This window comes from Glutamicibacter soli (assembly GCF_052322135.1).
GTDB lineage: Bacteria > Actinomycetota > Actinomycetes > Actinomycetales > Micrococcaceae > Glutamicibacter > Glutamicibacter soli.
The window spans coordinates 1,887,732-2,116,317 of record NZ_CM125969.1; the positions used below are offsets into that span (position 1 = coordinate 1,887,732).

201 protein-coding genes, 5 tRNA genes and 4 pseudogenes (1 of these 210 running past the window's edge) are annotated in these 228,586 nt (G+C 63.8%); 68 read left to right on the forward strand and 142 right to left on the reverse strand.

Annotated elements, in window-relative coordinates:
- The 25 genes from coaBC to ACTX90_RS09085 all read right to left on the reverse strand — a co-directional run.
- Positions 1-494, reverse strand: the start of a protein-coding gene (gene coaBC / locus ACTX90_RS08965; protein ID WP_424572888.1) for a bifunctional phosphopantothenoylcysteine decarboxylase/phosphopantothenate--cysteine ligase CoaBC. Its footprint begins 733 nt before the window's first position; only the first 494 of its 1,227 coding nucleotides appear in the window; the start codon lies at positions 492-494; the stop codon falls past the left edge of the window.
- A 132-nt stretch (positions 495-626) separates the two neighbouring features.
- A complete protein-coding gene (gene rpoZ, locus ACTX90_RS08970) occupies positions 627-905 on the reverse strand; it encodes a DNA-directed RNA polymerase subunit omega (RefSeq protein ID WP_047119169.1) in 279 nt (92 codons plus the stop codon).
- Positions 898-1,461 (reverse strand): guanylate kinase, encoded by a 564-nt coding sequence (gene gmk / locus ACTX90_RS08975; protein ID WP_047119170.1) that lies wholly within the window; start codon positions 1,459-1,461, stop codon positions 898-900. The genes rpoZ and gmk overlap by 8 nt, the downstream gene beginning before the upstream one ends.
- 3 nt (positions 1,462-1,464) lie before the next feature.
- Positions 1,465-1,800, reverse strand: coding sequence for an integration host factor, actinobacterial type (gene mihF / locus ACTX90_RS08980; RefSeq protein WP_047119171.1), 336 nt, complete (start codon positions 1,798-1,800; stop codon positions 1,465-1,467).
- Between the two features lie 143 nt (positions 1,801-1,943).
- The gene (gene pyrF / locus ACTX90_RS08985) at positions 1,944-2,786 is read right to left on the reverse strand and encodes an orotidine-5'-phosphate decarboxylase (RefSeq protein WP_443443942.1); all 843 of its coding nucleotides are present in this window, start codon (positions 2,784-2,786) and stop codon (positions 1,944-1,946) included.
- A complete protein-coding gene (carB, locus tag ACTX90_RS08990; protein WP_053798110.1) occupies positions 2,779-6,057 on the reverse strand; it encodes a carbamoyl-phosphate synthase large subunit in 3,279 nt (1,092 codons plus the stop codon). Before carB ends, pyrF begins: the two co-directional genes overlap by 8 nt.
- Positions 6,057-7,226, reverse strand: a complete 1,170-nt coding sequence (gene carA, locus ACTX90_RS08995) for a glutamine-hydrolyzing carbamoyl-phosphate synthase small subunit (protein ID WP_047119174.1) — start codon at positions 7,224-7,226, stop codon at positions 6,057-6,059. The genes carB and carA overlap by 1 nt, the downstream gene beginning before the upstream one ends.
- On the reverse strand, positions 7,223-7,735 hold the full coding sequence (locus ACTX90_RS09000; protein WP_146955791.1) for a PH-like domain-containing protein: 513 nt from the start codon (positions 7,733-7,735) through the stop codon (positions 7,223-7,225). Before ACTX90_RS09000 ends, carA begins: the two co-directional genes overlap by 4 nt.
- Entirely contained in the window at positions 7,728-9,032 is a 1,305-nt protein-coding gene (locus tag ACTX90_RS09005; RefSeq protein WP_424572891.1) for a dihydroorotase, read from the reverse strand. The genes ACTX90_RS09000 and ACTX90_RS09005 overlap by 8 nt, the downstream gene beginning before the upstream one ends.
- Positions 9,033-9,042: 10 nt before the next feature.
- Entirely contained in the window at positions 9,043-10,005 is a 963-nt protein-coding gene (locus tag ACTX90_RS09010; protein ID WP_053798114.1) for an aspartate carbamoyltransferase catalytic subunit, read from the reverse strand.
- Positions 10,002-10,571 carry a bifunctional pyr operon transcriptional regulator/uracil phosphoribosyltransferase PyrR gene (pyrR, locus tag ACTX90_RS09015; RefSeq protein ID WP_047119178.1) on the reverse strand — a complete coding sequence of 190 codons (570 nt, stop codon included), beginning with the start codon at positions 10,569-10,571 and terminating at the stop codon, positions 10,002-10,004. The genes ACTX90_RS09010 and pyrR overlap by 4 nt, the downstream gene beginning before the upstream one ends.
- A 351-nt stretch (positions 10,572-10,922) precedes the next feature.
- Positions 10,923-11,333, reverse strand: a complete 411-nt coding sequence (nusB, locus tag ACTX90_RS09020) for a transcription antitermination factor NusB (protein WP_047119179.1) — start codon at positions 11,331-11,333, stop codon at positions 10,923-10,925.
- Complete coding sequence (gene efp, locus ACTX90_RS09025) at positions 11,333-11,893, reverse strand: elongation factor P (protein WP_047119180.1); 561 nt, start codon at positions 11,891-11,893, stop codon at positions 11,333-11,335. The genes nusB and efp overlap by 1 nt, the downstream gene beginning before the upstream one ends.
- A gap of 150 nt (positions 11,894-12,043) precedes the next feature.
- Positions 12,044-12,574 (reverse strand): tetratricopeptide repeat protein, encoded by a 531-nt coding sequence (locus ACTX90_RS09030; RefSeq protein WP_113606281.1) that lies wholly within the window; start codon positions 12,572-12,574, stop codon positions 12,044-12,046.
- A gap of 2 nt (positions 12,575-12,576) precedes the next feature.
- Positions 12,577-13,668, reverse strand: a complete 1,092-nt coding sequence (gene aroB, locus ACTX90_RS09035; protein WP_161448146.1) for a 3-dehydroquinate synthase — start codon at positions 13,666-13,668, stop codon at positions 12,577-12,579.
- A gap of 79 nt (positions 13,669-13,747) precedes the next feature.
- Positions 13,748-14,236, reverse strand: a complete 489-nt coding sequence (locus ACTX90_RS09040; RefSeq protein WP_047119182.1) for a shikimate kinase — start codon at positions 14,234-14,236, stop codon at positions 13,748-13,750.
- A 24-nt stretch (positions 14,237-14,260) separates the two neighbouring features.
- Complete coding sequence (gene aroC / locus ACTX90_RS09045) at positions 14,261-15,460, reverse strand: chorismate synthase (RefSeq protein ID WP_443443945.1); 1,200 nt, start codon at positions 15,458-15,460, stop codon at positions 14,261-14,263.
- Positions 15,461-15,489: 29 nt separating this feature from the next.
- Positions 15,490-16,389 (reverse strand): shikimate dehydrogenase family protein, encoded by a 900-nt coding sequence (locus ACTX90_RS09050; RefSeq protein WP_443443947.1) that lies wholly within the window; start codon positions 16,387-16,389, stop codon positions 15,490-15,492.
- A gap of 75 nt (positions 16,390-16,464) precedes the next feature.
- Complete coding sequence (mltG, locus tag ACTX90_RS09055; protein ID WP_443443949.1) at positions 16,465-17,901, reverse strand: endolytic transglycosylase MltG; 1,437 nt, start codon at positions 17,899-17,901, stop codon at positions 16,465-16,467.
- 46 nt (positions 17,902-17,947) lie between these two features.
- Positions 17,948-18,421, reverse strand: coding sequence for a Holliday junction resolvase RuvX (ruvX, locus tag ACTX90_RS09060; protein ID WP_047119183.1), 474 nt, complete (start codon positions 18,419-18,421; stop codon positions 17,948-17,950).
- Entirely contained in the window at positions 18,414-21,104 is a 2,691-nt protein-coding gene (alaS, locus tag ACTX90_RS09065; protein WP_443443951.1) for an alanine--tRNA ligase, read from the reverse strand. Before alaS ends, ruvX begins: the two co-directional genes overlap by 8 nt.
- Before the next feature lie 19 nt (positions 21,105-21,123).
- Positions 21,124-21,333 carry a hypothetical protein gene (locus ACTX90_RS09070; protein WP_047119185.1) on the reverse strand — a complete coding sequence of 70 codons (210 nt, stop codon included), beginning with the start codon at positions 21,331-21,333 and terminating at the stop codon, positions 21,124-21,126.
- 39 nt (positions 21,334-21,372) lie between these two features.
- On the reverse strand, positions 21,373-21,744 hold the full coding sequence (locus ACTX90_RS09075; RefSeq protein ID WP_047119186.1) for a DUF948 domain-containing protein: 372 nt from the start codon (positions 21,742-21,744) through the stop codon (positions 21,373-21,375).
- A gap of 122 nt (positions 21,745-21,866) precedes the next feature.
- The gene (gene rpsD / locus ACTX90_RS09080) at positions 21,867-22,490 is read right to left on the reverse strand and encodes a 30S ribosomal protein S4 (RefSeq protein WP_047119187.1); all 624 of its coding nucleotides are present in this window, start codon (positions 22,488-22,490) and stop codon (positions 21,867-21,869) included.
- A gap of 203 nt (positions 22,491-22,693) precedes the next feature.
- Entirely contained in the window at positions 22,694-24,097 is a 1,404-nt protein-coding gene (locus ACTX90_RS09085; RefSeq protein ID WP_443443953.1) for a replication-associated recombination protein A, read from the reverse strand.
- 77 nt (positions 24,098-24,174) lie between these two features.
- Between ACTX90_RS09085 and dtd the strand changes: the two genes are divergently transcribed.
- On the forward strand, positions 24,175-24,612 hold the full coding sequence (gene dtd / locus ACTX90_RS09090; RefSeq protein WP_053798172.1) for a D-aminoacyl-tRNA deacylase: 438 nt from the start codon (positions 24,175-24,177) through the stop codon (positions 24,610-24,612).
- Positions 24,613-24,615: 3 nt separating this feature from the next.
- Here dtd and ACTX90_RS09095 read toward each other — a convergent pair whose 3' ends face one another.
- From ACTX90_RS09095 to hisS, 4 genes are all read right to left on the reverse strand, one after another.
- Positions 24,616-24,942, reverse strand: a complete 327-nt coding sequence (locus ACTX90_RS09095; protein ID WP_047119190.1) for a PadR family transcriptional regulator — start codon at positions 24,940-24,942, stop codon at positions 24,616-24,618.
- 52 nt (positions 24,943-24,994) lie between these two features.
- Positions 24,995-26,134 (reverse strand): hypothetical protein, encoded by a 1,140-nt coding sequence (locus ACTX90_RS09100; RefSeq protein WP_443443956.1) that lies wholly within the window; start codon positions 26,132-26,134, stop codon positions 24,995-24,997.
- A 155-nt stretch (positions 26,135-26,289) separates the two neighbouring features.
- The gene (aspS, locus tag ACTX90_RS09105) at positions 26,290-28,092 is read right to left on the reverse strand and encodes an aspartate--tRNA ligase (RefSeq protein WP_047119192.1); all 1,803 of its coding nucleotides are present in this window, start codon (positions 28,090-28,092) and stop codon (positions 26,290-26,292) included.
- Between the two features lie 88 nt (positions 28,093-28,180).
- Positions 28,181-29,503: a histidine--tRNA ligase gene (gene hisS, locus ACTX90_RS09110; RefSeq protein ID WP_047119193.1), complete on the reverse strand. Its 1,323-nt coding sequence runs from the start codon at positions 29,501-29,503 to the stop codon at positions 28,181-28,183.
- Between the two features lie 183 nt (positions 29,504-29,686).
- Between hisS and ACTX90_RS09115 the strand changes: the two genes are divergently transcribed.
- Positions 29,687-31,045, forward strand: coding sequence for a DUF349 domain-containing protein (locus ACTX90_RS09115; protein WP_443443958.1), 1,359 nt, complete (start codon positions 29,687-29,689; stop codon positions 31,043-31,045).
- Between the two features lie 59 nt (positions 31,046-31,104).
- The gene (locus tag ACTX90_RS09120; protein ID WP_146955793.1) at positions 31,105-31,749 is read left to right on the forward strand and encodes a hypothetical protein; all 645 of its coding nucleotides are present in this window, start codon (positions 31,105-31,107) and stop codon (positions 31,747-31,749) included.
- Here the strand turns inward: ACTX90_RS09120 and ACTX90_RS09125 are convergent, their stop codons facing one another.
- The 9 genes from ACTX90_RS09125 to pdxT all read right to left on the reverse strand — a co-directional run bounded on the left by ACTX90_RS09125 (position 31,750) and on the right by pdxT (position 41,400).
- Positions 31,750-34,017, reverse strand: coding sequence for a RelA/SpoT family protein (locus ACTX90_RS09125; protein WP_443443960.1), 2,268 nt, complete (start codon positions 34,015-34,017; stop codon positions 31,750-31,752).
- 272 nt (positions 34,018-34,289) lie between these two features.
- Positions 34,290-35,264 carry a protein translocase subunit SecF gene (gene secF, locus ACTX90_RS09130; protein ID WP_443443962.1) on the reverse strand — a complete coding sequence of 325 codons (975 nt, stop codon included), beginning with the start codon at positions 35,262-35,264 and terminating at the stop codon, positions 34,290-34,292.
- Entirely contained in the window at positions 35,257-36,993 is a 1,737-nt protein-coding gene (secD, locus tag ACTX90_RS09135; protein WP_443443963.1) for a protein translocase subunit SecD, read from the reverse strand. Before secD ends, secF begins: the two co-directional genes overlap by 8 nt.
- Positions 36,994-37,049: 56 nt before the next feature.
- On the reverse strand, positions 37,050-37,469 hold the full coding sequence (gene yajC, locus ACTX90_RS09140; RefSeq protein WP_113606288.1) for a preprotein translocase subunit YajC: 420 nt from the start codon (positions 37,467-37,469) through the stop codon (positions 37,050-37,052).
- 185 nt (positions 37,470-37,654) lie between these two features.
- Positions 37,655-38,704 carry a Holliday junction branch migration DNA helicase RuvB gene (ruvB, locus tag ACTX90_RS09145; RefSeq protein ID WP_082344761.1) on the reverse strand — a complete coding sequence of 350 codons (1,050 nt, stop codon included), beginning with the start codon at positions 38,702-38,704 and terminating at the stop codon, positions 37,655-37,657.
- 9 nt (positions 38,705-38,713) lie between these two features.
- Positions 38,714-39,337, reverse strand: coding sequence for a Holliday junction branch migration protein RuvA (ruvA, locus tag ACTX90_RS09150; RefSeq protein WP_053798181.1), 624 nt, complete (start codon positions 39,335-39,337; stop codon positions 38,714-38,716).
- A gap of 85 nt (positions 39,338-39,422) precedes the next feature.
- Positions 39,423-40,022, reverse strand: coding sequence for a crossover junction endodeoxyribonuclease RuvC (ruvC, locus tag ACTX90_RS09155; protein WP_443443965.1), 600 nt, complete (start codon positions 40,020-40,022; stop codon positions 39,423-39,425).
- Between the two features lie 4 nt (positions 40,023-40,026).
- Positions 40,027-40,785, reverse strand: coding sequence for a YebC/PmpR family DNA-binding transcriptional regulator (locus tag ACTX90_RS09160; RefSeq protein WP_047119201.1), 759 nt, complete (start codon positions 40,783-40,785; stop codon positions 40,027-40,029).
- Between the two features lie 3 nt (positions 40,786-40,788).
- Positions 40,789-41,400, reverse strand: a complete 612-nt coding sequence (pdxT, locus tag ACTX90_RS09165) for a pyridoxal 5'-phosphate synthase glutaminase subunit PdxT (RefSeq protein ID WP_443441930.1) — start codon at positions 41,398-41,400, stop codon at positions 40,789-40,791.
- A 636-nt stretch (positions 41,401-42,036) separates the two neighbouring features.
- Here pdxT and ACTX90_RS09170 point away from each other — a divergent pair.
- Both ACTX90_RS09170 and ACTX90_RS09175 read left to right on the forward strand, forming a co-directional pair.
- Positions 42,037-42,447, forward strand: coding sequence for a DUF6318 family protein (locus ACTX90_RS09170; protein ID WP_443441931.1), 411 nt, complete (start codon positions 42,037-42,039; stop codon positions 42,445-42,447).
- Between the two features lie 5 nt (positions 42,448-42,452).
- On the forward strand, positions 42,453-43,346 hold the full coding sequence (locus ACTX90_RS09175; protein WP_443441932.1) for a hypothetical protein: 894 nt from the start codon (positions 42,453-42,455) through the stop codon (positions 43,344-43,346).
- Positions 43,347-43,365: 19 nt separating this feature from the next.
- On the opposite strand, the gene ACTX90_RS09180 is transcribed toward ACTX90_RS09175, so the two are convergent.
- Positions 43,366-44,574, reverse strand: a complete 1,209-nt coding sequence (locus tag ACTX90_RS09180) for a CapA family protein (RefSeq protein WP_443441933.1) — start codon at positions 44,572-44,574, stop codon at positions 43,366-43,368.
- Between the two features lie 93 nt (positions 44,575-44,667).
- Between ACTX90_RS09180 and ACTX90_RS09185 the strand changes: the two genes are divergently transcribed.
- Positions 44,668-46,674, forward strand: a complete 2,007-nt coding sequence (locus tag ACTX90_RS09185) for a M3 family metallopeptidase (protein WP_443441934.1) — start codon at positions 44,668-44,670, stop codon at positions 46,672-46,674.
- The gene (locus tag ACTX90_RS09190) at positions 46,674-47,438 is read left to right on the forward strand and encodes a GNAT family N-acetyltransferase (protein ID WP_443441935.1); all 765 of its coding nucleotides are present in this window, start codon (positions 46,674-46,676) and stop codon (positions 47,436-47,438) included. Before ACTX90_RS09185 ends, ACTX90_RS09190 begins: the two co-directional genes overlap by 1 nt.
- 89 nt (positions 47,439-47,527) lie before the next feature.
- Here the strand turns inward: ACTX90_RS09190 and ACTX90_RS09195 are convergent, their stop codons facing one another.
- The 7 genes from ACTX90_RS09195 to ACTX90_RS09225 form a co-directional block, all read right to left on the reverse strand.
- A complete protein-coding gene (locus tag ACTX90_RS09195) occupies positions 47,528-48,088 on the reverse strand; it encodes a dihydrofolate reductase family protein (RefSeq protein ID WP_443441936.1) in 561 nt (186 codons plus the stop codon).
- A gap of 40 nt (positions 48,089-48,128) precedes the next feature.
- Positions 48,129-49,010, reverse strand: a complete 882-nt coding sequence (locus tag ACTX90_RS09200) for a class II glutamine amidotransferase (protein ID WP_443441937.1) — start codon at positions 49,008-49,010, stop codon at positions 48,129-48,131.
- 186 nt (positions 49,011-49,196) lie between these two features.
- The gene (gene pdxS, locus ACTX90_RS09205; RefSeq protein ID WP_047119207.1) at positions 49,197-50,099 is read right to left on the reverse strand and encodes a pyridoxal 5'-phosphate synthase lyase subunit PdxS; all 903 of its coding nucleotides are present in this window, start codon (positions 50,097-50,099) and stop codon (positions 49,197-49,199) included.
- A 600-nt stretch (positions 50,100-50,699) separates the two neighbouring features.
- On the reverse strand, positions 50,700-51,449 hold the full coding sequence (locus ACTX90_RS09210) for a glycerophosphodiester phosphodiesterase (protein ID WP_052772378.1): 750 nt from the start codon (positions 51,447-51,449) through the stop codon (positions 50,700-50,702).
- Positions 51,450-51,451: 2 nt separating this feature from the next.
- Positions 51,452-52,819: an ABC transporter substrate-binding protein gene (locus ACTX90_RS09215; protein ID WP_443441938.1), complete on the reverse strand. Its 1,368-nt coding sequence runs from the start codon at positions 52,817-52,819 to the stop codon at positions 51,452-51,454.
- Positions 52,820-52,880: 61 nt separating this feature from the next.
- A complete protein-coding gene (locus ACTX90_RS09220; protein WP_443441939.1) occupies positions 52,881-53,765 on the reverse strand; it encodes a carbohydrate ABC transporter permease in 885 nt (294 codons plus the stop codon).
- Positions 53,762-54,535, reverse strand: a complete 774-nt coding sequence (locus tag ACTX90_RS09225) for a carbohydrate ABC transporter permease (protein WP_202605464.1) — start codon at positions 54,533-54,535, stop codon at positions 53,762-53,764. The genes ACTX90_RS09220 and ACTX90_RS09225 overlap by 4 nt, the downstream gene beginning before the upstream one ends.
- 511 nt (positions 54,536-55,046) lie before the next feature.
- Here ACTX90_RS09225 and ACTX90_RS09230 point away from each other — a divergent pair.
- Positions 55,047-55,850 (forward strand): DeoR/GlpR family DNA-binding transcription regulator, encoded by an 804-nt coding sequence (locus ACTX90_RS09230; protein ID WP_443441940.1) that lies wholly within the window; start codon positions 55,047-55,049, stop codon positions 55,848-55,850.
- On the forward strand, positions 55,847-56,539 hold the full coding sequence (locus ACTX90_RS09235; protein WP_443441941.1) for an HAD family hydrolase: 693 nt from the start codon (positions 55,847-55,849) through the stop codon (positions 56,537-56,539). Before ACTX90_RS09230 ends, ACTX90_RS09235 begins: the two co-directional genes overlap by 4 nt.
- On the opposite strand, the gene ACTX90_RS09240 is transcribed toward ACTX90_RS09235, so the two are convergent.
- From ACTX90_RS09240 to ACTX90_RS09290, 11 genes are all read right to left on the reverse strand, one after another.
- Positions 56,536-58,200: an ABC transporter permease gene (locus ACTX90_RS09240; protein ID WP_443441942.1), complete on the reverse strand. Its 1,665-nt coding sequence runs from the start codon at positions 58,198-58,200 to the stop codon at positions 56,536-56,538. The two genes, ACTX90_RS09235 and ACTX90_RS09240, sit on opposite strands and share 4 nt — an antisense overlap.
- Positions 58,200-59,129 (reverse strand): ABC transporter ATP-binding protein, encoded by a 930-nt coding sequence (locus ACTX90_RS09245; RefSeq protein ID WP_443441943.1) that lies wholly within the window; start codon positions 59,127-59,129, stop codon positions 58,200-58,202. The genes ACTX90_RS09240 and ACTX90_RS09245 overlap by 1 nt, the downstream gene beginning before the upstream one ends.
- A 10-nt stretch (positions 59,130-59,139) precedes the next feature.
- Positions 59,140-59,811 carry a TetR/AcrR family transcriptional regulator gene (locus ACTX90_RS09250; protein WP_443441944.1) on the reverse strand — a complete coding sequence of 224 codons (672 nt, stop codon included), beginning with the start codon at positions 59,809-59,811 and terminating at the stop codon, positions 59,140-59,142.
- A gap of 55 nt (positions 59,812-59,866) precedes the next feature.
- The gene (gene bioD, locus ACTX90_RS09255; RefSeq protein ID WP_443441945.1) at positions 59,867-60,616 is read right to left on the reverse strand and encodes a dethiobiotin synthase; all 750 of its coding nucleotides are present in this window, start codon (positions 60,614-60,616) and stop codon (positions 59,867-59,869) included.
- The gene (locus tag ACTX90_RS09260; RefSeq protein WP_443441946.1) at positions 60,613-61,794 is read right to left on the reverse strand and encodes a cytochrome P450 family protein; all 1,182 of its coding nucleotides are present in this window, start codon (positions 61,792-61,794) and stop codon (positions 60,613-60,615) included. Before ACTX90_RS09260 ends, bioD begins: the two co-directional genes overlap by 4 nt.
- Entirely contained in the window at positions 61,791-62,981 is a 1,191-nt protein-coding gene (locus ACTX90_RS09265) for an aminotransferase class I/II-fold pyridoxal phosphate-dependent enzyme (RefSeq protein WP_443441947.1), read from the reverse strand. Before ACTX90_RS09265 ends, ACTX90_RS09260 begins: the two co-directional genes overlap by 4 nt.
- Positions 62,974-64,335 carry an adenosylmethionine--8-amino-7-oxononanoate transaminase gene (bioA, locus tag ACTX90_RS09270; RefSeq protein WP_443441948.1) on the reverse strand — a complete coding sequence of 454 codons (1,362 nt, stop codon included), beginning with the start codon at positions 64,333-64,335 and terminating at the stop codon, positions 62,974-62,976. Before bioA ends, ACTX90_RS09265 begins: the two co-directional genes overlap by 8 nt.
- Entirely contained in the window at positions 64,332-65,585 is a 1,254-nt protein-coding gene (gene bioB, locus ACTX90_RS09275; RefSeq protein WP_443441949.1) for a biotin synthase BioB, read from the reverse strand. The genes bioA and bioB overlap by 4 nt, the downstream gene beginning before the upstream one ends.
- 504 nt (positions 65,586-66,089) lie before the next feature.
- Positions 66,090-66,650: an HIT family protein gene (locus ACTX90_RS09280; RefSeq protein ID WP_047119216.1), complete on the reverse strand. Its 561-nt coding sequence runs from the start codon at positions 66,648-66,650 to the stop codon at positions 66,090-66,092.
- 27 nt (positions 66,651-66,677) lie between these two features.
- On the reverse strand, positions 66,678-68,693 hold the full coding sequence (gene thrS, locus ACTX90_RS09285; protein WP_443441950.1) for a threonine--tRNA ligase: 2,016 nt from the start codon (positions 68,691-68,693) through the stop codon (positions 66,678-66,680).
- A 108-nt stretch (positions 68,694-68,801) separates the two neighbouring features.
- Positions 68,802-69,449: a helix-turn-helix domain-containing protein gene (locus tag ACTX90_RS09290; RefSeq protein ID WP_443441951.1), complete on the reverse strand. Its 648-nt coding sequence runs from the start codon at positions 69,447-69,449 to the stop codon at positions 68,802-68,804.
- Between the two features lie 79 nt (positions 69,450-69,528).
- On the opposite strand from ACTX90_RS09290, the gene ACTX90_RS09295 reads away from it, so the two are divergent.
- From ACTX90_RS09295 to ACTX90_RS09310, 4 genes are all read left to right on the forward strand, one after another.
- Positions 69,529-70,932: an MFS transporter gene (locus ACTX90_RS09295; protein ID WP_443441952.1), complete on the forward strand. Its 1,404-nt coding sequence runs from the start codon at positions 69,529-69,531 to the stop codon at positions 70,930-70,932.
- Entirely contained in the window at positions 70,929-71,105 is a 177-nt protein-coding gene (locus ACTX90_RS09300; RefSeq protein ID WP_443441953.1) for a hypothetical protein, read from the forward strand. The genes ACTX90_RS09295 and ACTX90_RS09300 overlap by 4 nt, the downstream gene beginning before the upstream one ends.
- A 164-nt stretch (positions 71,106-71,269) precedes the next feature.
- A complete protein-coding gene (locus tag ACTX90_RS09305) occupies positions 71,270-71,710 on the forward strand; it encodes a VOC family protein (RefSeq protein ID WP_047119220.1) in 441 nt (146 codons plus the stop codon).
- A 48-nt stretch (positions 71,711-71,758) separates the two neighbouring features.
- Complete coding sequence (locus tag ACTX90_RS09310) at positions 71,759-72,442, forward strand: HAD family hydrolase (protein ID WP_443441954.1); 684 nt, start codon at positions 71,759-71,761, stop codon at positions 72,440-72,442.
- 30 nt (positions 72,443-72,472) lie between these two features.
- On the opposite strand, the gene ACTX90_RS09315 is transcribed toward ACTX90_RS09310, so the two are convergent.
- Together ACTX90_RS09315 and ACTX90_RS09320 are read right to left on the reverse strand one after the other, a co-directional pair.
- Entirely contained in the window at positions 72,473-75,931 is a 3,459-nt protein-coding gene (locus ACTX90_RS09315) for a DNA polymerase III subunit alpha (protein ID WP_443441955.1), read from the reverse strand.
- 33 nt (positions 75,932-75,964) lie between these two features.
- Positions 75,965-76,273 (reverse strand): DUF6504 family protein, encoded by a 309-nt coding sequence (locus ACTX90_RS09320; protein WP_231736074.1) that lies wholly within the window; start codon positions 76,271-76,273, stop codon positions 75,965-75,967.
- A gap of 487 nt (positions 76,274-76,760) precedes the next feature.
- Here ACTX90_RS09320 and ACTX90_RS09325 point away from each other — a divergent pair, with 487 nt between their 5' ends.
- Together ACTX90_RS09325 and ACTX90_RS09330 are read left to right on the forward strand one after the other, a co-directional pair.
- Positions 76,761-77,510 carry a CHAP domain-containing protein gene (locus tag ACTX90_RS09325; protein WP_443441956.1) on the forward strand — a complete coding sequence of 250 codons (750 nt, stop codon included), beginning with the start codon at positions 76,761-76,763 and terminating at the stop codon, positions 77,508-77,510.
- A gap of 92 nt (positions 77,511-77,602) precedes the next feature.
- Positions 77,603-78,208 carry a hypothetical protein gene (locus ACTX90_RS09330; RefSeq protein WP_443441957.1) on the forward strand — a complete coding sequence of 202 codons (606 nt, stop codon included), beginning with the start codon at positions 77,603-77,605 and terminating at the stop codon, positions 78,206-78,208.
- Between the two features lie 44 nt (positions 78,209-78,252).
- On the opposite strand, the gene ACTX90_RS09335 is transcribed toward ACTX90_RS09330, so the two are convergent.
- From ACTX90_RS09335 to ACTX90_RS09345, 3 genes are all read right to left on the reverse strand, one after another.
- On the reverse strand, positions 78,253-78,780 hold the full coding sequence (locus ACTX90_RS09335) for a PIN domain-containing protein (RefSeq protein ID WP_443441958.1): 528 nt from the start codon (positions 78,778-78,780) through the stop codon (positions 78,253-78,255).
- Between the two features lie 104 nt (positions 78,781-78,884).
- Positions 78,885-79,697, reverse strand: coding sequence for an ImmA/IrrE family metallo-endopeptidase (locus ACTX90_RS09340; protein WP_443444010.1), 813 nt, complete (start codon positions 79,695-79,697; stop codon positions 78,885-78,887).
- Positions 79,698-79,705: 8 nt separating this feature from the next.
- Positions 79,706-80,047: a helix-turn-helix domain-containing protein gene (locus ACTX90_RS09345; protein ID WP_443441959.1), complete on the reverse strand. Its 342-nt coding sequence runs from the start codon at positions 80,045-80,047 to the stop codon at positions 79,706-79,708.
- Positions 80,048-80,762: 715 nt separating this feature from the next.
- Here ACTX90_RS09345 and ACTX90_RS09350 point away from each other — a divergent pair.
- Together ACTX90_RS09350 and ACTX90_RS09355 are read left to right on the forward strand one after the other, a co-directional pair.
- Positions 80,763-81,536, forward strand: coding sequence for a hypothetical protein (locus ACTX90_RS09350; protein ID WP_443444056.1), 774 nt, complete (start codon positions 80,763-80,765; stop codon positions 81,534-81,536).
- A complete protein-coding gene (locus ACTX90_RS09355) occupies positions 81,533-83,296 on the forward strand; it encodes an esterase/lipase family protein (protein WP_443441960.1) in 1,764 nt (587 codons plus the stop codon). Before ACTX90_RS09350 ends, ACTX90_RS09355 begins: the two co-directional genes overlap by 4 nt.
- Before the next feature lie 88 nt (positions 83,297-83,384).
- Here the strand turns inward: ACTX90_RS09355 and ACTX90_RS09360 are convergent, their stop codons facing one another.
- Complete coding sequence (locus ACTX90_RS09360; RefSeq protein ID WP_443441961.1) at positions 83,385-84,101, reverse strand: hypothetical protein; 717 nt, start codon at positions 84,099-84,101, stop codon at positions 83,385-83,387.
- 106 nt (positions 84,102-84,207) lie between these two features.
- Here ACTX90_RS09360 and istA point away from each other — a divergent pair, with 106 nt between their 5' ends.
- Positions 84,208-85,449 (forward strand): IS21 family transposase, encoded by a 1,242-nt coding sequence (gene istA, locus ACTX90_RS09365; protein ID WP_443441962.1) that lies wholly within the window; start codon positions 84,208-84,210, stop codon positions 85,447-85,449.
- Positions 85,446-86,210, forward strand: a complete 765-nt coding sequence (gene istB / locus ACTX90_RS09370; RefSeq protein WP_443441963.1) for an IS21-like element helper ATPase IstB — start codon at positions 85,446-85,448, stop codon at positions 86,208-86,210. The genes istA and istB overlap by 4 nt, the downstream gene beginning before the upstream one ends.
- A 93-nt stretch (positions 86,211-86,303) precedes the next feature.
- Here the strand turns inward: istB and ACTX90_RS09375 are convergent, their stop codons facing one another.
- The 6 genes from ACTX90_RS09375 to ACTX90_RS09400 all read right to left on the reverse strand — a co-directional run bounded on the left by ACTX90_RS09375 (position 86,304) and on the right by ACTX90_RS09400 (position 90,295).
- Positions 86,304-87,266 carry a hypothetical protein gene (locus ACTX90_RS09375; RefSeq protein WP_443441964.1) on the reverse strand — a complete coding sequence of 321 codons (963 nt, stop codon included), beginning with the start codon at positions 87,264-87,266 and terminating at the stop codon, positions 86,304-86,306.
- A 43-nt stretch (positions 87,267-87,309) separates the two neighbouring features.
- Entirely contained in the window at positions 87,310-87,504 is a 195-nt protein-coding gene (locus ACTX90_RS09380; protein ID WP_443441965.1) for a hypothetical protein, read from the reverse strand.
- A 178-nt stretch (positions 87,505-87,682) separates the two neighbouring features.
- Positions 87,683-88,453, reverse strand: a complete 771-nt coding sequence (locus ACTX90_RS09385) for a hypothetical protein (protein ID WP_443441966.1) — start codon at positions 88,451-88,453, stop codon at positions 87,683-87,685.
- A complete protein-coding gene (locus ACTX90_RS09390; protein ID WP_443441967.1) occupies positions 88,338-88,985 on the reverse strand; it encodes a hypothetical protein in 648 nt (215 codons plus the stop codon). The genes ACTX90_RS09385 and ACTX90_RS09390 overlap by 116 nt, the downstream gene beginning before the upstream one ends.
- 569 nt (positions 88,986-89,554) lie before the next feature.
- Positions 89,555-89,914, reverse strand: coding sequence for a hypothetical protein (locus tag ACTX90_RS09395; RefSeq protein ID WP_443441968.1), 360 nt, complete (start codon positions 89,912-89,914; stop codon positions 89,555-89,557).
- Between the two features lie 36 nt (positions 89,915-89,950).
- Positions 89,951-90,295 carry a hypothetical protein gene (locus ACTX90_RS09400; protein WP_443441969.1) on the reverse strand — a complete coding sequence of 115 codons (345 nt, stop codon included), beginning with the start codon at positions 90,293-90,295 and terminating at the stop codon, positions 89,951-89,953.
- 4 nt (positions 90,296-90,299) lie between these two features.
- Here ACTX90_RS09400 and ACTX90_RS09405 point away from each other — a divergent pair.
- Positions 90,300-90,806, forward strand: a pseudogene (locus ACTX90_RS09405) (transposase); the annotation flags it as partial.
- A gap of 157 nt (positions 90,807-90,963) precedes the next feature.
- Positions 90,964-91,924 (forward strand): annotated as a pseudogene (locus ACTX90_RS09410) (IS481 family transposase).
- Between the two features lie 5 nt (positions 91,925-91,929).
- Here ACTX90_RS09410 and ACTX90_RS09415 read toward each other — a convergent pair.
- The 4 genes from ACTX90_RS09415 to ACTX90_RS09430 all read right to left on the reverse strand — a co-directional run bounded on the left by ACTX90_RS09415 (position 91,930) and on the right by ACTX90_RS09430 (position 95,965).
- Positions 91,930-92,433: a nuclear transport factor 2 family protein gene (locus ACTX90_RS09415; RefSeq protein WP_443441970.1), complete on the reverse strand. Its 504-nt coding sequence runs from the start codon at positions 92,431-92,433 to the stop codon at positions 91,930-91,932.
- Positions 92,434-92,480: 47 nt separating this feature from the next.
- The gene (locus tag ACTX90_RS09420) at positions 92,481-93,341 is read right to left on the reverse strand and encodes an SDR family NAD(P)-dependent oxidoreductase (protein ID WP_443441971.1); all 861 of its coding nucleotides are present in this window, start codon (positions 93,339-93,341) and stop codon (positions 92,481-92,483) included.
- Positions 93,342-93,535: 194 nt separating this feature from the next.
- Positions 93,536-94,891 (reverse strand): MFS transporter, encoded by a 1,356-nt coding sequence (locus ACTX90_RS09425; protein ID WP_443441972.1) that lies wholly within the window; start codon positions 94,889-94,891, stop codon positions 93,536-93,538.
- 246 nt (positions 94,892-95,137) lie between these two features.
- Entirely contained in the window at positions 95,138-95,965 is an 828-nt protein-coding gene (locus ACTX90_RS09430) for an aldo/keto reductase (protein ID WP_443441973.1), read from the reverse strand.
- Positions 95,966-96,218: 253 nt separating this feature from the next.
- Between ACTX90_RS09430 and ACTX90_RS09435 the strand changes: the two genes are divergently transcribed.
- The 3 genes from ACTX90_RS09435 to ACTX90_RS09445 all read left to right on the forward strand — a co-directional run bounded on the left by ACTX90_RS09435 (position 96,219) and on the right by ACTX90_RS09445 (position 98,559).
- The gene (locus tag ACTX90_RS09435) at positions 96,219-97,304 is read left to right on the forward strand and encodes an S-(hydroxymethyl)mycothiol dehydrogenase (RefSeq protein WP_047119228.1); all 1,086 of its coding nucleotides are present in this window, start codon (positions 96,219-96,221) and stop codon (positions 97,302-97,304) included.
- Positions 97,304-97,933: an MBL fold metallo-hydrolase gene (locus tag ACTX90_RS09440; protein ID WP_047119229.1), complete on the forward strand. Its 630-nt coding sequence runs from the start codon at positions 97,304-97,306 to the stop codon at positions 97,931-97,933. The genes ACTX90_RS09435 and ACTX90_RS09440 overlap by 1 nt, the downstream gene beginning before the upstream one ends.
- An 89-nt stretch (positions 97,934-98,022) precedes the next feature.
- Positions 98,023-98,559 (forward strand): hypothetical protein, encoded by a 537-nt coding sequence (locus ACTX90_RS09445; protein ID WP_443441974.1) that lies wholly within the window; start codon positions 98,023-98,025, stop codon positions 98,557-98,559.
- Here ACTX90_RS09445 and ACTX90_RS09450 read toward each other — a convergent pair.
- Positions 98,556-99,281: an SOS response-associated peptidase gene (locus ACTX90_RS09450; protein WP_047119231.1), complete on the reverse strand. Its 726-nt coding sequence runs from the start codon at positions 99,279-99,281 to the stop codon at positions 98,556-98,558. The genes ACTX90_RS09445 and ACTX90_RS09450 overlap by 4 nt on opposite strands.
- 120 nt (positions 99,282-99,401) lie before the next feature.
- Between ACTX90_RS09450 and ACTX90_RS09455 the strand changes: the two genes are divergently transcribed.
- The gene (locus ACTX90_RS09455; RefSeq protein WP_443441975.1) at positions 99,402-99,680 is read left to right on the forward strand and encodes a mycoredoxin; all 279 of its coding nucleotides are present in this window, start codon (positions 99,402-99,404) and stop codon (positions 99,678-99,680) included.
- 54 nt (positions 99,681-99,734) lie between these two features.
- Here the strand turns inward: ACTX90_RS09455 and ACTX90_RS09460 are convergent, their stop codons facing one another.
- Positions 99,735-100,481: a lipoate--protein ligase family protein gene (locus ACTX90_RS09460; protein ID WP_443441976.1), complete on the reverse strand. Its 747-nt coding sequence runs from the start codon at positions 100,479-100,481 to the stop codon at positions 99,735-99,737.
- A 119-nt stretch (positions 100,482-100,600) separates the two neighbouring features.
- On the opposite strand from ACTX90_RS09460, the gene ACTX90_RS09465 reads away from it, so the two are divergent.
- Positions 100,601-101,209, forward strand: a complete 609-nt coding sequence (locus tag ACTX90_RS09465) for a uridine kinase family protein (protein ID WP_443441977.1) — start codon at positions 100,601-100,603, stop codon at positions 101,207-101,209.
- Here ACTX90_RS09465 and ACTX90_RS09470 read toward each other — a convergent pair.
- Positions 101,206-102,024: a thioesterase family protein gene (locus ACTX90_RS09470; RefSeq protein WP_443441978.1), complete on the reverse strand. Its 819-nt coding sequence runs from the start codon at positions 102,022-102,024 to the stop codon at positions 101,206-101,208. The genes ACTX90_RS09465 and ACTX90_RS09470 overlap by 4 nt on opposite strands.
- 92 nt (positions 102,025-102,116) lie before the next feature.
- Positions 102,117-102,674 (reverse strand): helix-turn-helix domain-containing protein, encoded by a 558-nt coding sequence (locus tag ACTX90_RS09475; protein ID WP_443441979.1) that lies wholly within the window; start codon positions 102,672-102,674, stop codon positions 102,117-102,119.
- A 90-nt stretch (positions 102,675-102,764) separates the two neighbouring features.
- Between ACTX90_RS09475 and ACTX90_RS09480 the strand changes: the two genes are divergently transcribed.
- Together ACTX90_RS09480 and ACTX90_RS09485 are read left to right on the forward strand one after the other, a co-directional pair.
- Positions 102,765-103,700 (forward strand): NAD(P)/FAD-dependent oxidoreductase, encoded by a 936-nt coding sequence (locus ACTX90_RS09480; protein ID WP_443441980.1) that lies wholly within the window; start codon positions 102,765-102,767, stop codon positions 103,698-103,700.
- Positions 103,701-104,460: 760 nt separating this feature from the next.
- The gene (locus ACTX90_RS09485) at positions 104,461-104,664 is read left to right on the forward strand and encodes a cold-shock protein (protein ID WP_013349123.1); all 204 of its coding nucleotides are present in this window, start codon (positions 104,461-104,463) and stop codon (positions 104,662-104,664) included.
- 121 nt (positions 104,665-104,785) lie between these two features.
- Here the strand turns inward: ACTX90_RS09485 and ACTX90_RS09490 are convergent, their stop codons facing one another.
- The 3 genes from ACTX90_RS09490 to ACTX90_RS09500 all read right to left on the reverse strand — a co-directional run bounded on the left by ACTX90_RS09490 (position 104,786) and on the right by ACTX90_RS09500 (position 106,843).
- Positions 104,786-106,042 (reverse strand): MFS transporter, encoded by a 1,257-nt coding sequence (locus tag ACTX90_RS09490; protein ID WP_443444011.1) that lies wholly within the window; start codon positions 106,040-106,042, stop codon positions 104,786-104,788.
- Between the two features lie 37 nt (positions 106,043-106,079).
- Positions 106,080-106,298 (reverse strand): hypothetical protein, encoded by a 219-nt coding sequence (locus ACTX90_RS09495; protein WP_443441981.1) that lies wholly within the window; start codon positions 106,296-106,298, stop codon positions 106,080-106,082.
- A gap of 191 nt (positions 106,299-106,489) precedes the next feature.
- On the reverse strand, positions 106,490-106,843 hold the full coding sequence (locus ACTX90_RS09500) for a DUF2127 domain-containing protein (protein WP_443441982.1): 354 nt from the start codon (positions 106,841-106,843) through the stop codon (positions 106,490-106,492).
- Between the two features lie 704 nt (positions 106,844-107,547).
- Here ACTX90_RS09500 and ACTX90_RS09505 point away from each other — a divergent pair.
- Positions 107,548-108,030, forward strand: coding sequence for a VOC family protein (locus ACTX90_RS09505; RefSeq protein ID WP_443441983.1), 483 nt, complete (start codon positions 107,548-107,550; stop codon positions 108,028-108,030).
- Positions 108,031-108,351: 321 nt separating this feature from the next.
- Here the strand turns inward: ACTX90_RS09505 and ACTX90_RS09510 are convergent, their stop codons facing one another.
- Together ACTX90_RS09510 and ACTX90_RS09515 are read right to left on the reverse strand one after the other, a co-directional pair.
- The gene (locus tag ACTX90_RS09510; protein ID WP_443441984.1) at positions 108,352-109,134 is read right to left on the reverse strand and encodes a helix-turn-helix transcriptional regulator; all 783 of its coding nucleotides are present in this window, start codon (positions 109,132-109,134) and stop codon (positions 108,352-108,354) included.
- A gap of 155 nt (positions 109,135-109,289) precedes the next feature.
- A pseudogene (locus tag ACTX90_RS09515) lies at positions 109,290-110,680 on the reverse strand (IS256 family transposase).
- Between the two features lie 185 nt (positions 110,681-110,865).
- On the opposite strand from ACTX90_RS09515, the gene ACTX90_RS09520 reads away from it, so the two are divergent.
- The 7 genes from ACTX90_RS09520 (at position 110,866) to ACTX90_RS09550 (ending at position 129,123) form a co-directional block, all read left to right on the forward strand.
- Entirely contained in the window at positions 110,866-111,186 is a 321-nt protein-coding gene (locus ACTX90_RS09520; RefSeq protein ID WP_443441985.1) for a hypothetical protein, read from the forward strand.
- Between the two features lie 126 nt (positions 111,187-111,312).
- Positions 111,313-115,536 carry a BREX system serine/threonine kinase PglW gene (pglW, locus tag ACTX90_RS09525; protein ID WP_443441986.1) on the forward strand — a complete coding sequence of 1,408 codons (4,224 nt, stop codon included), beginning with the start codon at positions 111,313-111,315 and terminating at the stop codon, positions 115,534-115,536.
- Entirely contained in the window at positions 115,533-119,096 is a 3,564-nt protein-coding gene (gene pglX / locus ACTX90_RS09530; protein WP_443441987.1) for a BREX-2 system adenine-specific DNA-methyltransferase PglX, read from the forward strand. The genes pglW and pglX overlap by 4 nt, the downstream gene beginning before the upstream one ends.
- A complete protein-coding gene (locus ACTX90_RS09535) occupies positions 119,093-122,893 on the forward strand; it encodes a DUF6079 family protein (RefSeq protein ID WP_443441988.1) in 3,801 nt (1,266 codons plus the stop codon). Before pglX ends, ACTX90_RS09535 begins: the two co-directional genes overlap by 4 nt.
- The gene (gene pglZ, locus ACTX90_RS09540) at positions 122,890-125,640 is read left to right on the forward strand and encodes a BREX-2 system phosphatase PglZ (protein ID WP_443441989.1); all 2,751 of its coding nucleotides are present in this window, start codon (positions 122,890-122,892) and stop codon (positions 125,638-125,640) included. The genes ACTX90_RS09535 and pglZ overlap by 4 nt, the downstream gene beginning before the upstream one ends.
- Positions 125,633-126,988: a BREX system ATP-binding protein BrxD gene (gene brxD, locus ACTX90_RS09545; RefSeq protein WP_443441990.1), complete on the forward strand. Its 1,356-nt coding sequence runs from the start codon at positions 125,633-125,635 to the stop codon at positions 126,986-126,988. Before pglZ ends, brxD begins: the two co-directional genes overlap by 8 nt.
- Positions 126,985-129,123, forward strand: a complete 2,139-nt coding sequence (locus ACTX90_RS09550) for a DEAD/DEAH box helicase (RefSeq protein WP_443441991.1) — start codon at positions 126,985-126,987, stop codon at positions 129,121-129,123. Before brxD ends, ACTX90_RS09550 begins: the two co-directional genes overlap by 4 nt.
- Positions 129,124-129,172: 49 nt before the next feature.
- On the opposite strand, the gene ACTX90_RS09555 is transcribed toward ACTX90_RS09550, so the two are convergent.
- The 8 genes from ACTX90_RS09555 to ACTX90_RS09590 all read right to left on the reverse strand — a co-directional run bounded on the left by ACTX90_RS09555 (position 129,173) and on the right by ACTX90_RS09590 (position 138,310).
- Positions 129,173-129,490 carry an abortive infection family protein gene (locus ACTX90_RS09555; protein ID WP_443441992.1) on the reverse strand — a complete coding sequence of 106 codons (318 nt, stop codon included), beginning with the start codon at positions 129,488-129,490 and terminating at the stop codon, positions 129,173-129,175.
- Positions 129,491-130,217: 727 nt separating this feature from the next.
- Positions 130,218-131,192, reverse strand: coding sequence for a class 1b ribonucleoside-diphosphate reductase subunit beta (gene nrdF, locus ACTX90_RS09560; RefSeq protein WP_443441993.1), 975 nt, complete (start codon positions 131,190-131,192; stop codon positions 130,218-130,220).
- 248 nt (positions 131,193-131,440) lie between these two features.
- A complete protein-coding gene (gene nrdE / locus ACTX90_RS09565; protein ID WP_443441994.1) occupies positions 131,441-133,579 on the reverse strand; it encodes a class 1b ribonucleoside-diphosphate reductase subunit alpha in 2,139 nt (712 codons plus the stop codon).
- A complete protein-coding gene (gene nrdI / locus ACTX90_RS09570; RefSeq protein ID WP_047119243.1) occupies positions 133,576-134,061 on the reverse strand; it encodes a class Ib ribonucleoside-diphosphate reductase assembly flavoprotein NrdI in 486 nt (161 codons plus the stop codon). The genes nrdE and nrdI overlap by 4 nt, the downstream gene beginning before the upstream one ends.
- A gap of 58 nt (positions 134,062-134,119) precedes the next feature.
- Entirely contained in the window at positions 134,120-134,350 is a 231-nt protein-coding gene (nrdH, locus tag ACTX90_RS09575) for a glutaredoxin-like protein NrdH (protein WP_047119244.1), read from the reverse strand.
- Positions 134,351-134,878: 528 nt separating this feature from the next.
- Complete coding sequence (locus ACTX90_RS09580; RefSeq protein WP_161448051.1) at positions 134,879-135,619, reverse strand: YggS family pyridoxal phosphate-dependent enzyme; 741 nt, start codon at positions 135,617-135,619, stop codon at positions 134,879-134,881.
- A gap of 85 nt (positions 135,620-135,704) precedes the next feature.
- Positions 135,705-137,429: a ubiquinone-dependent pyruvate dehydrogenase gene (gene poxB / locus ACTX90_RS09585; RefSeq protein WP_443441995.1), complete on the reverse strand. Its 1,725-nt coding sequence runs from the start codon at positions 137,427-137,429 to the stop codon at positions 135,705-135,707.
- A gap of 119 nt (positions 137,430-137,548) precedes the next feature.
- The gene (locus tag ACTX90_RS09590; RefSeq protein WP_120989374.1) at positions 137,549-138,310 is read right to left on the reverse strand and encodes a YggS family pyridoxal phosphate-dependent enzyme; all 762 of its coding nucleotides are present in this window, start codon (positions 138,308-138,310) and stop codon (positions 137,549-137,551) included.
- 100 nt (positions 138,311-138,410) lie between these two features.
- On the opposite strand from ACTX90_RS09590, the gene ACTX90_RS09595 reads away from it, so the two are divergent.
- Positions 138,411-138,794 carry a cupin domain-containing protein gene (locus ACTX90_RS09595; RefSeq protein ID WP_047119248.1) on the forward strand — a complete coding sequence of 128 codons (384 nt, stop codon included), beginning with the start codon at positions 138,411-138,413 and terminating at the stop codon, positions 138,792-138,794.
- Here ACTX90_RS09595 and ACTX90_RS09600 read toward each other — a convergent pair.
- On the reverse strand, positions 138,791-139,861 hold the full coding sequence (locus tag ACTX90_RS09600; protein WP_047119249.1) for a PLP-dependent cysteine synthase family protein: 1,071 nt from the start codon (positions 139,859-139,861) through the stop codon (positions 138,791-138,793). The genes ACTX90_RS09595 and ACTX90_RS09600 overlap by 4 nt on opposite strands.
- 128 nt (positions 139,862-139,989) lie before the next feature.
- Here ACTX90_RS09600 and ACTX90_RS09605 point away from each other — a divergent pair, with 128 nt between their 5' ends.
- From ACTX90_RS09605 to ACTX90_RS09615, 3 genes are all read left to right on the forward strand, one after another.
- Entirely contained in the window at positions 139,990-140,790 is an 801-nt protein-coding gene (locus tag ACTX90_RS09605) for a TspO-related membrane protein (RefSeq protein WP_146955800.1), read from the forward strand.
- 136 nt (positions 140,791-140,926) lie between these two features.
- The gene (locus ACTX90_RS09610) at positions 140,927-141,268 is read left to right on the forward strand and encodes a hypothetical protein (protein WP_047119251.1); all 342 of its coding nucleotides are present in this window, start codon (positions 140,927-140,929) and stop codon (positions 141,266-141,268) included.
- A 224-nt stretch (positions 141,269-141,492) separates the two neighbouring features.
- Entirely contained in the window at positions 141,493-142,344 is an 852-nt protein-coding gene (locus tag ACTX90_RS09615) for a 3-hydroxyacyl-CoA dehydrogenase (RefSeq protein WP_053798220.1), read from the forward strand.
- Here ACTX90_RS09615 and ACTX90_RS09620 read toward each other — a convergent pair.
- From ACTX90_RS09620 to ACTX90_RS09630, 3 genes are all read right to left on the reverse strand, one after another.
- Positions 142,341-142,628 carry a hypothetical protein gene (locus ACTX90_RS09620; protein WP_443441996.1) on the reverse strand — a complete coding sequence of 96 codons (288 nt, stop codon included), beginning with the start codon at positions 142,626-142,628 and terminating at the stop codon, positions 142,341-142,343. The genes ACTX90_RS09615 and ACTX90_RS09620 overlap by 4 nt on opposite strands.
- A gap of 166 nt (positions 142,629-142,794) precedes the next feature.
- Positions 142,795-145,383 carry an esterase-like activity of phytase family protein gene (locus ACTX90_RS09625; RefSeq protein ID WP_443441997.1) on the reverse strand — a complete coding sequence of 863 codons (2,589 nt, stop codon included), beginning with the start codon at positions 145,381-145,383 and terminating at the stop codon, positions 142,795-142,797.
- Positions 145,384-145,538: 155 nt separating this feature from the next.
- A complete protein-coding gene (locus ACTX90_RS09630; RefSeq protein ID WP_443441998.1) occupies positions 145,539-146,441 on the reverse strand; it encodes a hypothetical protein in 903 nt (300 codons plus the stop codon).
- A 69-nt stretch (positions 146,442-146,510) separates the two neighbouring features.
- Here ACTX90_RS09630 and ACTX90_RS09635 point away from each other — a divergent pair, with 69 nt between their 5' ends.
- Complete coding sequence (locus ACTX90_RS09635) at positions 146,511-148,193, forward strand: ABC-F family ATP-binding cassette domain-containing protein (RefSeq protein ID WP_443441999.1); 1,683 nt, start codon at positions 146,511-146,513, stop codon at positions 148,191-148,193.
- Positions 148,194-148,208: 15 nt separating this feature from the next.
- Here the strand turns inward: ACTX90_RS09635 and ACTX90_RS09640 are convergent, their stop codons facing one another.
- Both ACTX90_RS09640 and ACTX90_RS09645 read right to left on the reverse strand, forming a co-directional pair.
- Positions 148,209-148,841, reverse strand: a complete 633-nt coding sequence (locus ACTX90_RS09640; protein ID WP_113606332.1) for an AmiS/UreI family transporter — start codon at positions 148,839-148,841, stop codon at positions 148,209-148,211.
- Between the two features lie 118 nt (positions 148,842-148,959).
- Positions 148,960-150,687, reverse strand: coding sequence for an FAD-dependent oxidoreductase (locus ACTX90_RS09645; protein ID WP_443442000.1), 1,728 nt, complete (start codon positions 150,685-150,687; stop codon positions 148,960-148,962).
- A 78-nt stretch (positions 150,688-150,765) separates the two neighbouring features.
- Between ACTX90_RS09645 and ACTX90_RS09650 the strand changes: the two genes are divergently transcribed.
- Positions 150,766-151,719, forward strand: a complete 954-nt coding sequence (locus ACTX90_RS09650) for a LysR family transcriptional regulator (RefSeq protein WP_053798226.1) — start codon at positions 150,766-150,768, stop codon at positions 151,717-151,719.
- Here ACTX90_RS09650 and ACTX90_RS09655 read toward each other — a convergent pair.
- From ACTX90_RS09655 to ACTX90_RS09665, 3 genes are all read right to left on the reverse strand, one after another.
- A complete protein-coding gene (locus ACTX90_RS09655; RefSeq protein WP_443442001.1) occupies positions 151,703-152,338 on the reverse strand; it encodes a pentapeptide repeat-containing protein in 636 nt (211 codons plus the stop codon). The genes ACTX90_RS09650 and ACTX90_RS09655 overlap by 17 nt on opposite strands.
- A 58-nt stretch (positions 152,339-152,396) precedes the next feature.
- The gene (locus tag ACTX90_RS09660; RefSeq protein WP_047119259.1) at positions 152,397-153,296 is read right to left on the reverse strand and encodes a VOC family protein; all 900 of its coding nucleotides are present in this window, start codon (positions 153,294-153,296) and stop codon (positions 152,397-152,399) included.
- A 170-nt stretch (positions 153,297-153,466) separates the two neighbouring features.
- Positions 153,467-154,348 carry an SDR family NAD(P)-dependent oxidoreductase gene (locus ACTX90_RS09665; protein WP_047119260.1) on the reverse strand — a complete coding sequence of 294 codons (882 nt, stop codon included), beginning with the start codon at positions 154,346-154,348 and terminating at the stop codon, positions 153,467-153,469.
- Positions 154,349-154,510: 162 nt separating this feature from the next.
- Between ACTX90_RS09665 and ACTX90_RS09670 the strand changes: the two genes are divergently transcribed.
- The 11 genes from ACTX90_RS09670 (at position 154,511) to ACTX90_RS09720 (ending at position 162,467) form a co-directional block, all read left to right on the forward strand.
- A complete protein-coding gene (locus ACTX90_RS09670) occupies positions 154,511-155,011 on the forward strand; it encodes an Lrp/AsnC family transcriptional regulator (RefSeq protein ID WP_047119261.1) in 501 nt (166 codons plus the stop codon).
- A 170-nt stretch (positions 155,012-155,181) separates the two neighbouring features.
- Complete coding sequence (hisC, locus tag ACTX90_RS09675) at positions 155,182-156,267, forward strand: histidinol-phosphate transaminase (RefSeq protein ID WP_424572938.1); 1,086 nt, start codon at positions 155,182-155,184, stop codon at positions 156,265-156,267.
- Positions 156,264-157,667: an amino acid permease gene (locus ACTX90_RS09680; protein ID WP_443442002.1), complete on the forward strand. Its 1,404-nt coding sequence runs from the start codon at positions 156,264-156,266 to the stop codon at positions 157,665-157,667. The genes hisC and ACTX90_RS09680 overlap by 4 nt, the downstream gene beginning before the upstream one ends.
- A 148-nt stretch (positions 157,668-157,815) precedes the next feature.
- Positions 157,816-157,888, forward strand: a tRNA-Ala gene (locus tag ACTX90_RS09685).
- 219 nt (positions 157,889-158,107) lie between these two features.
- Positions 158,108-158,605 carry an SRPBCC domain-containing protein gene (locus ACTX90_RS09690; RefSeq protein ID WP_443442003.1) on the forward strand — a complete coding sequence of 166 codons (498 nt, stop codon included), beginning with the start codon at positions 158,108-158,110 and terminating at the stop codon, positions 158,603-158,605.
- A gap of 127 nt (positions 158,606-158,732) precedes the next feature.
- Positions 158,733-158,805 (forward strand) — tRNA-Ala (locus ACTX90_RS09695).
- A 169-nt stretch (positions 158,806-158,974) separates the two neighbouring features.
- Positions 158,975-160,000, forward strand: coding sequence for a magnesium and cobalt transport protein CorA (locus ACTX90_RS09700; protein ID WP_231735946.1), 1,026 nt, complete (start codon positions 158,975-158,977; stop codon positions 159,998-160,000).
- Positions 159,982-160,614 carry a GyrI-like domain-containing protein gene (locus ACTX90_RS09705; RefSeq protein ID WP_443442004.1) on the forward strand — a complete coding sequence of 211 codons (633 nt, stop codon included), beginning with the start codon at positions 159,982-159,984 and terminating at the stop codon, positions 160,612-160,614. The genes ACTX90_RS09700 and ACTX90_RS09705 overlap by 19 nt, the downstream gene beginning before the upstream one ends.
- 25 nt (positions 160,615-160,639) lie before the next feature.
- A complete protein-coding gene (locus ACTX90_RS09710; RefSeq protein WP_443442005.1) occupies positions 160,640-161,326 on the forward strand; it encodes a DNA alkylation repair protein in 687 nt (228 codons plus the stop codon).
- A 139-nt stretch (positions 161,327-161,465) separates the two neighbouring features.
- Positions 161,466-161,663 (forward strand): hypothetical protein, encoded by a 198-nt coding sequence (locus ACTX90_RS09715; protein WP_443442006.1) that lies wholly within the window; start codon positions 161,466-161,468, stop codon positions 161,661-161,663.
- Positions 161,664-162,236: 573 nt separating this feature from the next.
- Entirely contained in the window at positions 162,237-162,467 is a 231-nt protein-coding gene (locus tag ACTX90_RS09720; protein WP_443442007.1) for a WYL domain-containing protein, read from the forward strand.
- A 1,911-nt stretch (positions 162,468-164,378) separates the two neighbouring features.
- Here ACTX90_RS09720 and ACTX90_RS09725 read toward each other — a convergent pair.
- Entirely contained in the window at positions 164,379-164,705 is a 327-nt protein-coding gene (locus tag ACTX90_RS09725; protein ID WP_443442008.1) for a transposase, read from the reverse strand.
- Positions 164,706-165,385: 680 nt separating this feature from the next.
- Here ACTX90_RS09725 and ACTX90_RS09730 point away from each other — a divergent pair.
- On the forward strand, positions 165,386-166,621 hold the full coding sequence (locus ACTX90_RS09730) for an IS110 family RNA-guided transposase (RefSeq protein ID WP_443442009.1): 1,236 nt from the start codon (positions 165,386-165,388) through the stop codon (positions 166,619-166,621).
- 621 nt (positions 166,622-167,242) lie between these two features.
- Here the strand turns inward: ACTX90_RS09730 and ACTX90_RS09735 are convergent.
- The 3 genes from ACTX90_RS09735 to ACTX90_RS09745 form a co-directional block, all read right to left on the reverse strand.
- The gene (locus ACTX90_RS09735; RefSeq protein WP_443442010.1) at positions 167,243-169,942 is read right to left on the reverse strand and encodes an ATP-dependent DNA helicase; all 2,700 of its coding nucleotides are present in this window, start codon (positions 169,940-169,942) and stop codon (positions 167,243-167,245) included.
- 3 nt (positions 169,943-169,945) lie between these two features.
- Positions 169,946-170,992 (reverse strand): ImmA/IrrE family metallo-endopeptidase, encoded by a 1,047-nt coding sequence (locus ACTX90_RS09740; RefSeq protein WP_443442011.1) that lies wholly within the window; start codon positions 170,990-170,992, stop codon positions 169,946-169,948.
- Between the two features lie 85 nt (positions 170,993-171,077).
- Positions 171,078-171,869, reverse strand: coding sequence for a hypothetical protein (locus ACTX90_RS09745; RefSeq protein ID WP_443442012.1), 792 nt, complete (start codon positions 171,867-171,869; stop codon positions 171,078-171,080).
- 442 nt (positions 171,870-172,311) lie between these two features.
- Here ACTX90_RS09745 and ACTX90_RS09750 point away from each other — a divergent pair.
- Positions 172,312-173,476, forward strand: a pseudogene (locus ACTX90_RS09750) (IS1249 family transposase).
- Positions 173,477-173,676: 200 nt separating this feature from the next.
- On the opposite strand, the gene ACTX90_RS09755 reads toward ACTX90_RS09750, so the two are convergent.
- From ACTX90_RS09755 to ACTX90_RS09805, 11 genes are all read right to left on the reverse strand, one after another.
- A tRNA-Ala gene (locus tag ACTX90_RS09755) sits at positions 173,677-173,749 on the reverse strand.
- 74 nt (positions 173,750-173,823) lie between these two features.
- Entirely contained in the window at positions 173,824-174,201 is a 378-nt protein-coding gene (rsfS, locus tag ACTX90_RS09760; protein WP_047119269.1) for a ribosome silencing factor, read from the reverse strand.
- A gap of 58 nt (positions 174,202-174,259) precedes the next feature.
- Entirely contained in the window at positions 174,260-175,750 is a 1,491-nt protein-coding gene (locus ACTX90_RS09765) for a hypothetical protein (protein ID WP_443442013.1), read from the reverse strand.
- 116 nt (positions 175,751-175,866) lie between these two features.
- Positions 175,867-176,427 carry a nicotinate-nucleotide adenylyltransferase gene (nadD, locus tag ACTX90_RS09770; RefSeq protein ID WP_047120755.1) on the reverse strand — a complete coding sequence of 187 codons (561 nt, stop codon included), beginning with the start codon at positions 176,425-176,427 and terminating at the stop codon, positions 175,867-175,869.
- 47 nt (positions 176,428-176,474) lie between these two features.
- Positions 176,475-176,687 (reverse strand): hypothetical protein, encoded by a 213-nt coding sequence (locus ACTX90_RS09775; RefSeq protein WP_047119270.1) that lies wholly within the window; start codon positions 176,685-176,687, stop codon positions 176,475-176,477.
- A 116-nt stretch (positions 176,688-176,803) separates the two neighbouring features.
- Positions 176,804-178,075: a glutamate-5-semialdehyde dehydrogenase gene (locus tag ACTX90_RS09780; protein WP_047119271.1), complete on the reverse strand. Its 1,272-nt coding sequence runs from the start codon at positions 178,073-178,075 to the stop codon at positions 176,804-176,806.
- Positions 178,076-178,098: 23 nt separating this feature from the next.
- Positions 178,099-179,235, reverse strand: a complete 1,137-nt coding sequence (proB, locus tag ACTX90_RS09785) for a glutamate 5-kinase (protein ID WP_443442014.1) — start codon at positions 179,233-179,235, stop codon at positions 178,099-178,101.
- Positions 179,232-180,815 carry a GTPase ObgE gene (gene obgE / locus ACTX90_RS09790; protein ID WP_113606344.1) on the reverse strand — a complete coding sequence of 528 codons (1,584 nt, stop codon included), beginning with the start codon at positions 180,813-180,815 and terminating at the stop codon, positions 179,232-179,234. Before obgE ends, proB begins: the two co-directional genes overlap by 4 nt.
- A 125-nt stretch (positions 180,816-180,940) precedes the next feature.
- Positions 180,941-181,195: a 50S ribosomal protein L27 gene (rpmA, locus tag ACTX90_RS09795; protein WP_022875303.1), complete on the reverse strand. Its 255-nt coding sequence runs from the start codon at positions 181,193-181,195 to the stop codon at positions 180,941-180,943.
- 46 nt (positions 181,196-181,241) lie between these two features.
- On the reverse strand, positions 181,242-181,550 hold the full coding sequence (gene rplU / locus ACTX90_RS09800) for a 50S ribosomal protein L21 (protein ID WP_047119274.1): 309 nt from the start codon (positions 181,548-181,550) through the stop codon (positions 181,242-181,244).
- A gap of 227 nt (positions 181,551-181,777) precedes the next feature.
- A complete protein-coding gene (locus tag ACTX90_RS09805) occupies positions 181,778-184,762 on the reverse strand; it encodes an Rne/Rng family ribonuclease (RefSeq protein ID WP_443442015.1) in 2,985 nt (994 codons plus the stop codon).
- Between the two features lie 492 nt (positions 184,763-185,254).
- On the opposite strand from ACTX90_RS09805, the gene ACTX90_RS09810 reads away from it, so the two are divergent.
- From ACTX90_RS09810 to ACTX90_RS09825, 4 genes are all read left to right on the forward strand, one after another.
- On the forward strand, positions 185,255-185,878 hold the full coding sequence (locus tag ACTX90_RS09810; protein ID WP_053798246.1) for a vitamin K epoxide reductase family protein: 624 nt from the start codon (positions 185,255-185,257) through the stop codon (positions 185,876-185,878).
- 2 nt (positions 185,879-185,880) lie between these two features.
- Complete coding sequence (locus ACTX90_RS09815; RefSeq protein ID WP_443442016.1) at positions 185,881-186,282, forward strand: ribosomal maturation YjgA family protein; 402 nt, start codon at positions 185,881-185,883, stop codon at positions 186,280-186,282.
- Positions 186,283-186,427: 145 nt separating this feature from the next.
- Entirely contained in the window at positions 186,428-187,018 is a 591-nt protein-coding gene (locus ACTX90_RS09820) for a GNAT family N-acetyltransferase (protein WP_443442017.1), read from the forward strand.
- A gap of 135 nt (positions 187,019-187,153) precedes the next feature.
- Positions 187,154-188,488, forward strand: coding sequence for an AI-2E family transporter (locus ACTX90_RS09825; RefSeq protein WP_443442018.1), 1,335 nt, complete (start codon positions 187,154-187,156; stop codon positions 188,486-188,488).
- 99 nt (positions 188,489-188,587) lie between these two features.
- Here ACTX90_RS09825 and ACTX90_RS09830 read toward each other — a convergent pair whose 3' ends face one another.
- Positions 188,588-188,713 (reverse strand): hypothetical protein, encoded by a 126-nt coding sequence (locus tag ACTX90_RS09830; protein ID WP_443442019.1) that lies wholly within the window; start codon positions 188,711-188,713, stop codon positions 188,588-188,590.
- A gap of 11 nt (positions 188,714-188,724) precedes the next feature.
- Between ACTX90_RS09830 and ACTX90_RS09835 the strand changes: the two genes are divergently transcribed.
- Both ACTX90_RS09835 and ACTX90_RS09840 read left to right on the forward strand, forming a co-directional pair.
- Positions 188,725-189,150 carry a GNAT family N-acetyltransferase gene (locus ACTX90_RS09835; RefSeq protein ID WP_443444012.1) on the forward strand — a complete coding sequence of 142 codons (426 nt, stop codon included), beginning with the start codon at positions 188,725-188,727 and terminating at the stop codon, positions 189,148-189,150.
- A gap of 304 nt (positions 189,151-189,454) precedes the next feature.
- Complete coding sequence (locus tag ACTX90_RS09840) at positions 189,455-189,676, forward strand: type II toxin-antitoxin system Phd/YefM family antitoxin (RefSeq protein ID WP_181728007.1); 222 nt, start codon at positions 189,455-189,457, stop codon at positions 189,674-189,676.
- Positions 189,677-189,741: 65 nt separating this feature from the next.
- On the opposite strand, the gene ndk is transcribed toward ACTX90_RS09840, so the two are convergent.
- From ndk to ileS, 4 genes are read right to left on the reverse strand one after another with little or no spacing between them, the layout of a single operon-like run.
- The gene (gene ndk / locus ACTX90_RS09845) at positions 189,742-190,158 is read right to left on the reverse strand and encodes a nucleoside-diphosphate kinase (protein WP_047119281.1); all 417 of its coding nucleotides are present in this window, start codon (positions 190,156-190,158) and stop codon (positions 189,742-189,744) included.
- A gap of 48 nt (positions 190,159-190,206) precedes the next feature.
- Positions 190,207-190,638, reverse strand: coding sequence for a DUF4233 domain-containing protein (locus ACTX90_RS09850; RefSeq protein WP_443442020.1), 432 nt, complete (start codon positions 190,636-190,638; stop codon positions 190,207-190,209).
- 2 nt (positions 190,639-190,640) lie between these two features.
- On the reverse strand, positions 190,641-191,933 hold the full coding sequence (locus ACTX90_RS09855) for a bifunctional folylpolyglutamate synthase/dihydrofolate synthase (protein ID WP_443444013.1): 1,293 nt from the start codon (positions 191,931-191,933) through the stop codon (positions 190,641-190,643).
- Between the two features lie 53 nt (positions 191,934-191,986).
- A complete protein-coding gene (gene ileS, locus ACTX90_RS09860) occupies positions 191,987-195,256 on the reverse strand; it encodes an isoleucine--tRNA ligase (RefSeq protein ID WP_443442021.1) in 3,270 nt (1,089 codons plus the stop codon).
- Between the two features lie 486 nt (positions 195,257-195,742).
- Here ileS and helR point away from each other — a divergent pair, with 486 nt between their 5' ends.
- Positions 195,743-197,932, forward strand: a complete 2,190-nt coding sequence (helR, locus tag ACTX90_RS09865) for an RNA polymerase recycling motor ATPase HelR (RefSeq protein ID WP_052772386.1) — start codon at positions 195,743-195,745, stop codon at positions 197,930-197,932.
- Positions 197,933-197,997: 65 nt separating this feature from the next.
- Here the strand turns inward: helR and ACTX90_RS09870 are convergent, their stop codons facing one another.
- Positions 197,998-198,336 (reverse strand): GNAT family N-acetyltransferase, encoded by a 339-nt coding sequence (locus ACTX90_RS09870; RefSeq protein ID WP_443442022.1) that lies wholly within the window; start codon positions 198,334-198,336, stop codon positions 197,998-198,000.
- Between the two features lie 381 nt (positions 198,337-198,717).
- Between ACTX90_RS09870 and ACTX90_RS09875 the strand changes: the two genes are divergently transcribed.
- The 4 genes from ACTX90_RS09875 to ACTX90_RS09890 all read left to right on the forward strand — a co-directional run bounded on the left by ACTX90_RS09875 (position 198,718) and on the right by ACTX90_RS09890 (position 203,222).
- The gene (locus tag ACTX90_RS09875) at positions 198,718-199,962 is read left to right on the forward strand and encodes a sensor histidine kinase (protein WP_052772387.1); all 1,245 of its coding nucleotides are present in this window, start codon (positions 198,718-198,720) and stop codon (positions 199,960-199,962) included.
- Positions 199,959-200,576 (forward strand): response regulator, encoded by a 618-nt coding sequence (locus ACTX90_RS09880; protein WP_443442023.1) that lies wholly within the window; start codon positions 199,959-199,961, stop codon positions 200,574-200,576. Before ACTX90_RS09875 ends, ACTX90_RS09880 begins: the two co-directional genes overlap by 4 nt.
- 110 nt (positions 200,577-200,686) lie before the next feature.
- Entirely contained in the window at positions 200,687-202,792 is a 2,106-nt protein-coding gene (locus ACTX90_RS09885) for an MMPL family transporter (protein WP_443442024.1), read from the forward strand.
- On the forward strand, positions 202,785-203,222 hold the full coding sequence (locus ACTX90_RS09890) for a DUF2871 domain-containing protein (protein ID WP_120989330.1): 438 nt from the start codon (positions 202,785-202,787) through the stop codon (positions 203,220-203,222). The genes ACTX90_RS09885 and ACTX90_RS09890 overlap by 8 nt, the downstream gene beginning before the upstream one ends.
- 79 nt (positions 203,223-203,301) lie before the next feature.
- Here the strand turns inward: ACTX90_RS09890 and ACTX90_RS09895 are convergent, their stop codons facing one another.
- Entirely contained in the window at positions 203,302-204,402 is a 1,101-nt protein-coding gene (locus ACTX90_RS09895) for a hypothetical protein (protein ID WP_443442025.1), read from the reverse strand.
- A 252-nt stretch (positions 204,403-204,654) separates the two neighbouring features.
- Here ACTX90_RS09895 and ACTX90_RS09900 point away from each other — a divergent pair, with 252 nt between their 5' ends.
- On the forward strand, positions 204,655-205,890 hold the full coding sequence (locus ACTX90_RS09900; RefSeq protein WP_443442026.1) for an exonuclease domain-containing protein: 1,236 nt from the start codon (positions 204,655-204,657) through the stop codon (positions 205,888-205,890).
- Between the two features lie 98 nt (positions 205,891-205,988).
- Here ACTX90_RS09900 and ACTX90_RS09905 read toward each other — a convergent pair whose 3' ends face one another.
- The 13 genes from ACTX90_RS09905 to ACTX90_RS09965 form a co-directional block, all read right to left on the reverse strand.
- Positions 205,989-207,443: an FAD-dependent oxidoreductase gene (locus ACTX90_RS09905; protein ID WP_424677936.1), complete on the reverse strand. Its 1,455-nt coding sequence runs from the start codon at positions 207,441-207,443 to the stop codon at positions 205,989-205,991.
- A 17-nt stretch (positions 207,444-207,460) separates the two neighbouring features.
- Positions 207,461-208,240: a uroporphyrinogen-III C-methyltransferase gene (gene cobA, locus ACTX90_RS09910; RefSeq protein ID WP_120989326.1), complete on the reverse strand. Its 780-nt coding sequence runs from the start codon at positions 208,238-208,240 to the stop codon at positions 207,461-207,463.
- Positions 208,233-209,090, reverse strand: a complete 858-nt coding sequence (locus ACTX90_RS09915) for an ABC transporter permease (RefSeq protein ID WP_053798263.1) — start codon at positions 209,088-209,090, stop codon at positions 208,233-208,235. Before ACTX90_RS09915 ends, cobA begins: the two co-directional genes overlap by 8 nt.
- Positions 209,068-209,805, reverse strand: a complete 738-nt coding sequence (locus tag ACTX90_RS09920; protein ID WP_047119293.1) for an ABC transporter ATP-binding protein — start codon at positions 209,803-209,805, stop codon at positions 209,068-209,070. The genes ACTX90_RS09915 and ACTX90_RS09920 overlap by 23 nt, the downstream gene beginning before the upstream one ends.
- Positions 209,805-210,890, reverse strand: coding sequence for an ABC transporter substrate-binding protein (locus tag ACTX90_RS09925; RefSeq protein ID WP_443442027.1), 1,086 nt, complete (start codon positions 210,888-210,890; stop codon positions 209,805-209,807). The genes ACTX90_RS09920 and ACTX90_RS09925 overlap by 1 nt, the downstream gene beginning before the upstream one ends.
- A complete protein-coding gene (locus ACTX90_RS09930; protein WP_443442028.1) occupies positions 210,877-212,172 on the reverse strand; it encodes a sulfate adenylyltransferase subunit 1 in 1,296 nt (431 codons plus the stop codon). Before ACTX90_RS09930 ends, ACTX90_RS09925 begins: the two co-directional genes overlap by 14 nt.
- 1 nt (position 212,173) lies before the next feature.
- Entirely contained in the window at positions 212,174-213,097 is a 924-nt protein-coding gene (cysD, locus tag ACTX90_RS09935; RefSeq protein ID WP_443442029.1) for a sulfate adenylyltransferase subunit CysD, read from the reverse strand.
- 18 nt (positions 213,098-213,115) lie between these two features.
- Positions 213,116-213,829 carry a phosphoadenylyl-sulfate reductase gene (locus tag ACTX90_RS09940; protein WP_120989321.1) on the reverse strand — a complete coding sequence of 238 codons (714 nt, stop codon included), beginning with the start codon at positions 213,827-213,829 and terminating at the stop codon, positions 213,116-213,118.
- On the reverse strand, positions 213,826-215,526 hold the full coding sequence (locus ACTX90_RS09945) for a nitrite/sulfite reductase (RefSeq protein ID WP_443442030.1): 1,701 nt from the start codon (positions 215,524-215,526) through the stop codon (positions 213,826-213,828). The genes ACTX90_RS09940 and ACTX90_RS09945 overlap by 4 nt, the downstream gene beginning before the upstream one ends.
- A gap of 67 nt (positions 215,527-215,593) precedes the next feature.
- On the reverse strand, positions 215,594-216,328 hold the full coding sequence (locus ACTX90_RS09950) for a sirohydrochlorin chelatase (RefSeq protein WP_443442031.1): 735 nt from the start codon (positions 216,326-216,328) through the stop codon (positions 215,594-215,596).
- Positions 216,329-216,357: 29 nt separating this feature from the next.
- Positions 216,358-217,125 (reverse strand): SDR family oxidoreductase, encoded by a 768-nt coding sequence (locus tag ACTX90_RS09955; protein WP_047119299.1) that lies wholly within the window; start codon positions 217,123-217,125, stop codon positions 216,358-216,360.
- A 56-nt stretch (positions 217,126-217,181) separates the two neighbouring features.
- Positions 217,182-217,772: a gamma-glutamylcyclotransferase family protein gene (locus tag ACTX90_RS09960; protein ID WP_113606365.1), complete on the reverse strand. Its 591-nt coding sequence runs from the start codon at positions 217,770-217,772 to the stop codon at positions 217,182-217,184.
- A 58-nt stretch (positions 217,773-217,830) separates the two neighbouring features.
- Positions 217,831-218,340 (reverse strand): methyltransferase family protein, encoded by a 510-nt coding sequence (locus ACTX90_RS09965; RefSeq protein ID WP_113606366.1) that lies wholly within the window; start codon positions 218,338-218,340, stop codon positions 217,831-217,833.
- Between the two features lie 143 nt (positions 218,341-218,483).
- On the opposite strand from ACTX90_RS09965, the gene valS reads away from it, so the two are divergent.
- A complete protein-coding gene (gene valS / locus ACTX90_RS09970) occupies positions 218,484-221,102 on the forward strand; it encodes a valine--tRNA ligase (RefSeq protein ID WP_443442032.1) in 2,619 nt (872 codons plus the stop codon).
- A 70-nt stretch (positions 221,103-221,172) separates the two neighbouring features.
- Here the strand turns inward: valS and ACTX90_RS09975 are convergent, their stop codons facing one another.
- The 8 genes from ACTX90_RS09975 to ACTX90_RS10010 all read right to left on the reverse strand — a co-directional run bounded on the left by ACTX90_RS09975 (position 221,173) and on the right by ACTX90_RS10010 (position 227,725).
- On the reverse strand, positions 221,173-222,138 hold the full coding sequence (locus ACTX90_RS09975) for a hypothetical protein (protein WP_443442033.1): 966 nt from the start codon (positions 222,136-222,138) through the stop codon (positions 221,173-221,175).
- Positions 222,139-222,302: 164 nt separating this feature from the next.
- A complete protein-coding gene (locus tag ACTX90_RS09980; protein WP_443442034.1) occupies positions 222,303-222,911 on the reverse strand; it encodes a mycothiol-dependent nitroreductase Rv2466c family protein in 609 nt (202 codons plus the stop codon).
- Positions 222,912-222,970: 59 nt separating this feature from the next.
- Complete coding sequence (clpX, locus tag ACTX90_RS09985; RefSeq protein WP_047119305.1) at positions 222,971-224,263, reverse strand: ATP-dependent Clp protease ATP-binding subunit ClpX; 1,293 nt, start codon at positions 224,261-224,263, stop codon at positions 222,971-222,973.
- 166 nt (positions 224,264-224,429) lie between these two features.
- A complete protein-coding gene (locus ACTX90_RS09990; protein WP_047119306.1) occupies positions 224,430-225,089 on the reverse strand; it encodes an ATP-dependent Clp protease proteolytic subunit in 660 nt (219 codons plus the stop codon).
- A gap of 50 nt (positions 225,090-225,139) precedes the next feature.
- Complete coding sequence (locus ACTX90_RS09995; RefSeq protein WP_047120760.1) at positions 225,140-225,733, reverse strand: ATP-dependent Clp protease proteolytic subunit; 594 nt, start codon at positions 225,731-225,733, stop codon at positions 225,140-225,142.
- Positions 225,734-225,987: 254 nt separating this feature from the next.
- Positions 225,988-227,331, reverse strand: coding sequence for a trigger factor (tig, locus tag ACTX90_RS10000; RefSeq protein ID WP_047119307.1), 1,344 nt, complete (start codon positions 227,329-227,331; stop codon positions 225,988-225,990).
- Between the two features lie 86 nt (positions 227,332-227,417).
- Positions 227,418-227,492 (reverse strand) — tRNA-Pro (locus tag ACTX90_RS10005).
- Positions 227,493-227,650: 158 nt separating this feature from the next.
- Positions 227,651-227,725: transfer RNA gene (locus tag ACTX90_RS10010), tRNA-Pro, on the reverse strand.
- Between the last annotated feature and the right edge of the window lie 861 nt (positions 227,726-228,586).

Genomic DNA, 228,586 nt, shown 5'->3' on the forward strand with positions numbered 1-228,586 from the left:
TGATCGGGCTCGGGCAGGCGGCCGGGGCCGCTGTCCTTGCCGGTCAGCCGTCCCGAGGCCGGTTCGATCACGCGCACCCCGCGCTCGCGCAGCACGGCGGTGTTCGCCACGGTGGCCGGGTGCTGCCACATCTCGGTGTGCATGGCCGGGGCCATGACCACCGGCGCGCGGGTGGCCAGCAAAGTGCCGGTGAGCAGGTCGTCGGCCAGCCCGGAGGCGGCGCGGGCGAGGATGTCGGCGGTGGCCGGCACCACGAGCACCAGATCGGCCTGCTGGCCCAGGCGCACGTGGTTCACGGTATCGACGGCGTCGAAGACGTTGGAGGTCACCGGATTGCCGGAGAGCGCCTCCCAGGTGGCGTTGCCGACGAACTTGGCGACGTTCCCGGTGGGGATGACGTCGACGTGGTGTCCGGCCTCGCGCAGCAGGCGCAGCAGGAGCACGGATTTGTAGGCGGCGATCCCTGCTGAGACGCCTAAGACGATTCGCTTCACGCAGCTCTTCCTTGGATGGTTGGGCGGTCGCAGTGATTTTCACCGCACCGCGGAGCATCGACCCGTTGCGGGCGTGTTTTTTGGTGCTTAACGAAAAAGAAGGCGCCCACTAATGGGGCGCCACCTTTTCGACTAGTCCTCGGTGACCTCGGCCGGAGTCACCTTCAGGAGGTTCTCATCCAGCTCGCGCAGGGCGATGGTCAGAGGCTTCTCGTTCAGCTTGGTTTCCACCAGCGGACCGACGTACTCGAACAGGCCTTCGTTAAGCTGTGCGTAGTAGGCGTTAATCTGGCGGGCACGCTTGGCCGAATTCAGCACGATCGCGTACTTCGAGTCGTTCGTCTCAAGCAACGAGTCGATCGATGGGTTGATGATTCCCTCTAGGTTGGACACAAGACTCCCTTTAGTCATTCTTCAGCCCCATGAGGGCCACAAGCTCTTCGGCGGCACGTGCGACATCGTCGTTGACGATGGTCACGTCGAATTCTGATTCCGCCGCAAGTTCTAGTTTAGCGGTTTCCAGCCGACGCTGCTGTTCTTCGGGCGTTTCGGTGCCGCGGCCAATCAGGCGGCGGACCAATTCGTCCCATGACGGCGGGGCCAGGAAGACGAATTTTGCCTCGGGCATCGACTCCTTGACCTGGCGGGCACCCTGAAGATCGATCTCCAGCAGCACCTTCTTGCCCTCGGCTACCGCGTCTTCCACCGTTGAGCGGATGGTGCCATAGCTATTCTGGCCGTGGACCACGGCCCACTCCAGCATCTGGCCCTCGTCGACGAGCTGGTGGAACTTCTCGGGGCCCACAAAGAAGTAGTGGACTCCGTCGGTTTCACCGGGTCGTGGATCGCGTGTCGTTGCCGACACCGAAAGCCAGACGTCTGGATAGTTATCTCGGATGTAGGTGGACACGGTGCCCTTACCTACAGCCGTGGGGCCGGCTAGAACAGTTACCGACGCAACGGTCATTGACTACACTTTCGTTTTTGGCGGGCTTTGCTTGAAGTGCTCGGTAATTGCGGTGCGTTGCTTGCGTCCCAGTCCGCGCAGCCGGCGGGATGGGGAAATGCCAAGTCGCTCCAGCAAATTCGCCGCGCGTACTTCACCAACGCCCGGTACCGATTCCAGAAGGTCCATGACACGCATGCGTCCCACGGCCTCATCTTCGTATACCAAGTCTAGTACCTCGGTGATGGAAATTTTGCCGGCACTGAACTGGGCCTTGATTTCAGCACGACGGGTGCGGGCAGCAAGTGCTTTGGCGCGTGCCCGGATGCGGTCTTCGTCAGAGAGTTCTCGCAGAACCATCGTTCAGCCATCCTTAATGTGTAGTGGACTAAGGCTATGAACCGAACATAGCTTTCCAACACGCGTTTGGCAAGACTAATCGCGTTGTGGCCAGTAGAAACTCTATCGGCCACAACGCGATTGGGTCGCATATTTAGTTGTCGCTACTTCGCTGCGAGCAGTTCGTCGCGCACGCTGCGCGCCTTGTCTCGAAGCTCGTTCACGTCCGGGCCTGCCTTCAGGATGTCGCGGCTGCTGGTCCCCAGTACCTGGCGGTAGCTGGAGGCGAACGCCGTTGCGATGTCCTGCGCCGTCGCCCCCTGGGCGCCGAGGCCCGGGGTAAGCAGCGGAGCCTTGGAAGCGCTCAGGTCAATGCCGAGTTTCGCGGGTGCGTCGCCGATGGTCGCACCGACCACCAAGCCGACATGCCCAAAATCTTCGGCATCTGCATTTTCCGCGCTGACCTGCTCGATGATTGATTTAGCAACTGACTTATCACCGCCGACATGCTGCACCGAAGCGCCCTCCGGGTTGGAGGTCAGCCCCAGCACGAACACTCCCCTGCCGGTGGCCGCAGCCAGGTCGATGGCGGGGCGCAGTGACTCGTAGCCCAGGTACGGGCTCAGGGTCACGGCGTCCGAGGCCAGCGGCGAGGAATCGTCCAGCCAGGCGGTCGCGTAGGCTGCCATGGTGGAGCCGATGTCCCCGCGCTTGGCGTCGGCCAGCGTCAGCAGGTTGGCAGCCTTCGCGGCCTGGAGGGTCTCCTCCAACGCCGCGAAGCCGGCCGAACCGAAGCGCTCGTACAAGGCCACCTGCGGTTTCAGGATGGCGGCCACGCCGGTCATCGCCTCCACCACAGTGAGCGAAAACACGCGCACTCCCTCGGCCGTGTTCGGCAGTCCCCAGGCCTCCAGCAGCCCCGGGTGCGGGTCGATGCCCACGCACAGCGGTCCGCTGGAGTCCATGGCCGCCCGAAGGCGGGTCCCGAATGGCACCGGACTAGGCATTGCGCGCTGCTTCCAGTGCGGTTTCGTGCTCCTGCAGGCTGGTGACGTCCCAGGCGTATTCGCGCAGGGCGTCGATGGCCTGGACGGCCGCGCCGAACTCCGCCACGGTGGTGATCACCGGGGTGCCGACGCTGGTGGCTGCAGCGCGGATCTCGTATCCGTCGCCGCGGGCATCGGAACCCGACGGGGTGTTCAGGATCAGCCCGATCTCGCCAGCCTGGATGAGGTCGACGATCGACTCGCCGCCCTCGTGCAGCTTGCCCACGATCTGGGTCGGGATGCCGTTGCGGCGCAGCACCTCGGCGGTGCCGCCGGTGGAGATGATCTCGAAACCGCGGTCGGCCAGGTGCTTGACCGGCATCACGATCGAGCGCTTGTCGCGGTTGGTGACCGAGACGAAGACCTTGCCGCTGGTCGGCAGCGGGTTGTTCGCCGCGGCCTGCGACTTGGCGAAGGCGGTGTCGAAGTACTTGTCGATGCCCATGACCTCGCCGGTGGAGCGCATCTCAGGGCCGAGCAGCGAGTCGACGACCTTGCCCTCCGGGGTGCGGAAGCGGGCGAACGGCATGACCGCTTCCTTGACCGCGATTGGTGCCGAGTCCGGCAGGTTCGCACCGTCGCCCTCGGCAGGCAGGTAGCTGCCGCGCAGGTCGGCCAGGGTCTTGCCCACGCCGATCAGCGCCGCGACCTTGGCCAGCTGCACGCCCGTGGCCTTGGAGGTGAACGGCACGGTGCGCGAGGCGCGCGGGTTCGCCTCGATCACGTAGAGGATGTCGGAGGCCAGCGCGAACTGGATGTTGATCAGGCCGCGCACGCCCACGCCCTCGGCGATGGCGCGGGTTGCTTCCTTCACGCGGGCGCGCACGTCAGGGCCCAGGGTGATCGGAGGCAGGGTGCAGGCCGAGTCGCCCGAGTGGATGCCGGCCTCCTCGATGTGCTCCATGATGCCGCCGACGTAGAGGTCGGTGCCGTCGAACAGGGCGTCGACGTCGATCTCGATGGCGTCTTCCAGGAAGCGGTCGACCAGGACCGGGTGGTCCACGGTGATCTCGGTGGCGTTGGCGATGTAGCGCTCCAGCGAGGCCTCGTCGTAGACGATTTCCATGCCGCGGCCGCCCAGCACGTAGCTCGGGCGCACCAGGACCGGGTAGCCGATCGAGTCCGCGATGGCCTTGGCCTCAGGGAAGGACACTGCGGTGCCGTTCTTGGGGGCGATCAGCCCGGAGTTGTCCAGCACGCGCTGGAAGGCGCCGCGGTGCTCGGCCAGGTCGATGGCCTCCGGGGAGGTGCCCAGGATGTTCACGCCGGCCTCCTTCAGCTCTGCTGCCAGCTTCAGCGGGGTCTGCCCGCCCAGCTGCACGAACACGCCCAGCACGCCGCCGGTCTCCTCTTCCGCGTGGATAATCTCCAGCACGTCTTCCAGCGTCAGGGGCTCGAAGTACAGGCGGTCGGAGATGTCGTAGTCGGTGGAGACGGTTTCCGGGTTGCAGTTGACCATGACGGTCTCGTAGCCCTCGGCACGCAGCGCCATCACCGCGTGGACGCAGGAGTAGTCGAACTCGATGCCCTGGCCGATGCGGTTCGGGCCGGAACCCAGGATGATCACGGACTTCTTCTCGTGCGCGACCAGCTCGGTCTCCTCGTCGTAGGAGGAGTACATGTAGGGGGTGAAGGCCTCGAACTCGGCGGCGCAGGTGTCGACGGTCTTGTAGACCGGGCGCACGCCCAGCGCATGGCGCACGCCGCGCACCACTGCCTCGGACTTGCCGGTGAGCTTGGCGATCTGCGCGTCGGAGAAGCCGTGGCGCTTGGCCTCGCGCAGCACGTCCTCGCCCAGGTCCTTGTTCTGCGCGATCATCGCGGCGGTCTCGTTGATCAGCGCCAGCTGGTCCAGGTACCACGGGTCGATGCCGGTGGCCTCGAACAGCTCCTCGACGCTCTTGCCCGACAGCAGCGCGCGCTGCACCAGGGACATGCGCTCGGTGGAGCCCTTCTCGATGTGCTTCATGACCGAGTCAAGCTCGTCGGCGTCGATCGGCTCGAAGGACAGCTCGCTGCCCTTCTGCTCCAGGGAGCGCAGGGCCTTCTGCAGCGCCTCGGTGAAGTTGCGGCCCAGGGCCATGGCCTCGCCGACGGACTTCATGGTGGTGGTCAGGGTGGCGTCGGCGGCCGGGAACTTCTCGAACGCGAAGCGCGGCACCTTGACGACGACGTAGTCCAGCGCCGGCTCGAAGGAGGCCGGGGTCTTCTGGGTGATGTCGTTCGGGATCTCGTCCAGGGTGTAGCCCAGGGAGAGCTTGGTGGCGATCTTCGCGATGGCGAAGCCGGTGGCCTTGGAGGCCAGCGCGGAGGAACGCGACACACGCGGGTTCATCTCGATGACCACCACGCGTCCGGTGTCGGGCTCGATGGCGAACTGGATGTTGCAGCCGCCGGTGTCCACGCCCACCTCGCGGATCACGGCGATGGAGATGTCGCGCAGGTTCTGGTACTCGCGGTCGGTCAGGGTCATCGCAGGGGCCACGGTGATGGAGTCGCCGGTGTGCACGCCGACGGGATCGAAGTTCTCGATGGAGCAGACGACCACGACGTTGTCGTTCTTGTCGCGCATCATCTCCAGCTCGTACTCCTTCCAGCCGAGGATCGACTCCTCCAGGAGCACCTCGGTGGTCGGCGAGTACTGCAGGCCGGCGCCGGCGATGCGGGTCAGGTCCTCGGCGTTGTACGCCATGCCCGAGCCCAGGCCGCCCATGGTGAAGGACGGGCGCACGACGACCGGGTAGTTCAGCTCCTCGACGGCGGCGAAGGCCTCGTCAAGGGTGTGCACGATAACCGAGCGGGCCGATTCGGCGCCGCAGCGCTCAACGACGCCCTTGAACTTCTCGCGGTCCTCGCCCAGCTCGATGGCTTCGATGTTCGCGCCGATCAGCTCGACGTTGTACTTCTCCAAGGCGCCGGACTTGTCCAGCGCGATGGCGGTGTTCAGCGCGGTCTGCCCGCCCAGGGTCGGCAGGATCGCGTCGGGGCGCTCCTTGGCGATGATCTTCTCGACGACCTCCGGGGTGATCGGCTCGACGTAGGTGGCGTCGGCGAATTCCGGGTCGGTCATGATGGTGGCGGGGTTGGAGTTGACCAGGATGACCCGCAGGCCCTCCTCCTTCAGCACGCGCAGCGCCTGGGTGCCGGAGTAGTCGAACTCGGCGGCCTGGCCAATGACGATTGGACCCGAACCGATGACGAGAACTGAGTTGAGATCGGTGCGCTTAGGCATTACTTGGCGTCCTTTTCTGCGGCGGAATCCATGGCGGAGACGAAACGGTCAAAGAGGTAGGCGGCATCGTGCGGGCCGGAGGCTGCCTCTGGGTGGTACTGCACGGAGAACGCAGGGATGTCGAGGCAGCTCAGGCCCTCGACGACCTGGTCGTTCAGGGAGAAGTGGGAGACCTCGACCTTGCCGTAGCGCTCGATCGGGGCGGTGAAGCTGCCTTCGATCGGGGCGTCGACGGCGAAGCCGTGGTTCTGGCTGGTGATTTCCACGCGGCCGGTGGCCTTGTCCATCACCGGCTGGTTGATGCCGCGGTGGCCGAAGCGCAGCTTGTAGGTTTCCAGGCCCAGCGCGCGGCCGAGCATCTGGTTGCCGAAGCAGATGCCGAAGTACGGGATGCCCGCGTCGAGCACCGAGCGCACCAGCTCGACCTGCGCGGCGGCCGCGGCGGGGTCGCCCGGGCCGTTGGAGAAGAACACGCCGGTGGCCCCGGTGGCCTTGATGTCCTCGAGGGTGGCGTTGTACGGCAGCACGTGCACGCGCAGGCCGCGCTCGGCCAGGCGGTGCGGGGTCATCGACTTCATGCCCAGGTCGATGGCGGCGACGGTGTGCTTGGCCTGGCCCTCATAGCCGTGGTCGGCCGGTTCGACGACGTAGGCCTCATCGGTGGAAACCTCGGCGGAGATGTTGCGCCCTGCCATCGGCGGCTGCGCGGTGACCTGCGCGATGAGGTCGGCCTCGGATGCCGCGGCCGCGTCGCCGGAGAAGATGCCGGACTTCATGGCGCCGGCGTCGCGCAGGTGGCGGGTCAGCGCACGGGTGTCGACCCCGCGGATGCCGACGATCCCGTTGCTGAGCAGGTCGTCTTCCAGGGTGCGCTCCGAGCGCCAGTTGCTCGGGCGTCGGCTGGCCTCGCGGACCACGTAGCCGGCGGCCCACATGCGCTTGGACTCGTTGTCCTCGTCGTTCACCCCGGTGTTTCCCACGTGCGGGAAGGTCTGGGTGATGATCTGGTGCGCGTAGGACGGGTCGGTCAGCGTCTCCTGGTAGCCGGTCATGCCGGTGGTGAACACTGCCTCGCCCAGCGCGGTGCCGATCTTGCCGTAGCTGCGGCCGCGGAAGATGCGGCCATCTTCGAGGACCAGCACTGCGGGTAGGTTGCTCAGGGAATTCACTTGTTTGTCTCCTGCTCGGCTGCGCCGCGGTGGTGCGACGCCAGCAACTGATAAATCTTGGGGGTGTCCTCGGCGAACCGGGGGCGGAAGCCGGTGTCGAAGGCGAAGCCGTCCTTCTCCCAGCTGATCACGATCAGGCCGTTCTTCTCGACGAACTTCCCGATCATGCCGGAGGAACGGCTGACCTTCTCGAAGGCGCTCCACGGGACGTGGAGGTCCCGGGTGCCGGGGCGGACCAGGTGCAGGCCCGCGGCGCCGAGCTGCAGCTGCGCATTGCTGCGGACCCCCAGGTCGTGCACCGCGATGCGCTCCAGCCAGTCCTCGTACTTGGTGGTGGCCACGTACATCCCGGAGAACTCGTGGTCGACCTCGTCGGCGAAGGGCTCGAAGGGCTCGGGCACGTTCGCCTGCCGGGCTTTGAGGTTGCGCCAGCCGAGAAGGATCAGCGCGCAGGCGCCGACGATGACCAGCACCGTGATGAGCACCGGCACGATGGCTTCCCTAGGCATCGGCAGGCCTCGGGGTGGCCAGCTGGCCGTCGAGCACCGTGGGGTGGCCGTGGAAGAAGGTCGCGCGCACCGAACCGGGCAGCTCCATGCCGGCGAACGGCGAGTTGCGGCCCTTGGTGGCCATCGCGTACGGATCCACGATCCAGCGCGCGGCCGGATCCACGAGCACCAGGTTTGCAGGCTCGCCCACGGCGATCGGGCGGCCCTGGTCCGCGACGCGGCCGATCTGCGCCGGGGTGGTCGAGGTGATGCGGGCGACGTCTGCCCAGGACAGCAGCCCGGTGTCAACCAGGGCGTGCTGCACGATGGACAGCGCGGTCTCCAGCCCGGTCATGCCCATGGCGGCCGCTGCCCACTCGCATTCCTTGGATTCGGCAGGGTGCGGCGCGTGGTCGGTGCCGATCACGTCGATGGTGCCGTCGGCGACCGCTGCGCGCAGCGCCATCACGTCTTCCTCGCGGCGCAGCGGCGGGTTGACCTTGAAGACCGGGTCGAAGGTGCGCACCTTCTCGTCGGTGAGCAGCAGATGGTGGGGGGTGACCTCGGCGGTGACCTGGATGCCGCGCGCCTTGGCCCAGCGGATGATCTCCACCGAGCCGGCGGTGGACACGTGGCACACGTGCAGGCGGGCGCCGACGTGCTCGGCCAGCAGCACGTCGCGGGCGATGATCGACTCCTCCGCCACGGCAGGCCAGCCGGGCAGGCCCAGCACCGAGGAGACTTCGCCCTCGTTCATCTGGGCGCCGTCGGTCAGGCGGGGCTCCTGGGCATGCTGGGCGATGACGCCGTCGAAGGCCTTCACGTACTCCAGCGCGCGGCGCATCAGCAGCGGGTCCGAGACGCAGATGCCGTCGTCGGAGAACATCTTGACCTGGGCGCGGGAATCGGCCATGGCGCCGATCTCGCTCAGCTGCTTGCCTTCCAGCCCGACGGTGACAGCGCCCACCGGGCGCACGTCCACCCAGCCGGCCTTGCGGCCCAGCTCGTAGACCTGCTCGACGACGCCGGCGGTGTCGGCCACGGGGGTCGAGTTGGCCATCGCATGCACCGCGGTGTAGCCGCCCTTGGCGGCGGCGCGGGTGCCGGTTTCCACGGTCTCGGCGTCTTCGCGGCCGGGTTCGCGCAGGTGGGTGTGCGGGTCGACCATGCCGGGTAGCAGCACCAGACCGCGGCCGTCGACGACCTGCACGCCGTCCGCCGGCGCGATGGAGCCGAGCTGGGCGATGCGCCCGTCGGCGATGAGCACGTCCTGGGGCTCGCCGCCCAGGATGGAGGCCTGTTGAATGAGGTAGTTCATGGGTTCTTCCTTAGATCAGGTCGCCGGAGAGGAGCATGTAGAGGCTTGCCATGCGCACGGCCACACCGTTGGTGACCTGGTCGAGCACGGTGGAACGGGGGGAATCGGCCGCCGCGGAGGAGATCTCCAAGCCGCGGTTCATCGGGCCCGGGTGCATGATCAGCGTTTCGGCGCCGGCCGCGTCAAGCGTGCCCAGGCGGGCGTCGTCCAGCCCCCAGTAGCGCGAGTATTCGCGCGGGTTCGGGAAGTAGGCGGCCCTCATGCGCTCGCCCTGCACACGCAGCATCATCAGCGCGTCAACACCCTCGGCGATGACCTGGTCCAGGTCGTAGCTGATGGTGCACGGCCAGGACTCGGCGCCCACCGGCAGCAGGGTCGGCGGGGCGACCATGGTCACCGAGGCGCCCAGGGTGTTCAGCAGCCAGAGGTTCGAGCGGGCCACGCGGCTATGCAGGATGTCTCCGACGATCGCGACCTTCAGCCCGTCCAGGCCGAGCCCGGTGGCGGAGACCCCGCCGCGCAGGGCCAGCTGGCGGCGCAGCGTGAACGCGTCCAGCAGCGCCTGGGTCGGGTGCTCGTGGGTGCCGTCGCCGGCGTTGATGATCGGCAGGTCGATCCAGTCGGTGGCGGCCAGGCGGGCCGGTGCCCCGGAGTCCGGGTGGCGGATGACCACGGCGTCGGCGCCGATGGCCAGCAGCGTTTGCGCGGTGTCCTTCAGCGACTCGCCCTTGGACACCGAGGAGCCCTTGGCGGAGAAGTTGATGACGTCCGCGCTCAGCCGCTTGGCGGCCGCCTCGAAGGAGATGCGGGTGCGGGTGGAGTCCTCGAAAAACAGGTTCACCACGGTGCGCCCGCGCAGGGCCGGGAGCTTCTTGACCACGCGGGTTCCGGCTTCGCGCATCTCGCCGGCGATGTCGAGGATCTTGACCGCTTCCTCGCGCGAGAGGTCGGCGGTCGATAGCAGGTGTTTCATTCAGCAGCCTCGATCATCACTTCATTGGTTCCGTCGATCTCTTCCAGGTGCACGCGCACCTTCTCGCTCTTCGCGGTGGGCAGGTTCTTGCCCACGTGGTCGGCGCGGATGGGAAGTTCGCGGTGTCCGCGGTCCACCAGCACGGCCAGGCGCACGATGCGCGGGCGGCCCCAGTCGGACAGGGCGTCCAGTGCGGCGCGGATGGTCCGGCCGGAGTAGAGCACGTCGTCCACCAGCACCACGACCTTGCCGTCGATGCCGCCGGCGGGCAGCTTCGTGGGCTCTGGGGTGCGGGTGGTTGAATGACGCAGGTCATCGCGGTACAGGGTGATGTCGAGCTGTCCGACCAAGGATGCCGGATCGATGGGGGTGTCGGCGGAAGCCGCGATGCGGGCCGCCAGGCGCTGGGCTAACGGGAAGCCGCGGCGCGGGATGCCGAGGAGAACGAGGTCCTCGATGCCTTTGTTGGCCTCGATGATCTCGAAGGCCACGCGGGTCAGTACACGTTCGATGTCGTCCCCGGTAAGAACCGTACGGGCACCGTCCGACGCTGAATTTTCATTCATGCTGTGCACCTCTCCCTTCTCCGCCTCACGGGACGGTCTTAAAGGAATATTGCTACTTCAAATTATCACGGGTGAAGACCGATTCTCGAGCGCAAGGGTATGCATGAGGGTGAATACGGCGTGAATTGCGCCACGGCGTCGTAAGCCGGCGCCGCCAACCCTCGCGCAATCCCGGGCAACCTGCAGGATTCGGCGCAGCGCCGGGGGCTGTTGTCGCATTCACCACATGCCCGGCGGTGCGTTCCAGCGCTGCCGTGCGCTAGCGTCCAGGCAGCGACAGGGCATGAAAAAGCCGCAGCCCGAACCCCCGGGAACGGGGGTTCAGGCTGCGGCGTGAAGACGTGCGGAGTGCTAGTCGATCAGGGTGTCCTTGACGCTCTGGATGCGGCCCAGAACGCCGTTGACGAATTCAGGCGACTCGTCGGTGGACAGCTCGCGAACGTTGATGACCGCCTCGGACACGGCAACCGCGTCGGGCACGTCGTCGTTGTAAAGCAGTTCCCAGACGCCGATGCGCAGGGCCGCACGGTCGACGGCGGGCATGCGGTCGATGGTCCAGTCCTTGACATAGCTTTCCAGCACCTCGTCAATGCGGTCCAGATGCGCCATGACCCCTTCAAGCAGGGTCATCGAGTACTCGTTCAGGCTGATGTCGGAGTTCTCGCGGCGTGCGATGGCCACCTTGATGGGGTCAACATCGCGCGCCTCGGCCTCAAAGAGGAATTCGAGGGCGCGGCGTCGGGCTTTGGCTCGGGCTCGCACTAGTTGACACGACCCAGGTAGTCGCCAGTGCGGGTGTCGACCTTGACCTTGGTGTTCTGCTCGACGAACAGCGGCACCTGGATCTCCTTGCCGGTTTCCAGTGTGGCTGGCTTGGTGCCGGCCGAGGAGCGGTCGCCCTGCAGGCCCGGCTCGGTGTAGGTGATCTCCAGGACCACGGAGGCAGGCAGTTCCAGGTACAGCGGGCTGCCGTCGTGCATGGCGATGGTCAGTTCCTGGTTTTCCAGCATGTAGCCTGCGGCGTCGCCCACGGTGGCGCCGGCGACGGTGATCTGGTCGTAGTCGTCCAGGTTCATGAAGACGAAGTCTTCGCCGTCCTGGTAGAGGTACTGGTAGTCGCGGCGGTCGACGGTGGCCAGCTCGATCTTGGTGCCGGCATTGTAGGTCTTGTCCAGAACCTTGCCCGAGATGACGTTGCGCATCTTGGTGCGGACGAACGCGCCGCCCTTGCCCGGCTTCACGTGCTGGAAGTCGATGATGGTCCACAGCTGGCCGTCGATCTTGATGACCTGGCCGTTTTTGATGTCGGTTGTATCCGCCACGGTTCCTCAATCCTCTATTTTCGCCTGCGCAGGGCCGGCATTGTCAAAAATCCATTGACCAGTTTACCCCATCAGGGGCCCGCTGGCGTGTGTTCGTGCGGTGGCGCGCATTACGCGCGACCGCGCAGCGCCCGTTCGGGGCACTGGCGGCTACGCTGCGGCGCGTTCCTCGGCGATCTGCAGGCAGGTGCTCGAGGCGTTGACCAGGTAGGCGTCGTCGTTCATGGCGATGCGCTGCTCCATGGCCTTGCGGAAACGGGTCGCGGCGGCCTTGTAGTCGCCCTTCGCGAAGAAGCTGAAACCGAGGTGCTGGTGCATCAGCGGCTCGTAGAAGGTGCCGGCGAACTCCTCGGCCAGCTTGCGCAGACGGTTGATCGCGCGGTCGAAGTTGCCCTGCATGCGGGTCAGCTCGGTGTCCAGCACACGCAAATGGGCGTTCGTCGGATCCAGCAGGCGCGATTCGGCGATCAGCTCGCCGGCCGCGGCTAGTTCGCCGCGGGCCAGCAGGATGACGACCCGGTCGGTCGGCGAACCGACCTGCATCTGCTGCTCGGCGGCTTCCGCGTCGGCGATGTACGGCTTGAGGGTTTCAGGATCGATCAACACGCCGTTGATCGAGGTGCCGACGCCCTCGCGGTTCACCGATGCGACGTCGATGGCGTATGCGGTGTAGTCGCCCATGCTTATTCCCCGATTTCTTGGTAGGCCGCGAAGAGCAGCGAACTGTCCGGCACTTCGTAGATGCGTGGACGGCCGATGTCCTCCAGCACCACGAAGCGCAGCTGGCTGCCGCGCGCCTTCTTGTCGCGCTTCATGCCGTCCAGCAGCGAAGCCCAGCGGTCGTTGCGGTAGGTGGTCGGCAGCCCCAGGGATTTCAGTATGCTCTGGTGGCGGTCGGCGACCGCGTCGGAGGTGTAGCCCACCGAGCGGCCCAGCTCCGCGGCGAAGCACAGGCCGATGGAGACCGCTGCGCCATGGCGCATCTGGTAGCGCTCGGCCAGCTCGATGGCGTGGGCCAGGGTGTGGCCGTAGTTCAGGAATTCGCGGTCGCCCGATTCCTTCAGGTCGCGGGAGACCACCTCGGCCTTCACCGCGATGGTGCGTTCGATCAGCTCGCGCAGGCGCTCGCTGGAAGGGTCGATCGCGTCCTGGGGGTCCTCTTCGATGAGTTCCAGGATGCGCTCGTCGGCGATGAAGCCGGTCTTCACGATCTCGGCCATGCCGGTGACAAGTTCGTTCTTCGGCAAGGTGGCCAGCGCGTCCAGATCGGCCAGCACGGCGGCCGGCGGATGGAAGGCGCCGACGAGGTTCTTGCCCTCGGCGGTGTTGATGCCGGTCTTGCCGCCCACGGCGGCGTCGACCATGGCCAGCAGCGAGGTCGGGATGTGGACGACTTTCACGCCGCGCAGCCAGGTGGCTGCCACGAAGCCGGCGACGTCGGTGACGGCGCCGCCGCCTACCGAGACGATGGCGTCGGAGCGGGTGAAGTCGTTCTTGCCCAGGACTTCCCAGCAGAAGGAGGCGACCTGGATGTGCTTGCCCTCTTCGGCATCCGGGATCTCCGCGGTCAGCGCTTCGAGGCCGGCCTTGGCCAGGTCGTCACGCACCACGTCGCCGGTGGCCCGAAGCGCGCGGGGGTGGATCACCAGGACCTTCTTGACTGCGGGCCCGAGCAGCTCGGGCAGCTGGCCCAGCAATCCGGTGCCGACCAGGACGGGATAGGATTCCGCCGGGGTGGTTCCGGTGACCTGCAGTGTGGTTGGTGCTAAAGGCATCAGTTTAAAACCTCCTGATGGTGCTGATTTTTCAAGCGTAGCCCTGCACACGGGCAGATATGCCATCTCGTGGCACTAATCACATACGCCCAAGTCGGGCCGCGATCTCTTCGACAATTTGTAGAACTGGCTTGCCGTCGACCAATATGCGCACGTCAGCGATTGATTCGTAAATGTCCTTGCGGGCCGCCAGCAGCGTCTTCCAGGCATTGAGTGCCTGATCACCTGCCAGAAGCGGACGGGTGGAGTCGCCCTTGATGCGCGCGGCGGCGCCGTCGGCGGTCATCTCCAGGTAAACCACGGTGCCGCCGGCCAGGACCTTGCGGTTCGACTCGCGCAGCACCGCGCCTCCCCCGGTGGCGATGACGCCCTCGGGGACGCCCGCCAGGGTTTCCTCTTCAAGGTCGCGGAAGCGCTGCTCGCCGTGGGCGGCGAAGATGGAGGCGATGGAGCCGTGGGCGGCGACGATGAGCTCGTCGGTGTCCACGAAGGGCAGCGACAGCGCGGCGGCCAGCGACTTGCCCACGGTGGACTTGCCGCTGGCCATCGGGCCAATGAGGTAGATCATGCGGTTGTTGTTCCTCGGGCGCGCCTAGACGCCAGTCGATTCCAGGCTGTCCGGGATGCTGGCCAGGTAGGTGTCGATGTTGCGCTTGGTCTCGGTCACCGAATCGCCGCCGAACTTCTCCAGCAGCGACTGGGCCAGCACCAGGGCGACCATGGCCTCGGCGACGACACCGGCGGCCGGCACGGCGCAGACGTCCGAACGCTGGTGGTGCGCGGTGGTGTCCTCGCCGGTGGCGGTGTCCACGGTGCGCAGGGCGCGCGGGACGGTGGCGATCGGCTTCATGGCCGCGCGCACGCGCAGCACCTCGCCGATGCTCATGCCGCCCTCGATGCCGCCGGCGCGGTTCGAGGCGCGCCGGATGGTGCCGTCGTCGCCGCGCACGATCTCATCGTGGGCCGCGGAGCCGCGCCGGGCAGCGGTGGCGAAGCCGTCGCCGACTTCCACGCCCTTGATGGCCTGGATGCCCATCAGGGCCCCGGCCAGGCGCGCGTCCAGGCGGCGGTCCCATTGCACGTAGGAGCCGATGCCCGGGGGCAGGTTGTAGGCGAGCACCTCGACCACGCCGCCGAGGGTCTCCCCCGCCTTGTGCGCGTCGTCGACCTCGGCCACCATCGCGGCGGAGGTCTCCTTATCGAAGCAGCGCAGCGGATCGTCGTCCAGGGCCGCGACGTCCGCGGCGGTGGGCAGGGCAGCGTCCTGCGGCGCGGACACCGCGCCGACGGCGGTGGTGTGGGAGACGAGCTGGATGCCCAGGTCGGCCAGGAAGCGGGAGGCCACCTCGCCCAGGGCGACGCGGGCCGCGGTTTCGCGGGCGCTGGCGCGCTCGAGCACCGGGCGGGCGTCGTCGAAGCCGTACTTCTGCATGCCGGTGAAATCGGCGTGCCCCGGGCGCGGGCGGGTCAGCGGCGCGTTGCGGGCCATCGAAGCCAGCTCGTCCAGGTCGACCGGATCGGCGCTCATCACCTTCTGCCACTTGGGCCATTCGGTGTTGCCGATCTCGATCGCGATCGGGCCGCCCTGGGTCTTGCCGTGGCGCACGCCGCCGAGGAAGGTGACCTGGTCCTTTTCAAACTTCATCCGGGCGCCGCGGCCATAGCCGAGGCGCCGGCGCGCGAGGGCATCGCGCACTGCTTCACTGTCCACCGAGACTCCGGCGGGCAGACCTTCAAGAATTCCTACAAGGGCGGGGCCATGAGATTCGCCCGCGGTCAACCAACGCAACATGTCCACCATTTTGCCATGACCTGCACGCATTAACCGTGTCGATGAAGCCCCAGGGAGTCATACATCGCATTTGTGACGTTCTCGCGCTGCGCCTGATCGAAGTCGATGCGGCTGAAGGCCCGGGCCTGCTCGACCGCCTGGTGCACCAGCATGTGCAGCCCGGAAATGATGGTTCCGCCCCAGGACGAGGCGAGTGCCGAGGGCCACGGATCATAGGCGACATCCAGCAGGATGCCGGCGCCGGGGCCGAGCTTGTGAATCCAGCCGTCCGCGGCGCGCGGAGGCAGGGTGCTGAACACCAGCTCGTCCTGCTCGACCGCCTGGCCGTCCAGTGCGGAGATCTCCAGCACCTGCGGCTCGATGCCCAGCGAGCTGGCCAGGGCGGTGGCGCGGTTCGCTCGGGAGGCGTCGCGCACGATCAGCTTCAGCCGCCGGGCGCCGAGCTCGGCGCAGGCCTCGATGGCGGCCAGCGCGGTATTGCCCGACCCGAGGATCGTGGGCTGCTCGCAGCGCGTGAGCCCGAAGTCCGCCAGCGCGAGCACCAGCCCGTCCACGTCGGTGTTCTGCCCGAACAGGGTCCCGTCCTCGCGCACGACGATGGTGTTCAGCGCGCCGAGCCGGGCCACGCGGTCGGAGAGCTCGTCCATGTAGGGCACGAACACGTCCTTCAGCGGCATGGTCACCGAGCAGCCGGCCCATCCCCCGGCGCGCACGCGGGCGATGTGCTCGGCGGCCTGCGCGGGGTCCAGCTCGATCGCCTCGTAGCGCACGGGCGCGCCGAGCAGCTCATAGGCCGCGCGGTGCAGCACCGGCGACTTGGAATGCCCGATGGGTTTGCCCAGCACGGCTGCCTGCAGCGGCTGGATCGGCTGGTTGTCCTGCGGCTTGTCCTGCGGCTTGTCCTGCGGCGGCTGCGCTGGGTGCACCATGGCGTGTCCCGGATCTTTCTGCCCCGGGCCCGGTGCGCGCGGGGGCGCGGCGGGCAGCGGGGCCGCTTGGAGGGGTTATTGGCAGACGTCGGCGTTCGCGGCGCACCAGGCGCGGAATTCGGCCTGGTTCTGCTGGTGCTCGGCGTAGGTGGCGGCGAACTTGGTTTCGCCGGTCTGCGTATTGACCGTGACCCAGTAGTAGTAGTCGTTCGGCGCGGGGTTCACCGCGGCCTTGATCGCGTCGTTGCTGGGCGAGCCGATGGGGGTGGGCGGCAGCCCGGGGTGCACGTAGGTGTTGTACGCGTTGGACTTGTCCGCGCGCTCCTCGGCGCTGAACTGCAGGGTGTAGCGGTCCAGCCCGTAGATCACCGCGGAGTCGACCTGCAGCAGCCCGTGGGTTTCGGTGTTGTCCTTGTGCAGGCGGTTCTCGATCGCGCCGGCGACGGCTGGGTAGTCGTTTACGGTGGCCTCGGCCTGCATGATCGAGGCGACCTTCAGGGCGCGGTAGCCCTTGGACAGGTCGGGCTCACCGGCGGCCTTCAGCGACTTCTTGGTCGCGTCGACCAGCGACTGCAGCACCTTCTGCGCGCTGGTGTCCAGCGCGAAGCGGTATTCGCCCGGGTGCAGCCAGCCTTCGAGGTTCTTCACCTCGGCGGGCAGGCCGAACTTCTGGGGCTGCGCGGCGAGCTTGGTCAGCTCGGCCAGTTCCAGGCCCGAGCCCTTGGCGATCTCCTCCAGCGCCGCCGGCATCCGAAGGTTCGCCTTCAGCGCGACGTAGAAGACCTTGTCCGGCTTGTTGTTGATGAGCTCGCCGGCGGCGTCCGCGGCGCGCATCTGCTTCTTGAGCAGGTAGTTGCCCGGGTGGATGACCTTGCTGGGCGCGGTGGACTGCTCCACGGCCTGGGCGAAGAGCTTGTCGCTGGAGACGACGTCCAGCTCCTCGAGCTTGCGGGAGATGACCTGCACACCCCAGCCGTCCTCGACGGTGAATTCAACCGCTTCCCCGCCGGGGCCGGGGTAGTCGTCCGGGTTGAACTGCTTGAGCACTGACTTCACGGTCAGCACCGAGCCGGCGACTACCAGCGCGAACACCAGCACCACGGCGAGCATCACCAAGTTGCGGCGGCGTTTGGTGCGCTTGCGGCGCTGCTTCTTGCCGGCCTCGGCCTGCGCGTCCAGCGGTTCCCCGACCAGGTCCGCGGCGGGCGCCGAACCCCCGGCGTAGTCGTCGTAGGACTGCTCGTTGCGCGGCTGCTGTTCGGGGTCTGCCGCCTGGCCCTCGGCGGGCGCGGCGACTGGAATGTACTCGGTGGCCGGCTGGGCGCCGGAGGCACCCGCGGTGCCGGAAGTTTCCGGGTCGACCGGCTGCAGCTGGTAGTAGCCCAGCCCGGTCAGCTCCGGCGCGGAGGGTGCGGCGAGAGGGTCCGGATGCGAGGACGAGCCCGCGGCGAAACGCTCGTACAGCGCCCGTTGGGTGGCGCGCTGCCGTTCGGAGCGGGTCGTCTCTCGCATCAACTCTCTTTTCTCCGGTGGGTTCCCGGGTTGCCTGGTTCGGGCGCTACTTCAGCACCACGCGGCTTGCCTGCACACGCACGCTGTTGCGTCGCATGTCCAGCACCTGCTGCAGGATCTCGATCGCGGCGGCCTGGTCGACGACCTCGCGGTGCGAAGCCATCTTCTTGCCCGAGGCATGCAGCGCACGGTGGGCGCTGACGCTGCTCAGGCGCTCGTCGACCAGGAAAACCTCAACCTCGATGCTAGCCGCATTTGCCTCTTCGACCAAGGCAATGGCGTAGTCACGTGCCATTTTGGTGGATTCCGTGGCGTTCCCGGACAGGGCCTTGGGTTCGCCGATGTAGACCTCGGACACACCGCGGTCCACGATCATGCGCAGCAGCAGGCGGCGGTCGGAGTTCTTCTTCGCGTCGCGGCGCAGCGTCATCACCGGGGTGGCGAGCAAGCCCGAGGGGTCGGAGACGGCGACGCCGACGCGGGCTAGGCCCACGTCGACGCCGAGCGCGATGCTAGCCATTGGCCAGCGCCGCGCGGATCGCGTCCAGGGCGTCGTCGATGCGCGAAGCATCCTGGCCGCCGCCCTGGGCCATGTCGTCCTTGCCGCCGCCGCCGCCGCCGAGCACGCCGGTGGCGGTGCGCACCAGCGCGCCGGCCTTGAAGCCGTTGGCGCGGGCTTCCTCGTTGGTCACCGCGAGCACCAGCGGGCGACCGTTGGACACGCCGATCAGCACGATCACCGCGGCGTCCGAACCCAGCTTGCCGCGTAGGTCAAGGGCCATGGTGCGCAGTGCATCGGCCGAATCGACCGCGCCGGCGTTGTGCGCCAGCAGGCGGGTGGCGCCGATGGTGACGACCTTCTCCAGCAGCTGCGCGGACTGCGCGAGCATCGCGGCGCTCTTGAGCTCCGCAATCTGCTTCTCCGCTGCCTTCAGCTTGGCCACCGTCTCGTTCACGCGCTCGGAGACCTGGTTGCTCGGCACGCGGAACAGGCCCGAGAGCTCGGAGACCAGGGCGCGCTCGGCGGCACCGTGGCGGAACGCCTCCATGCCCACCAGCGCCTCGACGCGGCGGTTGCCCGAGCCCACGGAGGCTTCGGAGAGCAGGGTCAGCTGGCCGATGCGGGCGGTGGAGTCCACGTGGGTGCCGCCGCACAGCTCGCGCGACCAGGCGCCGTTCATCTCCACCACGCGCACGTCGTTGGAGTACTTCTCGCCGAACAGGCTCATCGCGCCCAGCTTCTTCGCCTCGGCCAGCGCCATCTCGTTGGTGACGACCTGGTGGTTGGCGGCGATCGCCAGGTTCACGACCTCTTCGACCTCGCTGCGGGCGGACATCGACAGGGCCTCGGCCCAGGAGAAGTCGAAGCGCAGGTAGCCTGCCTTGTTGAAGGAACCGGCCTGAGTGGCGGTGTCCCCCAGCAGCTCGCGCAACGCGGCGTGCACCAGGTGGGTGGCCGAGTGCGCCTGCTCGCCGGAGTGGCGGCGGATCGCGTCGACCTGGGTGCGCACCAGCGCCTCGGCGGGCAGTTCGCCCTCGCGCACGATGACCTTGTGCACGTTCAGGCCCTTGACCGGGGCCTGCACGTCGGTGACCTCCAGCACGAAGCCGTCGCCGGTGATCAGGCCGACGTCTCCGGCCTGGCCGCCGGATTCGGCGTAGAACGGGGTCTCCTCCAGCACGAGGTCGATTTCCTGGCCCTGCTCGGCGAACGGCACCACGGCGCCGTCGCGGATGATGCCGCGGATCTTCGACTCGCCGGCCAGGGTGTCGTAGCCGGTGAAGTGCACGTGGCCGGCCTCGGCCAGCGCGGTGTACACCGACAGGTCGGCGTGGCCCGACTTCTTGGCCTTGGCGTCCTTCTGGGCGCGGGTGCGCTGCTCGTTCATGAGCTCGCGGAAGCGCGCCTCGTCGACCGCCAGGCCCGCCTCGGAGGCGATCTCCAAGGTCAGGTCGATCGGGAAGCCGTAGGTGTCGTGCAGCGCGAACGCGTCGTCGCCCGAGAGGTCGTGGCCCTCTGCCTTGGCATGGGTCAGCGCCTCGTCCAGGCGGGTGGTGCCCGAGGCGATGGTGCGGCGGAAAGCGCGCTCCTCGGCGTAGGCGATGCGGGAGATGCGCTCGAAGTCCTCTTCGACGATCGGGTAGACGCCCTTCATGGCGTCGCGGGAGACCGGCAGCAGCTCGGGAAGCACCTCGGTGTCCACGCCCATCAGGCGCATGGCGCGCACGGCGCGGCGGATCAGGCGGCGCAGCACGTAGCCGCGGCCTTCGTTGCCCGGGGTGACGCCGTCGGAGATCAGCATCAGCGAGGAGCGGATGTGGTCGGCGATCATGCGCAGGCGCACGTCGTTGGCGTGGTTCGGATCCTCGGGATCTTCGGTGGAGGTGTAAGTGATCGCGGCGAGTTCCGCGGCCTTGTCCAGCACCGGGCGGACCTGGTCGGTCTCGTACATGTTCTCGACGCCCTGCAGGATCATCGCCAGGCGCTCCAGGCCCAGGCCGGTGTCGATGTTGCGCTTGGGCAGTTCGCCGGCCACGTCGAAGTCGGTCTTCGAGCGCACCGCCGAGAGCTGGTACTGCATGAACACGAGGTTCCAGATCTCGATGTAGCGGGTCTCGTCGACCGCCGGGCCGCCCTCCTGGCCGTACTCGGCGCCGCGGTCGTAGTAGATCTCCGAGCAGGGGCCGCCGGGGCCGGGCTGGCCGGTGTTCCAGTAGTTGTCTTCCTTGCCGGTGCCGACGACGCGCTCGCGCGGCAGGCCGATTTCCTCTTCCCAGATGCGGCGGGCCTCGAGGTCCTTCTCGTCGCCGTCCTCGTAGACGGTGACCCACAGGCGGTCCTTCTCCAGGCCGTAGCCGCCGTCCTCGAGGCTGTTGGTCAGCAGCTCCCAGGCGAAGTGGATGGCTTCCTTCTTGAAGTAGTCGCCGAAGGAGAAGTTGCCGCACATCTGGAAGAAGGTGCCGTGGCGCACGGTCTTGCCGACTTCTTCGATGTCACCGGTGCGGATGCACTTCTGCACCGAGGTGGCGCGAGTGTACGGCGGCTCTTCGCGCGCGGTCAGGTAAGGGATGAACGGGACCATGCCGGCCACCGTGAACAGCAAGGATGGGTCGGCCGAGACCAGCGAGGCGCTGGGCACGGCGGTGTGGCCCTTGGAGACGAAAAAGTCGACCCATCGACGGGCAATTTCCTGCGTTTTCATCGTGTTACGGATGATCCCTTCATTTAGCTGAGTCCACGCCGAGGGCGGAACGTAATTCTTCTTCGCGTGCATGCATTGCGGTGCTGAATGCCTGCGCGATCTCCGAGACGCGGTCGGCGTACTTGCCGACCTGGCGGTTCAGGGCCGCCCCGGAGGAAACTTCGGTGTATTTTTTGGACGCCAGCACGCCAATGCCGACGCCGATCGAAACCCACAAGAGCTTTTTCATTCTAGTCTCCTTGCCTGAGAGGCAGTTGGTCGTCTGCGGTTAGCGGCTGCGGCGGGCCTTGCCTGAGGGCTTGGAGTTCATCGCGGCCTTGACGCCCTCGGTGAAGGCGGCGACCTTGATCAGCGGTTTGCCGACGGTGGCGGCGACCAGGGAGGACAGCGCCGAGACGTTGGCGGTGGCGTCGGAGACGTTGGAGGTGATCGCGTCGACCTTCTTGAGCTGGTCGTTCGTGGTCGCGACGGTGTTGGTGACCTCGCCGATCAACGGGGTGGTTCCGTCTGCCAGGTCCTTGATCGAGTTGCGCAGCTCGTCGAACACCTTGCCCAACTTGATGATCGGCACCGCGAGGATTGCCACCAATATGACGAACGCTCCAGCGGCGATGAGCCCTGCGATATCCGAACCCGACATGTGCTTCCTCTTCTGCTTGGGTTTTTGCTGCCAGTCCACCTTATCGAAGTGTGAGCCTGAACAGGTAGTTAAGCGGATGGCCCGCAACCGGAAATCGGTTGCGGGCCATCTGGCGCACGGGTTTAGCGTGCGTAGTACTCGACCACGAGGTTCTCTTCGCAGGTCACCGGGATCTCGGCGCGCTCAGGAGCGCGCAGGAAGGTGGCCTGGAGGGATTCCAGCTTGACGTCCAGGTAGGCAGGAACGGCTGGCAGCACCTGTGCGTGCTCGCCGGCTGCGGCCATCTGGAACGGAACCATCTTCTCGCTCTTCTCGTGAACGTGGATCAGCTGACCCGGCTTCACGCGGAACGATGGGCGGTCCACGCGCTGGCCGTTGACCAGGATGTGGCGGTGCACTACCAGCTGGCGGGCCTGCTGGATGGTGCGGGCGAAGCCGGCACGCAGAACGAGGGCATCCAGGCGGGACTCGAGCAGAGCCAGCAGGTTGTCACCGGTCTGGCCGCCGAGGCGCTTGGCTTCCTTGAAGGCGTTGAGCATCTGTACTTCGCGGATGCCGTACTGGGCGCGCAGACGCTGCTTCTCGCGCAGACGCACTGCGTAGTCGCTGTCCTGCTTCTTGCGGGCGCGGCCATGCTGACCTGGACCGTACGGACGACGCTCCATGTACTTTTCAGCTTTAGGGGTCAGGGCAAGGCCGAGGGCGCGCGAGAGGCGCACGGTACGGCGGGCACGGGCATTAGCCATTGATGTGTCCTTTTCATTTAAGCGACGGAGTCTACTGGCCTCCCGGACGGAGAGTGCTTGGGCGTCGCGTCCCGATGAAACACTGCAACCGCATAGGCCCCGGTCGCCCGGGGAGAATGCGGCTTGCCAGCCAAAGTTCAAGTTTACACGAATGAGCCTGCGCCCGCGGTGAGGTTTGCCCCACATCCGCGGCCGGGCGGAGCTCAGCGTTTGCGGCGCGGGTCCTTGGCCCGGATGATCTCGCGCAGCCGGGACAGCCTGGCGCCGATGGTCTTCTCCGCCCCGTTGGCGGTGGGCGTGTAGTAGTTGGTGCCAAGCAGGTCGTCGGGCAGGTACTGCTGGGAGGCGATCGAATGCGGGGCGTCGTGGGCGTAGAGGTAGCCGGTGCCGTGGCCCAGCGCCGTGGCGCCCGGATAGTGGGCGTCGCGCAGATGGTCGGGGACCAGCGAGCCGCGGCCCTCGTTCACGTCGGCCAGCGCGGCGTTGATCGCGTTGTACGAGGCGTTGGACTTCGGAGCGGTGGCCAGGTGCACGGTGGCTTGGCCGAGCATGATGCGCGCCTCTGGCATGCCGGTCAGCGCCACGGACTGGGCGGTGGCCACCGCCAGCGGCAGCGCGGTGGGATCGGCCATGCCGACGTCCTCGCTGGCGGAGATCATTAGGCGGCGGGCGATGAAGCGCGGGTCCTCCCCCGCGGCCAGCATGCGCGCCAGGTAGTGCAGGGCCGCGTCCACGTCCGAGCCGCGGATCGACTTGATGAACGCGGAGATGATGTCGTAGTGCTGGTCGCCGTCCTTGTCGTACCGCTGCACGGCCTGGTCCATGGCCAGGTGCACGTGGGAAGCCTCGACCTGCACCGGCGGCGCCACGTCCTTGCCCGCGGCGTTCCAGGCGACGGCGCCGGCGGCCTCCAGCACGGTGAGCACGCGCCGGGCATCGCCCTGGGCCAGCCGGACGATCGCCTCGCGCTGCTCGGGATCCAGTGCGACCTGGCCGCCGAAGCCGCGCTCGTCGGACACGGCCCGGTCCACCAGCTCGGCCAGGTCCGCGTCGGTCAGCGGGCGCAGGGTCAGCAGCAGCGAGCGCGAGAGCAGCGGGGAGATGACGGAGAAGGAGGGATTTTCGGTGGTGGCGGCGACCAGCACGACCACGCGGTTCTCCACCCCGGGCAGCAAGGCGTCCTGCTGGGCCTTGTTGAAGCGGTGGATCTCGTCGAGGAACAGCACCGTGGTGACCCCGCGCAAATCGCGGTCGTCCTTGGCCTGCTCGATGACCCGGCGCACGTCCTTGACCCCTGCGGTGATCGCGGAGAGCTCGACGAACTTGCGATCGGTGGCACGGGCGATCACGTGGGCTATGGTGGTTTTGCCGATGCCCGGCGGGCCGTAGAGGATCACGCTGGCGGGCCCTGCCGGTCCGGTTTCCGGGTGCTCGGCCAGCTGGCGCAGCGGCGAGCCGGGGCCGAGCAGGTGCTGCTGGCCGACCAGCTCGTCCAGGGTGCGCGGGCGCATGCGCACCGCCAGCGGCGGACGCGGCCGATTGATTGCGCCTTCGCTGCGCGCGGCGGCAAAGTCATCGTCATCCAGGGCATCGAACAAATCGCTCACCCACCCAGCCTAGCGATACTCTGGAGGCTGCGCCCGCACGCCGGGCGCCGCCACCCCGCCGCTTTGGAAAGGATCACATGCGCGCCGTCATCCAGGTCGCCAGCACCGCCCACGTCGAGGTCGAGGAATCGATCGTCGGCGAACTGCCCTCCCCGGGGCTGGTGGTCCTGCTCGGGGTCACCCACGAGGACGACGAGGCGACCGCGCGCAAGGTCGCGGAGAAGATCTGGCGCCTGCGCATCCTCCAGGACGAGGCCAGCGCCGAGTCGACGAACGCGCCGCTGCTGGTGATCAGCCAGTTCACGCTGTACGCCTCGGTGCGCAAGGGCCGGCGCCCCTCGTGGTCCGCCGCCGCGCCGGGAGCGGTGAGCGAACCGCTGTACGAGTACTTCGTGGGCTGCCTGCGCCAGCTCGGGGCGCATGTGGAAACGGGGCGCTTCGGGGAAATGATGAACGTGTCGCTGGTGAACTCCGGGCCGATGACGATCATCGTGGATTCGGCGGACTTGGCGTAGTTCTCAGTTTTCACCCACGACAAGCTTGGCGAAGTCCGCAAAGAGCCGCAGCTGCCGGGCGAGCTGTTCCCGCCCTGCCGGTGTCAGCTCGTAGACCTTGCGTCCAGGTCCGCCTTGGCCTTCTTCCCACGTCGTGCTCACTGCTCCGGAAGCTTCGAGTTTTGCCAGCGCGGGATAGAGCGCTGCACCCTTGGGCGGGTCGAATCCCCCGGCGGCCAATGCCTTGGCAATTGCATAGCCATGGGCGGGACCGTTCTCGAGCTGGGTCAGCAGCAGCGTTGGCAGCACGGCTCGCTGCCAACCGGCAGGAAAATGTGAATTGCTTGTCATGCCCAGCCTGTTCTGGCGCGACCGTTGCTGCTTGTAAAGGGTTCTACAAACACTAGATATTGTCCTGGCGTTCGCTGACGGCATCGGCTGCCTGTTGCAGGGCTCGCAGCTTCGCCTGAACATGCTCTCCACGCTGCGAGGGAAGCAGTCTGGTAGCGAAGTAGGCCAGCAGCAGCATGCACAAAAAGGCGAGGAAGGCAGTCCACCACGAGATTCCGTTGGTGGATATTTCGCCTATATTACCGGACAGGTAGCAGCCGAATAGCAGCAGCAGCGCGCAATTCTTGAGCAACCAGCGACGATGCACCGCGGCTGCATTGCCCGGCGCCGCCTGGATGGCGAATTCGTTGGGTGTGCCCAGATCGTTGACGATGTCCGTGGTGTTCGCGTCCTGGGAGTTCTCGTGCCAGCCCTGCCTGGCTTCTTCCAGCACAGAGGCAGCTTCCCGCCGGGTGAATCCGTAGCGGCCACGAAGGATTCTCCTGGTCTGCGCAAACCATAGACCTGGATCCAGATTCAGGGCCGCCTCGTCGGCTGGGGAATGCGGCTTCGCGCTCGCCTCTGGCAGGAAGAAGACGCCCACTGCGAGCAGCAGACCAAGCATCGGGACAACGGCATTGGGCGCTGGGATCGCCGCATCCTCCCCGGCCATCATGAACAGCGGCACTGCCACCAGGACGGTCGTGGGAAGCCCTACGGACAACAACAGCCATGCCGCCTTGAAACGCGAAGCGAGACGCAGGTAGGCGAAGCCCGTTCCAATGAGGGCAAGGGAGCCTCCCGCGATGAAGCAACCCAGCTGCCAGTACGTCCAACTCCAGGCGAGCGAGCCGTCCCTGAATGCGATCCAGAGGCCGAAGCCGACGGCCATGGCACCGATGGTGAGGCCGAATCCCAGAACGAGCGTGCGGAAGCTGTCAACGGGCAGTTCATCCTGGCCAAGCTGTTGGGGGGATTTGATTTCGCGCACTCGATGCTTGCCAAAAATCCAGCCGTTGCCCAGGAGCTGCTCGGCGGATTCGCCACTGGCATGGATCCACTCGCGCTGGGCGAGCAGCTCTTCTTCGCACTGCGCCGGCGTGGCATCGGCGATGACCATGGCCGCATGGAATTGCTCGGCCCATTCGCGGTCGCCCGCTGGGTAGGAGTTGATGATTTTCGCGGTTGTGCTGAGTTCTGGATTGCTGCCCATCGCCGCCTCGCCGAAGTCGTCCTACTAGATCAGTTTTCAACCTAGTGCAGTTTTTTTCCCATGGCAAGCGCCAGCACGGGCCCGGCTTAACGGCAACGGGGCCGGGAGGATCCATGCGGATTCTCCCGGCCCCGTCCAGGCAGCTTGGGCCAAGGCTATTTGGCTTCTGCCTCAGCCCTCGACTCGGCGTCGGCCTTCTTCTTCTCGGGCTTGAAGTCGATGCCGGCCTCCTTGCGCTGCTGCGCGGTGATCGGCGCCGGAGCTTGGGTCAGCGGGTCGAAGCCGCCGCCGGTCTTCGGGAAGGCGATGACGTCGCGGATGGACTCCGAACCGGTGAGCAGCTGCAGCACGCGGTCCCAGCCCAGGGCGATGCCGCCATGCGGCGGGGCGCCGTACTTGAAGCCCTCGAGCAGGAAGCCGAACTGGGTCTGCGCCTGCTCCTCGCTCACGCCCATCAGCTTGAAGACGCGCTCCTGCACGTCGCGCTGGTGGATACGGATCGAGCCGCCGCCGATTTCGTTGCCGTTGCAGACGATGTCGTACGCGTAGGACAGGGCCGAGGCAGGGTCGGTGTCGAAGGTGTCCAGGAACTCTGGCTTCGGGCTGGTGAACGCGTGGTGCACAGCGGTCCAGGCGCCGGCGCCCACTGCCACGTCGCCCGAGGCGACCGCGGCGGAGGCAGGTTCGAACATCGGTGCGTCAACTACCCACACGAAGGCCCAGTCGCCGTCCTTGATCAATCCGGTGCGGTGGCCGATCTCCACGCGGACCGAGCCGAGCAGGGCGCGGGATTCGGCCTTGTCGCCGGCGGAGAAGAAGATGCAGTCCCCCGGCTTGGCGCCGGTGGCGGCGGCCAGGCCCGCCTTCTCCTCATCGGAGAGGTTCTTGGCCACCGGGCCGGCCAGCTCGCCGTCTTCCTTGAGCAGCACGTAGGCAAGGCCCTTCGCGCCGCGCTGCTTGGCGAATTCCTGCCAGGCATCCAGGGTGCGGCGGGGCTGCGAGGCGCCGCCGGGCATGACCACGGCGCCGACGTAGGCCGACTGGAACACCTTGAAGGAGGTGTTCGCGAAGTACTCGGTCATCTCGGTCAGCTCGAGGCCGAAGCGCAGGTCCGGCTTGTCCGAACCGTACTTCTCCATGGCCTCGGCGTAGGTCATGCGGCGGATCGGGGTCGGGATCTCAACGTCGATCAGCGCCCAGATGGCTTTGACCAGCTTCTCGCCCAGGGCGATGATGTCGTCTTCCTCGACGAACGAGGCCTCGATGTCCAGCTGGGTGAACTCCGGCTGGCGGTCGGCGCGGAAGTCTTCGTCGCGGTAGCAGCGCGCGATCTGGTAGTACTTCTCGAAGCCGCCGACCTGCAGCAGCTGCTTGAACAGCTGCGGGGACTGCGGCAGCGCGTACCAGCTGCCCGGGGACAGGCGGGCGGGAACGACGAAGTCGCGGGCGCCTTCCGGGGTGGAGCGGGTCAGCGTCGGGGTCTCGATCTCCACGAAGCCTTCGTCGTGGAGCAGGTTGCGGGCCACGCGGTTGACCTCGGAACGCAGGCGCAGGTTGCGGGTCGGGGTCGGGCGGCGCAGGTCAAGGTAGCGGTGGCGCAGGCGCGCCTCCTCGCCGACCTCGACGTGCTCATCAACCTGGAACGGCAGCGGCGCGGCGGTGTTCAGCACGATCACCTCGTCGGCGATCACCTCGATTTCGCCGGTGGGCAGGTTCGGGTTCTCGTTGCCTTCCGGGCGGCGCTCGACGGTGCCCTTGATCTGCAGCACGAACTCATTGCGCAGCGGGTGGAAGTCCTCCTCGTCGCGCACCACGACCTGGGCCACGCCCGAGGCGTCGCGTAGATCCAGGAACGCCACTCCACCGTGGTCACGGCGGCGGGCGACCCAGCCGGTGAGGGTGACCTGCTGTCCAATGTGCTCGGCGTTTAGCACGCCCAGCTGATGAGTGCGTAGCACTACGATCCTTTCGGTCGATTCGACAAAGTGCGAAGTTCTTCTTCGCAAGAGTTTAGTGCACCCGGTGCGGGTGCAGGGCGGCCGGAGCCTAGCCGACGGTGTTGTACAGGTCCTGCGCCGGCGGGGCCCAGACGGCCGGATCGGCGGAAACCTGCTCGCCGGAACGGATGTCCTTGACCTCGTGGGTGCCGTCCGCGTGGGTGAACCAGACGAACGGAATCCCGCGGCGATCTGCGTACTTGATCTGCTTGCCGAACTTCTCCGCGCTGGAGGCCACCTCGCAGGCGATCCCCCGTCCGCGCAGCGCGGCGGCGACGTCCTGCGCCTCGTGCCAGGAGTCGTCGTGGGCGAGGGTGACATACACCACCGAGGGCACCGAACGCGCGGCCTTCACCGTTTCCTCGGCGAGGATGCGGGAGATCAGGCGGGTGACGCCGATGGACAGGCCAACACCCGGGTAGGTCTTCTTGCCCTTGGAGGCCAGCGACTCGTAACGTCCGCCCGAGCAGATCGAGCCCAGCGATTCGTGGCCCACCAGCACGGTCTCGTAGACGGTGCCGGTGTAGTAGTCCAGGCCGCGGGCGATGGACAAGTCGGCCATGACCTTGCCCGGGGCGCGCTTGGAGGCGGCGGCGATGACCTGCGAGAGCTCGTCCAGACCGGTGTCCAGTAGCTCGTGCTCGACGCCCAGGGCGCGGACCTGCTCGACGAAGGAGGTGTCCATGGTACGGATCTTGGCCAGCGCCAGCGCGGCGGCCGCCTGCTCGGCGGTGGCGCCGACGTCCTCGATGAGGATCTTGGCCACGGCGTCGTCGCCGATCTTCTCCAGCTTGTCGATGGCGCGCAGCACCGCGTCCGGGTCGTCGAGTCCCAGGCCGCGGTAGAAGCCCTCGGCGAGCTTGCGGTTGTTCACGCGCAGCCGGAAGTCGCCGATCGGCAGGGCGGAGAGGGCGTCGGCGATGGTCAGCGCCAGCTCGACGTCGTAGCTGAAGGGCAAGGTGCCCTCGCCGACCACGTCGATGTCGGCCTGGGTGAATTCGCGGAAGCGGCCGTCCTGCGGGCGTTCGCCGCGCCAGACCTTCTGCATCTGGTAGCGGCGGAACGGGAAGGCCAGGTGGCCGGCGTTCTCCACCACGTAGCGGGCGAAGGGCACGGTCAGATCGAAGTGCAGGGCCAGCGCGTTCGGATCGTCCTTGTCGTCCTCGGCGGCCAGGCGGGAAAGGCCGTAGACCTCCTTGTCGATCTCGCCCTTGCGCAGCAGCTGCGCCCGGGTTTCCACGGCGCGGGTCTCGATGTTCGCGAAGCCGTGCAGCTCGAAGGTGCGGCGCAAGGTGTCGAGCACATGCTGCTCGACCACCCGCTCGGCCGGAAGCCATTCGGGGAAACCTGATAGGGAGGCCTTGCGTGCCATGAAACTCCTTGATGCATCGTGCTGTAGGCAAAAACTGCGCGCAAACCGCCGTGCGAACGCGCCACCTACCCATCTTATAGCGCCAACACGAAGAAACCTGCGCACGTCGGCTTACTAAGAAGCGGAGCTCACAGGTAGAGTTGGCTGAGCAAGTACAGCGCAAAAAGTGAAAGAGTTTCAGCGGTGACCACCAGTCAGAAATCCGACGACAGCCAGAAGACCCCCGTGCCGCAGGCCGTAAAGCCTGCCGCGAAGCCGGTCGTAGCCCAGCCAGTCGTGCATTCCACGCCCCTTGACGAAGCGGCCAAGTTCGCCCGCGTCGCCGAGGACGGCCACGTATTCGTCATCATCGACGGCGCCGAGCACCCGGTCGGCCAGTACCCGGACGCGACCGCCGAGGAGGCCCTGGCCTACTTTGTGCGCAAATATGACGACGTCTTCTCCCAGCTGATGCTGCTCGAGCAGCGTGTGGCAGCCAAGGCCCCGGCCGGCGAGATGGGCAAGACCATCGACGCGCTGGCCGCCGCCGTGGCCGAGCGCCACATGGTCGGCGACATCGCGCTGCTGGAATCCCGGCTGGAAACCGTGCGCGTGGCGGTGCAGGAGCTGTCCGCCGCCCAGCGCCAGGCCAACGAGGCCGCCCGCGCCGAGCAGCTGGCCGTGCGCGAGGGCATCGTCGAGCAGGCCGAAGCCATGGCCGCCAAGCGCCCTGAGCAGATCCAGTGGAAGACCGCCTCGGCGGCCATGAACGAGCTGTTCGAGAACTGGAAGGCGACCCAGCGCTCCTCGGTACGCCTGCCGCGCGCCACCGAAGACGCCCTGTGGAAGCGCTTCCGCGCCGCCCGCACGACCTTCGACCGCCACCGCCGCGCCTACTTCTCGCAGCTGGATTCCACCAACGCCGCCGCGAAGGCAGTCAAGGAGGAGCTGATCGCGCGCGCCGAGGCGCTGCAGAACTCCACCGACTGGGCCGCCACCGCCGCAGAGTACCGCAAGCTCATGGACGAGTGGAAGAAGTCGCGCCGCGCCTCGCGCAAGGACGACGACCAGCTCTGGGGCCGCTTCCGCGCCGCCCAGGACGTGTTCTTCCAGGCCCGCGCCGAGGCCAACGCCGCCGTGGACGCCGAATTCGCCGCCAACCTCGTGGTGAAGGAAGCCCTGCTGGATGAAGCCCGCGCGCTGCTGCCGATCAACGACCTGGCCGCCGCCAAGGCCAAGCTGGATTCGATCCGCGGCCGCTGGGAAGACGCCGGCAAGGTGCCGCGCGGGGACCTGCAGCGCATCGAGTCGGCGCTGCGCCAGGTGGAGGACGCCGTGAAGAGCGCCGAGGAAGAGCAGTGGCGCCGTTCCAACCCGGAGACCAAGGCCCGCTCGAACTCTATGCTCTCGCAGCTGCAGGAGACCATTGCCGCACTGGAGGCCGACCTGGCCGCCGCGCAGGCGAAGGGCAACGCCAAGCAGATCGCTTCGGCCCAGGAAGCCCTGGACGCCCGCCGCATGTGGCTGAGCACCCTGGAGAAGTCGGCAGCCGACTTCGAGTAATAATCCACAGTTCGCCTGTGCACCGCCAACGCGGCGGCGTCACCTGCTTCAGTAGCCCTATGGAGAATCTACATCCCACGGCTTCTGGACGGTGCGCCGCCGCGTTGCGCATTCCGGAGGATCTGCTGATTGCCGGCGAGCTGTTCAGCCGCAATGAACTCGGGGCCATGGCCGGGCGCGGCCTGGTGCGCGAGGCGATGGGCAACTGCTTCGTGCCCATGTTCTTCAGGTACGACGCCGGGGTGCGGGCGCGGATCGCCGCGTTCGTCTCCGGGCGCCAGCTGCAGCGCCACGACGTGATCTGCCGCGAGACCGCCGCCTGGGTGCACGGGCTGCTGCCCTACACCTTCGCGCTGCGGATCAATTCGCCCGGCTACCGGCGGCCCTATCGCCCGGGCAACGGGCTGCAGGTGAGCTTCTCGCAGCTCGAGCTGGCCGAGGAGGAGATCATCTTCCGCCAGCGGGTGAAGGTCACCAGCCTGCTGCGCACGGTGTGCGACTGCGCGGCCTACGATCCGCTGCCCAGCGCAACCAGGGTGCTGGCGGAGGTGGTGCGGCTTCAGGACAAGTTCCTGCATTTGGATGCGGTGGCGCAGCGGCTGGCGCAGTATCCCGCGCAGCCCGAGGTGTCCCGGGCGCTGCGGCTGGTCGAGTCCTTCGCCCCGGAGCGCCAGCTGGACGGGGACCGGCCGGCCGCGGCCTAGCTAGCGCCGGGAGCCTGCGGTGGTGCGGTAAACGTCGTACACGCCGTCGATCCGGCGCACCTGGTTCAGCACGTGGCTCAGGAACTTCGGGTCGCCCATCTCGAAGGAGAAGCGGGAAATCGCCACACGTTCCCTGCTGGTCTGCACCGAGGCGGAGAGAATGTTCAGGTGGTTCTCGGAGAGGATCCGGGTCACGTCTGAAAGCAGCGACTTGCGGTCCAGCGCCTCGACCTGGATTTCCACCAGGAAGACCCCGTTGTGCTTCGCAGCCCAGGAGACGTTCACGATGCGGTCCGGCTCCCCGGCCAGCTGCGCCAGGTTCAGGCAGTCGGTGCGGTGCACCGAGACGCCGGCACCGCGGGTGACGAAGCCCTGGATCTCATCCGGCGGCACCGGGGTGCAGCAGCGGGCCAGCTTGACCAGCACGTCGCCCACGCCTTCCACGATCACGCCGGCGTCGTTCCCGGTCCGCTTGGTGGGGGCGTTGACCTTGACGTCGGCTTCCTCGTCGACCTGCTCGGCCTCCGGAGGGCCGATGAGCGCGGTGAGATGCTCGATGACGTTCTGCGCGCTGGTGTGTCCGTCGCCGACCGACTGGTAGAGCGCGGAGATGTCCGAGTGGTGCAGTTCGCTGGCCACCGCGGAGAGCAGGTCGTGCGTCATCAGCTTCTGCAGCGGCAGCTGGTTGCGGCGCAGCTCCTTGGTGAGCAGCTCCTTGCCCTTCTCGATGGCCTCCTCGCGGCGCTCCTTGGAGAAGTAGCCGCGGATCTTGGCCTTGGCGCGCGGGGACTTGACGAAGTTCTGCCAGTCCTGGGAGGGCCCGGCGCCCTCGGCCTTGGAGGTGAAGACCTCCACCACGTCGCCCTGCTTGAGCTCGGTGTGCAATGGGACCAGTTTGCCGTTCACGCGGGAGCCGATGGTGCGGTGCCCGACGTCGGTGTGGATGGAATAGGCGAAGTCCACCGGGGTGGCGCCCACCGGCAGCGACATGATGTCGCCCTTCGGGGTGAAGACGTAGACTTCCGCGGAGCTGATGGTGTAGCGCAGCCCGTCCAGGAACTCCTCGGAGTCCTCGGTGTCGGCCTGCCATTCCATCAGGGAGCGCAGCCAGTCCATGTTCTGCTCCGGGGAGAGCATGGAGTTCGCGTTCTGCCCGTGCTTGTACTGGAAGTGCGCGGCCACGCCGTATTCGGCGCGCACGTGCATGTCGTGGGTGCGGATCTGGATCTCCACCGGCTTGCCCTCGGGGCCCATCACGGTGGTGTGCAGCGACTGGTACAGGTTCAGCTTCGGGATCGCGATGTAGTCCTTGAAGCGGTTCGGCAGCGGGTTCCACTGCGCGTGCACCACGCCCAGGGCGCCGTAGCAGTCCTTGACGTTGTCCACCAGGATGCGCACGCCCATCAGGTCGTGGATGTCGTCGAAGTCCTTGCCGCGCACGATCATCTTCTGGTAGATCGAGTAGTAGTGCTTCGGGCGGCCGGAGACCGACGCGTGGATCGCCACCTCGCCGAGATCCTTGTCCAGGGTCTGGCGGATGTTGGCCAGGTACTTCTCGCGTTCGGGGGTGCGGTCCCCCACCATGCGCACGATCTCCTGGTAGACCAGCGGGTGCAGCGCGGCGAAGGACAGGTCCTCCAGCTCCCACTTGATGGTGTTCATGCCCAGGCGGTGGGCCAGCGGCGCGAAGATCTCCAGGGTTTCCTTGGCCTTGCGCGAGCTGGATTCGGGCGAGACGTAGCGCCAGGTGCGGGCGTTGTGCAGTCGGTCGGCCAGCTTGATCAGCAGCACCCGGATGTCGCGGGACATCGCCACCACCATCTTGCGCACCGTCTCGGCCGGGGCCGCGTCGCCGTAGGTGACCTTGTCCAGCTTCGTGACGCCGTCCACCAGCATCGCGATCTCCTCGGAGAATTCCTTCTTGACCGACTCCAGGGAGTACTCGGTGTCCTCCACGGTGTCATGCAGCAGTGCGGCGGCGAGGATCGAGCCGGTCATGCCCATTTCGGCCAGGATCGTGGCCACTGCCACCGGGTGGGTGATGTAGGGGTCCCCGCTCTTGCGCTTCTGCCCCTCGTGGTACTTCTCGGCGACCTCGTAGGCGTGGACCAGCAGGTCCAGGTCCGCCTTGGGGTGCTTGGACTTCACGGTGCGCAGCAGCGGTTCCAGCGTCGGCGAGGTGCTCGGGGTGCTCCCGCGGCCTGCGAAGCGCACCAAACGTGAGATCGAGCGTCGTTTCCCATTGTTCAGGTTAGGCGTGTTGGCCATGCCCCGCTCCTTCCACGTTGCACCGGTCAAACAGAGACGGCGTCGCGCACGGCGAGATGATCGCCAGGTGCCGACGCCACTGCCTGCGTTCGGTCGAGATCAGTGCCGCCGCGGGGGTTACCGCGGCTACCAGTAAAAACACGTTCTCCAGTTTATTCGTTATAGCACGTGAACCCGGTGTCCACGAATTCCGCGGTGTCACGGGTTAAGAAAATCGGCACCCGCCACACAGGTGGCGGGTGCCAATTTTCTTCGGGCCGGGGGCCGGCGAACTAGGCCGCGGCGGCTTCCAGCTTCTTGGTGTGCGCGACGACCTCGGGGTCGTTGCGGCGCAGCCACGCGTACAGCGGGGCCTGGATGAAGATCGTGGACAGCGTACCCACGATGATGCCGATGAACAGGGCCAGCGACAGGTCCTTGAGCGTACCGGCGCCCAACAGGTAGGAACCGATGAAAAGGATCGAGGCGACCGGCAGGACCGCCACCACGGAGGTGTTGATCGAGCGCACCAGGGTCTGGTTGATCGCCAGGTTCACCTGCTGCTCGAAGGTGCGTTCATTGCGCTTGGAGAAGTCCTTGGTGTTTTCGCGGATCTTGTCGAACACCACGACGGTGTCGTACAGCGAGTAGCTCAGGATCGTCAGGAAGCCGATGATCGCGCTCGGGGTGATCTCGAAACCGGTCAGCGAGTAGATGCCGCCGGTCACGATGATCACCGTGAACAGGCCGATGATGGCGGCCAGCGACATCTTCCAGGTGCGGAAGTACGCGGCCATCAGCAGGCCCACCAGCACCACGAAGACCAGCAGGCCGACCAGGGCCTGGCGGGAGACGTCCTGTCCCCAGGTCGGGCCGATGAAGTTGCTGGTGACCTCGTCGGCGCTCACGCCGTAGCCGGCGGCCAGGTCCTTGGCGATGGCCAGGGTCTGGTCGTCGGACAGGCGCGCGGTCTGGATGCGCATGGTGCCCGGGGCGATGTTGGTGACGGTCGCCTCGGCCTCCGGCGCGACGGCCTTGACTGCCTCCTCGCCGATGCCCTGCTCGGTGTGGGTCGTGTTCGACACGGTGAACTCCGAGCCGCCGCGGAAGTCGATGCCCAGATTGAAGCCGCCCTTGACGACGGGCAACAGGATGGACAAGACCACCAGGACCGCCGCGATGCTGAACCACAGGCGGTGCTTGGAGGTGAACGGGTAGGAGCGTTTGCCCGTGTAGAGCTCGTTGCCCCACGTGACCAGCTTATTCATTGTTCTCCTCCTGCGCCTGGTCCTTGGCGGCCTTCGACTTGGTGGAGGCGGAGACCGCTTCGGCGCGGCGGCGTTCGGCGATGGTCATGCGCTTGGCGGCCTCTGCGCCCGCCTTCTGGTTCTTCTTCCCGCGGTTGGCATCGACGTTGTCGGTGAAGCGGCGGATCTGGCCCGCGCCCTTGTACAGCGGCTCGGCGCCGAGCAGCGAGGGGTCCAGGCCGGAGAAGCGGTGGCCCTCGGCGAAGAACTTCGTGCGTGCCAGCAGCACCAGCGTCGGGTGGGTCATGCCGTACACGACCACGAGGTCGATGATGGCGGTCAAACCCAGGGTGAAGGCGAAGCCTCGCACGTTGCCCACGGCCACGATGTACAGCACCACGGCCGCCAGCACGTTGACCGCCTTGGAGGCCAGGATGGTGCGCTCGGCGCGCTTCCAGCCGATGGCCACGGCGCTTGCCAGCGGACGCCCGTCGCGCAGCTCATCGCGCACGCGTTCGAAGTACACGATGAACGAGTCGGCGATCAGGCCGATGGCCACGATCAGGCCTGCCACGCCGGCCAGCGACAGGCGGTAGTTCATGCCCCAGCCCAGCAGCACCAGCGCCAGGTAGGTCAGCACGCCGGAGGCGATCAGCGACGCAATGGTCACGAAGCCCAGCGCGCGGTACTGGAAGATCGAGTAGATGAACACCGCGAACAGGCCGATGATGCCGGCGATCAGGCCGGCCTTGAGCTGGTCGGCGCCGAGGGTGGCGGAGACCTGCTGCTCGGACTGGATGTCGAAGCTGATCGGCAGGGCGCCGTACTTCAGCTGCTCGGCCAGCGCCTGGCTGGTCTCCTGGGTGAAGCCGCCGGAAATCTGCGGGCGGCCGTCGGAGATCACGGCGTTGGTCGTCGGGGCGGAGATGGTGTTGCCGTCGAGCACGATGGCGAACTGGTTGCGCGAACCGGTCAGCGAGATCAGCCGCTGGGTGGTGTCGGCGAAGGTCTTGGTGCCTTCGGAGTTGAACTCGATGACCACAACCCATTCGCCGGTGACCGAGCCGTTCACGCCGCGCGCCAGCTGGGCGTAGGCGTCGGAAATCTGGTCGCCGGGGATCTCCTGCGGGCCGAGGATGTACTTCACGCCCATGCGCTCATCGCACGAGATCATCGGCTTGGCAGGATCGTGCGTGGTGGTGCTGGCTTCCTTCAGCTCGGTCGGGCAGTCGTAGGCCTCGAACTGCTTGTACAAGTCTGCGCTGATCCAGTTGGTGTCCGAAGGGTTCTCCGGTTTGCCGGTCGGCTTCGGCAGGTCCTTGGCAGGGGTGCGGTCGGCCTCCGGGGTGGCGTTGAACGCGCCGGTGATCAGCACCGGGCGAAACTCCATGTTCGCCGAGGCCTGGATCAGGTCGCGGGTCTCCTGGCTCGGAACACCCGGCATCGAGACGACGACGTTGCGTCCGGACTGGGTGGTGATTTCCGATTCGGTCACGCCGGCGCCGTCAACGCGCTGGCGGATGATCTCCACCGCCTGGTCCAGCTGCTCCTGGCTGATCGCCTGGTCGCCCTGGACACGCGGGGCCAGGATCATCTGGGTGCCGCCCTCCAGGTCCAGCGCGAGCTTCGGTGCGAAGCTCGTCTTGCCGCTGAGCACGCCGCCCACCAGCACGCCGGAGGCGATGAGGAAGACCACCAGCAGCCACAGCAAGGCTTTGCGTGCCTGCTTCACAGGTCTAATTGATGACATCTAATGTGCTTTCTCGTCTAGGCGGACCAGATGCGGACCGCCGCGAATCGGCCTGGCTAGGCGTTGCGCTCGTCCTTGCCCTCGTCGTTCAGGCGACGAAGGGACTCCTCCGGGGTTTCCACGGTGGACGACGGGGCATCGGCCTCGGCCACAGCAGGGGCGGCCGCCGCGGCAGCAGCGTCGTTGTCCAGGAAGGTTGCAATGGCCTGGCGGTGCAGGGTCAGCACCACGCCGTTGGCGACTTCGACCTGCACGCGGTCCTCGGCATCGATACCGACGACGGTACCGAAGATGCCCGAATTGGTCATGACCTTCGCACCCGGGACGGTGTTGTTCTTCAGTTTCTCCTGCTGGGCTGCCTGCTTCTTGCGCCCGCGGAACATCATGAAAATCAGCACTGCGAACAGCGCGATCATCAGGATCATCGAGGGGTTGAAGCCGCCGCCGGCGGCCTGGGCGATCACCAGAGAGTTCACGTAAATTACCTGCTAACGATTCGTTGCGAATGCTGAAAATTCGGGATGCTGCGGGCGTCAGCGACGCGCAAAACAGCAAAGACGCCCCACCCAGGCCCTGTCGAGGGCATAGGTCAGGCGTCTTTAGTCTAATGGGTGCGCGACTACGGGCGAACCATTTACGCGTCCGGTGAAGCGATGCTGGTCTAATCCTCATCGTTTTCATAGCTTTGGGCGCTGGCGAAAATGGCGTCCTTGGGCATGGCGATCCCCAGATGCTGCCAGGCGCTGGGCATTGCGATTCGCCCGCGCGGGGTGCGTCCCATCAAGCCCTCGCGCACGAGATATGGCTCGGCGACGGTCTCCACGGTTTCGGTTTCCTCACCGACCGCAATGGCCAGGGTGGACAGGCCCACCGGTCCCCCGCCGAACTTCAGGCACAGCGCCTCGAGCACCGACCGGTCAAGTCGGTCCAATCCCCTGGAGTCGACCTCGTACATGTCCAGCGCGGCTGCCGCGGATTGCGCGTCGATCTCCTCGAGCTTGTGCACCAGCGCCCAGTCGCGCACGCGGCGCAGCAGGCGGTTGGCGATGCGCGGGGTCCCGCGGGAGCGTCCGGCGATTTCGGAGAAGGCTGCCGAGGTAACCCGCAGGTCCAGCATCATGGCCGAGCGGCGCAGCACCAGCTCAAGCTCCTCGACGGCGTAGAACTCCAGATGGCCGGTGAAGCCGAAGCGGTCGCGCAGCGGGCCGGGCAGCAGGCCTGCGCGGGTGGTGGCACCCACCAGGGTGAACGGCGGCAAATCCAGCGGGATGGCGGTCGCGCCGGCGCCCTTGCCCACGACGATGTCGACGCGGAAGTCCTCCATCGCCATGTAGAGCATTTCCTCGGCCGGCCGCGACATGCGGTGGATCTCGTCCAGGAACAGCACTTCGCCTTCGGTCAGCGAGGACAGGATGGCGGCCAGATCGCCGGCATGCTGGATGGCAGGTCCCGAGGAGATGCGCAGCGGCGCGTTCATTTCCGCGGCGATGATCATCGACAAGGTGGTCTTGCCCAGCCCCGGAGGGCCTGAAAGCAGCACGTGGTCGGCGCTGCGTTCGCGGATCTTGGCCGCTTCGAGCACCAGGGAAAGCTGCTGGCGCACGCGGGACTGGCCCACGAAGTCGTCCAGGTTGCGCGGGCGCAGCGCGGCTTCCAGCGCATGCTCCTCCGGTTCGCTTCCGGCGTGGGTCAGCGGCTTGGAATCAGACACGGGGTAATCCTATCGGGCGCGGTTGGCGCTGGACATGCTGCGCAGGGCCGCGCGCAGGATGTCGGCCACGTTGCCGGTGGCGACGATGTCGGGATCCGCCTTGGACAGCGCCTTGAGCGTGGCGGTGGCATCCTTCTCGCTCCAGCCCAGCCCGGTGAGCGCCTCGATGACCTGCGGTTCCCAGACCGAGGCGGAACCGGCGGCTTCGGATCCGGAAGGCACCGGGGCGCCGGTGGGAACGAGTTTGCCGTTCAGCTCCAGCACGATGCGGCTGGCGCCCTTGGGGCCGATGCCGGAGACCTTGGTGAAGGCGGCGGTGTCCTTGGTGTTGGCGGCGATGCGCACTTCTTCGGGGGTGTGCACGGCGAGGATGGCCAGGCCGGTACGCGGCCCGATGCCGGAAACGCCGATCAGCACCTCGAAGACGTCGCGTTCCTCGGTGGTGGCGAAGCCGAACAGGGTCATCGAGTCCTCGCGCACCACCATGGAGGTGTGCACGGTGGCCTCGCGTCCCTGGTGCAGGGTGGACAGCGTGCCGGGGGTGGCATTGACCAACATGCCAAAGCCGTTCACGTTGAGCACGGCGGTGTTCAGGGACACCGCTTGGACGGTGCCGGTCAATGAGCTGATCATGCCACTCCTTGGGATATATGTTCGATCCCAGACAGTTTATCGAAGATACCTACGAAGCGCGACGTCTGCCTGCCGCGGGTGAGTCTCAGCGCCGGGCGGCGCGGTGCTTGGCCGAGGCCTCCGCGGCGATCCAGGCGCGTTGGGCGGTGGTGAGCTGCCGGGACCCGGAGGAGCTGGCAGCGGAGGCGGAGGCATTGGAGCCGGCGGCCGCGCCGCGCCATGCGTGGGCGATCGCCAAGGCGACCGCGTCGGCGGCGTCAGCTGGTTTGGGTGGCTCGTCCAGGCGGCAGATCTTGGCGACCATCTTGCCGATGGCGGCCTTGGTGGCCTGCCCGGAGCCGGTGACCGCGGCCTTGACCTCGGTCGGGGTATGCAACGCCACGGGGATGCCGCGGCGGGCGGCGGCGGTGATGACGATGCCGGTCACCTGGGCGGTGCCGATCACCGTTGAGACGTTGACCTGGGCGAAAACCCGTTCGATGGCCAGCACGTCCGGCTTGTGGGTATCCAGCCAGGCGTCGATCGCGTTTGCGATGGTCAGCAGGCGGGCATCCAGCGGGGTGCCCGGCGGCGTGCCCGCGACGGTGACGTCGACGAGTTCTACTTGTCGGCTTGCAGAAACGTCGACCACGGCCAACCCGCAGCGGGTCAGGCCGGGGTCGACGCCCACGACTCGAAGGGACAAACCCCTAGTTCTCCTCGTCCAGCGCTGCGCGAACCTCGTCGGACAGGTCGGCGTTGGTGTAGACGTTCTGCACGTCGTCCAGCTCTTCCAGCGCGTCGAACAGCTTCAGGAACTTGCGGGCCCCGTCCACGTCCAGGTCCACCTTCATGGACGGCAGGAATTCCATTTCGTCGGACTCGTAGGCGATTTCGGCCTCATCCAGCGCAGCTGCCACGGCGCGCAGGTCGCTTGGCTCGCAGACGATGGCGAAGCTGTCGTCCTCGTCCAGGATCTCGTCGGCACCCGCATCCAGGACAACCATCAGCAGGTCGTCTTCGGTCAGCTCGCCCTTCGGCAGGCGGACAACGCCCTTGCGGGCGAACAGGTAGCTCACGGAGCCCGGGTCGGCGATGGAGCCGCCGTTGCGGGTGATGCCCACGCGGACCTCGGAGGCCGCACGGTTCTTGTTGTCGGTGAGGCACTCGATCAGCAGTGCGGAGCCCTGCGGACCGCGCGCTTCGTAGATGATTTCGGTGTAGTCGACGACCTCGCCGGTCAGGCCCGCACCACGCTTGACGGCGCGGTCGATGTTGTTGATCGGCACGGAGTTCTTCTTGGCCTTGCTGACCGCAAGTTCAAGAGCAGGGTTGCCGGCCATATCGGCACCGCCGGCACGGGCTGCTACTTCGATGCCCTTGATGAATTTCGCGAAGGCCTTGGCGCGCTTGGCGTCAATGGCTGCCTTCTTGTGCTTGGTTGTTGCCCATTTGGAGTGGCCTGACATGCTTTAAGCGTCTCCTCGCGTAATTTTGATGAAGAATTCATGGATGGCAGCGCTTCCGGATACCTCCGGATGAAAGCTGGTTGCCAACAGATATCCCTGACGTACTGCAACGATTCTACCTTGTGACGACGGATCCGCTCCGGGTACGGTGCTGATCACTTCAACGTCCGGGCCAACCTGCACCGCTTCAGGTGCTCGGATGAACACCGCTTCGAGGTTGACGCCGTTGAAATTCAGTCGGTTCTCGAACGAATCGACCTGCCGTCCGAAAGCGTTGCGACGAACCGTCATGTCGATCCCGCCGAAAGTCTCCTGGACCGCGCCATTGCTGGCAACGGCTGGATTTTCCAGACGATCAGCCAGCATGATCATTCCTGCGCAAGAACCATAGGCCGGCATGCCGTCGGCAATACGTTGGCGAATCGGATCAGCGAGACCATAAATGCGCGACAGTCGGTCAATCACCGACGACTCGCCGCCAGGAATAACTAGCGCGTCGATCCGCCCCAGATCTTCAACAGTACGCACGGGCACAGCGACTTCACCAAGTTCTGTCAACGAAGCGAGGTGTTCACGAAAATCACCCTGCAGGGCAAGGACACCGAAGAGCGGCATGGTTCTACCTTCACAATTGAATCGATCCCCCACGGACTCGACGCTCAAAAAACGGAATCCATCGGGACAGCGCGCAGGCAATCCAGCAAGCGCCGGATCAACGTTATTCCTCCCCCACAGCTCATGCAGGTTTTATTACCAGGCGTGTCGCGATTCTTTCTCATCTCCAGAAGCACTCGAGACAACTATCTGCGTTGCCCACTTCCGCACTTGACTACTACTAGTGGGCCTCGCGGTCTGAATTGCATACCAGCCGCTTTGAGTAGATTCCGGAATTTTCAAGTAAGCACGACTGCATCGCTTTGCGCCAGATATCCACAGATTTGAGCAAAACTCTCCCAATCTTTGAGCGCGGGGCATAGGATGACGCTCACTACGGCATCCCAGTGATTACGGAGAGTTCCTATGAGCGCTCGGAAAATTGCATGTGTAGCTCTGCTTGCAGCCAGCTCGATCGCACTCGCAGCATGCGAGTCCGGCCCCGAAACGCCGCCTACTCCAACGCAATCTCAGAGTGAAGAAAATCAGACACAGGACTCAGTGCCCACTAGATCGTCGACCTCTTCACCGAGCGCAAGTGAGCGATACGAGCCCGCGAGTGCGGTGGCGCCCGCCAAGAACGTCCCTATCCCCAAGATGCCTGCAACTGCCACGAAAAATTCAGATAATGGCGCAAAAAGCTTCACGGAATATTATTTTTCGCTGATCAACTATTCAATTGAGACGAATGATGTTGAACAATTGAAGAAGGTTACAACTCGTCAATGCCAAGTATGCGGTGAAGATATCATTGATCCGGCAGCACGAGCCAAGCAAAAGAAAATGTGGCAAGTCGGCGGAAAGCATCACTTTGAGGTAGTAGATGTTTTCAAGACAACAACGAAACGAACTGCCGTTTCCGTCAGATATAAAGTTGATAAATCCGAGTTCTATGTAACGAAAAACAAACCTGTAGCGACCCTTGAGAGTCTTCCGACGTCAATTCTTGCGATCAATCTTCTATTCGACGATGGCTGGAAAGTAGACAGTATCGTTGGTGAAGGTTAGAAGATATGATCAAATTATTCGGAATTTCACTCCTACTTGTCGCGATCTTCATGCAGGTTCCGAGCCCTGAAATGCGGACCGGAAGTCCTGCAGTCTGCCCAGAAATGCTTCTTCGTGTAAATCCCAAAGACATTCAACACTCTAGTGACAAATGCCCCGAAGTAGATAGTGATGACTTTGGGACTTCACAGCCTTGGTATCAAAGTCTTCCCAAAACTAACAAAAAAGAAGAGCCCAAGTATAAGTTGCGCGAGTACGATACTTGTATTCCCGGGCTTGAGAAAGCAATTGGCTGTGATAGCAATCCTGATATCAAAGAATGTGACGACGGATCATATCCAATTCAACGGCAGATTGTTGACCTCGAAGGGCTCGTACTTCAGCAATACTCATATTGCCCAGGGGACCCAGCACCGACTCTTGAAGGCGAAGCAATCAAAAAAGAAGAAATTCGCGTTACTCCCGCAATGTTTCGCTCTTTCCCTATAGTAGAATCTACGATCGGAAGTGATCCGGATGGTTTTTCGTTGAGAAACGGCAACACCCACTTCTGGGCGAGTCGAAGAATTCAAGAATTCAGATCCAACATGTCTGGCTCAGATGTTCGTATTAGGGCGATTCCAATCCAGTGGAATTGGAATTATGGTGATGGCTCAGCACGGAATAACAATTTCCCCGGAGAACCAGACCCACAGCACACCTTGCATGATCAGACGCCCACAAGTCATGTCTATGAAGTAACTGGAAAGTTCAGTGTGGGTCTAACAACTTTGTATCGCGGTGAATTCAGCGTGGGCGGCGGGCCGTGGCAAAGCATTCCAGGACAAGCGGCCGTACCAAGTACTCCAATAACGATGGACGTGTGGAGAACCAAGAAAGAATTGATCGCAAATGAATGAATAAGGGAGCGGAAGCCCACTAAGGCAGGATCCACTCCTCCAGACCATCATCAACGGCCCCGTAGGCATTAACGGTCTTCAGCGTCCGTTGAAGTGACGCTTTAGCATCCGCATCGGATACACATGTTTCTGTGGTGGCGACTTGGCACCATGCCACCGGCGCTTTGCTTAGCTGGTGCGGAACCCACTGAAGTTTCGACACGTCCCAATTCTCGCCGTCGCGAGCAAAAGTTGCCTTTACACTGATCCCCTCGCGATTCAGGATCGTAGGGGTGGCATGCTTCGCGACCGAGTTCCCAAGACCGTACACGATCCACGTTCCCTTGTACTTCTCAATCGGAAGGACCGAGTGAGTATGGTGCATGTAGACGAAATCGAACTCTCCCGAGCTGGCCAATGCGCGGCCGAGTTTTCGCTGGGACTCAGTTGGCGCACTCGTGTACTCCGCGCCGTCGTGCACCGCAGCAACCACGATGTCGGCCCCGGCCTTACGTGCAGATTTCGCACGATCAATGAGTTTCGATGAGTTGACCCCCGTGTCGACTCGCCAATCAGAATCAACGCGCATCCCGTTCAATGAGTACGTTGTGGCAACAACACCCAGCTTCATGCCATTGATGTCCATAATGGGTGGCTGCTCGGAGTCCTTCTTGCTCTTATAGCTTCCTGTCGAGAACATTTCATTCTTTGCCAGAGTGTCAAGGGTCCGGATGACGCCCTTGGTGCCGGCGTCCACGGTGTGATTCGTCGCGGTGGTGCACCCGTCATAGCCGATGGCTGCGAGATCGGAGACGATTTGCGAGGGAACAGTGAATAGCGGGTATCCGGAATAAGGAGGGGTGCCGATCGGCGTCTCCAGATTGCATAGGGCTACATCTGCGTCCTGAACGTATGGCTTGAGGCCAGCCAAGAGTGGCTCGAAGTCGAATTCCTTGCCATTGCCGTCGGATTTCCCGGCAGCGGTTTCTGCTTCATCTAGCAACTGCGGGTGGAGCAGCACATCCCCGGTCACCATGAGGGACAACTCCTCGGGTCGATCCATTGGTGTTTCCTTCGGGCCATCCTGGTCCTTTGCTGGCTGCGAAGCTTCAACGGTCGGTGCGGCAGATGTTGATGTGAGCGCGCCTGATTGTGTTTGCGGCGCAACGCTGCATCCAGATGCCAAGGCCACAGGAAGTGCAATTGATACGGTCAGCGCAGCGAAGCGAATGGGCAAGGGAAAGCTCATACGCCACAGCATACCGGTGGATCGCAGTTCGCCCTTGGCATGACATTGGCGTCAATGCAAGCTGGGTCACGTTCAATATGGGAACCTTAGGGCATGTCGAATCAGCTCCTTTCTCCCAGCCAAAATCCTTATCAATGGCCCGAATTCCAGTCGCTTACCGCCGAAGACTATGTTGTTGCAGCGCGCCAAGGCGCCGCATTGCAGCAGGAGGAGCTGGAGGCGATTACGGCCAATAATGAACCTGCGACATTCGATAACACGCTGGTAGCCCTCGAAGCCTCAGGTCAGGTGCTTCGTCGGACGCTGATGACATACTTCACCGTGCTCTCCGCGCACGGAACCGAGGACCTGCGTGCGATCCAAAGCGAGATGTCGAGCATCATGACACGCCAGCAGGACGCCATTCACCTGAACGAAACTTTGTTTTCTCGTTTACAAGCTTTAAACCTTGATTCTCTGGTAGGTGAGGATGCTCGACTGGCCGAACAGACCCTCAGGGAATTTGAACAGGCAGGAGCCGCCTTGGGTTCAGAGGCCAAGGACAAGCTCTCGAAGCTGAACGAACAAATTTCGGAGCTTTCCAGCCAGTTCTCGAATCTGGCATTGGAAAACCAGAATAAGCATGCGGTGCATTTCGCCGACGCAGCGGAGCTTGAAGGATTGGGCGACGCGGCAATAGCTGCGGCGGCCAAGGCTGCTCTTGACGCCGGGTATCAAGACGGCTTCTTGCTGCCTCTGGTTTCGCCTTCGCAGCAGCCTGTGCTTTCCCAACTGGCTCGCTCGGAATCCCGCCGCAAGGTTCACGAGGCGTCGCTATCCCGCGGCCTGAAGTCGACCTTGGAACTCGCGGCACAAATGGCATCCCTGCGTGCAGAACGAGCCTCGGTTCTCGGCTTCGCGAATCACGCCGAGACGGTGCTCGCCGATGCAACGGCGCCGAGCACCGCAGCCGTAGCCGAACGACTCGCGGAGCTGACTGCCCCAGCCGTGCGCAATGCAAACGCCGAGGCTGAGATACTTTCCGACCTTGCCGGCGGCCCGATCAATGCATGGGACTGGCGCTACTATTCGGAGAAGGTGCTTCAAGAAAAGTTCTCGGTAGATACGTCGGCGCTTCGCGAGTACTTCGAGCTTGAGCGGGTCCTGGTTCAGGGCGTCTTTGCCACCGCGACCCGATTGTACGGAATCACCTTCACCGAGCGATTCGATCTACCGGGCTACCATCCTGATGTACGTGTCTGGGAGGTCTTCGACGCCGATGGCAGCGCACTGGCGTTGTACAGCGGAGATTTCCTGGCTCGGCCCACCAAGAAGGGTGGCGCATGGATGACGACGCTGCGCGACGGCGCATCGTTCCTCGATGAGCGCCCCATCGTCACCAACACCTTGAACATCGCCCCGCCAGCTGATGGAGAACCGGTACTGCTGACGCTGGACGAGACCAACACGCTGTTCCACGAGTTCGGGCATGCCTTGCACGGGATGTTCGCGAATGGGAAATACGCCTCGCTCTCCGGAACTTCGGTGCCACGGGACTTCGTGGAATTCCCTTCCCAGGTCAACGAGATGTGGGCGCTGCATGAAGATGTGGTCGGCGGATATGCCAAGCACTACGCGACCGACGAGCCGTTGGATCCATCCGTGCTGGAAAGCTTGCGGGCCTCGGAATTGTGGGGGCAGGGCTTCGCGACGACCGAATACCTGGCCGCGAGCGTCCTCGACTGGTCCTGGCATACCATCGAGCCGGGAACCGTCATCGCCGATCCGGAAGCGTTCGAACAGCAGGTGCTGGTGGAGGCCGGATTCGATCCGCAGATGATCGCGCCGCGCTACCGCACCGGTTACTTCCAGCATATCTTCGCCAACGGATACTCGGCCGGGTACTACTCCTACATTTGGAGTGAGGTGCTCGATGCCGACACTGTGCAGTGGTTCGCGGAAAATGGTGGCCTAATGCGGGAAAATGGTAATCGGTTCCGCGAGGAGCTGCTGTCGCGCGGCAATACGCGCGATCCCCTTGAGTCCTACAGATTGTTCCGCGGACGCAATGCAGAGGTCGAACCGCTGCTGCGCCGTCGAGGATTGGTGAACGCAGAATAATGACGACGATTGCCTCCGCACAGGAAGCGTTGAGCCACTGGCATCAGGCGCTGGCCGTTGCCACTGGCGGCAAGATTTTTACCACCCACGGCTGCTCATGGGCTTGGCAGCCGGTGCGCCGACGCCTGGTGCTGCTCTTCCCGGAAAACCCGGAACCTGCAGGCCTGCGCCCCGCCCTGGCCGAAGGCATGCGGCTCGGCGCCCGCCGGGTGGAAGCCTGGGTGAATTCGGGCGCGGACGCCACGCAGCTGAAGGCCGCCGGGTTCAGCGATAACGCCCAGGTCTCCTGGCATGCGGGGCCGCTGGCCATTCCGATGGACCGCTGGGACGGAAAGATCCGCCTTGGCAACAATGTTCCGGAAGCCACCGGAGCCGACGCCGCTGAACTGGCAGTCACGAATCTGTGGAGGGAAGCCTCACCCCAGCTTTCCAGTGGCCACCCGGCGTTGCGCCGGGTGGAGCATGCGGTTGCCCGCACCGAGGAAGGCAACATTGTCGGCCGTGGTTTCGCCCAGCAGGGTCTTGGCGGCCAGTTGATGGTCCATGCGTTGGCCGTCGGCAGCGATTTCCGCTGTCAGGGCATCGGCACTGCACTGCTGCACGGCCTGTCGCGTTCGATGATCAACCCGCTGGCTCCCGTCGAAGACGAGGGCCCGACCGAATTGCTCGCAGCGGCCACTCCGTCCAGCGCCGATTTCTTCACGGCCAACGGCCTGAAGCTCCTTGGGCGAGGCCGTCATATGGTGCTGCGTTCTTGGGCCTAGAAGCTGCTTGAGACCTTGTAGATCGGCAAGGGCCGGAATCGGTATCGATCCCGCCGCTCTGCATCCCTTGACGCAGCTGCGGCCGAACTTCATTCCCTTTTTTGAACCCGGTACCGCAGCCTCGCGAACGGTCCGGCTTGCCGTGCTTCCACGAGCTTGAGACGGTCGCTGCCTATCGCACGAGGCAACAGTGACGCACCGGCAGCAACGGTTGCCGGTGCGATCGTCAGCGCCAGCTCGTCGAGCTCGTCGATGTCAAGGAACTGCCCGAGAAGCTCTCCGCCCCCCAGCACCCAGATATTGCCGGTGCCTGCGGCATTGCGGATGTGGTCCAGATGCTGGGCTACCGCACCACGCAGCAGCCGAACATCTGCCCCCCGCGGGATTGGCAAGTTGCGATGCGTAAAGACGTACGTGGGCCGGTCCCCGTAATAAGTGTGCCATTTTGCGGGGTGCTCCATGAATTTCTCATGCTCAAGCACCCAGAGGTACGTGTTGGCGCCTTCAACATGTACGGACACGTCCCGCGGCAACAGATCCGGGTCTGGTTGTTCATCCCCTCCGACGTCGAATAGCCATTGGAGGCTGTGGTCGGCATCGGCCAGATAGCCATTGAGCGTGGTTGCGGCATCAAAGATTATTTCACCCATGGACCAAGTCTAAACACGCTGCCGGCTCCGGCCGGGCCCCTCAGGAGTCGAGGTTGATCGGCATAAATCGCGCAGGCTGGCCGGTTTCCAGGATCCCGATCGACGCGCTGGGAACTTCCCGCCATGTATGCCTGCTCCAGTGCAGTTCGAGGGGCTCGGAAACCACCAGCTGCGCATTTTCAGGCAAACGATCATTTTGGCCATCGACCGTCAGCAACATGGTGGGGCCAGTTGCGTGGTAGAGCGACGGGGCTTGGACGCCCTGCGCATCCGGGCTGACCCAGCGCAGGACTATCAATTGCTGCCCGTTGGATACGCACATGGTAGCGGTGAACGGATCGGCGATCCCGTGCTCGTTGCGTGCCCGTTCCACCCGTGCCACCATGCGCGACATGCCCGCCACAGAATCCTGATCCAGTCCATAGGTCAACGCTAGGAAAAAGCAAACCTCGGTGTCTGCATTGCCAAGGATGGAGGGGTAGAGCGCCGGGTCGACGTCGAAGGTGAGCTCGCGTTTGAGTGTGGCGAATTCCGGGATCGTTCCATTGTGCTGAAACATCCAGCTGTCGTGGACGAATGGGTGGCAGTTCTGCTCGGCGATCGTACCGCCGGGCGCAGCCCGGACATGAGCAAGAACGCAGTTGGATTGAATCTGCTGCGCCAGATGGCGCAGGTTCTGGCTGTCCCAGGCCGGGCCGATCTGCCGATACCGCCCCAGCGTTCCCCGCAACCCGGCCCACGCCATGCCGAACCCATCCCCGTTCGTGGGGAACGCATGAGCTGCAAAGCCCTCGGCTAGCCGGTAGTGGGGCAGGTACAGTTCGCGCGCGTGCAGGCTCTGGTCGATCAGCGAGTGATTGGGGCGCAGCAGGATGTCTGCGATGTCTATTGGCGAACCGAGATAAGCGAGCCAACGGCACATGGTCCCCCCTTGAAACGTCCGATGGACTTTACGATATCGTTGCCAGTCTGAGTGGACAAGGAATCGCAACCGCAGCAATCGTTCGTGCGGAGAGCAGGCACACCCGCGTTCAAGGCACACCGCTATTCAAGAGACGACGAAACCCCCAAGGTGGCCTTGGGGGTTTCAATTAGATAGAGCAGGTGCTTACCAGCCGCGCTCAGCCAAACGGTGAGGCACAGGAACATCGGCGACGTTGATGCCGACCATGGCTTCGCCCAGGCCGCGCGAGATCTTGGCTAGTTCGTCCGGGTTGTCGAAGAAAGTGGTGGCCTTCACGATGGCTTCGGCGCGCTGCACCGGGTTGCCGGACTTGAAGATGCCCGAGCCAACGAAGACGCCGTCGGCACCCAGCTGCATCATCATGGCAGCGTCGGCAGGGGTTGCAATGCCGCCCGCGGTGAACAGCACTACCGGGAGCTTGCCGGTGGCGGCAACTTCCTTGACCAGCTCGTACGGAGCCTGCAGTTCCTTGGCGGCAACGTACAGCTCGTCTTCCGGCAGGGCCGAGAGCTTTGCGATTTCTGCGCGGATCTTGCGCATGTGGCCCGTGGCGTTGGAAACGTCGCCGGTGCCTGCCTCGCCCTTCGAGCGGATCATCGCGGCACCTTCGTTGATGCGGCGCAGAGCTTCGCCGAGGTTGGTGGCGCCGCAGACGAACGGCACGGTGAACGGCTGCTTGTCGATGTGGTTCTCGTAGTCGGCTGGCGAGAGGACCTCGGACTCGTCGATGTAGTCGACACCCAGCGACTGGAGGATCTGGGCCTCGACGAAGTGGCCAATGCGGGCCTTGGCCATCACCGGGATGGAGACCTCGTTGATGATGCCGTCGATCATGTCCGGATCGCTCATGCGGGATACGCCGCCCTGGGCGCGGATGTCGGCAGGAACCCGCTCCAGCGCCATGACAGCGACCGCGCCTGCATCTTCAGCGATACGTGCCTGCTCCGGGGTGACAACGTCCATGATGACGCCGCCCTTGAGCATTTCAGCCATGCCGCGCTTAACGCGGTCCGAACCGATAACTGGGTTCTGGGAGTTCGAAGACATGGGGAGAACTGGTTCCTTTCAATACTGCATAAAAATGTCGCTTGGCGCCCGAGATCCTACCGTGGAATGCGGGGAGCGACGAGGTAGTACCCATTCATCGTAGGATCAGCGAAGTTCATTACCTTGAGTGTTGCGTAACATTGTTACGGTAGGAGATTTATCCCTTAGATCAGGTTTCCGACGTAACAATTGGATCTCCGCGTTACCTCTGGTCAAAGGGTATTTTCACGAGTTTGTTACGACATTTCCGAACGCTAGATGAGTTGTCATAGGGAAAAACCGCAGTGTCACATTCTGGGCTCCAATGCCACGCGGACCGATGCTGCGTTTCGGGCATCCAAGACTCTCAGCAGCAGTCTTGGTAGATTCCGACATTCGGCGGCAGATTTTCACTGCCCAGTCAGTGCAACCCTGTTGATGACCAGCTTTCGACAACGTCGTCTGCCGGGCTCGTGGGTCGTGTTCGTTTCTGGTTTCGCATGTTTTTTGCGCGGGCCGATGCGTCGGTCCACGCACGTTTCGTGCGCATTGCATATATGCAGAAGGCACCGCCATTCGGTGAGCGTGAGCTTCGGAATGACGGTGCCATGGATCTGCTGGTTATGCAGGAATCTCGGCCACGATGTCGGCTATCCATGTTTTGGCTGCTGCCGGATCATCGGCGCATACCGCGGCGGCTCCGATGGCCAGCGCCCGACGCACGTCGTCCGGACCGCGAAGCGGCCAGAGAGTAGGCAGGTATCCCCTACGGTGGAGCTCCTGCACCGCGGCATCGCGCACGGCGTTGACGTTCAGGTGAACAAAGCTCGCTTGGTTTTCGTCGAGCAATCCAAACAGCGCGTCAACATCGTCGGTCAGGGTGGTGTTGCCTCCGAGGATGAATCCCCGCGAAACCTGCGGGCACAATGTCTTGATCTGCACCAGTGCCTCATGGTTGAAGCTCGTGAACTGCAGCCGCTCGAAGTCCTGCGGCCTGGCGTTGACGATCGCAGCAGCTGCCGGGACGACACGGGGATCCTTGATCTCGATCTGGATGGCGGTGGTCGTGGCGTCCAGTGCCTCGGTGAGCGTGGGAATACCCAGCCACTCCCCCAGATCGACACCTCGAAGTTCTTCCAGGGTCAGGGTAGCTACATTGATGCCGGCGAGGGCACCCGGTGTGGGGGCAACCCGGTCAATCGTCTCGTCATGCAGGATGAACACCTCGCCGTCGGCAGACAGCCTGATATCCAGCTCGATCTCGGCAACACCCAGCTCTTCGGCATAGCGGTAGGATTCCAGCGTATTTTCCGGGCGATGGGCCATGGCGCCGCGGTGCCCGACAAGTCGCATTCCAGTCATCTGGCTCATGGTTAGGCAACCTTCTCTTCGTAGGTGGCGCGGATCTTGTCCGCTTCGGCGCGCAGCTTCGCAGCTACCGGCTTCACGAGCTCCTCCGGCTTGACGTTGGCGGTGTAGTTCTTCTGCACCATCTGCTTGAGCTCCGAAATGGCGGAGGTGACGTAGCGGCGCACATCGTCCGGACCCGAGGCGATCTGCAGCTGGTCTACGGCGACCTGGTAGTTGGGATTCTTGCCCATCAGGTCGGTGACGAGCTTGGAGCTGGTTGCCCCCTTGGTCACCGGAAGGTACCCGGTGCCGACGGTCCACTGCGAGGAGATTTCGTCGCTGGCCAGGAAGCGCAGGACCTCGACCGCGTCGGCCTTGCGCTCGTCGCTGATCTGACGCAGGACGGACAGGCCGCCGCCTCCGGTAGGAGTTCCCGTCCCGGCAGGGCCCTTGGGCATGAAGCCGGTGCCGACCTCGAACTTGGCCGCCTTGGTGACGCTGGTCAGTCCGCCGGTGGACTGGGTGACGGTGGCGCATTGGCCGTTGCTGAAGTCGTTGACGAAGCTCTGCGCCAGGTACATGCTCCTGTCCTCGTGGACCAGCTGGCGTTCGAAGTCCACGGCGGCCAGCGACTCGGCGCTGTCCAGACGCACGTCCAGCCCGTTGGAGATCGCGCCTCCGAAGGCCCAGAGCAGTCCGCTGAAGTACCAGTCGTCGGCGCCGGTCAGGGCGCGCATCTTCATGGTGTTGCCCTTGAACTTCGCACCGGTGACTTCCTTGCCCCAGCTGCGGAATTCATCCCAGGTTTCCGGGGCTCGATCAGGTAGGCCGACGCTGGCGAAGAGATCCCGGTTGTAGTAGAACAGCGGGGTCGAGCGGGCGAAGGGAACCCAGTAGGACTCGTCGCGCACGGTTCCTTCCTTGTAGAAGTTCTCCGTGTATACCGATGGGCCGAAACTGGAGTCGTGGTACTTGTTCAGCGGCTCCAGCGCGTCGGAGAGGAAGTAGCGGTTCCAGTGGATGTCGGAGAGCACCGCGAGATCCGGAACCTGCTTAGCCCGCAGGCCTGCAGTGAGCTTCTCGCCCACTCCGTCATAGCCGTCGAACTGCTGGACCTCGGCATAGATCGCAGTCTGCGACTCGTTGAACTTCTTGATCAGGTCGGCGAACATCTTGCCGTTGTCGCCTCCCCAGGAGCTCCAGATCACGACGTTGCGGCGGCCGGCGAAGCCGGCGGGCACCTTTGTGGCCGGCTGCGCGAAGGTTGCGGCGGAGGAGTTCCCGCAGGCCGCCAGTGCCGGAATGGCCAGGGCGGTGAGGCCGAGGGCGCCAAGGAAGCTGCGGCGCGACGATGATTTCTCCAGTGTGCTGGCAAGCGGGTTGTTCTGCATGGTTGGGTCCTTTGTGATTGCGGTGAAATGCGGGCGGTTTGCGGATTTCGGGGTTTACGGCCTAGCGGCGCACTGCGGCGCCGGCCATGCCGTTGATGATGTACTTCTGGGCGAAGAGGAAGAGCAGCAGCATGGGCAGGACAATCATCAGCGTCGCGGCCATGATCATGCCCCAGTCGTCCAGTCCCTCGGATTGCTTCAGGAACATCAGGCCGATGGGCATCGTGCGCATGTCGAGGGTGTTCGTGACCAGCAGCGGCCAGATGAAGTCGTTCCATTCGTCGATGACCGCGATCAGCGCCACGGTGATGACCGCCGGCTTGGACATCGGCAGAACGAAGGACCACAGCTTGCGCAGGTGGCCGGCCCCGTCGAGTTCGGCCGCTTCCAGCACTTCCTTGGGCAGGCCCATGAAATGCTGGCGCAGCAGGAAGGTTCCGAAGGCGGAGCCGAGCCCCGGCAGGATGATGCCGGCATAGGTGTTGATCAGCCCGAGGTTGCTGATCGTCGAGTAGTTCAGCAGCAAGGTGACATGGCCCGGAACCATGAGCGCGCCGAGCACTCCCAGGAACAGCCATTTCTTGCCGGGGAAGGGCAGAAATGCGAAGGCGTAGGCGGTGAGGGCCGCGAGCGCCACTTTCACCGTGGCGCCGACGGTGGTGACCAGCAGCGAATTCATGAAGAACTGGTCGAATGGCGCGGCGGCCAACGCCGCCGAGAAATTCTCGGTGGTTGGCTCGCTGGGCCACGGCGTGAATGGCCACTGGTAGATTTCGTCGTTGGGCTTGATCGCCGCCAAGACCATCCAATAGGCCGGCACCAGGAAAACCAGGGCGATCAGGCCCAGCAGCAGGTAGCTGGCGAGATGGCGCTTCCGGCGCTTGGCCGGTGGACGACCGCCGGCCGCGGTTGTCGTCTCACGTGTAGGGGATGCCAGGGCGCTCACGAGTAGTGCACCTTTCGTTCTGCGAATCGCATCTGCACCGCGGTGACCACGAGCAGGATGATGAACATGAAAACCGAGGAGGCTGCCGCGGATCCGATATTGAATTCCTGGAATCCTTGCTCGTAGATGTACCAGCTCAGCGTCGTGGTTGAACCTGCCGGCCCGCCGCTGGTCATCATGGCGATCAGGTCGAATGCCTGGAAGGCGCCAATGATCTGGGTGACGCACAGGAAAAAGGTTGTCGGCGTCAGCAACGGCCAGACGATTTTGCTGAAGGTCTTCCATCGGCCAGCGCCGTCCAATTGCGCCGCTTCAATGACGTCACGTGGAATCGACTGCAATGCGGCCAGGTAGACGATGGCCACGAAGCCCGCACCCTTCCACACTGCAACGATGATCAGTGCGGAGAGCGCCATGTCCGGATCCGTCGTCCAGTGCGGCGAGTCCATGCCGATGGCGTTGAACAGCAGCCGCGACAGGCCGTAGTTGGGGTCGAAGACGAACAGCCAGACCGCTGCCACCGCGGCACCGGAAATAACATGCGGCGTGAAGGCCAAGGTGGACACTGCCTTGGTGCCCCTGGCGCCGCCGTTGAACAGCAGCGCCATGCCCAGGCCGCAGACGAGGCTTGCCCCGACCACTGCCACGACCCAGGTCAGGGTCCGCCGCATGACGTCGACGAAGCCGGGGTCGGTGAAGAGCGCGGTGTAGTTTTCCAAGCCGATGAAGTTCGGGAACGGGGAGATCATGTCCCAGTCGGTGAGGCTCAAGAGCAGATTTCCCAGGATCGGCCAATAGGCAAAAACTGCAATCAGCAGCAGGTTGGGAAATGCGAAGAGCGCAAACAATAAATATTTCCGGTGGTTCCTGGATTGCGGTTCCGCGGGAGCCGCGATCGGGGACTCGGTATGAAGGTCCTTGGTTGCGCCAGCGGTGGGCGCCGTTCGTTCGGTTTCGAGAACCGTCATTCTCATGCCTCTCAAATTTCACATGACTACTTGAGATTTCACGTACTCGAGAACGATAGTTTCACTCGGACCACAGTCGGTCAAGCTGCCTATTACCTGCGATTCAGATCACAGCACCATTTATTCAAATCGCAAGAATTTGCTGATTTACAAGGGAGTTTGCCATTCTTAATCAACATCACTCCCCGCGGGCAACCTGCACGACAAGATCGCGACAGGCTATCTTCAGGTGAAGTTCATTTAGCGTTCATAACAATTTTTAAGTGAAATCACTAAATGAGGTAAGTTGTTATAAATCCCTGAAAGGCAGGCCATGAGCACACCTAAGACCGGAACCCGCCCGCAGCGGCTTGAAGAAATTCTCCAGCTGCTTCTGGACGATGAAAAGAGCTCGGCGCAATCCCTCGCGGCTCGATTCGACGTTTCAGTCATGACCATCCACCGCGACCTCGATGAGTTGCAGCGCCGCGGGATGGTGCGCAAATTCCACGGCGGCGTCTCCGTCGCCCGCACGGGGAACCATGAAATCGCCGCCTCGCTGCGGCGCAACATCGCCACCGAGAACAAGCAGCGTCTGGCACAGTGCGCCGCTGGTTTGCTCACGCCGGGGCAGTCGCTATTTCTGGACGACTCAACCACTGTGGCATTCATGGCGCCGGCAGTCGCCGGCATCGACGGCCTTGGCATCTCGACGAACTACCTGCCATTGCTCAACACCCTGGCCGAGGCCGGCGCCGCGGAGGTTCGGGCCATCGGCGGAACCTATGACCACAGCCACGAGTCGTTCCTGGGGCTGGCTGCGGTGCGTGCAGTGCAGGAGCTGCGCGTCGACATGGCCTTCGTTTCCACCAGCACCGCCGATGCCGATGGCTTCTACCACCAGGAGGAGGCGATCGTCGAGTTGAAGATGGCGATGCTGCGCTCGGCGCGGCGCAGGGTGTTGCTCATGGATTCGAGCAAGCTCGGCCAGAGCTCCATGCACCGCCTTGGCGGGTGGGACAACGTCGACGACCTGATCACCGATGCGCTGGCGCCGGCGGACTTCCTGGGCCAGCTGAAAACACTGGGCGTCCGGGTGCACGTGGCCCCCGACGCGATGGAGGGAATCACCGAATGAACCAGGAACTTCCACGCGCGGTGCTGTGGGACATGGACGGCACGCTGGTCGACACCGAACCGTACTGGTTCCTGGCGCAGCGCGAACTGCTCGGCCGATACTCGATTGCGTGGACCCAGGAGCAGGCGCATGCACTGGTCGGCAGCGCACTGCCGGACTCGGCGGCCTTCTTCCAGAAGCTGGGGGTGCAGCTGCCGGCCGACGAGCTGATCGGCATGCTGATCGATGAGGTGGCCGCGCGTACCCGGGCCGATATCCCGTGGCGGCCCGGTGCCAGGCAGCTGCTGCAGGAACTGAATTCCTCGGGTGTCCCCTGCGCGCTGGTTACGATGAGCCGCGGGCCGCTGGCCCGGGTGCTGCTCGAGGCGCTGCCGCCGGACACCTTCGACGTGGTGGTGACCGGCGAAATGGTGCAGCGCGGCAAACCCGATCCGGAACCGTACCTGCTGGCAGTGCAACAGCTGTGCCGGATGTTCGAGCTGCCTCCGGAGGCAGCCCGGGCCATGGTCGCCGTCGAGGATTCGCCGCCCGGGGTGCGCTCTGCCCTGGCGGCGGGGCTGTGCACCGTGGGTGTGCCCAACATGGTGCCGCTGGAAGCGCTGCCCGGACTGGTGCGGTGGGACAGCCTGGCTGACCGGTCCGCAGCCCAGCTCGGTGCACTGGTGGGCCGGCCGCTCCTCGCCGGCTAGTTCGTCAGCACGTCGCGGCGGTTGAACCGATCCATGCCCGCTGCGCCGAGTGCCAGCGAAATCAGCAGCAGCACCGCCGGCGGGGTCCAGCTGAAGTCCTCTGCCGGAACCCTCGGGATGGCACCGAACGGCGTGGCGCGGATGACGTCTTCCGACAGCGAGAATAGCCCGCCGAACATCGCCGCCATCACCGAAATGCCGTAGACGGCCCAGGTGATCGCGGTGGTGGATCGCGGCAGGTAGCCGAAGGTCAGCAGCTGCAGACCCAGCATGGAGAGCACCGCCGGCCAGAAAGCCAGGGCTGCGCCCGCGAGCTGTCCGGGATCGGCCGACCCCTGCGAGGCTGCGCCGGTAAGGTATCCACCCAGCACCAGCATGAACCCGGAGCCGAGCACGGCGATCAGCAGGTGCGCGCCGAGCCAGGTGTTGCGGGAAAGAGACCCTGCCAGCTGTTGTTCCAGCCGTCCGCCTTCCTCCTCGCTGCGCGCCGCGCCCAGGCACTGGATCGCAAAAGCTCCTGCAAGCAGTGCGCTGAACAGCACGAAGATGCCCAGCACGCCATCAAGCATGCTGTGCCCGGTGCCCACGAAGTTACGGGCGAACGGGTTCTGCGGATCCAGCAGCGCGCTCATGGCCTGCGCCACGGACCCGAAGAACAGGCCCGAGACGGCTGCTCCAATGAACCAGCCGACCAGCGAGGAGCGCTGCAGGCGCAGCGCCAGACCCAGCGCGGTGGTGGTGAAGTTTCCGGCCGTGGCGGGACCCCGGCGTTCGGGCAGCAGTCCGGCGCCCAGGTCGCGGGTGCTTTCAAGGCGCAGGGCGAACAGGCATCCGGCCAGGCCCAGGCCGACCAGGGCGAGCAGCGGCCACCAGTTTTCCTCGCCGAAGGCGCGCATGTTCTGTGCCCAGCCGATGGGCGAGAACCAGCTCAGTGCGGTGGGATCGACCCCGTCGGCCTGCAGGTCGGCGGCGGCGCGGATGAAGTAGAACAGACCGATCAACGCCACGCCCAGCGAGTTCGCCCCACGGCTGGTGGAGGCCAGCTGGCCGCAGATCGCGCCCAGGCCGATGAAAGCAAGACCGGTGCCGGCGATGGACGCTCCCATGATCCAGCTGCCGTTTGCCGGCAGCGCCACCGATAGGCACAGCAGGCTGATCAGCAGGCCCGTGACCACGCACAGTCCAGCCGAAACCAGGTAGTTCGCCGTGGTGTAGGCGTGGCGTCCCAGGGCGGTGGAGCGCAGCAGTTCGGTGCGTCCGGCTTCCTCGTCCGCCCGGCCGTTGCGGGTGACCAGGAAAACCACGGCGAAGGCCAGTGCCACCGCCAGCGTCATCCAGATCTTGATGACCAGGATGCCTCCCAGCGAACCAGCCGCATAGGGCAGGCCGGTCATGGCGGCCACCGCAGGGGTGTTGGCCACCTGCGCGTACGCGTCGCGCGCGGCCTGCGTGGGGAACGCCTGCTGTTGCGAGTCGTAGACCACCGGGATCATCGAGGCCAGCACCAACGCCCAGATGGCCAGGCGCAGCCAGTTGCGGCGCAGGATGAACAGCGCCGCGGTGCCGACCCCGGTCAAGGTGCCGGTGCCGCGCCTCGAGGCGGCCGGGTGCATCAGGTGCTCGGCCGGCGCATGGCGCCCGCGGGCGGTTCCGGTGCTCATCACCGCTCGCCTCCCCGGGCCGCGACCGGTTGTGCCGGCGCATCGGAGTAGTGGCGCAGGAACAGGTCCTCCAGCGACGGCGGGGCGCTGACAAGGTTGCGCGGCGAATGCGCCGCCAGTGCTGAGAGCACCCCTGGCAGCTGCGCCGGATCCACGCTGAAGTTGGCGGTGGCGCCGGCCAGCTGCAGCTCCTCGATGCCCGGCACCGCTGCCAGCTCGGCGGGGTTGCCGGAGATCTCCACGCTGACTTGGGTGCGCTGCAGGTGGCGCAGGTCGGACAGGCGGCCGGCTTCCACGGTCTGCCCGTCGCGGATGATCGTGACGGTGTCGCAGAGCTTTTCCACCTCGGCGAAGATGTGGCTGGAAAGCAGCACGCTGCGTCCCTCGGCGGCGGCTTCGCGGATGCAGGAGGTGAAAACCTGCTCCATCAGCGGATCCAGCCCCGAGGTCGGCTCGTCCAGCAGCAGCAGTTCGGCATGCGAGGACAGGGCCGCGACCAGGGCGACCTTCTGGCGGTTGCCCTTGGAGTAGCTGCGGGCCTTCTTCGTGGGGTCCAGGTCGAAACGCTCGAGCAGTTCGGTGCGGCGTCGCTCATCGATCTGGCCGTGCAACTTGGACAGGATTCTGATGGCTTGGCCGCCGGTGAGGTTGGGCCAGAGGTTCACTTCGCCGGGGACATAGGCCACGCGGCGATGCAGGGCGACCGCATCTTTCCAGGGGTCTGCGCCCAGCATGCGGGCTTCTCCCCCGTCGGCCTTCAGCAGGCCGAGCAGGATGCGGAGGGTGGTGGACTTTCCCGAACCGTTCGGCCCGAGGAATCCGGCGACTTGGCCTGTTTCAACCCTCAGGTCCAGGCCGGTCAGGGCGGCGGTGCGCCCGAAGTTCTTTGTCAGTCCGCTCACTTCAATGGCCGGGATGGTGGTGGCCATGGTGTGCTCCTTACCGGGGTACGGTGTCTCCCGCGGGTTCCGCGGGCGGGATATGCGCTGTGCCGGAGGCCAGGTACTCGTTGAGATACCCCGGGTCGGCGAACAGCCCTTCGGTGTATAGCTCCAGCGTGGGCAGGGCGATGTGTCCGTAGTAGTCCTTGACCACGGTGGCGAAGTCTTCCGGATCCTGCGGCGGGTACAGCGCGAAATAGAGCACCAGCGCTCCCAGCGACTGCAGGATCAGGTAACGTGCCCGGGCCGGCTCATTGCGGCTCGGGACGATCAGGCCGCTGGATACGGCTTGGTCCAGCAGGACGAGCGCCTCGTCGATCAGCTGTTCGGTGAACTGCCTTCCGGCCTGCGCGCCCTCGCGCGCGGAGCGCAGGATGTACAGCAGCAGAACCCCGCTCTCCCGCGAGGTGGGCAGGTGGTTGAGCACCTCGCCGGGATTGCCGCGCAGGGACTCTTCCTTCAACCTGCGGTAGCGTTCAAGTACCGTGGCATCGCATTCGGCGCGCAACGCCTGCTTGGACCCGAAGTGGTGCCGCACCAGCCCGGCGGTGACCTGTGCCCGGGCGGCGATGGCCCGCAGGGATTCGTCGAACCCCTGCGCGGCGAAGGCCTCGATTGCGGCATCGCGCAACCTGGTCCGTCCGGTCAGATCTTCCTGGGCTGCACTCACGTATAGGAGGCTACTCCGGTGTATAGCCGTTGGCAATGGGTTTTTCCGACGGGTATTAGTCCCTTGTTCCGGCCCTGCCCACCCCGTCCCGGCAAGGCGCCGCGGCGCGCGGCTGGGTGAGCGCCATCCCGGCGGTGAGCAGAGATTTTTCCGTGTCTCCAGAGACCAAGCCGGCGGGCAGCGCCCCGGCCCAGTGCCAGCCGTGCGCAGCCGCCAGCTGCTGCAGGTTCTCCAGGTTGCGCCGGTGCAGGGCGGCCGGCTGCGCGGGGTAGCTTCCCAGCAGCAGGGTGCCGGATGCGAATCCGCGGCGTACCGAGGCTTCCAGGGTCAGGGCGGTGTGGTTCAGGGTGCCGAGGTCAGGGCGCGACACCACCACCAGCGCCGCCCCGAGCGCCTGGGCCAGGTCCGCGATGCTCTCCCCTGCCGCGGTGAGCTCCACCAGCAATCCCCCGGCCCCTTCGACCAGGACGGTGTCGTAGTCCGCTGCCAGCTGGTTGACGCGTGCCAGATGCTCGACCAGCTCCGGAAGCTGTGCCACGGCGGCGGACCCGCCCTCGACCAGCGCGGCATCCACCGGCGCCATGGGTTCGCGCAGCCGGATGCCCTCGGCGACCTGCAGGCCCACCGGATGCCCGAGCCAGGCGGCGATGCTCTGGGCGTCGCCGGCCTCCCCTGGCCGCACCCCGGTCTGGGTGGGCTTGTAGACCGCGACGCGGCGCCCGGCGGCAAGCTCCCGGGCGGCCAGGGCGGCGGTGGCGACGGTTTTGCCCACATCGGTGTCGGTTCCGGTGATGACGTGGATCATGGCTGGGTCCTTTCGAAAGTGGCGCGGCGAACGCGGACTCTAGTCGGTGATTGGAAGGAAACCAGATGGCTCCAGGGTTGGTTGCTGTCGACGAGTTCCAGTTTGGGCCATGCCTCGGCGGCGGTGCGCAGCACCATCTCGGTTTCCATGCGGGCCAGTCCGGCGCCCAGGCAGCGGTGCAGCCCGAAGCCGAAGACCAGGGAATCGTCCCCCGACTCGGCCAGCTGGCCGCCGGACAGGCGCAGCACCAGTTCATCGCCCGCAGCGAAGCGTTCGCCGTCCAGCTCCGTCTCGATCCGGGTGATGCGGCGCCAGGTGGGGACCGAGCTTGCTTCCAGGAGCACCCGCTGCACCACCCGGGAGCTGGCGGATTCGCCGGTGGCGGGATCGGCGCAGTCGGCCCAGTCGCCGTCGTGCAGGGCGCAGAACAGCGCGCTTTGGATGAGCATTGCGGTAGTTTCCTGCCCGGCGATGCCCAGGAAGTAGCCCAGCGAGACGATGCGTTTGGCGTCCACCCCGGCCTGGTGCAGCGCGTCGTAGAGGTTTCCGTCGTCCCGCGCCAAGGCATCGGCCACCGTGCCGCGCAGCCAGGCGTGGTATTCGACGGCGCTGCGGGCCAGCTCCTGCTGGCGGTGCGCATCAGGCCAGCCCCAGAACAGTTCCAGCGAGTCCCGGCTCCAGCGTTTGAGCTTCTCAACCGGCGGCACAGGGGTTCCGGTCAGGCGTGCCATGACCTCCGGAGGGATGACGGCGGCCAGCTCGACGGCCAAATCCAGCTCCGCCCCGGCGTCGAGCTCTTCGCGCAGCTGCCGGCACAGCTGCCCGGTGCGTGAGGTGATGAACTGAGCCTGCGCGGCGACCTTGGCGGGGCTGAAGAAGCCGGCGACCACCCGGCGCACGGCCAGGTGTTCGGGGCCGGTGGCGCTGGCGAGCACCGGCGGCAGCGCGAAGCGGCCGCGGGCCAGGATGCGCAACGTGGCAGGGGCCAGCTCGACCGCTGCATGCAGCGCGTTGGCCGGGGTGAAGTCCTCTGCGCGGCGCAGGATTTCGCGGACCGTCGCAGGGTCTTCGATGCTGCGGTAGCGTCCGGTTACTGCATTCGGCAAGACCTCCTGCAGCGGCCGGGCCAGGGGTGCGCTGGCCGCTGCCGACAGGGTTCCGGCGTAGGGGCAGCTCATGCTTCAACCTCCAGGATGGCGTCGATGACTCTCTGCAGCGCGGCGGCGAGCGTTTCGGGATGGTGGTGCGCGTGGGCGGTCAGCCGCAGCCGGGACATGCCGTCGGGCACGCTGGGCGGGCGGAAGCAGTTCACTGCGTATCCGCGTTCGCGCAGCAGTGCCGTGGCGGCCGCGGCCTGCGCGGGAGTGTTCATGCGCACCGACTGCACGGGGCCCGCTGAGGCTTCAATGCGGCCGGCCAGCCGCGGCTCGGCGGACAGGGTGTCGCGGATCAGCCGGGTGTTGGCCGCCAGTTGCGCGATCCGCTCGTCGGTGGCCAGGCCCAGCGCGGCCAGCGCCCCGCCCGCGGCGGCCGGGGCCAGCGCGGTGTCGAAGATGAAGGTGCGGGCGGTGTTCAGCAGGTGCTCGCGCCACAATTCTGCGTCGTCTCCGCCGAGGAGCACCGCGCCGCCCTGGGCGCCCAGCGCCTTGGACAAGGTGGCGGTGGCCAGCACGTGTCCGGCCTGCTCCAGTCCCGCCGCGCGCACGGCGGATCCACCGGGCACCGTCGCCAGCGAATGCGCCTCGTCGACCAGCAGCACCGCCCCGTACTCGGCGCACAACGCGGCAGCCTGCTCCAGCGGTGCGGCGTCGCCGAGCACCGAGTAGAGCGATTCGAGAACGAGCACCACGCGCGGCTTGGGGGCCGGGGAGTCGCGGTTGGCGCGCAGCTGCTGCTCGGCGGCGTCCAGGTTGTTGTGCTCGAAGCTGTGCCAGGCGGCGCCGGAGAGCTTGGCCCCGTCGAGAAGGCTGGCGTGGGCGTGGGCGTCGAGCAGGAACAGGCTGCCCGGTCCGCCCAGCGCGCCGAGCACGCCGAGGTTCGCGGTGTAGCCACTGGAGAACACCAGCGCCTGCGAACGGCCGGTGTAGCTGCACAGGGCGGTTTCCAGCTCGCGGTGGATTTCCCAAGTGCCGGAGGCGACCCGGCTGGCCGAAGCGCCGGCGCCAGCGATGCACAGCGCGTTGATGGCCCCGGTGCGCACCACCGGGTGCGCACCCAGGCCCAGGTAGTCGTTGGAGGCCAGGTCGTAGCGGGTGGAGCGTGCGTTGTCGGTGCGCCGCATGTCCCGCTTGGCGCGCACCGCTGAGCGTCCGCGCAGCCAGCCTTCCCAGGCCGTGGTCGCAGGAGCGAGCGTCAGTTCAGCCACCGTGGACCTCCGATACCGCGCCGATCAGGGCCGTGCCCAGGGTCTGCAGCTGCCCGTCGGTGCAGATGTACGGCGGCATCACGTACACCAGGTCGCGGAACGGGCGTACCCAGGCGCCGAATGCAACGGCGGCGCGGGTCACCTCCGCGACCTTGACCGGTTCGTGCAGCTGGATCACCCCGACCCCGCCGAGTACCCGCACCTGCCGCACGGCCCGCAGCTTCCGGGCGCCGGCCAGCGAGCTGTTCAGCCCACGTTCAAGCCGGGCCACCTGGGCCTGCCACGGCGCAGGTTCGGAATCGGCCGCGCCGGGTCCGGCGAGCAGGTCCAGCGAGGCACAGGCCACGGCGCAGGCCAGCGGGTTGCCCATGAAGGTGGGACCGTGCAGCAGCGCGGATCCGGCGGTGGCGCCGCCCGAGGCCAGCGCACGGGCGATCTTGTTGGTGCAGAGCATCGCGGCCAGGGACAGGTAGCCGCCGGTCAATGCCTTGCCCACGCACATGATGTCCGGCTCGATGCCTGCGTGCTCCACGGCGAAGAGCTTGCCGGTGCGCCCGAAACCGGTGGCGATCTCGTCAACGATCAGCAGCATCCGGTACTCGTCGGCGATCTCGCGCAGCACCTGCAGCACCCGCGGCGGGTAGATGAACATGCCGCCGGCGCCCTGCAGCAGAGGTTCGCAGATGATGCCGGCCAGCTCTGCGGCGTGTTCGGCGGCCAGCCGGCGGGCCCGGGCTGCCCAGAGCTCCAGTTCGTCCTCGTCGTAGAGCCAGTCCCCGGCGATGGTGCGCTCGGCGGCGGGCGGGCGCGGCAGGAACAGCTGCTCGCTCGCCAGCGGGGCAAAGGCGGCGTGCATGCCGTCGACCGGGTCGCACACGCTCATGGCGGCGAAGGTGTCTCCGTGGTAGCCCCCGCGCAGGGCCAGGAAGCGGCGGCGTTCGGGCCGCCCGCAAGCGTCCTCGTACTGCAAGGCCAGCTTGAGCGCGACCTCGACGCTGATGGATCCGGAGTCGGCCAGGAACACGTGGCGCAGTCCTTCCGGAGCGAGCCCGACCAACCGTTCGGCCAGCTCGATGGCGGGTTCATGGGTCAGCCCGCCGAACATCACGTGGCTGAATGTATCGATCTGCGCATGCGCAGCGGCGTCCAGCACCGGGTTGCGGTAGCCGTGCACCATGGACCACCAGGAGGCCATGCCGTCGATGACCCGATGTTCGGCGCCGCGGGCATCGCGCAGCGTGAGCTCGGCCCCGCCGGCCCCGCTCACCGCGTAGAGCGCTCCGGCATCCAGCGGCGCGTAGGGGTGCCAGAGCAGCCCGGAATCCCTGCTCAGCAGGCCGGTTGCGGTGCTCATGCGTTCGGTCCCTGCTGGGTTCCGGCGCCGCGGCGGCGCAGCACCGGTTCGCGCGCGGCGCTCGGTCCGCAGCCGGAGGCGGCGCTGCCGCAGCCCGGTGCGTCGGCGGACGAGGCCGGGCCGCACCCGGTGCCGCAGCCGCTGGCGCAACCGCCGGCCGGGGCTTCGTGGGCGGAGGCCGCGTGGGCCGCGTGCTGCAGGCGGCGGGCGACCTCGGCCGGGCTGGAGGACTCCTGGCCCAGGACCACGAAGCCGGCATCGGCGATCATGTCCAGGTCCTTGGCCGCGCCCTGGCCTTCGCTGGTGAGGTAGTCGCCCAGGAAGATCGAGTTGGCGACCTCCAGCGCGGTGGACTGCAGCGAGCGCAGGTGCATTTCGCGGCCGCCGGCGATGCGCAGCTCCCTGTCGGGGCAGGCCAGGCGCACCAGGGCCAGGATCCGCAGGCAGGCCAGCGGGGTCAGCAGCCAGGTGCCTTCCATCGGAGTGCCGTCGAAGGGCATCAGGAAGTTGACCGGGATGGAATCCGAGCCCAGCTCGCGCAGTGCGAACACCGCCTCGACGAGCTGCTCCGGGGTTTCGCCGAGGCCCACGATGAGCCCGGAGCAGGAGGACAGCCCGGCGGACTGCGCCTGCTGCACGGTGTCCACCCGGTCCTGGTAGCTGTGCGAGGTGCAGATCTCCGGGTAGAGCGATTCGGAGGTGTTCAGGTTGTGGTTGTAGGCATCCGCCCCGGCATCCTTGAGCCGGGCGGCCTGCCCGTCCTTCAGGATGCCCAGGCAGGCGCAGACCTCGACCTGCGGGTGCTCGTCCTTGAGCTGCTCGACCATGGTGGCCACGCGGTCCACATCGCGGTCGGTGGGGCCCTTGCCGGAGGCGACCATGCAGACCCGCGAGGCGCCGCCGGCGATGCCGTAGCCGGCCTGGGCCACTGCCTCGTCGGGCTTGAGCCAGGTGTACTTCAGGATTTCGGCCTTCGAGCCCAGTCGCTGGGAGCAGTAGGTGCAGTCTTCCGGGCACAGGCCGGACTTCAGGTTGACCAGGTAGTTGACCTTGACGGTGTTGCCGAAGTGCTTGCGGCGCAGGGTGCCGGCGGCGCCGACCAGCGGCAGCGTGGCGAAGTCGGGCGTGGCCAGCACGGCCAGCGCCTCGGCTTCGGTGAGGCGGTGTCCGGCGGCGATCCGGGTGGCGAGCTGGTCTGCGTCGAGGGTCGCCGGCGCGGGGTTTTCTGCGGCTGCGGTGTTCAAGGTCATGGGGTGCCTTTCGATCGCGAACCCGTTCCGGAGTGCTCGGGTGGCGTGAATTTTCACCCGTGGCAAATTCCTTGAACGGTGTTCAATGTGTGTTGATTACACACCGTACACCCTTGCCGGGGTTTTATTGAACACCGTTCAACCATGTGTCGCGCAGGCACGGCGCCCAGGGCAAGCCGCGCTGGCCGCCGGCAACAACCGGATACGCTGTGACGGCATCCGCACCCCGGGGGCGCGGTTGCGTTGATTTGGGTGGGATTCCGGAGCTTCTGCGGAGAATTTCTCATCCCGCGGACGAGATTCCTTTGCACGGGTTCGGCAGGCTCCTCCGCCGCCCAAGGCCCCACGCCCTCCGGCCGAGGCCGATCACCCTTCCAGCCGCAGTCGATCACCGGCGCGGCTGTTTTCGGGCAGCAAAAAGCGCGCCGCGGCCCGAGGGATTTCTCCTTCGGGCCGCGGCGCGCTCACGCAACGGTGCCGGCCTGTTCGCAGCAGGCCTTCGGCCTACTCGACCTCTAGCCAGGCTGCAGCGATGGCCTCGCGCACCTCGGACAGGGTCTGCGGGATCGCCTTGGTGCGGGCGATGATCGGGAAGAAGTTCCCGTCGCCGTTCCAGCGCGGCACCACGTGCTGGTGCAGGTGCGCGGCGATGCCAGCTCCCCCTGCCTCGCCCTGGTTCATACCCAGATTGAAGCCGGCCGGGTTGGACACCGCGCGCAGCACACGCATCGACTTCTGCGCCAGGGCCGCCATTTCAGCGGTCTCCTCCAGCGTGATGTCGGTGTAGTTCGGCACGTGGCGGTACGGGCAGATCAGCAGGTGGCCCGGGTTGTACGGGAACAGGTTCAGGATCACGAAGCAGGTTTCCCCGCGGTGCACGATCAGCGCCTCGCTGTCGGTGCGGTGTGGACCGGCGCAGAAGGGGCAGCTCGCCTCGTCCTTGACCTGGTCCTGGCCGCCCTTGATGTAGGCCATCCGGTAGGGAGTCCACAAGCGTTGGAACGAGTCGGGCACGCCGGCGAGTTCGAAGTCGTCGGTGACCTGTGCGTCCTGCGGATACTGCATGCTGGTGGACTCCCTATTCCGGTGTGCTTAGTTGTTGTTGTCGCGGCTCTTGATGGCTTCGACGATGCGGGCAACCGCCTCGTCGACAGGAACCTGGTTGTCCTGGCTGCCGTCGCGGAAGCGGAAGGAGACCGCGCTGGCTTCAGCATCCTCGCCGCCGGCGATGAGCACGAACGGGATCTTTTCCTTGGACGCGTTGCGGATCTTCTTCGGGAAGCGGTCCGAGGAGTCATCCAGCTCCACACGCACACCCTGAGCCTTGAGCTTCGCGACGACCTCGGCGAGGTAGTCGTTGAAGGCCTCGGCCACCGGGATGGCGCGAACCTGCACCGGGGCAAGCCAGGCCGGGAAGGCGCCGGCGTAGTGCTCGGTGAGCACACCCAGGAAGCGTTCGATCGAGCCGAACTTGGCGGCGTGGATCATCACCGGCTCCTGGCGGGAGCCGTCGGCTGCCTGGTACTCCAGGCCGAAGCGTGCCGGCTGGTTGAAGTCGTACTGCACGGTGCCCATCTGCCAGGTGCGGCCGATGGCGTCCTTGGCCTGGACCGAGATCTTCGGGCCGTAGAACGCGGCGCCGCCCGGATCGGCGACCAGTTCGACGCCGGTTTCGGTGGCAACGCGCTCCAGCACCGCGGTGGCTTCCTCCCACTGCTCGTCGGAGCCGATGAACTTGTCCGACTCCGGATCGCGGGTGGACAGCTCCAGGTAGAAGTCGTCCATGCCGAAGTCCTTGAGCAGGGACAGCATGAAGTTCAGCAGGTGCTCGACCTCGGAGGGGGCCTGCTCCTTAGTGACGTAGGAGTGCGAGTCGTCCTGGGCGAAACCGCGCACGCGGGTCAGGCCGTGGACCACACCGGACTTCTCGTAGCGGTAGACGTGGCCGAACTCGAACAGGCGCAGCGGCAGTTCGCGGTAGGAACGTCCGCGGCCGCGGAAGATCAGGTTGTGCATCGGGCAGTTCATGGCCTTCAGGCGGTATTCCTGGCCCTGCTTGGTGATGTTGCCGTCTTCATCGCGCTCTTCATCGATGTGCAGCGCCGGGAACATGGTGTCCGCGTAGTACGGCAGGTGGCCCGAGGTGTGGAACAGCCCGTCCTTGGAGATGTGCGGGGTGCCCACGTACTGGAAGCCCTCTTCCACGTGGCGGTCGCGCACGTAGTCTTCCATCTCGCGCTTGATGATGCCGCCCTTGGGATGGAACACCGGCAGGCCGGAGCCCAGCTCGTCAGGGAAGGAGAACAGATCCAGCTCGGCGCCCAGCTTGCGGTGGTCGCGGCGCTCGGCCTCGGCTAGGCGCTCCTGGTAGGCCTTGAGGTCCTCCTTGGTCGGCCAGGCGGTGCCGTAGATGCGCTGCAGCTGCTTGTTCTTTTCACTGCCCAGCCAGTAGGCGGCGGCCGAACGGGTCAGCGAGAAGGCGTTCTTGATCAGCTTGGTGTTCGGCAGGTGCGGGCCCCGGCACAGGTCCTTCCAGACCGTTTCGCCGGACTTGCGGTCCACATTGTCGTAGATGGTGGTTTCGCCGGCGGCGACCTCGACGGTCACGCCCTCGCCGGAGGTGTCGGCCGAATCAGCCTTGGCCAGCAGCTCGCACTTGTACGGCTCGTTGGCCATCTCGGCCTTGGCCTCCTGAGGGGAGACCTCGCGGCGGGAGAAGAGCTGGTTCTGGTTGACGATCTTGAGCATCATCTTTTCCAGCTGCTTCAGATCTTCGGGAGTGAACGGCTCAGCGACATCGAAGTCGAAGTAGAAGCCGTCGGTGATGTACGGGCCGATGCCGAGCTTGGCATCGGGACGCAGCTGCTGCACCGCCTGGGCCATCACGTGGGCGGTCGAGTGGCGCAACACCTCCAGACCCTCAGGATCGGCGATGGTTACCTGGGTGACAGTGGTTCCGGCTTCGAGTTCGCGGGACAGGTCTCGCAGTACGCCGTCGACGTGCATGACTACAACGTCTTTGTCCTTGGCGAAGAACTGCAAACCGGTCGTTCCCGCGTCCACCTGTACCTGCTCGCCGTCGATGGTGAGAGTCAGCTGCTCGCTCATGAGATCGGGTTCTACCTTTCAATCTGTGATGGCTTCATAGCTTGTGGCATACCTTGGCCACAGCCAGCCAGAACCCAGTTTAGTTCAGCATTGCGCTGCGCAACCGGTTCACTTCGGCTTTTGTGCCGTTTGTCCGCCCGAGTGTGACCCGTTCAACAGCTCATCGGCCGACAACAGCCCCGAATAGTGCCACAGCTTGCGCTCGGAGGCCGGCTGCGAGCTGTCGATCTTCCCGTTCTTCTGGTCCTCGCGGAAGGCCGGGATCACCGCATCCAACCGGCGCTGCAGCTCCTGGCGCTCGTCCTCGGTGAGCATCAGGTTGCTGGTGCTCAGCTGCGCCAGGTCCGCCCTGGCCTCGCCGCTGTCGTACCAGCGCTGGGCGTGGGCCAAGGTGGCTTCGAGGCGGCGCTGCTCGTCATGGATGACCTGCCCGAGGTAGGCGTTCATGGCGGTAGCGGAGCCATCCTCGGTGCGGTCGGCGGGCTGGCCGGTGGTGTAGCCGGTGGCGGCCGGGCGCCAGACGCGGTCGCGCTTGTCGCGCGCCAGCTCGGGAGCCTCCTCGATCATCTCCGCTTTGGCCAGCTCGCGCAGGTGGAAACTGACCTTGTTCGGGGCAAGACCCAGCAGCTCGCCGATATCCGAGGCGCGCCCGGTGCGCATGGCCGCCAGCGCATCGAAGATCTGCCGGCGCAGCGGGTTGGCCATGGCCTTGAGCATGGGCGTGGTGAACGTGACGTTCGACTGTGCTTGAGTCATGGATTCAGCATAACAATTGCTCAAATAAAATTGCGCAAGTTCTATTGCGCAACTTTATTTGCGGGTCTATGGTTGCTGCATGACCACAGACCAGACTCCCCTGCTTCAGTCGCAGATGGCCGACACCGGAGCACAGCGGCTGCCGGCGTTGCATCACCAGCGCGGCTACCGCATCTGGTGGGTCGCTGACACCACGGCCCTGCTGGCCGGCGGCATCTACGGCTTCGTGCTGCCGCTGATCCTGTTGGCGCTGACCGGTTCGCCGGTGCAGGCAGGCACGCTGGCAGCCGTGGGCCTGGCCGCGCGGGCCAGCCTGACGTTGCTCGGCGGTTCCGTGGCCGACCGTTCCGACCGGGCGCGCATGATGCTCCTCGGAGGGATTTGCGGTGCGGCGCTCACCTCGGCACTGGCAGTGGCCAGTATCAGCGGGTCGCTGAGTGTCGCGGTGCTGTGCGTCGCCCACGTGCTCATGGAACTGCGCGGAGGCTACTTTGGCACGGTCACGAATGCTGCGCTGAAGGACGTGGTCCATCCCAAGCAACTGGGACGAGCCATGGCCTCAAACCAGGGGCGCGATTCGGTGCTCATGCTGGGAGCCGCCCCGCTGGGCGGACTCCTGCTCGGACTGGGCGCGGCATTTGCCCTGCTTGCCGTCAGTTTCCTGCAGCTGCTCGCCGCCGCTTCGGGATTCGGGCTGCGCGGGCCGTTGCGCGCGGCAGAGGCCGACTCCAAGCCCGTGGAAAATTCGCCTGCCAGCAGCGCACCGGTCTCCCCCGGCATCGCGGCAGGCATGCGGTGGTGTTTCGCCAGGCCGCAGCTGCGCAGCCTGCTGATCCTGATCACCGTCATCAATATCGGAACCAACGGGCTGAACACGACGTTGATCTACGGATTGCAGCAACGCGGCGAAGCCCCCTGGGTGATCGGCTTGGTATCCACCTCCATGGGGCTGGGCATGTTCGCCGGCTCGCTGTTCGCCGGACGCCTGATCGAGAAGTTCCGGAGCGGGGTGCTTGCCTGCAGCTGCTTGAGCGTTCTGGGCGGCGCGATGCTGCTCATGGGATTCAACACCAACCTGATCTGGCTGGGCGCCATGCTGCTGATCGCCTACCTGAGTGTTCCGGCGCTGAATGCGTCGGTCGGAGGCTATTTCATGGCAGTGGTGCCGCGGGAGATGGCAGGACGCGCCAACTCCCTGATCTTGTTCATGGCCCTGTCGGCTTTGCCGCTGGCGCCGTTTCTCACCGGGCTCGGCCTTCAGTGGTTGGGCATGGGGCCGACCTTGCTGTTCTTCAGCTCCCTGGTGATCGTTGCAACCGTCGCCGCCTGGTGCTCACGGCACGTGCGCGGCATCCCGCACCCGGATCACTGGACCAGCGAACCGGCGAGCGCAAATTCTCAGATCGAAGCGGAGGCGAGGGAATCTGCAGACGTGGTGTCTACAGAGGGCGAGCTGCCGCAGGCTAAGGAGAACCGAGCATGAAAAACCATCCAGCATCAAGGTCGTCAGTTTCTGCCGGGAGGCTTGGCTTGCGCCGCATCCCCAGCAGTGAACAGCGCCACCATCACGCGCCGCGCAGTATCAATCAAGAGTTCCGTGCCCAGCGTGAGCGCAATTTGTCTTCGCCGCGCAATGAGCAATGGATCTATCTGTAAGGGCAACGTCGGAATTCGGCAATCGTCCTTATCAGGTTTCCATGGCGCAGCTGCTTGCACATTCCGCAGGTAAGGCATGGTCAGGCAGAGCAATCCCTGTCAGGGTAATGACAGGGGTTGCTCTGCCTCTATCATTCGAGGTCAACGCCCCCTAGGCTGGTCATATGAACAAGTCGGCCCCGCCGACCATCAGCGCGATCACCCTCGGCGTGCGTGATGTCGGTGTTTCAACCAGGTTCTATACCGAGGGACTGGGTTTCGAGCTGGTGCAGCCAGCCCATCCGGAGATTGCCTTTGTCCGCGCCGGGCATTCCTTGATGCTGGCCTTGTGGGACATTACGCAGATGCCCAACGAGTATGGCGACATCGGGCACGGCGAGAAGGCTCCCCCTGTTTCGCTGGGGCACAATGTGCACACCGATGCGGAAGTTGAACAGCTCTACCGGCGAGCGCTCGACGCCGGGGCCCAGTCCATTACGGCTCCTACCGTGCAGCCGTGGGGCGGGATGAGCGCCTGCGTTGCCGATCCGGACGGGTTCCGCTGGGATTTTGTGCACAATCCGTCATTTGTCATTGATGCGGACGGCCACGTGTCCTCGGTGTAGCAGGTTCGCGTTTACTTGGTTCTTCCCAGCCCGGGGGAAGATGAACCAATGCCCTCGCACGTTTATTTTGATTTCTTTGGCACCTTGGTGCGTTATGACCCGTCGGTCCTGCCGAGCGCGTTCAACGCGCCGCTGGAATTTGCGCTCAGGGCTTCGGTTCGGGTGGGCCAGGCAGAGGCAAATGCGTTGTGGACTCGCGCATGGGATGAGCTGGATTCGGCGGCGCACCGCTCCGGGCGTGAGTGTTCGATGCTTCAGATCGCCCGGCGCTATTGGGAGCTACTGGGTTCTCCTAACGTAGCCGAGAATGAGCTTGTCCGCCTGGTGCGGGAGTATCTTGCCGTATGGAGCGCTCAGGTTGCCCCCGCCGCTGATGTCCAGATGTGCTTGCAGGATCTCCGCACAGATCATGTGCTGAGCGTGGTGAGCAATACCCATGATGCGGTGTTGGTGCCACGGTTGCTGCGCGAGCTGCAGTTGGACGCGTACTTCGACCGGGTCTTCACCTCCATAGAGCTGGGGTGGCGCAAACCGCACCGGCAGATCTTCGAGTTGGTGCTGGACGCGCACGGGATCACTGCGCAGGATGCGGTGTTCGTGGGAGATAACTGGGATGCGGACATCCAGGGTCCGCAAGCGCTCGGGATGCGCGCGTTCTATGTCGGCGCCCCGGGGCTTGGCCGGGAACCGGTTGCGCTCGCGCTGCTGCCCCGCATGGTACGCGGGGCCTGACGCGCTGATCCCCCGTATTCGAGGCTCCCGCTACATGTTTTGCGCTCCGCGCTGGTCCAGGCCTTCGGCGTTCATGCGGCGGGCGAGTTCTCCCACGGTTTCGGTGGGGCTCTGTCCGAGCTTGGGCCGGTAGCTGGGGCGCGGGCGGGCTGCGTTCTCCAGGTATCCGGCGGCGGGCAGGGTTTCGGGCTGGTGCAGGTCCCAGGCGTTCAGCGCCTGCAGCGAGATGCCGCGGGGTCCGGTGCGCCGGGTGATGCCGTGGATGAGCAGCATGCGGGTGGAGAACAGCAGCGATCCGGTGCGTTGCTGGGTGTCGTCGAAGAAGGTGGCGTCGATGCAGCCGGTGCCGTCGTCCACGGAGATGAACACGACGCGTTTGCCTCCGCGCATGGGCGGGGTCTGGGTGGCCACGCGGACCCCGGCGACCAGCACCTCGGTGCCGTTGCGCAGGTGCAGCAGCTCGATGGCCTGGGTGATCGGCAGGTGGGCCAGGCGTTGCCGGTAGGAGGTGATGAGGTGTTCGCTGGCATCCAGGTGCATGAGGTCCAGTTCGGTACGGATGATCTCGGCCGGTTCCAGCTGCGCTCCGGTGTTCTTGATGTGTTCGATCTGCCCGAGGTCGAGGGTGAGCTGGCCGGGGCCGGGCCGGTATTTGGCCGGCAGGCTGGTGCGGGCCATGGATTGGGTGTGGGCGATGGTGTCCGCCCGGCTGGTTCCGGTGAGCAGGGAGTCGAAGACACCCAGGGCCGCGAGGTTCTGGTAGGTGCGCCGGGACAGGCCGGCGCGGTCGCGCACGTCGGCCAGGTGCTCGTAGGGCTGTCCGGCGACCAGGCGCTCGACCTCGCGTTCGCTCATCTGGTGGATGTCGCGGAAGGCCAGGCGGACACCGTAATGTCCGGGGCGCAGGGTTCCGGGTGCGCGGGGCACGGCGGGGGCCGCGGCAGGAGCGTATTCGAAGATTCGTTCGACTCGGTAGTGCCCGGTGGAGCGGTTGATGTCCAGCGGCAGGATGGGGATGCCCATGCGCCGGGCCTCGGAGACCAGCAGCCGCTTGGGGTACATGCCCGGGTCGTGTTCCCAGATGCCGGCGAGGAAGGCTTCGGGGTGGTGGGCCTTGAGCCAGGCCGAGTGGTAGGTGGGTACGGCGAAGGCCGCCCCGTGGGCCTTGCAGAAGCCGAAGGAGCCGAAGCCCGCCAGCACCGTCCAGACCTTGTCGATGGTTTCCGGGGTGTAGCCCTTGGCGGCGGCGCTGGCGCGGAAGTATTTTTCGACCGCCGGTTCCTGGGCGGGGTTGCCCAGGTGGCGGCGGTAGACATCCGCCATGCCCAGGCCGCAGCCGGTCATGGTGTCCAGGATGCGCAGCACCTGTTCGTGGAAGACCACTACCCCGTGGGTTTCGGCCAGCGCGGGCTTGAGTTCCTGGTGCAGGTACTGTTCGGGGGCAAAGCCGTGGCGGTGCTCCAGGTAGGGCTTGACCATGTTGGACTGCATGGGGCCGGGGCGGAACAGCGAGATATCGATGATCAGGTCGTTGAATTCGGCGGGGGCGAGCTTGCCGATCAGCTCGCGCTGGCCCGGGGATTCGATCTGGAAGCAGCCCAGGGTGTGGGTGGAGCGGATCAGTTCGAAGGTGGGGGCGTCATCCAGCGGGACCTTGGCCAGGTCGATATGACCGGCCGGGTCGATATAGCTGGTGGTGGCGTGTCCCCCGGCGCGGGCGACCGCGGCCGCATCGGGGTGCAGGCGCGCGATCTCCTGAAGGGTGTAGGCGATGGCCGACTGCATGCGCACCCCGAGCACGTCGAGCTTGATCAGCCCCATGAGGTCCATGTCGTGCTTGTCGAACTGGCTCATCGGCAGGGCGATGCCCGAGGGCTGGACCGGGGTGCGGTCCAGCAGCGAGGCGTCAGAGAGGATGACGCCGCACGGGTGCATGGAGATGTGCCGCGGCAGCCGGTCCAGGCGTTCGGTGGCGTCGATCAGGATGTCCAGCTGGGAGTCCTCGGTGAGGCGTTCGGCCAGTTCGCCCAGCTCCGGCTTCTCGGCGAGCGCTTCGCGGAAGGAGGAGGCGGAAAAGCGCCACAGCTGCTTGGCGATGCCGTCCACCTGTCCGTCCTCCAGGCCCAGGGCGGCTCCGGCGTCGCGGACCGCTCCGCGGGCCCGGTAGGCGTTCTGCATGCTCATCAGGCTCACGCGTTCTTCGCCGAAGCTGGCGAAGATCTTGCGGTAGATCTCGTGGCGGCGGGCTGATTCCACGTCGATGTCGATGTCCGGCAGGGTGGTGCGGGTGTCGGAGAGGAAGCGTTCGAAGACCAGGTCGTGGGCCAGCGGGTTGACCTGGCTGATGCCCAGGAGGTAGTTGACCAGCGAGGAGGCGCCGGAGCCGCGGGCCGCCACGCGCACCCCCATGCCGGTGATGAGCTTGACGGTTTCGGCGACGGTGAGGAAGTAGCCGGCGAAGTCCAGCCGGTTGATGACCCCGAGTTCCAGGGACAGCCGCTGCTCGACGGTGTGCTTCGTCTCGTTGGGCAGCAGCCGGGGCACGGCGGCGTAGACGCGTTCGGTCAGCTCCTGCATGGCCGGGCGGTGCAGGCCCAGCACCGAGGCTTCGGGGATGACAGGTTTTTTCCAGCCCAGGTCGCCGGCGGGGTCCAGGGCGGCGAAGCTGGCGACTGTCTCGGTTTCCCGCAGCAGCTTGCGCATCCAGCCGCGTTCGGTGGCGCGGGCGATTTCGGAGGCCAGCTGGCGCATCTCCTGCGGGGACTTGAGCCAGCCCTGCCCGTTGGGCTGGCAGGAGTCCATTTCACTCAGGCTGTTCAGGGTGCGGGCGGAGTCCAGCAGGTCGGCGGTGACCGCGCCGTCGGGGTCGGCGTAGCGCACGGCGTTGCTCAGCACCGCTTTCAAGCCCAGTTCCTCGGCGTAGCGCAGCATCCTGCCGGCTTCCCCGAGGTTGTAGCGGGATCCGGGGGTGGACAGGTGGGTGGTGATTTCCACGCGCAGCATGGGGCCTGCCAGTTTTTTCCAGTCGGCCAGCAGCGCGCGGGCCTTGGCGTACTGCCCGCGGGCCAGCGCCCGGGCCACGTCGGATTCCCCGCCGACTAGCAGCATGAGGTTTCCGGAGGCCACCCGGTGGGCGAGCTGGCGCCGGGTCAACCCGGGAATGCCGCGGGGCGCCTGGTGGGCTTGGCTGATGCTGCGGCACAGGGCCGCGTAGCCGGCTCCGTTGCTGCGCCCGCGGGCCAGCAGGATGATCCGGCCAACCGCATGGCCCGGGGTGTCGAGCAGTGCCAGATTCACGCCCAGCAGTGGGTGCAGCCCGTGTTCCATGCAGGCAGCCACGTGCTTGACCGCCCCGTAGAGCCCGTCACGGTCGGTGAGAGCCAGCGCTTCGGCGCCCATGGCGTGCGCGGCGGCGGCCAGCTGGGGCGGGGTGGAGACCCCGTAGTGGGCGCTGTAGGAGGAGGCGACATTTAGGTGCGTGAAGCTCATGCCATCGCCTCGAACATGTATTCGAGTGGCGCCTCACGCGCTACGGGCATGCTGCTCGTGCAGGCGGACCAGGCGCCAGCGGGTGCTCTGCGCATCGAAGCTGACGTCGATGCTGAACGGCTCCGAACGGCCCGAGGCATCGGCCAGCTGCAGTCGCCACATCTCATAATCGGCCACTCCTGCCCCTAGTCCACGCGGGATCCTCATGTTCTCCTCCCACCATTTGCGGCGTTCGAACCAACGTTCGGGTTCAGCCACCAGGCGGTAGTCTTTCCCTCGCCAGGTGACGCGCAGCGGTATTCCGTTCGCTGCGCGGGTAACCTCGATCGGCTCGGTGAACATGCCCACGTGTGCGCTCCTTACTCAACAAATTCATTCTATTCGAACATGTGTTCGATCGGTAGCTACACTAGTCACCCCGGCCGACAGTTTGGGTTGGTGCATAAGGAGGCCCCACGCGGATCGAGCCAAAGGGGAGCGCTCGCCCACGGAGCTTCATCCAGGAGAAGCGCCATATCGATTGCATGGGATTGAGAGCATCTCGGTCCGACGGGAATTCCACAGTTCCACGAGAATCGCACGGCATTTGCGAGGTGTGATTGGTCCAAGTGTTATCCAGAACAAGGACCAGCTGGGCGTCAACTACATCATCTGACGCAACCAAATCTGGCTCGGCGCCAAAACCGGGTGGAAGCCCTACAAGGAGGGCGGCTTCGGCAAGCACCTGGCTTCGCGCGGTTGGAATGACACGACGCTGCACTACGACCACCTGCACGTGGAAGTGTTCGGAAGCAGCGGCACCGGCGGAGCAACCGCATGGGACCCGAACGTGAAAACCATTGAGGGCGACAACGCGGTGTTCACTGAAGGGGGCACCGGCGGTCAGTCCGACGGCTCCGATTGTGCCGGAGGCGGCATGGCCGGGACCAGCCCAGTGAGCAACACCGGCGGGACACTGTCCTGGGATGGCGACTACCCTTACCGCGACCCGCAGGGAGACTGTTCCTGGTGTGCGGGTTCCCAGGACCCGGGAGCTGACCCGTGGGGCCTGTACAAGCGCGAGTGCGTCTCCTTCGTCGCATGGCGTGTGAACCAGCTGATGGGCTGGGAGCCCGGCCAGCCCTACCCATTCACCATGGCCAAAATGGGCATGGCTGGCCAGGGCAGTGCCAAGTACTGGGGTCATTCGCTGAAGAGGAAAGGCTACAAAGTCGACATGGCCCCCACAGTGGGGGCGGTGGCCTGGCAGGATGCCTGGGAGTCAAACCAGTACTATTCGGTCTATGGCATGGGCCACGTGGCGATCGTCAAGTCGATCGACGGCGACATGGTAACCCTGAAGCAGTACTACGGCTCCACCGTGCTGGGCCAGAGCGAGCGCTCCCGCTACTCCACCATGACTCTGCACAAAGACGCCGTCTCCGGGTACATCCACATCGCCGACGTTCAGACTGACGGCCAGCAGACCCTCGCTGGAGGGAAGGATGCCGATGATGAGGAAAAGGACACCAAGAACGCCGACAAGGCCGACGGCGCGGAAGCTGCTGGATTGCTCAGAACCCCACGTGAACAGGGATAATCAACCCGGGGCACCTTGCCCCAGACTACTGCCGAAAGGGAACCATGGCTCAGGACAATGATCGAAGCTGAATTAGAGAGGACGCCGCGCTCGTGGGGGGGGTGCTGGCGGTCGTCTTGATCCCGCTGGCGATCTTCCTGGGCGTGAAATTCCTGGGCGGCCAGGACAGTAGCGATCCGTCCTCCGAGCCGCGGGCAACTGCCACGCTGTTATCAGATCAAATCCAGCACGAGCCCAGCAAATCTCCCTCACCTGCCGCCACGGCAAAACCGTCGCCATCAGCCTCACCCACTGCTTCTGCTTCGCCAACCGAAACCTTCAACCCCGACGGTCCGCTGCAGCTGGCCGACGGCGAAGCGCATCACGATGTAGAGGTGACCAACCCGGAAAAGGTCGTGGCCAAGTTCGCCGCAGCCTGGGCCAACCCAGGGGGCGACAAGGCGAGTTGGCTCATGGGCATGCGCCCGTACATCACCGATGAACTGTACGCAGGCTTCGGTGTCACCGAAGTGGACTTCGCCCCTACCGACACCTTCATCTCAGCGAGCGTCACGGACGACTACGAGCAGGGCTTCGTCAAGTTCAACGCCAAGTATAAGGATGGCGGCCGGCTGATGGACGGCGTAGCCCTGTTGCAGCCGGACGGTTCGTGGCTGGTGGACAAGGTTGTTCCTGGCGGTGACCTCGAACTGGACTAGCGACGCTGGCCGGCGCGGGCTGACGCGGCTATTTACAGCTGACTTCACGTCTGAGCCGGAGGCCACGGAGGACTCCCGGTGAGCCCAGTCGATTTCACATCGCGCGGCAATGCAGAATCAAGGCCCGACATCGCTCGGTATTTCCTTATGAACTCGTCTTTGGACTTGAAGGCATTTGACTCGATAGCCCAGCGAAGGAGGGTAAGGGTGCTCGCATGCTGAATTTTTCCACCTGGGACATGCCGACCCTGCACGTGTTGCATTGCGAGAACCTTTGCTTGCTGCGTGATCTTAGCCGTACCAGCTTCTTCGTCGCAGACCAGAACAACGTGGTTCCCTTTACGAGCTAAGAGGACGCCGTGAAGGATCGCCATATTTTCTCCACGGTCCGCCCTTGTTGCATACAACTCATCGAATTCCATGCCGAAGACGCTGAGACAACATCCACGCAATTCGTCGGTTGGCTCGTCCGAGATGATCTGCTTGAACCTGTCGGGGAATCGTGGCCACACCTCTGCAGCACGCTTGAACTGGCGATGCCTCGTCGGCGTGTCAAAGATCTCGAATTCCACAGCCGCGGGGATATTCACTACATTGTGCCCCAATGCAGTAAGTAGCTGGGGCACGCAATCAGTGGTGAGGAATTTGAATAGAGGGCCGGTATCCAATATGTGCATCAGTCTGTGTCACTCATGAGCCGCGCAAGCTCTTCCCCCGTGAGCGATGCTCCCGAGTTTTCTGGGCGACGTGCGGGAAGGTCAAAGTCATCTATCGGTCTAACGCCATGCTGGTTTAGTTCATCAGCAACCGAGGCGGGGTCTGATTTTCCATCTAGACGAGCCAAGGTGGCGGCGCTGATGAGCCCCCATCGGTAGCCTTCCACGGCGCGGGCCAAGAGAGCTTGTGGAGCTCTCGGCTCACGGGAAAGAGCGGCGTGGGCTTCATATTCAGCATGCCAGCCAAACTGCGAAGCAAGCTGCCTGCCGGTCGTTCGACCCCAACGCTCGCATGTCACAGCATCGATAGCTCCGACGGTGCGCAGTTGGATTGCAACAATTTGCGGGGATGCCATGTATCGCTGAACGAGATTGGACAAGAGTCCCATTGTGGGTTCCTGCCCCTTAGCCGCAACAGTGGCTGCCGTCAACGGGAATAGCAGGTGCCGTGCGAAGGCATCTGCCTGGATCTCCTCCGGAGTGCGTTCATCCCAATTACTGTGGTCTAGTGGCCGATCAACCGTTCCTAATCGAACATGTCCCACTTCGTGGGCCAGAGTGGACCTAAGCCTCAGGGGGTGCTCCGTACAGCCGACTGCCATAAGGTAGCGATCTCCCAGTCGCATTGTCATTCCGTGGCCCGGGTTGGAGGTTCTGACGTATGCCACCCAAGCCCCCAACTCCACCTCGATAAGGCGCGCAATATTTTCTATCGGATCGGTGCCCAATCCGTACTCAAGCCTGAACTCATCAGCTGCGCATTGGCCTATCATCTCGTTGCTCACGCGAACTCAGCTACCCCCATCTCATCAAGCCGCCGAGCAACGCCGAAGGCATAGAGCATGTAGCTGGCGAGATCCTGAGTTCCTGCATCATTCATGCGACCTGCGCACAGCACTTGGTCAGCGATCGCGTTGGCTCCTTGGAGGTCAGCGATCAGCACTCCGCACGCGTCAGCGAGGGTGGATAACTCAGCGATGGAAGCAGCGCGCAACCCGCTCTCGATACGGTGGATCGTCGACTGGGAAACCCCTGAGCAAGTTGCCAGGTCGCGTTGGCTCATCGCGACGGCTTCACGCGCGGACGACAGTCGATGCCCAATCGATCGGTCAATATCAGCCATTGTGAATCACTCTCCTAGTAAACTGATTCTACACCGTTTCCAGCACTTGCGAAGACACTTGTGCAGCCGAATATTGTTGTGCAGAGATGGCAATCCTCGTGATGTAGATCGAGGCGTGACGGTGGCCCCGAACAGTCAGAAAAAAGATGTCCGCTGACTACTGACGCTTGGGCAGCTTTCGATAGCACCCGTCAACTTCGACACTGTCCCCCGCGTGTATGGGGCTGAACCCAGACCTCACCGGCGCCCGGGCCTGAAAGATCAGGTGAAGCGCTGCCATTTAAGAAGTCCCCGGGGATGGCGCGACGTATCTTCTTGACGTATTTCGCGATTTTGGAGAGCCGATCCTGCTCCACTCCCGCCTCTTCGAAAACTTCCCGGTAACGCTCAGACACAGCGTTCATCATCGGCGCAGGAGACCCCGTCCGTCAGGGCGGGGAGGGATAGTGCCAGCACAACGTAGCGCTTCACTCTTCAGGGTTGCCGCACACATGAGGGCTGATGATCAAACGTTACCGCTACCGCGCCTACCCCACCCCGGACCAGGAAGCCTTCCTATCTTCCTATCTTCCTATCTTCCTCTCTATCTGTATATATACCTTCCGCACTTCAAAAACGTGGAAAAGTGGAACCAGATTCAGAAAATTTCGAACTGACTTGATGCTTTCCGGGGAATTCGGCAGAATCCAAGGTTGTACAGCAGGGGAACTTCGCGTTGATTTCAGGCAAGAAAAAGACCCGTTTCTGGGTCATGCTACTCTTGTTCTCTTTCTCATCCTTCGTGCGTTTCACAAAGAGCAGCATGTGTGCGCAAACGCTCTCAAACCGGATTTTCGTGTTTTCGCGGTGCGCAGCGGTTCGTCTGCTTTTGAAAACCTTCGAACAGTGCCTACCTGCTACTCGCCGGCGGCGTCACGCGAAGTCAGCAGCTCGCCACATCAGCATCTTCCGCTCGAGTTTCACCTCGATCGCCAACTCATGGACCCGCGGTGCTGACTCACCGGCTACATCCTGCAATACTGAACGCAAGCTGGGGTCGTCGTCAGGAGAATTTGGGATGAAAAAGGGATGGGTCATAGCCGTTGTGGGGGTGTGCTTGGCATTAGTCATCGGTGCCGTGGCACTCTTCTTTCCGCAGGTGTTCGGAGCGTCGAAGGATGCCGTCGGGTTCCCTCCTGAGGCGACACATTCAGCTCCTGAAGACGATGCGGGACAGGTAGCTGAGCTAATCGAGAACGTCGCTTCCGACCCCTCATCGGCGGTCTCCGAGGAGTTGGCAAGCGAGGTTGATTTCGATGTAGCTTTGCCTCCCGGATCTGACGTCACACCTATGGTGAAAACCTGGGCTCCGGATGGATTTGGCGGCGGCACGATGAACGCAACGATGAGTGTGCCAGGGCAGCCGGATGAGCAGTATCTGGTGGTGGTTGTGAAGACCGACGATGGATGGAAGATCATCGGCACGTTTGCGCAGGAGGTTCAACAGTGAAAGCTCTCAAACTCATCGCCGCGGTGTCAGGATTAGCGCTGTCCATGACTTTGCTGGGGGCGCCAGCCGCGACCGCAACAGCAGTCCCCCAGGAATGGGAGAAGACCTGCAATGTGCCAGGTCTGGACTATGCTCCCGTGCTGGACACAGATGACCAGAACGACGGAGCCGATCTGACGCTGGCGCCTAACGCCGCTGGTTTCTATGTGCCAGTGATCTACGTTCATGGTTGGGTCTCCACCAGCAAGAACGTAGCTGGCAAAGGGGTCTTCTCAACAGTGCCTGATCTTGCCGCCAAGCGCGCTGGGGGTACGCCGAAGCTGTTGCGATCACTCATCGGCAACGTCCAGGATTTGCCGGGGGCCGCGGTCTTCACCTTCGATTACCAGCAGTATGCGGCGCGCTGGGTTACCGATAAAAACATTGGCCCAGCCTTGGGCCAGGCCATCAGCTGCTTGCACGACAACAGCGGGCAGAAAGTAATTGTCGTGGGACACTCCATGGGCGGTTTGGCCACCCGGCAGGCGTTCTCCGAGGTAGACGGACTGGACGATAAAGTCAGCCAGGTCATCACCTTTGGCACTCCCAACACCGGATCGGTGATCGCCGCGGCGGCCGCTACGGCTCTCACTGGAGCATCGATTATTCCTGGTTTAACGGGTGAAGGGGTGGTGCTGCTGCGGGCCTGGTTGGCGCATTGCGGGAGAGCGAGCTCTCAAAACATGCTGGAGCCGGGTACGTTATGCTTCAATCTGCTCCCACCAGCGCTGACTGCATTCGACTCCGAAGCAGCCAAAGCGCTTCGCTCAGGGTCTGCAGAGCTTAAAGAGCTGGCAGATTGGCCCGATGGTGTTCCGGTGCATGCCTTGTCCGGGGACATGCGTTTCGATGTGGCCGGCACTGGATTCTTCGGCTGGAAGAAGAAGGAGTCTTTCAGCATGGGCGACGGGGTTGTCACCGTTGGCTCGGCTATTGACGGAGCAGCGGACTCCAAGAAGGCAACCTGTACCTACGACCTGGAGCCGGCTGCCAACATCCGGGATGGATTTGCCACCAACTTCTGGAAGGTGAAAACCTACGATGAAGTCAGTCGGAATTCGGTGGATCTCTTCACTGAGGCATGGCCGTGCTTCCATTCGAATCTGATGCGCGAAACGAGCTTGGCTAACGAGCAGTTCGTGCTGATCGCTGCGGATATCGAGACGAGATTTCCCCCGACAGACATTGTGACGATCGACCCCTGGAAGGAAGATCCCCCGGGGGAAGATCCTCTACTTAAAGCGGATGAGGTTTTGTCAGATGGTGAATGCTTCGGGCCCGGATTGAGCGGACGTTCGGACTCGTTCAGGTGCTCTGCCCAGAGCTATATATTGGATCCATGTTTTGCCAATCCGAATGATCCAACCAAACTGCTGTGCGTCTTCCCTAAATCGACAATCTTGCTCACCGATATGAGCACAGATAGCTCGAGTTCGGCTGTTGGCAAGGACGAAGGCTCAGCCTTCATGGCGGTACTACATGACGGCACGGTCTGTACAGCGAGCAGCGGCGCGGGGCCACAGGGGGTTGAGGGGTACCCGTACTGGTTCGGATCCTGCCAAGGCCCGACGGAAGGCATATGGCGGGCAAGGGCAGACAACCCAGACCCACTCACCAGACTGTATGACCGCACCGACAACGGCACGTATTTTGTGGCGATCAGCGTTGGAGATGAGCAGGCTCCAGCGCAGCTATTCCCCGTGAAAACAGCGTATCGATAGGAGCAGCACTAACCAGGCGAAAGCGAAGCAGTGGGGCTACAGAGACACCCACGACCGGAATGTCTCTGTAGCCCCACACAGCCACAGTTCAGGGCAGCTGGAAGCCCAATGCGGCCAGCTTCGTCCGCAGTGGGTGCCTCTGACCCAGCCGGGCCAATCCGCGGGCCTTTGCTGAATCGCTGGATTCAGCCACCGCCGACCGGATCTGCCCGTCCAGGCCAACAAACGCAGTCAGAACCCCTGAGGATCCGCTCTGCAGGCTCAGCGATACCTCGTCGAACCCCGATATGTGAATCCAGTCCTCCGCCAGCACCAGTCCAGCATCAAGCAACTTGATGACTGCCTCGCGCTGGTGCCCGGTAAGTTCGGAAGCGTTCGGGAAGTTGTATGGAAGTTCCTCCCAGTTGGTCACGCCCACCGGGAATTTGGTCGGCATGAGGCGTGGGTCGCCTCCTGGCGCGTAGCCTTGCAAGCCCAGCGCGCGTTGCAGAAGCCCAGTGAGTTTTCCGTTTGCCGCGGCCGCCAGTGCGTCGGTAACGAGACCGGAGACCTCGTCACCGTCGTCATCCAGAAGCAGCGCAGTGAAGCGGACGGTGCCGCCGAGGATTTCTATCCATACTCCAAGCTCGTGAAGGCAGACGTCTTCGATCTTTGACTCCATGGACGTCAGCCAGCGACCCCAAGAGACTTCGTCGATGGTGGATGGCTTGAAAGCGCAGGCTGGGACTACACCCATCGCGGACACCTGGCCCTCGGGTAGGTTGGAGACCAGGATTTCGTTCAGATTCGTCGTCATGTCGTTCATGTGTGCGGATGACGAGGGACGCTTGTCAACGCTAACTGAATACTGACCCTTGAACGACTTTTGAAAATTGACCCCACCCGGTCCATTCAACAGTCATTCTGAGGGAGTGATCAATGTGGAACAGTGGGCAGAGATCCGTCGACTGCATCGAGCAGAAGGCGTGCCAATCAAAGAGATCTCGCGGCGCCTTGGCATCGCACGCAACACCGTACGCTCAGCCCTGGCAGCCACCGAGCCGCCGAAATACCAGCGGGCGAAGCGTGGTTCCATCGCCGACGACTTTGAACCGGAGATCCGCAAGCTGCTGCGCGAATACCCGCGCATGCCGGCAACCGTCATCGCCGAACGGATCGGATGGACGAATTCGATCTCCACCCTGAAGAACCGGGTCGCACTGATCCGACCGGAATACACCAGCGTGGACCCCGCGGACCGGCTGGTCCACGAACCAGGTCACGCAGCGCAAATGGACCTCTGGTTCCCCGAGCCGCGTATTCCCGTCGGGTTCGGGCAGTCGATGATGCTGCCGGTGTTGGTGATGACGCTGTCCTATTCCAGGGTGCTCGACGCGCTGATGCTGCCCAGCCGGCAGGGCCCTGACCTGACAGCGGGAATGTGGAGCTTGATCAACAAGGCCGGCGCGGTTCCCAAAACACTGATCTGGGACTGTGAGTCAGCCATCGGCGGCAAGGGAAAAGTCACCGAAATCGCCGCGGCGTTTGCCGGGACGCTGGCGACCAGGATCATCCTGGCCCCGCCGCGGGATCCTGAGTTCAAGGGGCAAACAGAACGCAACAACCAGTTCTTTGAAACCTCCTTCCTCCCGGGACGGAAGTTCACCTCCCCGCAGGATTTCAACCAGCAGTTGTCCGGGTGGCTGCCGAAAGCCAATGCGCGCACGGTCCGCTCAATCCAGGGCCGGCCCCTCGACAGGCTCCCGACGGACCTGGCCGCGATGACGGCCCTGCCGCCGCTGCCGCCAGCCACCGGGTTTACCCATCGGGTGCGGCTGAGCAGGGACTACTACGTGAGGCTGGACCGCAATGACTACTCGGTGAATCCTTCGATGATTGGCCGGCTTGTTGATTTCACCCTCACCATGGATCGGGTCATCGGGGTCTGTGATCAGCAGGTGGTGGCTGATCATCCGCGGTGCTGGGCCAAGCACCAGGTCATTACCGACCCGGACCATGTGCAGGTCGCTGCAACGCTGCGTTCGGCGTTCAACAAGATCCGCCGTACTGCCACCAGCCACGTGAACGAACCGGTGGTTGAGTCACGCGAACTATCCGACTACGACAAAATCTTCGGCCTGGACGGCCAGGACTTTCTAGGAGAGCCGCAATGAGTTCTTTGGAAGCAACGATTGAGCATTTGGCCAGGGCCATCAAGATGCCCACGATCCGCAGGACGTGGAAGCAGCTGGCCGATCAAGCGCGTGATGAGGGATGGTCTCATGAGGAGTATCTGGCCGCGGTGCTCCAGCGTCAGGTCGCGGATCGGGAAGCCAGCGGCACCGCGTTGCGGATTGCCGGGGCGCATTTTCCCTCGATGAAGACGGTGGAGGATTTCAACTGTGATTTCCAGCCCTCGCTACGTCGTGATGTGCTGGCGCATCTGGCCACGACCACGTTCATCCCGAAGGCCGAGAACGTGATTCTGCTCGGGCCTCCCGGGGTGGGGAAAACCCACCTGGGCATCGCGCTGGGCGTCAAAGCCTGCCAGCAAGGGTACCCGACGCTTTTTGAGACAGCTGCGGGCTGGGTGCAACGACTGGCCGCAGCGCATCAGGCAGGGAAATTGAACGATGAGCTGCGGCGCCTAAAGCGGTACAAGTTGCTGATCATCGACGAGGTGGGTTACCTGCCGTTTGATGCGGAGGCCGCGAATTTGCTGTTTCAGCTGATTGCTCATCGCTATGAGCAGGGGTCGGTGCTGGTGACCTCGAATATGCCTTTTGGCCGGTGGGGTGAGGTCTTTGGTGATGATGTTGTTGCCTCGGCGATGATTGATCGTTTGGTTCATCATGCGGAGGTGTTGTCGTTGTCTGGTGATTCGTACCGGGTGAAGAACCGTCGGGATCTGCTGAGCAACGCTGAGCAGGCATAGAAGAAATTGGGTGGGGAGGGGTCAATTTTCGATTGGCGGTAGGGGGTCAATTTTCAGCTAGCGTTGACAACGCTGGAAGCTACTGTCCGGATATCAAGGCGTCTTCGATACGGTGGTTTTGATGATGCCCCAGTCAGCGTCCAAGATGAGCCGAACCGGGTTGCACTTCGGAGAGTTGGCCAGAACGTCCGGGCCAGCTTCCGTTTGCCCGAGGACGACGATGGTTAGATCCGCGTTCAGATCGCAATTACTGCCCAAGGCATCTCCCAGCGCCTGGCGCCCTTGTTCACTGAGCTGCAGCTTCGCAGAGAGTGGAGTGACCACATTGGACGTGTTCACAACCGAGCCCGCCGAAGGAGCCGGCGGGTTGGATGCATAAGCGAACAAGGCTATGCCGAAGGAGGCGACCACCGCCCCCGACGCAATCATCGTTACAGATATACGCCAAACGTGCCTCGCTCTGCTCAAATTCGCCACGGCAAGGACATTTCGTACAATCCCGTCCAGATACACCGCGTAATTGTCGACCAAGTCGAAGTCTTGATCGTCAGGCTCAGGTTGCCCCTGCTTTCCTGATGTCGGGTTCTCACCCTCGGTTTTGTTGCTCTCCTTGTCGAGGCCAGAATTCTGTCTCAGCAGCTCGCGCCGTTTGTCCAGAACTTCGTGGTACTTGTTCCTCAGCTCTTCTACGTTCTTGAAACCTTGAATGTGTGGAACTTCCTCTGTCGCATCGCCTCCCCCGGTCTTGTGGGCAGTGGCGTTTTTCGCGGCGCGCGGAACGAGGTCTTGATCGGTGACATGATTGAGGTAAACGTGGTCAGAGGCTAGGGTCAGTACGGCTCCCCAGAGGGCTATCCCACCTCCAATGGCGGCAAAGGCAATTCCGAGAATGGCCCCCCAGAATCTTGGCGACCAAAGCTCAAGTAGCCCAATGTCGCTGAGTTGGATTCCGGCAACAAAAACTCCGCCAACAGCAGCCAGGCTGATGATCAGCCATTTTGCAGTGTCCCGGATCCGCAGAGTTGCCAACTCGAGATGTTCATTGAGCCCACTCATTTGTTCCCCGTTTCAGCCCAGACCAATGGTGTACACCGAAGGCTCACTCTTCTTGGGCCGGTATATCTTGAGGGGGATTTTCCACCCTGAAGGCGACATCTAAAGGTGTGGCTTTGAAAGCTTTTTTGCCCCACACCGCCGATGGGTCCTCCCCGCAGTGAACGACATGCAGTATGTCTCCACAGCGAATTTCGATGCGCTCCTGGCCATTCATGTAATGTTGCTCAATCCGGCTCATTTCGGCCACCTCCGCTTACCCTGTCTGGACAACTTGACGGAACATCTGTGATATCCAATGGAGCCACCACCGCCTCTGGCTGTCAATGGCTCTTCGCCCTGTTCTCCCCTCATGTGCCCGGCACAAAACAGCACCCCCGCACCGATGTCGCTTCGGTACGGGGGTGCTTCCCAGATTGTCAGGCGGCGACCAGCTCCTTGGCCGCATCCACCTCCTGGACGAAGTCGCTACGCCAGGAGCCGTTCAGGATGGTGTCCACGGCCACCCGCACTCCGGTGACGTAGCCGGAGTTGCCAGCCCTGACACGGTGGGTGGTCAGCTTATGTCCGCTCTGGTTGGTCCGCCGCTTCACCACATTGGAGGCCAGCTTCTCATCCCAAACCGATGCCCAGGCCACGGTGTGCTTCTGGCCGTGCTGGATCAGGTCCGGGAATTCATCCTGAGCCTGCTTGAACGCGGTCTGCTGGTCGAAGAGGATCGTCCGCTCCCCGTTGACCGTCACCACCGTTCCAATGCGCGGCCCATTGCCCTTCAGCGAGCCGCCAGAGCCACCGGAGACCCAGCCGAGCGCCATGTTGGACATGGTCTCCGACTGACCCTCCGTGTCGAGGATCGGAGGGCGCAGCGGGTCTTCAGCCGCCACCGCATCGGCCCGGCCCATCTGCATCAACATCGATAGTGCACTGATCACCGATACGCCCGGGGCGTGGGTCTGGTTCTCGGCGTGGGCGTGATGGATCAGAGTGGTCAGATCCAACGGCAACCCGTTGGCGCCAAACAGGTCGATGAGCTCCTGCTCCATCCCCAGGAACCTGGCGAACTGGCGCAGCAGGTCAAAGACGATGATCAGGTCCGCGGCCAAGGTGGCGGTGCGCTTCATGGAGCCAGCTGAGGCACCCTTGGCCTTCATGCGCTTGGACACGATTTCCTGGTTGCGCTTCACGCTCATGTTTAGATTCGCAGTCCACGCAGGCCATCCGCCATCTTCGATGGAAGCCAGGTGGCGTACGAAGCGGATCAAGTGCACGGTCAAGCGTGCCGGAACTCCTCCCGCGTGCAGCGCGGTCAGCGCGGTCAGCGCGGTCAGCGCGTCGGTTGGCGCCGAGGACGGGTTCAAGCTTGCCCTTGCCGATGCAGAGCGGAACGAGTTGTTCACGTACCGAGGGCACGGTCAGCTCGTTCTCTGCGGCGATCAGCAGCTGAGCCACTGGCTTGTTGACCTTGCGGCTGGTCGTGTCCGCGTTCATACGGCCCTTGGTGGTGTTGTTGAAGATCTGGCGGGTGATGTCCTCCAGCTTCTGGTTCTCCATCTCCACCTGGCGCTTGTTCGAGGATGGAGCCAAGTCGTCCACGACCCAGATCGGGGAGCGAGCCACGGCGTTCTCGAGGTAGGCGAAGGTGTCCTTGTCGCTGCCTGGCAGCATGTCAATCCAGTCGCCGCTGTTCTTGGCCCAGAAGGCCATGGTGCGCTCGGCCGCCATCGACTTACCGCCACCCTTGGGACCCCACAGGTACACAGTGGAGCGGGGCGCAGCGGGAGAACCGGTCGCAGCGCAGCCAAAACAAGGGCGGCGGATTCACGTTTGGTAAACGGCTCGTCGCTCACGTAGGTCTTGACGACATCACGCAGATCCTGACGCATCGACTCCAGATGGGACTCCTCGGACCAATCGGCCTCGATCGCCCGCTTGCTGACGCCGTAGTGCCCGGCCGCGGGCAGTTCCTGCTCGTCCACCCCGGGCAACGCGCCTTCGCGGTCCATGTCGGGGTCGCCCACCACCTGATCGCCGATCACAAAGACGGGGTCGTGGCCGGCCACCGGTACCTAGCCCATCTGCATCCAGCGGGTGGAGTCGACGATATCTTCGATGCGGTGGCTCTTCATGGCAGAGAGCCACTTCTCGCCGTTAGCGCCGCGCCGTGGCCACGAGGGGTGGCGCAGTAACTTGGTGGGAATGCGTGCACCACGCTTATCCCATTCTGCCGACGCGTAGCCGAGGAAGTTCTCCGGGCCCTCAACCAGAAATGTCTCGACCTGGTCGCCGATCTTTCAGCTGACTTCTACCCGGGCGCTGATGGCTTCAACATCATCCAGACCGATGTTGGGGTCGAATTTGCCGCTGAGGATTTCATGGTCGGTGGGCTGGCGCCGGGTGTCGGACCCGTGGATCCGGCCGCCGAGGTCAACCTTTTCCTCCCAGGCGTAGCCCGAGAGGGTTCCACAGGGCCCGTTCATTACCGGGATGCACTCTTCGGCGGAACAGCGGTCCTTGGCAAAGCGCCAGTTGCCAGCCTTTTCGTTAGCATCGCGCACGGGCGGCTTGGGCAGTTCGTCAACGAGGAAGGCGATCAGGTCGCTCCACTGGCCCACCTGTGCAAGGTAGTCGTCAACACCCAGCTTGGCGATCATGCCTCCGTCCCCGGTGGTGCTGGTGGGGTTGAGGATTCACAGCTTGCCCATGCGGGCCCGGGTCTCCAAGTCCTTCCAATGGCGCACCGTGGCGCCGTAGACGAACGGGTTCTCTTCCGGGTCGGCATCGAAAGCGATCCGGCCTTCGCGACCGCGCAGCTTGATTTCACGCGAGTCGATGGGGTTTTGCGCGGTGTTGTGGATGCCGGCGATTGAGACGATGACGACCCGGTCGGCTTCGGGGATGGCTTCGAGCAGCTCAGCCAGCCGAGCGCGCGGGTCCTCCACGCCGACCCCGGACAGGTCCTCCCAGGTTACTCCGTGCTCGAACAGGTAGGCGGACAGCACCGAATCGCCCCTGAGCATCCCTTCGGCGATCATGACTACCGGCACCGACTCGGCCGGTCTGGCCATTCCGCACCTGGCCCGGCAGCTGATCGTCCTGCACGCCCAGCGGGCGGACGTAGCCTCCCATCTGGAAACCATGGGCCAGACCCACCCTCTTTGCCCGGTCCTGACGTCCATGCCAGGGGTCGCCGTCAGGACTGCCTCGATCTTCATTGCCGAGACCTCCGGCAAGACCTTCACTAGCCCTGCCGCGCTCGCGTCCTATGCTGGGCTGGCACCGGTCACCCGGCAGTCGGGGACCTCGATTAAGTCCGAGCGCGTCAGTCATTCAGGCAACAAGCGCCTGAAACAGGCGCTGTTCCTTTCGGCGTTCGCGTCGATCCGTTTCGACCCTGCCAGCCACGCGTACTATGACCGAAAACGGGCCCAGGGGAAACGCCACAGCCAGGCGCTCATTACGTTGGCCCATCGTCGGCTGACGGTGTTGTTCGCGATGATCCGGGATGGGTCGCTTTACGATGCTCCGGTGTTGGAAGTTGCTTGACAAAATACATAGGGGCACGCCCGGGCCTTCGACGGGCACCGCTAGTTGTAATACCCACATAGGTTAAGAACACACGGCGTGGCTCAATGACAAAGAGAAGACCCCTGAGTGAAGTGGTGTTTGCGACAACATTCACGACAACCCAGAGGTCTTCTCCATGTCCCATCCTAATGCCACCCTCACACCCACTGGCCGCACCCTGCTCGCCCGCTCCATCGTCGAGGACTGCTGGTCCCTGCGCCGCGCCGCCGAACGCTTCCAAGTCTCCACCGGCACCGCAGAGCGCTGGGCCACTCGCTACCGCGAGCACGGCGAAGCAGGCATGCACGACCGCTCCAGCCGGCCACACGCTAGCCCGCAGCGCACCTGTACCCGTACCGAACGACGGATCATCGCCCTGCGCGTGAACCGCCGCTGGGGACCGGCCCGCATCGGCTACCACCTGGGCATCCACCCTTCCACCGTGCACAAGGTCCTCTCCCGGTACGGGTGCTCCCGCCTGTCCTTCCAGGACCGGGCTACCGGCCGGTGCATCCGCCGCTACGAGCACAAGGCACCCGGGAACATGATCCACGTGGACATCAAGAAACTCGGGCGGATCCCCGACGGCGGCGGCCACCAAACGCTGGGCCGGGCGGCCGGGAACCGGAACAAAACCCGAACAGCCGCCAACCGGAGGCCCGGCTACGCCTACCTGCACAACGCGGTGGATGACCACTCGCGCCTGGCCTATACCGAAATCCTGACCGATGAGAAGAAGGAAACCGCGGCCGGGTTCTGGGAACGGGCCAACGCCTACTTCGCCTCGCTGGGCATCACGGTGCGTCAGGTGCTCACCGATAACGGGGCATGCTACCGGTCCCACGCGTTCAGGGACGCGCTGGGGGGTCGCGGTGAAGCACCGGCGGACGCGCCCCTATCGGCCGCAGACCAACGGGAAGGTGGAGCGGTTCAACCGGACAATGTTGGAGGAATAGGCGTACGCCAGGCCGTACCGCACGGAGGCCGAGCGGGTTGCAGCGTTCCAGGGGTGGTTAGACTATGACAACTACCGTCGAGGACATACCGCACTGAAGGGTCTGGCCCCGGCTGATCGTGTTCTTAACCTCCGTGGGTAATACAGCTAGTGTGCCGGAACCGCCAGGAACTCGCCCTCGGCGATCTGCGCGCGCTCATCCAGCGCGCGGGTCATCGACCAGGTGTCGGTGAAGCGGCAGGCGGACATTTTCCACTGGCCGTCCACCAGCACGTATTCGTCGTCGTATTCGCCGGTCTTCAGGTACTCGGTGCGCTCGGCCAGGTTGACCTGGCGGAAGCGCAGCGTCCAGCGGCCCCGGGCGGTGGTGGGGCTAATCAGCGTGATGTCTGGATGCATGCCGTGGTGCATGTCGAAGATCACGTGCTTCCCGTCGACCTTCGCCAGCGCCACCCGGGTGAAGATTTCAGCCATCGGCTCCACGTCATCGAAGGCGCCCATGGGGCCGTAGTCGATGATCGCGCCGCGTTCGATGAAGCAGTCACGGAATCCCTGCGGGTCCTTCCCGTCGCAGGCGCGCCAGTAGCGGTGCTTGAGCGCCTTGATCTTTTCGATCGCTTCCAGCGCTACAAGGCGTTGTTCCAGATCCATGCGTTGTTCTCCTCAAAATCGTTTCCGGCGGATGCTCGGTTGGCGGTTCAGCCGATGACGGCATCGGAGAACACCGGTGGGTTCCCGAGCATGGGGCGGTGGGATATCGGCTGCGCGCCGTTCACGTCCTGCACCCCCAGTTCCGCGGCCACCTCTGCGGCGATCAGCACCTGGCCGCTGCGCCGCATCAGCTGCGGGTCGCGGTGCAGCGCGTCGATGACCCTGCCGGGGAATTCCGGGGATTCGGCGGTGGCTTCAAGGTCCCCGTACTGCTCCGGGCTTTTCGCCAGCTCGGCCAGGGTGCGTTCGGTCTTCAGCATCCCCATCCACAGGGAGAGGACGGCGACGCCGTGCGGCTTGAAGTCCACTGCCATGTCGCTGGCCATCTTGTCCACGGCGGCCTTGCCGGCTCCGTAGGCCGGGCCGTGCATGTAGCAGGTGCCGCCGAAGGAGGAGGTGTTCACCACCAGGCCGCCGCCGGCGATCAGCAGCGGTGCGGCGTAGTAGCTGGCGACGTAGCTGGAGCGCAGACCGACGTTGAACACCTCGAGCAGGTCCAGGGACTTCTCCCAGAACGCTCCGGAAAGCGTCAGCTCCGCCGGGACCGCGTAGGCGTTGTTGACCAGGATGTCGATGGCCCCGTCTTCGGCGGCGATACGTTCGAAGAGCGCCTTCACCTGGGTGTCGTCGGTGTGGTCGAGCACCACCGGAACGCCGATCCCGCCGCGGGCGGTGATCTCAGCGGCGGTGGCGAAGACGGCTCCCGGCAGCGGGGCCTCGCCTTCGGTGGTGGTGCGCCCGGTGACGTAGACCTTGGCCCCGGCTTCGCCCAGCGCCAGCGCGATCCCCTTGCCCGCCCCGCGGCTGGCTCCGGTGACAACTGCGACGCGTCGGGTTTTCTGGGTCATCGATTTCCTCCCGTGGTTCTGGCGCGCCCGAGGTCCCGGGCGCGCGTGGCACGATTACATCCCGGCCGCGCACCGCCAAAATCCGCCCGTCCCGCTCAGCGGGACGGGCCGCCATGCCGCCCCGGCGGCACGAAGGCCCGGAACCAGCCGGTCGATGACCAGCAGATTCCGGGCCCTGGCAGGAGACGGAGGTTCTACTCCACCCGGTTGCCCAGCTCGTGCAGCGGGGTCTTGAAGGTTTCGCGGGCCCAGATGGCTCCGATGGCCGCCACGATGGAGGATCCGGCGACGATCCAGGCCGCCGGGCCGTAGTTGGCGGGGATCCCGCCGACCAGCACGGTAGCGATCATCGGGGTGAATCCGGCGCACAGGATGCCCACCTGCAGGCCGATGGCGACACCCGAGTAGCGGACCTTGACGTGGAACAGCTCGGAGAACCAGGCCGGGTAGATCGCGTTGGACACCGCGTAGCTGCCGGCGGTGATCGCGATGCTCAGCAGGAAGACCAGCGCGATGTTGGAGGTGGAGATCGCCCAGAAGTACACCCAGATCAGCACGCCGGAAGACAGGATGCCGGTGATGAAGATCGGGCGGCGGCCGAAGCGGTCCGAGAGGTGGGCGCTCAGCGGCTGGGTGAAGATCGCCAGTACGTTGCCCACGATGCTCACCACCAGCATGGTGGCCGCGGGGATTCCCACGCTGACCGCGTAGGCCAGGCCGAAGGCCTGCATCAGGGTGTTGGTGACGCATTGGAAGGACATCAGCGAGACCTGGAAGAACTCCGCCGGGTGGGTCTTGAGCATCAGCAGGAACGGCAGCTTCTCCTTTACGTCGCCGGCCTGCGCCTTGACCTCGTCCTCGAAGACTTCAGGCTCCTCGAGCGAGCGGCGCACCAGCATGGCCACGATCATGACGATTACCGAGAGCAGGAAGGGAATACGCCAGCCCCACGACATCCTGGCGGTTTCCTCCATGGCGGCGACCGGGATGAACGCCAGCGAGGCCAGCACGATGCCCGCCGAGATCCCGCTCATGGCGAAGGACGGGAAGAACCCGCGCCGTCCCACCGGGGATTCCTCCATGGTCAGGGTCGAGGATCCTGCCGTCTCGGCGCCGGCGGACAGGCCCTGGACCAGCCGCAGGAACACCAGCAGGGCCGGGGCCAGATAGCCGACCTGCGCGAAGTTCGGCAACAGGCCGATCGCGAAGGTCGACCCTCCCATCAGCATCAGGGTCAGCACCAGCGTGTTCTTACGCCCCAGTCGGTCGCCCAGGTGGCCGAACACGATGGCCCCGAATGGGCGGGCCACGTAGGCGACGCCGAAGGTGGCGAACGAGGCCATGAGGGTAATCGTGGGATCCCCCGCCGGGAAGAAGATATGCGAGAAGATCAGCGACGCGGCGGTCGCATAGATGAAGAAGTCGTAGTACTCCAGCATGCCTCCGAGGAACGCGGCCAGCGCCGCTTTCTTCGCCCGCTTCATCCGGTAGCTCTGCTCGACACGCGAGAGATCTGTACCGACAACTGCGCTGCTCTGGTCAATCGCCATGGGGAACCTCCAAGTAACAAGAACCGATGTGCACGCTATCCGAACAGTGGTACGTTTTGCGCACACTTGAGTGTACTCCTGCGTGATCCGCAACACCTAGGGAAATTTCAAAGAAAATTCGCCGATCCGAAAATCTCCCGCAGGCGCTCGGTGCCTTACAGGTCAACGGCGATTTGCCGTGTGCAGGCCCCCGTTAACGCGGCAAAGGGCCGCCCCGAGGGGCGGCCCTGGTCTGCGCGAGGGAGGTTAGTGGCCGAAGGAATCCGCATCCAGGCGCGGGCCGGCACCGGTATCCAGCGCATCGATCGCCGCCAGCTGCTGCCCGGTCAGGGAGAAGTCGAAAACATCAAGGTTCTCGCGCTGCCGCACATCACTGGCGGACTTGGGCACCGCGACGCGTCCCGAATCAAGGTGCCAGCGCAGCACGATTTGCGCCGGGGTCTTGCCATACTGCTCCGCCGCTTCGGTGATCGCCGGGTGGGACAGGAAATCCCCGGCACGGCCCAGCGGGCTGTAGGCGACGGTAGGCAGCTGATGCCGGGCATGGGCCTGTAGCTGCCCGCGCTGCAGGTGTTCGGGGTCGACCTGCACCTGATTCAGCGCCGGGCGCAGCCCCGCGTCGTAGACGGCCTGCAGGTGCGCCGGCTTGAAATTGGACACGCCCCAGGCGCGCAGCTTCCCTGACTGCACCAGTTCCTCCAGCCCGTGGCAGGCCTCGACATAGGCGCCCTGCTGCGGGTTGGGCCAGTGCACCAAATACAAGTCCAGGTAATCCAGCCCCATCAGCTCGCAGGCGCGCTCGTAGGCGGCGGCCACGCCGTCGCGCGAGTGGTCCTCCTTGTTGAACTTGCTGGTCACCCACAGCGTCTCGCGCCGCACCCCGGCCCGCGCGATGCCCTCGCCGACCGCCTGCTCGTTGCCGTAGTTCGCCGCGGTGTCCACGTGGCGGTAGCCGTTGCCCAGCGCCCGGGCCACCGCATCAGCCGCTTCCTCGCCGGTCAGCGGCCAGGTGCCCAGCCCGATGGCCGGAATCCGCAACCCCGGCGCCAACTCGATCGTGTGCTGTTCCTGCATTCCTGCTCCCTCGTCCCTGACCTGCGCTTATCGCCTTGGCTAATCCATTCAAGTATTAAGCGGCCCCCGCGCAAAAGTCCACGACCAAACACGTCAGCGACTATGTAGGATTCCGGGACAATCGGCGAATCGGCCGCACAGCGCATCCATCCCGCGCCACACTTGGTCATTTGGCGCGCGGCTCCTAGATTCCCGTCTGCCGCACCGATAGCATCGGGTCAGAAGCACAATCCACCACAAGGAGCTCACTGACATGTCCCACAAGGTCAAAGCGGTCATTTCCCGCGCCAAAGACGCCCCGGTCGAGGTTGTCGACATCATCGTTCCGGATCCGGGACCGGGAGAGGTCGTGGTCGACGTGCTGACCACCGGCGTGTGCCATACCGACCTGCACTACAAGCTCGGCGGCATTGGTGACGACTACCCCTACCTGCTGGGCCACGAGTCCACTGCGGTGGTCAGCCAGATCGGCGAGAACGTCACCAACGTCAAGGTCGGCGACCGCGTCATCCTGAACTGGCGCGCGGTCTGTGGCCAGTGCCGCGCCTGCGCCAAGGGCGAGCCGAAGTACTGCTTCAACACCTTCAACGCCACCCAGAAGATGACCCTGGAAGACGGCACCGAACTGTCCCCTGCGCTGGGCATCGGATCCTTCGCCGAAAAGACCCTGGTCCACTCCGGGCAGTGCACCATCGTGGACGAGGACGCTGATCCGGCGGCCGTGGGCCTGCTGGGCTGCGGCATCATGGCCGGTATCGGCGCGGCCATCAACACCGGAGAGATCAAGCGCGGGGAATCCGTAGCGGTCATCGGCTGCGGCGGCGTGGGCTCGGCGGCCATCGCCGGCGCCCAGCTGGCCGGGGCGACCACCATCATCGCGGTGGACGTCAACCAGGACAAGCTGGAAACCGCCAAGCGCTTCGGCGCCACCCACACCGTGAACTCCGCCCAGGTGGACGCGGTCACCGCGATCCAGGAGCTCACCGGCGGCTTCGGCGCCGACGTGGTCATCGACGCGGTGGGCCGCCCGGAAACCTACAAGCAGGCCTTCTACGCCCGCGACCTGGCCGGACGCGTGGTGCTGGTGGGCGTGCCGACCCCGGAGATGACCCTTGAGCTGCCGCTGCTGGACGTCTTCGGCCGCGGCGGTTCGCTGAAGAGCTCCTGGTACGGCGACTGCCTGCCGAGCCACGACTTCCCGATGCTGGTCCAGCAGTACAAGCTCGGCCGCCTGGACCTGGATTCCTTCGTCACCGAGCGCATCGGCATCAACGACGTCGAGGCGGCCTTCGACAAGATGCACGAGGGCACCGTACTGCGATCGGTGGTGGAAATCTAGTGGCCGCGCGCATCGAGAACATCGTCACCTCCGGCACCTTCAGCCTGGACGGCGGCACCTGGGAAGTGGACAACAACGTCTGGCTCATCGGGGACGACGCCGAGGTCATCGTGATCGACCCGGCCCACGACCCGCAGGCCATCCGCGAGGCCATCGGCAAGCGCGAGGTGATGGCGGTGCTGCTCACCCACGGGCACGACGACCACATCCGCGCCGCCGCGCAGTTCTCCGACGAGGTCGACGCCCCGCTGTTCCTGAACCCCGAAGACCAGATGCTCTGGGACGCGGTGTACCCGGAGCGCGATATCGACGCGGAAATCCACGAAGGCGACAGCTTCACCGTCGCCGGGACCACCTTGACAGCCCTGCACACCCCGGGGCACTCACCGGGATCCACCTGCTTCTACTCGGAGGACCTGGGGGTGCTGTTCAGCGGCGACACCCTGTTCAATGGCGGGCCCGGCGCCACCGGGCGCAGCTACTCGAGCTTCGAGACGATCATCGACTCGATCCGCTCCAAGCTGCTGACCCTGCCGGCGGAAACCGTGGTCAACACCGGCCACGGCGCCGCCACCACCATCGGCGACGAAGCGCCGAACCTGGATGAGTGGATCGCCCGCGGGCACTAGCCCCATAGCGGTGCGCAACGCTGAGCCCAAGCCGGGGTGGAATGAGCAATTCCATCCCGGCTTGGGCTTTCGTGTGGAATGATGAACCCATGCCTGAATCCTCTGCCCGCGTGCGCTCGGCGAAAATCCCCGGCTGGATCGGAACGCTGTCCATCCTGGCCGGCAGCGTGCTGCTCTGGCGCGACAGCCAAGCCGAGTACCTGCTGTATTCCGGCGGCACCGAACCGCAACCGGTCGACACGTTTTCCATCGGCCCCTCCTTGCTGCAGGTCTCCGGCGAGCTGCTGCTGGCCTTGGGTTTCGGGGCGCTGTGCCTGAGCCTGGGACTGATCCTGGCACGCCGCATGCTCAAAAGCAGGAAGCACACGCTCACCACGCGCATCATCTGGCTCGCCGGGCTGCTGGTGCTGGCCGGCGGAACCGGCCTGCTGATCTGGGATGCGGTGCAGGTCAAAAGCTTCGGCTGGTTCGCCTACGCGCCGCTGGACAACTCCACCTTCTCCCCCGCCCCCTGGGTGACAGGGACGCAGATTCTCGGCAAGCTGCTCAGCGCGCTGGGCCTGGGGGCCATCGGCCTGGGCTTCGGGCTGCATGCGGGAGCGCGCTCCCGGAGCGCGGACTCCTAGAACAGCGAGCGATGCGGTTCGATCAGCTCCGGGCCGTCGTTGCGCACGTTTCCCACCGCTGGATCCACCTCGTGCATGGTCCAGGTCGAGGCCACGTCGAAGGCCTCGGACCGGATCTGCTCGATCAGCCCTTCGCCGTCCTCCTGCTCCGGATCCAGCCAGCGTGCCATCATTTCCCGATCCAGCGGAATCGGCAGGCGGTCGTGGAGCCCGGCCAGCTCGCCGAGCACCCCCGGCTCTTCGCTCGATGGCGAATCCATGGTCATGATCGAGGTGGACAGGATCCAGCTTCCGTCCTTGTCCTTCCACCATTCGTACAGCCCTGCGAAGAAGATCAGCTTGCCGTCCTCGCGGTGCACGAAGAAGGGGCGTTTCTTGCTGCCTTCCTTCTTCCACTCGTAATAGCCCTGCACTGGCACCGCGGCCCGGCGCTTCTTGACCGCCGAACGGAACGTCGGCTTGGAGGAGGCGGTTTCGCTGCGCGCGTTGAAGGCGCGCACCCCCACCGACAGCTCCTTGGCCCAGCCGGGAACCAGGCCCCAGCGGGCCACATGGACCTGGCGGTGCAGCTGCCCGTCGATCATCCGCTCGAGCACCACCGGCACGTCGGTGGTCGGCGCGACGTTCCACGACTGGCGAAGCTCCAGATTGGCGTCCGCCTCCGCTTCCGCCTCAGCAACCAGGTCGCCGATGGCCTTGGCCATGACGTAGCGTCCGCACATGATGAACCCCCGCAGATTTGTTCGAATTTTGTTCCCAGTGTAGTCCGACACACGGCGGAAAACAGTGGTGGCAGCCGGGTCAGGCGGAACAAACGGGCAGGTCGCGTGGTTACATGAAGTATGAGCAACGAATCGAACCTTGAGAAGTACGTTCCTGCCGCCGGCGGAGTCACCATGTTCACCACCAGCTGGTGCGGCTACTGCCGCAACCTGAAGCGCCTGATGGACCAGAAGGGAGTGGCCTACACCGAGGTGAATATCGAAGAGGTCGAGGGCACCGCGCAGATCGTCGAGTCGTTCAACAACGGCAACCAGACCGTCCCGACCCTGATCTTCCCCGACGGCACCGCTGCAACCAACCCGCGCATCGAGGAAGTCGTCGAGCGCGTCGGAGCGTAGTTTCGCCTTAAATGCACAGTTCCCGGAACCTTGAGGGTTCCGGGAACATCGTGTTTAACCGGCCGTCTGCTCCGGGACGGCGACATGCTCCCGGTATTCGGCCAGCAGCGCCTTGATGAAGGTTTCGGTCGTGAGCCCTGGCGCCAGGTCGTCACCGGCACCCACCGTCGCGGGATTCATCGGGACTTCCATGGCCTGGTAGACGGCATCCAGCACGCGTCGCAGAGGCTCGGAATTCTCCACCACGAAAACGCTGGAGAACAGCCAAGCTCCGGAAATCACCCGCTGCGCGGTGCCCACCAGCTTGACCGCATGCCCGATCGCGGAGCCAGCCCCAGGCACTCCGTGCACCGAATGGTCCCCGACGCAGTACTCGCCGTCGATCGGCCCTACCTCGGCTTGAACCCCGGCCCTGCGGAATGCATCGGCATAGAGCCGGGCGAAAATCTCGAACCGCTGCTGCTGGTGCATGATCGCTTCGGCCTGCGGCTCGATATGGTCGACGATCAAGGTGCCACGGTGGTAGGCGGCTGCCCGGCCGCCCGCCTTGCGCACCAACGGTGCAAATCCCTGGTTCGCGGCCGCCCGGCTGGCCAGCTCGAAGCCCGGGAGGCGAACATCACGCTGGCCGAACGCCAAGGTGGGGTCCGGCCGGTACAGGCGCAGCAGCGGCCCGCGCTCACCGGACTGGACTTCGCGCAACAGCTGCACCCCGCGCTCCAGATCAGCACCGGGATCTCCGCTGGGTTCCTCGCGCAGCAAGGTCAACGGAGCATCAGATTGGCGATTCCACAAGGTCATGGTCATGAGTCTAATTCAGCCGGCGAAGCCGCTTCGAACGTATGACGCCCAGTCACCGGCTGGGTGAGGTGAGGGTGAAAATTACTGGGCGTTGGGCGCAGTAGGACATAATTGGTCGTGTGCCTTCTTCATCTACACCAGTAATTCTCATCGGCGGACCCTCCGGATCAGGCAAGTCATATCTTGCAGCTCGGTTTGGAAATCCACATCTTCCACTCGATGAGTTCTACCGCCAGCTTTCCGAAGACGGGCACCCCGAGGCATTCCCCCGCACTCCCTACGGAGAAGTCGACTGGGACCACCCGGGCACCTGGAACATGGACGCAGCGTTGAAGGCAGTCAACGAGCTATTGGAATCGGGCAGCACCATGGTGCCGAACTACTCCATCTCCACCTCAAGCTACGACGGGCATCGAAAGATCTGCGGCAATGGCGGCCCCATCATCGCGGAAGGGATCTTCCTCTCGGAAATCCTCGAACCGCTGCGCGCCCAGGGAGTCGATGTCCAAGCCTACTATGTCGACGAGCCAGCGCTGCTGACGACGATCCGCCGCTTCGTCAGGGACGTCTCCCAGCGCCGCAAACCGCTGCTGTTCCTCATCAAGCGAGGCTATGCGCTCTTCAAGGCGCATGCCTCCGACAGGGAAAACTACCGGGCCAAGGGATTCACGATCATGCCGAAGCCCCAGCTCAAGAAGCTGCTGGCAAGCCTCAGCCCGGTTTCCTAGCGCGAGCGGACCGTCAGGATCTGCTCTGCCCGTCCGAACGGACCGCTTTCATCGTGCAGAACCGTCGAGGTCAGCCCAATGCCATCGGTGCCGTAGCTTTGCTGTGCCTCCAGCCCCAGCCATTCTCCCGCCGGGGCACGGTACATGTGGATCTGCAGATCGAGGTTCGGGAACATCCACTCGCCGGCGCCGGGTTCCACCCGCGGAGCGACACCATTGGCGGTGTCGACAAGCCCAATCAGGCGGGACATCGACGAGGCATTGTGGACGTCCACCAGATCGTAGGGAGTGCGCAGCCAGGCAATCCCCTTTCCTGGACGGCGGCCCTCAGCAGCACGCATTTCGACGGACTTGATGTACCCCCCGGGCCAGAGCTTTGAAATCTCCAAAGCCTCGCAGTCCTGCGGCCCAACCACCGGCGCGTCCTCAACACCCGCAACGGCCGAGGAGTCCCCGGTAATCACCCGCCAAGCCTGCGCGACAATGCTCGTCCGGCCCTTGGCCTTCATTTCGGCTTCGATCAATTCAATCGTCCGGCCCGGGCGCACCATCCGCGTGGTGATCTCGAATTCGCCAGCATGGATCAGGCCATGGATTTCGAAGCTCAGTCGCGCAATACGCATGTCGCTTCGCGGCTGGAACTGCTCAAGTTCATGGGCCATGATCCCCGAAGCCGGCGCCATGTGCTGCTCGTGCGCATTCCACGCACCCTGGGCATGCCACGAAGAACGGTAGCGCCCCTCTCCCAGCGACTCGAAGTAGAAGTCCCCCGATGCAAGAATCTTGTCCAGGTCCTCGGTGAGCTGATGCGTCATTGCTGCCCTCCAGGCATGTTCGCGCGGATGTGTCGTTGATCCCAGCGTATCCAATGGGTGAGCCAAACCACTAAATCATCCACCACGCCGGATCAGCTCGGTCGATCACCGTGATGCGCTCGCCGGCCTTCGTGATCCATGATGCTGAGAATTTCAGCAACCCCGTTTACTGCCCAGATGACGTGCGGGGTCAACGTGTCGAATTGGGCTGCTTGCCCGGCGACAACGTGGTAGGTTCTTTCGCCGAGCTTCAACTGCACTTCGCCGGAGAGCACAGTGAACCATTCCTTGCCCTGATGAATCCTAGCCTCGCTGGGCGCCGGGGCGGTCGCGGAGTCGTAGCGGATTTTCGACACCGTCACGCCGTTGACCGCGTCCTCATTCGTCAGTTTCCAAATGGTCATTCCCGGCAGGTCAACTGGCTCGGGCCTGATGACGACGTCTTCCCCTGCCGTCGCCACCAATTCGTCAAGCGTGGTGCCCAGGGCGCGGGCGATCGGCACCAGCTGGTCCAAGGCGATACGCCGAGAGCCGGTTTCGATGCGGCTCAGTGTTGAGACGCTGAGTTTCGCCTTGGTTGCCAAGGACTCCAAGGACCAGCCCCGACTTTGCCGCAGCGCGCGAATCCGCTGGCGAATCGTGCTGTCCACGTCAAGTTCTTGCGTCATACGCAAAACAATACTCCTAAGAAACAATTTCTCTCTACGGTAGTTTTCACAACCACCCGAAAGGACACAGCAATGGAACACTACGACGCAATCATCATCGGTGGTGGCGGCGCTGGACTTGCAGCGGCGGTAGCGTTGGGGCGTTCTCGCCGGACGGTTTTAGTTATCGACACGAACCAGCCGCGAAATGCTCGCGCATCACACGCCCATAACGTCTTGGGCAAAGAAGGAATCAGCCCGCAGCATCTATTGGAGCTCGGGCGAAGCGAAGCCGAACACTACGGCGCACGGATCGTCCACGAGGAGGCGGAGCGCCTGACCGGATCCGTCGAGGACGGATTCACCGTCAAAACCGGTGCCAGCGAGTACTCCGCCTCGCGCATCGTGCTGGCCACCGGACTCACCGACAACCTTGCAGAGATCCCAGGGTTGCGCGAAGCCTGGGGTATCTCCGCCATCCACTGCGCGTACTGCCACGGATGGGAGGTGCGGGATCAGGCAGTCGCCGTTTTGGGGGTCGGTCCGATGAGCACCCACCAGGCCCTACTGTTCGCACAACTCAGCAGCCACGTGGTATTCATCAACCACCAGCCAAATGTTCTTTCCGAGGAAAACCGGGCAACACTTGAAAAGCTGGGCGTGCCAATCCTGGAGCGCAGGATTGCGAAGCTTCGAGTGGACAGCGACGGGCAGCTCAAAGGCGTTGAGCTGAGCAACGGCGATCTGGTTAAGGCCCAAGCAGCCGTTGTAGCCAGCAGAATGAATGCCAATGCAGACCTATACCAGCAGCTCGGCGGCAGGTTGCAAGAGCATCCTCTGGGCACGTTTATCCAGGTAAGCGAAATGGGACTAACGGGTATTCCCGGGGTCTACGCAGCTGGCAACGCAGTGAACTTGGGCGCCATGGTCATGGCCGCGGCTGCATCTGGCACCATCGCTGGAGCGGCACTCAACGCAGACCTTGCCATGGCGAGCATTAATTCGGAGCCGAGCAAAATACACTCCTAACGGCTACAGGTCTTGCGGTGGTTACACTCAGAGCAACCATCGCAAGGCCTTTGACGATCGAGTTGCTCGACGAAAAGTCGTGGAAATCGCCGAGTCCGCTCATGGCTCCTTCTTCCAACAAGTAATCTCTGAAGTTCCCGGGCATATCACCAAATCTCATTGCGAGCGGTCAATCGAGATCGCAGCCAGAACAGGCCTTGACACCCGCCCGTAACCGCCAGCAACCACACTCTGCTCCGGTCCCAGCGGTCCGTTAGGAAGGTCACGAAGACATCCTCGGCTCCAGATGGTAGAGTTATTGAGTTACCTCGGCGCTTGATGGTGTGACTCACCCGCCAGCAAGCGTTAGCAGTATGGATTTGTAGCACAGCCAACAAATCGTCTGTGCAGCACATATCGGCTGATCAGATCCTGGATCAGATCAGCTCCTAACCGAAACGAATTCTTCATCTTCTCTTCTTCACTGCAAACTGGTTATCCAGACGCATCAGTGCGTCCGATGACAACCGATTCCGTGTTCTACTTCGATGGGGCTGGTTCATTACCGTCCTTCTCCCGGAATCTCTCGGATAACTAATCCAGTGCAGCGACATCCGTTTTTGGCCGATACCGGCAAAATCAGTAATCGATCCCCCGTATCGACGGCAGGCGAATCGTTCCGGATGGCACTGCCCGAGGTAACCTCAAAAATTTCCGATTCGAATCTCCGGATCGGCACTCAGGCCACACTGTGGCCAACCAATAATAAGGAAATAACACTATGGCCACTGGCACCGTAAAATGGTTCAACGCTGAAAAGGGCTTCGGCTTCATCGCTCCTTCGGATGGATCGGCTGACGTCTTCGCACACTACAGCGCTATCCAGAGCTTCGGATTCCGCAGCCTCGAAGAAGGCCAGACCGTTGAGTACACCCTGGAAGCCGGTCCAAAGGGTCCACAGGCAACCAACATTCAGGCCCGCTAAGAGTCTTTGAAATAACGGCGTGGACTTCATCATTTGATGAAGTCCACGCCGTTATCGTTTTCGGGCTCATTCCCCCGGCTCAGCGAGCCGAGGGTTTCGCACCAGTCTAGAGAGCCACGCGTTAGCTCGGCTTCAGCGCATCGCGATTGGCAAAAATTACGACTACTGACAGAGCCAACAGCAGCAGCGCCAACCCGTGGAACCCGAAGAGCGCCAGCAGCGGCCCCGCGCTGAGGCCGCCCAGCGCGCCGGCAAGGTTCATCAGCAGGTCGCTGGTTCCCTGGAGGCTGGTGCGTTCGTGAATCGGCGCAGCTGCCGAAACCATGGTCGAGCCCGCCACCGTAGATGCGGACCAGCCAAGGCCCAGTAACGCCAAGGCTAGAGTCACCATGACGTGGTCCTCCGGGTTGAACCAGACGAAGAGGCTCGACCCGATCAGCAGGACTTGCCCCATCAGGGCAACACGAGACCCGCCGACCCGGTCGGTCAGCCAGCCAAAGAGCGGCGACAGCGCGTACATGCCCAGCACGTGAAGCGAAATGGTGAATCCGATGAGGGTCAGCGTTGCCCCATGGTGCTGCATGTGCACGGGGGTCATGGACATGAGAGCGACCATGTAGGCATGGCTCAGTGCAACGGTCATCACCGCGCGGCGTGCCGCCGGCAGCTCTCGCAACAAGTGGAACCCTCCCCCGCGACGTGCAGTTTTCGAAGCGTTATTTCCATTTTGCTGCAGGGCAACTCTCATGGGATCCGGATTCAAACCCACGAGGTAAATGCCCATGCCGGCCAACTGTGCGGCCATCGCAATGAGGAAGCCTCCAGTGTAGGCCGGCAAGCCTAACGCGTTGGAGACCGCTTCCCCAGGCGCGAAAAGGTTCGGCCCAATAACTGCGCCGATCGTGGTTGTCCACACCACCAAGGACAAGTCTCGACCGCGAGTTTTTTCATCAGAGAGGTCCGTTGCCGCGAACCGTGATTGCAGATTCATCGCCGAGGCAGTGCCTAAAACAAGCATGCCAAGAAACAGCAGCGGGATAAGATCCAAGACCGCGGAACTCACGATCATCAGCGAACCGCACGCGGCAATCAGTGCGCCGGTGGACAACGAAATACGCCGCCCGAAGCGGCGAGCCAGCATGGCCAGCGGTATCGCCATGGCAGCCGCACCGAGGGTGTTCATGGTCGCAGCCATTCCGGCCAGAGAGTCCAAGCCAGAAACATCGACAATCAGCAGCGACCCCAGCGTGATTGTTGCGCCACCGCCAAGCCCACCCAGGATCTGCCCGAAGGCAAGGACCGAGATTGAACGTCGGCGGATTGAATTGATTTGAGGCTGGGTATACCGTTCGGGCGCAGGACCTGACTTCGTGATGATTACTCCTTAGAAACATTGCCTCGTGGCTTACCGCATTCTATAGCGTCGGTTGACTAGTCAGCGTTGTACGGAGCATGATTCGGATCTTTAGCTTCCGGCGGCTTCCATGCGAGACGATGATCTTCATCGTCTGGGACAATTCCATGTTGACTTCGTTCGTCAGTGAGCCACTGCTCTGGTGCATCACCTGAACGATGCCGATTTCTTTCAACTCTCGAAGAACCTGCTCAACCGGAACGCGGCGTATGGTCGCCATTGTCTGAGCACTGCGGAGGACCTCGGAGTAGACGGTGATTGCCTTGGATAGGAACGTCCGTGCCGCCGACGAAGACGCGCCCAAGGCCGTGAGTTACGGTGCTGCGTTACCCGCGCGGCTTCACACATCTTGACAACAACGAAAGACCTCCAGGGTCCGCCGATCGACACGAGGTGGCGGCGAGGTACCTGCTACTGAAAAGATCGGTCGAAAATCTTCTGGCTGCCGTAGCGTGCAAACAACAAGAGAAGCAACGCGGCGCCGGAAAGCAGGCCGTCGGCAATGCCCGCAGGAAGCATGAAAATCATGAGGGTGAGCGTAATAACGCAGTTGATCACGCTGAGCGCATAGCCCCACGTGCGCTCCTTCAAAAGACCTACGGCCCCCACAATACGGAGCGTGGCGAATAGACCGCTCATGACCATCATTAGGTAGAGGTTCTCATTAAAGAACGGAACGATAAACGAGAAGCCGTAGGCCAGTACGGCGGAATCAACGTCGAGCAGCAGCAAGACCGGCAGAGCCAGAAATGGCAGCCCCTCCATGAGGACTCCCTGCACGAGCTGGAGAACGGCAGCCCATCGGAGTTGCTTTAGCGATATCCGTAGCGAGGCATCTGTCGTCATGATCTTTGATCTTACCGTTGACCAGTTACGATCCCGACGAATTGAGACTTCAACATCGCAAGCAATACGTGCGCTATCCGCATCCCCGGGAGTTCACCATTGACATCGCTATGGCCGATCTGTTCAAGCCCACCGTCTGCCGGGACGGCAGCGCATTGAACCGCACTAGACGCGACAGGTCGCGCGACTCGGTGCTTGCATGGATCTTTCGGACCCTCTGGCAAGTGCCGGTACTCCGAATCTTGTGAGCGATAGCGAGAGGATCTCTCCCGGGTTTATCCGAGCAGTCCGGCGTCTTCACGACGATGACCCTCGGCACGAGTGGCACAGGCATAGGTGCATGCACCAGTCGAAGCGTTAGCTCTACGATGATCCGCTCCGATCGACTCGCCCAGCGACGAATCCAAGATTCCTGCCGGAGAACTTGCCCTGGCGACCCGGCTACATGACCGACGAGCGGACCGCAGTCGTCAATCAAACTTGTGGCCATATACCGTCCACAAGCTGAGGAAGAATGAAAGACGTAGTCACCACCGGAACCCCGGACTGGCCCCTTCGAAAGGAATTCTCATGAGCACCCCTCCGCCCGCCCTGCCGGCTCGAACACCGTCAACCCGTTCATCGTGACGGACGATGCGAGTGCGCTGATCAGTTTCGCCACCGACGTCTTCGGCGCCGTCGACGTACCTGAGGCGCGCACCGTCGACACCGACGGGTTGATCCTCCACTCCGAGCTGCGCATTGATGATTCGATGATCACTGTCACGGATCGCAAACCCCGATGGCCCTTCACACCCGCGTTGATCCAGGTCTACGTCGAGGACGTCCAGGCAACCATCGAACGCGCCGAGGCGCTCGGAGCGCAGGTAATCACCCAGCCGACAGACTTCTTCGGAGACGTTCTTGCGCGGATCCAAGACCCGCAGGCGAACCTCTGGTGGATTTACCGACACAATCCCGCACCCGACGAGCAGAGCTGGGATAACGCCGAGACCGATGACACAAGCTGGGAATCGTACACCAGCCCCGAACTGGAGTACATCCACTCGACGCTGATCGACGCGATGGCAGCCCTCACTGACCCGTGCGCCGCAAGCAATCCGTAGGCGCTTAGACGAAGCACCACAGGAAAGAAAACTGCCATGCGCTTACTCTCCGCCACCGCGGGTCGGGACCTTGCCTTCGTGCGACTAACCGAGGACGAAAAACGAGCCAGATTGCGAAGCTACGGTTGCGATGAGCGCTACGTAAAGTTCGGCATCCAACTTGCGAGCAATCCACCCGCCGAGACCGGCGTGTGCTCATCACCGTAGAGATGGCCACCGGGCGTCCGGCGCGCACGTTTGCCCGGTGGGCCCAGGCGAATGCCAGGGTCTTCCAGCCGGAATAGGTCAGATACTGGCACAGGCCAACTCCGGAAGTTGGCGCTACGTCTCTTTTTCAAGTGTGCGTATCGGTGCTCGGGTTGCGTCGGTGAGCCGTTCGCCCCATCCGCGGAGGTACTCGATCGCCTCGAGCGGCCCGTGAACCACAAACGAGGCACCGATCGAGGCAAGGCAAAACGCGGCCCAGTCGAGGGATTCCGCGGGAATGTACACCTCACATGTGGTTGCATCGATCTGTTCGACGCTGCCGTGGTGCGCGACCTCCCGCTTCACAACGTCGGCGCCGGCCTGCACGGTTGCCCTGACCGGGTATTTGGCTGGCAGGGAGCTGATCTGGCTTTGAATGTACTGGATGGGATCGTCCCCCGGGATGCGGCGCGGGGCGAACTGCTTCCCGTTGCGCGCGGGATCCTCGATTCGATCGATGCGAAAAGTGCGCCAGTCCGACCGGTCAAGATCCCAGCCGATCAAATAGAGGCGGTAGTCCACGCTGACCGTGCGATGTGGCTGGACCATGCGCTCTGTGACTTGACCACGTGGTGCGCGGTAGGTGAACTTCAATGTCTCGTGATCGCGGCATGCCAAGGCCACCGTGGTCAGTACGGCCACATCCGTGATGACCGCGGACTGAGGAGTGACGGGGACCGAGGCTAAACTGCGCAAGCTGTCGATGCGGCGCCTTATGCGTGCGGGAAGCACCTGTACGATTTTCGCCATCGCGCTTACAGCCGCATCTGCCGACGTGGGGTGGATACCTGAGGCCACCTCCTTGAGTCCCAGAACGATCGCCGCGGCCTCTTCCTCGCTCAGTACAAGCGGCGGCAAGGATCCTCCCGCGCTGAGCTGATACCCGCCTCCGGGCCCCCTGGTCGTGCTGATCGGGTAGCCGAGGTCTTGGAGGTTATCGACGTCACGGCGAGAGCCTGTCAGTTTGTTTGTGTAAGCCCCTAGTCACGTCGGTTATTCAGGGCTCGTCATACTTACGTCAAATACGGTTCAATCCGCTCCGGGTACGCCATCGCCAACTGTTGCAACGCCTGCTTCCAGCCGTTCGTGCCGGCCCCTTCCACCAGATGCGATCCGGCGCCGGCCCGCGGGGTGCGGCCCTTCTTCTGCGCGTCCTTGAACCGCTCCCGGGCGCGCTTGTCCTCGATATTGCAGATCGCCAGCCACAGCATCTTCACCGCCGCCGTATCTGAGGGGAAGTGCCCTCGGGACTTGGTGACCTTGCGCAGCTGGTAGTTCATCGACTCAATCGCATTGGTCGTATAAATAACCTTGCGCAGATCCGGCGGAAACTCCAAGAACGGGGTGAAACGATCCCACGCGTTGCGCCAGGTGGCCACCGCGGAAGGATACTTCTGCCCCAACTCGGACGCTTCGAAATCATCCAACGCCTTGGCTGCGGATTCGATGCTCGGGGCGGTGTAGATGCTCTTCAACTGCGCACTGACCGCTTTGCGGTCACCGTAGGACACGAACCGGTTCGTCGCCCTGATCAAATGCACGACGCAGGTCTGCACCGTGGCCCGGGCCCAGGTCGCCTCGATCGCTTCCGGGAAGCCGGTCACGCCGTCGCAGCAGGCGATCAGGACCTCTTTGACCCCACGGTTGGCCAGTTGGGCGCAGACCTGGGCCCAGAATTTCGCCCCTTCGTTCTCGGTCACCCAGAGGCCCAGCACGTGCTTGACGCCTTCCACGGTGACGCCGATGGCCATGTGGGCGGCCTTGTTGCGTACCTGATGCCCGTCGCGGACCTTGACCACCAGCGCATCCAAGTACAGGATTGGGTAGAACTCCTCCAAAGGCCGTTCTTGCCAGGCGGCGACCTCGTCGAGTACTTCGTCGGTGATCTTGCTGATCGTGTCGTGGGACAGCTGGGTGCCGACGGTCGTTTCCAGATGGTAGGCGATATCGCGCACGGTCATGCCTCCGGCGTAGAGGGAGATGATCATTTCGTCCAGACCACCGGTGCGGCGCGAGCCTTTGGGCACCAGGGTTGGGGTGAAGGTTCCGGCCCGGTCCCGTGGGATCTGCAGGTCGATATCGCCGGCGATCGTGGACACGGTTTTCGGGTAGGAGCCGTTGCGGGAGTTGGGCAGGAACTGGCCGTGGCTTTCGCCTTGCTCGTAGCCCAGGTGACTGCTGAGCTCGGATTTCAGGCCGCGTTCCAGTCCGGCGCGGATGATCTGCTGCGTTATTGCCCGTCTTTGCCGTCGAGCTGGATTTCGCCGCGGTCGATGAATCCCATGGGTTCGTCGAAGGCCCCGGATTCCTTGACGGCGTCCATGGAGCCGAGGGTCGCGATTTTCTCGGCGATGTCTGAGGCGTTTTCCATGCTCTGTTCGGCCTGGTCTTTCTGGATGGTCATGTCGTGTTTTTCCTAGTCTCTTTCTATCAATTGACTAGGGTGCTTACACAATCCATCTGACAGGCTTGTCGTCTCATCAGTCGTCAGACTGGGGCCCTGGCCAATTGAGCAGCACTTACCGACCGATAAGCTCGGATAAGCTGGTCCTGCTCGAAATCACACATCTCCAAGGACAAAGCAACACCATGCATTACGATGAACCAGGACTCTTCAACCTCCCTGACCAGACCCCCGCCCCCGTCGCATTCGAAGATCCCCTCGTCAAGGAACAGCAGGTGGCGAGCATCCGCCGCGCCTTCGACGACGCAGGCATCACATCCATGGAGGAGCGCCAGGAACTCATCCAGAGTTGCACCGCCCGCCCCGTCGCAAACATCCGCGAACTCTACATGCGGGATGTCCGCCAAGTCCTCAAGCGTATCGAGGACCGTAAAAACTACATGGGCCCCAGCACTGGCTCCGCGTGGGACAACCGCGAAGAGGAAACCTGGATCGACAAGCTCTGACTTGCATGGCGACGTCACAACACGTCGCCGCACACCGGCAACTTGAACGGAAAATTCCGTCCGGATTGATAATCTTATTTCTTGGTGCCCTTGTTCAGGGACCTTATTTGTCGCAAGGGAGGTGGCATGGAACAGAACCGCTGGATCGAGGTCAGCGAATCTCAGTTTGCACACGAGACTGAAGGCCTGCTCTATCTCAAGGACAGGATCCCTGGTCAAAGCCCCTACCGCGTCTGGAGCAACTTCGAGTTCCGCGACAACCGCGGAGGTTGGCATGAAGTCGATGCGCTGCTGCTGGGCCGCGGCGCCCTTCATCTCCTAGAGCTAAAATACTATTCCGGCCGCCTGGTCGGCAATGACACCCAGTGGCTTCGCAACGGTAAACGCGCAGAATCCTCTCCCCTGCTGTTGGCGCGCCGCAAGGCACAATATCTCGCCTCAAAGCTCAAGGATGCGCTCCATGACTGGGCTCGCGAAAAGGGCATCTCCGTTGAAGACACTCGGTCAATCGTCCCGTTCGTGAACCAAGCAGTCTTCCTGCACCATCCTTCGCTCACCAGCGACCTGCCACCTTCCGCTGCAGTCGGCCTCTACGGACTCGACGAGCATGAGGCCACCAGCCATCTACCTGGCATCAGCGCGCTGGTTGGCGAGGCACCGCGCTCCAACGCGGCCATCGGCCAAAACCAGGAAGCCATTCTCGTTGAGCTCATGGCCCGCATCGGACTGGTCCAGCGTCGTGAACGCGAGGCAGGTTCATGGATTATCGAGGACGGTGCACTCGACGAAGGGCCAGGCTGGCAGGATTGGCGCGGTTACCATAAGGTCGCCAAGCAGGAACCCGTCCGTATCCGCTTCCAAACCACTCCCCCCGGGACCGCGCAGTCGGTGGCCAGCCGCAACTACAAGATCGCCGAGCACGAATTCCGGCTGATGAACCGGCTCTCGCACGACGGGCTACTGCGCCCCCGCGACCTGGTGGATTCCGAGCTAGGCATCGGTCTGGTCTACGACCACTCCGACGGCATGCAACGCCTGGACCTATGGCTCGCCGAGCAGACCAACGGACTACCACTGGACCAGCGACTGTCCATGATACGGCAGCTCTCCGAAGCACTGGGCTACGCCCACCGCAACCAGGTGGTTCACCGCGGCCTGAGCCCGAAGGCCGTCTGGGTCAAAACGGTCCATGGCCAACCCAAGGTGCTCATCGGGGACTGGCAGAGCGCCGGTCTGGCCTCGAGGCAAGCGCTGACCGGTTTTGCCGGCGCTGGAGTCACGTCCCTGTTGGACACCCGCTCAGACCCCACCGCCGCAGACACATGGCTGACGGCTGCTTTTGAGGCGCCCGAAGGCCGCTGGCAGCCTGAATCGGCCGACCGCACCAAGGCTGACGTCTTCTCCCTGGGTGCCCTGGCCTACTACATTCTCACCTCACAGCGTCCGGCCGCCTCCACCGAGGCGCTGAAGGAACGCCTGCGCAACCAGCGGGGCCTCGACCTTTCGCTTGACCTGCCGGAGGTTTCGGCCAGCGTCCGTAGCGCCGTGCTCGGAGCCACCCGCCCGGCGCCCGGCGAACGGTACGACGACGTAGACAAGTTCCTGACGGAACTCTTCTCGTCAGCCTCCGCCAAGCCGCCCGCCGGGGAGGACGTCGACCCGGTCGACGCCGGTCCCGGCGATGTACTGGCCGACGGCCGGTTCACGGTGGTGCGCCGGCTCGGCCGCGGTTCCACCGCTGTCGGCCTGCTGGCCACCGACGCTAACGACGCCGACAGCCCGAGGGTGCTGAAGGTCGCCGTGGACGCCAAGGCGATGCAGCGGCTCCACGACGAGGCCGCGGTGCTCGGCACGTTGTCCGGCACCCGGCTGGTCAAGCTCCTCGAAGGCCCCGTAGCACTCGGCGAGCGGAGCGCGCTGGTGCTGGAAAGCGCGGGCGACCAGACACTGAGCGAACTGCTGCGCGAACGCAAGCGGCTGTCCCTGGACCTGCTCGAACGCCTCGGCCGGGACCTTTTGGAGGCGCTCGTCCAGCTCGACAAGGCCGGCGTGGACCACCGCGACATCAAGCCGGGCAATCTGGGCGTCCGCTCCGTACGCGGCGCCAAACACCTGGTGCTCTTCGACTTCTCGCTCTCCCGGGCGGCGGCCTCGGATATCACCGCTGGAACACCTCCGTACCTGGATCCGTTCCTCGGAGGTGCCCGCAGCCGCTTCGATTCCGCGGCGGAACGCTACTCCGCCGCAGTGGTCCTCTTCGAGATGGCCACCGGTCACACCCCGGTCTACGGCGATCCCCTGGCCGATCCTGCCTCCGTCCTGGACGACGTCACCATCGAACCAGGTGATTTCGACGGCGCCGTGGCGCAGCACCTGGTCCCCTTCTTCAGAGCAGCATTGGCCCGCGACGCCAAACGCCGCCAGGACACGGCAGCGGAAATGCTGGAGCAATGGCGGGGCGCCTTCCCGAACGACGCCACCACGGCGCCCGAGAACGCGGACGCGCTGGCCGACACAGCTACCACGGCCACGCCCCTTCAAAAATCCGGCCTCTCCGCTCGCGCGCTCTCCGCGATCGAGCCGCTGGGCGTCGATACCGTTGGGGATCTCATGGCGGTGGATCCGGTCCGGCTCAACGCCCTGCGCGGCGTGGCCCACGCCACCAAGCGGGAGGTTTCGGCCCGCGCAAACTCCTGGCGCACCAGGCTCGCCACAACGGGAAAACCCGCTGCCCCCGGAACCGGCCGCCTGCCCTCCGTCCTGGCATTGGCCGAACACCTCGTTGAGGCAGCCGGCACCAAGGCAGCGGTGCAGTCCCGCGCGGCCGCCGGGCTGATGCTTGGCACGTACGGCGCCGTCGACGCGTTCGTCACGCAGGCCCAGCTCGGTGCCAACCTCCCCAAGGCCGTCACGGCGGCCGCCGCCAACCAAGTGGTGGGCAGGCTTCAGACATCCTGGGCGGAAGACCCCCAGGTGCTGCAGTACCTGCGGCTGCTGACCGATGTGGTCACCGGCCGGCTCAAGGCCCTTGGCGGGGCCGCCACCATCGACGAACTCGCAGCGGCCATCCTTGCCGAGACCACCGTCGAATCACATCGCACCGGCGAAAACCAGCGCATCGCACGGGGCCTGTTGCGCATCGTGGTGGACCGCCAGCGCGCCCTCAAACGAGCCGACGCGGATGACGCTCCCTTGGAGCTGCGCCGCCGCGACGGCAATGCGGTGGTCATCGCCGCGGAAACGCAGCTTCTGGACCTCGCGGAACGGTTGGGCCGCGAGGCTGACGCCCTGCTGTCCCAGTCGACAGTGCAGCCGGCCCTCGTGCCGGCCGAACGCGTGCAACAGCGGTTGACGGCGCTCCTTGACACGGCGGACATCGATGATCCGCTGTTGCGCGACCGCGCCCGGCTGGCCGCACTGGCTGCGGGACTCTCCCGCCACGCCGCGGCGTCCGGCAGCGGCGAACTACACCACCGAAACCTGCCCCAGGTCGACGCCCTCAAACTGACGCTCGGAAGCGTCGCCGGTCCGCAACGGCTCTCCGCCCGCGAGATCACCGACCGTGTCCGGGTCCGTTTCCCCGCGGTCCCGTCCCTGCCCACCTCGGGACGCCTCGGCGAACTGCTCCGCGAGGCCGGGCTGGAGCTGGTGCACGATCCCGAAACCGGCACCTACGGCGCCCCCACCCTGGTGGACGGAAGCAGCCAAGGCTCCTCGCACCTTGCCACAGGCACCCACATCGGCGGACTGGCCCTCGGTGGCGACGCGCCGGACCAGAGACTGCGTGAAAGCATCGCCCATCGCTCGTTTTTGGCCTTGGGCGTCCGGGCCGACCGCTGCGAGTCCCTGGCCTCTAAGCTGGAGGCCGGGTTCGGCTCCCGGATCGTCGATGTCACAGCCCTGCTCATGGACGAGCTGCTGCGCCTGAGCCAGCAGGAGGGATTCCCCTCATGGCAGGCCCTGGTCAAGGCGGACGCCCGGCCCGAGAACGACCGCGCCACCCGCGGCGTTGCGGCCGCGGTCAACCGCGCTGTGCCGGTTGTAGAGGCCGCCATCGCTGAGGCTGCAGCTGACGCACCGGGCCAGGATCCCCGACCGGTCCTGATCGTCGAGGCCTCCCCGCTGGCACGCTACGGACGGGCGGACCTCATCCGGCAGTGGAGCGACCTGGCCACACGCCGCGGCCAAGCTGTGTGGGTCCTGCTGCCCCAGGTTGGTGCCACCCAGGGTCCGCTGCTCGACGGCGTGTCCGTGCAGTCCTCCCCCAACCAATACTTCCGCGTCGAAACCTCGTGGATCGACGAACAACCAGACTTCATCCCGGCAACAACACAAGGAGCCACCGCGTGACCATTGGCAAGGACCTCACCCCGAAGCTGCAAAAGCTGGTACTCAGGGTCGAGGACGACCTCCGCGACCGGCTCGAGGCCGACGTGGAGCTCAAGGCCCGCTGGCAGTCCGAGCACAACGACGCGTTACGTGCCGAACGAACGTCCTCTGCCTGGGTGAGCTGGCGAGACGACCGCGTCACCCAGTCAGCTGTCGGCTGGGTCCTCACCACGGTGTTCCTGCGGTTCTGCGAGGACAACGGTTTGCTCTCCAAGGTCTGGATCGCAGGTCCGGGTGCCCGCCGGCAAGAGGCCTTCGACGCCGAAAACGCCTACTTCCGCGCGTACCCGGAAAACACCTGGCGCGAATGGATTCTCGAAGGCGTAACGCACCTGCGGTCCTTCCCCGCCACGGCCGAACTGGTCGACGAGCATGCAGCGCTGTGGCAGGTGTCCACCTCCGGCACCATGGCCAAGGAAATCCTGGACTTCTGGCGCGCCACGGACGAGGATGGCGTCCCTCTCTACGACTTCGAGGACGAGGAGCTGTCAACCCGCTTTCTCGGCGACCTCTACCAGGACCTTTCCGAGTACGCGAAAAAGACGTTCGCGCTGCTGCAGACTCCGGAGTTTGTCGAGGAGTTCATACTCGACCAGACGCTCACCCCGGCGCTGGCCGAGCGCCCGCTTGAGGGGTTCAAGCTCATCGATCCGACCTGCGGCTCCGGCCATTTCCTGTTGGGAGGCTTCCAGCGCCTGCTGGACGAGTGGAGCGCCAAGGCACCAAACTTGGAGACCCGCGAACGCGTGCAGAAGGCGCTCGATGCGATCCACGGCGTAGACCTCAACCCCTTCGCGGTGGCCATCGCCCGCTTCCGGCTCACCATCGCCGCGCTACAGGCCACGGGCGAACGAGACCTAGAGCGAGCTCCTGACTTCCGGTTCCACCTCGCCGCGGGCGATTCCTTGCTCCACGGACGCGCGGATCGTGCCTTCGAGCAGGAGGGCTTCGACCTCGATGCACAAATGAGCGGTTTCGCTTATTCGGTCGAAGACCGTGAGCTATTGGAAAGCATCCTGACTGAGAACCAGTACGACGTCGTGGTCGGGAACCCGCCGTACATCACGGTCAAGGACAAGACCCTCAATGCGCGCTACCGCCAGCTCTACAAGTCTTGCAAAGGCAAATACGCGCTGTCTGTCCCGTTCATGGAACGCTTCTTCCGGCTGGCCAAGTTCGGTTCGGACAAGCAAACCGCTGGCTGGACCGGGCAGATTACTTCGAATTCCTTCATGAAGCGGGAGTTCGGCTCCAAGATCATCGAGGAGTACCTGACAGGCCAGGACCTGCGATTGGTTGTCGACAGCTCCGGTGCATACATTCCGGGCCACGGCACCCCCACGGTCATTCTCGTCGGCAAACACCAGCACCCCATAAGCCAGACGGTGCGCGCGGCGCTGAGTATGCGGGGAGAGCCGGGCCCGCCTGAAGACCCAGCCAAAGGTTTGGTCTGGACGGCCATCACCGAAAATATTGACTCCCCTGGCCACGAAGACGAATGGGTCAATGTCACAGAATTGCACCGTAGCAAGTTCGCAACGCATCCTTGGAGCCTGACTGGCGGTGGCGCGCAAGAGACAAAGTCTGCGCTTGAGAGCAGCAATACAACCCGGCTTGACTCCTGGACAGGCCGTATCGGTTTCTTCGGAATTACCGGATTTGACGAACTGGCTCTGGCACCAGCATCTACTTTCGCTCGCTGGGGCGTCGATAAGAAGACCACGCTCGAACATATCGCTGGTGACGAAGTTCGAGATTGGGAGCTTCGTCCGGCTGAGTTCGTCTACTACCCGTATGCCGCCAAGGAGTTGACGCCACTCGACACGTACTCTGAACGCTTCCTATGGCCGCATCGTGCTCACCTTGAAGCTCGAAAGACCTTCACCGGCCAAAGCTACAAGGACGCCGGACGCGCGTGGTGGTCTTGGCACCAGCTCCCTGACGACTCGTCTCTTGCTCCTTGGGCCATCTGTTTCTCGCAAGTGGCGACCCACGGGCATTTCTCGTTGTCTCGGGCGGATCGTGCTTACAACAGCACGGCAACCATTATTCGTTTGCGAGCAGAATCTTCAGAAGAAGAACATTTAAGTCTGCTCGGCGTCCTCAATTCATCAACCGTCTGTTTTTGGTTGAAGCAGACCTGTTACCCAAAGGGGGGAGATCCGGTTGGCGGTGACGGGGCGCGAGTCTCTCAACAGCCTTGGTCGGACAGGTACCAATTCAACGCGGCCAATGTCGCTGATATTCCGCTGCCAAATCGGCTGCCAGGTGAAACAGGACGCAAGCTAGACAGCTTGGCACAGGCGTTGGCTAGTACGTCGCCTTATGCCCTCTCGTATAACCCTCCGCCCTCAAAAGCCGACCTTTCTGATGTGCAGCATAAGGCTCACGCCATACACGTTCAGATGGTGACAACCCAAGAAGAGCTCGATTGGGAGACCTACTGGCTATATGGCTTGGCAGATGAGGACCTCACCTACAAAGGTGCTTCGAGTCCTAAAGTAGAGCTCGGGCAGCGAGCCTTCGAAATCGTGCTTGCCCGACAGATCGCGTCTGGAACAACAGACTCCACGTGGTTTTCCCGGCACGGCTCCACACCAGTCACGGAAATCCCGACGGACTGGCCAGACGACTACCGAGAGCTAGTCAAACGACGGATCGATGCCATTGAATCCAACGCGCACATCCGGCTACTGGAGAAGCCCGAGTACAAGCGACGCTGGGCAACGGAGCCGTGGGAGAAGCAGCAGGAACGTGCCCTCCGAGGATGGCTGCTGGACAGGCTGGAGGACCGCTCCTTCTGGTTCGATGCTCAGGACCGTCCCGCTGCCCGCAGCATCTCCCAGCTCGCCGACGTGGTTTCCCGCGATGCCGATCTGGTGAGCGTACTGGCACTGTGGGACGAAACCTTGGACGTCGATGTCACCAAGGCCCTGACCAAGCTGCTGACGGATGAGGCCGTACCCTACCTCGCGGCCCATCGGCTCAAGGAACCGGGTCTGCGCAAGCGCGAGGCGTGGGAGGAGACCTGGGACCTGCAGCGCCGTGAGGATGCCGGCGAGGACGTGGGCAAGATTCCCGTGCCACCGAAGTACACCAGCACGGACTTCCGCAAAGCCTCAGTGTGGCAGGCTCGCGGCAAGCTCGACGTCCCTAAGGAACGCTTCATCCTCTATCCGGAGGCAGGGCGGTCTACCGACCCGACGCTGCTGATCGGGTGGGCCGGATGGGACCATGCCCAGCAGTTCCTGGTCCTCGCAACCCTCATGGACGAACGGATCGCTGAGGGTGCAGACGATGACAAGCTGGTACCGCTGGTCACCGGCATGGCAGAGGTTCTGCCGTGGGTCAAACAGTGGCATGCCGATCTGGACCCCACCTTTGGCATGAGCATGGCGGACTTCGCTTCCGCGCAGCTGGAGGAACGGATGACCCAGCTCAACGTGTCCACCACCGACCTGAAGGCCTGGCGTCCCGCCCCGGCCACCCGCGGCCGCCGCACCAGCAAGGAGAACGTATGACCATCCTACTTCGCGATGTCTTCGACATCCCCGAAAGCGCGGGCGTAGAGGACTATGTCCTGCGCCTCACGGACGCCGTTAGCGGCGACGGAGTCCGCCACGCCTTGGACGACTACGTGGTCACCCCGTCGTTGGTCGAGGCCTTCGATTCCGCGCTGGGCTTGGTGTCCAACGCCCTCACCACCGGCATCAACCGCGGCGCGTTCCTGACCGGTTCCTTCGGCTCCGGCAAGTCGCACTTCATGGCGGTCCTGCACGCCCTGCTCCGCCACGACCCCAAGGCCCGCTCCGTGGTGGAACTCCAGGAGACGGTGGCCCGCCACGACCCCGTGCTCTCCGGAAAGAAGATCCTCCCGTTGGCCTTCCATTTCCTCGACGGCAAGTCCATGGAACAGGTCATTTTCGACGCCTACGTGCGGCACATCCAAACGGCGCACCCCGAGTCTCAGCTGCCGGCGCTGTTCGCCTCCGACGCGATGCTGGAGGATGCGGAAAAGCTACGCCGGCAAATCGGAGACGAGGCCTTCCTGAAGGGGCTGGGCGGGGATTCCGGCGGGGACGAGTTCGATGAATTCGCGGGGCTGCTCGGCTCCAGCGGCTGGAGCCTGGAACGCTACCAGGCGGCCCGCAACGCCCCTGCCCAAAGCGTGGACCGGCAGTCGCTGGTCAGCGATCTGGTGGGCGCGTACTTCAACTCCTACGTCCGCTCCGGCGAATATGTGGACCTCGACACCGGCCTGGCAGCGATGTCCTCCCACGCAAAGTCACTCGGGTACGACGCCGTCGTGTTGTTCCTCGACGAACTGGTCCTGTGGCTCGCCTTCGGCATGCACGAGCCCGAGTTCTTCCGCCGCGAATCCCAGAAGCTGACCAAGCTGGTGGAGGGCTCGTACGGGAGCCTCGATGCCCCGTTGGTCTCCTTCGTGGCCCGGCAGATGGACCTGCGCAAGTGGTTCGCCGACGCTGGCGCCAACGGTGCCCAACAGGAAGCTCTCGAATCCGCGTTCCGGCATCAGGAGGGACGCTTCGCCAAGATCGAACTCGGTGATGACAACCTCCCCTTCGTCGCCAGCAAGCGCCTGCTGAGCCCCAGGGACGCCGGCGCGCGGCAGTCCATCGACGACGCCTTCACCCGGCTTGACCGCAACCCGAAGGTCTGGGACGTGCTGCTCGACGGCGTCAACGCCGACGACCAGCACCGCGGATCCGACGAAAAGGCCTTCCGCCTGACCTACCCTTTTGCACCCGCGCTGGTCTCCACCCTGCGTTCGCTGGCCAGCGTGATGCAGCGCGACCGCACCGCGCTGAAGGTTATGCAGCAGATGCTGGTCGAGCGGCGGAACACCATGGGCATCGACGAGGTCATTCCCGTAGGCGACAGCTTCGACTACATCGTCAAGGGGCAGGCAGGTGCGGCCCTGGACGCCCAGGCTGCGGCGCTCTTCCGCTCCGCGACCCAGCTGTACCAGGACAAGCTGCTGCCCAAAATCCTGTCCACCCACCATATGGTTGCAGCTGATCTGGCGGATCCATCCCGCTGGACCCCGGCGTTCCGTGCCGATGACCGGCTCGCCAAGACGCTGCTGCTCTCCGCCGTCGCCCCGAACGTCCCGGCGCTCAAAGCGCTGACCGCAGCCCGGCTCGCCTCGCTGAACCACGGCTCCATCGCCTCCCCGTTGCCCGGCGGCGAAGCCAACATCGTGCTGGCGAAGGTCAAGGCCTGGGCCCGCGAGGTGCCGGAGATCCACGTGGGCTCCGAGCCGCTGAACCCGATCATCCGCGTACAGCTCTCCAACGTGGACTACGAATCAATCGTCGACAAGGCCAAGGGCGAGGACAACCCCGGGCGCCAGCGCGAGCTCATCCGCAAGCTGGTCGCCGATGGCCTGGGCCTGGAACTGGGCGAGTCCGACGCGTGGAACGTCTACCGTCACCCGCTCATCTGGCGGGGGTCGAAGCGGGAAATCGAGCTGGTCTTCGGCAATGTCCGCGATGCCGGCTGGCTCACCGACGACCACTTCCGTGCCGGGGCCGGTGCGTGGCGGTTCGTCATCGACCACCCCTTCGACGAGCAGCAACACACCGCGACGGAGGACATCGAGCGCATCGAAAACTTGCGCGCCCGCAACTTCACGTCCAACACCGTCGTCTGGCTGCCGCGTTTCCTGTCCGCGGATTCCATGCGAGACTTGCGCCGCCTGGTGGTGCTCGACTGGCTGCTGGATGGCGCCGGGGAACGCTGGAACAGCCACGCCAACCACCTCAGCGAGGTGGACCGCCAGCAGGCCCGCGGCATCCTCGAATCCCAGCAGACCGCCCTCCGAGAGGGCCTGCTGCGCGTCATCCAGCAGGCCTACGGCGCCGCCACCCCCGCGCCGGGTGCCTTGCTTGAGGACCCGGCTCATGTGGAGGTCCTCTACTCGCTGGATGCCGAGTACCTGCCGCAGCCGCCGGTCGGCGCCACCCTTGGTGCGGGCTTCAAGCAGCTGGTGAACAGGGCGTTTGAATCCAGCTACCCCGCCCACCCGCGCTTCGAGCCGGAGGACACCGAGGTCCGTATTGCCGACCTCAAGGCCGTGGCGGCCGCCCTGGAGGCAGCGTCCGCCGAACCGGAGGGCCGGGCCCAGTACCCCGGTGATTCCCGCCCGGTCCGCCGGGTCGCCAACCCGCTGGAGGTCGGCTTGGCCGGGGAAACCCATTTCCTCTTCGGGGACGGCCGCTTCGGCCGCTGGGGGGCGATCCTGGAACGGGGCCTGTCCAAGGCCGGCATCGGCAACGAGGACCCCGTCAAGGTGTCCCTGCTGCGGGAAATCATCGACGCCGTCGAACCTGCCCACGGGCTGCGCCACGAGGTCTCCGACCTCATCATCATCGCCTGGGGCCTGTTGCGGCAGCGAGCGTGGTTCAACCACGGCGGTGCACTGCCCTCCGCGCCCCCACCGGGTTCCCTCCAGCCGAGCATGGAGCTGCGCTCCCAGCCGATGCCCACCGAACAGGAATGGGAAGCCGCACGCCTCGCCGCGGGTAGCGTCTTCGGGATCGACATTCCCAAGTACCGCACCCCGGCATCCGTGGCCACCCTTGTGGATGCGATGCGCGCGCTGGCCCGGCGAAGTGTTGCCGAAGCCGAAGCGCTCGTGCAGGCATTGGAAACCGCGGCATCCCGCCTCGGATCAAACGCTTGGCCCAGGCTAGACCTTGCCCGCAACATGGCCATGGCCCTCAACAAGCTGCAGCACCAGGCCGGCGTCACGCTGATCCAATCCTTGGCAGAACTGGACCTCCAAGCCACTGCCCCGGAAGCCGCGGCTTCGCTGGCCAAGGCGAAGGACGTCGCGGCAGCGCTGAATAGCTTCCAGTGGAACCGGATCAGTCCCGCGATCCAGGCTGCCACGGGCACGGACGAACGCGCCCAAGGGGCCCAGGCTATCTTGGACCGGCTCACCATGGCCCTGCGTTCCCATGAGCAGGCCCAGTCCTGCGCCACGGCACTTCGGAACGCGGTGGACGAGACCATCGATTGGCTAGCTGCTGCACCCGTCCCGACGGTTCCGCCGTCCACGGCCTCGCCCGTTGGACCTGGCACCCCACCGTTCGCCGGCCCCGTACCATTCCCTGGGCCGGGTCCGAAGGGACCGGGCGATATCCCGCTGCCCCCAGCATCGCCGGTGCCTTCCACGCCCGGCGGAGAGTGGCGCACAACCACCGGTTCGGCCACCACCGTGGCCGAGCTGGAGCAGTTCATCCGGAGCAACCCGGGCAAACGCATCGAAGTCCAATGGAGGATCATCGAGTGAGCGAACAGACGACCCTCGCCGGCACGGTAAGCACCGCCGTGGTGCGATCGCTCATCGCCGCCGCACGCAAGGACGGCACGCAACGGGTGATCGGCGTGCGCGCCGACCCGGCCCCGGACTCCGAACGTCGGTTCACCGATGCAGGGGAACCGGTCCACGTGCTGCCGTGCATCTCTTCGCTGGCAATCCGTGATGCGCTGCGACGTCGTGGCGATGGCGAGTGGCTCGTCATCCTCACCGACCGGCCCGAAGACGATCTCGGGGCCGGAATCCTGGGGCATTTCGCGGGCCAACGGCTGCGGGCCCCCAGTGCGTTGGACGCGCTGAAGGAACGTTTCGGTGCCGACCGGATCGACCGCACGCTGGCCACGCTCGAGCAACGGCTTCTCGTGGCGCAGGGCATGCTGCGCATCACCCCGGACGAGGGGTGGCCGGCGGCACCCGGAGCCGTGCTGGGCATCGACCATGCCTTCGGAGCGGTCGCTGCGCGCCGGCTGGCCATGCCGGACGGACCGGTGGACGCGCTCAGTGTCCTTGACTGGTGCACCCGCCCCGATGCCACGGACCGGGTGACAGACCTCCGCGAGTTCGGCGGCCCCGAACTCACGGACTCGGTCCTGACCTGGCTGACAGGCCGTACCGGGTACGCAGGCCTGCCGTTGCTGCGGCTGCTGCAGGCCGGACGTGCCGCGGAGGTGCTGCCGGTGGGCCTTGCCCTGCATGTGCTCACCGCAACTCACGTCCGCGCCCCGCAGGACCGGCAGCTCACCGAGCTGGCCCTGGCCCGCCTTGAATACCTGTGGACTGGTTCCGGGGACCCGGTCACCGCGTCCATGCTCGCGGCCCTGGGGCAAACCGCGCGCAGCGTCGTCGAGACACTCTTGGACGACCCCGCCCGTTGGCAAGAGGGCCATGCCGCCCTGCAGGCAGCCGACCGGCTGCTGACCAAGATCCAGGCCTCCAGCCTGGGCCGCGATTCGTCCTTGCTGCCCACCGGTCTCACCGCCGCGCTGCAGCAATTGGCCGATGCCCTGCGTTCATTCCCCGGATCCGGGACCGACACCGTGGAAAAGGCCTGGGCCAACGTGGAGACCCACCGTTTGGCCTACCCGCTGCGGGGCAATGCGCCGGATCCCCGCGTGGGCCCGTTCCATGCCGCCGTCCGGCTGGCCCGCTGGCTTGGGGCCGAGGACCCGGCGCCGGCCAACCTTGCCGAGGCCGTACGCCTGCACTCACACAACGATGCCTGGGTGGACGTCGCCTACAATGATGCCTCCGCAGGGGTCACCGACCAGCTGCTAGGCGAAGGACTTGGCACCGTCCTGCGGCTCACCGAGGAACGCCGCCGTAGCCACGACCGCACCTTTGCGAAGCTGCTGGCTGCCTCCACGGCGGCCGACGAAGGCCGCGCCAACGGCTTCCTGGACGGCACCGGCGACCGTGTCTGGCATCTAGAACGTCTGCTGACCTCGGTGGTCATGCCACTGGCCCGCACTACGGAAACCTTGCTGCTGGTGCTGGACGGGATGAGCGCTGCCACCGCAGCGGAGCTCGCTTCAACGATCCTGCACGGCTCCGAAGGCTGGACCGAAGCCATCCCCGACTCCTCCCAGCGCCGCGGTGCCGCCGTGGCCGTCCTGCCCACGCTAACCACCCTGAGCCGGGCGTCGCTGTTCAGCGGCGAGCTGGCGTCCGGCGGGCAGAACGTCGAAGCCTCCGGGTTCGCCGCAGTGGCCAAGTCCGGTGGGATAGAGCGGCCAGTCCTGTTCCACAAGACACCGCTTGACTCGTCCCGTCCCGGACTCGCACTGCAAGATGACATCGCCGTGGCCATCGCCGACCCGCAAACGCGCTTGGTGGCCTGCGTCCTGAATACCATCGACGATGCCCTGGACAAGAGTGACCCCGCCGGGACCACCTGGACCCCGGAGACCATCCGTCATCTGCGGCCCCTGCTCTCAGCGGCCATGGCCGCAGGGCGCACCGTGGTCATGACCTCCGACCACGGTCATATCGTCGAACGCCGACGCGGGGTACTGCGCGCATTCGACGAAACCAGCAGTGCCCGTTCCCGTGCCGGGGTCGGCGCGGTGGGTGAGGACGAGATCCTAGTCCAGGGTCGTCGTGTACTTGTTGAGGGAGGTCGCGCGGTGCTCGCCGTCGACGACACCGTACGCTACGGGCCCGTTAAGGCCGGCTATCATGGGGGCGCATCCCCCGCGGAGGTCGTGGTGCCGATCGTCGTGCTGGTTCCGGGCTCCACCATGCCCTTCGGGTGGAGGGAAGCACCGATGCAAGAACCTCTATGGTGGTCGGTGGCAGGGCTCGCCCCGGCTCCGGTCCGTCAGACAATCGGGAGCGGGTTGACCGCGCCAGGGAAAGACAACACCTCGTCATTGTTTGAGGAAATCGCCGAAACCGCTGTGGCAGACCCCGGTATGGGTGCCTCCGTCATCGCCTCGGCAACCTACAAGGCACAGAAAGCGATCGCCGGACGCCTAGCTGTCGCAGACGTGCAGGTCGGGTCGCTGTTGGATGCGCTTGTCGCAGCTCCGGCGGCCCGGTTGACCAAGGAGGCCGTCGCCAGCGTCCTCCAGATCCCGCCAATGCGGATGAGCGGGGCCGTTGCCCAGCTCCAGAAGCTGCTCAACGTGGAAGGGTACGGAGTGCTGCGCGTTGACGGTGCTTTCCTGGTCCTGGACGCGCAGCTGCTCGCCGAACAGTTCGAGGTGGCAAAACATGCCTGAAGTTTCCCCTCGCAGGCGCCGCGAAGTCATCGACGCGCTGCGCCGTGGTACTGTCCCGGCCAACGGACTGGACCTGCTCGCCGTCGGGTTGGACAGGTTCCAGCAGGCAGTCGCTGAGGAACTGGACGCCGTTGCCGGCGGTAGCGCCGTGGTCAAGGCGGTCAGGGGCGAGTACGGCACCGGCAAGACCTTCTACACGCGCCATCTTGCGGAGAAGGCCTTGCAGCGGGGATTCGCTGCCGCCGAGGTGCAAATTTCGGAGACCGAGACGCCGCTGCACAAACTCGAGACCGTCTACCGACGGATCACCGAATCGCTGAGAACCGCTTCCGTGGCCCCAAGCGCGTTCCGCTCGGTGCTGGATGCGTGGCTGTTCACGCTCGAGGACGATGCGATCGTGGCCGACCCTTCGCTGGGTTCGGGTTCCCCCGATGCCTTGGCCGCCGCCACGGAGGAATTGTTGGACCGGAGACTGGCGGACGTCAGCTCGAAGACGCCTGCGTTCGCCCAGGCATTGCGCGGCTACAGATCCGCAGTGGCCGCCGGCGATGCCGCCACCGCGGACGGGTTGGCGGCTTGGCTCGGCGGGCAACCGCACGTCGGGGCCGCGGCCAAGCGCGGGGCCGGAGTACGAGGTGACTTGGACCATTTCGGGGCGTTGGGGTTCTTGCAGGGACTCCTGCTGATCCTGCGTGATGCCGGGCACCCTGGCCTGCTGGTGGTACTCGACGAGGTGGAGACCCTGCAGCGGATGCGCTCCGACGTGCGGGACAAGGCTCTCAACTCCCTTCGTCAGCTCATGGACGAGGTAGATTCCGGGCGGTTCCCGGGGCTATACCTGGTGTTGACCGGGACTCCTGCGTTCTTCAACGAGCCCTCAGGGGTGCCACGGCTGGCACCACTTGCCCAGCGACTGTCCACTGATTTCGGGACCGACGCACGCTTCGACAACCCCCGGGCCGTGCAGATCCGACTGTCCGGATTCGACCGTGCGTCGTTGGAGACACTCGGCTCCAAGGTCCGGGACCTGTACGCCGACGGGGCTTCCGGAGCCGAGCGCATCTGCCAGCTGGTGGACGATGAGTACATAGTCGACCTTTCCGCAGCCGTTACCGGCGGGCTGGGCGGCAAGGTGGGCATTGCACCGCGTATCTTCCTGAAGAAGCTTGTTGGTGACGTGCTGGATCGGGTTGATCAGTTCCAAGACTTCGACCCGCGGGTCCACTACGCGTTGACACTGTCCCGTGAGGAGATGAGCCCGGAGGAACGCAATGCCGCCAGCCCTACGGCAAGCGGCAACGAAGGCGGCATCGCAGCGACCGCTGATGACATCGAACTAAACCTGTGAGCCAGGCGGAATTGGGGTTCGATGCCCTCAACATAGTTCTCCAGCACCACATCGCAAACACGCTGGGCTGGAGCGGTTTGCGGCCGCTGCAGTCCGAGTCTATTGGGCCGGTGCTACGGGGAGACGATGCGTTGTTGCTGGCGCCAACGGCGGGCGGCAAGACCGAGGCCGCGATGTTCCCGTTGCTAACCCGCATGGCCGACGAGACTTGGACCGGGACGTCAGTTCTCTACGTCTGTCCATTACGTGCGTTGCTCAACAATCTGGAGCCCCGAGTGTCGTCCTACGCAGGGTGGCTGGGACGCAGCGCCTCCGTGCGCCACGGAGACACGACCACCGGGGTCAGGAAGCGGCAGGTTTTTGAACGGCCCGACATCCTGCTCACGACGCCGGAATCGCTTGAGTCGATGCTGGTATCCACCATGGCCAACCCGCAGCAGCTGTTCGCTGACGTCCGCGCCATCGTCGTCGACGAAGTCCACGCGTTCGCGGGCGACGATCGTGGCTGGCACCTACTTGGGGTACTGGAGCGGATTTCGCAACTGGCAGGCCGGCCACTGCAGCGCATCGGTCTCTCGGCAACGGTCGGGAACGCACCAGACCTGCTGTCTTGGCTGCAGGGCAGCAATCGAGTCCGCGGCGTGCAACCCAGCGTCGTCGCTCCGGAAGGCGGGTCAGCGTCCACGCCGGAACTGCAGCTCGACTTCGTGGGTAGCGACCTTAACGCCGCGAAAGTGATTTCCGCGCTGTACCGGAGCGAAAAGCGACTGGTATTCGCAGACTCCCGGCGCACGGTCGAAAAGGTTTCCCTGAACCTGCGTGAGCTGGGGACTTCCACCTTCGTGTCCCACTCCTCGCTCTCCGTCGATGCACGGCGCCAGGCCGAAGCAGCGTTCGTGGAGGCGCGGGACTGCGTTATTGTATCCACGTCGACATTGGAGCTCGGCATCGATGTGGGCGACCTCGACAGGGTAGTGCAGATCGGAGCTCCCCGGACGGTCGCCTCGTTGTTGCAGCGCTTGGGACGGACCGGCCGGCGGCCGGGGACCTCGCGGAACATGCTGTTCCTGTCTACCGACGATGCACAATTCCTCCGTACCTGCGGGCTCTTGCTGTTGTGGTCCGAAGGGTACGTGGAGCCGGTGGTTCCGCCTCCGTCACCTATCCACGTGGCTGCGCAGCAGTTACTCGGCCTGACGCTGCAGGAGCGAAGGGTCGGAGTGGCCACCTGGCAAGAATGGTTTTCCGGACTTGATCTGGCTCCGGCGGATCAGTGGCAGGAAATCGCTGACTGGTTGGTGGAAACCGGACACCTCGATTCGGATCAGGGCATGCTGTTCATGGGACCCGAAGCCGAGCGCAAGTACGGCGGAATCCACTACCGGGACCTCATGGCCGTCTTCACCGCCGACCCACAAGTGGTGATCCTGCACGGGCGAGAGGACATCGGCTCGGTCGATCCGATGCTGCTCCAGCGCAAAGTCGACGGACCCCGACTTTTGACCCTCGGTGGCAGAGCCTGGCAAGTGAACTACATCGATTGGAAGCGGCACCGCGCCTACGTGGAGCCCTCCCCCACCGCTGCCGATTCCAAGTGGTCTAGCATGCCGCAACCGGAGTCCTTTGCCCTCAGCGACGCAACCCGCAGGGTCTTGCTCGGGGCAGACATGTCCGGTGTTCTGCTGTCAAAGCGTGCCCTCGCGAAGCTCTACGAACTGCGCGAGGAATATGCACCTCGGGTCGCGGACAAGGACACTGCCCTTGTGCGCGAGGCAACCGGCCGATTGCGATGGTGGACCTGGGCAGGGGCCCGTGCCAACGCAGTGCTGGTTTCCGCTCTGCTGGAATTGGCTCCCGAGCTGCTCGACGAATCCCGTGCCTACAACAACTGGCAGATCGGGCTCCGAGGAGATGTCACAGCCGGGACGTTGGGCGGCGTACTTCGAGACGTTCGCCAGGCGTTGCTAATCGAACCAACCCGATTTCTGCCCCAGATTGATGCCCGTGCTCTGAAAGCATTGAAATTCTCCGAACTCCTACCCTTGGAGTTAGCCATAGGCACTATGGCAGAACGGACTGGGGAACCGGAGAAAGCGGCAGAAATTTCTGCACGGCCGATCGTTTCACTTCAGTAAAAGATCAAGCACACCCGAGCGTTGACATCCAACAGGATCTGCGCAGCCGTCAGATACGCCGTCTTGCTGACCATATTTCAGAAACAAACTCAGCAACCGCAACGTAAGCCTTGAAGGCCAATCTTCCATGCCGTGCAAGTGCAGGGCTCGGCACCAACTGACCGTGGCTTGAACCGAACTGGTCGCGCAACTCCGAAGTGCTTCGAACGACCGTAAAGAGCGATCGAAGCATCTTCTTGACGGCTTTTCCATCCGCAGATGTTGTCGCTGCAGCGGTAGCCGCCAGTGCCACCGATGGCAACGCCTCGCTGCAAAGTTTCGTCAGATCGTCGCCGGATGACACTTCGACGCTATAGTCTTTAAGCATCAGTTTGAAGAGTGTTTCCAGTAGGTTCTTACTCTACGAGATCGCAGCTGCGGGGTCATCGATATATCCGCGCTCAATCCGTTGCAACTCCTAATGAAGGTCTCGTGGATCTTCCAGGCCGGGCCGCGGTGCTAAGCGCATCGTATCCGCTGAGCGGGTTCCCTGTCGACTCACTGCATAGGTGCAATCACCATGAAACACGCCACTCGGGATAAGTTGAAATCCAGTTGGATACAGCAGAGGGTTTAGAAACTTGCGAAGTTCTTCCGAATCGGATCGTCGCATGCGTGGATGAAGAGTTTCTGTCAAGAACTAAAAGAATGTGTTGTCACTGCACCAGAACAGATCGAAGCGCTCGTCTGCGACCAACCAGTATTCATCCCAGTCCGGGTTTCACTCCCGATGTTGCCGTGTCTCCCCAAACGGACTCAAAACGAATATCCGCCGATGGCAGATCGCTCGTGTCCCATAGCCTGGACACAAATGAAGACTCGCTGATTTGATCTGCGCAGTGATTTGGGCCCGAAAGCCGATCATAGATCTTTTGGCCGGTCCTTTAGCCGATCTTGTCCGTCATTTCCTATCTACTCCGTTCGCGTTTAATGAGGCATGGTCGTTGCAACTCCTGAAATATCAGGATGTTGCAACGACCATTAGAACCTGCCCTGTGAAATTCACAGATCGGGTGCGCAGTCAGGCATTAACCCGGCGCTTGGGAACAGACTTTTTAGAAGTCCCAGTCTTCATCTTCGGTGTTCACTGCCTTGCCGATGACGTACGAGGAACCGGAGCCGGAGAAGAAGTCGTGGTTCTCATCGGCGTTCGGGCTCAGCGCTGCCAGGATGGCTGGCGACACATCGGTCACGGTGGACGGGAACATGGCCTCGTAGCCCAGGTTCATCAGCGCCTTGTTGGCGTTGTAGTGCAGGAACTTCTTGACGTCCTCGGCCAGGCCCACTGGATCGTAGAGGTCGTGGGTGTACTGTACTTCGTTCTCGTACAGCTCGAACAGCAGCTCGTAGGTGTAGTCCTTCAGCTCCTGCTTGCGCTCTTCGCTCAGGCCTTCCAGACCCTTTTGAAACTTGTAGCCGATGTAGTAGCCGTGAACGGCTTCATCGCGGATGATCAGGCGGATCAGGTCAGCGGTGTTGGTCAGCTTGGCGTGCGAGGACCAGTGCATCGGCAGGTAGAAGCCGGAGTAGAACAGGAAAGATTCGAGCAGGGTCGAAGCGATCTTGCGCTTGAGCGGGTCATCGCCGTAGTAGTAGCTCTCGATGATCTGAGCCTTCTTCTGAAGGTTCACATTCTCGGTCGACCAGCGGAAGGCCTCGTCGATTTCCTTGGTGGAAGCCAGGGTGGAGAAGATCGAAGAATAGCTCTTGGCGTGCACCGACTCCATGAAGGCAATGTTGGTGTACACGGCCTCTTCGTGAGGGGTGATTGCATCCGGGATCAGCGAGACTGCGCCAACGGTACCCTGAAGGGTGTCGAGCAGGGTCAGGCCGGTGAAGACGCGCATGGTCAACAGCTTCTCGTCTTCGGTCAGGGTCCCCCACGACTGGATGTCGTTGGACAGCGGCACCTTCTCCGGCAGCCAGAAGTTGTTGACGAGTCGGTTCCAGACCTCCACGTCCTTGTCATCCTGGATACGGTTCCAGTTGATCGCTTCAACCTTGTTGGCGAGCTTAAGCTTCTCGGTCATTTGTTCCCTTTTTAGCCACTTGCATCGCTGCATAGCGACTCAGCCTGCAGCTCTAACTTCGCAATCAACTCTACCCCCTTGATTGCTCTTTAACCTACCCGCGAACTGCGTCGAGGCGCCTCAAGGAGAAAGATCACAAACCAATTCTGACTAGGCACTTAAGCACAGCAAGCCGCCGAACCCGGTAGGGATTCAGCGACTGGCTGTTCGTGCTGGCTAATGCTCTAGTCAGCGCATTTCACGAGGCTTTACAGCATGCAGGAGACGCAGCCCTCCACCTCAGTGCCTTCAAGAGCCAGCTGGCGCAGGCGGATGTAGTACAAAGTCTTAATGCCCTTGCGCCATGCGTAGATCTGGGCCTTGTTGATGTCACGAGTGGTGACGGTGTCCTTGAAGAACAAGGTCAGCGAGAGGCCCTGGTCGACGTGCTGGGTAGCAGCGGCGTAGGTGTCGATGATCTTCTCGTAACCGATCTCGTATGCATCCTCGTAGAACTCGATGTTCTCGTTGGTCATGTACGGGGCCGGGTAGTAGACGCGGCCGATCTTGCCTTCCTTGCGGATTTCGACCTTTGCAGCAACAGGGTGGATCGACGAGGTCGAGTTGTTGATGTAGGAGATCGAACCGGTTGGCGGCACGGCCTGCAGGTTCTGGTTGTAGATACCGTGTTCCATGACCGACTTCTTCAGCGCGATCCAGTCTTCCTGGGTAGGAATGTGGATGCCGTCGAACAGTTCGCGCACACGCTCGGTGGCTGGAGCCCATTCCACGTCGATGTACTTGTCGAAGAATTCACCCGATGCGTACTTGGAGTTCTCGAAGTTGTCGAAGACCTCGCCGCGTTCAATCGCGATCTTGTTCGACGCGGTCAGCGCGTGGAACAGAATCGAGTAGAAGTAGATGTTGGTGAAGTCGATGCCTTCTTCGGAACCGTAGTAGATGCGCTCACGAGCCAGGAAGCCGTGCAGGTTCATCTGGCCCAGGCCGATGGCGTGCGACTTCCGGTTTCCGTCCGCAACCGAAGGAACGGAGTCGATGTATGACATGTCGGAGACTGCGGACAGCGCGCGGATGGCAATGTCCACGGACTTGGCCAGGTTCTTGCCGTCCATAGCCTTGGCGATGTTCATCGAACCCAGGTTGCAGGAGATGTCCTTGCCCACGGTCTTGTAGCTCAGGTCGTCATTGTACTCCGACGGCGAGGAGACCTGCAGGATTTCCGAGCAAAGGTTCGACATGGAGACGCGGCCCTCGATCGGGTTGGCCTTGTTCACCGTGTCTTCGAACATGATGTACGGGTAGCCGGACTCGAACTGGATCTCCGCCAGGGTCTGGAAGAACTCGCGGGCGTTGATCTTGGTCTTCTTGATGCGCGAATCATCGACCATCTCGGTGTACTTCTCGGTGACCGAGATTTCGCTGAACGGCTTGCCGTAGACGCGCTCAACGTCGTACGGGCTGAACAGATACATGTCCTCGTTCTTACGAGCGAGTTCAAAGGTGACGTCAGGAATGACAACACCCAGTGACAGGGTCTTGATACGGATCTTCTCGTCGGCGTTTTCGCGCTTGGTGTCGAGGAAGCGGTAGATGTCCGGGTGGTGGGCGTTCAAGTAGACCGCGCCGGCACCCTGGCGTGCGCCAAGCTGGTTGGCGTAAGAGAAGGAATCTTCCAGAAGCTTCATGACAGGGATGACGCCGGAGGACTGGTTCTCGATCTGCTTGATCGGTGCACCGTGCTCGCGCAGGTTGGTCAGGGCCAGGGCCACGCCGCCGCCGCGCTTGGACAGCTGCAGCGAGGAGTTCACGGCACGGGCGATCGACTCCATGTTGTCTTCAATGCGAAGCAGGAAGCAGGAGACCAATTCGCCGCGCTGGGCCTTGCCCGCGTTGAGGAAGGTCGGGGTAGCAGGCTGGAAACGGCCTTCGATGATTTCGTCGACGAGCTGGGTGGCCAGTTCTTCGTTGCCGCGAGCCAGGTGCAGGGCAACCATGCAGACACGGTCCTCGTAGCGCTCCAGGTAACGCTTGCCGTCAAAAGTCTTCAGGGTGTACGAGGTGTAGAACTTGAAGGCGCCCAGGAAGGTTTCGAAACGGAACTTCTTGGAGAAGGCGTGCTTGAACAGGTCGCGGATGAAGTTCATCGAGTACTGGTCGAGGGTTTCACGCTCGTAGTATTCGTGCTTGACCAGGTATTCGAGCTTCTCATCGAGATCGTGGAAGAACACGGTGTTGTTGTTCACGTGATCCAGGAAGTACTGGCGAGCCGCGTAGCGATCCACCTCGAACTGGATCTTGCCGTCTGGACCGTAGAGGTTCAGCATGGCGTTGAGGTCGTTGTAGCTCAACCCCTGGAACTGCGCGGGGAGCTCTTTCGAGTCCTTCATCGTTCCTGCTGCTTCTGCGACGCTGGTTTCCAAAAGGTTTCAAGCCCTTCTTTGACTTTGAGAACATCTTCCTGCGTTCCCATGAGTTCGAATGTATAAAGCACGGGCACATCGCATTTGGCCGCGATTCGCTTGGCCGCAATGCAGTAGTACTCGCCGAAGTTTGTATTCCCTGCTCCGATGACACCGCGTAGGTTCTTGCGGTTCTCTTCATACCCGAGAAATTTCATGATCTGCGGCAGGATTGATCGTTTACCGCCGTCTCCCCCATAGGTGGGAATCAGCAGGACGTACGGAGCTGTGGTGATGAGTTTCGGCTCGTACCCGTAAAGCGGAATCCGGGCCGAATCCATCTGAAGTTTTTCGACGAACCGCCGGGTGTACTCCGATATCGAAGAAAAGTAGATCAACTTCGAATCGGTGTACACCACTGGTTCGTGCGCCTCAGCGTGTTGCCTGTCGGCAAGAGCTGTCGGTGGCATGGTATTTCGCCTCCACTACAAAAGAGCGGATTTAGTACCGAATGGGCTCGGTATCTGGTTAGTTTGCCGGAGCCAGCAGAGCGATCTTGTCCGGGCGGAAGCCCGACCAGTGATCGTTGTCGGTCACGACAACCGGTGCCTGCATGTATCCAAGGCCACGCACGTGCTCCAAGGCGTTAGCATCCTGAGAGATATCGACCTTGTTGTACTCGACACCCTTCTTGTCCAACGCGCGGTAGGTGGCGTTGCACTGTACGCAGGAAGGCTTCGTGTAAACCGTGATGGACATAGTCCCTGATCCCCTTTAAAAAGTCCTAGTTTCGGTCCGTCTTCTCACCGTTTTCACGGTGGTGCGGACCAACCTCTCGGATGCCCCAAAGTTCACCTTCGGGGTGTTTTCGGCGTTTATCGCGCCATCGGATTCAATACTACATCTTGTGTCTGGCCGGTCAAGCGGCCACAAGATGATGTATTACAGCTATGTGATTCCCCCACAAGGGAGTCCACAGGAATTGTGGATACCGGCCCCTGATTAAACCCCGATTTCTCGCGGTACAGCCTGGTTTGTCCACAGCTTGGGATATCGAACTTGTGGGTTAAAAATACTTGGTGTGAGAAGTTCCTCGGCGTGTTTCGCCTCCGTCGACTTGTGCCATGGCTGAAGTGTCTGTACCTACATGTAGTATCCGCCGGGGAACCGACACTTTAGGACGGTTCAAGGCAGGGTGTGGACACACCCGTGGAATGGATACAAAGGCGCGCTACACCGACGACGTCCCACACCGCCGCTGCCAGGCTTGCAAGCATCCAGGAATGCCTAGGCGGGGTACTGGCGGGCCCCGAAGATCCCCTGGCCCACACGGACGACCGTGGCGCCTTCCTGGATGGCGATCTCGAAGTCTCCGCTCATGCCCATGGACAGCTGCGCGAATTCCTCCGGGGCTCCGGCGGCCTGCAGCTCGGCGAGCGTCTCGCGCAGAAGGGTGAAGCTGGCGCGGATGGAGGACTCGTCGCTGGTATTCGCAGCCATGGTCATCAAGCCGACTGGCTTCAGGCGGTCCAGCGGCTTCAGCGCTGCCAGCAGTTCCGCGGCTTCTGCCGCTTCGATGCCGGACTTCGATTCCTCTCCGGAGGTATTCACCTGGATGAAGACATCCAGGTGGCGGTCTTCGGCTTCCAGCCGGCTCTGCAGGGTTTCGGCGAGCCGGAGCGAATCAAGGGCATGGAACTCGTCAGCGAACTGCGCCACGAACTTCGCCTTGTTGCGCTGCAACGGACCAATCACCGAGTAGCGCAGATGCGGGTAGTCCTGCTTGAACTCCTCGTGCTTGGCTTGCGCCTCCTGGACCTTGTTCTCCCCCAGCGTGTCCACGCCGGCGGCAATGGCCAGGCGCAGCCGCTCGGCCGGGATGGTCTTGGTGACCGGCAGCAGGCGCACCGATTCCGGGTCGCGGCCCACCGAGCGGGCCGCGCGGGCGATCCGCTCGCGCACCGCAGCCAGGTTGTGGGAGAAGTCCTCGGTGGTTGCCGCGTGGGCCGCGGCAGGTTGCGAAGTCAAAGCGCCTACGCCTCTTTCTGAAGTTCACATGCAAAATGCCGGCGCCGCATTCACGGCACCGGCATTAAGCATAGGCAATTAATTCCTAGAACATCTGCCGCCAGTTGGTCTTGGCCAGATCCAGCAGCTCGTCGCCGCGCCCGGACATGACCGTGCGGATCGCGTAGAGCGCGAAACCCTTGGCCTGTTCCAGCTTGATCGACGGCGGCATGGACATCTCCTGGCGGTCAGTCACCACGTCCAGCACCGCCGGTCCGTCGTGGGCCAGGAAGTCCTTGATGGTGTCCTCCAACTGGGAGGAGTCCGTCACACGGTAGCCCTTCAGCCCGGCGGCGTTGGCCAGCGCACCGAAGTCGGGATTCCGCAGGTCGGTGGCGTAGGTGACGAATCCGGCGGCCTTCATTTCAAGTTCCACGAAGTTCAGCGAGGAATTGTTGAAGACCACCACCTTGATCGGCAGCTTGTTCTGCGTGGCGGTGAGCAGCTCGCCGAGCATCATGGCCAGCCCGCCGTCGCCGGCGAAGGCGATCACCTGGCGGGAGCGGTCGATGGCCTGGGCGCCCAGCGCGTGGCACAGCGCGTTGGCCATGGAACCGTGGTTGAAGGAACCCAGCACCCGGCGCTTGCCGGTCATGCTCAGGTAGCGGGCCGCCCAGATCACCGGGGAGCCCACGTCGGCGGTGAAGATCGTGTCCTCGTCGGCCGCCTGGTCGATCAGCCGGGCCAGGTACTGCGGATGGATCGCGGTGCCCGGCTTGGACCCGGTGGCCAGCTCGTCGAGCTTGGTCCGGGTCTTGCGGTAGTGCTCCAGCGCAGTGTCCAGGTGCTTGCGGTGCGTCTGCACCGGCAACAGCGCCGCCAGCGCGGCCGCGGTGTCCTTCACGGTGCCCACCAGAGGCACATCCACCCGGGTGCGCCGGCCGATCTGCTCGCCGCGGATGTCCACCTGGATGATGGTCGCCTGCTGCGGGTAGAACTGCTGGTACGGGAAGTCGGTGCCCAGCATCAGCAGCACCTCGCATTCGGCGATGGCCTTGGCGCCCGAGGCGAAGCCGAGCAGGCCGGTCATGCCCACGTCGAAGGGGTTGTCGTATTCGATGTGCTCCTTGCCGCGCAGCGCGTGCACGATCGGGGCGCCCAGCTTGTCCGCCAGGGCGATGACCTCGTCGTGGGCGCCGGCGGTGCCGGCCCCGGCAAGGATGGTGACCTTGCGCGAGGATTCGAGGATTTCCGCGGCGCGCTCCAGCTCCTGCTCGTCGGGCAGGATGCGCGGGTTGGTTTTCACGATCTGGTGGGTTTCGCTGCGCTCCATGCTCGACAGGGCCACGTCCCCGGAGACCACCAGCACTGCCACGCCGCGTTTCTCGATGGCCTCGCGCATCGCGATGCACAGCATGCGCGGCATCTGCTTGGGGTCCGAGACCTGTTCGGCGTACACCGAGCAGCCGCGGAAGACTTCCACGGGATGGGTTTCCTGGAAGTAGTTGGAGCCGATTTCCTCGGTGGGGATGTGCGCGGCGATGGCCAGCACCGGAACCCGTGAGCGCTGCGCGTCGTACAGCCCGTTGATCAGGTGCAGGTTGCCCGGCCCGCAGGATCCGGCGCAGACGGCCAGCTCCCCGGTGATTTCAGCCTCCGCCGCGGCGGCGAACGCCGCGGCTTCCTCATGGCGGTGGTGGATCCATTCGATGCGGCCGTTGACCCGCAGCGCGTCGGTCAGGCCATTGAGCGAATCGCCGGGAATGCCGTAGATCCGGCGGACCCCCTGGGCGTCGAGCTGGTCGATAAGGTGTTCGGCAACGGTAGGCAAGACAGCTCCTTCGGAACAGTGACGGTGTCACTTTCACCCTACTGCGCCAGCGCCCTGCGGGCTAAGTGTTTTTGCAGATACCCCGCTGCCTCTCAGGTCACAGGCGTGTCGGCCGGGGCTCAGCCGGCGAATCCGGGCCAGTAGTGCGAGTCCGGCAGCGCGCGGGCCCCGAAGATGCCCTGCCCCACGCGCACCACTGTGGCGCCCTCGGCGATGGCCAGCTCGAAGTCGCCGCTCATGCCCATGGACAGTTCCGCGATCCGCTCGTCGGCCTCGCGCACGGTGTCACGCACGGCCCGCAGCTTCTGGAAGCAGCGGCGCACCGCCACCTGGTCGGTGGAGAAGATCGCCAGGGTCATCAGGCCCTTGACGTGCAGACGGTCGAAGGCCGGCAGCTGCTTGACGAAGCCGGGCGCCGCTTCCGGCGGCATGCCGAACTTGGATTCCTCGCCGGAGGTGTTCACCTGCACGAATACGTCCAGGGTGCGGTCCTCCAGCTCCAGGCGGCGCTGCAGCGCCTCGGCCTGGCGCAGGTTGTCCAGCGCTTGGAACTCGTGGGCGAAGCGCGCCACGTACTTGGACTTGTTGGTCTGCAGGTGCCCGATCACCGAGTACTTCAGCTGCGGCAGGTCCGCCAGCTCCTCGGATTTCTGCAGCGCTTCCTGCACCTTGTTCTCCCCCAGCCAGTCCACCCCGGCGGCGATCGCCAGGCGCAGCCGCTGCGAGGGCACGGTCTTGGTGACCGGCAGCAGGCGCACGCTGCCCGGCGCGCGGCCCGCGGATGCTTCCGCGCGGGCGATCCGCTCCCGCACCGAGGCGAGGTTCGCGGCGAAGTCCGCCTGGGTCTGGGCGTGGGCTGCTGCGGAGGGGTGTTCACTCATGATTCCATCCTACGACCGCGTCCACGGTGCGCGGTTATGCTGGGTGCACAGATGACATCCGCGCACCGGCCCGAATTCCGGCGCTGAACAGGAGCTCCCGATGACCAGCATGCCCCCGGTCCCGCGCCGCATGGCCAACACCGCAGACCTCGCCGCCCAGGCGGACGGCCGCAACGGGGCGCTGTGGAAACTTGAACCGGGCCGGCGGGACCTGGACGCGAACGTGATCGCGCTGGCTCCGGGAGCCGAGATCGGCGAGCACGTGGGCCCGGAGCTGGACGTGCTGCTGCACGTGGTCGCCGGCTCCGGCCTGCTGCACGGCGAGGGAACCACCGTGCAGCTGGGTGCCGGGGACATCATCTACCTGCCGGCCAGGGCCCGGCGACACTTCGTCGCCGGCGAGCAGGGGCTGTCCTACTTCTCTGTGCACCAGCGCAAGAAGACCGCCGGGCTGATGCCCGCGCACCGGCCCAGCGAGACCTAGTCCTCCCAGATCCCCTCGGCCAGGAAGCGCTCCAGCACCGCGGTGTGCGGGGCCAGGTCAAGGCCCTGGTCTGCCAGCCAGTCGTCGTTGTAATAGGTGTTGGCGTAGCGCTCGCCGGAGTCGCAGATCAGCGTGACGATGCTGCCGCGCTCACGGCGCTGGAGCATGCCGGCGATGATCTGGAATGCGGCGTAGAGGTTGGTGCCGGTGGAGCCGCCGGCGAAATAGCGGGTCTTGGCCCGCAGCAGGCGCATGGCGGCCAGCGAGCCGGCGTCGGGGACCTGGATCATCTCGTCGATGACCCCGGGCACGAAGGACGGCTCGACGCTCGGGCGTCCGATGCCCTCGATCCGCGAGCCCACGCCGGTGGAGTAGCCCATGTTCCCGGTGCGCCAGCCCTCGTAGAAGGAGGAGCCTTCGGGGTCCGCCACGGCGACCTTCGTGTCGTGGCGCTTGTAGCGCACGAAGCGCCCGAAGGTCGCGCTGGTGCCGCCGGTGCCGGCACCCACCACGATCCAGCTCGGGATCGGGTAGCGCTCGGCGCTCATCTGCGCAAACACCGATTCGGCGATATTGTTGTTGCCGCGCCAGTCGGTGGCCCGCTCGGCGAAGGTGAACTGGTCCAGGTAGTAGCCGCCGGGGCCGGCGGCCAGCTCGCGGGCCGCCGCGTCGACCTGCCCGGCCTGGTCCACCAGGTGGCAGCGCCCGCCGTAGAACTCGATGAGCTCGATCTTCTCGGTGCTCGTGGACTTAGGGACCACGGCGATGAATTCAAGTCCCAGCATGCGGGCGAAGTACGCTTCGGAGACTGCGGTGGAGCCGCTGGAGGCCTCCACCAGCGTGGTGCCCTCCTGGATCTTGCCGTTCACCAGGCCGTAGAGGATCAGCGACCGCGCCAGACGGTGCTTGAGCGATCCAGTGGGGTGCACCGATTCGTCTTTCAGGTACAACTCGATCCCCCATTGCTTGGGCAGTTCGAAGCGGTGCAGATGCGTATCGGCGCTGCGGTTTGCATCGGCGTCAAGCAGGGAGATGGCCTCGCGGACCCACTGGGTTGATTGCGTCATCAAACCAGCTTATCGCCACCTGTCGCGCCATCAGGCAATCTCCGCACAGCCGTGGTAGTTTCAGACTCGAGACGAAGTATCGGATAAGGGATGCCATGGCCAAGGCCCGTCAAAATGCGACACCACTAGTGTCTATCTGTTACGCACTGGTCGTTTTCGCGGCCTTGAACTGGGCGGTGTTCGGCACCGGAGCGATCCGCGGCTCGCATCTGGGCCAGATCGCCGGCGGCTGGTTGGAAGCCGACGCCACGGTGATGGCGGTTCCGCTGGTGGCCCAGCTGCCCTGGTTCGCCCTGATGGCTGGCCTGGGCATCTATGCGGTGTGGCAATGCATGCCCACCGCCAGGCACACGGACCTGCACGGCAAGCTGCGCCCCTGGGTACTCGCGCTGGTCCTGCTTAATGCCCTGTGGCTGCAATTGCTGCAGCGCGACCGGATGGGCTTCAGCCTGCTGTTCGCGCTGCTCATGCTCCTGGTGCTGACCCGGATCGCCTTGATGATCGACCGCACCACGCTGCGCAACAACATGGACCGCTGGATCACCCGGTCCAGCTTCGGCTTGTTCACCGGATGGCTGGTCATCATCGTGCTCGGCGAGGCGGCGGCTTGGCTGGCGGCCCTGGGAGTGGATTCGAACCGGCTGATGTTCAAGGGAATCGCGGCCCTGGTGCTGCTGCTGGTCAGCCTTGCCCTGTGCGCACTGACCTTCAAGAAACCCATCGGGCTCTACATGAACGCCGGGGCCCTGTGGGTCGTTTTCTGGATCACCATCGACCGCTACACGTGGCAGGCCTCCTCGCCCCTGTTCGCCGGGGTGGCGAGCGTCGCCACGCTGTTGCTGCTGCTGTGCCTTGCCAGCGCGGTGCGCACCCGGCTGCGTCGGCTGCGGGATCCCCAGGAGCCTGCGGACGGCGAGCCCGCCGCGTAAGCCGCGCCCGTGAAGTCTCTGGGAGTTCGCACTGAGCGCAACCAACGGTGCTTGAGCGCGTTATCGGTGCTGGCTAGGCTGGAGACGTGAACGCACGGCGTCCCATCCACGGGCGCGGGCCAACCGAGAGGAAGTTATGTCGAAGACCGCCAAGAATTTCAAAGAAGTAGAGAAGTCGCTGGCCAAGCTCGCCAAGTCCGCCAAGGAAGAGCTGCCGGACGAGTTGCGCGAAACCTGGAACAACGCGATTTCCGGCGTGAACGTCGAAGCGATCAGCCACGCCGGGGCGAATCTGGTGGAGAACGTGACGGGCAAGTCCAAGGCGGCCAAGCGCACCCGCGCCTCGGTGGAGAATGCGGTGAAGAGCGCGCAGAAGTCGCTGGCTCCGAAGCAGAGCCACAAGGGCCGCAACTTCCTGATCATTTCGCTGATCGTTGCCGCGGTGGCCGCAGTGGTCCTGAAAAAGAAGACCGCCTAAGGCTTGAGATCCGAAGGGCATCCGGGGCATACCCGGATGCCCTTTTGCATGCCTGCCATGTGGTCTGGGCCCCAGCAGCTCGTTCTTCGCCTCACAGAACGTTGCAGCAGGCCACCGGGTGCCGCACAATGAAGTTACCAATCGGTAACTTACTGGTTGGCGGCACGGCGGCCGTTGCGCCGAAAACAATTGCCAGCTCCTGCCGGCGGAATCGGGGCAATCCCATGATCCTCACCAACACCACAGTCCTGGGCACCGGCGTGCTGGGCGCGCAGATCATCTTCCAGACCGCCTATCACGGCCTGCCCGTCGTGGGATACGACATCACCGAACAGGCACTGGAGGCGGCAAACCACCGCCTGGATTCACTGGTGCAGACCTACGCGGACTACTTCGACGCAGGAGACCGCTCCAAGGCCCAGGCAGCGCGCGATTCCATCCGACTGTCCATGGACCTGGCCGATGCGGTCAAGGACGCAGACTTCGTCATCGAGGCCGTCCCGGAATCCCTCGATATCAAACAGGGCACCTACGAGGCCCTAGCTGCCGTGGCGCCGGAGCGCACCGTGTTCGCCACCAACTCCTCCACCCTGCTCCCGTCGGCCATCGCACCGCACACCGGGCGCCCGGAGAAGTTCCTGGCCCTGCACTACGCCAACCACGTCTGGCAGAACAACACCGGCGAAATCATGGGCACCGCGCTCACCGGCAGCGAAGCCTATGAGGCCGTGGTCGACTTCGCCGAACGTACCGGTCTGGTGGCGATTCGCGTCCTCAAGGAGCAGCCGGGCTACCTGCTCAACTCCCTGCTGGTCCCGTTCCTCCAAGCCGCAAGCCACCTGCTGGTCAACGGCGTGGCCGACGCTCCGACCATCGACAAGACGTGGAAGCTGGGCACCGGCGCCCCGAAGGGACCCTTCGAGATCTACGACATCGTGGGGCTGAACACCGCCTACAATATTTCCAGCATGGGTGACGAGACAAGCAAGAAGTTCGCCGCCCTGCTCAAGAGCGAGTACATCGAGAAGGGCAAGCTGGGCGCGGCGACCGGCGAGGGCTTCTACAAGTACAACTAGCGGCGTGGCCAGCTGAACAGTTCGGGCGGCTGCGCCCCGTCATCAAGAAGCAGGTCGATTTCGATGCAGTCGCTGTCATAGTCCACCCCGCAGGCCAGCCTGGACAGCGAGCGCCAGACGCGGCGCACTGGCGTGTCATCGGGGCGTGATGGGTGGATGGCCAGCTCGCGGATCGCCGCAACAGAACCGCTGACGGTCCTGGTCTTCGCGCCATGGACGGCGAACTGCTCGTGCTGATCACGCATGTAATAGGGATGTTCACCGCGAGTGACGTAGGCAAGCACCCACTCGACGCGCTAGCCGGGGCTCAGCATCCCGCCGCAACAGGCCTGCTCGGCAGGATCGAGGATCACGGTGATCTGCATCATGCCAGTATAGAAGCATGCCACGCATGAAGCGGGGACCGCGGCGGCTGTCGGCAGCCACCGCGGTCCCCGCTATTCTCGGTTGTCAGTGCCCGCGTGCATTGCCGCGTGCCTTCAGGGCCGCGGCCACGCCAACCCCAGCCAGGACCAAGCCCAGGGGCAGGAACCACAGGCTGCCCACCCCTGTCTGCGCCAGGTCATCCGTGGCTGGTTCCGCGGCCGAGGTTTCCCCGGCGTCCGGCGCGGCGGACTCGGCGCCGTCCGGCGCGCCCGCTGAGCCGTCACCCTTGCCCTCGCTGGTGGACGGAGTGCTCGACGGCGAGGTGCTCGGTGCAGCCGAATCGGTGGGAGTCGAGGATGCGGTGGGCGCCGCAGATTCGGTCGGAGCGGTACTCGCCGCAGGCGCCAGGGCGAAGGCTTCGGCCTCGGCCCCGAGGCTGGCGAAGACGGTTTCTCCGCTGGCATCCTTCACCGCGTCGTTATCCGTCACCACGTAGACCTGGCCGTTGCCGGCGACAGCGAGGCCTTCAAGCTTTTCCTGGGTCCGGCCGTTGGTCCGCTCCAGCACCGGCAGGACGTCCACCGCCAGCTTCTTCTCCAGCAGGGGAACCGTGTCGTTCGGCGCGCTGGCCGAGGCTTCGGGCAGGGCGAACTGGTACACGGCCTTCAGCTTGGCGTTCTCGCCGATGCGCTTGTCGCGCTCGATCACCGCAAAACTGCCGTCCGAGAGCCGGGTGATCTCCGAGAGACCGTTCCAGCTCCCGTCGTCCCCGGCATCCTCCAGCTGGTAGCCATACCAGGAGAATTCGCCGCTGGCTGGGAGGTAGCGCCCGATACGGACGAAGTCCTCGCCCCCCACCTCGCGCTGCAGGGCGAAGACCACTTCTTCTTCCTCCCCCGCGCCGAAGGCCGCAACTCCTTCCAGCCCCTGGCCCTTCAACGTCCCGACAATGTCCTGCGGCAGCTGCACCCGCTCGGCGACCGCGCCGTCGACATCGATGCGCACCAGCGTGTTGCCCGCGCCCTCGGCTCCCTCGCTGGCCGCCCAGAAGCCGCCCCCTGCACGGGCGGAGATGCCTTCCAGGTCCAATTTCGCCGGGGCGCCGTCCTCGGTCACCGGCAGGGAGTCCGTGACCAGCCCCTGGCCGGCATCGATGGTGTAGATCAGCGGTTCGTAGGCATTGTCACTGACCGCGAAAATCTGGTGCGCAGCCTCCGGGTCGGCGCTCAGCCCGCTGAGCGCTCCGAAGGGCACTGGAGCGGACGGATCGGAAGACAGCTGCGGGAACTGCGGCGTGGCGGCACCGAAACTGAACAGGGTCAGCGCCGAACGCACACCCTCGTCGGCCTCGTCGGTTTCCGAGGAGACGGCGAGCAGGTCGCGCCCCGGGATCGGAAGGATCCCTTCGGGACCATTGGTGGTGGGCAGCGTCTGTAGGTATTTCGGCTCGCGCGGGTCGCTCAGGTCGTAGACCGCCACGAAATTTCCGCGTTCGGAGGCGACGAAGGCGTACTCGACACCCCGGTACTCATGCACGGCCAGGCCTTCGGGCTCGGTGCCCTTCTTGCCTGCGCGGCCTTCGGGGAACAACCCCTGGGACAGCGCAAGGCGCTCAAAACGGTTTCCGGCGTCCCACACCGGTTCGCCGGTGAGGGAATCGAAAATGGTGAAGCCGCGGCTGCCACCCTTCCAATCCCCCTCATTGGCGGTCGCAAGGTAGCGGTCCTGGATCCATCCGATGGCATCCGGTTCGCGGGGAACTCCCTGAAGCGAACCGCTGGGGTCGAGTTTTCCGTCGTCTTGCGTGTCGATGCCGGCCAGATCCACGGATCCGGCGCTGAACGCCTTGGTAATCTTTCCGCTCGGCAGGTCGATGAGGACAATGCCATTGTTTTCCTGGAGGGTTACCGCCACCTGGTTGCGGTCATTGATAGTGACATATTCGGGTTCCGGATCCTGCGGGGTATCAAGTCCGGCCTGGGCAAGCTGGTCGAGGGCTACCGGCTTTTCACGGGTGCCGCCGGCCAGCGGCACTTCGCGAAGCGTCCATTCGTCCGGGGCGCCGCCCAGCAGATCGAGGATGGCCACCGAACCGGCCGGAGTCTGCGGCAGTCCACCGTCCCCGGCATCTTCATCGCGTTCATTCTCGATGGCGATCGCCGCGTAGGATCCGTCGGCGGACAGGGCGATGGAGTCGGGCTGCCCGGACAGCTCGATGCTGTGCACCAGTTTGCGATCCGCGATGTGCACCACGTCCACGCGGCCCGACGGGTCGATGTAGCTCTTGGAGGTCTTTACGACCACGAACACGTACTCGCCGTAGGCGGCGACGCTGGTCGGCTCGTCCTCGGCGCTACCCAGCTGGTGCAGCGGCAGGGTTCCCAAGCCCGCTGGATTCGAGGCGTCCGAGATGTCGACGAAGCCGATCATGCCGGACAAGGCATCGGTATAGATCAGCGTCTGTCCGTCGGCTGAGACAGTGGAGATTTCCGCGGCGGTCTCGGCCGCGGCCCCCTCGGGGTGGTTCTGGTAAACCGAGTAGGTTGCGGTGCGTTCAAAATAGCTTCCGGTGTCCGCGCTGGCGGCTGCGGACAGTGTCAGCGGCGCCAGACCGCCGGCCCCCAATGCCAGCGCGGCAATAATGCCTGCTGACCTCTTTGCGGTTCGATTCACGTGGGTAGTCCCCCCAAAAAATAGCTTGGTGTTTGCTCAAGATGGCCTCCCAAGAGTCGCAATTCTTTCCGACCGGCAGGTGAACACCGGGCGACGCGTAGTAGTCCACTCGTCGTCATTTTCGATGGGCCCACACTCCAGCAGACAGGCAGCCACTAAGCCCAGGCCGTGAATGCGCCGGTTCGAGCCAACCGGTCTCCGAGGGGACCGATGATCGAAAAGGAATCCTGCCCAGCAATACCCTGCACCGTGTCCCGCTGGGTGATCGTGGTGCCGTCGGCCAGTTCGATGCTCATTTCAAGGACCAGGGAGGCGCCCTTTGCCCGCTGCTCCTCGCGGAGCCGTCCGGCGGCGACCGCCTCCACGATCCGCTCCACCTGCCTGATGGACGCTGTATCCGGCAGGAAGGTGAATTCGACACCTGCAATCTCCATCACCAGCTGTGCCGGGACGTCGGTGAAATCAAGTCGCCAGTGCACTTCGGCGGCTCCCCGGGCCCGGGGCAGCAACGAGGCCAGACCCGTGGCGTCGATCCGCGCGTCGGCCAGGTGGCCGTAGCGCTGGGCCAGTTCCTCCGCGAGTTCACGCAATTGGACGGCTGCGTCACTGAGCTCGAATTGCGCACGGGCGACGCCTTCGCGCGCTCCCGGCTCCGCTGGGCATTCCAATTGCGGATCCCAGTCGCAGATCTCCGGCAGCTGCCCGGGGTCCTGCAGTTTCAGGGTGACATGGATCAGGTCGGGGTCGAAGTCAGTGCCCGCCGGAACGCTGGTGGTCGGGGTGATCCGGGCAGGCTCCCCGGTCGGCAGCAGCTGGACCGGATCGCCGATGGCCGGCTCGTAGCGGCGGTCGATGTAGTGGATCTCCTTCACCGTGCCGTGAACCGCCGCGACCGGCACCCCGGATTCGCCGAGCGTGTCATGGTCGTTCAGTTCGTAGACCACGGTGCCATCCGGATGGCGCAGCCGGGCGATCTCCCACTGTACCTGCTCGCCCACCTCGAAGCCCGGGTGGCAGCAGGCGTGAAGCGCCCCGTGGATTTCCAACTCGATCTGCATGGCACCACCGTAGCCGAACGCACGCGCCGGCGACGGAACGAACCGGCCAAAGCCCGATAGGATTGCCAGGTGGCTCATATCGACGTGACAGACATCCAGTATTTCCTTTCCGACGGCACCCAGCTGCTGGGCGGGGTGACCTTCAAGGTCACCGCCGGTTCCAAGACCGCGCTGATCGGACCCAACGGCACGGGCAAGACAACCCTGTTCAAGATCATCGCAGGCGACCTGAGAGCCGACGAAGGCTCCATCAACCGCACCGGAACTTTGGGCATCATGCGCCAGTTCGTCGGGCAGGTGCGCGACGAGTCCACGGTGAAGGACCTGCTGCTGTCCACCGCCGCCCCTGCCTTGGCCCAGGCCGCCGCGAAGGTCGCCGAGTACGAGGCGAAGATGCTCACCAGCGAGGACGAGAAAGTCCATATGCGCTACGCCGAGGCGATCATCGAATGGGGCGACGCCGGCGGCTACGAACTGGAAACCACCTGGGACAAGGTCTGCATGGCGGCCCTGGGCATCGGGTTCGACAAGGCCGGCGACCGGCTGGCCCGCACGCTCTCCGGCGGCGAGCAGAAGCGCCTGGTCCTCGAAGCGCTCTTCGAGGGCAACGACGAACTGCTGCTGCTCGACGAGCCGGACAACTACCTGGACGTGCCAGGCAAGCGCTGGCTCGAGGACACCATGTCCCGCTCCAACAAGACCGTGCTGTTCATCAGCCACGACCGCGAGCTGCTGAACAATGCCGCTACCCGCATCGTGACCCTGGAACCGGGCCACGGCGGCGCCACCGCCTGGGTGCACGGCGGCGCATTCGGCTCCTACGTTCAAGCCCGCAAGGAGCGCAACGAACGCTTCGAGGAGCTGCGCAAGCGCTGGGACGAGGAGCACGCCAAGCTCAAGGAGCTGGTGAACATGTACAAGACCAAGGCAGCGTTCCGCTCCGACATGGCCAACCGCTACCAGGCCGCGACCACCCGGCTGGAGAAGTTCCTGGAGGCCGGCCCTCCGCAGGCCATCCCGCTGGAGCAGAACGTGAACATGCGCCTGAAGGGCGGGCGCACCGCCAAGCGCGCGGTGGTCGCCGAAAAGCTTGAACTGACCAACCTCATGAAGCCCTTCGACGCGGAGATCTGGTTCGGGGACCGCGTGGGCGTGCTCGGGTCCAACGGCTCGGGCAAGTCGCACTTCCTGCGCCTGCTGGCCTCCGGCGGCACGGATCCGGAGCGCGAGCACCTGCCGGTGTCCGACGTGGTGATCGAGCCGGTGCAGCATGCCGGCACGGTGAAACTCGGCGCGCGCATCCGTCCGGGCTACTTCGCCCAGACGCACTCGCGCCCGGATCTGTTCGGCCGCACCCTGCTGGACATCCTGCACCGCGGCGACGAGCACCGCTCCGGCCTGCCGCGCGAGGCGGCCGCCGGCGCGCTGGACAGCTACGGGCTGGCAGGCCAGTCGGAGCAGAAGTTCGATTCGCTCTCCGGCGGGCAGCAGGCGCGCTTCCAGATCCTGCTGCTGCAGCTCTCCGGCGCAACCCTGCTGCTGCTTGACGAGCCCACCGACAACCTCGACCTGCATTCGGGCGAGGCGCTGGAGCGCGCCATCGACGCGTTCGAGGGCACGGTGCTGGCAGTCACCCACGACCGCTGGTTCGCCCGCGGCTTCGACCGCTTTCTGGTCTTCGGCTCGGACGGCAAGGTCTACGAATCCGACACCCCGGTGTGGGACGAGACCCGGGTGCAGCGCGAACGCTAAACCCGACAGTGGATGCTACGCGGCGAGGTGCCCGGTGCTGGCCGCGGGCTTGGGCATCCTGCTCCCCTGCCACGCGCTGAAGCACAGGGCCGCGGCCAGGGCGAGGAGCGCACCGAGGCCCGCGGCGCCGCTGGTGCTCCACAACCCGTTTTGCGCGAACAGCGCCGGCACCGTACTCGACGGGATGCCGGCGCTAACCAGCAGCCATCCGGCGAAACGTTGCAGGTCGATGCGCCCCAGCCTGCTCACGCCCAGCGCGTGCTGCAGGAACAGGCACAGCCACATGATCGCCCAGGCAAGCCAAATGACCGCGAAAACCGGGTCGAAGTCCAGGGACATGAGCGCCTTGTAGATGGCAATGCCCGCCACGAAGCTGCTGAACCAGCCGAAGGCTGTTGCATCGAAGCCCAAGAGCGTATTCAGCCCTACCAGCAGGTAGGTCATGCCGAACAAGTAGCTGGGCCACGTATCGTTGATCAGCACGTGATCGCCCTCGGCCTGCACCATGATCAGCGTGGGCAGCAGGATCTGCACCCCACCGACCAGCAGGTTCAGCACAGCGGCCGACCGCGCCGGAATCCGGCCCAGTGAAACCAGCCCGTTGACAAACAGGATGAGGCCTACAAAAACCAGCCCGACATGGACCATGGGTTCCTCCACTCGCACGCGGCGCACCCGGATGCGGATCCGGGCATCGGGACCCGCGTCCTGCCGCTAACCACAGTTTCAGATACCGATGCCCGGGTGGCAAGTCCGCGCCGAATCGTTACTCCACGAGTTTGCCTTCCTGGGACACCTCGGTGATCAGTTCCGCGATCTGCGCCGGAACTTCGGGAATCGGTTCGCGGGTGATCCCGGTGCTCGGCGACCAAACCAGGTTCACCTGCAGCGCCGGGTCCATGGCCGGGTAGTCGCTGCGGTTGTGGCAGCCTCGGGTTTCGCGGCGTTCCAGCGCCGCTTCCAGCGTGGCGCGGGCGGCCAGCGCCGAGGACTGCAGGTCGAAGGCGTGGGCCAGGTCCTGGTAGCCGGCGATGTCCGGGTGGATTCCCACGTTGGCCATGCGCTGCTCGATGGCCTGAAGCTTCGCCAGGCCTTCCAGCAGCCCGGCCTCGTCGCGCACCACCCCGGCGTGCTCGGTCATCAGGTCGCGGATGGCGCGCTGCAAGTTGCGCACGTTTTCCTGTCCGCGGGATCCGAGCAGCTCTGCGATGTGGGCGCGGGCGGCGGCGATGGCCTGGGCCGAGCGCGGCTGGGAAGCCAGCGACGCGGAGTACTGCGCCGCGTGCTGGCCCACGATGCGCCCGAAGACCAGCAGCTCGATCAGCGAGTTGCCGCCCAGCCGGTTGGCCCCGTGCAGCCCGGAGGAGGCCTCGCCGATGGCGTAGAGTCCGGGAACTTCGGTGGCATGGGTCAGCGGGTCCACCCAGACCCCGCCCATGGAGTAGTGCGCGGTCGGGGCGATCTCCATCTTCCGCGAGGTGATGTCCAGCATCTGCAGTTCCATCATGGTCTGGTAGACCCGCGGCAGGCGCTTCATGATGACCTCACGGTCAAGGTGCGAGACGTCCAGCCACACCCCGCCGTTCTCGGTGCCGCGTCCTTCGCGGATCTCGGTGTAGGCGGCCAGCGCGACCCTGTCGCGGGTGGACAGCTCCATGCGCTTGGCGTCGTAGCGGGCCATGAAGCGTTCGCCCAGCGCATTGGTCAGGATGCCGCCTTCGCCGCGCGCGGCTTCGGAGACCAGGGTTCCGGCGTCGCTTTCCGGTTCGATGATGCCCGAGGGGTGGAACTGCACCAGCTCGGGGTCGCGCAGCCGGGCGCCGGCCTGGACGGCCAGGCGGAACGAGTCGCCGGTGTTCTCGTCGCGGCGCGAGCTGCTGCGGCGCCAGATGCGGTTGTGCCCGCCAGCGGCCAGGATCACCGCATCGGCGTGAATGAGATAGCCGGTGCCGTGGTTCACGTCGAAGCCGTAGGCGCCGAAGATCTGCCCTTCGGCGGTGAGCAGCTCGGTGATGTACACGGTGTCGAGGATCGGCACCTGCAGCTGCTCGGCCCGCTTGATCAGCGTGCGCTGGATCTCCAGGCCGGTGTAGTCCCCGGCGAAGGCGGTACGGCGGAAGGTGTGGGCGCCGAAGAAGCGCTGCGAGATGCGGCCGTCCACCTCGCGGGCGAAGTTCATCCCATAGCGTTCAAGGTCCTCGATGCCGCGGGCGGCGCCCTGGGCGACCACCTGCACGGTGCGCGGGTCGGCCAGGAAGTAGCTTTCCTTGATGGTGTCGGCCGCGTGCTGCTGCCAGCTGTCTTCCTCGTCCATAGTGCCCAGCGCCGCATTGATGCCGCCGGCGGCCAGGGAGGTGTGCGCGTCGTGGCGCGGGCGCTTGCCCACCGCCAACACGTCGACGCCCTGCTCGGCCAATTCGATCGCGGCGCGCAGGCCGGATCCTCCGGTGCCGATGACGAGGACTGACGTGGATATCTGCTGTTCTGGTTTCATGTTTTCCAGCATCTGCCCGGGTCCACGATACGTCCAATGAATTATCTTCATGATTTCCATAGCAGTAAGCTATGCATCATGAATCTAGAGCAACTTCGAGGGTTCGCCACCATTGCCCGCGTGGGGCACTTCACACGCGCGGCCGAGGCCCTGCACCTCTCCCAGCCGTCGCTGAGCCGGCAGATCTCCACGCTGGAGCACGATCTGGGCACCACGCTGGTCAACCGCACGCGCGGCAACCTCACGCTGACCGCCGCGGGGCGCGCTCTGCTTCCGCTGGCTACCCGGATGCTTGCAGATGCGGAGTCGATTCGCGTGGAGATGGCCGAACTGGCCGGATTGCGCCGCGGCCGGGTGCGCTTGGGCGCGCCGCCGACGCTATGCGTGTCGCTGGTGGCCGAGGTGCTGGAAACCTATCGCGCGACGTATCCCGGCATCGAGTTGCAGATCTCCGAGGCAGGTTCCCGGACGCTGCTGGAGCAGCTCACCGGCGGCCAGCTCGACTTGGCGCTGATCGTAACCAGCGAGCACGCGGTGACCGAGCCAAGCCTGGCGCACACCGAAGTGCTGGTGGAGCAGCTGGTGGTGGCCGATTCGATGCAGCATCCTCGATTGGGCCAGGGTCCGGTGGAATTGCGGGACCTGGCAATGGTGCCGCAGATCGCCTTCTCCCCCAGCTACGACCTGCGGGCGGCGACGCAGAGCGCCTACCGTACGTTGGGGCTGAGCCCCAACGTGGTCATTGACGGCGGTGAGATGGACGCAGTGCTGCGCTTCGTCCAGGTCGGACTGGGCGTGGCCATCGTGCCGGCCACGGCCTTGGTCGGACGGAGCCAGCTGCACGGCAGGGCGCTGCGCAGCACTCCGCGCAAGGACACGGATCTTGCCCAGCCGAACCTTGAACGCACCATCGGGCTGGCGCATCGCCGCGACACCCCTCCCGGGGCGGCGGCCATCGCGATGCGCGAGCTGCTGTTGCAGACCGCGGGCCAGTTGGCCCAGCGCCACCCGCAGATCAGCCTGCGATCTTGATACCCAGATGGTCGGCCAGCTGCGGCGCCAGCGACATGAGCTGCAGCTGCGTGACCTGCGCGCCGCGCAGCCCGGTCACCCCGTCGACCATATCGAATTCAAGGCCCGTCAGGTCCACCGAACTCAGCTTCGCCTGATGGGCCGCCAGCACCTTGGTCCGCGAACTGGTGAAGCGCACCCGTTGCAGGGTGCCCAAATCCAGTTCGTCGAACTGGCAATCGCGGAACTCCACATCGCGCAGCGTGGCGCCGCGCAGGTTCAGCCAACCGAACTTGCAGTTCTCCACCAGCAGCGAGTCGACGCTGGACTCGGCCAGGTCGGCCGAGCCAAAGCGGCTGTGCGAGATGCGCACCTCGTCCAGGCGCACGGCGGCGGCGGCTAGCACCGGAGCGGAGACCTGGTTCAGCTCGCTCTGCAACACCCGGGCATTGCACAGCGAGAAGCGGTCGGCGTTCAGTCCGGAGAATTCGCACTGCTCGAACCGCACGTCGTCGGCCGCGATCTCCCCGTCCAGCCCGGCAAAGCGCAGCGGGTCGAGGTAGCCTCCGGCGTCCAGATCCCCCGCGTAGCCCTGGGCCAGCTCGGGCAGGATGAACGGACGGATCTTGGGCGCTGGCATGGTGCTCCTGACGTGCGGCGTGAATGGTACTGCCACCCCACTGTACGCGCCCGATCCCCTAGAACTCGTCGATCACCAGCTTCTTCATGCCCATCATGTGCTCAAAGGCATTTGGCCTGGACATGAGCTCACCCAAGTTGGCGGGAACAATTTGCCAGCTGACCCCGAACTTGTCCGCGAGCCAGCCGCACTGCTCCGCTTCGGGCACCGCGCTCATGGCATCCCACACCCGGTCCAGCTCCTCCTGCCCGTCGCAGGGCCACTCCAGCGAGACGCCGGGAGTGAAGGAGAAGTCCTGTTCGACACCGGAGTCCATGGCGGTCACCCAGTCGTCGTCCAACGCGAAGTCGGAGAACATCACCGATCCGGCGGCCGCCGGCCCGGTGGGCTCGGGATAGGTGACGAACATGCCCTCGCGGGCGCCGAACACTTCCTTGTAGTGGGCCACCGCTTCCGCCGCGCGGTTCTGGGCCGCTCCGCCGAAGAGCAGGCTGGGCATCACGAAGGGACGCGGATCACCCTCTGGGCCGCTCAGGATCAGCTGCCAGGACACGTTGTACTTGTCCTGCACCCAGCCGTAGCGGGGGCTGTAGGGGTATTCGCCCAGCTCCATCAGCACCTGCCCGCCGGCCGACAGCTTGGCCCAAGTGGCGTCCAGGTCGGCCCGGGCCGCGTCGACGCTGCCCTCGTAGTCCGCCGGGTCGAAATTCAGCATCAGCGAGATCGAGGGGTTGGGGGTGAAATCGGGGCCGGCATTGACCAGGGTGATCCGCTGGCCGCGCACGTACACCGCGACCGTCAGGGCTTGGCCTGCCAGCGGCTGCTGGAAGTCCAGCAGGCCCTCGGTGGGGTAGCGCGATTCCACCTCCATGGAGCTCCCGGGCAGGGCATCGGCATAGAAGTTTCCGGCTTCCTCGCCGGTGCCGTTCATCCACAAATTGACTCTGAGCTTCTGCATGACTGGTCCTCACGAATGTGCGCTCTTGCGATGCCGATCTGCCCACCGGCATGCCGGGGTATGGCCAGGTCGCGCGGCCGCGGCGGATGCCGTCCGCGCACCTGATGCTACCTGCTGCGCAGCGCGCGCGGAATACTTCGAGACCGATTCCCAGTTCGGGTTTGCCAGCCCTACACCGCGCTGTTGCCCGGGGTTTGCGCCGACCGGTCAGCAGCCGGGGCCCGTCCGGAAAATTCGTCCATGGAGTGGTAGATGCCCAGCACCTTTTCGGCCAGCAAATCCCAGGCCGCCCGCGGCAGCACCCCGCGCAGCGCCTGCCCCAGCTTGCTGGTCCACGGCAGCAGCACCATGGGGGTGGCACGCAGCATCGCATCCCACGCGCGGTCCGCCACCTGCTGCTTCTGTAGCATCGGGGTGAAGAGCATACGCCGGGCCCCGGCGAACATTCCGGTATCCACGTAGGTCGGGCAGAAGGTGGTCACCGCCAGGTTTCTTCCCGGCTCCCGCTCGAGCTCGAGGCGCAGCGAGTCGCTGAAGCTGGCGGCAGCGGCCTTGGACGCCGCGTACACACTCATGTTCGGGTTCGATACCAACGCCGCGGCCGAGGCGATGGTCAGGATGCGGCCCGGCCGCCGCACTCCCAGCTGCGGCAGCAGCGCATGGGTCAGGTACATCGGCGCCAGCGCATTGACCGCCATGGCGGAGTGGATCTGCCCGGTGCTGTGCTGGGCGAAGGGCTTGCCGGTCACCACCCCGGCGTTGTTGACCAGGATGTCGATGCCGCCGGCCGCCAGCGCCTGCGCTGCGCCCTCGGCGATCTGCGCGGGGTCGGCCAGGTCCACCACCCGGGTCTCGATGGCGGTCTGCGGGAATGCCGCGCGCAGGGCATCGGCGGCCTGTTCCAGCAGCAGCTCGTTGAGGTCCCAGAGGACCACCCGCGCCGCCTTGTCGACGCAGGCCCGGCGTGCGAACAGCTCCCCCATGCCCTGGGCCGCTCCGGTGACCAGCACCGCCAGTCCGTCGACCGATTCCAAAACCTGCCTGCGCGCCATGATGCACCTTTCCCCGGGGGTCTGAAAAGGCCAGAATATCTTGTGAGATGCCCCATAGCCGCGAGGCTGTCCCGGGACCCCGGGCAGGCGGCGCGCCGCGCTAGCCTTGAATCTGCGGGATCGCTCCGCAGCCTATGCAGCCGAAGACGAAGTGAGGACCGAATGCGCATCGACCAACTGGATGCAGACCTGATTGAGCTGCTCACCGACTCCCCCATGCTGCCGGTCATGGAATGCGCCCGCCGCCTCGGGGTGGCCCGCGGCACCGTCAGCAGCCGGCTGGCGCGGCTCCACGAGGCGGGGGTGATCCGCGGCATCGTGCCGCGCATCGAGCCTGCGGGATTCGGCTACACGCTGGTGGCCTTCTGCTCGGTGGAGATCATCCAGAAGTACGGGCACGATCCGGTGGCCACCGCCTTGGAGGAAGCGATCCCGGAGATCGTGGACATGTACACCGTCACCGGCACCTCGGATCTGCAGCTGCGCGTAGTGGCCAGGACTCCCGAGGACCTGCAGGACATCTTCAACCGGATCAACACCGTGCCCGGGGTTGCCCGCACCTCCTCGTCCTTCGCCCTGCACGAGCATTTCCAGGGACGCACCCTTCCCCTGGTAGAAGCCTGTGCGAAAGCTGGTTCGGGAACTGTGCAGACTGACCAGTAAAATGGGGTGTTGACCAATTTACGCTATGCAGGTTGCATAGCGGTGCGCGCGGCGATTGAAACGGCCTGATCTGCCACTCTAGAGTCGAAGCTTGTGAATCGCGACACGCGAGGATATGAGCGGGGCCACCCGCACCCCCATTTGTGCCCATGGTCTTCAGAGAGGAACCCATGACCCTTCACCAGCGCCCTTCCTTGCAGGCAGTCCCGGCTTACAAGCAGGGAAAGCCCGCCGCCGCTGGAGCCTCGAAGCTCTCGTCCAACGAGTCGCCGCACGAGCCGCTGCCGTCGGTGCTCGACGCCATCCGCGACGGGATCCAGAGCATCCACCGCTACCCGAGCATCGCCGCCCCGCAGGTCACTGCGGAACTGGCCGCGCTGCACAGCGTGGATCCGGCGCACCTGACCCTGGGCGCAGGCTCCGTCGAGGTGGCCGCGCAGCTGATCCATGCGGTCGCCGCCGAGGGCGATGAGGTCATGTACGCATGGCGCTCCTTCGAGGCCTACCCGTCGCTGGTGCGCATCGCCGGGGCAACCCCGGTTGAGGTGCCGCTGGACGCCGACGCCAAGCACGACTTGGATGCCATGCTGGCCGCGGTCACCGAGAAGACCCGTCTGATTTTCATCTGTAACCCGAACAACCCGACCGGCACCGTGGTGGAAGCCGAGGCGCTGGAGCGCTTCATCGCCGCCGTGCCGCGCGATGTGCTGATCGTGATCGACGAGGCCTACGTACACTTCGACCGCTCGGCAGTGCGCGCCGACGGCGTGGAGCTGTTCAAGAAGAACCCAAACGTCGCGGTGCTGCACACCTTTTCCAAGGCCTACGGCCTGGCCGGCCTGCGCATCGGCTACGCCATCAGCCCGCTGGAGGTGGCCGAGAACCTGCGCAAGGTCGCCATCCCGTTCGGCGTCTCGGATCTGGCCCAGCGCGCGGCAGTCGCCTCGCTGCAAGCCGCCGACGAGCTGGCCGTGCGCATCAACGAGGTCGTCGCGCAGCGCGAGCGCATGTACGCGGGCCTGGCCGCCGCCGGCTACCCGGTCGTCGCGTCCGAAGCCAACTTCGTATGGATCGCCGCCGGCGACGCCACCGCTGACATCGAGGCCCGCCTTGAGGCCGGCGGCGTGGTCGCCCGGGCCTTCCCGGGCGAGGGCCTGCGCATCTCCTCCGGTTTCGAGCTGGACGTGGACCGCGTGCTGGCAGCGCTGGGTGCCGATTCCGCCGCCGTGGCCGCAGCCGAAGGTGCCATCGCGTGAGCGCGGCATTGAAGGACCAGTCGCAGCAGCATCTGCATGCGGGGCTGACCCGCCGCCAGATCTCCATGATGGGCCTTGGCGGCGCCATCGGCGCCGGCCTGTTCGTCGGCTCCGGCCAGGCGATCTCCATTGCCGGCCCGGCCGTGCTGGTCTCCTACCTGCTGGCCGGCACCGTCATCATCGTCATCATGGCGATGCTGGCCGAGATGGTCGCCGCCAACCCGTCCTCCGGCGCGTTCAGCACCTTCGCCCACAAGGCGATGGGACGATCGGCTGGCAGCACCCTGGGCTGGCTGTACTGGGTCCAGCTGGTTGTGGTGGTGGCCGCCGAGGCCACCGGCGCCGCGGCCATCGTCGCCGGATGGTTCCCCAGCGTCCCGCAGTGGGGCTGGGTCCTGCTCTTCGTGATCGCCCTGTCCGGCGCGAACCTTTTGGGCGTGCGCAACTACGGGCGCTTCGAATACTGGTTCGCGGTCATCAAGGTCGCGGCGATCATGGCCTTCCTGGTGCTCGGCGCTCTGGTGCTCAGCTACATCATCCCGACCGATCAGCCGGTGGGCCTGGGCAATCTGGCCGCGCACGGCGGTTTCGCCCCGGGCGGCATGGCAGGCATCGCCGCCGCAGTGCTGATCGTGATCTTCTCCTTCGGCGGCACCGAAGTGGTTGCCATCGCCGCGGCCGAGTCCAACGACCCGGCTGACAACATCAAGCGCGTGGTGCGCTCGGTGATGGCTCGAATCCTGGTCTTCTACCTGGGCTCCATCCTGGTCATCGTCGCCGTGGTGCCGTGGAATGATCCGGCCATCGTGACCGGGCCGTTCGCCGCGGTGCTCAGCGTGCTGAACGTCCCGGGTGTCGACGTCGTCATGAACGCCGTAGTGGTCATCGCGCTGCTCTCGGCCATGAACGCCAACATCTACGGCTCCTCGCGCATGCTGTATTCGCTGGGCAAGCGCAAGCTGGCCCCGGTGGCAGTAACCCACGTGACCGGCAAGGGCGTTCCCGCCAAGGCCGTGATCAGCTCCGTTGCCTTCTCCTTCCTGGCCGTTGGCCTGAACTGGATCTGGCCGGAGAAGGTCATGCCGATCCTGCTGAACGTGGTCGGCTCCACGATCATCGTGATCTGGTCATTCATCGCTGTCACGCAGTACATCCTGCGCCGCCGCGCCGACCGGAACGGCGAGCACCTGCCGGTGCGCCTGTGGGGATTCCCGTACCTGTCCATCGCGACCATGGTGGTCTTGGCAGGCATCATCGGTGTCTCCATGACCGATGCGGCAGCCCGCACCCAGCTACTGCTGACCGCGGGACTGACCGCAGTGATCTGGATCGTTTCCAAGATCGCGCTGCGCAACGTACCTGAAGTGATCGACGTAGAGCACGTCGACGAGGTCGCCTAGGTCCCATGGCCAATGGCTCCGATCCGCACTGCGGGTCGGAGCCTTTGTCGCTTTCAAGGTGGTTTTCACTTGGCGCGATGCCCGATTTCGCGTTCCCGGAATTGTGTTCTATGATTATCAAGTTGCCTCATCAGGTAGCAATCCTCACGGGGGTATGGCGCAGTTGGTAGCGCGTCTGCATGGCATGCAGAAGGTCAGGGGTTCGAATCCCCTTACCTCCACGAAAATTAATCTCAGGATGCACCAGCATCCTGAGATTTTTTCTTTACCCGGATCCAAGAAAACCGGCCGCTACGGCAGATTGATTCAAGCTGCAGACATTTCGAGCTCGACTCGTTACCCTTGGCTCTACAACTTTCACCGAGGTCCCAAGTTCAGCGCGAACAAGCACGGAGAGCACCCATATGTCCCGCAGTAGCGACCATCACCGAGGAGCCCCAATGAGCACGCCGAAACCCACCGGGCGCGTGGAGAAAAATGCGAACGGAATCGACCTTGTCCTGACACGAATGCTTCCGGTTGGACTTCAGGAGGCATGGGCTGCACTCACCGAGCCCGAAAGCACAGCTCGATGGATCGGACGTTGGGAAGGAACCGGGGCCCAGAGGCAGACCATCAAGCTTCAGATGGGCTTCGAAGAAGGCAGTTCCTGGTCAGACGTCGTCATCGCCGAATGCCGGGCCCCGAATTTCCTACGGGTCCAGACCATCGATGAATCCGGCTCATGGGATCTGTCCATCGAGTTGAACGCAGCAGCCCACGCGACCGAGCTGCGTTTTGTGCACCATGGACTCCTGCCAGGAGCACTCGGGGACATTGGACCGGGCTGGGAGTACTACCTCGACCAGTTGCTCGCTTCAATCACGGGTGGGCCGCTTCCCGTCTGGGAAGACTACTACCCCGCCCAACGGGACTACTTCCAAGGCCAGGAACGCTGAGTGATTCCATTGACGCCCCGAGCGCCGTAGTCGGCTTCGCATTTACAGCTGGAGGGCTCAGGAACCTGCACCATTGGCGCGCCCGGTTTTGCGTTGAAAGCCCATCGGAGTAGTGTTTACCCAGTAGGGGGCTATAGCTCAGTTGGTAGAGTGCTTCGTTCGCAATGAAGAGGTCAGGGGTTCGATTCCCCTTAGCTCCACGGATTCCCAGCCGGGTTCATGAATCATGAGCCCGGCTGTTTTCGTATCATGCGCTTCCACAATCAGACGTCGGCAGGTTCGATAGAGAACCCAGCAAAGAGAGTGGGGTCTCGTCCCTTGGCAGGTAGTCTCCCCCGCCGGTCGCCGAAGCACCGCACGCCAAGCCGCGTGCCGGCCATCTTCCGTTTCATCCAAGATGGAGCGATCGTTGAAGCTCCCAAGGATGCCGATATCGCGTCGGTGCTGGAATTCTCCCAGCCGGAGGCAAATCGGGTTGGCCTGGGAATCTACCCTGTTCCCGCTCGCGAAGACATCCACGAGTTGGCTCGGGCTTGGCAGCTGCACCCAGTTTTAGTTGACGACCTGCTCCATGCCGGGCAGCGCCCAAAGCTCGAACGCTACGGGGACGTGACTTTGCTGGTCGTCCGATCTGCGCTGTACCTTGACGAGGCCGAAGAAGTCGAGCTTTCGGAATTCCATGTGCTGCTTCGACCCGGCGCGCTGGCGATCCTGTGCCAGGATAACCGCTGGATTGATGGGACCCCGGGGCGCGACTGGGCCGAGGACATAGGCGGCAGCCAGGCGGTTCTGGACAAGCAGCTCCTGGCAAACCAGGCGTTGTTGAAGTTGGGGGCCGAAGCGATTCTCTACCGGCTGTTGGACGAAATTGTCGACGGTTACGTCCCTGCCCTGCAGGGACTCGGCATCGACAAGGAGCAAATCGAGCTGCAGGTATTCGGCGGCGATGCCACGGTCACCGAGCGCATCTACCGGCTAAGCCAGGAAGTCATCGACATGCAGCATGCGACCGCCTCGCTCAGCGAGGTCGTCCGTTCGCTGGCTTCCGGCTTCGAGAAGTACAACGTGCCCGGCGAACTGCAGACCTACCTCCAGGATGTCTCGGACCACCTGACCCGCGCCCACACCCAAACGCAGGAGTACCGGGACGCGCTGTCCCAGATCCTCAACGTGAACTCCACGCTGGTGGCCCAGCGCCAGAACGAGGACATGAAGAAGATCTCCGGTTGGGCGGCAATCTTGTTCGCTCCGACGCTCATTGCCGCCATCTACGGCATGAATTTCGACAACATGCCGGAGTTGCATTGGGCGCTGGGGTATCCCGTGGCGATCGGGGGCATGGTGCTGTTTGCCGCCGGGCTTTATGGTGTCTTCAAATGGAGAAAGTGGTTCTGATGGACAAGATCGATTTCAAGAAGACCGATTCCTATCATGCGCCGACGACGTTCCAGTCCATCGATGTGCCGCAGATGCAGTACCTCATGATTGATGGACATGGTGACCCGAACACCGCACAGCCTTACCAGGACACACTGAAGACCCTCTACCCGGTGGCCTACAAACTGAAGTTCGCCAGCAAGCTGGCGGGTCGGGACTATGTGATGCCGCCATTGGAAGGTCTCTGGTGGGCCGATCAGATGGAATCGTTCACGGTGGCGCGGGACAAGTCCCAGTGGGACTGGACGATGATGCTGATGGTTCCCGAATGGCTTGGCGCGGATGACGTCGCGCAGGCGTTGGACACCGCACAGTCCGCGGGCGAACTTCCCGCCGGCGACAAGATCCGGCTTGGATGCCTTTCCGAAGGCAGTTGTGTCCAGGTGCTGCACATCGGCTCCTATGACGATGAAGCACCCGTATTGGCTCGAATGCATGAATTCATCAATGAGCAAGGCATGGACCTGAGCGGGAAGCATCACGAGATCTACCTCTCCGACCCTCGTCGAGTTCAACCAGAGAAGCTTCGTACCATACTTCGCCAGCCGGTGGTCCTGGCCTCGCACAAATAACCCAAGGAAACTCAAGGAGCAAGTCATGAGCACTGTCCTGACGCCGCAGAGCACGGTGGCCGAGGTTCAAACGGCTCTCGCCGAGTTGGAGGACCCGCGCATGCGTGCAGTCAATGAAAAGCATGGTGATGACCTCGGCGTAAATCTCACCAAGCTTCGCGGCCTGGCGAAAGCCCTGAAAAGCAATCAGGAATTGGCGGAGCAGCTTTGGGCAACCAACGAGACGGCCACCCGCCTGGTCGCCATCCTGATCTGCAAGCCGCGCGTATTCACCCTTGATGATTTGGAGCGGTGGCTCCGTGAAGCCAGGACGCCTAAGGTTCAGGGGTGGTTCGTGAATTACGTGGTGAAGAAGAGCAAGCACCTGGAAGACCTCCGTAGGATGCTCGTTGAGGACGCGGACCCAATTGTTGCCAGTGCCGGCTGGGAATTGACCGCGCATCAGGTCGTCAAGGCACCGGAGAATCTGGAACTCGCCGAATTGCTGGACACCGTCGAAGCTGAAATGAAGACAGCGCCCGAACGCTTGCAGTGGGCGATGAACAACACTCTGGCACAGATCGGTATCGAGCACGAGCCATTGCGGTCGCGCGCCCTGCAAATCGGCGAGGACCTCCAGGTCCTGGCCGATTATCCAACACCTCCGGGATGCACTTCGCCTTTCGCGCCCATCTGGATCAATGAGATGGTCAGTCGCAAGTCTGCTTCATAGGAATCGCCAGCACAGCTGCCCCGCGCGGCTTGAATTTCACGACCACACCCTGTACCAGGCAGGTTGAACGGTTACCGGTCAGTTGGAATTCTGCGCCAATCGGCCACTGTGAAGTACGGTAGAGACAATCCAAAAAAAATTGTCTGGGCGGCGATTACGGTCGCCGTGCCCGACACGACGGGCACTGAACACCTACACGCTGAACGAGTGCTACCAGCGCACCCTCGAAGCCGGTGCAAACTCGATCAAGGTGACCCGCAAGCGCGAGTACCAGATGCTGACCGACACTCAAGACGATTCCGTGCTGAACCTGCAGTCCTCGGGATTCCTCGTCTGACTCTTGGCGACAGACCGAGAATTACCTGCGGGACAAGCCGAAATCCCCCACCGATGACAGAGGGGATTCTGATCAAATTTTGTCACGGATGTCACAACTCATCTGTCAACGGCTTCCCGAGGCTCCACTATCGTAGACGTCATACAATGCAATTCTTAACAACCTAGCCAATCCAAAGGAGGTTCGACCGGACCAACCCACCCGGACCACTTCATTCGAATCATCTACGAGTAAGCCGCGATGATGGCGGCCGGCTACGAAACAGGAATGCCGGTCAAAAATCTTACCACCAAGTACGGGATCAGCTGCGAGACCATCGGCAGGGGCATGCACCGACAGCTGATCAAGCAACGTAACGTAGGCCTGGTCGAGTAGAAGGTGAAGGAAGCCGTCAGTCTCTGCGAACAAGGAAACTCGCTCGCGACGACCGGCAACAGAATCGGCACCAGTGCTCACACGGTAAGGTCACGATTGGTTGAGGTCGGGGTGAAAAGCGAAGTTCGTTCGAGCATCTCAAAATGAAATATGTAGATTCACGAGTCAATCTCCATCTAGGGAAGTAAAATGCGAGACATGACCACCAAAAACGTAATTATTGACTACATCAACCATCGCGGAGAGCGCTCATCCCGTCGAATTCACCCTATCCGTATCTGGTTCGGAAGTACCGAATGGCATCCATCTAATCGATGGCTTCTTGAAGCACACGACTACGCCCGAGATAGCATCCGCAACTTTGCCCTGTCTGATGTCCACGGGTGGAACGAAGACGGAGCTCTCAATGTCGATCGAGCCAAGGAATAACAACATTTCAAAAGGTGCGCGTTACGAAGATTTCGGAGTGCTCCACCAAAACGAAACCAACAAGGAATGATTATTCTACCGGTCACTCTATGGCGACTACGGTTTCCGGTGCGACCACCGCTAATGTTCGCCTAGAGCATCGAACGCGACGGCTTAGTCGAACCATGGTTGCCTCGAATTGCACGAGAACATAAACGTGAAGCAGACTCCTCATCAGACCAATTGGCGGCATGAAGAGGGGTCTAGGCGGAACTCAGTGATGGCAATTCTGTTCAGATCAATGGAACGCCATTTTTTGCATGCGACCGTATCTGATTCGCCGAGCCATCTAAGCTACGGAGTATCGTTAGCTAGGCCCGTCAACAAGGGACAAGCGGACAGCCGAGCTCGAGTAGACTGCTGTAATCCATCAAAAATTTTTGAGATGCATTCCGGCGATCTTCCAGCCGGGCTCCTACAGGCATCTCGTGATGTTTATCGACACGAGCAATGCTCGAAGAGGCCGTCAATCTCTCATTAGTTACGGCCCGACGAGACTTCGGTGAGCTAGCAACCCTTTTCGTATGCATCCTAAGTTTTGACGCTACTACGAAGATGACGGAGGTAAAGTAGGAGATTCCGACCTACACGACCATTCCAAAGGAAGAACTAATTCCAACAGCTGCGCTGAGGACTGTCCCACTTCCGGGAACAACTTTGGATCGATTTTCTTCATCGAGTGACTCATCTGCATTGCAGTGTCCTTGCCGGTTGCGTACATATACGATCCTCCGGCTGGAATGAGACGTTTACCGTTGGCAACAAGTGACATCACGCCATACCCGAAGGACGTCGTCTGCATTGACATCACATCTTTCGTCGCAAACACATAATGGTATTCGTACGCGTTCAGGTCCAAGTAGCTAGATACGGTACGCCAATGGCAGAAAGGTGACCCATCATTGCGATAATTTGTTCCGTCGAATACATACTGGCGCCGAAACACATCGTAGCGAATCTTCCCAATGCTAAATTGACGACCATAGCAGTTTGGCACCCACTCTATCCACGTGCCATTAATGTCAACTCTCCCATGGCGCGCATTTCGAATTAACCGGAGAATCGAATCATAAACAACAGTCGCGAATACTCCGACCGGAACCCCCAGAATCAGTGTCAGAATCCAAAGTCCATCCATACCGTGATCATGCCTGATTTCTCTTTAATTGCATAGCCCCTGAACTCCAAGCAAGGTTACAAATCCGAGACCTCGCAGACAAGTCGAAGATCAGCTGCCAGCTAGTAAGCAAGCGCCTAGACAGGCTTCAGTCTACGTAAGTTTGATCTGAACCAGAGGCAGAGCAAAGAAATAATCAAGATGTATGAACAATGCGATTCATTTGTGATGATCGGCAAGTGGATGATCGTTAGCGCTGAGACGGTACGCTCGCAATTGGATTAGAGCGGTGTGAAGATGCTGAGTTCGTACCAACATCCACTTCGTTAAGTGTCCACTTATGAGTGATCGAACAAGCTGGATCGATATCGCCTCGTCAACTGTCTTGGCTAATTTGTGTACGTTGCCACCGCAGCCAACCAGGAATTGCAAACCAACCCTGAGCGCTTCTTGGCCAAGAACGCCCCATTCCTCCACCGTGAATGTGTCAAAAACTTGTCAACGAGATTGTCGAGGATCTGCTGGGATTCCTCCCGAGAAAGTTGACCCTGCTACGAGCTCTTATACGCGAATGCCTCAGCCTACGCTCCTACGCTTCCCCGAGTCGGCATAGCGCCTTGTTTCCGAGATGCGACCCGTCTCGGGAATACTGAGGTTATAGATACACCCTACGTTGACAGACTCGTGAGCCAATTGGAGAATCTACTCGGCGGACGGAGCCAATTGCACGTCATAACCCATGCGTTCCAATTCCTTCACAGCACGAATCTGCGTTCGTGACTGGTTACGCTGCTGATAATAATCAGCTCCCTGAGGACTTCCCCATTGGAGAGAATATGCCATACAGCTACGATCAACGTGTGCTCGATCGCGACCAACGCACGGCTTACACGTCTGCGCGGGTAGAGCCGTCGCAACCGTGCTGCAAGGAATGTGTCCTTCTGGTGGGTAACGCTTGACGCGGTCGTGCCCAGCGCCGTTTCCAGGTACGAATTCCCGCCTCGCGTATGTGACGATTTGCTATGAACGGTCGATTCATTTTGACCAGGGCAAACACCTGCCCAGGAGGCCAGATGCGCCACATCGTGAAAACGCTCATGTCCACACCGATCTCCGCGATGATCACCTGCGCTGTCAGCTCAGACAACTCCGGAACAGTGCTGATACCTGTAGGCGCTTCCTGGAAAGGAAGAATCGCAGTGGTGATCTGTTCATCGCGCTCGTTAAGCATTTTGTTCCGCAGAAGCATTTGGCAGCACCTGTGTATCGAAGCGGTGTGTAATCTCGCAACATCTCTAATGGTTCTTGGCAGGTCTGGGACCCGCTGGCAAGATAGATGCCACCCACCACGATGTGACTCATCGCAACATTGTCTCCCCGGATTCGTGGATGACTCTTCAACGACTCGTCCGCCTTGGTGGGTGGCACCAATCCGGCCACTTGATATGGCTTCATAGAAGCTTCCCAGCGGGCTTCGCCAACGCCGAGGATGATTGAGAATTACCGCGCCGCTTACGTCCCCGACCGGAGCCTTGCACCCAATCCTGTGGCGGGTGCATCCTGAAGCTGTTGGCGGTGTCAACATGCCGGTACGACTCTGGTGCTTTGAGCCCGGATAGAAGCTTGGCCTGCGCGGATTTTCACGAGAACCGTGGATTGTTGCTTCGAGCACGAGTACTAGATTTCAACGTTTCACTCCTTAATCCCACCGGCACCACCAACCCCATCAGGCAACCACGAAGCTGGAAGGAAGTGATGCACGATGGAGATCGTGCATGAACGTGCCGCGGGGATCGACATCTCTAAACGGGACGCCAAAGTTGCCGTGAGGAAACCAGGAAAGCGCAAAGGAACCTACCGCACCGAGGTGAAGACCTTCGGCGCTACCACCAGCCAGATCCGTGAGCTCATCGGCTACCTGAACGCCGAGAACGTGAGCGTCATCGTCATGGAAGCCACCAGCGATTACTGGAAGCCGTTCTATTTCCTGATGGAGGAGGAACAACTGCCAGTCATCCTCGTCAATGCCAAACGGGCGAGGAACATCCCGGGCCGGAAAACTGACGTCAACGACGCGACCTGGCTCGCTGAGCTGGCGGCCCACAATCTGCTGGCGGCCTCCTTCATCCCTCCCGAACCGATCCGGCATCTTCGGGACCTCACCCGCGCCCGTTCAGCGGTCGTGCATGACCGGACCAAGGTGTATCAGCGGTTGGAGAAGTTCTTAGAGTCCTCCGGCATCAAACTCTCCAGCGTTGCCTCCAGCCTGACCGGGGTTTCTTCCCGGCACATGCTTGACGCGTTGGTTGCCGGGGAACGCGACCCGCAAGTCTTGGCAGACCTATCGATCCGCAAAATGCGCCGCAAGATCCCTGAACTCATCGACGCGTTGGAGGGACGCTTCACCGAGCATCACGCTTCGGCGGTGCAGCTACATCTGCGGCACATCGACACGCTCGATGAACAACTTCAGATCCTGAACCAGATGATCGCCCAGGCAATGCAGTCATTCGACCAAGCATGCCAGGCTCTTGGCACGATTCCGGGGATCGGCGAGCAGACGGCTCAGGTCATCATCGCTGAAGTCGGCGTGGACATGAGTGTTTTCGCTGATGCGGCGCATCTGGCCTCCTGGGCCGGGGTCTGTCCGGGGCAGAACGAGTCGGCCGGGCGGCAGCGTTCCTCGCATACCCGTGGCGGGAACGTGTATTTGCGGGCGGCGCTGGGAACCGCCGCGCTGGCGGCGATCAAGCACAAGGAGTCGTTCCTGGCGGCCCGGTACCGGCGGTTGTATCTTCGTCGCGGCGGAAGCCGTGCGCTGGTTGCCATTGAGCACACCATCATCGTGGCCATTTGGCACCTGTTGGCTAACGGTGAAGTCTTCAAGGAGCTGGGCCCGGACTACTACGATCAGCACAATAAGGACCGTGCGAAATCACGGGCGGTCAAGGAGCTTGAGCGGCTCGGGTACGAGGTTCAACTTGATTCAGTAGCCTGACAGTCCTGTTCGTTGACGACTTCGAAGAGACGGCCCGTAGAAACATTATCGTTCACCTTACTAAGCCTGGAATTCTATCCCTGGGCTTAGACAGTGGCGCGCGCTCTGATGGTGGAAGCGTTGGGTTCGGACGTTCCAGTATTCACGTACTAGGGTCGTGGACACTGAATTTCATGGCTTCGTGGACAACCGATCTCATGACTTTGTGTGGATGTTTACACGGGAGCTACCGTTTCGTTCTACATGCGCTTCCAAATGCTTCTGCTACACACAAAGTAGACGGTGTTGATCGTAGACTTCTCCGGCCGCCCCTTGTATGCCCGACTCACTGGGCTGCTCCCCTAAGAAATCATGTTAATGCGTATTCAGCGCTTTGATTTTGATAGGCAGGTAAATCGCGTCAAGTTTCGAACGGCGCATGTGCCCACTAGAGGGAAGAACGCTGAGGAATACGGCTCAGGTTGTACTCCACAACGGTGAAATTGATATTTTCGGCGGGCAAAGTAGCAACATGCAATGTGGAATTCCGAACCCACAATGTCGCGAGGAAGGACTCCATGAAGAGGATGTAGGAATTGGCACGATTGCGCCTCGGAAATGACGGTGTGCGCTTTGCTCTGGCTACCTAATCGGTTTGAGGCCACTTCGGCTAGACAATATGCCAACATCTTTCTTACTTTTTGGCCGTTCCAACTTCGCGACGACGGCATGCTGAGTCTCGGGTGTCCAGAAAATCTTGAGGTTCTGCCGTGCACGCGTGATAGCAGTGTAAAAAATACTGTGCGAGAAGTTGTCTTCGTTAGCATCCGTGACAACGATCTTGACGGAGTCAAACTCTAGACCTTGAGCTTTGTGAATTGAGACCGCATAAGCCACTTGGAACGGCACGCTCGTGTTCAGATCTTCATCGTCTTCGTCGGTGCTGCCGTGCTCATATACAGAGAACCGCACAGTTGCGTCGCCAAGCCATTCCAGTTCCGTCGACATCACTTCAAACTGCGATATCGCACGGTCAAGTTTGACGTCGAACTGGATTCGGCCAGGTACCTCCGCGATCCCGACTATCTTGCCCTTGAGGTTGTTGTAGATGACGCCACGAAACCTAGCACTGTCGTTAAAAAGCACGGGGTCACCAATCTTGTAGGTCGCGGCACGCCAATAGACTGGCGGGTTTGCATTGCCGCCTTGAAGGAACTGATTAATGTTGTTTATCCCGTACAGTCCGTCGTAGTTCAAGCACAAAATGATCTCGTCGTTCTGCTGCGGGGCAAAGAGCGATTCATCGAGCTTCGCAGAGTACCCGTGCGACGAGATAATCTCGGTGATGTCGTCATTTATCTCCCTGACAGCAGTCCAGAACCTCAAGAGTTCATTACTCTTCGTCCGGTATGGCGAAGTTAGCTCAAAGACCGACTTCTTCGGAAGGAAACTCGGGGCGAGACCAAACCAGTTGCCAAACCGAATGGACTCAATCTGAAAGACATCTCCAACAAGAACAAGTAGCGAGAACGACGTCTGTTCAAGCACCCTCAAAAAGTCGGCGTTACTCACCGTGCTGCACTCATCAATCACAAGCACGTCGTAGTGCCTTGTCGGCTTGCTTCGCAGGTGGCTACTAATCGTGCTGAACTCCGAAGCGTTGATCGAGACTCGCCGTTTGAGATTATCGACGGCAGGATTCGTATGCGCGAGAAAAAGCTTCTCTTTATCGTGGAAGTAGCTGGCGATGTGATTGATCATAGTAGATTTGCCGGTGCCCGCTGCACCGTAAATCATGGCTACGCTGGAACGCGAGAATAGGTTCCTTAGCGCCTCTCGTTTAAGTTCGTCGTCGATGTCACGCGGAGCTTCGTTAAGCCAGAAGTCGACGGCACTGGAATAACCGTCAATACCGGCTGACGCATACTTCTGGAGCTCCTGAATAATCTTAACGGTGTCCTGCTCGTACTGGTGAATGAACAGGTGGCCTCGGTCTTGAACGAGGCACCGAGCAGGTTTGTGGCTGTAATAGAGCCGATTGTTGTAGTCGCTCGTCAAAAGGTTGATATCACCGAAGCGCTCAAGCTCAGTAATCGAGGTGTACAGTTTCCCGTGCTGTTCAACATCGGTCTTGATCCGCCGTGCCAGTAGCTCATGTGGCCTCGTTGACTCACCTAAACTCGCGACGAGATCATCCAGACGTGGGTTATGACCGACGAGTGAGGTACAAAGTGGCATCGTGTCAAATGGCTTGCAGCTCCAAGATAGGTGCAGATTAGACAACCCAGCGCAAGCGTCCGAGCTGTATTGTTGTTTGATCAATTCGTTCTTCATCCGCAGAAGGAGATAGCGGATGACGTTATGGCCCGGGGCCCTCTTTGCAAGGAGTTTACGTGCCGAAGCCAGCACGGGAAATAGGACCGATTTCTGTGATCGGTGCGTCGCTTTTCGGCAAAGTTCAGCGAACTTGTCTTCAGGCAATGCCACAATGTCAAGCAAGTTGGAACTCGTCTCGGTGAGATACTGCATTAGGTAGCGGTACTCCGTCTGACTGGTCGACACGTTGGATTGTTCTCCGAAAATCCGACCAAAGTTTTCAAATTCGCAAGGGCGAATTGAGACCTCCCATTCACTGATAATCCGAATCGGCATGGTGCGATCGAGTACATCGATCGAGTCACTCGTCAGTGAGAGACTTGCGGCGTACTTGTCGGTGATATCGATGTCAGTGAAGGCGATGTGACGTTCAGTCTTGCTTGTAAAATCCTTCGCGTCTTGGAAGGTCACCTCGTAGAAGATCCGGCCGCGAACAAAGAACGGACGAGACTTCAGGATATAGTACCGGTCTCGTCGCCCAACCTTCTGGCGTCCCCGATTATTTACATTGATTCGTTCAGCGATCTTCTGATGGTACTCACGGAGGGAAGGATCAAGGTCTACTGGAAACTTTTCGAGATTGGAGAGTAGGCTCAGTGTCCACTCTTCGTGAGCGAGGTCCCGGAGACGCATCAGGTACTCGTAGTATTTGAGCATGAGGCGCTCAGAGGCATCCCCGTCCATGGTGTAATGGGAAACGCTCTCCTGCAAAAGCTTGTGAAATCGCTGGAGGAAGTGGAGCTTTTTCGGTGCGGAACCGAGGTTTTCCACCGCCGCCTTAATTGCGCTGTAGTCGTAGATTGCATAACCATTTCCAGTAGTCCATTTGGCAGCGACGCCTTCCACTAGGTTTCGCAACTGGCCCAGGACCTGCTGCGAAAGTAGCGGACGGTTCGGGGCCAAAGCATCGATGGCACCACAAATCGCTTCGTTGGCACTACAGATCTGTTGGTCAATGGTTGCCATAGCTCATTCCTCAACTATCCCGAATCCCAGATCATAAGCTGGGTCTTTCCGCAACGTAGGCACGCGGGACGCGGCTACATGGTAAAGATTGACTGGCAGTCCGGAGCCAGCCAAGAACTTTCCGTCTTCGATACCAGCGCTGTTCAAGACCTCGCGGGCGCGAGGTAGCATCGACGGCATCTCGAGCGCAGAAGTCCGCCCTGGTTCGGCGCGACGCCAGCCGTTCTGCGACATGCGTACCATTGCGTTCCGATACGAAATGTCGCTCATGACGCCGAGTGCCCGAGCCCTATAGAGAATTGCCGATAGGCTCACTCCCCAGTGTTCCTTCAGCTCCGCAAGTTGTTTCCAGCTTCGACCTGCAGTCGAAGACGGAAGTGACGAGCGAATCTGCTCGGCTGGCATCAGGAACTCGGCAGCGAACCTGTTCGCTTGCTCCTCGGAAACCTTGCCGCCCGGTTCCGCGTCATGGTGCATGATCAGGTGACCTAGCTCATGGGCAACATCGAAGCGCTGTCGATAGTAATCATCTTTAACCGGATTCAACGCAATAATCGGTCGTACTGCTGAATGCATTGAAAAGGCATCAATAGCAGCCACGCCAGGCTCGCTGAACACTACTACGACACCCGCGCGTTCAGCGAGCCGGATAACATGCTGAATCGGTCCGGGTCCGACGCCAAAGTACTCCCGTGCGGAGCGCGCAGCATCCTCGGGCGCCCGTGTGTGCTCATCCGGATCAACTGGGACATCAGGTAGGAGAACTTCAGGGAATTCGACTGCGCTTTCGAGCAGCCCAGATATCTCGGCCACCAAGCGCCCATATGCTTCAGCTTCGTCTTGGGCAATCTGAGGAGTGGAGCGCAGAGACCGAAAATGCGGCCGACCAACCACAGTTGGTGCATCGCCTGCAAAGAACTGCGGCTCGACCTTGAGCGCCAGTGCCAGCTTAGCGACGGTAGCCCTGTTAGGCTGCTTCGAACCACTCTCCCAGCCGGTTACCGATGACGGTGACATCTCGATTCTACCGGCCAGCTGCGATTTCTTCATCCCTGCAAGTTGACGAGCCATAGTGAGCCGTTGACCGTTAAAAAATGAAGTAGAGTCTGCGAGTGTTCGCGATGCGCGACTGGCGCTAGACATTGGCCGTGCCCGTGTTCTCGCTCTTGAATGGCATCTTGATCCGAACATCGATGTCATCAACTTCGCTGGTTGCTGCGGCACCAGGAAGCGAGGAAGTCGAATCGACAAGTGCTTCGCTATTCGCAGTACCACCAGATAGAAGTTTGACGTGCCAATGCCAGCATGAATCACCACGATACTGAGGGTTCTTACTTTGGCCGATATAAAGCTCATACTGTCCGGTTAACGGATCATAAGCGTGTGCCGCGACGAGGGTGACGCCATCGAAATCGTTGGGAGTTTCGACAACGGCCTCCATACCATAATCCTCGGCATTGAACAGCGTCGCATCGACTAAGACCTTCTGCGAAGCAACCTCTCGTTTCGCATTACTGCGCTGCGCCCACTTAATATCGTCGACTTTGCCAAACGCAAACGACTGCAAGAGTACGCGAATTCCGTCAGACGCCCATCCAGGTGAACCCTTGTAGTTGCTTCGGCTAACCGAATTAGGCGCAAACACAGGCATGGTTCGAAATGCCTCCGGTGTGACGCCGCGTTCAAGAACGTCCGTACCGGCCCCTTCAACATCATCACCCAGTGTGAATCGGCCATTAGCGGTCGCCCGATCAAGCAAGTCGCACAGGTGCTTGAAGTTCAAATAGCCAACGACGCCTTGATCGTGTCCAGCGTCATCTTCGAATAGTTCATTCGTATGTGCGAACGCCACAGTTGCACCCCAGACAAGAAGGTCATTAAGACGCGACCGGCTGAGGGACTCAAGGGCTTCATTTTGCGATTTCACTTACCCAGACTACACCCCTTATCAGTATCTAACGCACAAAATTTTACTCTCGCGTGTCATTCGGCACTTAAAGACGTTCTTCTTCCGGCTCTGAAGTCTCGAGTTTACGCTGCACAATGCGTCCACTGTTCCTTATTTTGCTAAAAGGGGGCCGCGCCAAACCATCTCAAAGATAGAGACATAGTCACGTTTACTCAGGATGAAGGCACTACTACTAGGCCGGCTCGGGTATTCAAGAATCTGTAGAATTGATTCACAGTTTGCGTTGGATTCGCCGGTTCATGTAATTCCCTTACAGAGCAATGCGAGTTGCCACTTTAGGCACCGTGCAGGCGTAGTAGGTTGATACACGCGTCAAACACAGGGGCCGGTAGCACAAAGTACGTGCACTTCCGCTTCTACCTTTGGATGCACTAAACTCTCCCAATTTGAGACATCGTTTATGCTGCCCTGCACTCGTATTATCTGCCATTCCCGACTGAAGAAAAACGGCACCACCTCCAAAGGAACCCAACGTTGGCGCTGCACCACCTGCAACGCCAGCACCACGTTCAAAGGAGAAGACACCACCGCCCGCAACCACCTCACCGGCTTCGTCGCCTGGCTGATGAGCAAACAATCCCAAGCCGAATTCGGCGGAGGCACCGGCCGCATCTTCCGGCACCAGACCGCCTGGTGCTGGAACGTGCACCCCACCCTGCACCGCACCGGCGAGATCTTTGATGAGATCCAAGTCGACGGCATCTACCTGCGTCCGGGCTGGTGCCTGCTGATCGCCCTCGCCCACGGACAGGTCATCGGATGGCAATGGTGCGACCGCGAAAAAGCCGAGGCGTGGACCGCGCTGCTGGCGTATTTCCCCGAGCCGAAAGTCGTGGTGACCGACGGCGGCTCGGGCCTGATGAAAGCGCTCAAGGAATTCTGGCCGCAGGTGAAGATCCAACGCTGCCTGGTGCATATCCAACGCAACGTGCGCACCTACCTCACCCTGAAACCCCGGCTGGCCGCGGGGAAGTCATTGCGGCGTCTGAGCCTGAAACTCACGAAAATCCGCTCGCAGGATGCCGCCGCCCAATGGATGGCCGCGTTCGCCGCATGGCACGCAGAAAACCAGGAGCTGCTCAACGAACGCACCTATGCCAGCCAATGGATAGGCGCCCGCACGAAGGGCATTCGCAGCTCCCGGAAATGGTGGTACACCCACGACCGGCTGCGCAGCGCCTACCAGTGCATGAACAAAGCCCTGTAGCGCGGCCACCTGTTCACCTTCCTGGATGACGAGCTCAGGGGCCTGGGGATCAACGCGACGACGAACATGATTGAAGGTGCGGTGAACTCCGGGATCCGGGCCATGTTTTTCTACCACCGAGGGATGCCCATTGAGCATCGGCGGCGGGCCTGCGAGTGGTTCTGCTGGACCCACACGGCTGCCGAGAATCGTCCGGCGATGGGAGAACTGTTGCGCCCGGAGCACTACGCACCCGCAGCAAGGAAGGCGGCCGTGGACCGTGTTGACGATGGACCGATCGGCCCGGAACTTTACGGCTCCGGCGCGAGCTGAGGATGGACAGTACGTTCGTAGTGGGTGGATGAGAAACATCTACTAGAGGCTGATTTGAAGGGTGTCTGGCTTGGGAACACGCCCGGGCCAGACACACTTTATTGCCTATAGCCCCAGATCGGGCCAGGACGAAGTTTTTGGCCGGACAAACAGAAATCCCCCGGCCGATGGCCGGGGGATTCTGATCAAATTTTGTAAAGGATGTCTCGACTCATCTGTCAACGATGTCTCGACTCTTCACAATTGTGGAGGTAAGGGGATTCGAACCCCTGACCTTCTGCATGCCATGCAGACGCGCTACCAACTGCGCCATACCCCCGTGAGGATTGCTACCTGATCAGGCAACTCATCTATCATAAATGAATGTCTGAACAGGATGCAAATCCATCTCGACTAGTTCTTTTTGCCGTCGGCAGCAGGCAGCTCGATCACCGGGCAATCGGACCACAAGCGCTCCAGCGCGTAGAAGACCCGGTCTTCCTGGTGCTGTACGTGAACTACCACGTCTCCGTAGTCAAGCAGCACCCAACGGCCGAGGCCGAAGCCTTCACGGCGAACGGGGCGCAGGTCGAACTTCTCGATCACCTTGGCCTGGATCTCGTCCACAATGGCATTGACCTGAGGCTCGGAACCGCCGGAGACGATCAGGAAGGCATCGGTGATGCCCAAACGTTCGGCCACGTCGAGTGCGACCATATCCTCGGCAAGTTTTTCTGCGGCGGCCAGTGCCGCGGTATGCACGAGGGCAATTGAGTCTGCGTGTGCGCCCATGAAGTTGGGTGTCTCCTTTAGGAAGGGGTGGATCAAGGACTTAATTGTCCTATAAAAACTAGTTGATCAACAACATGATCAGGCCGGCTACTAGGGCCGCGCCGCCAACGCCCAAGGCCACGATCATGGCGATAAGCATGTTATTGGCACGGCGTACACCGTGAGTCTGCACGTCAAGCGGCTGTAGACCTTGGGCATCAACTGCCTCGATACGAGGTAGTTCGACGACCTTGTTTTCGGACGCTGATGCCGGCGCGGGCTTGGCCGCGACAGGGGCCTTGGCAACCGGTGTCGGCTTCGCGGACGGACCCGGCTTTGGAGCCGGTTTCGCAGCAGGCTTTTGCTCTGGCTTTGCAGCTGGTTTGGCTGCCGCCGGTTTCGGTGCAGGTTTGGCAGGAGCTTTCGCTGCAGGCTTCGGCGCAGGCTTGGCGGCGGGCTTCACGGGAGGCTTGGAAGCGATCTTTCCCTGGGCATCCAACGACAGCGAAACGCTTTCGGTTTTCGGTCCAGAGATACCAGTTTTGGCGATCCGCTCTTCGACTTCGCGAATGTTGCCCATCGCGCCAGTGAATGGGTCGGAAGCAACTTCTTCCTTGCCCTGCTTGGAATTTTCCACGCGCAGGCGCTCACGCTCGGCAGCACGGCGCGAAATAATTGCGGCACGCGCAGCCATTTCGCGTTGATGGGCCAGAACTTCAAGATCGATTTCGGAGTCGTCTTCGCCCAGCAGGATCGGTTCGACCGGAGATTTCGGGTCGTGTGCACGTCGTGCGGCCAACGCGTCCTCGACGCTCATGACAGTTGTATCAGGCGTGCCCTCCGCTCCTGGCTGCTTTGCAGGCTTGGCAGTCTGGACAGGCTTGGCCGCAGCGGCTCCCTTGTTCTGGTCGGCCAATGCCTGCAAGCGCAGCTGCCGGCGGGTCAGCGGCTTCGGATCATCGGCAGGCTCCACGGTTGGGACATGGCTTGTCAGCGAGCCGACTTCTTCCTGAAGGCGGCGGCGCTCACGCAAGGCTTCGCGGTCACGGGCGCGACGCAATGAGGCGCGCTCCCCCAATGCTTCAGGCTTCTGCGCTGCGGGAGTAGATGCAGCTGCCTTGGAAGCGGCAGTCTCGCTCTCTTCGGGCTTGGACTGCGCCGGCTTGTCCGGTGCGCTCTTGACCGGTGCTGATTTGGCTTCAGCGGGCTTAGGTGCCGCAGGCTTGGAGGCTGCCGTCTTGGCCGGCTGGGGCTTGAGCGCAGATTTGGCGGCCGGGGTTTTCTCGGCAGGCTTCGCGGGAGCCTTCGGGGTACCGGAATTGGCTGCCGGTTTCTTGGCAGCAGTTGCCGGCTTGGCGGCAGGCTTGGATTCCGTTGTCTTGGCAGGCGCAGGCTTGGAATCAGCAGGCTTCGATGCAGATGGTACGGGTTTAGCCGGAGCAGAAGAGCTCTTGGAATCGGTCTTGGCGGATTCAGCCTTGGCCTTCTTGTCCGCCTGTTCCTTGGCGGCCTGTTCAGCCTTGCTATTGGCGAGCAGCGCCTCCATTTCGGCGCGTCGCTTTTCACGCAATGCCCGCCTACTGGAAACTGGCTGCGAGTTATCGCTCATCTGGTGCTACTCCCGACCGCATAGACAAATACCGTCACCTTAATCGATTATGCCGTGTATTACGGCTCAATGTGAGGTTACGACTCGGTATAGAGCCCATATTTTGCAATGTACTGCACCACACCATCGGGTACCAGGTACCAGACGGGCTTGTCCTCGGCGACGCGTTCGCGGCAGTCGGTGGAGGAAATCGCCAGTGCAGGAATCTCCAGCTGGGAGACGTTGTCCCGGCCCAAATCGGAAATCACGTACCCCGGACGGCTAACGCCTACGAAATGCGCGAGGTCCCAGACCTGGTCGATGTCCCGCCAGCTCATGATCTGGCTCATGGCGTCGGCACCGGTGATGAAGAACAGCTCGGCGTCGGGGCGCTGGGCGCGCAGGTCGAGCAGCGTATCACGGGTGTAGGTGGCGCCCTCGCGGTCGATATCCACGCGGCTGACGGTGAAGCGCGGGTTCGACGCCGTGGCGATGACGGTCATCAGGTACCGGTGCTCGGCATCGGTGACGCTGCGGTCGGCCTTCTGCCAAGGTTCGCCCGTAGGCACGAAAACCACTTCGTCCAGGTCGTATTCCGCGGCGACCTCGCTCGCGGCAACCAGGTGGCCGTTGTGAATGGGGTCAAAAGTACCGCCCATCACGCCGAGGCGCAATGGGCGGTTCTTGACTTGTTCGTCCGCCAAGATCAGTGGTGCTCAGCGTGGGTCTTGAACTGACGGTGCTCGTCGAAATCGTCAGGCTTGATTTCGTGGCGCAGGCCTACGTTGGTGTACGAAACAGTGACCAGCAGCAACAGCATAAATGCCAGGAAGATGCCGCCGCCAATGATCAGGGCCCAGGTATGCGAATCCAACCCAGTGGTGCTTGCGGCTGCGGAAGCCATAATCAGCGCGTTCAAGATATTTCTCCAGTTGTTTTCCTCGTTGCCTGCCGCGTCGGGGACTAGCCCCGGGCAGTGGCCCGAAAGGTCACGGTAACGTTCTTCTACATGGTACCGAATTAGGCGGTCAGAAACTATTTACGGACATGTCCGTCGCCTTGGACGATCCACTTGGTCGTGGTCAGTTCGGCCAGTCCCATGGGTCCCCGGGCGTGCATCTTCTGGGTGGAGATGCCAACTTCGGCGCCCAGGCCAAGCTGGCCGCCATCGGTGAAGCGGGTCGATGCGTTGACGATGACCGCGGCGGAGTCGATTTCAGCGATGAAGCGCTCTGAATTGCGCAGCGAGGAGGTGATGATCGCCTCGGTGTGGCCGGTGGAGTAGGCGCGGATGTGCTCCAGCGCCTGGTCCATGTCGTCCACCACCTTCACCGCGATGTCAAGGTCGAGGTACTCGTTGGCCCAGTCGTCCTCCCCCGCCTGCACCGTGGCAATCTCCGGCACCAGCTGGGCGGCGCGTTCCTCGGCGTGCAGGGTGACCCCGGCGGCCGACAAGGCCTGCAGCACGCCGGCGGCGGCCGCGGCATTCTGGTGGATCAACAGGGTTTCCACGGTATTGCAGACGCTCGGACGCTGGGTCTTGGCATTGAGCAGGATGTCGGTGGCCATTTCCAGGTCGGCGCTCTCATCCAGGTAGATGTGCACGTTGCCCTCGCCGGTTTCGATGACCGGCACCTTGGCGGTGGTCACCACGCGCTGGATCAGCTCGCGCCCGCCGCGCGGGATGAGCACGTCGATCTTGCCGCGGGCCCCCATCATGGCGTCGGCGCCTTCGCGGCCGTATTCGTCCACGGAGATGACCAGGTCGCGGGGCAGCGACACGGATTCCAGGGCGTCGCGGATGAAGCCGACCAGCGCCAGGTTGGAGTTCAGGGCAGCCGAGCCGCCGCGCAGCAAGACCGCGTTGCCGCTCTTCAGCGACAAACCGGCGATGTCCACGGTGACGTTGGGACGGGCTTCGTAGATGGTGCCGATGACTCCCATGGGCACGTTGACCTGGCGCATGCGCAGGCCGTTGGGCAGGGTTTCGCCGCGCACGACGCGGCCCACCGGATCGGGCAGGCCGGCCAGTTCGTGCAGGGCGGAGATCAGCGAATCGATGCGCGGAGCATCCAGCTTCAGGCGGTCCAGCATCGCCGCCGAGGTCCCGTTGGCCTTGCCGGCCTGAAGGTCCTTGGCATTCGCGGCGATGATCCCTGCGCGGTTGGCGTCGATGGACGCCGCAATGGCGCGCAGGGCCTTGTCCTTCCAGTCGCGGTTGGCGCGGGCCAGCACGCGCGAGGCGCGGCGGGCCCGGTCGGCCAGCTTGTGGACGGCTGCATCGGTCTCGGAAACGGTGAGGGTCATGCACCCATTGTAGGTTCCGGAACCTAGATCAGCGTCAAGTCATCGACATGTACTACCGGTTTTTCGTAACCTTCGCCGAGGTCGGCCAGCAGCGTGGAGGTGGAGCGGCCGAACATTGCCGGCAGTTCCAGCGCGGCGTAGTTCACCAGGCCGCGGGCCACCACGGTTCCTGAGGCGTCGCAGATCTCCACCGCGTCCCCGGCTTCGAAGTCCCCGGTAGCCGAGGTGATGCCTGCGGCCAGCAGCGACTTCTCGCCGCTGCGGATGGCGCGCACGGCGCCGGCATCCAGCATCAGCCGGCCGTGGGCCACCGCGAGGTGGGCCAGCCAGACGTCGCGGGCCGAGCGGCGGGTGTTGCGCGCGGCGAACCAGGTTCCCACGTCCTCGCCGGCCAGCGCGCGGGCGGCGTTGGCGGTGGAGGTGACCAGGGCCGGGATACCGGCCGAAGCGCTGAGCGTGGCGGCCTGCACCTTGGTGATCATGCCTCCGGTGCCCACCGAGGAACCCGAGGTGCCCAGGTCGATGGCGCTGATCTCGTCCGGGTGGCCGACCAGCGGAATGCGGCTGCCGCCCTGGGCGGGATGCGCATCGTAGACGGAGTCCACGTCGGAGAACAGCAGCAGCGCATCGGCCTTGACCAGGTGGGCCACCAGCGAGGCCAGGCGGTCGTTGTCGCCGAAGCGGATCTCGTGGGTGGCGACCGTGTCGTTCTCGTTGACGATCGGCAGCACCCCGAGGTTCAGCAGCCGCACCAGCGCGCGCAGCGCATTGGTGTAGGTGGTGCGGCGCATCAGGTCATCGGCCGTGAGCAGCACCTGGGCGACGGTGATCCCCTGCTGCGCGAACTGCGCGGTGTACTGCGCCAGCAGCAGGCCCTGCCCCACCGAGGCGGCCGCCTGCTGGGTGGCCAGGTCCTTGGGGCGCTTGGCCAGCGCCAGCGGAGCCAGGCCGGCGGCGATGGCGCCCGAGGACACCAGCACCACCTCGGTGCCCGCGGCCACCGTGCGCGAGAGCGTATCCACCAGGAAGTCGAGCCGCTCCTGGGAGATGCCGCCTTCCACGGTGGTCAGCGAGCTGGAGCCCACCTTGACGACCAGGCGCTTGGCCTGGGGCAGCTGGGCGCGGGAGGACACCGCGGAGAGGGTCTTGGTGGTGTTCACTGGTCTTCCTGGGCGCGCTGCTTGGCCTTGCGCTCAGCGGCCTTCGCATGCACGGACTCGGTCCAGATGCCTGCGCGGCGCTCTGCCTCCAGCTCGTCGCGGGCAGCGGCCTTGGCCGCCTTGCGGTCCTCGTGCTCGGCGCGCTTCTCCTCGCGGGTCTTGCGGGCGCCGCGGTCCTCCAGGCGCACGTCCTCGCCGCGGCGGCTGCCCAGCAGCTCCGCGCCGGCGGCCATGGTCGGCTCCCAGTCGAAGACCACGGAGTTCTCCTCCACGCCGATGACCACCGCGTCGCCCGGCTTGGCGCCGGCCTTGAACAGCTGGGTCTCCACGCCGAGCTTGGCCAGGCGGTCGGCCAGGTAGCCGACGGCCTCGTCGTTGCGGAAGTCGGTCTGCATGATCCAGCGCTCCGGCTTCTCGCCGATGACGCGCCACAATGGTTCGAGGTTCTGCTCTTCGCGGCGGATGTAGAATTCCCGCTTGTTGACAGAGCGCGGGCGGATCACCGGCACCTCGACCACAGGGGTTTCCACGACACGCGAGGCGCGGGCCTCCTCCACCAGCTTGGCCATCGCGAAGGACAAATCGCGCAGGCCGTCGCGGGCCAGCGCGGAGATCTCGAAGACCTGGTAGCCGCGGCTCTCCAGCTCCGGGCGCACGAAGTCGGCCATGTCCTTGCCGTCCGGCATGTCGACCTTGTTCAGCGCCACCAGCTTGGGGCGCTCGACCAGCGGGACGATGGTGCCGTCGGTGCCGGCGAAGGTGGAGTCGGCCTCGTAGCTGGCCAGCTCGGCTTCGATGGTCTCCAGATCGGTGATCGGGTCGCGGTCGGATTCCAGCGAGGCGCAGTCCAGCACGTGCACGATGGCCGCGCAACGCTCGACGTGGCGCAGGAACTCGTGGCCCAGGCCCTTGCCCTCGGAGGCGCCAGGGATCAGGCCCGGCACGTCGGCCACGGTGAAGCGGACCTCGCCGGCCTGCACGACGCCCAGGTTCGGCACCAGAGTGGTGAACGGGTAGTCGGCGATCTTAGGGCGCGCGGCGGAAACCGCGGCGATCAGCGAGGACTTGCCGGCCGAAGGATAGCCCACCAGCGCGATGTCGGCCACGGACTTGAGCTCCATGACGACGTCCTGCTCCTGACCGGGAATACCCAGCAGCGCGAAGCCCGGGGCCTTGCGCTTGTCGGAGGCGATGGCGGCGTTGCCCAGCCCGCCCTGGCCGCCGGCGGCGGCGAGGAATTCATCGCCCACGTTAACCAGGTCGGCGAGGATGTCGCCGTCGCGGGTCTTGATGACGGTGCCTGCAGGCACACCCAGGATCAGGTCCTGGCCCTGCTTGCCCGGGCGCAGGCCGCCCTTGCCCGGCTCGCCGTTGCCGGCCTTGCGGTGCGGCAGGTGGTGGAAGTCAAGCAGCGTGGTGACCTGCGGGTCGACACGCAGGATGATGTCGCCGCCGTTGCCGCCGTTGCCGCCGTCGGGGCCGCCCAGCGGCTTGAACTTCTCACGCTTGATGGACACACAACCGTGACCACCGTTGCCTGCGGTGGCATGAAGGGTAACGCGATCAACGAATGCAGCCACGGGGCCATCTACTCCTAGAAAAGGGGTGCGAACTTCTGCTCGCTTAAAAGTCTATCTACGCACGCAAGGGGCGGACCGGAATCGGCCCACCCCTTGTGTACTAAAAATGCTGTTGCGTGCCTGAGTTAGGCAGCAGCCACAATGTTCACCACGCGGCGACCACGACGGGTGCCGAACTCGACTGCACCGGCAGCCAAAGCGAACAGGGTGTCGTCCTTGCCGCGGCCTACGCCGGCGCCTGGGTGGAAGTGGGTGCCACGCTGGCGAACGATGATTTCGCCTGCCTTGACTTCCTGACCACCGAAGCGCTTTACGCCCAGGTACTGTGCGTTGGAATCGCGACCGTTGCGAGTGGAACTCGCACCTTTCTTATGTGCCATGATTTAGCCTCTTTCGCTACAAAAAATGGATAGTACGAGCGCCTAATTAGGCGATCGAGGTGACCTTGACCTTGGTCAGAGCAGCGCGGAAACCCTGGCGCTTCTTGTAACCGGTCTTGTTCTTGTACTTCTGGATAACGATCTTCTGACCGCGGAGGTTTTCAACGACCTCGGCGGTGACCTTGACCTTAGCCAGGTCGGCAGCGGCGGAAGTTACCTTCTCGCCGTCCACCAGCAGCAAGGCAGGAAGCTCAATGGAGCTACCTGGGGCAGCCTGAAGACGGTCAACGGTGATCAGGTCTCCAACGGAAACCTTTTCCTGGTGGCCGCCTGCGCGGACAATTGCGTACACCACGTGGGTACTCACTTCTACTCGACGTTTATTGTCTTACCGGCGCAGAGATCAACCCGCAAACCTTGTTCAGGTCCGTTACGCAGGGATCTCATGCGCTTGTGCCTTGACGCCGAGCGGACCAAAAGTCCGTGATCTTGGCGTTTAGCACCGATCAACTAGATTACGCTAGTCCACGCCACTGGGGCAAATACAAACTGCCCCAGTGGGTGAACCGTGACCAAGTTCATCTATTTCAGTTCGCGAACCGGAACTCCGACACCGAACATGACCGGAGCACCGGCCGGTTCGGCAGGTTTTTCAGCCCGTGAACTGGCGGTATCCATCTGGACTACCGAACCGGTAGCAGCGGATACCTCGACCACTTCCACCGCCGCGTTCGCATCGCCCTGGACCGAGGTGGCCCGACGGCTGCGTCGCTTTGGTTTGGTGGAACTCTGTGGGGCCGCCGAAGCGGCGGCGGCAGGCGCAGCAGGTGCTGCGGTCTGCTCGGCAACGGGGGCCTGGGAAGCCGGCAGGGCCAGGCCGGTCAGGACCGGCTGCTCCCCCGCGGAGGCCTCCTGCGGACGCGAGGCGCGGCGCGAACGGCTGCGGGCAGGCTTCGAGGAAACCTGTTCCGCTGCGTTCTCCGGCTCGGCGGCAGCCTGCTGCTCTTCGGCCTGGGGCTCGGCCCCCTGCTGCTCGTCCTGGCCGCGGTTGCGGCCGCGGGAACGGGAGCGGCGCCGTGGCTTGCGCCCGGAGTCGGACTGCTCGCCCTGTCCTTCGCCTTCCGGCAGCGCTGCTTCCAGCGATTCCAGGGTGAGGGACGAGTCGGCGGAGCCGGTCTCGACGTGCTTCGGCATCGGAACCTCGTCGTCGCCGATCTTCACGGCGTGCTCGGCCGGGTGATCCAGGTGCGAGGCCGCGGCGATGTTGGCCAGGGCATGGCGCGTGGCTTCGGTCTTCTCCTCGACGACCTCGGTGTGCTCCTGCTCTACCGGCTTGCTCTCGTCCTTGTCCCCGCCGCGGCGGCGGCGGTTGCGCGAAGGCTTCTCGGCGTACTTCTTCGAATGGCTCTCGCCATGCGAGTTGAAGGACTTGCGGGATTCAACAGGCTCCTCGTGGGTGATGACACCCGCGCCGGCGCAGTGCTCGCACTCCTCGCCGAAGACTTCCAGCAGGCCGGTGCCCATGCGCTTGCGCGTCATCTGCACCAGGCCCAGGCTGGTCACCTCGGCCACCTGGTGCTTGGTGCGGTCGCGGCCCAGGCACTCGACCAGTCGGCGCAGCACCAGGTCGCGGTTCGATTCAAGGACCATGTCGATGAAGTCGATGACGATGATGCCGCCGATGTCGCGCAGGCGCAGCTGGCGCACGACTTCCTCGGCCGCTTCCAGGTTGTTCTTGGTGACGGTCTCTTCGAGGTTGCCGCCCGAACCGGTGAACTTGCCGGTGTTCACGTCGATCACCGTCATGGCTTCGGTTCGGTCGATGACCAGCGAGCCACCCGAAGGCAGGAAGACCTTGCGGTCCAGCGCCTTGGCGATCTGCTCGTCCACGCGGTAGTTGGCGAAGATGTCCTCGTCCTGCTCCCACTTCTCCAGGCGGCCCATCAGATCCGGCGCCACGTACATGACGTAGGCCTCGATGGTGTCCCAGGCCTGCTCGCCGGAGACGATCAGCTTGGTGAAGTCCTCGTTGAAGACGTCACGGACGACCTTGATGGTCAGATCGGGCTCGGAGTACAGCAGCTCAGGGGCCAGGGTCTTGGTCGAGGTCGACTGCTCCTCGATGCCTTCCCACTGGGCGCGCAGGCGGTTGATGTCATTGGTCAGCTCCTCTTCCGAGGCGCCTTCCGCTGCGGTGCGCACGATCACGCCGGCGTTCTCCGGCAGGTGGTCCTTCAGGATCTTCTTCAGGCGCTGGCGCTCGACGTCGGGCAGCTTGCGGGAGATGCCGGTCATGGATCCGCCCGGCACGTACACCAGGTAGCGGCCCGGCAGGGAGACCTGGCTGGTCAGGCGGGCGCCCTTGTGGCCCACCGGGTCCTTGGTGACCTGCACCAGGACCGAGTCGCCGGCCTTCAGGGCGTTCTCGATGCGGCGCGGCTGGCCTTCGAGGCCTGCCACGTCCCAGTTGACCTCGCCGGCGTACAGCACGGCGTTGCGCCCGCGTCCGATGTCCACGAAGGCGGCCTCCATGGACGGCAGCACGTTCTGCACCTTGCCCAGGTAGACGTTGCCGATCAGCGAATCCTGCTGGGTCTTGGACACGAAGTGCTCGGCGAGCACGCCGTCTTCCAGCACGCCGATCTGGATGCGGTCCTCGCGCTGGCGCACAATCATCTTGCGCTCAACCGACTCGCGGCGCGCCAGGAACTCGGCCTCGGTGATCACCTGGCGGCGGCGGCCGGTCTCGCGGGATTCGCGGCGGCGCTGGCGCTTGGCTTCCAGGCGGGTGGAACCGCGCACCGAGGCGACCTTGTTGTTCACGCTGGCGTGGCTTTCGATGCCGGCGCGCGGGGCGCGGACACGGGTGACGGTGTTCGGCGGATCGTCCTGCGAGCCGCCTTCGAGTTCCAGGTCCACGTCTCCGCGGCGGCGGCGACGACGGCGGCGCGAGGTGACGTCTTCGCCCTCGGACTGCTCCTCGGCTTCAGGGCGCGGCGTGGTGCGGGTCTTCTTCGCGACGGCCTGGGCCAGCACCGAGTGGGCCGATTCAGGGATCGCAAACGGGTTCATGATCATGGTGTTGCCGTGCTCGGCCAGCAACGCGCCGGTGCGGTCTTCGGGCTCGGCGTGCGCCTCGGCCTCGATGGCTGCTTGGGCGATGGCCTCGACGGTTTCCAGCGAAGCTGTCGGTGCGGCCGCCTCGACGGTTTCGGCGGCCGAATCCTGCGGCTGCTCGGAAGCGGCGGCCTCGGCTGCCTGCTGCTTGGCGGCCTGCTCGTTCACTGCCTCGTCGGCGGCTGCGCTGCGCGCGCTCTGGGCGCGGCGGTCGGCCTGGCGGCTGGCGCGCTTGCTGGAGTCAGGGGTGGACACCTGGGTGCGGCGGGTGGCCCGCCAGCGGTACTGGGTATCCTCGACGCCGGCAGCGGCGTTCAGCTCTGCCAAGGTCATGGCACGGCGCAAAGGACGGGCCGGAGTGGTGGACACCTGGGTGCGGCGGGCGCGCGTCGAACGATTGCCTCGCTTGTTTCCCTGCGCCCCACCCTTTCGCTGATTTGATGCGCTCATTTAATTTCGCGTACTCCTACTAATGTCCAACGTCGGCATCCTCCACAGACGGCGCCTTGGCTGAATCTACAATCATGACGTGCGGCTCGGCCTTCTTCTATGAGTCGGCCGGACGCAAAAGCTCTATATATTCCGCAGCTATCCACGCCGCGGGTCCGGTTTACCGATCCCGACGCAGCAACTGCGGCTCAACGCGGCCCTTTCAAACCAGCTGCTTTCCTTTGCAGCCCTTCGATCCGCGGTATTCCCTCGGGAGGCGCACATATTGGGCACTCAACCGAAGCGATGCATCGCCTGACGATCTGTCGTTTCGAAAGTCTCTCGTTGGGTTGAAAGCAGACTGTGGATCCGCGAACAACCATTCCCATTCTCTCATATTTCGTTCACATCGCGTTCACGGGCACATATCCGTTGCACAGAAAATCTTTCTAGGATAAGAACGCACACGGCGGAGACATCCGCTTTCCTAGGAACATATGGAATAGTCAAAGCATGGTTTCATCACTTGAAAATCAACAGGCCCCGGGCGTGTTGCCCTGGTGGGCGAGGGATCGCGGGTTCGGCCTGTTCACCATCATCACCGGCTTCATCGCTTGGGTCGCGGCCGGAATCCTGGTTCTGGAGCGGATCGAACTCTACAAGAATCCCGACTACGTCACCAGCTGCGACGTCAATCCATGGATTTCCTGCGGCACGGTCATGAAGACCGAGCAGGCCGGCATCTTCGGGTTCCCCAACCCGTTCTTCGGCATCGTCTGCTTCGCCGTCGTGGTGACCATCGGCTTCACGCTGCTGGCAGGGGCCACCAAGCTGCAGCGCTGGTTCTGGATCTGCTTCCAGCTGGGCATCACCGCGGCGTTGGGCCTGGTCATCTGGTTCTGGTACCAGGCACTGTACGAAATCAACGCCCTGTGCCTCTACTGCATGGTCGTGTGGACCATGGTCATCCCGCTCTTTGTCTTCACCACCGGACGCAACGTGCTCAACGGCGTGATCCCCGCCGGCGAAGGAGTCAAAAAGCTGTTCCGCGAATGGAGCTGGATCATCACCGCCATCCTGTGGCTGCTGGTCGCCGCGACCGTCATCCTGCGTTTCCCGAACGCCTTCTTCGGATAAGCATGGGCAGTGTTTCCGCACGCCGACTGACCTTGGGGATCATCGCCATCGCGATGGTCCCCGTTGGTTTAGGCGCAAGATACCTGGCCGACGGGCTGGCCGCAGACCTCTCCGGCGGGGTGCTGTGCGCAGCATTGTTCTACGTGTTGCTCGCCTTCATCTTCGTCAGGCGTTCCCCGTGGCTACCAGCCTCCCTGGCTTTCCTGTGGTGCTTCGGGATCGAATTCCTGCAGCTCACCGGCCTGCCAGCGCTGATGGCTTCCATGCTCCCGGCAGCCCATCTGGTGTTCGGCTCCGGATTCGCTGCGCTGGATCTCGCGGCCTATGCGCTGGGGATCCTGCTGTCCGCAGCGCTGGATTTCTGGCTGGGCAAACACTCGAAGTCCGTGCCCAAGCCCCGGTGAGCGACTCCGGCGTGTCCGCCGCATCCCACCGAAGCAATTCTTTGGCTTAACTCCTAGCCAAACCAGCTTTTCCGTTGCGTATACGTTGATCCAGCCGCAGCTCGTTTCCAGGAACGTGAAATACGCAACAGGGTAGATTGGATGCATGGCCAGTGACATATGGAACACAGAGAACGCCCAGGACTACGGAATCAATCTGCTGATTTCGGAGCACATCCGACTGCGCGAACTGCAGGACGATGACCTGCCAATCCTGACCCAGTGGTGGAACAGCCCGGAGTTCATGGCGTTGCAGGGCAACCTGGTGCTCCCGCATCCGGGAACCGAAGCCGCCGAGCTCTTCAAGGGCCGCAGCCTGAACCGGGGAACCACCGACGGGGTGGGCTTGTGCATCACGCTGCCCGACGACACCCTGATCGGCCACACGGCGCTGTACAACTACAACGCCCCGGCCCGCTCGGCCGAGCTGATGATCATGATCGGCGGCTCCAACGTGGGCCAGGGCTACGGCACCATGGCAACCAAGATGATTATCGATTTCGGCTTCCGCGAAATGGGGCTTAACCGCATCGGACTGAGCGTCTGGGCCTACAATGAGCGTGCGCTGCGCACCTTCAACCGGGCAGGATTCCGCGAAGAAGGACGCGAACGCCAGGCTGGCTTCCATGATGGCCAGTTCCACGATCGGATCATCATGGGCCTGCTGGCCAGCGAATACTTCGGAACGCGCTCCTAGCCCCGATCATCCACCCAGAGCACGAGCAAGTCATCACTGAGCTGGCAAAAGATCATCCTCACGGTGTTGATCAACCAGCTATTCATTTCGCTAGCCTATTGTTGGAGCTATCACAAACGGCATAGAGGAGCGAGTATGAGTTTGTTTCGCAGGGCGAAACCCTCGACGAATGAGAGGGCGCCAAAGGTGAAGGCCGACGCGGCGTTGGGCTTGAGCGCCGAGCAGCCGCCGGAATTCACCGTCAGCGGGCTGTGGACCGACCTGCTTGGACGCATGGGAATCCGAAGCGCGCAGATCCTGGTTGTCGGCGCGTTGGCCGGGTTCATCATCGTCGGCATGCTCAGGCTCACCACGATCGTCATCCCGACATTGCTGGCAATCATCATCGCCTGCGCGTTGTGGCCACTGGTTGTCAAGCTGCGCAAGGTCTTCAACGCCTTGCTTTCGGCGTGGATCGTTTTCCTCGGCTCCCTGCTCGTGCTCGGTGGCATCGGCACCGGGTTGGTGTTCTCCGTAACCAACGAATGGTCGACGCTCGTCGACAAGGCGGTCCAGGGCTTCAACCAGCTCAACGAGATTGTCCAGAAAATGCTGGTCGACATTCCGTTCACCATCGACCAGGAGCAGATCGACAAGGCAGTCCAAACCGTCACCGGATTCCTGACCAGTTCCCAGTTCGGCACCGGGGCGCTGAATACGATCAGCGCCGCCGGCAGCTTCATCACCGGGCTGATCCTGCTGCTGGTCATCCTGTTCTTCTTCTTGAAGGACGGCGACCGCATTTGGGCCTTCGCGGTCTCCTGGACCCCGAAGCACTACCGCAACAAGTGGATCCTGTCCGGCGACCGCGCGCTGCACACCTTCGGCGGCTACATCCGCGGCACCTCGATCGTGGCGGCAGTCGACTCGATCGGCATCACCGCCACCTTGCTGGTCCTGCAGGTTCCGCTGGCCATCCCGCTGGGTGTCATCGTCTTCCTGGGTTCCTTCGTGCCGATGGTCGGCGCGACGGTAGCAGGCGTGCTGGCCACCCTTGTCGCCCTCGTCACCAACGGGCCGGTGGTTGCCCTGATCGTGCTGGCCGCGGTCATCATCGTGAACCAGCTGGAAGGCAACTTCCTGCAGCCGGTCGTCATGGCCAACGCCCTGAGCCTGCATGCGCTGGTCGTCTTAATGGCGCTGACCGCCGGCACCGTGCTGGCCGGCATCATCGGAGCGGTACTCGCCGTGCCCCTGACGGCCGCTGCATGGGCCGTGATCAAGGTCTGGACAGGACGCGAGAAGAAGGATCCAGCGGTCGAGGCGAAACAGGACATCCTCGCGGAGGTCGCGCTCGATGAGGAGGAATCCGCACTCGAACGCCTCGACGCCAAGGAGAAGGCCGCCAAGGAGCGGGCGCCTCAGGACAAGGCGGAAGCAGCCAAGCCTGCTCATCCGGCCTCCGACGAGGTGAAGGACGCCGCCGAGTAGTTCGATACCGCGCACTGCCCGCTATGTACGTCCAAGGGGTCCAGCTTCCATCACCCGGAAGCTGGACTCCTTGTTTTCAGCCGCTTGCGCCATAGCCTGCTACACACCCGTGAAAGGGAAACCGAACACCGCATGGAACCGCTCAGAGAACACCTGTTGCTCAATGGCGGCCGCCTCGCAGTGCGCAGCTTCACCCTGCAGGACATCGATGCCGTGCATGCCCATGCCCGGATCCGCTGGTCTGCCGGTACGTCGACTGGGGCCCGAACTCCCGACCCGACACCGAGGCGTTCATCAACGAGGCCATGGCCTCCGCCGCCGACGCGTTGAACCTTGCGGTGACGCTGGACAACGAGGCCATCGGCGCTGGCGCGGTATGGACCGCGAGCGGGCAGCATGCATGCGGAGAACTGGGCTACGCCATGAACAGCACGTGCTGGGGCCGGGGGTACGCAACTGTCGTGGCGGGATTCCTGCTCGACCTTGGTTTCAGCGACCTAGGACTGCAGCGCATCGAGGCCACCTGCGCGCCGGAGAACACCGCCTCGCGCAGGGTGCTTGAAAAATCCGGGTTCAGCTACGAGGGGCTTTTGCGAGCCCACAAGCGCACGGCAACCGGTCGCCGCGACTCGCTGCTCTTCGCCAGGCTCGCCACGGACTAGTCCCATCGGTTCACGCTGCGTCAGGGGCAGCGTCCTGCGGATCTTGGAAACCTTGCCACCGTGGCGGAATCGATACCGCCAGCGGCAATCCACGGATTCATCAATTCGTCTCACAAAATAATGCTGAAGATTGTATTGCCCGATGTTTGTGTGTTTAATGTGACTCATGTGAATTACCTGGAGTGGTGCAGAGAACATACTCCCCGGACGGCCACTTGGCCGTTTAGTACCGTGGCCTCCATCCACGGTGCAGGCATCGCCCCATCCTCGACGCTTTGAGCACATGACACCAGGAGGAATCTGCATGCTGAATTTCAGCTATGAAGAAGCCCTACAGAATTTTCCGCACCTGCTGGACAACGTGGTGACCGGCCATGAGGTCATCACCGTCCAAGGTGCTAACCATGAATCGGTGGTCCTGATCTCCAAGGACGACTTCGATTCGATCAGCACCGGCGGCCTCCCGGCCCCCACGCTGGCAGCCCCTCCTCCCGGAACCAACAACAACCTCGATGGCTGGTTGTAGGCATCCCCTTTATACAAGCAATCCCAGGGACCCCGATGGGTCCCTGGGATTGCGTGTTTCATCGGCTAGTTGCCGAACCAGATGCCGATCTCGCGTGCTGCAGACTCTTCCGAGTCCGAGCCGTGAACCAGATTCTGCTGGACCTTCAGGCCCCAGTCGCGGCCCAGGTCGCCGCGGATGGTGCCCGGAGCGGCGGTGGTCGGGTCGGTGGTGCCAGCCAGCGAACGGAAGCCGGTGATCACGTTGTGGCCTTCGGCCACAATCGCGACAACCGGGCCGGAGAGCATGAACTCTACCAGCGGCTCGTAGAACGGCTTGCCTTCGTGCTCGGCGTAGTGCTGGGCCAGCACTTCGCGGGTCGCGGTGACCTGCTTCAGCTCGGCGATGGTGTAGCCCTTGGCTTCGATGCGGGCGATGATCTGGCCGGTCAAGCCGCGCTTGACGCCATCCGGCTTGACCAGGATCAGGGTACGTTCAGTCATGTGACTACCTCTTCGTATCGGTGGTTGAAACTTCGTGGTCGAACGGGCCTAGGCCTGTTCGGGGTGGGCCTTGTCCCAGGCTTCCTGGGCGGCGGCGCGCTGGGTGTTCTCGCGGTCCATGCTTTCGCCCTTGGACAGCGCGTACCACCAGCACAGGGTGAACGCGCTGGCCAGGTAGAACATGTCCACCAAGATGAAACCGCTGAGGAAGAACACCACCTGCAGGGCCCAGCCGATGATGAAACCGATCTTCTTGGTCAGCAGCGCGCAGGTCATGATGCACAGCACCGCGACCGCGGCGCCCAGGCTGAGGATCACCGCCGGCTCGCCGCGCTTGAGCCCGAAGGCCGCCAGCGTGACGAATACCGCCAGCAGGGCCTCGCAGACCAGCACGGTGGAGGCGAACATCGTTTTAACCGAGCGCTGCTTTTTCTGCATGCCCGGGCGCCACTCGCGCTGGGCGCGGGTCAGCTTGGCCATGACTAGGCTCCTCCCTTGAGCAGGGTCGTAATCTCGCCCACCAGTGTAATCGAGCCGGTCACCAGCACGCCGCCGGACAGGTCGTTGCCTGCCTCGGCGCGGCCGACGGACCACTCGATGGCGTCTTCCAGGTCTTCGGTGACGTGGATGTCTTCTTCAGGCCAGCCGGCGGCCAGCGCCATGTTTGCCAGTTCCCCGGCCGGGATGGCCCGCGGCGAGGAGGACTGGGTGATGCACAGGTCCTCCACCAGGTCGCCGTACTCCTCGCGCATGGTGTAGAGCATGGCTTCGGCGTCCTTCTCCCGCAGGATGCCCACCATGAGCACCAGCCGGGAGAAGCCGAAGGATTCGCGGATCGCCTCAGCCGAGACGCGGATGCCGTCCGGGTTATGCCCGGCATCCACCAGGATGCTCGGCGCGGTGCGCACCAGTTCCAGGCGTCCGGGGCTGGAGGTCTCGGCGAAGCCCTCGCGGACCAGGTCCGCATTCAGCTCGCGCTCTCCCCCGCCCAGGAAAGCTTCCACGGCGGCCAGCGCCACCGCGGCGTTCTGCGCCTGGTGGGCGCCGAACAGCGGCAGGAAGATCTCGTCATAGGTCGCGGCCTGGCCCTGGATGCTCAGCAGCTGGCCGCCCACGGCGACCTGGCGGTCCAGCAGCTTGAAGTCCAGAGACTCGAAGGCCGTGCGGACCTCCAGCTCGCGGGCGCGGGCCAGCAGCACGTCGGCGGCGTCCACCGGCTGCACCGAGGAGACGAGGTAGCCGCCGGGCTTCAGGATGCCCACCTTCTCCTGGGCGATCAGCTCGGTGGTGTCGCCCAGCAGGTCGGTGTGGTCCAGCGAGATCGGGGTGATCACCGAGACGTCGCCGTCGGCCACGTTGGTGGCGTCGGTGATGCCGCCCAGGCCCACCTCCAGGACCACCACGTCCACCGGTACCTCCGCGAAGATCGCGAAGGCCAGGATGGTGACTGCCTCGAAGTAGGTCAGGCGGGTTTCCCCGCGCTCGTCCAGCTCGGCGTCGACGATCTCCAGGAACGGGCTGATCTCGTCCCAGACGCGCACGAAGGTTTCCTCCGATACCGGTTCGCCGTCCACGCTGATGCGCTCGGTCACGGAGACCAGATGCGGCGAGGAGTAGCGGCCGGTGCGCAGGTCGTGCGCGCGCAGCAGGGACTCGATCATGCGGGCGGTCGAGGTCTTGCCGTTGGTGCCGGTGATGTGGATAACCGGGCAGGCCTTCTGCGGCTCGCCCAGGATCTCCATGGCGCGGAACATCGGGTCCATGCGCGGTTCCATCTTGTTTTCCGGCGCGCGGTCCAGCAGGTCGCGGTAGACGCGGCTCAGTTCGCTCACTTGGCCGCGTCCTGCATCACGACGACGGTGACCTGCTCGGATTCGACCGAGTCGTCGACCAGTAGCTCCAGCTGCGCGGTCAGCGTCTCGCCGGTCACCAGCTCGCGGTTGGCTTCCAGCGCCGCGATGGTCTCCGAGGTGGCGGTGACCACGGTGCGGATGCGGTCCGAGACCTGCAGGTCCGCGTCCTTGCGGGCGGACTGGATGGAGCGGATCATGTCGCGGGCGGTGCCTTCGGCGGCCAGCTCGGCGGTGACCTCGGTGTCCAGCACCACAAATCCGGCTTCATCGAGCACAGCGGCGCTCCACGAGCCATCGGATTCACCAATAACTGTTGTCATTTCGAAAAGATTAGGAGTAACAACGATTGATTCACCATCGATGTTCATGCTCAATCCTTCAGGTCCGCCCACAAAGTTACCCGAATCGATAGCTTTCTTAATCAAAGGGACGTTTTTGCCAAATACTTTCCCCAGTTCTCTGAAGTTGAGCTTCAAAGTCATTCCGATTCCATATTCTGCGCGGGCAGAATCTGAATATTCGATCAGGGTGACCGACTTCAGGTTCAGCTCGTCGGCGATGATCGACTCGTAGGTGCCGGCCAGGCGGGCGGCATCGGTGAGCACGATCTTCAGCTCTGCCAGCGGCAGGCGCACCCGCAGGTTCTTGGCCTTGCGCAGCGAGGAGCCCACCGAGCAGATCTTGCGGGTGGTTTCCATGGCTTCCAGGGCCGTGGCGTCGGTCGGGAAGTCGTTGGCGTCCGGCCAGTCGGTCAGGTGCACCGAGCGCTGACCGGTCAGGCCGCGGTAGATCTCCTCGCTGGCCAGCGGCAGCAGCGAGGCGGTCACCTTCACCAAGGTTTCCAGCGCGGTGTACAGGGTGTCGAAGGCCTGGGTGTCCTCGTCGAAGAAGCGCTGGCGCGAACGGCGCACGTACCAGTTGGTCAGCGTGTCCATGTAGCGGCGCACTGCCTCGGTGGCGTCGGAGACCTCGTAGGAATCTAGCGCTTGCGTGACCTCGCGCACCAGCTGGCCGGTGGCGGCCAGCATGTACGTATCCAACGGGTCGGTGGAGTCGGTGGAGAACTTGGCCTCGTAGCCGGCACCGTTGTTCGCGGCGTTGGTGTAGAGGTTGAAGAAGTGCCACACGTTCCACAGCGGCAGCAGGACCTGGCGCACGCCCTCGCGGATGCCCTGTTCGGTGACGATCAGGTTGCCGCCGCGCAGGATCGGGCTGGCCATCAGGAACCAGCGCATCGCGTCGGAGCCGTCGCGGTCCAGGACCTCGGTGACGTTCGGGTAGTTCTGCAGGGACTTGGACATCTTCTGCCCGTCCGAGCCCAGCACGATGCCGTGGGAGATCACGTTGGTGTAGGCAGGGCGGTCGAACAGCGCGGTGGCCAGGATGTGCATGGTGTAGAACCAGCCGCGGGTCTGGCCGATGTACTCCACGATGAAGTCCGCAGGATTGTGCCCGCCGTCGAACCATTCCTGGTTCTCGAACGGGTAGTGCACCTGGGCGTAGGGCATCGAGCCGGAGTCGAACCAGACATCCAGCACGTCCTCGACGCGGCGCAGGGTGCCGCTGGCGGCGCAGCCTTCATGGGCGGCGGTCAGCTCGTCGATGAACGGGCGGTGCAGATCCGGCTGGCCGTCGTGGTTCACCGGCAGGCGTCCGAAGAAGTTCTTCAGTTCGTCCAGCGAGCCGAAGACCTCGCGGTGCTCGCACTCCACGCCGTCGCATTCCCAGACCGGGATCGGGGAGCCCCAGAAGCGGTTGCGGGAGATCGACCAGTCGCGGGCGTTCTCCAGCCACTTGCCGAACTGGCCGTGCTTGACGTTGCCCGGGATCCAGTTGATCTGCTCGTTCAGCTCCAGCATGCGGTCCTTGATCTTGGTGACCTCGACATACCAGGAGGAGATCGCACGGTAGATCAGCGGGGTGCGGCAGCGCCAGCAATGCGGGTAGGAGTGCTCATAGGAGGCCTGCTTGACCAGTCGGCCGTCGGCCTTGAGCACGTTGGTGATGGTCTTGTTGGCCTCGAAGACCTGCACGCCTGCGATGTCGTTCAGCGGGCCGCCGGTGAAGACCGGCAGGAACTTGGCGCCCTCGTCCACGGAGAGGATCACCGGGATGCCGTTGGACTCGCAGACCTTCTGGTCTTCCTCGCCGTAGGCGGGAGCCTGGTGGACCAGGCCGGTGCCGTCCGCGGTGGTGACGTAGTCGGCGGTGAGGATCTGCCAGGCGTTTTCGGTGCCGTACTTCTCGGTGTCGGTGTAGGTGTCCCACAGCGGAGCATAGCGCACGCCGGCCAGCTGGGCGCCGGTGTAGCTGGCGGTGATGGCAGCGGCGGCGGCCTTGGCGTCCTTGTAGCCCAGGTCCTTGGCGTAGGAGCCCAGCAGGTCCTTGGCCAGCAGGAACGGTCCGGCGGCCTCCGAGGCCTTCACGCCGTTCTCGCCCGCGGGCACCACGACGTATTCAACGTCCGGGTGCACGGCCAGGGCTTCGTTGGTCGGAAGGGTCCACGGGGTGGTCGTCCAGGCCAGGGCCTGCACGCCGGCCAGCTCGGCCGAGACCGGGTTTTCGCCGGCGAGGATGGTGAAGCCCACGGTGACGGTCTGGTCCTGGCGGTCCTTGTAGACGTCGTCGTCCATACGCAGCTCGTGGTTGGACAGCGGGGTCTCGTCCTTCCAGCAGTACGGGAGCACTCGGAAGCCCTGGTAGGTCAGGCCCTTGTCGCTCAGCTGCTTGAACGCCCAGATGACCGACTCCATGTATTCCACATTGAGGGTCTTGTAGTCGTTCTCGAAGTCCACCCAGCGCGCCTGACGGGTGACGTAGTCCTGCCATTCGTCGGCGTACTTCATCACCGAGGTGCGGCAGGCGTCGTTGAACTTGTCGATGCCCATCTCCAGGATGTGCTGCTTGTCGTTCATGCCCAGCTGCTTCATGGCTTCCAGCTCGGCTGGCAGGCCGTGGGTGTCCCAGCCGAAGCGGCGTTCCACGCGCTTGCCGCGCTGGGTCTGGTAGCGGGCAACCAGGTCCTTGACGTAGCCGGTCAGCAGGTGGCCATAGTGCGGCAGGCCGTTGGCGAATGGAGGGCCGTCGTAGAAGACGAATTCTTCGCCCTCGCGCTGGTCGATGGAGGCCTGGAAAGTGTTGTCGTTCTTCCAGTAGTCGAGCACGCGCTTCTCAATTTCTGGGAAACGCGGCGAAGCCGGGGTCGAACCGGTTGGGTCAGTAGTGACCTTCGGGTAGAAGCTCATCGCTTTGGCCGTCCTTCAAGCGTAGGGTCGATAAATCCTTGCCTACGAGGACGACTTTCGCCGCGGTACCACCCCGCTTATCCCCCGCCGGGTGCTGTGGGCACTGGCGGAAAATCGCTTCTCTTCAGCTGTGACGGGCTGGACCCGGTCGGTTCTACTTGGCGCTCGGCGAACGTGATCGAAAAACGCTGTTCTTCCGACGACTCCCCGGTGATGGCCGGTTCAAAGTCATGGTTCATCTATCTTATCGCGACTTGGGCACTGTGAAAATTCGCGGCACCAACAAAGTGCGCAGTGAGCGCACTGTCACATCGCCAATGCGTTCAAGTCGAAAAATCGTGGCATTCTTCGACCTCGGAGACGGCGAAGTTCCCTTGACCCTCATTTTCAGAATAGCCCACCGGCACCCCCTTGCCGCAAGGCCCCGGGCAGGGCGCATAATCGATGTTTGCCCCGCTAGTTTGATGCAATGCCAGGAGTCTTCGAATGCCCTATTTCCCTTCAGCCGCTGGCGCGCCGCTACCTGATTTTTTCGCACTGTCCAACACGCAGGCCGGCCGCTTGCCTGCCGGGTCGCTCGACGCGGACAATGTGCGACTGCAAGAAATCTGGCTGCGTGTGGAGTACCTTCGAACCCAAACCCGGCACCGGCTCATTTCGCGCGGTGCCGACCGGGCGGGGGTTTTGCAACAATCCCTGGAACGGGACGTGGAAGTCACCGAGCTGGGCCAGCGGCTGGCGCAGCTGGACCGCGTCGGTCCCCAGTCCTGCCTGGGATTTATGCAGACGTCTTCCGGCGAGCGCCTTTTCATCGGACGCCTGGGCCTAAGCGATGAACAGGGCAACCCTCTCATGATCGACTGGCGTGCGCCAGCTGCGAAACCGTTTTTCGCTGCGACCCATGCGAACCCGCAGGGTTTGGTGATGCGCCGGAGGTACCGCTGGCGCAAGCAGTTGATCGCCGGCTACTTCGACGAGGTGTTCGACCTGGAGCATCTGGGCGACAGCACCTCGCTGGATGACCATTCGGCTTTTCTTGCATTGCTGGGTGAGCAGCGCACCGGGAAGATGCAGGATGTCCTGGCGACGATCCACGGCGACCAGGACGCGATCATCCGCCGACCATCGACCGGGGCCCTCGTGGTGGACGGGGGTCCGGGGACGGGCAAGACTGTTGTAGCGCTGCATCGTGCCGCGTATCTGCTGTATTCGGACGTTCGGATGAAAAGCCAGGGCGGTCGGGTGCTCGTGGTAAGTCCCCATGATTCCTATACAGCCTATGTTTCCGACGTCTTGCCGAACCTCGGGGAGGACGAGGTACTGGTTTCAACACTTTCGAACATGGTTTCGAACGCTGGTGCCATCGAGGTGGAGTCCGACGCGCGCATCAGGCAGCTCAAGGCTACCGCCGCGATGGTTGACGCCGTGGAACGAGCCATTCAGGTGTTCGAACAGCCTCCCGTGCAGGAATTGGTCATTGAAACCCCGTGGGCTGATCTCATGCTCTCCCCTGCCCAATGGACGGCCGCGGTGAATTCGCTCGAATCGGGTTTGGACCATAACGCCGCGCGCTCCCAGTTGCGCGAGATACTTGTCGACCAGTTGGCGGCGAAGATATCCGGCGACGAGGTCAGCGGTTCAGAAGCCAGGCAAGCAGTTGCTACCAGCGACCAGCTGGATGCCTGCTTGGAGGAGTACTGGCCTGTCTTGGATCCGGGCAATCTCTTGCGGACCCTGTATTCGAACGCACCCTTGCTTCGCTACTGTGCCCGGGAGCTGAGCTTGGACGACATCGACACGCTGCTGCAGGCAGGGGCCGGGACAGCGTGGACCGAGTCTGATTTGCCGTTGCTCGATGCAGCCCGGGCGCTGGTTGGCGACCCGCACGGTGAGCAGGTCCGTTTGCGGCGTGCCGCCGAATTCGCTTCGGAACGCAGGCTGATGCGACAGGTCATCGACGACCTGATCGCTTCCGCCGATGACAAGGAAGACCTGTCCTCGCAGCTGATGAATTCCGACCTGCAGGATCGCTTAATCCAGCAACGGTCCGTCGAGGAACCACCTGGCGACGCCTTGGCAGGGCCTTTCTCCCACGTGATTGTTGATGAAGCCCAGGATCTGACCGATGCCCAGTGGGCGATGGTGCTGAGGCGTTGTCCCTCGGGCAGCCTGACGATTGTCGGCGACCGGGCGCAGGCAACTGGAGGTTTCAGCGAGTCCTGGGCTGAGCGCCTAGCCCGGGCAGGCATACGGGACGTCAATGTTGCACAACTGAACATCAATTATCGAACCACCGCCCAGGTCATGGATGCCGCCGCAAGTGTCATCCGCCAGCAGATGCCTGAGGCGAATGTTCCTGTGTCCATTCGCTCCGATGGCGCACCGGTACGATATGCACATCCCGATGAACTGGAACCGATTCTCAGTGCCTGGCTGCAAAACCACGCTGAAGGTATCGCCGCGGTCATCGGCCACGACTCGTTCGTACCGCGGCCGAGGGTTGCCGCGTTGAGCCCTGAGCAGGCCAAGGGGCTGGAATTCGACCTTGTCCTGCTGTACCGGCCCGAGCGCTTTGGTTCCGGCGTGGAAGGATCCGTGCGACGCTACGTCTCCATGACCCGAGCCACCTCGCAGCTGGTGGTGCTGCACGATGCGGCTAGAACAGGCACCGCATGAAGCCGACGAGGTATCTCGTAAAGCCCGGCGGATTGCCGGAACCGATGCCGAAAGGCAGAAAATTCTTACACCGCGATGTCATCCCATTCGAAACGGGTGACGGTTCCACTTGACCAGTCGTCACGCAGGATTGAGTAGCCGATCGAGGCCATGGGTCGACCATCCGTTGTTGGCCATCCCATTCGGTAGTGAGCTTCCTTTAGAAACCCAGAGCGAATAAAGGTCTTGCGCATGGCGATGTTGTCTTCCCGCGTCTGGCCTTCGAAGCGGAGAGTGTTCGGCATTGATTCGAAAACCAAGTCGCATAGGGCGCGCAGTACCTTCACGCCGATCCCTTGCCCTCTATACGACTCGACCAGACGCAGATCGAACAGCGGAGATTCGGCGTCCTGCAAGTCTTCCAAGACAACCATTCCAATGCGTTGTTCGCCTTGCGCTACCCAGTAGCCTTGCCGGTCTTCATTCTAGTAATAGCTATTTTCGATTCTTGTCCGTACGTCTTCTCCACGGGGTGCCTGCTGGACATGGAACGGGAATCGATTGGCGGTCAGGAACTTGAGCAGCTCGTCGGCATCAGAGGCCGACATCTGAACGAAAGCGATGCACATGTACTGAGTTTACGCGGAGGGGATTTTCATATCCCCCTATTCGTCTCGCCCAATTCGGGAAGCAACTTTGCCGAGGTATAAAACATCGGATTGGAGCCAGGGAAATCGGCGAGCGCATAGCGTTCCTTCCCCAAAAGAGGAACATGGCCAACCACGGATGTTCGGTAGTCTCAAGACATGAGCCTTTACCCGTCCTCAGCGCCACATCTGGAATCAGGACACCAGCTGATCACTTCACCGGCGATCCTCCGCTGGGGCCAGCATGTGGTCACCGCCATCCTTCTCGCGGTGGTGGTGCTGCGCGGCCTCTCCACGGAAGCCAGCCTCTGGCCGGTGCTCCTGGCGGCAACGCTATTTGCTGGGTGGTACATTGCCGGCTTCGTCCGCATGGCGGTGCGCGGGGAAGCCAAGCTTCCATCTTGGTGGATTGCCGTGCTCCTGGCCGTCTGGGTGGCGAGCCTTTGGACGACCCCGGAGTTCATGTGGCTGGCGTTCAGTCTCTGGCTGTTGCTGGGACACCAGCTGCCCTTGCTCCCGTCCATCCTCTGGTCTCTGGTGCTTTACGCCTTCACCATCATGACCCCGTACCTGCACAATGGACAGTCCTCCTTGGCATCCGTCGTCGGGCCTTTGGTCGGCGGATTGTTCGCCTGGGGCATCTCCCGCGGCTACCTGCAGCTTGAACGCGATGCGGAGATCCGCAGCAAGCTGGTGGATTCATTGATGCGTGCCCAGCAGGAAATGGCGGACCTCCAGGAAGAACTGGCCCGCTCGCAGCATGAGGCGGGTATCGCTGCCGAGCGCACCCGCTTGGCGCGGGAGATTCACGACACGGTGGCCCAGCAGCTTTCCTCGATCGGGCTCCATGCCAAGGCGGCAACCGCTGCCGCGGATGCGCAGACTGCCCTGGACGCTCTGGCGCGTATTGATGAGCTCTCCGGACAGTCGCTCAACGACTTGCGCCGGATCATCGCGGCACTGGCCCCGGCGGAACTGGACACCCAGGCGCTCGCCGGAGCCTTGGAACGTGTACTGGCGTCATTCGAAACTGATTCGAAAGTCGCGACTCGCTTGAACGTTGAGGAAGGCATCCCCGCGCTGGATCCCAGCATCCAGATTGCGCTGCTGCGTACGGCGCAGTCAGCACTGTCCAACGTCAGGCGCCACGCGCAGGCCACACGGGTCAGCCTGAACCTTGGGGTGCTTGCCAACGAGGTGCGCATGGATATCGTTGATGACGGCATAGGATTTGATGTCGAGTCACCGCGACACGGGGCAACACCAGCCGGCGGCTTTGGTTTGACCGCAATGATCCAGCGATTGGGCGAGCTCGGTGGCGGCCTGGACATTGAAAGCTCACCAGGTGAAGGCACCGCCCTGTGCGCGCACCTGCCAATGACTCCTCGGAAGGATGCACAGTGATCAAAGTGCTGCTGGTTGATGACCATCCCATTGTCCGCACCGGACTGCGGGCGTTGCTGGCCAATTATCCGGAAATCTCGGTGCTCGGGGAGGCCTCCAGCGGCGAGGAAGCGGTAGCGATCACCCAGAGGGATCCGGCGGATGTGGTGCTGTGCGATCTGCGCCTGGGCGACGGCATGAACGGCGTGGCGACCACTGCTGCGTTGCGGGCGATGCCTAATCCCCCGCAGGTGCTCATTCTGACCACCTTCGACAAGGATGCCGAGATCATCCAGTGCATCGAGGCCGGAGCGGCAGGCTACCTGCTGAAGGACGTCTCGTCCCAGACCATTATCGAATCGATCCGCCAGGCTGCGGCAGGGCAGCTGGTTTTGGCACCTGAAATGACGCAACGGGTGCTGGCTGGGATGCGCCGTCCCAAGGTGGAACTCACCCAGCGAGAGTCCGAAGTGCTGCAGCAGCTGGCGACCGGTGCCAGCAACAAGCAGATCGCCAAGACCCTCTTCGTCTCGGAAGCGACAGTCAAAACCCACTTGGTGCATATTTTCGACAAGCTCCAGGCAAGCTCCCGCACGGGGGCAATCCATGCAGCCAAGGACCTCGGCCTGCTCTAACCAGGCGGAAGCCATGGCGACTCGCCCGAGGCCGCCTCAACCGTTCGGTTGATCTTTGAATCAGCACAAGCCACGATGGCAGACACTGTTAATCCGAGTTGACTGGAAGTATGAAAGTTCCAGTCATTTCCCGCGTCGCCAGTTCGCTGACTTCCCGGCGTTCAGCCCGTTGGTGGACCGTGGCCCTGCTCGCCGTGGTCGTGTTGCTCTTTGGCGCTTTGAGCGGGGTGGATGCCCCCAAGCGCGCAGACAGTTCGCTCGTTGCCGGCTCAGATTCCGCCAAGGTCGCCGAACTGCTGGCACAGAACAGCGACAGCACCACAACCTCCGCCATCCTTGTCGCCAACGGTTCCACTGGGGAAGCGTTGAGCAGCAGCAAAATCGATCAGGTCACCAAGCTCGCACCGCAGATGGCCTCCGACCTGGCGGTCAAGACAGGTCCAGCTCTTCCCAGCGAGGACGCCAAGGCCGTGATGGTTCCAGTTTCCTGGGACACCGTCGACCTGGACGCCGACAAGCAGACCCTGACCGAGATCCGCGACTGGCTGGGCGCGCACGAGTTGTCCCTCGTCCAGTTGCAGATGACTGGTTCAACCGCCTTCGCAGCTGACGTCAGCCAGGCTTTCGCAGGCGCCGACTTCACCCTGCTGGCAGTCACCGTCGGCATCGTGGCGGTGCTGCTAATCGCCACCTACCGCTCCCCCATTCTCTGGCTGATTCCGCTGGCCGTGGTGGCCTTGGCCGACCGTAGCGCCTCGATGGTCGCCAACGTTCTGGGCAACGCCTGGGACCTGCATTTCGATTCCGGCGTGCTCAGCGTGCTGGTCTTCGGCGCGGGCACCAACTACGCGCTGCTGCTGATCTCCCGCTACCGCGATGAACTGCAGAAGAACGAGGACCACCGCAAGGCGCTGGCCAAGGCCTGGGCCGCCAGCTTCGAAGCAATCCTCACTTCCAACCTCACCGTAGTCCTGGCTCTGCTGACCTTGTCTCTTGCTGTCATGGAAGACACCCGCGGCTTGGGCATCGTCTGCGCCGCCGGCTTGCTCATCGCAGCCTTGTTCGTTTTCCTGCTGCTGCCGCCGGTCCTCGCTCTGTGCGGACGCAAGGTGTTCTGGCCGCTGGTTCCCAAGCCGGGCCAGCCGAACACCCGCGGCAAGTACTTCGGCAAAGCCGCCACCGCGGTCATGCGCAAACCGGGGGCCAACCTCGCAGCCCTGGTTGTGCTGCTGCTGGTCTTGGCCGGCGCGCTGACCGGAACCCGTCTCGGTCTGGACCAGACCCAGCAGTTCCGTACCCCGACCGAATCGGCGAGCGCCATGACCGTGCTCTCCGAGCACTACCCGGCCGGCGAAGCACAGCCAATCACCGTGCTGGTTGATGGATCCGACACCACTGTCCTGCAGGAGCGGCTCAAGGGCCTCGACGGGGTGGTGCGCGTCGGCGAAGCCCGCGAACTCGGGGATTCCTCCTGGCCGCAGTTCTCCGTGATCTCCTCGGATGATCCTTCCGGCTCCGAGGCCATGGATCTGGTCGCCCAGATCCGTTCGACCGCCGACGAGGCAAGCACTGCCACGGTCTTGGTGGGCGGGCAGAGCGCATCGCAGTACGACTCGCATCAGGGCCACCTGCGCGACCTGTATGTCATCGCTCCGATGATCATGATCATCTGCTTCGCCATGCTCGGCTGGCTGACCCGTTCCTGGCGTACGGCCCTGTCTCTGGGTTTGGTCAACCTGCTCAGCGCCGCGGCGGCCGTGGGACTCGGCTCCTTGATCTCGTCGATGGTCTTCGATGTCTCGGCATTGGACGTCCAGGTTCCGCTGCTGGCCTTCGTGTTCCTGGTCGCTCTGGGTGTTGACTACACGATCTTCTTCACCCAGCGAGTCCGCCAGAACTCCGCCACGTCCTCGCTGACAGATGCCGTGGCCAATGCGGCACGCAGCACCGGCTCGGTAATCACCAGCGCCGGCCTGGTCCTTGCCGGAGTCTTCGCAGCCCTCTCCGCCCTGCCGCTGATGGTTCTGGGACAGCTGGGACTCATCGTGGGCCTCGGCGTCCTGTTGGATACCTTCGTGGTCCGCACCCTGCTGCTGCCGGCACTGTTCGCAGTCCTCGGTTCCAACAACAAGCCGGTCTTCGGCAAGGGTTCAGGCGTCCAGTATGCCGTTGAATCCGAAACTTCACCTTCGACAGAAAGCTCCATCAATGCGTAAGCTCGTCAATCTTTCGTTCATCTACATGGCCGTCGGTGTGGCCTCCGGCTTGTTCTACCGCGAATTCACCAAAATGAACGACTTCCCGGAAGGCGGCTGGACCCAGCTGTCAGTCGTCCACACCCACCTGCTGGTGCTCGGATTCATGGTCCTGCTCATGGTCCTGTTGCTGGAGAAGGCGTTCAACATCAGCGCCCATGCCAAGCTCTACGCATGGTTCATGTGGACCTACAACATCGGTGTCGTCCTGACCGCGGCCATGCTCACCGTGCACGGATCGCTGACCGTATTGGGCAAGGAATCCAGCGCCATGATTGCAGGTATCGCCGGGCTGGGGCACATCGCGCTGACGGTCGGCATGGTTCTGCTGTTCGTCATGCTGCGCCGCAGCGTTCCTGCCGCCAAGGCTTCGAAGGCTGTTGGCGCCTAAGGGCCTAGCACCCGCCGACTAAATAACGCCGCGGCCGTTCCCCCGATTCAGCCGGGAACGGCCGCGGCGTTTGTTCGGCTCAGGAAGACTTGCCCCATGCCATGGCGGCGGCATGATGCCTTCGGTAGGCAACCGCCCCGCGTATGGCTGCGCGGTCCCGGGCCGCCCGCTTCTTGAGCAGCACCTCCATCGCATCGCCGTCGTATCGTCCCAGCGGCTGCGGAGGCAAGCTGCCCGGTGCAAGCCATCTGCGAACTAGCAGCAGCACCAGCACAAAAACCAGGAGCAATTCAATGCCAAGGAAGAGCAGGTACGCCAGCGACGTTTGCCGATCCCCTTCGGTCAACGACAGCGCCGGCAGCGCGGCCATGGCCGCGGTGGCGAGGACCTTGGCGCCCATGGCCATGAGCGCGAAATACGTCTCCGGATGCGAAACCCATCTGCTGTGACGGCTCCCCCTAGTGTGCCGTATCGCCAGCAGCGTCATAAGGACCGCGTCGATAATCAAGAGGTTCACCACCGACGCGGCGGCGGACAGGAACAGCACCGTCGCCCAGTGTCGGACCAAGCCCGCGGTTCCGTGGACAATCGCAATGTAGGCCACGAGCACACCCAGATGAACCAGCATCATCAGCGCGATGATCCAGAGCTTGCGGCGAACCAGCGAAGCCCGGGCGCGGACCCGTCCACCGGCTCTTGGCCTCCCCCATTGCTTGGCATACCACTGGTCGTAGGCCTGCAGCGGTTCTTCCCCCAGAAGTCCAAGCACGGCGTCGGCCTGCGCCGCGTTGACCTCGTCAAGATGGCCCAATTGCAGCAGCACAGCGCCAATGGCAACACAGACGATGTGTTCAAGGCGCTCAATGCCGGAAGTAAAGAGCACCCCGATCGCGCCCATACCGATCATGCTGCCCAGGAAGATCCGGCAATTGTGCAGGATGCGGATCTTCACCGGCCGCTCCACAGGGTAGGGCGCCAGCGGCGCAGTGGCGGCCAGGCCCGGAGCTGCCAGGGCCAACGCGATCACGATGGCAACAATCACCGCATAGCCTGCCAGAATCAGCCCGGGACCCGGTACCGTCACGGCTTCAACCCACGCGGAAAAGCCGATCCAGACTCCCTCGCGCAGCAGCGGCAGGGTCAAGGGAAGGTAAATGCTCAGGGCGAGAATGGCCGCCATCTGCCCTGGCTGGTCCCGGCCATACAGCCGTGTCCCCTCAGCGAGGTGGCGCAGGGATGAAGGAAAAGCGTTGCGCATAAACGGTACACCATCCATTTCATGCCGAGGCCTGGGGCGTCGGGATCGACCTGAACGAAAAAGCGACTGTGAACTGATCATATGTGAACCCCAGGGTTTCAGCCACGCGCATCCGGTGGGCAGAATGGGAGTTACCGGATTCAGCCGGAGAAAAGTACAGGGGGAAATATGAAAATGGCCAGCGGAGTCTTCTCCGTCCTCGACACCGAGACCACCGGGCTGTTCCCCGGCGGACATGACCGGATCGCGGAGATCGCCATCGTGAGAATGAACCGCGACGGCGAAGTGCTGGACCGCTGGGAAACGCTGGTCAACCCGCAGCGGGACCTGGGCAAGCAGTCGCTGCATGGAATCCGCAGCCGTGATCTGCTCGGTGCCCCGACGTTCAGCGACCTGGCCGCAGAACTGGCATGGCGGCTGTCAGGCACCGTGCTGGTGGCCCACAACCTCTCCTTCGATGCACGGTTCCTGGACGCGGAGTTCCGCCGGGCCGGCATGCCGGTGCCGGGGCACTTCCTAGAGCATGGGCTGTGCACCATGCGCATGTCCCATCAGTACCTGCACGGCGCCGGGCGCTCGCTGCAGGACTGCTGCGATTCCTTCGGCATCGAGCTCCTGGAAGCCCACAGCGCGGCCGGGGACGCGGCCGCCACCGCAGTCCTGCTCTCGCGCTACATGGAACTCGATGAGCAGAATCCCGAATGGGATCTGCGCCTTGGCCGGGCGGCGCAATCGGCGTGGATCAAGGCGTCCCCGGGAGGACGCATCATTCCTGTGCGACGGGCCGCCGCCGACGCCGAACCGGCCCGCCACTTCCTGGACCGGCTGACCACCCGCTTGCCCCAGTTCACCGGCACCGAAGCCCAGGACGACTACCTGGCGATCCTCGACCGGGCGCTGATGGACCGGTACTTGTCGGCCCACGAGGAACAGCAGCTGATCTCGCTGGCCGCGGAGCTGAGACTCGACCGGGCCGGGGCGCTGGAACTCCACGAGCTGTATTTCCAGCAGCTGGTGCGCGCAGCCTGGGCCGACGGCACGCTGACCGAGAAAGAACTTCTGGATCTCAAGACGGTCGCCGGCCTGCTCGGGCTTGGGCAGCAAAGCCTGCAGGGAGCGCTGAGACCGCCTGCGGATATCGAACTAGCCACGGCTGAGGCGGTGCCATCTGCCGGAAAACTTGCTCCCGGATCTCTGGTGGTGCTCACCGGGGACATGTCCCGGGCCCGCGCGCAGATCGAGGAGGACCTCCGGGCCGCTGGTTATGTTCCGCATGGCGCCATCACCAAGAAGGTGAGCCTGCTGGTGGCCGCGGATCCGGATTCCCTGTCAGGCAAGGCCAAGAAGGCCCGGGACTACGGCATTCCAGTGGTGTCCGAGGACTACCTCTGGGACACGCTGCTCGCCTGAACCGCCCTCGGGACCGGTTCACTGCACAAACACCCAGGGATGGCCCCGCCGGCAGTGCGGCGGGACCATCCCTGAGATGTCAGAGTCTGGGGTGGAGCTTACAGACTCTCAGCTAGTTTTTTTGCGCGGGAGAATTCCAACATGTCTTCGCGATCGACAACCTTGATGCGGTCGCGGGTGATGTCGCCGAAGCGGGTGGCCACGGTGCCTTCGGCAGCGCCCAGCTCCTTCTCGTGCGCGTCCAGGGACTTCCAGCCATCCCAGTCGGAGAATTGCACACCGCGCTCGTCCAGCAGATCCGCGATGGACTGCTCGATGGACGGCTGGGCCAGGGAGCCCAGGTCCTCCAAGAGGTGGTTGATGGTCTCCAGGGCGTCGCCCTTGGTGTGGCCGATCAGGCCAACCGGACCGCGCTTGATCCAGCCGGTGGCGTACAGGCCGGGCACGTGGGTGCCGGTTGCGTCCAGGACACGGCCTTCGACGTTCGGCAGCACACCCTTGGCGCCGTCGTATTCGATCTCGCCGACGGCCGAGCCGAAGTAGCCCACCGCGCGGTAGAGCGCCTGGATCGGGTACTCGATGAATTCGCCGGTGCCGCGGGCGCCGCCGTTGCCGTCCAGCTCGTTGCGCTCGACCTTCAGGCCGGTCACCTTGCCGTCTTCGCCCAGTACCTCGATCGGGGACTGCAGGAAGTGCAGGTGCAGGCGGCGCGAGGCGCTTGGAGCTTCTTCGCGCTCTTCCTGCTCGATCAGCCAGTTGGTCAGCGTGGAGACCATGGTCTTGGTCTGGTTGTTGGTCTTCATGGCCTCATCCGAGGCCTTGTCGAATTCGAAGTCCTCCGGGTACAGCACGATGTCCACGTCCTTGGAGTGGGACAGCTCGCGCAGTTCCAGCGGGGTGAACTTCACCTGGGCCGGGCCTCGGCGCCCGAACACGTGCACGTCGGTGACGGCTGAGTCGTTCAGCTGCGCGTAGATGTGGGCGGGGATTTCGGTTTCCAGCAGCTGGTCGGCGTGCTTGGACAGGATGCGGGCCACGTCCAGCGCCACGTTGCCGTTGCCGATGACAGCGACTTCGCGGGCCGACAGGTCCCAGTCCTTGTCTGCATCCGGGTGGGCGTCGTACCAGGACACGAAGTCAGCGCCGCCGAAGGAACCGTCCAGGTCGATGCCTGGAATGTTCAGGTCCGCGTCCTTCTGGGCGCCGGTGGCGATGATGATCGCGTCGTAGCGGGCGCGCAGGTCCTCAAGGGTGATGTCACGGCCCAGTCCGACGTTTCCGTAGAAGTCGATCCAGTCGTTGTCCAGCACCTTGTGCAGGGCGGTGATGATGCCCTTGATACGCGGGTGGTCCGGGGACACGCCGTAGCGGATCAGGCCGAACGGGGTTGGCAGCTCGTCGAACAGGTCTACCTTCAGGCTCAGCGCGCCGGAGGAGACCGGCTGGCTCTTGTTGAGCAGATCAGCGGCATAGATGCCTGCCGGGCCGGCGCCGACAATTGCCACGCGCAGGGCGCGGGCCGAAAGGTGCTCGGGGACGATCAGTTCACTCATCAAACAACATCTCTTTCTTAGTCAACGAATGTGGCCGCCGCAGGGGCGTCGGCGTTCTCTAGCGGCAGGAGGCCTGCCAGGCTGTCGGAGGCTTCCGGGGCTAGCCGAACGACATCACCAATCACGATGACGGCCGGATTCGCCACTGCGGCCTTGCGGGCTCGCATTACAATCCCTTCTAGCGTACCGATAGTTGTCCGCTGCGTCTGTGAGTAACCTCGCTCAACTATCGCAATTGGCGTACTTGACGGTAAACCGCGGGTAAGCAATGTCTCAACAATTTTCGGCAAATTCGAGACTCCCATCAGCACGGCGAGGGTGTGGTCGCTGCGGATGGGCACATCCGCCAGCTCGGTATGGCCGCTGACCACAGTGAAACCTGCGGCCACCCCGCGGTGGGTCACCGGGATGCCGGCGGCAGCCGGAACCGAAATGGAGCTGGTGATGCCGGGGATCACCCGGGTGGGGATGTTGAACTTGGCCGCATAGAGCAGCTCTTCGCCGCCGCGGCCCAGCACGAACGGGTCCCCGCCCTTCAGGCGCACCACGTTCTTTCCCTCCAAAGCGTATTTGACCAGCAATTCATTGATCTCGTCCTGGGTTTTCACGTGGCAGCCCGGGGCCTTGCCCACGTCCACCACGATCACATCGTCAGCCAGGTCCGCAAGCAGTTCGGTCGGCCCGAGCCGGTCTGCCAGCACCACGTCCGCGGCGAGCAGGGCCTTGTAGCCGGCGACCGTGATCAGTTCCGGGTCGCCCGGTCCCCCGCCGATGAGGGTGATATGTCCGTTAGCCATGGTTTTCTCCAGTTCGAGTCATTCCGCGGTCGCGCAGCAGTTTGCGTTCCAGCGGGGCAAAACACAGTAGTTCGATCAGCACGCCCACCAGCAGGATCACCAGTATGACCAACATCACCAGGGGCAGGTCGGCCAGATCCCGGCCGCGCTGCAGCAGCGAGCCGACGCCCAGGGCGAGTGAGCCGCCCACCGCGATCAGTTCCGCCGCCATCAGCGAGCGCCAGGCGAAAGCCCAGCCCTGGCGCAGCCCGGCCACGTAGCCGGGCAGCGCCGCGGGAAGCTCGACATGCACGATATGCTGGCGCCTGCTGGCACCGAGCACCCGGGACAGGGCCGAGTACTGGGCGGGGATCATGTCGATGCCTGAGAGCAGTCCGTTGATGATCGAGGGAATCGCCCCGAGCAGCAGCACGGTGTAGATGGTCGCGTCGCTCAGCCCGAAGAGGATGATCGCCGCCGGCACCCAGGCGATAGAGGGCAGCACCTGCATGGCCGAGACCAGCGGGCCCAGGCCCTTGCGCAGCAGCGGCAGGTGGGCCAGCAGCAGGGCCGCCGGGGTGGCGACCAGCACCGCGATCGCGAAGCCCGACAGCGCCCGGAACAGCGAGGTGCCCACCGCGGAAAGCAGGGTCCCGTCGGCCAGCAGCTCGGGCAGCTTGGCGGCCACGGCCGCCGGGCCGGGGAACAGGTCCTCGCGCAGCGGCGAAGCCCAGGCGGCGATCTGCCACAGGCTGACCAGCACCACCAGGGTGATCAGCGGGGCGATAACCGCATCGGCGCGCCCGCGGCGGCGCAGCACGGCGGCCGGGCGGAGCGCGGCGGCGGCCCTAGTTTGCGTCAGTGCGCTCATGCTTGCGCTGCTCCTTTCGCAGGATGGTGGTCAGTTCGTCGGCCAGGGCGGCCGACTGCGCCGGGTTGCGGCGCAGGTCCTCGGTGATTCTCCGGGTTTCCAGGATGCGTCCGGGATGGGAGGAGAGGACCAGGATGCGCCCGGAGAGGCGGATGGCCTCGCGCACGTTGTGCGTCACGAAGATGATGGTTTTGCCCGTCTGTTCCCACAGCGAGCGCAGTTCCTCGTGCAGCAGGTCGCGGGTGATGGCGTCCAGGGCCGCGAAGGGCTCGTCCATCAGCAGCACCTGCCGGTCCTGGGCCAGCGCCCGGGCCAGCGCCACACGCTGGCGCATGCCGCCGGAGAGCTCGTGCGGCTTCTTGTGCACCGCGTGCCCCAGCTGGACCAGCTCCAGCAGCTGGTCCACCCGTGCCTGCCGGGTGTCCTTCGGATGCCCGGCCAGCTTCAGCGCCAGCTCCACGTTGCGGCCCGCGCTCAGCCAGGGCAGCAGGTTCGAATCCTGGAACATGAACGCCGCCCCGTCGTCCGGGACGTCCAGCCAGCCCTCGGTGGGGGCCAGCAGCCCGGCGATCAGGTTCAGCAGCGAGGACTTGCCGCAGCCCGAGGCGCCGAGCACTGCGATGAATTCGCCGTCCTCGATGCGGGCGCTGAGCCTGTCGATGACCAGCCCGGTGCCCGGGTAGCTCAGGGACACCTCGTTCAGCTGCACTCCCATTACTTCCCCTCCCCGGCGGCGAAGGAGTCATCCACCAGACCCTGCGTGCTGCCCGGTTCCCCGATGCCCACCGCGGCCGCATGGGCCACCAGGGTGTCGAAGGTTCCGCTCAGCGGCGTTTGGTCGAAGCTGATCTGGTCCAGCGCCGCGGAGATCACCTCATCGGACAGGGTGCCGCCGCCGTGCGCGGCCAGGGCCTGCTGCACGGCGTGAAGCTTCTGCTGCTCGCCGGTGGTGTTCAGCCAGACGATGGCCTCCGCGTTGGCCTGCACCAGCTCCCGCACGGTGTCCGGGTGCTTGGTGATGAACTCCTGCGAAGCCACCAGCACCGTGGTCGGGAACTTGCCTTCCGGCCACAACTGCGCCTCGTTGACCAGGCGGTGCGCCCCGTACTGCTTGACCAGCAGCGAGGCGTGCGGTTCGGGCAGCCAGGCCCCGTCGATGGAGCCGCGGGCAAACAGCTGCGGCACGGTGCCGTTGGAGCTCGGGGTGACGGTGACCGACTCATCCAGGCCCCGCTCCTTCAGGAAGCTGCGCAACGCCACGTCCTGGGTGCCGCCGTACTGCGGGGTGGCAAGTTCGGTGCCGGCCAGCTGGGACACCTCGGTGATGTCCTTGGAGACAACCAGGCTGGCCCCGCCGGAGGCGGCCCCGGCGATGACGCGCAGCGAGGTCCCCCCGCTGGACAGGTAGCTGTTCAGCGCAGGGCTGGGACCCAGGTAGGCCGCGTCGATGGCCCCGGAGTTCAGCGCCTCGATGGCCGCGGGGCCCGCGTTGAAGATTTGGGTTTCCACCGTGGTGCCGTCCGCGCCCACTGCCTTGTCCAGGATGCCCTTGGCTTCGGCCACCAGCGCCGGGGCGTGGGTGGCGTTCGCGAAGTAGCCCAGGCGCAAGGTGGCGGCCGGTCCCTGGTCGGCGGCCGTGCCGGCATTCTTGGCCGGGGCCGGGACGAAGGCGGTGAGCACCGCGGCCACCGCCAGCAGCCCCGCCGCGGCTGCCCCGAAGGCCCTACCGCGCCGGTTGGCGCGCGGGGCGTGCGCGGTCAGCCGGGTGCGTCCGGCGGCCGGCCGCTCAGGCGGCTGCATGCCCGGCTCCGATGATCCCGGCGGCCAGGGTGCGCCCGGTGGCCGGTTCGATGAGCAGGAAGCTGCCGCCGGTGCGCGAATCTCTGTATTCGGCAGGGCTCAGGGCCGCGGAGCTGCGCACCGTGAGCCGTCCCAGGTCGTTGAGCCCCAAGGTGTCGGCCTGCCGGTGCGAGTAGTCGGCGACGTCGAGCACGTGGCTGATCGGCCCGATCTTCGCGGCGGCGACCTTGGTGCCGTGCTTGAGCAGCACCCGCTGCCCCTCGGCCAGCGTGGCCGGGGCCAGGATGCACACCTCGGCGTCGAATTCGCGCACCGCCTGCGGCAGCTGACCTGCCACCACGGTGTCCCCGCGGGCGATGTCCACCTCGTCCTCAAGTTCAAGCACGATCGCCTCCCCCGGCTGCGCGGTGCCCACCGGCCCGGACGGGGTGCCGATGGCCTTGACCCGGCTGGTGGCCGGGTAGCCGTTGGACAGGATGCCCACCGTCTCTCCCACCGAAAGGCTGCCGTCGGCCAGGGTGCCTGCATAGCCGCGGAAGTCGCGGTACGCTTCCGGGTCCAGGCCTGGAGCCAGCGCTCCCTGCGGGCGGATCACGTACTGCACGTCCAGCCGGGCGGTCCCGGCGGGGCGCCCCGGAGCCAGCTCTTCGAGCAGCCCGAGCAGGGTGGGCCCGGCGTACCAGTGGCTGTGGGCGGAGGGATCCACCACGTTGTCCCCGTGCAGCGCGCTGACCGGGATGACGGTGGCGGCCTGCAGGCCCAGTTGCCCGGCCAGGTCCAGCGCCTCGGTTTCGATGGCGCTGAAACGCTGCTCGTCCCAGTCGACCAGGTCCATCTTGTTGACCGCGAGCACCAGCTGCGGCACCCGCAGCAGGGCGAGCACCCCCAGGTGGCGGCGGGTCTGCTCAAGCACCCCGTGGCGGGCGTCCACCAGCACGATGGCGGCATCGGCGGTGGAGGCGCCGGTGACGGTGTTGCGGGTGTATTGCACGTGGCCCGGGCAGTCGGCCAGGATGAAGGATCGGCGGGCGGTGGAGAAGTAGCGGTAGGCCACGTCGATGGTGATGCCCTGTTCGCGTTCGGCGCGCAGCCCGTCGGTGACCAGCGCCAGGTCCAGGGCGCCGGCCTGTCCGCCGAAGCCGCGTTCGGCGCTGGTGCGGGCCAGGTCGTCCAGCGAGTCGGCGAGGATGGCCTTGGCGTCGTGCAGCAGCCGTCCCACGAGCGTGGACTTGCCGTCGTCCACGGATCCAGCGGTGGCGATGCGCAAAAGTGTGGTGGTCATCTTAGAAGTACCCTTCGGTCTTGCGGTCTTCCATGCCCGCGGCGGAAATTCTGTCGTCGGCGCGGGTGGCGCCGCGTTCGGTCAGCGTGGCCACGGCCAGCTCGTCCAGCACCTTCTCCACGGTGTCAGCGGCGGAAAGCACCGCGCCGGTGCAGCTGGCATCCCCCACGGTGCGGTAGCGCACCTGGCGGATAACGACCTGTTCGGCCGGTTCGGGCTGGCTGACCGCGGTGACCGCCCGCCACATGCCGTCGCGTTCGAAGACCTGGCGCTGGTGGGCGAAGTAGATGGAGGGAAGCGCGATGTTCTCGCGCTGGATGTAGGCCCAGATGTCCCGTTCGGTCCAGTTGGAGATCGGGAAGGCGCGCACGTGCCAGCCAGGCTCGTGGCGGCCGTTGTACAGGTTCCAGATTTCCGGGCGCTGGTTGCGCGGATCCCAGACGCCGAACTCGTCGCGCAGGGACAGGATGCGCTCCTTGGCGCGGGCCTTGTCCTCGTCGCGGCGGGCCCCGCCGAAGACCACGTCGAAGCCGTTGGATTCGATGGTGTCAAGCAGCACCCGGGTCTGCAGCCGGTTGCGGGTGCCGTCGGGCAGTTCGGCCAGCTCGCCGCGGTCGATGTACTCCTGCACGGAGCCGACCACCAGGTTCAGGCCGTATTTCTCGACCACGGCATCGCGGAAGTTCAGCACCTCGCCGAAGTTGTGGCCGGTGTCGATGTGCACCACGGGGATCGGCACGCGGCCCGGGTAGACGGCCTTGGCCAGCAGGTGCAGCACCACCACGGAGTCCTTGCCTCCGGAGAAGAGCAGTCCGGGCTTCTCGAATTCGGCGAGCACCTCGCGGATGATATGGATGGATTCGGATTCCAGGGCGTCCAGGACGCTGCGCTGGGTGCCGGTCGGGGCGGTAGCGGTGAGGCTCATGGGGAGGTCCTTCAAAAGTTAGATGTGGATGCCGCATTCGGTTTTGGACAGGCCGGCCCAGCGTCCGGCGCGCGGGTCCTCTCCCTCGGCGACGGGCCGGGTGCAGGGCTCGCAGCCGATGGACGGGTAGCCGTGGGCCAGCAGCAGGTTCACCGGGACCTGGTGTTCGGTGGCGTAGCCGATCAGCTGATCGAAGCTCCAGGTCGCCACCGGGTTGAACTTGAGCAGCCCATGGGTTTCGTCGAAGGACACCAGCGGGGTGTTGCTGCGGGTGGGGGCCTCGTCGCGGCGGACCCCGGTGAACCAGGCGCCGTAGCCGGACAGGGCACGCTTTAGCGGGTCCATCTTGCGCAGCTTGCAGCAGGCGGCCGCGTCGCGGGCGAACAGGTCCTTGCCGTATTCTTCGTCCTGCTGCGCCACGGTGAGTTCGGGCAGCACGTCCACCACTCTGACCGGAAGCCTTTCGGCGACCTCGTCGCGGGTGATGCGTGTTTCGGTGAAGTGGTAGCCGGTGTCCAGGAAGAGCACGTCCACCCCGGGCAGCTGCCGGGCGACCAGGTGCGGCAGCACCGCGTCGGCCATGGAGCAGGCCACCGCGATCTCGGACACCTCCAGGTGGCGGGCGGCGAACTCGACCACCTGCGCGGCGCCGGCGTCCCAGCCCAGCTCCGTGGCTCCGAGCGCGGCGATGGCGCGCAGCTCGTCCTCGGTCTTCAGGGTTCGGGTGCTCATGACAGGTCCTCCTCGGCGGCCCGGTGCGCCCAGGCGGCGAAGGATTCGCCGTCTTCGGCCTGGGCGGAGTAGCTCTTCACCACGCGTTCGACGTAGTCGGGCAGCTCGTGGGCGGCGACCTTCAGGCCGCGCACGGTGCGGCCCAGGGTGGCTTCGCCGTTCTCGAACCCGGCCAGCGTGCCGCCCAGGTGCACCTGGAACCCGGAAACCTGTTCCCCGGCGTCGTTGGTGATCAGCTGGCCCTTGAAACCCAGGTCGGCGGTCTGCACCCGGGCGCAGGAGTTCGGGCAGCCGTTCACGTGCAGGGACAACGCCTTGGGCAGCTTGCCGTTGTGGTCGGCGAGCCGGGATTCGATCTCGCGCACCGCGTCGATGGTGGTGTTCTTGGTGTCCACGATGGCCAGCTTGCAGTATTCGATGCCGGTGCAGGCGATGGCCGAGCGGCGAAGCAGCCCCGGATAGGCTTCCAGGCCCAGCGCGCGGGCGCCGCCCACGAAGTCCTTGACCTGCTCCTCGGCGATGTCCAGGGCGATGACCTTCTGGTGCGGGGTGGTGCGCAGCCGGGTGGAGCCGTGGGCTTCGAGCAGGTCGGCCAGGGCGGTCAGCGTGGTGCCGGAGGAGCGTCCGGCTTCCGCGGTGAGCCCGATGAAGAACTTGCCGTCCTTCTGCGGGTGCACCCCCGAGTGGTCCCCGGCGGTGGCAGGCTGCGGGCCGGGTCCGATGTCCGGCAGCGCGTAGCCCAGGTATTCCTCCTCAAGGACCTTGCGGAACTTCTCGGTTCCCCAGTCGGCCAGCAGGAACTTCAGCCGGGCCCGGTTGCGCAGCCGGCGGTAGCCGTAGTCGCGGAAGATGGAGGTCACGCCCTCCCAGACGTCCGGGGCCTGCTCCTGGGTGACAAAGGCGCCCAGGCGTTCGCCCAGCCGCGGGTTGGAGGACAGTCCGCCGCCCACCCAGAGGTCGTAGCCCGGGCCCAGCTGCGGGTGCTCGATGCCGATCAGCGCGATGTCGTTGATTTCGTGCACGACGTCCTGGCTGGGGTGCCCGGAGATGGCGGTCTTGAACTTGCGCGGCAGATTCGCGAACTCCGGGTTGCCGATGTAGCGGCGGGAGATCTCGGCGATGACCGGGCTCGGGTCGATGATCTCCTCGGCGGCGATGCCCGCGACCGGGGAACCGAGGATGACGCGCGGCACGTCGCCGCAGGCCTCGGTGGTGTGCAGTCCGACGGATTCCAGCCGGCGCCAGATTTCCGGCACGTCCACCACGTCAACCCAGTGCAGCTGGATGTTCTGGCGGTCGGTGAAGTCTGCGGTGTCGCGGGCGAAGTCGGTGGAGATGCCCCCGATCACCCGCAGCTGCTGCGTGGTCAGCGCGCCGCCGTCGATGCGCACCCGCAGCATGAAGTAGCGGTCTTCGAGCTCTTCGGGGCTCAGCGTGGCGGTCTTTCCGCCCGGGATGCCCTGGGCGCGCTGGGTGTACAGGCCCCACCAGCGGAAGCGGCCGTGCAGGTCCTCGGGATCAATGGAATCGAAGCCCTGCACGGCGTAGATCTCTTCGATCCGCGCCCGGACGTTCAGGCCGTTGTCCGCGGCCTTCATTTCCTCGTTCGCGTTCAGCGGGGTGGTGCCGTCGATCTTCCATTGGCCATTGGGCTTGGCCGCCCGCTGGGGCCGGGCCGGTGTGGTTGTCTGCGTCATGTGATCCAGCGTAGAAAACCGCCCCCGGGCGCTGGCAACCGCCGGATGTCACATGAACACGCGAGGCCTAGAGAGGTCGAACTTCGTCATGCGGCGTCATGAAACCGGCGGTTTCAAGCGCAGATTTCAGTTGCACGAGGAAACATTCTGCGATCGTTACGTCCGGCAACAGCGGCCTTGTCACCACCGCGGCTCCCGTGCTAGCCAGCTTGTCCTGGAAGTAGCCGTCGGCCAGCAGGACGCTGAGCAGCAGCACCGGGCGGGTGCCCGCCTCGGCGACAGCCTGCAGGACGTTCGGCTGCGCCCCGGCGCAGTAGGCCACCTGGACTTCGCGCTCCAGCAGGTTCCCGAGCTGCCCGGCGAGCTCGACGACCTGCCGCTGGCCGACTTCCAGCCGCGTCCCGGCCGCGGCCAGGATTACCTGCGGGTTGTCATCCAGGTGACCCTGGGCGCGCTGCGCGAGCGCCCTGGCGAGCTGCGGCAGCGGGCCCAGCGGCTTAGCGGCGACGGTGTGCTCCCGGGAGGCGACGGCCTGGGCGACATCCTGCGTGGTGTGCACGCCGTCGGCCACCAGCAGCGGCAGCACCACGGCAGGCTCGCCGGCGGGCAGGCCGTCGAGGACCTCGGGCAGGGAAGGGCGCTGCACGTCCACATAGGCCTCGTGCCAGCGCAGCTCGGGCAGCCAGCCGGCGGCCAGCACTTCGAGCTGGCCGCGCAGGTGGTTGATCAGCCGCTGGCCGTCGGGGTTGTCGGTTCCGTGGGAGGCGGCCACCACGTGGATGACCTCGGGAGTGCTGCTCATGGTGGCTCCTTGCCAGAAACGGCGGGCTGCTAGTTGCCCGTGCGGATCAGCTTGTGGTTGGCGGCCTGGGCCTGCGGACGGATGACGATCTGGTCCAGGTTCACGTGGGCCGGGGCGCTGACCGCGTAGCGGATCACCTCGGCCACGTCGTCGGCGGTCAGCGGCTGTTCGACCCCTGCATAGACGTTGTCCGCTGCCTGCTGGTTGCCCAGCCGGCGCAGCGAGAATTCCTCGGTCTGCACTAGGCCGGGAAGCACCTCGATGACGCGGATGCCGTGCTCCACCTCCTCCAGGCGCAGGGCCTGGGTCATGGCGCTCTGCGCGGCCTTGGCCGCGTTGTAGCCGCTGCCGCCTTCATAGCTGGCCAGGGCTGCGGTGGAGGTCAGGTTCAGGACGGTGCCGTGCACCTTGCGCAGCGAGGGCAGCAGGGCGCGGGTCAGCCGCATGGTTCCCATGACATTTGACTGCAGCATGAACTCCCAGTCCTCGTCCACCGCGTCGGCCCAGTAGTCGGTGCCGCGGGCGCCGCCGGCCACGTTGATCAGGGTGTCAGCTCCCCCGTGCTCGGCCACGGCCAGAGCCAGCGAGTCGACGTCGGTCTGGTTGCTGACGTCTGCGGGAATGGCGATGGCGCCGGTTTCCTGGGCGAGCGCTTCCAGGCGTTCCGCGCGGCGGGCCACGGCGAAGACTGTCCATCCCTGCGCACGCAGTGCGCGGACGGTGGCCTGCCCGATGCCGGAGGATGCCCCGGTGACGACGGCCGAACGGTTGGACGAGGTGTTTTCCCAAATAGTCATGGGTTTAGTTTAGAACTTCGCGCCGAACCCGAGGTAAGCCGTGAATTTTTCTTTCCTCAGCCGGCCAGCGGCCGGGCGGCGAGTTCCTGGGCAGGATCGGCGAAACGGTAGCCGCCCTGGTACTCGTTGACCGTTGCGGGTTTCGTCATGGCATGGAACTGGGCCAGGAAGTCCTCCCCGCGGCTGAGCACGGCTGTTTCGACCAGGGATCGGTAGCTGTAGGGACGATAGCTGGCCACCTGCGGGGTGTCCCGGCGGAATTCGTGGCGGCCCTGGAAGGCGAGGACCTTGGCACCGGGTGCCAGGGCCGGCTGGATCCGGGCGCCGACCTCGACGGCGTCGTATTGCGCCTCGCGGCGGCTGAGCATCTCCAGTTCCCCTTCGGTGACCGGGATCAGCACGCCGTTGACTGTCGCATCGGGCTGCGGGCTGATGTCCAGGAATTGGCCGTTGCAGGCGTGGCCGTCGTCGAAGACGATGGGCACCCTGATTTCCCAGTCGCGCGCGAAGCCGTGCAGCAGTGCCAGCGGCATGTGCTGCTGCTGGATCTCGCGCCGGAGCGTGCGTGAAACCGAAGCGGATGAGACAAGCGATCCGTAGCCGAAGATGAACAGTTCGTGCCCAGACAGGCCGGTGAAAGGTGCCATACCCACATCATATGATCCGCGGACACCCGAATCACGCGACTTGCGGCCGGTACGGGATTCAGCCGGCGGTGCGCAACCGGTCGCGGCTGGCCAGCCAGATGAGGGTGGAAGGCAGCTGGATCCAGCGCGGGACGCGGTTCGTGTAGTCCGCATAGGCCTGGCCGAAGGTGGCCTGCAACGCTTCCTCCTCGGCGGGGATCTGCAAGCGGTCCAGCCAGAGTGCCAGGCCCAGCGCCGGTAGCAGTGCACGCGCCGAACCACGCCACAGCGCATGGGCTGTCACCGCGCCCACCATACCCAGATACATCGGGTTGCGGCTGATGGAATTCGCGCCGGAGACGACCAGCGTGCTGCTCTTCTCGGGATGCAGGGGGTTGATGGAGGTCTTGGCGGCGCCGAACCCGAGATCCGCCCACACCGAAATGCCAGCGCTGGCGGCCAGCAGCACCCCGGCGGCCGTGGTGGACACCGGGCCGCCACGGCGTCGACCGGCCAACCGGCGCTGGGCCGCGAGGGCGGCGGCAACAACGACCGGCGGCGGAATCACGGGGGCGCGATGCTCGCTCATGGAACCGATGGTACGCCGTGCGCGCGGCGCTGCCTATGGGCATGCAGGCAAGCTTGTCGGTTCCCGCCCCTCGCCCGTCCGACGTGGGGCAAACCATGGACACGGATGAGCGCGGCCCGGATAAAACGTGAAAGAATGAAGCCATGGCAGAAGAAAACTTGGGCACAGACACGCCCGCAACGGTTTCCGTTCCTGACAAGCCGGCTTTGGAAGGCTTGGAAGAACGTCTCTCGTCCCGGTGGCGCACCGAGGGCACCTATCACTTCAACGAGGACACGACCCGCGAGGCCGTCTACTCCATCGACACTCCCCCGCCGACCGCGTCCGGTTCGCTGCACGTAGGACACATGTTCTCCTACACGCAGACCGACGTGCTGGCCCGCTACCAGCGCATGAACGGCAAGAACGTGTTCTACCCGATGGGTTGGGACGACAACGGCTTGCCGACCGAGCGCCGCGTGCAGAACTACTTCGGCGTCCGCTGCGACCCGACCAAGCCGTACATCGAGGGCTACCGCCCGCCGGAGAAGCCGGCGAGGAACCAGCGCGACTGGGATGTCATCGGCCGCAAGAACTTCATCGAGATCTGCGAAGAGCTGGCCGTCGAGGACGAGAAGGTCTTCGAGCAGCTGTTCACCACCCTGGGCCTGTCCGTTGACTGGCGCATGACCTACCGCACCATCGATGACAACTCGCGTGCGGTGTCGCAGCGCGGCTTCCTGGAGAACCTGGCCAAGGGCGACGCCTACATGGCCGAGGCCCCGACCCTGTGGGACGTCACCTTCCGCACCGCAGTGGCCCAGGCCGAGCTCGAGGACCGCGAGATGTCCGGCGCCTACTACCGCTACGGGTTCACCACCGAGTCCGGCGAGCAGGTCTTCATCGAGACCACCCGCCCCGAGCTGCTGGCGGCCTGCGCCGGCCTGGTCGCGCACCCTGATGACGAGCGCTACCAGCACCTGTTCGGCAAGACCGTCACCTCTCCGCTGTTCGGCGTTCCGGTCACCGTCTACCCGCACCCGCTGGCCCAGGCCGACAAGGGTTCGGGCATCGCGATGGTCTGCACCTTCGGCGACTTGACCGACGTGACCTGGTGGCGCGAGCTGCAGCTGCCGACCCGCCCGATCATCGGCCGCGACGGCCGCATCCTGGCCGACACCCCGGAATGGATCACCTCCGAGGCAGGCAAGGAAACCTACGCCAAGATCGCCGGCAAGACCTCGTTCTCCGCCAAGGAGGCCATGGTCGAGCTGCTGACCGAGGCGGGCCTGCTGGACGGCGAGCCGAAGAAGATCTCCCGCCCGGTGAACTTCTTCGAAAAGGGCGACAAGCCCCTGGAAATCGTCACCTCGCGCCAGTGGTACATCCGCAACGGCGGCCGCGACGAGGACCGCCGCGCCCGCATGATCGAGCGCGGCCAGCAGATCGACTTCCACCCGTCCTTCATGCGCTCGCGCTACGAGAACTGGGTTTCCGGCCTGAACGGCGACTGGCTGGTCTCCCGCCAGCGCTTCTTCGGCGTGCCGGTGCCGGTCTGGTACCCGGTCGACGAGCACGGCGAGCCGAACTACGACGCCCCGATCCTGCCCGAGGTCTCGCAGCTGCCGGTCGACCCGGCCGCCGACGCCCCGGCAGGCTACACCGAGGCGCAGCGCGGTCAGGCCAATGGCTTCATCGGCGACGCCGACGTGCTCGACACCTGGGCCACCAGCTCGCTGACCCCGCAGATTGTCGGCCGCTGGGGCCGCGACGACGAGTTCTTCTCGAAGGTCTACCCGTTCGACCTGCGCCCGCAGGGCCACGACATCATCCGCACCTGGCTGTTCTCCACCGCGGTCCGTGCCGATGCGCTGCACGGCGACATCCCGTGGAAGCACGCCGCGATCTCCGGCTGGATCCTGGATCCGGACCGCAAGAAGATGTCCAAGTCCAAGGGCAACGTGGTGGTCCCGAACGACGTGCTGGACAAGTTCGGCGCGGACGCCGTCCGCTACTGGGCCGCCAGCGCGAAGCTCGGCGCGGACACCGCGTATGAGATCAACCAGATGAAGATCGGCCGCCGCCTGGCCATCAAGATCCTGAACGCGTCGAAGTTCGTGCTGAACCTGGGCGCCACCGAGGCCAACGTGCTGACCGATGACGCCTCCGTGGTCATCAACGGCCTGGACCACTCGCTGCTGACCCGCCTGTCGACGGTGATCGGCGACGCCCAGCGTGCGTTCGAGAACTACGACTACGCCCGTGCCCTGGACATCACCGAGTCCTTCTTCTGGTCGTTCACCGACGACTACGTGGAACTGGTCAAGGACCGCGCCTACGGCGGACACGGCGAAGCGCAGCAGGCCAGCGTGCTGGCCACCTTGGCCACCACCTTGGATTCGGTGCTGCGTTTGTTCGCCCCGTTCCTGCCGTTCGCGACCGAAGAGGTCTGGGGCTGGTGGCGTGCCGGTTCGGTGCACCAGGCCCAGTGGCCGACCACCGGCCACCTGGCCGCGGCGATTGCCGATGCGGACGCAGAGGTGCTGCCGCTGGTGGGCACCGCCCTGTCAGGCATCCGCAAGGCCAAGTCGGACGCGAAGGTCAAGCAGCGCACCGAGGTGCTCTCCGGCGAGGTGCATGCTCCGGCTGCACAGATCGCTCAGCTGCGCGCAGGCTTCGAGGACCTGAAGTCCGCGGCCAACGCCCGCGAGCTGACCCTCGTGGAGGCCGACGGTGAACTGACCGTCGCCAACGTCGAGTTGGCGCCGGTCGAAGAAGCCTAGGCTCCGTAAGAATAAACGGCGGGCCGCCAGGAATTTTTCCCTGGCGGCCCGCCGTTTGTTTTGCCTGCTGCTACTGTCCGGCCAGGGTCCGGCTGACTTGCTCCCGCTGCGTCCCCTGCCGCCGGCGCAGGATCGTGGAGATCGGCCAGGAGGACGCGCCCAGGATTCCCGCAACCACTGCAACTGTGGTCACGGCGCCGGTCAGCGACCCGGTGGCCTGGTGGTAGATCAGGTCGGCGACCGCGGGGTCGAGATTCGAGAACAGGTGCTCCCCCGTGTAGTCGGCAATCAGGGTCGCCATGGCCAGGGCGCTGACTCCGGTCACCAGCCCCAGGCCGATCAGCGCGCGGGTCACGTAGCGCGGATTCAGGATGACCGCGGCGATAAGCAAGCCCGCCGAAACGTAGACCAGCCAGGGCCCGTAGGTTTCGATGAGCGTATAGGCCCGCTGCACGGCCGGCAACGCGTCGCTTTGGATGATCTGCACATCCCACTCGAGATTCGTCACCGCGCCGAGCCCCGGGATGCCCAGGTTCGTCAGCGAGGACACTACTTCGCCGAGCACGTCGCTGAGCTGGAAGGTCAGGGCGCCCGCGTCGTCAAGGGCCACGGAGGCGCTGTTGCCGGAGAGGATCGCCACGGTTTTCGCATGGCTTGCGCGCAGGGTGGATTCCCACAACGAGGCGAACTGATTGGATTGCACCAGGTTGTGCACGGCGCCGCCGACGATGCCGTCCACCTTTTCGGCGATCTGGCCACTGGGCACCAGCTTCGAGATGAACCCGTCGCCGGTCAGCGAATCAATGCGTTCTTCAAGCTGCAGCTGGTTGGAAATCGCTTGGGAGATCTGTCCGGAGACATTCTCCTGCAGCTGCGGATTCTTGCCCAGCGGCGCCAGAGTCTGGGTGAAGCCGTCGGTGTTGGTCACGTACTTGGTCGCCCACAAGCCGGCGATTGAGATCGGCGCGAGCACCAGGCCGATGATCAAGACTACGCTCGCGGCGACGGATCGCCAGCGGAAAATTGTTTCAGGCACGGTTTGTCCTTCCTGGAGCCGGCCAAAATCGGCCCTGGCTACACCACCTTAGCAATCCTCCGTGTTTTCGCGTCGGGCATTGCCTGTGTGATCGGTATGGATCGGACGGGTTAAATGCTTCAGGGACGTTCCGTAGCGGAACGTCCCTGAAGCAGCTGCATAAATTAGTCGAACACCGGGCTTTCGGTGCGCGAGCGCTTGAGTTCGAAGAAGTACGGGAAGGCGGCCAACTGGGCGGCCGCGTCGAACATCTTGCCGGCTTCTTCGCCCTTCGGAACCCGGGTGATGACAGGTCCGAAGAAGGCAACCCCGTCGACGGCGACGATCGGGGTTCCAACGTCCTGGCCGACCTTGCTGATGCCGACTTCATGGCTGGCGCGCAGCGCGTCGTCGTTCTGATCGGTGTGGGCTGCTGCAGCGAGCTCGGCCGGCAGGCCGGTCTGCTGCAGTGCCTTCGCAATGACTTCGTCGCGGTCGGTCAGGTTCTCGTAGTGGAAGAGCTCGCCCATGGCGGTGTAGAGCTGGTCCTTGACCTGGTCGCCGTGCTCCTGCGCGGCCTTCATGATGACCCGGACCGGGCCCCACGAGTCGTCCATCTTCGCGCGGTAGTCGGCAGGCAGGTCGCGTCCTTCGTTCAGCACCGAGAGACTCATGACATTCCAGGAAACCTCGATGTCGCGGACCTTTTCGACTTCCTTGATCCAGCGGCTCGTCGCCCAGGCGAACGGGCAGATTGGGTCAAACCAGAAATCGACATGCTGACGCGAAGCCATGAACTACCAACTTTCCTAGGGTGAACTGCCGGAACCCGGCAGGCTGATGATGGGCTGAACTATGCGGACTTCTTGTTGCGCTTGGCCACCACTGCGTGCGACAGCAGGGTTGGTTCGGCGCCGTCCATGACGGTTTCGCGGGTCACAACGACCTCGGCGACGTCCTCGCGGCTCGGCAGGTCGAACATGATCCCGGCCAGGGTTTCTTCCAGGATGGCGCGCAGGCCGCGCGCTCCGGTCTCGCGTTCGATGGCCAGTTCCGCGATGGCGTCGAGTGCCGGCTGTTCGAAGCTCAGCTGCACCCCGTCCATCTGGAACATCTTCTGGTACTGCTTGACCAGTGCGTTCTTCGGCTCGGTCAGCACGCGCACCAGCGCATCGCGGTCGAGGTGCTCGACGGTGGTGATGACCGGCAGGCGGCCGATAAACTCCGGAATCAGGCCGAATTTCAGCAGGTCTTCCGGCCGCACGTCGGAGTACGAGGCCACCTCGGACTTCAGCGCGGTCAACGGGGCGCCGAAGCCGATGCCCTTGCGACCTGCTCGCGAGGAGATGATCTCTTCCAGGCCCGCGAAGGCGCCGGCGACGATGAACAGGATGTTGGTGGTGTCCAGCTGCAGGAAATCCTGGTGCGGATGCTTGCGCCCGCCCTGCGGCGGTACCGCTGCGACCGTGCCTTCGAGGATCTTCAGCAGGGCCTGCTGCACGCCCTCGCCCGAGACGTCGCGGGTAATCGACGGGTTCTCGCTCTTGCGGGAGATCTTGTCGATTTCGTCGATGTAGATGATGCCGGTTTCGGCCTTCTTGACGTCGTAGTCCGCGGCCTGGATGAGCTTGAGCAGGATGTTCTCGACGTCTTCGCCCACATATCCGGCCTCGGTCAGGCTGGTGGCGTCGGCGACGGCGAACGGCACGTTAAGCTTCTTGGCCAGCGACTGGGCGAGGTAGGTCTTGCCGCAACCGGTAGGGCCGATGAGCATGATGTTGGACTTCGAGACCTCGACGTCGCCCAGCGGGTCGTCGTTGGTCAGGGCGGCTACCGGAGCAGGCTCCTGGTTGCCATGGATCCGCTTGTAGTGGTTGTATACGGCGACGGAGAGGGCGCGCTTGGCATTCTCCTGGCCGATCACGTATTCCTGCAGCGAATCGAAGATCTCACGCGGCTTGGGCAGGGAGAATTCCTCATTGACTTGCTCTTCGGCAAATTCTTCGGCAATGATCTCATTGCACAACTCAATGCACTCGGTGCAGATGTAGACGCCGTGCCCGGCAATCAGCTTCTTAACCTGCTTTTGACTCTTTCCGCAGAAAGAGCACTTCAACAGGTCCGAGCCCTCGCTCATACGTCCCATCGCACCATTCTCCCATTTGCCTTCAGTAGCTTTGGACTTACTTAATTCTAGGCTAGGTAGTCCCCGAAATAGCTGAACAAGGCGGCTTACCTGTCATGAGTCATTTTCGAGTGAAAGCCACATTTCAGGTAAACCGCCAGTATTCAACAATTATTCCCGGCTCGGACTAGTGCCCCAGCATCGCGCGGTTGATCTTGCGCGGGGTCAGGACCTCGTCCACGATGCCGTAGGCCTTCGCTTCTTCTGCCGTCATGAACAGGTCGCGCTCCACATCGTCGCGGACCTTCTCCACGGTCTGGCCCGAGTGCGATGCGATGGTGGTCTCCAGCCAGGAGCGCATGCGCATGACTTCTTCGGCCTGGATCTGCAGGTCGGTCGCGGTGCCGCGCTCCCCGCCGCCCATGGCAGGCTGGTGGATCAGCACGCGGGCGTTCGGCAGGGCCAGGCGCTTGCCCGGGGTGCCGGCGGCCAGCAGCACGGCCGCGGCCGAGGCGGCCTGGCCGAGGCAGACGGTCTGCACCTCTGGGCGGATGAACTGGATGGTGTCGTAGATCGCGGTCATCGCGGTGAACGAACCGCCCGGGGAGTTGATGTACAGGGTGACATCGCGCTCCGGGTCCATCGATTCCAGGACGAGCAGCTGGGCCATCACGTCATCCGCGGAGGCGTCGTCGACCTGGGCGCCGAGGAAGATGATGCGGTCTTCGAACAGCTTGGCGTACGGGTCCTGGCGCTTGAAGCCGTATGGGGTACGCTCTTCGAACTGCGGCAGGATGTAGCGGGCCGAAGGCATCTGGCCGCTGGTGGCTTCAGGATTGAAGTGCATGGTGTTCTCCTAGGACAAGTCTGTGTGATTCAAGCAAGTGGGTGCGGCGCTTAGGATTCGACTCCGCCGCCACCGGTGACGGAACCGGCGTGCTTGGCGATCTTGTCGAAGAAGCCGTAGGCCAGCCCGTCCTCGGCGGTGAACCACTTGTCGCGCTGGTTGTCGATGAGGATCTGCTCCACGGTCTGGCCGGTCTGCTCGGCGGTCAGCTCGCTCATGACCTTCTTCATGTGCATGATCAGCTCAGCCTGGATCTTGATGTCCGAGGCAGTGCCGCCGATGCCGCCCGATGGCTGGTGCATCAGGATGCGGGCGTTCGGGGTGGCGAAGCGCTTGCCCGGGGTGCCGGAGGACAGCAGGAACTGGCCCATGGAGGCCGCCAGGCCGGTGGCCACGGTCACCACGTCGTTCGGGATGTACTGCATGGTGTCGTAGATCGCCATGCCCGCGGTGATGGAGCCGCCTGGCGAGTTGATGTACAGGTAGATGTCCTTCTCAGGGTCCTCCGCCGAGAGCAGCAGCAGCTGCGAGCAGATGGCGTTCGCATTGTCGTCGCGGACCTCGGAGCCCAGCCAGATGATGCGCTCCTTGAGGAGGCGGTTGTAAATGTAATCCTCACGGCCTGCCGGGTCAACGGTGGCCATGGTGGGAGTGCGCGAATCATTTGACATGTTCTCTACCTCTTCCAAACGTGTAGATCAGATTCTGGGATCCAAAGTCCGAATCCCAAAGCTGCAACTGGTTTACTTGCAGATTACTTACTTCAAGTCCTCGATGGGGCGATTCATGCCCCTGTTTCGCTCACGGCGCATGCTGCACGCCTGAAGCGAACAAAAATGGCCGTCAACCAGCGTGTTTGCACATGCTGGCCGACGGCCATCAATGATTTGGGTGAAGACTACTTGGCTTCGGTTGCCTCGGACTCGGCCTCAGCCTCTGCTGCTTCGTCCTCGCCAGCTGGCTTCACGAAGGAGCTCAGATCCACAGCTGCACCGTTCGAGTCGGTGACCGTTGCGTACTCCAGGACCTTTGCCAGTGCCTTGCGGCGGCGAACCTCGCCCAGCAGCATTGGAACCTGGCCTGCGCCGTCCAGCATCTGAGCGAACTGGTTCGGCTCCATGCCGTACTGGCCTGCGGTCTGCACGATGTAGTCGATCAGCTCGGACTGCTCCACGCCAACCTCTTCGGCGTTGGCAACTGCGTCCAGGATGATTTCGTTCTTGAAGGCACGCTCGGTGTTCTCGCGAACTTCCGCACGGTGCTCTTCGGTGTCGTGGTCGTCCTCGGCGTTCGGCTGGTCGAAGTGCTGCTCGATCTGCTCGTTGATAACCGACTCAGGCACCGGAACCTCAACCAGTTCCAGCAGCTTGTCCAGGACCAGCTCGCGGGCCTCAACGCCCTGCTCGACGATCTTGCCTTCGGCGGCGGACTTGCTCAGGTCCTCGCGCAACTCGGCGATGGTGTCGAACTCGGAAGCCAGCTGTGCGAAATCATCGTTGGCTTCTGGCAGTTCGCGCTGCTTCACAGCGGTCACGACAACCTTGACGGTGGCAGGCTTGCCGGCGTACTCGCCGCCAGCCAGCTCGGTCTCGAAGGTTGCGTCTTCGCCAGCGGACAGGCCGGTGATGGCCTCGTCCATGCCCTCGAGCATGTTGCCCGAGCCGATCTGGTAGGACAGGCCCTGAGCCGAGTCGACCTCTTCGCCCTCGACCGAAGCGGTCAGGTCGATGGTGACGAAGGAATCGGCAGCTGCTGGAGCCTCGACGTCCTTCAGGGTGCCGAAGCGGCCGCGCAGGTCGTCAAGAGCCTTCTCGATGTCCTCGTCGGAAACTTCCTTGGCCTCAACGGAAACCTCGATGCCCTTGTAGTCAGGCAGCTCGACAGTCGGGCGGATGTCAACTTCCAGGGTGAAGACCAGCTGGCCTTCGCCTTCCTTCTCGATCGAAGGCAGCTCGGTGATGTCGACCTCTGGGCGCGACAGCGGGGTGAGCTCGTTCTCGACCATGGCGGCCTGGTAGTACTCGTTCAGACCCTCGTTCACCGCGGTCTCGATGACGTAGCCCCGGCCAACGCGCTGATCGATCAGGCGGGAAGGAACCTTGCCCTTGCGGAAGCCTGGGATCTGGATCTGCTGAGCGATAGTCTTGTACGCCTCATCGACGCGGGGCTTCAGCTCTGCGTAAGGAACTTCAACGGTCAGCTTAACCCGGGTCGGGTTGACGTTTTCGACGGCGCTCTTCACAGCGTTGTACTCCTGAGTTGTAATAATTAGGTCTAATCTGCAAAAAACCCCGCAACATGGTGGCGTTGCGGGGTTGTTCGACAGAGTCGGGGTGACAGGATTCGAACCTGCGACCTCACGCTCCCAAAGCGCGCGCTCTAGCCAAGCTGAGCTACACCCCGATTAGCAGTGATCAGTCTAACCGACGTTTTCCTGTATCCACTAATCGTTTGTGATGCAGTTCGGGTCTATTTCACTAGCATCCGAAGATCACAAGATCTAAATAATATTTAGCTCTCAAGTTTCATGTACATCCAGACCGGAATCCTTAGTTCATGAGTCGGGGTGACAGGATTCGAACCTGCGACCTCACGCTCCCAAAGCGCGCGCTCTAGCCAAGCTGAGCTACACCCCGTTGAATTCTTGTGAAAATCGCTTCTCACTTGAACCAACTCTTTGTGAATTCAGGTTTGGATTTGTTTATCCGCGCCTGACCACAAGAAATAAAGATACACGGGTTCGGGGTAAATGCAAAATCAGGATCCCTCTCCCAGCACCGCCGGGAAACCGCGTGTTTCCGGGGAATTTCCGAGAATTACCTTCGATTTTGACGCATATTCCACCCCGACGTGAGTTGAGTAACAGGAGATTTATTATTCGCGAGCCCCGGGAGGGCGACACCATAAGCCGTAGCCATCGACGCATCAACGGGCGAAAAGACGCGGAATTCTCGACGCTAAAACTTCCCGTCGGGGCGTAGGGGCTGGAAACAACGGGAACCAGCGCAGGAAAGTTGACCGGCACACCTCAGCGGCTGGGGCCGTTCCCGGCGCCAGCGGCTCCGCGAACATCGGGTCTTCCCGCATTCAGGCAAGCCTTCCCCCTTGAACCCAACAGGCGGCAGCCCAAGCGCCAGCCACCGCCGCGGACTCTCCCATGACGCCCTGCGGCCACTGGGTCCGCGTTCCGGTGCAGTTCACTGCCAGCGGACCAGGCAGCATGCATCTTGCAGTGCCGTACTTCTCGTGGCATGACATCGTGCTGCTCGCGGAATCGGATTTCTGGGCACGCGACCCTGGCATCATCATCGCCCTCGGCCAGATTTTGCGGGCGACGCAGGTTTTCTCGATGCCAGGCAAGATCGAAGTCCCCTTGCCGGTCAGGCCGAATCAATGCGCGTGGGTTCCAGCGCAGAAATCCGATGCCCTACCGCGAAAGTCCTGGGAAGGCAGATGGCCAGCGATTCGGATTCCAGCGAGGGCCAGCAACGGGCGAC

What these genes read in the sequence shown, in the direction of transcription:
- rpoZ (WP_047119169.1), bottom strand. Translation starts at nt 905, where the DNA reads ATGACTAAAGGGAGTCTTGTGTCCAACCTAGAGGGAATCATCAACCCA.
- gmk (WP_047119170.1), bottom strand. Translation starts at nt 1,461, where the DNA reads ATGACCGTTGCGTCGGTAACTGTTCTAGCCGGCCCCACGGCTGTAGGT.
- mihF (WP_047119171.1), bottom strand. Translation starts at nt 1,800, where the DNA reads ATGGTTCTGCGAGAACTCTCTGACGAAGACCGCATCCGGGCACGCGCC.
- pyrF (WP_443443942.1), bottom strand. Translation starts at nt 2,786, where the DNA reads ATGCCTAGTCCGGTGCCATTCGGGACCCGCCTTCGGGCGGCCATGGAC.
- carB (WP_053798110.1), bottom strand. Translation starts at nt 6,057, where the DNA reads ATGCCTAAGCGCACCGATCTCAACTCAGTTCTCGTCATCGGTTCGGGT.
- ACTX90_RS09000 (WP_146955791.1), bottom strand. Translation starts at nt 7,735, where the DNA reads ATGCCTAGGGAAGCCATCGTGCCGGTGCTCATCACGGTGCTGGTCATC.
- ACTX90_RS09005 (WP_424572891.1), bottom strand. Translation starts at nt 9,032, where the DNA reads ATGAACTACCTCATTCAACAGGCCTCCATCCTGGGCGGCGAGCCCCAG.
- ACTX90_RS09010 (WP_053798114.1), bottom strand. Translation starts at nt 10,005, where the DNA reads ATGAAACACCTGCTATCGACCGCCGACCTCTCGCGCGAGGAAGCGGTC.
- pyrR (WP_047119178.1), bottom strand. Translation starts at nt 10,571, where the DNA reads ATGAATGAAAATTCAGCGTCGGACGGTGCCCGTACGGTTCTTACCGGG.
- ACTX90_RS09030 (WP_113606281.1), bottom strand. Translation starts at nt 12,574, where the DNA reads ATGGGCGACTACACCGCATACGCCATCGACGTCGCATCGGTGAACCGC.
- aroB (WP_161448146.1), bottom strand. Translation starts at nt 13,668, where the DNA reads ATGCCTTTAGCACCAACCACACTGCAGGTCACCGGAACCACCCCGGCG.
- ACTX90_RS09040 (WP_047119182.1), bottom strand. Translation starts at nt 14,236, where the DNA reads ATGATCTACCTCATTGGCCCGATGGCCAGCGGCAAGTCCACCGTGGGC.
- aroC (WP_443443945.1), bottom strand. Translation starts at nt 15,460, where the DNA reads ATGTTGCGTTGGTTGACCGCGGGCGAATCTCATGGCCCCGCCCTTGTA.
- ACTX90_RS09050 (WP_443443947.1), bottom strand. Translation starts at nt 16,389, where the DNA reads ATGGTGCACCCAGCGCAGCCGCCGCAGGACAAGCCGCAGGACAAGCCG.
- mltG (WP_443443949.1), bottom strand. Translation starts at nt 17,901, where the DNA reads ATGCGAGAGACGACCCGCTCCGAACGGCAGCGCGCCACCCAACGGGCG.
- ruvX (WP_047119183.1), bottom strand. Translation starts at nt 18,421, where the DNA reads ATGGCTAGCATCGCGCTCGGCGTCGACGTGGGCCTAGCCCGCGTCGGC.
- alaS (WP_443443951.1), bottom strand. Translation starts at nt 21,104, where the DNA reads ATGAAAACGCAGGAAATTGCCCGTCGATGGGTCGACTTTTTCGTCTCC.
- ACTX90_RS09070 (WP_047119185.1), bottom strand. Translation starts at nt 21,333, where the DNA reads ATGAAAAAGCTCTTGTGGGTTTCGATCGGCGTCGGCATTGGCGTGCTG.
- ACTX90_RS09075 (WP_047119186.1), bottom strand. Translation starts at nt 21,744, where the DNA reads ATGTCGGGTTCGGATATCGCAGGGCTCATCGCCGCTGGAGCGTTCGTC.
- rpsD (WP_047119187.1), bottom strand. Translation starts at nt 22,490, where the DNA reads ATGGCTAATGCCCGTGCCCGCCGTACCGTGCGCCTCTCGCGCGCCCTC.
- dtd (WP_053798172.1), top strand. Translation starts at nt 24,175, where the DNA reads ATGCGCGCCGTCATCCAGGTCGCCAGCACCGCCCACGTCGAGGTCGAG.
- ACTX90_RS09095 (WP_047119190.1), bottom strand. Translation starts at nt 24,942, where the DNA reads ATGACAAGCAATTCACATTTTCCTGCCGGTTGGCAGCGAGCCGTGCTG.
- ACTX90_RS09100 (WP_443443956.1), bottom strand. Translation starts at nt 26,134, where the DNA reads ATGGGCAGCAATCCAGAACTCAGCACAACCGCGAAAATCATCAACTCC.
- hisS (WP_047119193.1), bottom strand. Translation starts at nt 29,503, where the DNA reads ATGGCACGCAAGGCCTCCCTATCAGGTTTCCCCGAATGGCTTCCGGCC.
- ACTX90_RS09120 (WP_146955793.1), top strand. Translation starts at nt 31,105, where the DNA reads ATGGAGAATCTACATCCCACGGCTTCTGGACGGTGCGCCGCCGCGTTG.
- ACTX90_RS09125 (WP_443443960.1), bottom strand. Translation starts at nt 34,017, where the DNA reads ATGGCCAACACGCCTAACCTGAACAATGGGAAACGACGCTCGATCTCA.
- secF (WP_443443962.1), bottom strand. Translation starts at nt 35,264, where the DNA reads ATGAATAAGCTGGTCACGTGGGGCAACGAGCTCTACACGGGCAAACGC.
- secD (WP_443443963.1), bottom strand. Translation starts at nt 36,993, where the DNA reads ATGTCATCAATTAGACCTGTGAAGCAGGCACGCAAAGCCTTGCTGTGG.
- ruvA (WP_053798181.1), bottom strand. Translation starts at nt 39,337, where the DNA reads ATGATCAGCTCATTGACCGGCACCGTCCAAGCGGTGTCCCTGAACACC.
- ACTX90_RS09160 (WP_047119201.1), bottom strand. Translation starts at nt 40,785, where the DNA reads ATGTCAGGCCACTCCAAATGGGCAACAACCAAGCACAAGAAGGCAGCC.
- pdxT (WP_443441930.1), bottom strand. Translation starts at nt 41,400, where the DNA reads ATGCCGCTCTTCGGTGTCCTTGCCCTGCAGGGTGATTTTCGTGAACAC.
- ACTX90_RS09170 (WP_443441931.1), top strand. Translation starts at nt 42,037, where the DNA reads ATGCCTGCAACTGCCACGAAAAATTCAGATAATGGCGCAAAAAGCTTC.
- ACTX90_RS09175 (WP_443441932.1), top strand. Translation starts at nt 42,453, where the DNA reads ATGATCAAATTATTCGGAATTTCACTCCTACTTGTCGCGATCTTCATG.
- ACTX90_RS09180 (WP_443441933.1), bottom strand. Translation starts at nt 44,574, where the DNA reads ATGAGCTTTCCCTTGCCCATTCGCTTCGCTGCGCTGACCGTATCAATT.
- ACTX90_RS09185 (WP_443441934.1), top strand. Translation starts at nt 44,668, where the DNA reads ATGTCGAATCAGCTCCTTTCTCCCAGCCAAAATCCTTATCAATGGCCC.
- ACTX90_RS09190 (WP_443441935.1), top strand. Translation starts at nt 46,674, where the DNA reads ATGACGACGATTGCCTCCGCACAGGAAGCGTTGAGCCACTGGCATCAG.
- ACTX90_RS09195 (WP_443441936.1), bottom strand. Translation starts at nt 48,088, where the DNA reads ATGGGTGAAATAATCTTTGATGCCGCAACCACGCTCAATGGCTATCTG.
- ACTX90_RS09200 (WP_443441937.1), bottom strand. Translation starts at nt 49,010, where the DNA reads ATGTGCCGTTGGCTCGCTTATCTCGGTTCGCCAATAGACATCGCAGAC.
- pdxS (WP_047119207.1), bottom strand. Translation starts at nt 50,099, where the DNA reads ATGTCTTCGAACTCCCAGAACCCAGTTATCGGTTCGGACCGCGTTAAG.
- ACTX90_RS09210 (WP_052772378.1), bottom strand. Translation starts at nt 51,449, where the DNA reads ATGAGCCAGATGACTGGAATGCGACTTGTCGGGCACCGCGGCGCCATG.
- ACTX90_RS09215 (WP_443441938.1), bottom strand. Translation starts at nt 52,819, where the DNA reads ATGCAGAACAACCCGCTTGCCAGCACACTGGAGAAATCATCGTCGCGC.
- ACTX90_RS09230 (WP_443441940.1), top strand. Translation starts at nt 55,047, where the DNA reads ATGAGCACACCTAAGACCGGAACCCGCCCGCAGCGGCTTGAAGAAATT.
- ACTX90_RS09235 (WP_443441941.1), top strand. Translation starts at nt 55,847, where the DNA reads ATGAACCAGGAACTTCCACGCGCGGTGCTGTGGGACATGGACGGCACG.
- ACTX90_RS09240 (WP_443441942.1), bottom strand. Translation starts at nt 58,200, where the DNA reads ATGAGCACCGGAACCGCCCGCGGGCGCCATGCGCCGGCCGAGCACCTG.
- ACTX90_RS09245 (WP_443441943.1), bottom strand. Translation starts at nt 59,129, where the DNA reads ATGGCCACCACCATCCCGGCCATTGAAGTGAGCGGACTGACAAAGAAC.
- bioD (WP_443441945.1), bottom strand. Translation starts at nt 60,616, where the DNA reads ATGATCCACGTCATCACCGGAACCGACACCGATGTGGGCAAAACCGTC.
- ACTX90_RS09260 (WP_443441946.1), bottom strand. Translation starts at nt 61,794, where the DNA reads ATGAGCTGCCCCTACGCCGGAACCCTGTCGGCAGCGGCCAGCGCACCC.
- bioA (WP_443441948.1), bottom strand. Translation starts at nt 64,335, where the DNA reads ATGAGCACCGCAACCGGCCTGCTGAGCAGGGATTCCGGGCTGCTCTGG.
- bioB (WP_443441949.1), bottom strand. Translation starts at nt 65,585, where the DNA reads ATGACCTTGAACACCGCAGCCGCAGAAAACCCCGCGCCGGCGACCCTC.
- ACTX90_RS09280 (WP_047119216.1), bottom strand. Translation starts at nt 66,650, where the DNA reads ATGCAGTATCCGCAGGACGCACAGGTCACCGACGACTTCGAACTCGCC.
- thrS (WP_443441950.1), bottom strand. Translation starts at nt 68,693, where the DNA reads ATGAGCGAGCAGCTGACTCTCACCATCGACGGCGAGCAGGTACAGGTG.
- ACTX90_RS09290 (WP_443441951.1), bottom strand. Translation starts at nt 69,449, where the DNA reads ATGACTCAAGCACAGTCGAACGTCACGTTCACCACGCCCATGCTCAAG.
- ACTX90_RS09295 (WP_443441952.1), top strand. Translation starts at nt 69,529, where the DNA reads ATGACCACAGACCAGACTCCCCTGCTTCAGTCGCAGATGGCCGACACC.
- ACTX90_RS09300 (WP_443441953.1), top strand. Translation starts at nt 70,929, where the DNA reads ATGAAAAACCATCCAGCATCAAGGTCGTCAGTTTCTGCCGGGAGGCTT.
- ACTX90_RS09305 (WP_047119220.1), top strand. Translation starts at nt 71,270, where the DNA reads ATGAACAAGTCGGCCCCGCCGACCATCAGCGCGATCACCCTCGGCGTG.
- ACTX90_RS09310 (WP_443441954.1), top strand. Translation starts at nt 71,759, where the DNA reads ATGCCCTCGCACGTTTATTTTGATTTCTTTGGCACCTTGGTGCGTTAT.
- ACTX90_RS09315 (WP_443441955.1), bottom strand. Translation starts at nt 75,931, where the DNA reads ATGAGCTTCACGCACCTAAATGTCGCCTCCTCCTACAGCGCCCACTAC.
- ACTX90_RS09320 (WP_231736074.1), bottom strand. Translation starts at nt 76,273, where the DNA reads ATGTTCACCGAGCCGATCGAGGTTACCCGCGCAGCGAACGGAATACCG.
- ACTX90_RS09340 (WP_443444010.1), bottom strand. Translation starts at nt 79,697, where the DNA reads ATGATAGGCCAATGCGCAGCTGATGAGTTCAGGCTTGAGTACGGATTG.
- ACTX90_RS09345 (WP_443441959.1), bottom strand. Translation starts at nt 80,047, where the DNA reads ATGGCTGATATTGACCGATCGATTGGGCATCGACTGTCGTCCGCGCGT.
- ACTX90_RS09360 (WP_443441961.1), bottom strand. Translation starts at nt 84,101, where the DNA reads ATGAACGACATGACGACGAATCTGAACGAAATCCTGGTCTCCAACCTA.
- istB (WP_443441963.1), top strand. Translation starts at nt 85,446, where the DNA reads ATGAGTTCTTTGGAAGCAACGATTGAGCATTTGGCCAGGGCCATCAAG.
- ACTX90_RS09375 (WP_443441964.1), bottom strand. Translation starts at nt 87,266, where the DNA reads ATGAGTGGGCTCAATGAACATCTCGAGTTGGCAACTCTGCGGATCCGG.
- ACTX90_RS09380 (WP_443441965.1), bottom strand. Translation starts at nt 87,504, where the DNA reads ATGAGCCGGATTGAGCAACATTACATGAATGGCCAGGAGCGCATCGAA.
- ACTX90_RS09385 (WP_443441966.1), bottom strand. Translation starts at nt 88,453, where the DNA reads ATGAGCGTGAAGCGCAACCAGGAAATCGTGTCCAAGCGCATGAAGGCC.
- ACTX90_RS09390 (WP_443441967.1), bottom strand. Translation starts at nt 88,985, where the DNA reads ATGGCGGCCGAGCGCACCATGGCCTTCTGGGCCAAGAACAGCGGCGAC.
- ACTX90_RS09395 (WP_443441968.1), bottom strand. Translation starts at nt 89,914, where the DNA reads ATGATCGCCAAGCTGGGTGTTGACGACTACCTTGCACAGGTGGGCCAG.
- ACTX90_RS09400 (WP_443441969.1), bottom strand. Translation starts at nt 90,295, where the DNA reads ATGATCGCCGAAGGGATGCTCAGGGGCGATTCGGTGCTGTCCGCCTAC.
- ACTX90_RS09415 (WP_443441970.1), bottom strand. Translation starts at nt 92,433, where the DNA reads ATGGATCTGGAACAACGCCTTGTAGCGCTGGAAGCGATCGAAAAGATC.
- ACTX90_RS09420 (WP_443441971.1), bottom strand. Translation starts at nt 93,341, where the DNA reads ATGACCCAGAAAACCCGACGCGTCGCAGTTGTCACCGGAGCCAGCCGC.
- ACTX90_RS09425 (WP_443441972.1), bottom strand. Translation starts at nt 94,891, where the DNA reads ATGGCGATTGACCAGAGCAGCGCAGTTGTCGGTACAGATCTCTCGCGT.
- ACTX90_RS09430 (WP_443441973.1), bottom strand. Translation starts at nt 95,965, where the DNA reads ATGCAGGAACAGCACACGATCGAGTTGGCGCCGGGGTTGCGGATTCCG.
- ACTX90_RS09435 (WP_047119228.1), top strand. Translation starts at nt 96,219, where the DNA reads ATGTCCCACAAGGTCAAAGCGGTCATTTCCCGCGCCAAAGACGCCCCG.
- ACTX90_RS09445 (WP_443441974.1), top strand. Translation starts at nt 98,023, where the DNA reads ATGCCTGAATCCTCTGCCCGCGTGCGCTCGGCGAAAATCCCCGGCTGG.
- ACTX90_RS09450 (WP_047119231.1), bottom strand. Translation starts at nt 99,281, where the DNA reads ATGTGCGGACGCTACGTCATGGCCAAGGCCATCGGCGACCTGGTTGCT.
- ACTX90_RS09455 (WP_443441975.1), top strand. Translation starts at nt 99,402, where the DNA reads ATGAGCAACGAATCGAACCTTGAGAAGTACGTTCCTGCCGCCGGCGGA.
- ACTX90_RS09460 (WP_443441976.1), bottom strand. Translation starts at nt 100,481, where the DNA reads ATGACCTTGTGGAATCGCCAATCTGATGCTCCGTTGACCTTGCTGCGC.
- ACTX90_RS09470 (WP_443441978.1), bottom strand. Translation starts at nt 102,024, where the DNA reads ATGACGCATCAGCTCACCGAGGACCTGGACAAGATTCTTGCATCGGGG.
- ACTX90_RS09480 (WP_443441980.1), top strand. Translation starts at nt 102,765, where the DNA reads ATGGAACACTACGACGCAATCATCATCGGTGGTGGCGGCGCTGGACTT.
- ACTX90_RS09485 (WP_013349123.1), top strand. Translation starts at nt 104,461, where the DNA reads ATGGCCACTGGCACCGTAAAATGGTTCAACGCTGAAAAGGGCTTCGGC.
- ACTX90_RS09495 (WP_443441981.1), bottom strand. Translation starts at nt 106,298, where the DNA reads ATGGCGACCATACGCCGCGTTCCGGTTGAGCAGGTTCTTCGAGAGTTG.
- ACTX90_RS09500 (WP_443441982.1), bottom strand. Translation starts at nt 106,843, where the DNA reads ATGGAGGGGCTGCCATTTCTGGCTCTGCCGGTCTTGCTGCTGCTCGAC.
- ACTX90_RS09520 (WP_443441985.1), top strand. Translation starts at nt 110,866, where the DNA reads ATGCATTACGATGAACCAGGACTCTTCAACCTCCCTGACCAGACCCCC.
- pglW (WP_443441986.1), top strand. Translation starts at nt 111,313, where the DNA reads ATGGAACAGAACCGCTGGATCGAGGTCAGCGAATCTCAGTTTGCACAC.
- ACTX90_RS09535 (WP_443441988.1), top strand. Translation starts at nt 119,093, where the DNA reads ATGACCATCCTACTTCGCGATGTCTTCGACATCCCCGAAAGCGCGGGC.
- brxD (WP_443441990.1), top strand. Translation starts at nt 125,633, where the DNA reads ATGCCTGAAGTTTCCCCTCGCAGGCGCCGCGAAGTCATCGACGCGCTG.
- ACTX90_RS09555 (WP_443441992.1), bottom strand. Translation starts at nt 129,490, where the DNA reads ATGCTTAAAGACTATAGCGTCGAAGTGTCATCCGGCGACGATCTGACG.
- nrdF (WP_443441993.1), bottom strand. Translation starts at nt 131,192, where the DNA reads ATGACCGAGAAGCTTAAGCTCGCCAACAAGGTTGAAGCGATCAACTGG.
- nrdE (WP_443441994.1), bottom strand. Translation starts at nt 133,579, where the DNA reads ATGAAGGACTCGAAAGAGCTCCCCGCGCAGTTCCAGGGGTTGAGCTAC.
- nrdI (WP_047119243.1), bottom strand. Translation starts at nt 134,061, where the DNA reads ATGCCACCGACAGCTCTTGCCGACAGGCAACACGCTGAGGCGCACGAA.
- nrdH (WP_047119244.1), bottom strand. Translation starts at nt 134,350, where the DNA reads ATGTCCATCACGGTTTACACGAAGCCTTCCTGCGTACAGTGCAACGCC.
- ACTX90_RS09590 (WP_120989374.1), bottom strand. Translation starts at nt 138,310, where the DNA reads ATGAGTGAACACCCCTCCGCAGCAGCCCACGCCCAGACCCAGGCGGAC.
- ACTX90_RS09595 (WP_047119248.1), top strand. Translation starts at nt 138,411, where the DNA reads ATGACCAGCATGCCCCCGGTCCCGCGCCGCATGGCCAACACCGCAGAC.
- ACTX90_RS09600 (WP_047119249.1), bottom strand. Translation starts at nt 139,861, where the DNA reads ATGACGCAATCAACCCAGTGGGTCCGCGAGGCCATCTCCCTGCTTGAC.
- ACTX90_RS09610 (WP_047119251.1), top strand. Translation starts at nt 140,927, where the DNA reads ATGTCGAAGACCGCCAAGAATTTCAAAGAAGTAGAGAAGTCGCTGGCC.
- ACTX90_RS09615 (WP_053798220.1), top strand. Translation starts at nt 141,493, where the DNA reads ATGATCCTCACCAACACCACAGTCCTGGGCACCGGCGTGCTGGGCGCG.
- ACTX90_RS09630 (WP_443441998.1), bottom strand. Translation starts at nt 146,441, where the DNA reads ATGCAGATCGAGTTGGAAATCCACGGGGCGCTTCACGCCTGCTGCCAC.
- ACTX90_RS09640 (WP_113606332.1), bottom strand. Translation starts at nt 148,841, where the DNA reads ATGGTCCATGTCGGGCTGGTTTTTGTAGGCCTCATCCTGTTTGTCAAC.
- ACTX90_RS09645 (WP_443442000.1), bottom strand. Translation starts at nt 150,687, where the DNA reads ATGAAACCAGAACAGCAGATATCCACGTCAGTCCTCGTCATCGGCACC.
- ACTX90_RS09650 (WP_053798226.1), top strand. Translation starts at nt 150,766, where the DNA reads ATGAATCTAGAGCAACTTCGAGGGTTCGCCACCATTGCCCGCGTGGGG.
- ACTX90_RS09655 (WP_443442001.1), bottom strand. Translation starts at nt 152,338, where the DNA reads ATGCCAGCGCCCAAGATCCGTCCGTTCATCCTGCCCGAGCTGGCCCAG.
- ACTX90_RS09660 (WP_047119259.1), bottom strand. Translation starts at nt 153,296, where the DNA reads ATGCAGAAGCTCAGAGTCAATTTGTGGATGAACGGCACCGGCGAGGAA.
- ACTX90_RS09665 (WP_047119260.1), bottom strand. Translation starts at nt 154,348, where the DNA reads ATGGCGCGCAGGCAGGTTTTGGAATCGGTCGACGGACTGGCGGTGCTG.
- ACTX90_RS09670 (WP_047119261.1), top strand. Translation starts at nt 154,511, where the DNA reads ATGCGCATCGACCAACTGGATGCAGACCTGATTGAGCTGCTCACCGAC.
- hisC (WP_424572938.1), top strand. Translation starts at nt 155,182, where the DNA reads ATGACCCTTCACCAGCGCCCTTCCTTGCAGGCAGTCCCGGCTTACAAG.
- ACTX90_RS09690 (WP_443442003.1), top strand. Translation starts at nt 158,108, where the DNA reads ATGAGCACGCCGAAACCCACCGGGCGCGTGGAGAAAAATGCGAACGGA.
- ACTX90_RS09705 (WP_443442004.1), top strand. Translation starts at nt 159,982, where the DNA reads ATGGAGAAAGTGGTTCTGATGGACAAGATCGATTTCAAGAAGACCGAT.
- ACTX90_RS09710 (WP_443442005.1), top strand. Translation starts at nt 160,640, where the DNA reads ATGAGCACTGTCCTGACGCCGCAGAGCACGGTGGCCGAGGTTCAAACG.
- ACTX90_RS09720 (WP_443442007.1), top strand. Translation starts at nt 162,237, where the DNA reads ATGACCACCAAAAACGTAATTATTGACTACATCAACCATCGCGGAGAG.
- ACTX90_RS09730 (WP_443442009.1), top strand. Translation starts at nt 165,386, where the DNA reads ATGGAGATCGTGCATGAACGTGCCGCGGGGATCGACATCTCTAAACGG.
- ACTX90_RS09735 (WP_443442010.1), bottom strand. Translation starts at nt 169,942, where the DNA reads ATGGCAACCATTGACCAACAGATCTGTAGTGCCAACGAAGCGATTTGT.
- ACTX90_RS09740 (WP_443442011.1), bottom strand. Translation starts at nt 170,992, where the DNA reads ATGAAGAAATCGCAGCTGGCCGGTAGAATCGAGATGTCACCGTCATCG.
- rsfS (WP_047119269.1), bottom strand. Translation starts at nt 174,201, where the DNA reads ATGGGCGCACACGCAGACTCAATTGCCCTCGTGCATACCGCGGCACTG.
- nadD (WP_047120755.1), bottom strand. Translation starts at nt 176,427, where the DNA reads ATGGGCGGTACTTTTGACCCCATTCACAACGGCCACCTGGTTGCCGCG.
- ACTX90_RS09780 (WP_047119271.1), bottom strand. Translation starts at nt 178,075, where the DNA reads ATGACCCTCACCGTTTCCGAGACCGATGCAGCCGTCCACAAGCTGGCC.
- rpmA (WP_022875303.1), bottom strand. Translation starts at nt 181,195, where the DNA reads ATGGCACATAAGAAAGGTGCGAGTTCCACTCGCAACGGTCGCGATTCC.
- ACTX90_RS09805 (WP_443442015.1), bottom strand. Translation starts at nt 184,762, where the DNA reads ATGAGCGCATCAAATCAGCGAAAGGGTGGGGCGCAGGGAAACAAGCGA.
- ACTX90_RS09810 (WP_053798246.1), top strand. Translation starts at nt 185,255, where the DNA reads ATGGTTTCATCACTTGAAAATCAACAGGCCCCGGGCGTGTTGCCCTGG.
- ACTX90_RS09815 (WP_443442016.1), top strand. Translation starts at nt 185,881, where the DNA reads ATGGGCAGTGTTTCCGCACGCCGACTGACCTTGGGGATCATCGCCATC.
- ACTX90_RS09820 (WP_443442017.1), top strand. Translation starts at nt 186,428, where the DNA reads ATGGCCAGTGACATATGGAACACAGAGAACGCCCAGGACTACGGAATC.
- ACTX90_RS09825 (WP_443442018.1), top strand. Translation starts at nt 187,154, where the DNA reads ATGAGTTTGTTTCGCAGGGCGAAACCCTCGACGAATGAGAGGGCGCCA.
- ACTX90_RS09830 (WP_443442019.1), bottom strand. Translation starts at nt 188,713, where the DNA reads ATGGGCATGCACGGCATCGATGTCCTGCAGGGTGAAGCTGCGCACTGC.
- ACTX90_RS09840 (WP_181728007.1), top strand. Translation starts at nt 189,455, where the DNA reads ATGCTGAATTTCAGCTATGAAGAAGCCCTACAGAATTTTCCGCACCTG.
- ndk (WP_047119281.1), bottom strand. Translation starts at nt 190,158, where the DNA reads ATGACTGAACGTACCCTGATCCTGGTCAAGCCGGATGGCGTCAAGCGC.
- ACTX90_RS09850 (WP_443442020.1), bottom strand. Translation starts at nt 190,638, where the DNA reads ATGGCCAAGCTGACCCGCGCCCAGCGCGAGTGGCGCCCGGGCATGCAG.
- ACTX90_RS09855 (WP_443444013.1), bottom strand. Translation starts at nt 191,933, where the DNA reads ATGGAACCGCGCATGGACCCGATGTTCCGCGCCATGGAGATCCTGGGC.
- ileS (WP_443442021.1), bottom strand. Translation starts at nt 195,256, where the DNA reads ATGAGCTTCTACCCGAAGGTCACTACTGACCCAACCGGTTCGACCCCG.
- helR (WP_052772386.1), top strand. Translation starts at nt 195,743, where the DNA reads ATGCCCTATTTCCCTTCAGCCGCTGGCGCGCCGCTACCTGATTTTTTC.
- ACTX90_RS09875 (WP_052772387.1), top strand. Translation starts at nt 198,718, where the DNA reads ATGAGCCTTTACCCGTCCTCAGCGCCACATCTGGAATCAGGACACCAG.
- ACTX90_RS09885 (WP_443442024.1), top strand. Translation starts at nt 200,687, where the DNA reads ATGAAAGTTCCAGTCATTTCCCGCGTCGCCAGTTCGCTGACTTCCCGG.
- ACTX90_RS09890 (WP_120989330.1), top strand. Translation starts at nt 202,785, where the DNA reads ATGCGTAAGCTCGTCAATCTTTCGTTCATCTACATGGCCGTCGGTGTG.
- ACTX90_RS09895 (WP_443442025.1), bottom strand. Translation starts at nt 204,402, where the DNA reads ATGGCGGCCATTCTCGCCCTGAGCATTTACCTTCCCTTGACCCTGCCG.
- ACTX90_RS09900 (WP_443442026.1), top strand. Translation starts at nt 204,655, where the DNA reads ATGGCCAGCGGAGTCTTCTCCGTCCTCGACACCGAGACCACCGGGCTG.
- ACTX90_RS09905 (WP_424677936.1), bottom strand. Translation starts at nt 207,443, where the DNA reads ATGAGTGAACTGATCGTCCCCGAGCACCTTTCGGCCCGCGCCCTGCGC.
- cobA (WP_120989326.1), bottom strand. Translation starts at nt 208,240, where the DNA reads ATGGCTAACGGACATATCACCCTCATCGGCGGGGGACCGGGCGACCCG.
- ACTX90_RS09915 (WP_053798263.1), bottom strand. Translation starts at nt 209,090, where the DNA reads ATGAGCGCACTGACGCAAACTAGGGCCGCCGCCGCGCTCCGCCCGGCC.
- ACTX90_RS09920 (WP_047119293.1), bottom strand. Translation starts at nt 209,805, where the DNA reads ATGGGAGTGCAGCTGAACGAGGTGTCCCTGAGCTACCCGGGCACCGGG.
- ACTX90_RS09925 (WP_443442027.1), bottom strand. Translation starts at nt 210,890, where the DNA reads ATGCAGCCGCCTGAGCGGCCGGCCGCCGGACGCACCCGGCTGACCGCG.
- ACTX90_RS09930 (WP_443442028.1), bottom strand. Translation starts at nt 212,172, where the DNA reads ATGACCACCACACTTTTGCGCATCGCCACCGCTGGATCCGTGGACGAC.
- cysD (WP_443442029.1), bottom strand. Translation starts at nt 213,097, where the DNA reads ATGAGCCTCACCGCTACCGCCCCGACCGGCACCCAGCGCAGCGTCCTG.
- ACTX90_RS09940 (WP_120989321.1), bottom strand. Translation starts at nt 213,829, where the DNA reads ATGAGCACCCGAACCCTGAAGACCGAGGACGAGCTGCGCGCCATCGCC.
- ACTX90_RS09945 (WP_443442030.1), bottom strand. Translation starts at nt 215,526, where the DNA reads ATGACGCAGACAACCACACCGGCCCGGCCCCAGCGGGCGGCCAAGCCC.
- ACTX90_RS09950 (WP_443442031.1), bottom strand. Translation starts at nt 216,328, where the DNA reads ATGAGCAGCACTCCCGAGGTCATCCACGTGGTGGCCGCCTCCCACGGA.
- ACTX90_RS09955 (WP_047119299.1), bottom strand. Translation starts at nt 217,125, where the DNA reads ATGACTATTTGGGAAAACACCTCGTCCAACCGTTCGGCCGTCGTCACC.
- ACTX90_RS09960 (WP_113606365.1), bottom strand. Translation starts at nt 217,772, where the DNA reads ATGGCACCTTTCACCGGCCTGTCTGGGCACGAACTGTTCATCTTCGGC.
- ACTX90_RS09965 (WP_113606366.1), bottom strand. Translation starts at nt 218,340, where the DNA reads ATGAGCGAGCATCGCGCCCCCGTGATTCCGCCGCCGGTCGTTGTTGCC.
- valS (WP_443442032.1), top strand. Translation starts at nt 218,484, where the DNA reads ATGGCAGAAGAAAACTTGGGCACAGACACGCCCGCAACGGTTTCCGTT.
- ACTX90_RS09980 (WP_443442034.1), bottom strand. Translation starts at nt 222,911, where the DNA reads ATGGCTTCGCGTCAGCATGTCGATTTCTGGTTTGACCCAATCTGCCCG.
- clpX (WP_047119305.1), bottom strand. Translation starts at nt 224,263, where the DNA reads ATGGGACGTATGAGCGAGGGCTCGGACCTGTTGAAGTGCTCTTTCTGC.
- ACTX90_RS09990 (WP_047119306.1), bottom strand. Translation starts at nt 225,089, where the DNA reads ATGCACTTCAATCCTGAAGCCACCAGCGGCCAGATGCCTTCGGCCCGC.
- ACTX90_RS09995 (WP_047120760.1), bottom strand. Translation starts at nt 225,733, where the DNA reads ATGGCCACCGTTGACCCGGCAGGCCGTGAGGATTACATTTACAACCGC.